This window comes from Hymenobacter sp. APR13, assembly GCF_000737515.1.
Taxonomy (GTDB): Bacteria; Bacteroidota; Bacteroidia; order Cytophagales; family Hymenobacteraceae; genus Hymenobacter.
The window spans coordinates 1,362,672-1,593,357 of the sequence record NZ_CP006587.1; the positions used below are offsets into that span (position 1 = coordinate 1,362,672).

At 60.9% G+C, this 230,686-nt stretch carries 193 protein-coding genes, 1 tRNA gene and 1 pseudogene (2 of these 195 only partly in view); 91 read left to right on the top strand and 104 right to left on the bottom strand.

Annotation, left to right across the window (positions count from 1 at the left end; all coding sequences use genetic code 11):
- From N008_RS05725 to N008_RS05755, 7 genes are all read left to right on the top strand, one after another.
- Window positions 1–615 carry the 3' portion of an enoyl-CoA hydratase/isomerase family protein gene (locus N008_RS05725; RefSeq protein ID WP_044014424.1) on the top strand. It extends 177 nt beyond the left edge of the window, so only the last 615 of its 792 coding nucleotides appear in the window; its start codon lies off the left edge, out of view; the stop codon is at window positions 613–615.
- Between the two features lie 135 nt (window positions 616–750).
- Window positions 751–2,253, top strand: a complete 1,503-nt coding sequence (locus N008_RS05730) for a polysaccharide biosynthesis C-terminal domain-containing protein (protein WP_044014426.1) — start codon at window positions 751–753, stop codon at window positions 2,251–2,253.
- Between the two features lie 92 nt (window positions 2,254–2,345).
- Window positions 2,346–2,780, top strand: a complete 435-nt coding sequence (gene dut, locus N008_RS05735; protein ID WP_044014428.1) for a dUTP diphosphatase — start codon at window positions 2,346–2,348, stop codon at window positions 2,778–2,780.
- Window positions 2,781–2,879: 99 nt separating this feature from the next.
- Window positions 2,880–3,890: a sugar nucleotidyltransferase gene (locus N008_RS05740; protein ID WP_044014431.1), complete on the top strand. Its 1,011-nt coding sequence runs from the start codon at window positions 2,880–2,882 to the stop codon at window positions 3,888–3,890.
- Between the two features lie 114 nt (window positions 3,891–4,004).
- Window positions 4,005–5,822 carry a tetratricopeptide repeat protein gene (locus tag N008_RS05745; protein WP_071884490.1) on the top strand — a complete coding sequence of 606 codons (1,818 nt, stop codon included), beginning with the start codon at window positions 4,005–4,007 and terminating at the stop codon, window positions 5,820–5,822.
- Window positions 5,815–6,585, top strand: coding sequence for a DUF4292 domain-containing protein (locus N008_RS05750; protein ID WP_044014433.1), 771 nt, complete (start codon window positions 5,815–5,817; stop codon window positions 6,583–6,585). Before N008_RS05745 ends, N008_RS05750 begins: the two co-directional genes overlap by 8 nt.
- Window positions 6,569–7,984 (top strand): murein hydrolase activator EnvC family protein, encoded by a 1,416-nt coding sequence (locus N008_RS05755; protein ID WP_044014435.1) that lies wholly within the window; start codon window positions 6,569–6,571, stop codon window positions 7,982–7,984. Before N008_RS05750 ends, N008_RS05755 begins: the two co-directional genes overlap by 17 nt.
- 269 nt (window positions 7,985–8,253) lie before the next feature.
- Here N008_RS05755 and N008_RS21375 read toward each other — a convergent pair whose 3' ends face one another.
- Window positions 8,254–9,165: a GAF domain-containing DNA-binding protein gene (locus N008_RS21375; protein WP_052381244.1), complete on the bottom strand. Its 912-nt coding sequence runs from the start codon at window positions 9,163–9,165 to the stop codon at window positions 8,254–8,256.
- A 384-nt stretch (window positions 9,166–9,549) separates the two neighbouring features.
- Here N008_RS21375 and N008_RS05765 point away from each other — a divergent pair, with 384 nt between their 5' ends.
- The 7 genes from N008_RS05765 to N008_RS05800 all read left to right on the top strand — a co-directional run bounded on the left by N008_RS05765 (window position 9,550) and on the right by N008_RS05800 (window position 18,016).
- A complete protein-coding gene (locus N008_RS05765; protein ID WP_071884491.1) occupies window positions 9,550–9,804 on the top strand; it encodes a twin-arginine translocase TatA/TatE family subunit in 255 nt (84 codons plus the stop codon).
- A gap of 12 nt (window positions 9,805–9,816) precedes the next feature.
- On the top strand, window positions 9,817–10,263 hold the full coding sequence (locus N008_RS22655) for a twin-arginine translocase TatA/TatE family subunit (protein WP_081910634.1): 447 nt from the start codon (window positions 9,817–9,819) through the stop codon (window positions 10,261–10,263).
- Window positions 10,264–10,277: 14 nt separating this feature from the next.
- The gene (gatA, locus tag N008_RS05775) at window positions 10,278–11,714 is read left to right on the top strand and encodes an Asp-tRNA(Asn)/Glu-tRNA(Gln) amidotransferase subunit GatA (RefSeq protein WP_044014438.1); all 1,437 of its coding nucleotides are present in this window, start codon (window positions 10,278–10,280) and stop codon (window positions 11,712–11,714) included.
- Between the two features lie 151 nt (window positions 11,715–11,865).
- Window positions 11,866–13,851: a LysM peptidoglycan-binding domain-containing protein gene (locus tag N008_RS21380; protein WP_052381245.1), complete on the top strand. Its 1,986-nt coding sequence runs from the start codon at window positions 11,866–11,868 to the stop codon at window positions 13,849–13,851.
- Between the two features lie 135 nt (window positions 13,852–13,986).
- Window positions 13,987–14,697, top strand: coding sequence for a DsbA family oxidoreductase (locus tag N008_RS05785; RefSeq protein ID WP_231569787.1), 711 nt, complete (start codon window positions 13,987–13,989; stop codon window positions 14,695–14,697).
- 245 nt (window positions 14,698–14,942) lie between these two features.
- Window positions 14,943–16,424 (top strand): alpha/beta hydrolase family protein, encoded by a 1,482-nt coding sequence (locus tag N008_RS05795; protein WP_197062955.1) that lies wholly within the window; start codon window positions 14,943–14,945, stop codon window positions 16,422–16,424.
- A 173-nt stretch (window positions 16,425–16,597) separates the two neighbouring features.
- Window positions 16,598–18,016, top strand: a complete 1,419-nt coding sequence (locus tag N008_RS05800) for an alpha/beta hydrolase family protein (protein ID WP_081910636.1) — start codon at window positions 16,598–16,600, stop codon at window positions 18,014–18,016.
- 144 nt (window positions 18,017–18,160) lie between these two features.
- On the opposite strand, the gene N008_RS05805 is transcribed toward N008_RS05800, so the two are convergent.
- Window positions 18,161–19,468: an MFS transporter gene (locus tag N008_RS05805; RefSeq protein WP_052381247.1), complete on the bottom strand. Its 1,308-nt coding sequence runs from the start codon at window positions 19,466–19,468 to the stop codon at window positions 18,161–18,163.
- Between the two features lie 163 nt (window positions 19,469–19,631).
- Between N008_RS05805 and N008_RS05810 the strand changes: the two genes are divergently transcribed.
- The 4 genes from N008_RS05810 (at window position 19,632) to nth (ending at window position 22,015) form a co-directional block, all read left to right on the top strand.
- Window positions 19,632–20,054, top strand: a complete 423-nt coding sequence (locus N008_RS05810; RefSeq protein ID WP_044014448.1) for a hypothetical protein — start codon at window positions 19,632–19,634, stop codon at window positions 20,052–20,054.
- Between the two features lie 304 nt (window positions 20,055–20,358).
- Window positions 20,359–20,994, top strand: a complete 636-nt coding sequence (locus tag N008_RS05815) for an RNA polymerase sigma factor (protein ID WP_044014450.1) — start codon at window positions 20,359–20,361, stop codon at window positions 20,992–20,994.
- A complete protein-coding gene (locus N008_RS05820; protein WP_044014452.1) occupies window positions 20,933–21,163 on the top strand; it encodes a hypothetical protein in 231 nt (76 codons plus the stop codon). The genes N008_RS05815 and N008_RS05820 overlap by 62 nt, the downstream gene beginning before the upstream one ends.
- Window positions 21,164–21,316: 153 nt before the next feature.
- Window positions 21,317–22,015 (top strand): endonuclease III, encoded by a 699-nt coding sequence (gene nth / locus N008_RS05825; RefSeq protein ID WP_044014454.1) that lies wholly within the window; start codon window positions 21,317–21,319, stop codon window positions 22,013–22,015.
- Between the two features lie 58 nt (window positions 22,016–22,073).
- Here nth and N008_RS05830 read toward each other — a convergent pair whose 3' ends face one another.
- Together N008_RS05830 and N008_RS05835 are read right to left on the bottom strand one after the other, a co-directional pair.
- Entirely contained in the window at window positions 22,074–23,285 is a 1,212-nt protein-coding gene (locus N008_RS05830) for a glycosyltransferase family 4 protein (RefSeq protein ID WP_044014455.1), read from the bottom strand.
- A 113-nt stretch (window positions 23,286–23,398) separates the two neighbouring features.
- Entirely contained in the window at window positions 23,399–24,418 is a 1,020-nt protein-coding gene (locus N008_RS05835) for a gliding motility lipoprotein GldB (protein ID WP_156109038.1), read from the bottom strand.
- Between the two features lie 107 nt (window positions 24,419–24,525).
- On the opposite strand from N008_RS05835, the gene N008_RS05840 reads away from it, so the two are divergent.
- A complete protein-coding gene (locus N008_RS05840; RefSeq protein WP_044014456.1) occupies window positions 24,526–25,200 on the top strand; it encodes a porin family protein in 675 nt (224 codons plus the stop codon).
- A 206-nt stretch (window positions 25,201–25,406) separates the two neighbouring features.
- Here N008_RS05840 and N008_RS05845 read toward each other — a convergent pair whose 3' ends face one another.
- The 3 genes from N008_RS05845 to N008_RS05855 all read right to left on the bottom strand — a co-directional run bounded on the left by N008_RS05845 (window position 25,407) and on the right by N008_RS05855 (window position 28,736).
- A complete protein-coding gene (locus N008_RS05845; RefSeq protein ID WP_044014457.1) occupies window positions 25,407–27,014 on the bottom strand; it encodes a ribonuclease E/G in 1,608 nt (535 codons plus the stop codon).
- 415 nt (window positions 27,015–27,429) lie between these two features.
- Complete coding sequence (locus N008_RS05850) at window positions 27,430–28,347, bottom strand: tetratricopeptide repeat protein (protein ID WP_052381249.1); 918 nt, start codon at window positions 28,345–28,347, stop codon at window positions 27,430–27,432.
- A gap of 83 nt (window positions 28,348–28,430) precedes the next feature.
- Window positions 28,431–28,736 carry an HU family DNA-binding protein gene (locus tag N008_RS05855; RefSeq protein WP_044014459.1) on the bottom strand — a complete coding sequence of 102 codons (306 nt, stop codon included), beginning with the start codon at window positions 28,734–28,736 and terminating at the stop codon, window positions 28,431–28,433.
- Between the two features lie 244 nt (window positions 28,737–28,980).
- Between N008_RS05855 and mutY the strand changes: the two genes are divergently transcribed.
- The 4 genes from mutY (at window position 28,981) to recG (ending at window position 33,518) form a co-directional block, all read left to right on the top strand.
- Entirely contained in the window at window positions 28,981–30,021 is a 1,041-nt protein-coding gene (mutY, locus tag N008_RS05860) for an A/G-specific adenine glycosylase (RefSeq protein ID WP_231569788.1), read from the top strand.
- An 89-nt stretch (window positions 30,022–30,110) separates the two neighbouring features.
- The gene (locus N008_RS05865; RefSeq protein ID WP_044014463.1) at window positions 30,111–30,536 is read left to right on the top strand and encodes a single-stranded DNA-binding protein; all 426 of its coding nucleotides are present in this window, start codon (window positions 30,111–30,113) and stop codon (window positions 30,534–30,536) included.
- A gap of 184 nt (window positions 30,537–30,720) precedes the next feature.
- The gene (gldD, locus tag N008_RS05870; protein ID WP_044014465.1) at window positions 30,721–31,317 is read left to right on the top strand and encodes a gliding motility lipoprotein GldD; all 597 of its coding nucleotides are present in this window, start codon (window positions 30,721–30,723) and stop codon (window positions 31,315–31,317) included.
- 101 nt (window positions 31,318–31,418) lie between these two features.
- Window positions 31,419–33,518, top strand: a complete 2,100-nt coding sequence (gene recG, locus N008_RS05875) for an ATP-dependent DNA helicase RecG (protein ID WP_044014467.1) — start codon at window positions 31,419–31,421, stop codon at window positions 33,516–33,518.
- 63 nt (window positions 33,519–33,581) lie between these two features.
- Here the strand turns inward: recG and N008_RS05880 are convergent, their stop codons facing one another.
- The gene (locus N008_RS05880; protein WP_044014470.1) at window positions 33,582–33,818 is read right to left on the bottom strand and encodes a hypothetical protein; all 237 of its coding nucleotides are present in this window, start codon (window positions 33,816–33,818) and stop codon (window positions 33,582–33,584) included.
- A gap of 594 nt (window positions 33,819–34,412) precedes the next feature.
- On the opposite strand from N008_RS05880, the gene N008_RS05885 reads away from it, so the two are divergent.
- Window positions 34,413–35,678 (top strand): hypothetical protein, encoded by a 1,266-nt coding sequence (locus N008_RS05885; protein ID WP_044014472.1) that lies wholly within the window; start codon window positions 34,413–34,415, stop codon window positions 35,676–35,678.
- A 168-nt stretch (window positions 35,679–35,846) separates the two neighbouring features.
- Here N008_RS05885 and N008_RS05890 read toward each other — a convergent pair whose 3' ends face one another.
- The 7 genes from N008_RS05890 to N008_RS05920 form a co-directional block, all read right to left on the bottom strand.
- On the bottom strand, window positions 35,847–37,271 hold the full coding sequence (locus tag N008_RS05890) for a Glu/Leu/Phe/Val family dehydrogenase (protein WP_044014474.1): 1,425 nt from the start codon (window positions 37,269–37,271) through the stop codon (window positions 35,847–35,849).
- Window positions 37,272–37,637: 366 nt separating this feature from the next.
- A complete protein-coding gene (locus tag N008_RS05895) occupies window positions 37,638–39,425 on the bottom strand; it encodes an acyl-CoA dehydrogenase family protein (RefSeq protein ID WP_044014476.1) in 1,788 nt (595 codons plus the stop codon).
- Between the two features lie 403 nt (window positions 39,426–39,828).
- Window positions 39,829–41,007, bottom strand: a complete 1,179-nt coding sequence (locus N008_RS05900; RefSeq protein WP_044014478.1) for an acetyl-CoA C-acyltransferase — start codon at window positions 41,005–41,007, stop codon at window positions 39,829–39,831.
- A gap of 178 nt (window positions 41,008–41,185) precedes the next feature.
- The gene (locus N008_RS05905) at window positions 41,186–43,594 is read right to left on the bottom strand and encodes a 3-hydroxyacyl-CoA dehydrogenase/enoyl-CoA hydratase family protein (protein WP_044014481.1); all 2,409 of its coding nucleotides are present in this window, start codon (window positions 43,592–43,594) and stop codon (window positions 41,186–41,188) included.
- Window positions 43,595–43,776: 182 nt separating this feature from the next.
- Window positions 43,777–44,253, bottom strand: coding sequence for a MarR family winged helix-turn-helix transcriptional regulator (locus tag N008_RS05910; RefSeq protein ID WP_044014483.1), 477 nt, complete (start codon window positions 44,251–44,253; stop codon window positions 43,777–43,779).
- A gap of 139 nt (window positions 44,254–44,392) precedes the next feature.
- Window positions 44,393–45,223 carry a carboxypeptidase-like regulatory domain-containing protein gene (locus N008_RS05915; protein ID WP_197062956.1) on the bottom strand — a complete coding sequence of 277 codons (831 nt, stop codon included), beginning with the start codon at window positions 45,221–45,223 and terminating at the stop codon, window positions 44,393–44,395.
- Window positions 45,224–45,364: 141 nt separating this feature from the next.
- Window positions 45,365–47,164, bottom strand: a complete 1,800-nt coding sequence (locus tag N008_RS05920) for an AMP-dependent synthetase/ligase (RefSeq protein ID WP_044018373.1) — start codon at window positions 47,162–47,164, stop codon at window positions 45,365–45,367.
- A 215-nt stretch (window positions 47,165–47,379) separates the two neighbouring features.
- Between N008_RS05920 and N008_RS05925 the strand changes: the two genes are divergently transcribed.
- The 4 genes from N008_RS05925 (at window position 47,380) to N008_RS05940 (ending at window position 50,521) form a co-directional block, all read left to right on the top strand.
- Complete coding sequence (locus tag N008_RS05925) at window positions 47,380–48,528, top strand: formimidoylglutamase (RefSeq protein ID WP_044014486.1); 1,149 nt, start codon at window positions 47,380–47,382, stop codon at window positions 48,526–48,528.
- 36 nt (window positions 48,529–48,564) lie between these two features.
- Window positions 48,565–48,858, top strand: coding sequence for a cytochrome b5 domain-containing protein (locus tag N008_RS05930; protein WP_052381250.1), 294 nt, complete (start codon window positions 48,565–48,567; stop codon window positions 48,856–48,858).
- A gap of 144 nt (window positions 48,859–49,002) precedes the next feature.
- Window positions 49,003–49,803, top strand: a complete 801-nt coding sequence (gene murQ, locus N008_RS05935) for an N-acetylmuramic acid 6-phosphate etherase (RefSeq protein WP_044014488.1) — start codon at window positions 49,003–49,005, stop codon at window positions 49,801–49,803.
- 151 nt (window positions 49,804–49,954) lie between these two features.
- Complete coding sequence (locus N008_RS05940) at window positions 49,955–50,521, top strand: hypothetical protein (RefSeq protein WP_044014489.1); 567 nt, start codon at window positions 49,955–49,957, stop codon at window positions 50,519–50,521.
- Between the two features lie 95 nt (window positions 50,522–50,616).
- Here the strand turns inward: N008_RS05940 and N008_RS05945 are convergent, their stop codons facing one another.
- From N008_RS05945 to era, 3 genes are all read right to left on the bottom strand, one after another.
- The gene (locus tag N008_RS05945; protein ID WP_044014491.1) at window positions 50,617–50,886 is read right to left on the bottom strand and encodes a hypothetical protein; all 270 of its coding nucleotides are present in this window, start codon (window positions 50,884–50,886) and stop codon (window positions 50,617–50,619) included.
- Between the two features lie 152 nt (window positions 50,887–51,038).
- Entirely contained in the window at window positions 51,039–52,361 is a 1,323-nt protein-coding gene (gene der, locus N008_RS05950; RefSeq protein WP_044014493.1) for a ribosome biogenesis GTPase Der, read from the bottom strand.
- 188 nt (window positions 52,362–52,549) lie between these two features.
- Complete coding sequence (gene era, locus N008_RS05955) at window positions 52,550–53,446, bottom strand: GTPase Era (protein ID WP_044018375.1); 897 nt, start codon at window positions 53,444–53,446, stop codon at window positions 52,550–52,552.
- A 191-nt stretch (window positions 53,447–53,637) separates the two neighbouring features.
- Between era and hemH the strand changes: the two genes are divergently transcribed.
- Window positions 53,638–54,678 (top strand): ferrochelatase, encoded by a 1,041-nt coding sequence (gene hemH / locus N008_RS05960; protein WP_044014495.1) that lies wholly within the window; start codon window positions 53,638–53,640, stop codon window positions 54,676–54,678.
- 3 nt (window positions 54,679–54,681) lie between these two features.
- On the opposite strand, the gene N008_RS23015 is transcribed toward hemH, so the two are convergent.
- The 4 genes from N008_RS23015 to N008_RS05975 form a co-directional block, all read right to left on the bottom strand.
- Window positions 54,682–55,422, bottom strand: coding sequence for a hypothetical protein (locus tag N008_RS23015; RefSeq protein WP_156109040.1), 741 nt, complete (start codon window positions 55,420–55,422; stop codon window positions 54,682–54,684).
- A 155-nt stretch (window positions 55,423–55,577) separates the two neighbouring features.
- Complete coding sequence (locus N008_RS05965; RefSeq protein ID WP_156109041.1) at window positions 55,578–56,090, bottom strand: PRC-barrel domain-containing protein; 513 nt, start codon at window positions 56,088–56,090, stop codon at window positions 55,578–55,580.
- A gap of 40 nt (window positions 56,091–56,130) precedes the next feature.
- Entirely contained in the window at window positions 56,131–56,787 is a 657-nt protein-coding gene (locus tag N008_RS05970) for a hypothetical protein (protein ID WP_044014498.1), read from the bottom strand.
- 119 nt (window positions 56,788–56,906) lie between these two features.
- Window positions 56,907–58,334 (bottom strand): B12-binding domain-containing radical SAM protein, encoded by a 1,428-nt coding sequence (locus N008_RS05975; protein WP_044014501.1) that lies wholly within the window; start codon window positions 58,332–58,334, stop codon window positions 56,907–56,909.
- Window positions 58,335–58,517: 183 nt separating this feature from the next.
- Between N008_RS05975 and N008_RS05980 the strand changes: the two genes are divergently transcribed.
- Both N008_RS05980 and N008_RS05985 read left to right on the top strand, forming a co-directional pair.
- Window positions 58,518–59,507 (top strand): DUF2157 domain-containing protein, encoded by a 990-nt coding sequence (locus tag N008_RS05980; RefSeq protein WP_044014503.1) that lies wholly within the window; start codon window positions 58,518–58,520, stop codon window positions 59,505–59,507.
- Complete coding sequence (locus N008_RS05985) at window positions 59,504–60,700, top strand: hypothetical protein (protein ID WP_044014505.1); 1,197 nt, start codon at window positions 59,504–59,506, stop codon at window positions 60,698–60,700. Before N008_RS05980 ends, N008_RS05985 begins: the two co-directional genes overlap by 4 nt.
- Before the next feature lie 84 nt (window positions 60,701–60,784).
- Here N008_RS05985 and N008_RS05990 read toward each other — a convergent pair whose 3' ends face one another.
- On the bottom strand, window positions 60,785–61,933 hold the full coding sequence (locus tag N008_RS05990; protein WP_044014507.1) for a cysteine desulfurase family protein: 1,149 nt from the start codon (window positions 61,931–61,933) through the stop codon (window positions 60,785–60,787).
- Window positions 61,934–62,101: 168 nt separating this feature from the next.
- Window positions 62,102–63,490, bottom strand: coding sequence for a phosphoglucosamine mutase (glmM, locus tag N008_RS05995; protein WP_044014509.1), 1,389 nt, complete (start codon window positions 63,488–63,490; stop codon window positions 62,102–62,104).
- 166 nt (window positions 63,491–63,656) lie between these two features.
- Here glmM and mazG point away from each other — a divergent pair, with 166 nt between their 5' ends.
- From mazG to N008_RS06040, 9 genes are all read left to right on the top strand, one after another.
- Complete coding sequence (gene mazG, locus N008_RS06000) at window positions 63,657–64,496, top strand: nucleoside triphosphate pyrophosphohydrolase (protein WP_052381251.1); 840 nt, start codon at window positions 63,657–63,659, stop codon at window positions 64,494–64,496.
- Window positions 64,497–64,751: 255 nt separating this feature from the next.
- Entirely contained in the window at window positions 64,752–65,630 is an 879-nt protein-coding gene (locus tag N008_RS06005) for a MotA/TolQ/ExbB proton channel family protein (RefSeq protein ID WP_052381252.1), read from the top strand.
- Between the two features lie 65 nt (window positions 65,631–65,695).
- The gene (locus N008_RS06010; RefSeq protein WP_044014511.1) at window positions 65,696–66,319 is read left to right on the top strand and encodes an ExbD/TolR family protein; all 624 of its coding nucleotides are present in this window, start codon (window positions 65,696–65,698) and stop codon (window positions 66,317–66,319) included.
- A 72-nt stretch (window positions 66,320–66,391) separates the two neighbouring features.
- A complete protein-coding gene (locus tag N008_RS06015) occupies window positions 66,392–66,850 on the top strand; it encodes a biopolymer transporter ExbD (protein WP_316963306.1) in 459 nt (152 codons plus the stop codon).
- Entirely contained in the window at window positions 66,847–67,674 is an 828-nt protein-coding gene (locus N008_RS06020; RefSeq protein WP_231569790.1) for an energy transducer TonB, read from the top strand. The genes N008_RS06015 and N008_RS06020 overlap by 4 nt, the downstream gene beginning before the upstream one ends.
- A 225-nt stretch (window positions 67,675–67,899) precedes the next feature.
- A complete protein-coding gene (locus tag N008_RS06025; protein ID WP_044014517.1) occupies window positions 67,900–68,733 on the top strand; it encodes an energy transducer TonB in 834 nt (277 codons plus the stop codon).
- Between the two features lie 206 nt (window positions 68,734–68,939).
- On the top strand, window positions 68,940–69,197 hold the full coding sequence (locus N008_RS06030; RefSeq protein WP_052381253.1) for a hypothetical protein: 258 nt from the start codon (window positions 68,940–68,942) through the stop codon (window positions 69,195–69,197).
- Complete coding sequence (locus tag N008_RS06035) at window positions 69,178–70,146, top strand: PstS family phosphate ABC transporter substrate-binding protein (RefSeq protein ID WP_044014519.1); 969 nt, start codon at window positions 69,178–69,180, stop codon at window positions 70,144–70,146. The genes N008_RS06030 and N008_RS06035 overlap by 20 nt, the downstream gene beginning before the upstream one ends.
- 51 nt (window positions 70,147–70,197) lie before the next feature.
- Complete coding sequence (locus N008_RS06040) at window positions 70,198–71,808, top strand: tetratricopeptide repeat protein (RefSeq protein WP_197062957.1); 1,611 nt, start codon at window positions 70,198–70,200, stop codon at window positions 71,806–71,808.
- Window positions 71,809–71,885: 77 nt separating this feature from the next.
- Here N008_RS06040 and N008_RS06045 read toward each other — a convergent pair whose 3' ends face one another.
- The 15 genes from N008_RS06045 to N008_RS06115 all read right to left on the bottom strand — a co-directional run bounded on the left by N008_RS06045 (window position 71,886) and on the right by N008_RS06115 (window position 86,726).
- Window positions 71,886–72,980, bottom strand: coding sequence for an RluA family pseudouridine synthase (locus tag N008_RS06045; protein WP_081910638.1), 1,095 nt, complete (start codon window positions 72,978–72,980; stop codon window positions 71,886–71,888).
- Window positions 72,981–73,075: 95 nt separating this feature from the next.
- Window positions 73,076–73,720, bottom strand: a complete 645-nt coding sequence (locus tag N008_RS06050; protein ID WP_044018380.1) for an OmpH family outer membrane protein — start codon at window positions 73,718–73,720, stop codon at window positions 73,076–73,078.
- 46 nt (window positions 73,721–73,766) lie between these two features.
- Window positions 73,767–74,441 (bottom strand): OmpH family outer membrane protein, encoded by a 675-nt coding sequence (locus tag N008_RS06055; RefSeq protein ID WP_044014523.1) that lies wholly within the window; start codon window positions 74,439–74,441, stop codon window positions 73,767–73,769.
- Window positions 74,442–74,479: 38 nt separating this feature from the next.
- On the bottom strand, window positions 74,480–77,005 hold the full coding sequence (gene bamA / locus N008_RS06060; protein WP_044014525.1) for an outer membrane protein assembly factor BamA: 2,526 nt from the start codon (window positions 77,003–77,005) through the stop codon (window positions 74,480–74,482).
- 15 nt (window positions 77,006–77,020) lie between these two features.
- The gene (locus N008_RS06065) at window positions 77,021–77,767 is read right to left on the bottom strand and encodes an isoprenyl transferase (RefSeq protein WP_044014527.1); all 747 of its coding nucleotides are present in this window, start codon (window positions 77,765–77,767) and stop codon (window positions 77,021–77,023) included.
- A gap of 72 nt (window positions 77,768–77,839) precedes the next feature.
- Window positions 77,840–78,604 (bottom strand): DUF6089 family protein, encoded by a 765-nt coding sequence (locus tag N008_RS06070; protein ID WP_044014529.1) that lies wholly within the window; start codon window positions 78,602–78,604, stop codon window positions 77,840–77,842.
- A gap of 39 nt (window positions 78,605–78,643) precedes the next feature.
- Entirely contained in the window at window positions 78,644–79,540 is an 897-nt protein-coding gene (locus N008_RS06075) for a DUF6089 family protein (protein WP_044014531.1), read from the bottom strand.
- A gap of 130 nt (window positions 79,541–79,670) precedes the next feature.
- Window positions 79,671–80,564 (bottom strand): NAD kinase, encoded by an 894-nt coding sequence (locus N008_RS06080; RefSeq protein ID WP_044014532.1) that lies wholly within the window; start codon window positions 80,562–80,564, stop codon window positions 79,671–79,673.
- 38 nt (window positions 80,565–80,602) lie between these two features.
- The gene (locus tag N008_RS06085; RefSeq protein ID WP_197062958.1) at window positions 80,603–81,904 is read right to left on the bottom strand and encodes a POTRA domain-containing protein; all 1,302 of its coding nucleotides are present in this window, start codon (window positions 81,902–81,904) and stop codon (window positions 80,603–80,605) included.
- Window positions 81,905–82,089: 185 nt separating this feature from the next.
- Entirely contained in the window at window positions 82,090–82,767 is a 678-nt protein-coding gene (locus N008_RS06090; protein ID WP_044014534.1) for a CBS domain-containing protein, read from the bottom strand.
- A 223-nt stretch (window positions 82,768–82,990) separates the two neighbouring features.
- Entirely contained in the window at window positions 82,991–83,767 is a 777-nt protein-coding gene (locus tag N008_RS06095) for an alpha/beta fold hydrolase (protein ID WP_044014536.1), read from the bottom strand.
- Window positions 83,768–83,771: 4 nt separating this feature from the next.
- A complete protein-coding gene (locus N008_RS06100; RefSeq protein WP_044014538.1) occupies window positions 83,772–84,389 on the bottom strand; it encodes an anthranilate synthase component II in 618 nt (205 codons plus the stop codon).
- A gap of 129 nt (window positions 84,390–84,518) precedes the next feature.
- Window positions 84,519–85,040, bottom strand: coding sequence for a CvpA family protein (locus N008_RS06105; RefSeq protein ID WP_044014540.1), 522 nt, complete (start codon window positions 85,038–85,040; stop codon window positions 84,519–84,521).
- A 136-nt stretch (window positions 85,041–85,176) separates the two neighbouring features.
- Window positions 85,177–85,641: a GatB/YqeY domain-containing protein gene (locus tag N008_RS06110; protein WP_044014542.1), complete on the bottom strand. Its 465-nt coding sequence runs from the start codon at window positions 85,639–85,641 to the stop codon at window positions 85,177–85,179.
- Window positions 85,642–85,700: 59 nt separating this feature from the next.
- Window positions 85,701–86,726 carry a hypothetical protein gene (locus tag N008_RS06115; RefSeq protein WP_156109043.1) on the bottom strand — a complete coding sequence of 342 codons (1,026 nt, stop codon included), beginning with the start codon at window positions 86,724–86,726 and terminating at the stop codon, window positions 85,701–85,703.
- An 82-nt stretch (window positions 86,727–86,808) separates the two neighbouring features.
- On the opposite strand from N008_RS06115, the gene N008_RS06120 reads away from it, so the two are divergent.
- The 8 genes from N008_RS06120 to N008_RS06155 all read left to right on the top strand — a co-directional run bounded on the left by N008_RS06120 (window position 86,809) and on the right by N008_RS06155 (window position 94,514).
- The gene (locus tag N008_RS06120; protein WP_044014546.1) at window positions 86,809–87,522 is read left to right on the top strand and encodes a pyridoxine 5'-phosphate synthase; all 714 of its coding nucleotides are present in this window, start codon (window positions 86,809–86,811) and stop codon (window positions 87,520–87,522) included.
- Window positions 87,523–87,630: 108 nt separating this feature from the next.
- Window positions 87,631–88,653, top strand: a complete 1,023-nt coding sequence (mnmH, locus tag N008_RS06125; RefSeq protein ID WP_044014548.1) for a tRNA 2-selenouridine(34) synthase MnmH — start codon at window positions 87,631–87,633, stop codon at window positions 88,651–88,653.
- A 15-nt stretch (window positions 88,654–88,668) separates the two neighbouring features.
- The gene (locus tag N008_RS06130; protein ID WP_044014550.1) at window positions 88,669–89,061 is read left to right on the top strand and encodes a VOC family protein; all 393 of its coding nucleotides are present in this window, start codon (window positions 88,669–88,671) and stop codon (window positions 89,059–89,061) included.
- Window positions 89,062–89,091: 30 nt separating this feature from the next.
- Window positions 89,092–90,150 (top strand): selenide, water dikinase SelD, encoded by a 1,059-nt coding sequence (selD, locus tag N008_RS06135; protein WP_044014552.1) that lies wholly within the window; start codon window positions 89,092–89,094, stop codon window positions 90,148–90,150.
- Between the two features lie 6 nt (window positions 90,151–90,156).
- Complete coding sequence (locus tag N008_RS06140; protein WP_044014554.1) at window positions 90,157–90,756, top strand: hypothetical protein; 600 nt, start codon at window positions 90,157–90,159, stop codon at window positions 90,754–90,756.
- A 281-nt stretch (window positions 90,757–91,037) separates the two neighbouring features.
- Window positions 91,038–92,867 (top strand): ATP-binding protein, encoded by a 1,830-nt coding sequence (locus tag N008_RS06145; RefSeq protein ID WP_156109044.1) that lies wholly within the window; start codon window positions 91,038–91,040, stop codon window positions 92,865–92,867.
- 60 nt (window positions 92,868–92,927) lie between these two features.
- Entirely contained in the window at window positions 92,928–93,704 is a 777-nt protein-coding gene (locus tag N008_RS06150; protein WP_044014558.1) for an alpha/beta fold hydrolase, read from the top strand.
- A gap of 99 nt (window positions 93,705–93,803) precedes the next feature.
- The gene (locus N008_RS06155) at window positions 93,804–94,514 is read left to right on the top strand and encodes an SAM-dependent methyltransferase (protein WP_044014560.1); all 711 of its coding nucleotides are present in this window, start codon (window positions 93,804–93,806) and stop codon (window positions 94,512–94,514) included.
- Between the two features lie 132 nt (window positions 94,515–94,646).
- Here the strand turns inward: N008_RS06155 and feoB are convergent, their stop codons facing one another.
- Window positions 94,647–96,836, bottom strand: a complete 2,190-nt coding sequence (gene feoB / locus N008_RS06160) for a ferrous iron transport protein B (protein ID WP_081910640.1) — start codon at window positions 96,834–96,836, stop codon at window positions 94,647–94,649.
- An 8-nt stretch (window positions 96,837–96,844) separates the two neighbouring features.
- Complete coding sequence (locus N008_RS06165) at window positions 96,845–97,120, bottom strand: ferrous iron transport protein A (RefSeq protein WP_052381257.1); 276 nt, start codon at window positions 97,118–97,120, stop codon at window positions 96,845–96,847.
- Window positions 97,121–97,402: 282 nt separating this feature from the next.
- On the opposite strand from N008_RS06165, the gene N008_RS06170 reads away from it, so the two are divergent.
- Complete coding sequence (locus tag N008_RS06170; RefSeq protein ID WP_044014564.1) at window positions 97,403–98,269, top strand: carboxypeptidase-like regulatory domain-containing protein; 867 nt, start codon at window positions 97,403–97,405, stop codon at window positions 98,267–98,269.
- Between the two features lie 184 nt (window positions 98,270–98,453).
- Here N008_RS06170 and N008_RS21385 read toward each other — a convergent pair whose 3' ends face one another.
- From N008_RS21385 to N008_RS06195, 5 genes are all read right to left on the bottom strand, one after another.
- The gene (locus N008_RS21385; RefSeq protein ID WP_052381258.1) at window positions 98,454–99,074 is read right to left on the bottom strand and encodes an OmpA family protein; all 621 of its coding nucleotides are present in this window, start codon (window positions 99,072–99,074) and stop codon (window positions 98,454–98,456) included.
- A gap of 72 nt (window positions 99,075–99,146) precedes the next feature.
- Window positions 99,147–100,538, bottom strand: coding sequence for an alpha/beta hydrolase family protein (locus tag N008_RS06180; protein ID WP_044014566.1), 1,392 nt, complete (start codon window positions 100,536–100,538; stop codon window positions 99,147–99,149).
- 42 nt (window positions 100,539–100,580) lie between these two features.
- Entirely contained in the window at window positions 100,581–101,000 is a 420-nt protein-coding gene (locus tag N008_RS06185) for a carboxypeptidase-like regulatory domain-containing protein (protein ID WP_044014568.1), read from the bottom strand.
- A gap of 771 nt (window positions 101,001–101,771) precedes the next feature.
- A complete protein-coding gene (locus N008_RS06190; RefSeq protein WP_081910642.1) occupies window positions 101,772–103,166 on the bottom strand; it encodes an alpha/beta hydrolase family protein in 1,395 nt (464 codons plus the stop codon).
- Window positions 103,167–103,337: 171 nt separating this feature from the next.
- Window positions 103,338–105,836: a bifunctional UDP-N-acetylmuramoyl-tripeptide:D-alanyl-D-alanine ligase/alanine racemase gene (locus N008_RS06195; RefSeq protein ID WP_044014571.1), complete on the bottom strand. Its 2,499-nt coding sequence runs from the start codon at window positions 105,834–105,836 to the stop codon at window positions 103,338–103,340.
- A gap of 170 nt (window positions 105,837–106,006) precedes the next feature.
- Here N008_RS06195 and N008_RS06200 point away from each other — a divergent pair, with 170 nt between their 5' ends.
- From N008_RS06200 to N008_RS06215, 4 genes are all read left to right on the top strand, one after another.
- Window positions 106,007–106,903 (top strand): EamA family transporter, encoded by an 897-nt coding sequence (locus N008_RS06200; RefSeq protein ID WP_044014573.1) that lies wholly within the window; start codon window positions 106,007–106,009, stop codon window positions 106,901–106,903.
- Between the two features lie 299 nt (window positions 106,904–107,202).
- Window positions 107,203–109,812 carry a YfhO family protein gene (locus N008_RS06205; protein WP_052381260.1) on the top strand — a complete coding sequence of 870 codons (2,610 nt, stop codon included), beginning with the start codon at window positions 107,203–107,205 and terminating at the stop codon, window positions 109,810–109,812.
- Window positions 109,813–109,910: 98 nt separating this feature from the next.
- Window positions 109,911–110,819 (top strand): 1-aminocyclopropane-1-carboxylate deaminase/D-cysteine desulfhydrase, encoded by a 909-nt coding sequence (locus N008_RS06210; protein ID WP_052381261.1) that lies wholly within the window; start codon window positions 109,911–109,913, stop codon window positions 110,817–110,819.
- 63 nt (window positions 110,820–110,882) lie between these two features.
- Window positions 110,883–111,518 carry a DUF4230 domain-containing protein gene (locus tag N008_RS06215; RefSeq protein ID WP_044014577.1) on the top strand — a complete coding sequence of 212 codons (636 nt, stop codon included), beginning with the start codon at window positions 110,883–110,885 and terminating at the stop codon, window positions 111,516–111,518.
- Between the two features lie 160 nt (window positions 111,519–111,678).
- On the opposite strand, the gene N008_RS06220 is transcribed toward N008_RS06215, so the two are convergent.
- A complete protein-coding gene (locus N008_RS06220) occupies window positions 111,679–112,152 on the bottom strand; it encodes a regulatory protein RecX (protein WP_044014579.1) in 474 nt (157 codons plus the stop codon).
- A 188-nt stretch (window positions 112,153–112,340) separates the two neighbouring features.
- Between N008_RS06220 and N008_RS06225 the strand changes: the two genes are divergently transcribed.
- Window positions 112,341–113,225, top strand: a complete 885-nt coding sequence (locus N008_RS06225) for a DMT family transporter (RefSeq protein ID WP_071884492.1) — start codon at window positions 112,341–112,343, stop codon at window positions 113,223–113,225.
- 128 nt (window positions 113,226–113,353) lie between these two features.
- On the top strand, window positions 113,354–115,975 hold the full coding sequence (locus N008_RS06230) for a DUF5686 and carboxypeptidase regulatory-like domain-containing protein (RefSeq protein ID WP_052381262.1): 2,622 nt from the start codon (window positions 113,354–113,356) through the stop codon (window positions 115,973–115,975).
- A 209-nt stretch (window positions 115,976–116,184) separates the two neighbouring features.
- Here N008_RS06230 and N008_RS06235 read toward each other — a convergent pair whose 3' ends face one another.
- Window positions 116,185–116,475 carry a DUF4834 family protein gene (locus N008_RS06235; protein WP_044014583.1) on the bottom strand — a complete coding sequence of 97 codons (291 nt, stop codon included), beginning with the start codon at window positions 116,473–116,475 and terminating at the stop codon, window positions 116,185–116,187.
- Between the two features lie 15 nt (window positions 116,476–116,490).
- Complete coding sequence (locus tag N008_RS06240) at window positions 116,491–117,237, bottom strand: FkbM family methyltransferase (protein WP_044014585.1); 747 nt, start codon at window positions 117,235–117,237, stop codon at window positions 116,491–116,493.
- 183 nt (window positions 117,238–117,420) lie between these two features.
- On the opposite strand from N008_RS06240, the gene N008_RS06245 reads away from it, so the two are divergent.
- Window positions 117,421–117,493, top strand: a tRNA-Thr gene (locus N008_RS06245).
- A gap of 155 nt (window positions 117,494–117,648) precedes the next feature.
- On the opposite strand, the gene N008_RS06250 is transcribed toward N008_RS06245, so the two are convergent.
- From N008_RS06250 to N008_RS06280, 7 genes are all read right to left on the bottom strand, one after another.
- Window positions 117,649–119,721: a glycoside hydrolase family 65 protein gene (locus N008_RS06250; protein WP_044014587.1), complete on the bottom strand. Its 2,073-nt coding sequence runs from the start codon at window positions 119,719–119,721 to the stop codon at window positions 117,649–117,651.
- A gap of 360 nt (window positions 119,722–120,081) precedes the next feature.
- A complete protein-coding gene (locus tag N008_RS06255) occupies window positions 120,082–121,659 on the bottom strand; it encodes a RagB/SusD family nutrient uptake outer membrane protein (RefSeq protein ID WP_044014590.1) in 1,578 nt (525 codons plus the stop codon).
- 20 nt (window positions 121,660–121,679) lie between these two features.
- Window positions 121,680–124,745 carry a SusC/RagA family TonB-linked outer membrane protein gene (locus N008_RS06260; RefSeq protein ID WP_081910644.1) on the bottom strand — a complete coding sequence of 1,022 codons (3,066 nt, stop codon included), beginning with the start codon at window positions 124,743–124,745 and terminating at the stop codon, window positions 121,680–121,682.
- A gap of 293 nt (window positions 124,746–125,038) precedes the next feature.
- Window positions 125,039–126,580 (bottom strand): glycoside hydrolase family 32 protein, encoded by a 1,542-nt coding sequence (locus N008_RS06265; RefSeq protein WP_044014591.1) that lies wholly within the window; start codon window positions 126,578–126,580, stop codon window positions 125,039–125,041.
- Between the two features lie 24 nt (window positions 126,581–126,604).
- Window positions 126,605–127,492, bottom strand: coding sequence for a carbohydrate kinase family protein (locus N008_RS06270; protein WP_044014594.1), 888 nt, complete (start codon window positions 127,490–127,492; stop codon window positions 126,605–126,607).
- A 104-nt stretch (window positions 127,493–127,596) separates the two neighbouring features.
- The gene (locus tag N008_RS06275; protein WP_044014596.1) at window positions 127,597–128,919 is read right to left on the bottom strand and encodes a sugar porter family MFS transporter; all 1,323 of its coding nucleotides are present in this window, start codon (window positions 128,917–128,919) and stop codon (window positions 127,597–127,599) included.
- Between the two features lie 191 nt (window positions 128,920–129,110).
- Window positions 129,111–131,870: a substrate-binding domain-containing protein gene (locus N008_RS06280; protein WP_044014598.1), complete on the bottom strand. Its 2,760-nt coding sequence runs from the start codon at window positions 131,868–131,870 to the stop codon at window positions 129,111–129,113.
- A gap of 455 nt (window positions 131,871–132,325) precedes the next feature.
- Here N008_RS06280 and N008_RS06285 point away from each other — a divergent pair, with 455 nt between their 5' ends.
- From N008_RS06285 to N008_RS21390, 6 genes are all read left to right on the top strand, one after another.
- Window positions 132,326–132,676 carry an ArsR/SmtB family transcription factor gene (locus N008_RS06285; protein WP_044014600.1) on the top strand — a complete coding sequence of 117 codons (351 nt, stop codon included), beginning with the start codon at window positions 132,326–132,328 and terminating at the stop codon, window positions 132,674–132,676.
- Window positions 132,677–132,725: 49 nt separating this feature from the next.
- Window positions 132,726–133,193: a DUF6428 family protein gene (locus N008_RS06290; protein WP_044014602.1), complete on the top strand. Its 468-nt coding sequence runs from the start codon at window positions 132,726–132,728 to the stop codon at window positions 133,191–133,193.
- An 85-nt stretch (window positions 133,194–133,278) separates the two neighbouring features.
- Window positions 133,279–134,052 (top strand): metallophosphoesterase family protein, encoded by a 774-nt coding sequence (locus N008_RS06295; RefSeq protein ID WP_044014604.1) that lies wholly within the window; start codon window positions 133,279–133,281, stop codon window positions 134,050–134,052.
- Between the two features lie 189 nt (window positions 134,053–134,241).
- The gene (gene arsB, locus N008_RS06300) at window positions 134,242–135,339 is read left to right on the top strand and encodes an ACR3 family arsenite efflux transporter (protein WP_044014606.1); all 1,098 of its coding nucleotides are present in this window, start codon (window positions 134,242–134,244) and stop codon (window positions 135,337–135,339) included.
- A gap of 133 nt (window positions 135,340–135,472) precedes the next feature.
- The gene (locus N008_RS06305; protein ID WP_044014608.1) at window positions 135,473–136,531 is read left to right on the top strand and encodes an ArsO family NAD(P)H-dependent flavin-containing monooxygenase; all 1,059 of its coding nucleotides are present in this window, start codon (window positions 135,473–135,475) and stop codon (window positions 136,529–136,531) included.
- A 142-nt stretch (window positions 136,532–136,673) separates the two neighbouring features.
- Window positions 136,674–139,733: a PAS domain-containing protein gene (locus N008_RS21390; RefSeq protein ID WP_052381264.1), complete on the top strand. Its 3,060-nt coding sequence runs from the start codon at window positions 136,674–136,676 to the stop codon at window positions 139,731–139,733.
- 146 nt (window positions 139,734–139,879) lie between these two features.
- Here the strand turns inward: N008_RS21390 and N008_RS06315 are convergent, their stop codons facing one another.
- The gene (locus N008_RS06315) at window positions 139,880–140,449 is read right to left on the bottom strand and encodes a hypothetical protein (RefSeq protein WP_044014610.1); all 570 of its coding nucleotides are present in this window, start codon (window positions 140,447–140,449) and stop codon (window positions 139,880–139,882) included.
- 296 nt (window positions 140,450–140,745) lie between these two features.
- Here N008_RS06315 and N008_RS06320 point away from each other — a divergent pair, with 296 nt between their 5' ends.
- Window positions 140,746–141,480, top strand: a complete 735-nt coding sequence (locus N008_RS06320) for an SDR family NAD(P)-dependent oxidoreductase (protein WP_044014612.1) — start codon at window positions 140,746–140,748, stop codon at window positions 141,478–141,480.
- A gap of 358 nt (window positions 141,481–141,838) precedes the next feature.
- Here the strand turns inward: N008_RS06320 and N008_RS06325 are convergent, their stop codons facing one another.
- Window positions 141,839–142,201, bottom strand: a complete 363-nt coding sequence (locus N008_RS06325; RefSeq protein WP_044014614.1) for a hypothetical protein — start codon at window positions 142,199–142,201, stop codon at window positions 141,839–141,841.
- Between the two features lie 342 nt (window positions 142,202–142,543).
- Here N008_RS06325 and N008_RS06330 point away from each other — a divergent pair, with 342 nt between their 5' ends.
- The gene (locus N008_RS06330) at window positions 142,544–143,104 is read left to right on the top strand and encodes a C40 family peptidase (RefSeq protein ID WP_231569791.1); all 561 of its coding nucleotides are present in this window, start codon (window positions 142,544–142,546) and stop codon (window positions 143,102–143,104) included.
- 179 nt (window positions 143,105–143,283) lie between these two features.
- Window positions 143,284–143,637: pseudogene (locus tag N008_RS24005) on the top strand (YkvA family protein); the annotation flags it as partial.
- A gap of 429 nt (window positions 143,638–144,066) precedes the next feature.
- On the opposite strand, the gene N008_RS06340 reads toward N008_RS24005, so the two are convergent.
- From N008_RS06340 to N008_RS06360, 5 genes are all read right to left on the bottom strand, one after another.
- Window positions 144,067–144,327 carry an acyl carrier protein gene (locus N008_RS06340; protein WP_044014618.1) on the bottom strand — a complete coding sequence of 87 codons (261 nt, stop codon included), beginning with the start codon at window positions 144,325–144,327 and terminating at the stop codon, window positions 144,067–144,069.
- Between the two features lie 191 nt (window positions 144,328–144,518).
- Complete coding sequence (locus tag N008_RS06345) at window positions 144,519–147,992, bottom strand: efflux RND transporter permease subunit (protein WP_044014620.1); 3,474 nt, start codon at window positions 147,990–147,992, stop codon at window positions 144,519–144,521.
- Between the two features lie 125 nt (window positions 147,993–148,117).
- Window positions 148,118–149,257 (bottom strand): efflux RND transporter periplasmic adaptor subunit, encoded by a 1,140-nt coding sequence (locus N008_RS06350; RefSeq protein WP_044014622.1) that lies wholly within the window; start codon window positions 149,255–149,257, stop codon window positions 148,118–148,120.
- 62 nt (window positions 149,258–149,319) lie between these two features.
- On the bottom strand, window positions 149,320–151,011 hold the full coding sequence (locus tag N008_RS06355; protein WP_044014624.1) for a TolC family protein: 1,692 nt from the start codon (window positions 151,009–151,011) through the stop codon (window positions 149,320–149,322).
- Window positions 151,012–151,034: 23 nt separating this feature from the next.
- The gene (locus N008_RS06360; protein ID WP_044014626.1) at window positions 151,035–151,649 is read right to left on the bottom strand and encodes a TetR/AcrR family transcriptional regulator; all 615 of its coding nucleotides are present in this window, start codon (window positions 151,647–151,649) and stop codon (window positions 151,035–151,037) included.
- A 214-nt stretch (window positions 151,650–151,863) separates the two neighbouring features.
- On the opposite strand from N008_RS06360, the gene ispF reads away from it, so the two are divergent.
- From ispF to N008_RS06375, 3 genes are all read left to right on the top strand, one after another.
- The gene (gene ispF / locus N008_RS06365) at window positions 151,864–152,340 is read left to right on the top strand and encodes a 2-C-methyl-D-erythritol 2,4-cyclodiphosphate synthase (RefSeq protein ID WP_044014628.1); all 477 of its coding nucleotides are present in this window, start codon (window positions 151,864–151,866) and stop codon (window positions 152,338–152,340) included.
- A gap of 78 nt (window positions 152,341–152,418) precedes the next feature.
- Window positions 152,419–154,128, top strand: a complete 1,710-nt coding sequence (locus N008_RS06370) for a M28 family peptidase (RefSeq protein WP_052381266.1) — start codon at window positions 152,419–152,421, stop codon at window positions 154,126–154,128.
- A 109-nt stretch (window positions 154,129–154,237) separates the two neighbouring features.
- A complete protein-coding gene (locus tag N008_RS06375) occupies window positions 154,238–155,875 on the top strand; it encodes a M28 family peptidase (RefSeq protein WP_044014630.1) in 1,638 nt (545 codons plus the stop codon).
- Window positions 155,876–155,879: 4 nt separating this feature from the next.
- Here the strand turns inward: N008_RS06375 and N008_RS06380 are convergent, their stop codons facing one another.
- Entirely contained in the window at window positions 155,880–156,266 is a 387-nt protein-coding gene (locus N008_RS06380) for a hypothetical protein (RefSeq protein ID WP_044014632.1), read from the bottom strand.
- Between the two features lie 47 nt (window positions 156,267–156,313).
- On the opposite strand from N008_RS06380, the gene N008_RS06385 reads away from it, so the two are divergent.
- From N008_RS06385 to N008_RS06410, 6 genes are all read left to right on the top strand, one after another.
- A complete protein-coding gene (locus N008_RS06385; protein ID WP_044014634.1) occupies window positions 156,314–157,693 on the top strand; it encodes a LutB/LldF family L-lactate oxidation iron-sulfur protein in 1,380 nt (459 codons plus the stop codon).
- Window positions 157,694–157,789: 96 nt separating this feature from the next.
- Window positions 157,790–158,005, top strand: coding sequence for a helix-turn-helix domain-containing protein (locus N008_RS24240; RefSeq protein WP_044014636.1), 216 nt, complete (start codon window positions 157,790–157,792; stop codon window positions 158,003–158,005).
- Window positions 158,002–158,331 (top strand): HipA N-terminal domain-containing protein, encoded by a 330-nt coding sequence (locus tag N008_RS06395; protein ID WP_044014637.1) that lies wholly within the window; start codon window positions 158,002–158,004, stop codon window positions 158,329–158,331. Before N008_RS24240 ends, N008_RS06395 begins: the two co-directional genes overlap by 4 nt.
- Window positions 158,328–159,368, top strand: a complete 1,041-nt coding sequence (locus N008_RS22295) for a HipA domain-containing protein (RefSeq protein ID WP_071884493.1) — start codon at window positions 158,328–158,330, stop codon at window positions 159,366–159,368. Before N008_RS06395 ends, N008_RS22295 begins: the two co-directional genes overlap by 4 nt.
- A gap of 75 nt (window positions 159,369–159,443) precedes the next feature.
- Window positions 159,444–160,493 carry a hypothetical protein gene (locus N008_RS06405; RefSeq protein ID WP_052381268.1) on the top strand — a complete coding sequence of 350 codons (1,050 nt, stop codon included), beginning with the start codon at window positions 159,444–159,446 and terminating at the stop codon, window positions 160,491–160,493.
- A gap of 418 nt (window positions 160,494–160,911) precedes the next feature.
- Window positions 160,912–167,040: a T9SS type A sorting domain-containing protein gene (locus N008_RS06410; RefSeq protein ID WP_044014638.1), complete on the top strand. Its 6,129-nt coding sequence runs from the start codon at window positions 160,912–160,914 to the stop codon at window positions 167,038–167,040.
- Window positions 167,041–167,168: 128 nt separating this feature from the next.
- Here the strand turns inward: N008_RS06410 and sdaAA are convergent, their stop codons facing one another.
- The 5 genes from sdaAA to N008_RS06435 form a co-directional block, all read right to left on the bottom strand.
- Window positions 167,169–168,071 (bottom strand): L-serine ammonia-lyase, iron-sulfur-dependent, subunit alpha, encoded by a 903-nt coding sequence (gene sdaAA, locus N008_RS06415; RefSeq protein ID WP_044014640.1) that lies wholly within the window; start codon window positions 168,069–168,071, stop codon window positions 167,169–167,171.
- 137 nt (window positions 168,072–168,208) lie between these two features.
- Window positions 168,209–170,077, bottom strand: a complete 1,869-nt coding sequence (locus tag N008_RS06420; protein ID WP_044014642.1) for a M48 family metalloprotease — start codon at window positions 170,075–170,077, stop codon at window positions 168,209–168,211.
- An 85-nt stretch (window positions 170,078–170,162) separates the two neighbouring features.
- Window positions 170,163–170,633 carry a peptide-methionine (R)-S-oxide reductase MsrB gene (msrB, locus tag N008_RS06425; RefSeq protein ID WP_044014644.1) on the bottom strand — a complete coding sequence of 157 codons (471 nt, stop codon included), beginning with the start codon at window positions 170,631–170,633 and terminating at the stop codon, window positions 170,163–170,165.
- 93 nt (window positions 170,634–170,726) lie between these two features.
- Window positions 170,727–171,866 carry a hypothetical protein gene (locus tag N008_RS06430; RefSeq protein WP_044014646.1) on the bottom strand — a complete coding sequence of 380 codons (1,140 nt, stop codon included), beginning with the start codon at window positions 171,864–171,866 and terminating at the stop codon, window positions 170,727–170,729.
- A gap of 180 nt (window positions 171,867–172,046) precedes the next feature.
- Window positions 172,047–172,856, bottom strand: a complete 810-nt coding sequence (locus N008_RS06435; protein ID WP_156109045.1) for a M949_RS01915 family surface polysaccharide biosynthesis protein — start codon at window positions 172,854–172,856, stop codon at window positions 172,047–172,049.
- 39 nt (window positions 172,857–172,895) lie between these two features.
- Here N008_RS06435 and N008_RS06440 point away from each other — a divergent pair, with 39 nt between their 5' ends.
- Window positions 172,896–174,410: a bifunctional ADP-dependent NAD(P)H-hydrate dehydratase/NAD(P)H-hydrate epimerase gene (locus N008_RS06440; protein WP_044014650.1), complete on the top strand. Its 1,515-nt coding sequence runs from the start codon at window positions 172,896–172,898 to the stop codon at window positions 174,408–174,410.
- A gap of 77 nt (window positions 174,411–174,487) precedes the next feature.
- On the opposite strand, the gene N008_RS06445 is transcribed toward N008_RS06440, so the two are convergent.
- From N008_RS06445 to pafA, 3 genes are all read right to left on the bottom strand, one after another.
- Entirely contained in the window at window positions 174,488–175,378 is an 891-nt protein-coding gene (locus N008_RS06445; protein ID WP_044014652.1) for a hypothetical protein, read from the bottom strand.
- 126 nt (window positions 175,379–175,504) lie between these two features.
- On the bottom strand, window positions 175,505–176,086 hold the full coding sequence (locus N008_RS06450; protein ID WP_052381269.1) for an inorganic diphosphatase: 582 nt from the start codon (window positions 176,084–176,086) through the stop codon (window positions 175,505–175,507).
- Window positions 176,087–176,206: 120 nt separating this feature from the next.
- Window positions 176,207–177,841, bottom strand: coding sequence for an alkaline phosphatase PafA (gene pafA / locus N008_RS06455; RefSeq protein ID WP_044014654.1), 1,635 nt, complete (start codon window positions 177,839–177,841; stop codon window positions 176,207–176,209).
- 219 nt (window positions 177,842–178,060) lie between these two features.
- Between pafA and N008_RS06460 the strand changes: the two genes are divergently transcribed.
- Window positions 178,061–178,789 (top strand): HAD family hydrolase, encoded by a 729-nt coding sequence (locus N008_RS06460; protein ID WP_052381270.1) that lies wholly within the window; start codon window positions 178,061–178,063, stop codon window positions 178,787–178,789.
- A gap of 193 nt (window positions 178,790–178,982) precedes the next feature.
- Here N008_RS06460 and N008_RS24245 read toward each other — a convergent pair whose 3' ends face one another.
- From N008_RS24245 to N008_RS06510, 12 genes are all read right to left on the bottom strand, one after another.
- A complete protein-coding gene (locus N008_RS24245; protein ID WP_410471199.1) occupies window positions 178,983–179,228 on the bottom strand; it encodes a T9SS type A sorting domain-containing protein in 246 nt (81 codons plus the stop codon).
- Window positions 179,216–180,097 carry an IS3 family transposase gene (locus N008_RS06465; RefSeq protein ID WP_081910647.1) on the bottom strand — a complete coding sequence of 294 codons (882 nt, stop codon included), beginning with the start codon at window positions 180,095–180,097 and terminating at the stop codon, window positions 179,216–179,218. The genes N008_RS24245 and N008_RS06465 overlap by 13 nt, the downstream gene beginning before the upstream one ends.
- Entirely contained in the window at window positions 180,094–180,396 is a 303-nt protein-coding gene (locus tag N008_RS06470) for a transposase (RefSeq protein ID WP_044014656.1), read from the bottom strand. The genes N008_RS06465 and N008_RS06470 overlap by 4 nt, the downstream gene beginning before the upstream one ends.
- A gap of 38 nt (window positions 180,397–180,434) precedes the next feature.
- Entirely contained in the window at window positions 180,435–181,988 is a 1,554-nt protein-coding gene (locus tag N008_RS23025) for a two-component regulator propeller domain-containing protein (protein WP_156109046.1), read from the bottom strand.
- Between the two features lie 169 nt (window positions 181,989–182,157).
- On the bottom strand, window positions 182,158–183,048 hold the full coding sequence (atpG, locus tag N008_RS06475) for an ATP synthase F1 subunit gamma (protein ID WP_044014658.1): 891 nt from the start codon (window positions 183,046–183,048) through the stop codon (window positions 182,158–182,160).
- Window positions 183,049–183,156: 108 nt separating this feature from the next.
- Window positions 183,157–184,740 (bottom strand): F0F1 ATP synthase subunit alpha, encoded by a 1,584-nt coding sequence (gene atpA, locus N008_RS06480; protein ID WP_044014660.1) that lies wholly within the window; start codon window positions 184,738–184,740, stop codon window positions 183,157–183,159.
- A gap of 5 nt (window positions 184,741–184,745) precedes the next feature.
- Window positions 184,746–185,306, bottom strand: a complete 561-nt coding sequence (gene atpH / locus N008_RS06485; RefSeq protein WP_044014662.1) for an ATP synthase F1 subunit delta — start codon at window positions 185,304–185,306, stop codon at window positions 184,746–184,748.
- Between the two features lie 91 nt (window positions 185,307–185,397).
- Entirely contained in the window at window positions 185,398–185,892 is a 495-nt protein-coding gene (locus N008_RS06490; protein WP_044014664.1) for a F0F1 ATP synthase subunit B, read from the bottom strand.
- Window positions 185,893–186,057: 165 nt separating this feature from the next.
- Complete coding sequence (gene atpE, locus N008_RS06495; RefSeq protein WP_044000749.1) at window positions 186,058–186,315, bottom strand: ATP synthase F0 subunit C; 258 nt, start codon at window positions 186,313–186,315, stop codon at window positions 186,058–186,060.
- Between the two features lie 58 nt (window positions 186,316–186,373).
- Window positions 186,374–187,438, bottom strand: a complete 1,065-nt coding sequence (atpB, locus tag N008_RS06500) for a F0F1 ATP synthase subunit A (protein ID WP_044014666.1) — start codon at window positions 187,436–187,438, stop codon at window positions 186,374–186,376.
- A gap of 33 nt (window positions 187,439–187,471) precedes the next feature.
- The gene (locus tag N008_RS21405; RefSeq protein WP_156109047.1) at window positions 187,472–187,843 is read right to left on the bottom strand and encodes a hypothetical protein; all 372 of its coding nucleotides are present in this window, start codon (window positions 187,841–187,843) and stop codon (window positions 187,472–187,474) included.
- A 142-nt stretch (window positions 187,844–187,985) separates the two neighbouring features.
- A complete protein-coding gene (locus N008_RS06510; protein ID WP_197062960.1) occupies window positions 187,986–188,204 on the bottom strand; it encodes an AtpZ/AtpI family protein in 219 nt (72 codons plus the stop codon).
- Between the two features lie 208 nt (window positions 188,205–188,412).
- On the opposite strand from N008_RS06510, the gene N008_RS06515 reads away from it, so the two are divergent.
- From N008_RS06515 to uvrC, 3 genes are all read left to right on the top strand, one after another.
- Window positions 188,413–191,601, top strand: a complete 3,189-nt coding sequence (locus tag N008_RS06515) for a tetratricopeptide repeat protein (RefSeq protein WP_197062961.1) — start codon at window positions 188,413–188,415, stop codon at window positions 191,599–191,601.
- A gap of 123 nt (window positions 191,602–191,724) precedes the next feature.
- Window positions 191,725–194,067 (top strand): penicillin-binding protein 1A, encoded by a 2,343-nt coding sequence (locus tag N008_RS06520; protein ID WP_316963307.1) that lies wholly within the window; start codon window positions 191,725–191,727, stop codon window positions 194,065–194,067.
- 217 nt (window positions 194,068–194,284) lie between these two features.
- Entirely contained in the window at window positions 194,285–196,108 is a 1,824-nt protein-coding gene (gene uvrC / locus N008_RS06525; protein ID WP_044014670.1) for an excinuclease ABC subunit UvrC, read from the top strand.
- Window positions 196,109–196,234: 126 nt separating this feature from the next.
- Here uvrC and gldN read toward each other — a convergent pair whose 3' ends face one another.
- From gldN to lipB, 10 genes are all read right to left on the bottom strand, one after another.
- Window positions 196,235–197,110: a gliding motility protein GldN gene (gene gldN / locus N008_RS06530; protein ID WP_052381273.1), complete on the bottom strand. Its 876-nt coding sequence runs from the start codon at window positions 197,108–197,110 to the stop codon at window positions 196,235–196,237.
- 45 nt (window positions 197,111–197,155) lie between these two features.
- Complete coding sequence (gene gldM / locus N008_RS06535; protein WP_044014672.1) at window positions 197,156–198,742, bottom strand: gliding motility protein GldM; 1,587 nt, start codon at window positions 198,740–198,742, stop codon at window positions 197,156–197,158.
- A 59-nt stretch (window positions 198,743–198,801) separates the two neighbouring features.
- Entirely contained in the window at window positions 198,802–199,572 is a 771-nt protein-coding gene (gene gldL / locus N008_RS06540) for a gliding motility protein GldL (protein ID WP_231569792.1), read from the bottom strand.
- 129 nt (window positions 199,573–199,701) lie between these two features.
- Window positions 199,702–200,721, bottom strand: a complete 1,020-nt coding sequence (locus N008_RS06545; RefSeq protein WP_044014676.1) for an SUMF1/EgtB/PvdO family nonheme iron enzyme — start codon at window positions 200,719–200,721, stop codon at window positions 199,702–199,704.
- A 236-nt stretch (window positions 200,722–200,957) separates the two neighbouring features.
- The gene (locus tag N008_RS06550) at window positions 200,958–201,947 is read right to left on the bottom strand and encodes a PorP/SprF family type IX secretion system membrane protein (protein ID WP_044014678.1); all 990 of its coding nucleotides are present in this window, start codon (window positions 201,945–201,947) and stop codon (window positions 200,958–200,960) included.
- Between the two features lie 144 nt (window positions 201,948–202,091).
- Window positions 202,092–202,922 carry a uroporphyrinogen-III synthase gene (locus N008_RS06555; RefSeq protein ID WP_052381274.1) on the bottom strand — a complete coding sequence of 277 codons (831 nt, stop codon included), beginning with the start codon at window positions 202,920–202,922 and terminating at the stop codon, window positions 202,092–202,094.
- 71 nt (window positions 202,923–202,993) lie between these two features.
- A complete protein-coding gene (locus tag N008_RS06560) occupies window positions 202,994–204,196 on the bottom strand; it encodes a DUF4271 domain-containing protein (RefSeq protein ID WP_052381275.1) in 1,203 nt (400 codons plus the stop codon).
- A gap of 17 nt (window positions 204,197–204,213) precedes the next feature.
- Window positions 204,214–205,254, bottom strand: a complete 1,041-nt coding sequence (locus N008_RS06565; RefSeq protein WP_231569793.1) for an MraY family glycosyltransferase — start codon at window positions 205,252–205,254, stop codon at window positions 204,214–204,216.
- Window positions 205,255–205,338: 84 nt separating this feature from the next.
- Entirely contained in the window at window positions 205,339–205,755 is a 417-nt protein-coding gene (locus N008_RS06570) for a hypothetical protein (RefSeq protein ID WP_044014682.1), read from the bottom strand.
- Complete coding sequence (gene lipB / locus N008_RS06575) at window positions 205,752–206,591, bottom strand: lipoyl(octanoyl) transferase LipB (protein ID WP_081910939.1); 840 nt, start codon at window positions 206,589–206,591, stop codon at window positions 205,752–205,754. Before lipB ends, N008_RS06570 begins: the two co-directional genes overlap by 4 nt.
- Before the next feature lie 167 nt (window positions 206,592–206,758).
- Here lipB and N008_RS06580 point away from each other — a divergent pair, with 167 nt between their 5' ends.
- Window positions 206,759–207,118 (top strand): YraN family protein, encoded by a 360-nt coding sequence (locus N008_RS06580; RefSeq protein WP_044014684.1) that lies wholly within the window; start codon window positions 206,759–206,761, stop codon window positions 207,116–207,118.
- Between the two features lie 92 nt (window positions 207,119–207,210).
- On the opposite strand, the gene N008_RS06585 is transcribed toward N008_RS06580, so the two are convergent.
- The 4 genes from N008_RS06585 to N008_RS23030 form a co-directional block, all read right to left on the bottom strand.
- On the bottom strand, window positions 207,211–208,176 hold the full coding sequence (locus tag N008_RS06585) for a toxin-antitoxin system YwqK family antitoxin (RefSeq protein WP_044014686.1): 966 nt from the start codon (window positions 208,174–208,176) through the stop codon (window positions 207,211–207,213).
- Between the two features lie 223 nt (window positions 208,177–208,399).
- Window positions 208,400–210,244 (bottom strand): molecular chaperone HtpG, encoded by a 1,845-nt coding sequence (gene htpG / locus N008_RS06590; RefSeq protein ID WP_044014688.1) that lies wholly within the window; start codon window positions 210,242–210,244, stop codon window positions 208,400–208,402.
- A 129-nt stretch (window positions 210,245–210,373) separates the two neighbouring features.
- Entirely contained in the window at window positions 210,374–210,826 is a 453-nt protein-coding gene (locus N008_RS06595; protein WP_156109050.1) for a hypothetical protein, read from the bottom strand.
- Between the two features lie 153 nt (window positions 210,827–210,979).
- Window positions 210,980–211,147, bottom strand: a complete 168-nt coding sequence (locus N008_RS23030) for a hypothetical protein (protein ID WP_156109052.1) — start codon at window positions 211,145–211,147, stop codon at window positions 210,980–210,982.
- Window positions 211,148–211,411: 264 nt separating this feature from the next.
- Between N008_RS23030 and N008_RS06600 the strand changes: the two genes are divergently transcribed.
- The 9 genes from N008_RS06600 (at window position 211,412) to N008_RS06640 (ending at window position 221,701) form a co-directional block, all read left to right on the top strand.
- Window positions 211,412–211,753 carry a hypothetical protein gene (locus N008_RS06600; protein ID WP_044014692.1) on the top strand — a complete coding sequence of 114 codons (342 nt, stop codon included), beginning with the start codon at window positions 211,412–211,414 and terminating at the stop codon, window positions 211,751–211,753.
- 147 nt (window positions 211,754–211,900) lie between these two features.
- Window positions 211,901–214,309, top strand: coding sequence for a TonB-dependent receptor (locus N008_RS06605; protein WP_052381276.1), 2,409 nt, complete (start codon window positions 211,901–211,903; stop codon window positions 214,307–214,309).
- A gap of 51 nt (window positions 214,310–214,360) precedes the next feature.
- Window positions 214,361–214,930: a hypothetical protein gene (locus tag N008_RS06610; RefSeq protein ID WP_044014694.1), complete on the top strand. Its 570-nt coding sequence runs from the start codon at window positions 214,361–214,363 to the stop codon at window positions 214,928–214,930.
- A gap of 416 nt (window positions 214,931–215,346) precedes the next feature.
- Window positions 215,347–217,797, top strand: a complete 2,451-nt coding sequence (locus N008_RS06615) for a TonB-dependent receptor (RefSeq protein ID WP_044018403.1) — start codon at window positions 215,347–215,349, stop codon at window positions 217,795–217,797.
- A gap of 74 nt (window positions 217,798–217,871) precedes the next feature.
- The gene (locus N008_RS06620; protein WP_071884495.1) at window positions 217,872–218,825 is read left to right on the top strand and encodes a cation diffusion facilitator family transporter; all 954 of its coding nucleotides are present in this window, start codon (window positions 217,872–217,874) and stop codon (window positions 218,823–218,825) included.
- A gap of 164 nt (window positions 218,826–218,989) precedes the next feature.
- Window positions 218,990–220,237 carry an MFS transporter gene (locus N008_RS06625; RefSeq protein WP_044014695.1) on the top strand — a complete coding sequence of 416 codons (1,248 nt, stop codon included), beginning with the start codon at window positions 218,990–218,992 and terminating at the stop codon, window positions 220,235–220,237.
- 69 nt (window positions 220,238–220,306) lie between these two features.
- Window positions 220,307–220,687 carry a hypothetical protein gene (locus N008_RS06630; RefSeq protein WP_044014697.1) on the top strand — a complete coding sequence of 127 codons (381 nt, stop codon included), beginning with the start codon at window positions 220,307–220,309 and terminating at the stop codon, window positions 220,685–220,687.
- A 97-nt stretch (window positions 220,688–220,784) separates the two neighbouring features.
- Window positions 220,785–221,234, top strand: a complete 450-nt coding sequence (locus N008_RS06635; RefSeq protein WP_052381277.1) for a DUF6526 family protein — start codon at window positions 220,785–220,787, stop codon at window positions 221,232–221,234.
- 164 nt (window positions 221,235–221,398) lie between these two features.
- Window positions 221,399–221,701, top strand: coding sequence for a DUF4286 family protein (locus N008_RS06640; protein ID WP_044014699.1), 303 nt, complete (start codon window positions 221,399–221,401; stop codon window positions 221,699–221,701).
- A 124-nt stretch (window positions 221,702–221,825) separates the two neighbouring features.
- Here the strand turns inward: N008_RS06640 and N008_RS06645 are convergent, their stop codons facing one another.
- The 3 genes from N008_RS06645 to N008_RS06655 form a co-directional block, all read right to left on the bottom strand.
- Window positions 221,826–222,332, bottom strand: a complete 507-nt coding sequence (locus tag N008_RS06645; protein WP_044014701.1) for a GNAT family N-acetyltransferase — start codon at window positions 222,330–222,332, stop codon at window positions 221,826–221,828.
- Window positions 222,333–222,462: 130 nt separating this feature from the next.
- On the bottom strand, window positions 222,463–222,684 hold the full coding sequence (locus N008_RS06650) for a hypothetical protein (RefSeq protein WP_044014703.1): 222 nt from the start codon (window positions 222,682–222,684) through the stop codon (window positions 222,463–222,465).
- A gap of 170 nt (window positions 222,685–222,854) precedes the next feature.
- The gene (locus N008_RS06655; RefSeq protein ID WP_044014705.1) at window positions 222,855–225,035 is read right to left on the bottom strand and encodes a prolyl oligopeptidase family serine peptidase; all 2,181 of its coding nucleotides are present in this window, start codon (window positions 225,033–225,035) and stop codon (window positions 222,855–222,857) included.
- A 192-nt stretch (window positions 225,036–225,227) separates the two neighbouring features.
- Between N008_RS06655 and N008_RS06660 the strand changes: the two genes are divergently transcribed.
- Both N008_RS06660 and N008_RS06665 read left to right on the top strand, forming a co-directional pair.
- Window positions 225,228–227,702, top strand: coding sequence for a TonB-dependent receptor (locus N008_RS06660; RefSeq protein WP_044014707.1), 2,475 nt, complete (start codon window positions 225,228–225,230; stop codon window positions 227,700–227,702).
- A gap of 113 nt (window positions 227,703–227,815) precedes the next feature.
- Window positions 227,816–228,946, top strand: a complete 1,131-nt coding sequence (locus N008_RS06665; RefSeq protein WP_044018406.1) for a PepSY-associated TM helix domain-containing protein — start codon at window positions 227,816–227,818, stop codon at window positions 228,944–228,946.
- 187 nt (window positions 228,947–229,133) lie between these two features.
- Here N008_RS06665 and N008_RS06670 read toward each other — a convergent pair whose 3' ends face one another.
- The 3 genes in view from N008_RS06670 to N008_RS21410 are tightly spaced (at most 22 nt apart) and all read right to left on the bottom strand, a layout consistent with a single transcriptional unit that may run on beyond the window.
- Entirely contained in the window at window positions 229,134–229,811 is a 678-nt protein-coding gene (locus N008_RS06670; RefSeq protein WP_044000722.1) for a hypothetical protein, read from the bottom strand.
- A gap of 22 nt (window positions 229,812–229,833) precedes the next feature.
- Entirely contained in the window at window positions 229,834–230,310 is a 477-nt protein-coding gene (locus tag N008_RS23035; RefSeq protein WP_156109054.1) for a hypothetical protein, read from the bottom strand.
- Between the two features lie 12 nt (window positions 230,311–230,322).
- Window positions 230,323–230,686: the 3' end of a hypothetical protein gene (locus tag N008_RS21410; protein ID WP_052381279.1), read on the bottom strand. Its footprint extends 1,097 nt past the window's final position; only the last 364 of its 1,461 coding nucleotides appear in the window; its start codon lies beyond the right edge, outside the window; its stop codon occupies window positions 230,323–230,325.

Genomic DNA, 230,686 nt, shown 5'->3' on the forward strand with positions numbered 1-230,686 from the left:
AGCGGCGACAAAGCCTTTGTGGCCGGCGCCGACATTGCCGAGCTGGCTGCCATTCCGAGCGAGGCGCTGGCCCGCCGGGCCTCCGAGCAGGGCCAGGAGGTATTTTGCATGATTGAGGAAAGCTCCAAGCCGGTTATTGCAGCCGTGAACGGGTTTGCGCTGGGCGGCGGCTGCGAGCTGGCCATGGCCTGCCACATGCGCATTGCCTCCGATACCGCACGCTTCGGGCAGCCGGAAGTGAACCTGGGTTTGATTCCGGGCTACGGCGGCACCCAGCGGCTAGCCCAGTTGATTGGCAAAGGCAAAGCCCTGGAGCTGCTGCTGACCGCCGACATGGTGAAGGCCGACGAAGCCCTGCGCCTAGGCCTCGTGAACCACGTGGTGCCCGCCGCCGAACTGCTGACCTTTACGCGCACCCTGCTGAGCCGCATCCTGACGAAAGCACCTTTGGCCCTTAGCCTGTGCATCGACAGCGTGAATGCCCTATACTCGGATACGCGCCACGGCTACCAGGTAGAAGCCAACGCCTTCGGGCAGTGCTTTGCGTCCAACGACTTCAAAGAGGGCACCCAAGCATTCCTGGAAAAACGGCCGGCCGCTTTCAAAGGCAATTAAAATCCGAAGGTTGCTTGGTACGTCATTCCGAGCGGAGCGAGGAATCTCGCTAGTGTAGTATAATCACCACACTAGCGAGATTCCTCGCTCCGCTCGGAATGACGTTCTTTTGGCAGCGGTTTACCACTTCTTTAAATGAGTGTAGCAAAGAAACTGGCCTCCCAGACGGCCGTGTATGGCATCAGCAGCATTGTGGGCCGGGTGCTCACCTATTTGCTGGTGCCGGTGTACACGGCGCGATTTGCGGCGGCCGACTACGGCATCGTGACGGGGCTGTATGCCTACGTGTCGTTTCTGAACGTGGTGTTTACCTACGGGCTGGAAACCACGTTTTTCCGGTTTGCCAACCGTGCCGGCGCCGACCGGCAGGACCTCTACAACCGGGTGCTGAGCTTGCTGCTGGTAAGCAGCGTGGTGCTGGCGGGGCTGCTGGCCTGGCAGGCAGATACGCTGCTGCAGCTGCTAGGGCTGCCGGCCGGCCACGAGCGGTATGTGCTGTGGCTGGCGCTGGTGCTGGGCCTCGATGCCGTGGCGGCCATTCCGTTTGCGCAGCTGCGCCTGCGCAACCAGGCGCGGCGCTTTGCCAGCATCCGCATGGCCAGCATCGTGCTGAACGTGGCTTTGAACATGTTCTTCATCGTGGCCTGCCCCGACATCCTGGCCGGCAAATACCTGACGGCGCTGCAGCCGCTGGTGGCCCGCGTCTACGACCCCAGCATTGGGGTCGGCTACGTATTTCTGGCCAACCTGGCGACCAGCGCCTTCACGCTGCTGCTGCTGGCGCCGGAGCTGCTGCAGATGCGGTTCCGGCTGAGTTTGGCACCGCTGCGGCCGTTGCTCACCTACGCCTACCCCATCATGCTGATGGGCCTGGCGGGTATGGTGAACGAGACGCTGGACCGGATTCTGCTGCCCGCGTGGCTGCCTGAAGGCTTCTACCCGGGCAAAAGCAGCCTTACGGCGGTGGGCATCTACGGGGCCTGCTACAAGCTCAGCATCTTTATGAGCCTCGTCATTCAGGCATTCCGCTACGCAGCCGAGCCGTTCTTCTTTTCGCAGAGCACCGAGAAAAACTCGCCGGCCACGTTTGCCATGGTGCTGAAGTGGTTTACGCTGTGCTGCGCCGTCATTTTTGTGGGCGTGAGTCTGAACCTGGAAATCCTGGGGGAGCAGTTTCTGAAGCGCGCCGAATACCGCGAGGGTATTGCCGTGGTGCCGGTGCTGCTGCTGGCCAACCTGTTTCTGGGCGTCTACTGGAACCTGGCAGTGTGGTTTAAGCTCACCGACAAAACCTACATCGGCACCTACATTGGGGCGGCCGGGGCGGTGCTCACTATTGCCCTCAACTTCCTGCTGATTCCGGTGCTGGGCTACATGGGCTCGGCCATTGCCACGCTGGCCTGCTACTTTATGATGGCGGCCGTGTGCTGGTGGCTGGGCGAGCGGCACTTCCCGGTGCCCTACCCGGTGGCCCGACTGCTGGGCTGGCTGGCGCTGGCCTCGGGCGTAGTGGCGCTGGGCTGGTTTGTGCCCGTGAGCGGCTACTGGCTGCGCCAAGGCTGGCACCTGGCCCTGTGCGCCGGCTTCGTAGGCCTGATCGTTCTAATCGAGAAACCCCAGCGGATGCTGGAGAAATGAGTTGTTCGTTGGTAGTTGTCAAAAATCAACGGGACGGACTAACAACTAACAACTAAAAACCAACAACTACCACAGAAATCTATCTTTGCGGCATGCAACTACCCGTCATCAACCGTTCCCGCCATCCGCTACCCGAGTACCAGACGGCCCACGCCGCTGGCCTCGACGTGCGGGCCAACCTGGACGAGCCCGTGGTGCTGAAGCCCTTGCAGCGCGCCCTCATTCCCACGGGCCTGTTCATGGAAATTCCGGTGGGCTACGAAATGCAGGTGCGCCCCCGCAGCGGCCTGGCCTACAAGCACGGCATCGGCATCGTGAACAGCCCCGGCACCATTGACGCCGACTACCGCGGCGAGCTGAAGGTGCTGCTGGTAAACCTCTCCGATACCGACTTTGTGGTGCAGGATGGTGAGCGTATCGCGCAACTGGTGGTGGCCCGCCACGAGGTGATTGAGTGGCAGCCCGCCGAAACGCTGAGCGAAACGGCGCGCGGTGCCGGCGGCTACGGCAGCACCGGCGTGCAATAAATCCTCTCGGCCCGCCGCTGGCGCGCTACTTTCCTGCGCCATTTGCGTACCGGCTTATTACCCCTTACTCTTCATAAGCAACCCGAAACACTTTCAGACATGAGAATTATCGTTCCGATGGCCGGCATGGGCAAGCGTATGCGCCCGCACACCCTCACTGTTCCCAAGCCGCTTATCCCGATTGCGGGCAAGCCAATTGTGCAGCGGCTGGTGGAGGACATTGCCAAAGTGTGTGGCGAGCCGGTGCAGGAAGTGGCCTTCATCATCGGCCGTTTCGGGGCTGAAACCGAGAAGAGCTTGGTGCAGATTGCCGAGTCGGTGGGCGCGAAAGGCACCATCCATTACCAGGACGAGCCGCTGGGCACCGCCCACGCCATCCTGTGCGCCCAAAGTGCCCTGACCGGCCCGGTGGTAGTAGCCTTCGCCGATACCTTGTTTAAGGCTGATTTCACCCTGGATTCCAGCGTACCCGGCACCATCTGGGTGCAGAAAGTAGAAGACCCCAAGCCTTTTGGCGTGGTGAAGCTCAACGAGCAGGGCCAGATTACCGACTTCGTGGAGAAGCCCCAGGAGTTCGTGTCCGACCTCGCCATCATCGGCATCTATTACTTCCAGGACGGCGAGTACCTGCGCAGCGAGTTGCAGTACCTGCTCGACAACGACATCAAGGACAAAGGCGAGTACCAGCTCACCAATGCCCTCGAAAACATGAAGAACAAGGGCACCACGTTCGTGCCCGGCCGCGTGACCGAATGGCTGGACTGCGGCAACAAGGATGCCACCGTCTTCACCAACCAGCGCTACCTGGAGTACCTGCAGGAGCGTGGCGAAAACCTGGTAGCCGAATCTGCCAAGATCACCAACTCCGTATTGATTCCACCGGTGTACGTGGGCGAAGGCGTTATCATCACCGATTCGGTGGTGGGGCCGCACGTGTCGCTGGGCAACCATTCCAACGTGCGCGCGTCGGTGGTGTCGAACTCCATCGTGCAGACGTCGGCCACGGTGCTGCACGCCAACGTGGCCAACTCCATGATCGGCAACCACGCCACCGTCACGGGCACGCCCGATGACCTGAGCCTGGGCGACTACAATACGCTGCGGGTATGATAATTTCGTAGTCGCTTACGTTACGCAGAAGCCCGGGGCTATTCCGCCGTTTTGGGTACCTTGATCTTCATCCGTTTCTCCTGATTGGCGGACTTGTTCCGCGCTTCTGCCTGCATGCGTAGCGTCTTCCCTTCTTTTTTTCTGTTGCTGGCGCTGCTGTATCTGCCCTCCGAGGGGCAGGCACAGCAGCGTCCTGCGTCTGCTGCCCCCGCTCCGGCCGACCAGCTCACGCCGCGCAAGCTCACCCGCAAAGAGCGGAAGGAGCTGGCGCGCCGGGCCGAGTTGGATGCCGCCGGCCGCCAGCGCCAACTGACGGAGCGCGACCGGGAAATGAGCGAGGCGTTCTTCGTGGACGGCGTGAAATACGTACTGCTCGAAGACTACAACAAGGCCCTGGAACGGCTGCTCAAGGCCTACGCCCTCAACCCAACCAACGCGGCCATCAGCTACAAAATAGCCGAAACCAACCTGCTCAGCGGCAACCTCAAGGACGCCACCAACTTCGCGCAGGCCGCCGTCCGGCTCGACCCCAAAAACGCCTACTACTACTTGCTGCTGGCCCAGGCTTATGCCTCGCAGAAGCAGTACGACCAGGCCACCAAAGTATATGCCCAGCTGATTCAGGACGTGCCGGACTCCGGCTACTACCTGTTCAATCTGGCCGACCTGTACCTGGCCCAGGGCAAGCTCGACGACGCCCTGGCCACGCTGGAACGGGCCGAAAAGCAATTCGGGCCGCTGGATGAGGTGTCGTTCAAGAAGCAGCAGATTTACCTCAAGCAGAACAACCTCGACAAGGCCCTGAAAGAGGGTGAGGTGCTGATTGCGGCCAACCCCGACGAAATCCGGTACGTGCTGGCGCAGGCCGAAATGTACGCCGCCAACAACCGCCTGCCCGATGCCGTGCGCGTGGCCGAGCAGGCCCTGCGCACCGACCCCGAAAACCCGCAGGCCCGCATGATTCTGGCCGATGTGTACCGCCAGCAGGGCAATACTGCCGAGTCGGAAAAGCAGATCAAGCGGGCGTTTGAAAGCCCGGGCCTCGACATCGACGACAAGGTGCGGGTGCTGGTCGACTACATCAAGCAGCTGCCCAACCCCAAAATCGAGCAGACGGCGCTGGACCTGGCCGCCATTACGGTGCGCGTGCACCCCAAGGAGGCAAAGGCATATTCCGTGGCCGGCGACATCCAGACCCTGACCAACCGCAAGGAGCAGGCCCGCAACACCTACCTGCAGGCCATCCGGCTCGACAACTCCCGCTACCAGATCTGGCAGCAGGTGGTGCTCATTGATGCCGAGCTCAACCAGACCGACTCGCTGCTGCGGCACTCCGAGAAGGCGCTGGAGCTGTTCCCGAACCAGGCGCCGCTGTGGTTCTACAATGGCGTGGGCTACATCTTGGCCAAGCAGCCGGCCAAGGGCGTGAAAGCGCTGGAATACGGCCGCAAGCTGGCCACCGACAACCCCGAGCTGCTAGCCCAGTTCGACACCCAGCTCGGCGACGCCTACCACGAAATAAAGGAGTACAGCAAGTCCGACGCGGCCTACGAGGCGGCGCTGACCTTCGACGCCAACAACGCGCAGGCCCTCAACAACTACAGCTACTTTCTGTCGGTGCGGGGCGAGAAGCTGGACCGCGCCAAGGAGATGTCGGGCAAGCTGGTGAAGCAGTTCCCCGACAACGACACCTACCTCGACACCTACGCCTGGGTGCTCTACAAGCAGAAAGACTACGCCGGCGCCCGCCAGTACCTGGAAAAGGCCCTGGTCACCAGCAAAGACGCCACCGTCATCGAACACTACGGCGACGTACTCTACCAGCTCGGCGACAAAGACAAAGCCTACGCCGAATGGCAGCGGGCCAAGCAGATCGGCGGCGCATCTTCGCTGATTGACCGCAAAATCAAAGACAGGAAATTGTATGAGTAAACGCATTGCCCTTGGCCTGTTTCTGGCCGTGGCCGCACTGGGCGGCTGTCAGAAGAAAGCCATTCCCACCAAGTCGAAGGCCAGCAACCGCCCCATGCCCGAGGCGGTGCGCGCCATGAACGTCGACTTCCGCTTTCTGTCGGCGAAAGGCAAGGCCCAGTTTGACTTGCAGGGCAACCAGCAGATGGCCAACATCAACGTGCGCATCCGCAAAGACAGCGTTATCTGGATTTCTGCGTCGCTGATTGGGTTTGAGGGCGTGCGCGCTTACATAACCCGCGACTCGGTACAGGTGCTCGACAAGGTGCACCGCGAATACTACGCCGGCGACTTCGCCTACCTGAGCCAGCGCCTGAACGTGCCCGTTAACTTTGAAATGGTGCAGGCCTTGCTGCTTGGTAACTACCTGCCGCCCCTCAACCCCGCCACCGAGCCCACCGTGCAAACCGATGGCTCGGTGCAGCGTGTCAGCTACGAGCAGGCCGGCTTACTGGTGCAACAGCTCATTGAATTGGGCAAGGCCCGGGTGCAGCAGCTCACCGTAAACGACCCGGCCACCCAAAACAAGGTGACGGTAGACTATACCGATTTCCGGGTGGTAGAGCGCACGCCGCAGTCGTTTGCCTACACTACGCAGCTGCAGCTGCAGCAGGGCACTACTAAGCCTACCGCCGCCACCATCAGCTACCGCACCGTCGATGTCGACAAGGAGCGGCTACAGTTTCCGTTTTCGATTCCGAAAGGCTATGCCCGCAAGAAGTAAGCGCTGGCTGGCGCTTGTATTGGTGCTGGTGAGCCAGCTGGCGGCAGTAGGCGTGCTGCCGGCCGGCCGCGCGCTGGCGCAACGCAGCACATCTACAAAAAAAAGCACGACCACCAGGAAGCGTCCGGTTCAGAAGTCGAAAGCGCAGTTGGAGCGCGAGCGGCGCAACACCCTGCGCCGGATTCAGGAAGCCAGCCGCATCCTGGAGCAGACCCAGCGCCAGAAGCAGGCGTCGCTGGGCCAGCTCAACGCCCTCAAGGAAAAGCTGACGGTGCAGCAGGGCGTCATCCGCAACATCTCGTCGGAGCTGCGCTACATCGAAACCGACGTGGTGCAGACCCAGACCCAGGTGCAGCAAACCCAGCAGAGCCTGCAGCAGCTCAAGGCTGAATACGCCAAGCTGATCTACGCCGGCTCGAAAACGGCCAATAGCTACAACCGCCTGATGTTTCTGTTTGCGGCCGAGTCGTTCAACCAGTTCATGCTACGGCTGCGCTACATCCGGCAGTACGCCGAAGTGCGCCAGGCCCAGGCTGCCCAGATTACGGGCACCCAGCAGCGCCTCACCCAGCAGCTCACGGGCCTGCAGGTGAAAAAGCAGGAGAAAGGCCAGTTGCTCAACACCCAGGTAGCCGAAAAGAACAACCTCGTCACGCTGAAAACCCAGCAAGACCAAGTCGTGACAAAGCTCAGCCAGCAGGAACAGGGCCTGCGCCAGGAGCTGGCCGACCGCCAGCGCGCCATCGGCCGCCTCGACAACCTGATTGCCGAGCGCGTGCGCGAGGAAATAGCCCGCGCCGCCCGGGTGGCCGCTGCCAAAGCTGCGGCCCGCGCCGCCGCCCGCGAGCGGGCCGAACGGGCTACCGCCGCCGCGCCCGGCCGTACCGCCCCCGAAGGATCCGGCCGCACCTACTCCGAGCCGGCCGAGCCCGCCGCCGCCGTGCGCACCGACCGGGTAACGCTCACGCCCGAAACGGCGGTGCTGTCGTCGTCGTTTGCCGATAACCGGGGCAGCTTGCTGTGGCCGGTGGCCAAGGGGTTCATCTCGCAACGGTTTGGCCGCCACAACCACCCGGTGCTGAAAAACGTGGTGGTGGAAAACCGCGGCGTCGACATCCAAACCAGCGCTGGCGAGCCGGTACGGGCCATTTTCGATGGCAAGGTCCTGACCGTGGCCAGCGTGCCGGGCATGAACAACATCGTCATGATCCAGCACGGCGAGTACTTCACGGTGTACGCCAAGCTGCGCGGGGTGAGCGTGAGCGAGGGCCAGACCGTGAAGATGCGCCAGCAGATCGGCACCGTGTACACCAGCTCCGAAGGCACCTCGGAAGTGCAGTTTCAGGTGTGGCGCAACAGCTCCAACCTCAACCCGGAAAACTGGCTCGGCCGTCATTAGCAGGCTCCTGCATTTCCCCCGGCCTTTAGTGGTACGGACAAAAAAAGACACCGTACAATGTGCGGTGTCTTTCTGAGCTATGAAAACAAACTTAGCTATCAGTATGGCTAGGAGCACAGGCACCCCAAAAGGGTGAGCTGGCCACCATCATACCCCGATAACATTCCGAAATATAGACCGATGGCGGTCAAGCAGTGTACATTATTCGGTGAAGACGTGATTTTTCCTGCCGAATCACTTTTGCGCTAACTCCCTGCCTTGCCAGAAGGCTAGATCAGATTCAGCCGGCTTAGCAAAACGGCTTTGTAAGAGTTGCCAATAGGGATAAGGGCCGGAATCGGCGAGCGGTCCTGGCTGCGGCCGGTATCAATCTGCACGGCGTCTCCTTCGATGGCCGTTATGCGGTCGAGGCAGACGATGTATTTACGGTGAATGCGAGCAAATTCGCGCACCGGCAGCTTGGCTTCCAACTCCTTCATGGTGCTGTATACTGTGTACCGCTCCCGTGAAGTATAGATGTTGACGTAGTCGCCCAGCGCCTCCACGTACCGAATGTCGTCGGTATGCACGCGCACCAGCTTGTGGTCCTGCTTAACGAATATTTCGTGTCTGCTGCTCACAAACATCGACTGCGCATTGTCGTTGGCCATGCGCAGCAGGCCTTCCATCTTCTGCTGCTCCAGCTCCAGCTGCTGCCGCGCCCGCCGCAGCTCTAGGTGCGACATTACCTCCTTGGCCAGAATGCGCAGTGCGTCGCGCTGATGCTCGGTAAGCGTGCGGGGCTCCGTGTCGATGGTGCAGATGGTGCCCAGCGGCATGCCGTCCGGCGTGGTAAGTGGGGCTCCTGCGTAAAAACGAACGCCGGGGTCGTTGACCACGCCAGGATAATCCTTGAATAGCGGGTTCAATTGCGGGTCGCGTATTTCCAGCACGTCTTCGGCCAGCATGGCGTGTTGGCAAAACGAAACGTCGCGCGGCGCGTCTATGATGTCGATTGGCCCGGTTCGGGCTTTGATCCACTGCCGCTTGGAGTCAATCAGCGACACCAAGGAGATAGGAGTGCCGCATATGTACGCAGCCAAACGCACCAGATTGTTGAAGGCTTCCTCTGGAGGCGTGTCCAGAATATAATAGCTGCGCAAGGCCTCTACCCGGTCTTCTTCCCATAGTGCCGAAGACATAGTTGCCGTTTCCCCCTTTCTGAGCTTGGTAGCAATCGGCGTAGTCGTGTTAATCTTTTGCATAGACTGGAAGGAAAAAGGTACTACAACACGTGAAGTACTTAGTATAGAAAGCCCGTGGATAATAAAACCGCAAGTAACGACAAACCGTACATTTTGCCCGCCAGAATTAGGATAATGCCCGGCCAACATGGCTTTGGCCTCGACAAACCAACAAATTGCGTACGAAGTTTACGTCTGGCCGGATTGCTTGTCAGGCTCGGGCACCCTGTACACCCAGCGGGCACTTTTTTTAAAATTATGGGGTACCTTTACCAATCCTGACGCAACTCCGTATGCGTACCTAGGCTTTCCACTCCAAACCGTACCCTCAGGGTCTTGTTTATGCTTCTTTCCCTTTTGATCTTGGCCATTGCGCCACGTACCATACTGTTCATCGTTCTCATTCTGGTGCTGTTCTTTGGCGCTAAACGCATCCCCGAAATGTTCCGGGGTATGGGCCAGGGCATCCGCGAATTCAAAGCAGCTTCCAAGGAACCACAGCCCGAGTATCGTGACCGGCCGGCCGCGCCCGGGGCTCCCATCAACCCCAACGCGCCCATCAATCCTACCACCACTCCTAATCAGCCGCAGGCTTAATTCTTTCAGCTCATGCATACTCCTCTTTTTCTTTTTCTGGAAGGCATAGGCGGCGGCGAGATGATGCTCGTTCTCGTCGTTATCCTGATTTTCTTCGGTGCTAACAAGATTCCGGAACTGGCACGCGGCCTTGGCAAGGGCATCCGCGAGTTCAAAGACGCTTCGCAGGAAATCCGCAGCGAGTTTGAAAACGCCGGCAACCAGCAGCAGCCGCAGCAGCCCTACCAGCAGCAGTTCAACCCGAACTATGCTGCCCCGGCCGCTCCGGTAGCGCCCCAGCCCGTTGTGCAGCACCCCGTAGAGCAGCCCGGCCACCAAACCCTGCCTGATGCAGCCTATGCTGCTCCCGAAGCTGCTCCGGCTGCCTACGCTCCCCCTATTGCTCCGCCAATGGATGGCGGCATTACGCCTCCGGTGGCTGCTCCCGCCGAGCGTCCCCGTCTTGACCAAATGTCCTAATTGATTCCTTGAATTTGAGACGCTTTCATTCTCTCACGGAAGTTCGCAGCGAGCTGACGGCAGGCACCACCACCTGCCGTCAGCTCGTGGAGTATTACCTGGATAACATCGAGCGGCACAACAGCCGCTTGAATGCTTTTCTGGAAGTATGGCCCGACGAGGCCCGCGCCCAGGCCGACGCCGTAGACGCCAAGCTGGCCGCCGGTACGGCCGGCAAGCTGGCCGGCATGGTGATTGGCCTGAAGGACGTGCTGGCCTACAAAGACCACGCCCTGCAAAGCAGCAGCCACATCCTCGACGGGTTCAAGTCGCTGTTCACGGCCTCGGCGGTGCAGCGGCTGCTCGATGAAGACGCCATCTTTATTGGCCGCCAGAACTGCGACGAGTTTGCCATGGGCGCCTCCAACGAAACCTCCTTCTTCGGCCCGGTGCGCAATGCCCTGGACGAGGAGCGGGTTTCGGGCGGCTCTTCCGGCGGCTCGGCCGTAGCGGTGCAGGCTGATTTCTGTTTGGCTTCCATCGGCTCCGATACGGGCGGCTCGGTGCGGCAGCCGGCGGCGTTCTGCGGGATTGTAGGCTTCAAGCCTACGTATTCGCGCATTTCGCGCTACGGGCTGGTGGCGTACGCCTCTTCCTTCGACCAGATTGGCACCCTTACCCGCTCGGTGGAGGATGCAGCCGTGCTGCTGGAGGTGATGGCCGGCGCCGACAGCTTCGACAGCACTGTGAGCCAGCGCGACGTGCCGGCCTACAGCCAGCTGCTGGAGCCCGCGCCGCACTACCGCATCGGCTACATCCGGGATGCCGTGGAGCGCCCGGGCCTCAATGCCGAAATCAAAGAAGCGCTGGAGCATACGCTCGACGAGCTGCGCGGCCAGGGCCACGTGGTAGACGCGGTGGATTTTCCCTACCTCGACTACATGGTGCCCACCTACTACATCCTGACCACTGCCGAAGCCAGCTCCAACCTGAGCCGCTTCGATGGGGTGAAGTACGGCTACCGCGCCCCCGACGCCACCGACCTGCCTTCGCTGTACAAAAAGACCCGCTCCCAGGGCTTCGGACCCGAGGTGCAGCGCCGGATTCTGCTCGGCACCTTCGTGCTGTCGGCTGACTACTACGACGCCTACTACACCAAAGCCCAGCAGGTGCGCCGCCTCATCAAAGACAAAACCGATGAGCTGCTGCGCCAGTACGATTTCTTGGTGCTGCCTACGGCCCCTACTACGGCCTTCCGCATCGGTGAAGTGAACAAGGACACGCTGGCCATGTACCTAGCTGATATTTTCACGGTGCAGGCCTCGCTGGCCGGCGTACCAGCCGTTTCCATCCCGGCCGGCAACGACTCGGCCGGGCTGCCGATTGGCCTGCAGGTGATAAGCGGCGCGTTCCGCGAAGAGCATCTGCTGGCCTTTGCCAAGTCCCTGACTGAAACCCTGACGCCCGCTTAACCCAGCGCGGCGCTTGCAAGCAAAAACGACGAGGTGCCGCTGCGCACCCCGTCGTTTTTGCTTTTGCCGGGAAGTTGCACTTGCAGACCGTATATTTAACCCGATTTGAATCAGGGCTTTTCGTTTTTTTCACGACGACCCAGGCGAAGAAATGAAGAAACAGTTGTTGCGTGTTGTGGTGGCCAGCGGGGTGCTGGGATTGGTGGCTTCTCACGCCGGCATGGCGCAGACACGTCCGTTTGGTTTGCCGCAGCCCCCCCCCACTACCCCCGCCGACGACACCACGCAGGTAGTAGACCTGCAGCTGCTCCCCGATTCGCTGGCAGCCGAGCCTATAGCCGTGGATTCTGTGCGGCTGGCCTGGCTACAGGCCCCACCTGAGCTGCGCGACCTGGTCGGGGACCGGATCAACTGCTTTGAAACCGATGCGCCTCACACCTTCAATCCGGCCGTGATGTCGTTTGTGAAGCTGTTTACGGAGCGCAACCGTAAGTACATGCAACGGGTGCTGGAGCGCGAAAACGTATATTTTCCGCTGTTTGAGAAGTACCTCGCCAAGTACAATCTGCCCACCGACCTCAAGTACCTGGCCGTAGTGGAATCGGCCCTGATTCCGACGGCCAAGTCGCCGGTGGGCGCTACCGGGCTGTGGCAGTTCATGGGCCCTACGGCCGGCGACCTGCGCCTGCGCCGCGACGACTGGGTGGACGAGCGCATGAACCCGGAGAAGTCCACAGAAGCGGCCTGCAAGCACCTGCGCTACCTCTACGGCATCTTCCACGACTGGGAGCTGGTGCTGGCGGCCTACAACTGGGGCGCCGGCAGCATGCAGCGCGTGATGCGCCGCACGGGCAAGAAAACGTTCTGGGACCTGTATCCGCACCTACCCAAGGAAACGCGCAACTACGTGCCCACTTTCACGGCCATCATGTACTCGATGCAGTACGCGCAGGCCCACCAGCTGCACTCGCCGGACCTGAAATACCGCTACGCCGAAGCCATGGACACTCTGCAGGTAGGTGGCCACGCCCTCGACCTGCACCGCCTCAGCCAGGCCTGCGGCCTGCCCGACTCGGCGGCGCTGCTGCGCTACAACCCCGAGCTGCGCCGCAGCTGGCTGCCCGAAGGCTACCGAGCCTATACCGTGCAGATTCCGGCGGCCGTGCGCCCGCAGCTGGCCGTAGTGGCCCGCGCCACGCTGTTCGACTACTGCCGTCCCCAGGTTGATCTGCCGCAACCGTTGCAGCCGCTGATGGCCCGTCTGGAAGGCGTAGTGCCTTTCCCGTCGCGGACGCTGGCGGCCAGCGGCGGGCCGCGCGAAGAAGCAGAAGTGGCGGCCCCGCGCTTTCGGCGCGTGCGCCACACGGTCCGGCGCGGCGAGTCGGCGGCGGCAGTGGCCGAGCGCTACGACGTGACGACCACCCAGCTGGCCCGCTGGAATGGCCTTCGCAAGGGTAAGGCCTTAGTGCCAGGCAAACAGTTGGTCGTGTTTGTGCCAATTGCCACACCCGCTACATCACCTGCCCGGTCTGTAGCCGCTGCCGACCGCAAACCCTCGGTACCACCACGCCTGACGTCACCGATTGCCAAAACTACCGGCACGGCACCTACCACCGCCTCTATGGCTGAGATGGTAGCCGCCGCCGAACCGCTGAAGGCCGCTATTGCCAGCCGCAATCCACAGCTTATCGGCCAGGAGGCCGCCGCTGCTGCAGCCACACTTGCGGTAGCCGATGACACCATGCCAACTACCTACGTGGTGCGGCGCGGCGACAATCTGGCGAAGGTGGCGCAAAGCCGGGGCCTGACGATCAGCCAGCTGATGGCCTGGAACCGGCTGGAATCGGAGAAGGTGATGCCCGGGCAGAAGCTGCTGCTGGCCGCCCCCGACGACGACAACGCCCCGGCCCCGAGCCGCCCGGCTTCGCCCCGTACAGCACAGAAGCCCGCCCTGGCTGCCCGGAAGCCGGCCACACCCGAAGTAGCCGAGCAAAAGGTGCACTTGGTGCAGAAGGGCGACACGCTCTACAACATTTCGCGGCGCTACCAGGGCATTACCGTGGACGAGCTGCGCCGCCTCAATCATCTCACGTCCGACGAAGTAAAGCCCGGCCAGAAGCTCATCGTGGCGCGCTAGCCCATCATCAACGTCTGAGGCCGGCCCGGTTAAGCAACGGGGCCGGCCTTTTTGCGCCCGCTGAAACCACCGGCCCTCACCACCTGTTATAGCCACTGGCGCAACGCAACGCCTCCTTGCTTTTGACTCTGCAGCATGAAAAAAATATCAGTAGAAATCTGGTCCGACATTGTATGCCCGTTCTGCTACATCGGCAAACGGCGCCTGGAAAACGCCCTGGCCAAGTTCCCCCACCGCGACGCCATTGACATCCATTGGCGCAGCTTCGAACTGGATGCCGACTCCAACCCGCAGCCCGGCGAAGGCACCCTCTACAAGCGCCTGGCCGCCAAATACGGCAACACCGAGGAGTGGGCCCGCCAGATGTCGGCTAACATGACGGAAATGGCCGCGGCCGAAGGCCTGGCGTTTGACTTCGACCGGGCGGTGCCGGCTAACACGTTCCGGGCGCACCGCCTGGTGCACCTGGCCGAGCAGCACGGCCTTCAGGATGCCGCCAAAGAGCGGCTGTTCAAAGCCTATCTGGAAGAAGGCCTTGACATCAACGACGTGCCCACGCTGCAGGCGCTGGCCGCCGAACTGCAGCTGCCCGCCGATGCCGTGACGGAGGCACTTACGTCCGATGCCTTCGCGCAGGAAGTTCGCCACGACGAATACCAGGCCCGGCAGATTGGGGTGCGTGGCGTGCCCTACTTTGTTTTCGATGATAAGTACGCCGTGTCGGGCGCCCAGCCGACAGAGCTGTTCGAGGAAGTACTGGCCAAGGTGTGGGAAGAAGCCCGGCCCCGGCCCGTGGAGCTAACCGGCGCAGCCGGGGCCGCCTGCGACCTGGACGGCAACTGCTAGCTCCTTCCCTACTGACCCATTGGCGGCCCGCCGCCACCGGCAGCCCGGCCCACACGCGTGGGTACGGCTGCTGGTGGCGGCGGGCTTTTTGTTGCGCTGGCAGCCCGCCACCAGCAGCCGACCATCGGTCAGTGAAGAGAAGCTCAACCAGTCAATAAATATTTTGATTAGAGTAACTTTGATTTTGTTTCTTTCCGTGGACTTGCCGTATACGGATGCCACGGACAGCTTTCTTTTGTAACTATATGAAGAAAACATTACACGCTTTTTTTCTGGTCTTCGCAGTGCTGCTCGCTATGCCGGTTTTTGCCGGGGTAGCGCCCATTCTCAATGGCCAGTGGCGCGGCCCGCTTAAGGTACCCGGCGGGCAGCTCGACCTGATTATCACTATCATTCCGCTCACAAATGGCGGCTACTACGCCGCCCTCGACGTGCCCCAGCAGCGCATCTACCGCATGCCGGTGGAAGTGGAGGTGAAAGGCAGCGAGCTCAGCCTGCACATCGAGCAAGCCGGCAGCAGCTTCGTGGGCAAAATCCAGAACAACGGCGACCAGCTCACCGGGGTGTGGAAGCAGCCTGGCCTTTCGGGGCCGCTGGTGTTTGAACGCGCCAAGTCTGCGGCCACGGCCTCCGGCAAAGTGCGCCTCACGCCACCCTATCGCGAAGACGAAATCAGCTTCATGAACAATGCGGCCAAGCTCCGCCTGAGCGGCATCCTGACCGTGCCGGCCGGCCCGGGCCCCTTCCCGGCCGTGGTGCTGCTCTCCGACTCAGGCCCGCAGGACCGCGACGCCGGCGAGCAGGAGTACCGCATGTTCAGCATTCTGGGCGACTACCTCACTCGCCGCGGCATTGCCGTGCTGCGCTTCGACGACCGGGGCACCGGCAAGTCGCAGGGCATCTACCTGACGGCTACCACCCAGGATCTGGTGAGTGACGCGCAGGCAGCCATGGCCTTTCTGCGGAGCCGCAACCTCATCAATCCGCAGGAAATCGGGTTTATCGGGCACGGCGAAGGCGCCAACGTGGCCTTTCTGGCGGCGGCCGAGCCCGGCCCGGCCAAACCGGCCTTCGTGGTGTCGATGGCGGGCTACGGCCTGCCGGGCCGCCACGTACTGACGCGGCAGCAGCTGGAAATCATGCGCCTGATTGGGGCCAGCCCGGCCCAGGTGAAGGCCTCCATGGAGCTGCACGCCCAGATGATTGACATCATCCGGCAGACGCCCAACGATGCCCAGGCCCGGGGCAAAGTGGCCGCCACACTGCGCATGAGCAACACCGACCTCGACCCGCACATGGCCCGCGCCCGCGCCATTCAGCTCACCTCGCCCTGGTCGCGCTACTTTATCGACTTCGAACCCACCCGCAAGCTGCCCGAAGTGCAGTGCCCGGTGCTGGCCATCAACGGCGCCGACGACCTGCAGGTGGAAGCCACCAACAACCTGGCCATGCTGCGCAAAGGCCTGCGCACCAACCGCGACGTAACCACGCAGAAGCTGCCCGAGGTAAACCACTGGATGCAGCCCAAGCCCGAGGACTGGGCAGTGGTAAACGGCGCGCAGCAGCCTACTTTTTCGCCCAAAGCCCTGGACATGATGCGCGCCTGGATTGCCAAGCGCACCACCCAGGCCGAGGCAGTACCCGTGACGGTGAAGCGTGAGGCCCCCGGCAAAGCGCCTAAAACGTCGCGCAAATCCCGTAACGCTCCTACGCAGGCCAGCCGCTAGCCTGCTTTGCTGCCAGCCTGCCCCGGGCGCTGAGCAGCCGGAATTGCCGGTGTGTAGCCCATACGCCTGGCAGCTTCGGCGGCCCGGCGCCCGCTGCGGTTTTTAGGAGCCGGTTGAATGCAGCCGGGGCCGTATACTTGCGCTTTCTACACGGGCTTTCTTCTTCTGAGCAGATGATACGGATGTATTTGGGGTGGCTAGTGGTATGCGGGGCGCTGTTGGCGGGCTTGGCCAGTCTGGCGACGCCCGCCTATGCCCAGCAGGCCCGGCCGCTGGCCGGCGACTGGCACGGCACGCTGGCCACGCCCGCCAATCCGCCGCAGCTGATTGTGCATATCGCCGAACAGTCCGCCGGTCCCCTGGCCGCCGCGCTGGACGTGCCCTCTCAGAAAGTAACCGGCCTGGCCTTCTCCAGCGCCGAAATGCGTCAGGACAGCCTGATTCTGCTGTCCGATTTTCTGGGCGTGCGCTACGCTGCCCGTCTATCGGCTGATGGTAAGCAGCTGACTGGGCGTTGGAAGCAGAACGGCGAGCAGTGGCCGCTGGTACTGCAGCGGGGCCTGCCCGCCCCGCCTACTCCACCGGTTCGCCCCCAAGACCCAGTATCGCCGTTGCCCTACCGCGAGCAGCAGGTGCGCTTCAAAAACCCTGACGGCGGGCATGAGCTGGCCGGCACCCTCACCCTGCCGGCCGGCAAAGGTCCGTTTCCGGCCGTGGTGCTGATATCGGGCTCCGGCCCGCAGGACCGCGACGAAAGCCTGGCCGGGCACCATCCGTTTCGGGTGCTGGCCGATTACCTGACCCGGCGCGGCTTTGCCGTGCTGCGCTACGACGACCGGGGCGTGGGCCAGTCGGGTGGCACGTTTGCCACTGCCACCACCGCCGACTTTCTGGCCGATGCCCAGTCGGCGCTGGCGTTTCTGCGCACCCAGACCGGCGTGCAGCCCAAGCGCGTGGGCCTGATCGGGCATAGCGAGGGCGGCACCATTGCGCTGCTGGCGGGGGCCGCGCCCAACCCACCGGCCTTCATCGTGTCGCTGGCGGGGATGGGCGTGAGTGGCCGGGAGTTGCTGCTGCGCCAGCAGGCCGATGTATTGCGCGCCTCGGGACTCGATACGGCCAGTGCCGGCCGCATGCGCCGCACCCAGCAGGCCCTGCTCACCGTCATCCAGACCACCCCCGACAACCCGCCCGCCATTGCGCGGATGGTGCCCCTGCTGAAGCAGGCCAGCCCCGGCGTACCCGAATCGACTTTGACCACGATGGCCGCCCAGATGACCTCGCCCTGGTACCGGTACTTTCTGGGGCTGAATCCGGCCCCGGCCCTGGCGAAAGTGAAGGCTCCGGTACTGGCCCTCAATGGCACCAAAGATGTGCAGGTGGCACCCGGCCCCAATCTCGAAGCTATTCGCAGTGGCCTGCAGGCTGCCGGCAACCGTGACGTAACCATTCAGCAACTCGACGGCCTCAACCACCTGTTCCAGACGGCCACCACCGGGCTTCCTTCTGAGTACGGCCAGATCAGCGAAACCTTTTCACCTTCGGCGCTTCAGATCATCGGCAACTGGCTGGCCACCCACGCCCGGCGCTAGCCAGCAAATCAGCCGAAAATCAGCCACTTATCCACATAAATGTGGATAAGTTTGTTTATAAACCCCTAATACCCGCCGGTGCAGGTCCGAATACATGCAATGGCCGTGGTTCCTTGTGATTAGCACCGCCACTAGTGGCCGACGTTAGGCGTCTTTGCCCGGCTCAGGCGTGAGGTCCAGGTCACGCAGCTTATCGGCGCGCCAGGCCGTGATGCCCACTACCAGCAGGGTCATGGCGCCACCTACAACCACCGAGCGCACCACGCCCAGCACCCGCGCCGCCGCCCCTGACTCGAAGGCCCCGATTTCGTTGCTGGAGCCGATAAAGATGTTGTTCACGGCCGACACGCGGCCCTTCATGTACTCGGGCGTGTAGGTGTGGATAAGCGTGGAGCGCACGATAACCGACACCGAATCGAACACCCCCGTCAGGAACAGCAGAAACAGGGAGAGCCAGAAGCTGGTCGATAAGGCGAAAAAGATGGTGGCTATACCAAAGCCCGCCACTGCCCACAGCAACTTGCGCCCGGCGTGGCGACGCAGCGGAAAATAAGTCAGCAGTACGGCCATCAGCACCGACCCTACGGCCGGGGCAGCGCGCAGGTAGCCCAGGCCCGCGGCCCCGGTATGCAGAATCTGGTCGGCGAAAATTGGGAGCAGCGCCACGGCCCCGCCAAACAGCACCGCAAACAGATCCAGCGACAAGGCGGCCAGTACCAGCTGGTTCTGGAAGATGAACTGCATGCCACTCAGCACGCTTTCCTTCAGGCCCAGCTTCTGGCCCTCAGTGGGCGGCAGCGGGCGGCCCGCAATACTCAGAAACAGCAGCAACGACAGCAGCATCAGCGCGATGTCGGTGCCGTAGGCCACGGCTATGCCCAGGTGCGCAAACAGCAGGCCCCCAATGGCTGGCCCCAGCACGGCAGCCGCCTGCCAGGTGGTGCTGTTCCAGGTAATGGCGTTGGAAAGCTGCTCGCGCGCGGGCATCAGCTGCGGCATAAACGAAAACACGGCTGGCCCCAGAAAGCCCCGCGCCACGCCGCTCACGAAGATGACGGCGTAGAGCGGCAGCCCCCGCAGCACCAGCAGCCCCCCCAATGACGTACCGGCCGTCAGTAGCCCGGCCGCCTGCGGCTGCGCCAGCAGGCCCAGCGCCACCGAGCACAGCAGCAGCACCGTCACCATGGCCACAATGATGTTTTTGCGCCGCACGGAGTCGGCCACGTGTCCGGCATACAACGACACGACGATGCTGGGAATGGCTTCGGCCAGCCCAATCAAACCCAGCGCCAGCGGGTCGCCGGTGAGTTTGAACATCTGCCAGCTGACCACTACGCCCTGAATCTGGGTGGCCAGCGTCAGGCAGGCGCGGGCTGAGATGAAGCGCCGAAACTCCGGCAGGCGCAACGCAGCGTATGGGTCGTGGCGGGGAGCCGGAACAGCGGAAGGCATAGGGCAGAAGACGAAAAACGAGCGGGCAAAGGTAGGCCGTGGCAGGCGGAAGCCGGTTGCGGGCAGCCGCCCTAACTTTGTGGCCTGCTGCGCGCTTTGTATACCTGCGCAGGTGCCGGCTTTTCCGGCGCCCTTTTCCTCTCTCTTCCGCTGCTTGCCGCTTATGCCCACTCCTACCCTTCTGGCCGATTTCGTGGAACTCTCTTTTCGCCCCGATCTGCAGCTCCTGCTGGGGCGGTGGCTGCGGCCGGTGTCCAGCTCCGAGCTGCAGCAGAGCTATGAGGCTCTGCTGACGGCCGCCGTGCCGCCCAAATGCCGCTTCTGGCTGCTCGATTTGCGGCGACGCGGCATCAGCAGCGAGGACGATACGCTCTGGACGCTGGAAACCTTCCTGCCGCTGCTGGCCCCACGCCTCGGCGGCCGGGTGTATCTGGCGTTTTTGGTGTCGCCGGGCCACTTGTCCGCCATCGACCAGGAATCGGGGGCGCCGATGGTCACCAATGCCCAATGCCACGTGCGCCTGTTCACCGACGAAGGCCTGGCCACCGCCTGGCTGGGCCGGCGGCGGCAGCATGAAAGCGTGTAGGACTGCGCCACGCGAGGTCAGGCCCCGCGCAGGCATGCAACTTTTTTGCTGACAGAAAATTCCGGCTTTTCGGCCTTTAACGCACGATAAGGGCAATAAACCAACGGGCATTCTGCATATTCTATCGAGTATTTGAAAAAATATTGAAAAAATATTCGGGCTGCCCCGGCTCCCCGTTGTGTTTGGGCCGGCAGTTCTCTACATTTGGTTCAAGGGGTTCTTCATTCTCCCTTCACTTTCCAGAATTTCACCGGCAACTGCACAATATGGCCTAAAGCTCTACGTTCCTTAACCCGTAGCCTTTATGGAAACCATGCAGCTGAGCGATTCCGCTCTCATATCCCTTTACATTGCCGGCAATGAAGAGGCCTTCGCGCACTTGCTCGAGCGGTACAAATCCCGTGTGTTCACCACTATCATGCTGATCGTGCGCGACGAAGACGTGGCCGAAGACCTGCTGCAGGATACGTTCATCAAGGCTATCCACACCATGAAAGGTGGCCGCTACAACGAGGAAGGCAAGTTTTCCTCCTGGATCTGCCGCATAGCCCACAACCTGGCCATCGATTTTTTCCGTCGGGAGAAGCGCAGCCCGCTGCTCAACCTCGACACGACGAGCCATGCCTTCAACTCTCTCTCTCACGCCGAGGAAGGAGTGGAAGCCGCGCTGACGCGCGAAGAAACCTACGCACGGCTTCGGGAGTTAATACAGGAACTGCCCGCCGCGCAGAAGGAAGTGCTGGTGATGCGCCACTACGGCGACATGAGCTTTCAGGAAATTGCCGACGCCACCGGTGTCAGCATCAACACGGCGCTGGGGCGGATGCGCTACGCGCTGATCAATTTGCGGAAAAAAATGGCCGCACAACCCGTTTTCTATGATCAAAACCTTTACCCACGAGAAACTGCTCCGGTACGTGTACAACGAATTGCCGGCTAACGAACAGCAGGAAGTAGAGCAGGCCCTGCAGCACGACGCCGACCTGGCGGCCACCTGCGCCGACCTGCTGCTGGCCCAGCGCACCCTCGATACCCTGCGCCGCAAGCCCAGCCAAAGCAGCACGGAGGCCATTCTGCAATACTCCCGCACTTTCCTGCGCTCAGCGTAGGAGCTGAACGCCGCTTACTTTTACGGCCCACGGAAAAGGAAATTCCCTGGCGGGATGCCCCGAAACGTACCAACCGGTACCTTCGTGGCATCCCGCTTTTTTATTGCCCCTGCACTACGGAGCTTTCCGCGGTGCTCTTGCTGCTTTTGTACCATGCGCAAAGCCGAGCGTTTCCGCCACTTCCTCGACTACTTCACCACCAATTTCCCGGCTCCGGAAACCGAGCTGCACTATTCGTCGCCCTACGAGCTGATTGTGGCCGTGGTGCTCAGCGCCCAGTGCACCGACAAGCGCGTGAACCTGGTGATGCCGGCTCTGATGGAGCAGTTTCCTACGCCTGAGCAACTAGCGGCCGCTTCGGCAGAAGACATTTTTCCGTTTATCCGGAGCGTATCGTACCCCAACAACAAGGCCAAGCACTTGGCCGGTCTGGGCCGGTTGCTGGTCAGTGAGTTTGGGGGCGAGGTGCCCAGCACCATTGAGGAGTTGCAGCGGCTGCCAGGCGTAGGCCGCAAAACGGCCAATGTAGTGGTGTCGGTGATATACAACCAGCCGGCTATGGCCGTGGACACGCACGTGTTCCGGGTTTCGCACAGGTTGGGGCTGGTACCGCGCACGGCCACCACGCCGCTGGCCGTGGAGAAGGAATTAGTGCGCCACATTCCGGAGGAGCTCATACCCAAGGCACACCACTGGCTGATTCTGCACGGCCGGTACATCTGCGTGGCCCGGCAGCCCAAATGCGCCATCTGCCCGCTCCAAAGCTGGTGCAAGTACTACGCCGACACCACCGCTAAATCCCTGCAGGCAAGCCAGAAAACCTCTGCCAAGGCTCCTAAAGGCGCCAAATAACAGCCATCTAGCACAACTTAGTATAAAAGTGGCTCACTGCAGCACAAAGCAATGCATGCTACTGTGCTGCCTGCTCCAGAATCTGCTGCACGGTGGCTGCCAGCTGCTGGCGGTCAAAGGCGGTGGCGGCTACCTGGCGGCCAGCGGCGCCGGCAGCGCGTAGCTGCTCGGGCTGCTCCAGCAGCGTGTGTAGCAACTGCGCCAGGGCCGGCGCATCGCTCGGCGGCGAAAACCAGCCGCAGCCGTGCGTTTCCACCAGCTCGCGGGTCCAGCCATTGTTGGTGACGATTACCGGCGTGCCCACGGCCAAACTGTCGTAGAACTTGGCCGGTGAGTTGGCATCGAGCACCGGCAGCCCCAGAAACGACACAACGGAAACCTCTGCCAGCCGGAACCAGCTGAATACAGCGTGCCGGGGCTGCGGCAGCACCAACCGGATGGCCGGGCAGCGGGCGGCAGCCTCCCGCACCCGCGGCTCGTCAAACCCCAGGCCCATAAACAACCACACCATATCCGGCAGCTGAGCCGCCAGCAGCTCCGCCGCGGCCAGCAGGGTCGGGATGTCGTTGGCGCGGCCCAGCGTGCCGGCATACAGCACCACGCGGCGGCCTTCCAGATTTTGCTCGCGGCGCAGCGTGGCTACGGCCTCGTCGGTGGCCAGCGCGGCCAGCTCCAGGTCGGTGCCGTTTAGCACAGTGCTTACCCGGGGCGGGGCCAGCGGATTGTGGTTGGCCGTGGCTTCCACGTAGCGCGTCATGTCCGGCGAAAGGGCCATGATGTGGCGGGCGCTGCCGTACAGGCTTTTTTCCAGCGCAAACAGGCGGCGCTGGGCCCAGCGGTTCGGCACGGCCCCCATGGCAATGGGGAAGGAAGGCCACAGATCCTGCACCTCAAACACCCACGGCACCTTGCGCCGCCGCGCCACCTGCGCCGCCGCCCAGGCCGCCGTCAGCGGCGTGCTGATACCCCAGATAACGTCGGGCCGGTCAATACGCAGGCCTTCGCGCACGGCGTAGGCCGCGTACTGCGCAAAGGCCAGGCCGCGCCGCGCCACGCCCATCTGGTTGGCGTAGGGCACGTCGGCCACGCGCAGCTCCACCCCGGCCGGCACCCACGGATACTGCTGCGTAAGCCGCTGCGGCTCCCAGGTGCGCGTGCTGATGAGTGTGATGCGGTGCTGCCGGGCCAGATATGCCAGCAACGCGTAGTGCCGGCTCGTGGCCGGGCAATCCGGGTTGGTGTGGTACTGGCTGAAAACGGCAATGTGCACGTGGCGTCAATTAGTAATTGAGAATTAGTAATGAGGAATTGACTCTGCAGTTACATGACCGACCCGGCGGGGAATCTGCAGAGTCGATTCCTAATCAGCAATTACCACTTAATCTACCGTTCGGCCCGGCGCGGGCGCGGGCGGTAGTGCGACTCGTTGAGGATGTGCTGCGGGTTTTTGTCGGCCATCAGCTGGGCCAGGGTCACCTTGGGGTTTTCGGCCATGTACTTGCGCACCATCTGCCAGCCCACCCACGCCCCGATGCGGCCGGGGCAGGTCTTGTCGATTTCGGGAATGTTGGGCCGCTCGCCTACGTACTTCTGCACCGTAAACGGGGCGGTATTGTAGAGCAGCTTCTTGTCGAGGAAGTGGGCCCATATCTTGCCTTCGTTGAAATACACGCCCCGCAGCTCCCTGTCGGTGTAGCCGATGAGCAGCGAGTCGGCGGTGCAGGGCAGCACCCGCTCCGCGAAGTATAAGGACTTGCCGTACTGCACCATCTCGCCCAGCATGGTCTGGTTGGTGAGCTCCTTGCGGTTGTACTTGCTGCTGATGGCCAGCGCGGCGGTGGGCAGCACGTACTCGGGGCGGTAGCGGCGCAGGATGTACTCGGGCACGTTGGGGCGGTAGCGCGCCGTGGGCCCCACGAAGAAGTCCAGCCCCAGCACCATCAGGCTGTCGTTCACAAACATATCCTGGCTCAGGCCTGACACAAACGTCTGCACGGGCGGCACCCGGAACGCGGGGAAATTGTAGCGAATGTGCCGGAACATGCCTTCCAGCCCGGCTTTCAGCTTGCCCGAGTCCTGGAATACGCTGTCGGTCTGGCGGCCGAGCACCTGCAGGCCCTGGTTGGTGGCCAGGCGCGTGAGCGTGCCCGCCAGCACCTCATCCGACGGAAACTGGCGGCGCTGCAGAAACTGGTTGGCAAAGAGCGGCTGCTCGGCCAGGAAGCGTTGGGCGTCAGCGGTGGTCCGAATCTGGAAGAACGGCTTTTCCAGCCGGGTCAGCTGCACGGGTGCCGCTACCTTGGCCACGGCAGGGTCGGGCGTGCAGGACGTGTCGGTGTCGCGGCTGCAGGCGGCCAGCAGCAGCAGGCAGCCACCCAGTATGGCGGGCAGGATGGGGCGCATAGCAAAAGGAAAGTGGGGCATGCTTCTATCTTTGGGCGAAATTAGCCAAAACCAAACGCCGCGCCCAGCGGCATCGTATTCCGCGGCTTACTCAACTCGCCTTCGCCATGAAAAAAATTCTGCTTGCTGCCCTCCTGGTAGGTGCATCGGCCGCTACGGCTTCGGCTCAGGTCGAAATTGGCCTCAAACTGTCGCCTTCCATCACCAACCTGCGCACCGAATCCCCGAGCACGCTCGGCTTCAAAAACGAGAAGAGCAAGCTCACCATCGGCGGCGGCCTGGTGGTCGACTACTTCTTCGGCGAAAACTACGCCTTCAGCTCAGGCCTGCAGCTGGTGGGCAAGGGTGGCACCATCAGCTACTTCGACCCCAACACCAACCGTCGGCAGGAGCAGAAAATCGGTATGCAGTACCTGGAGGTGCCCCTCACGGTGAAGCTGTTCACCAACGACATCACTACCGACACCAAGCTCTACTTCCAGCTGGGCGGTAGCGTGGGCGGCGCCATTGCTGCCAAAATCAACGGCGAGAAGCGCTATACCGACCCCGGCAACAACAACACCGAAACCAAAGCCTCCGACCACATCATCATTCCGGAAGCGGCCGTGCTGGCGGGCCTGGGCGTGGAGTATCAGGTGGGCCAGAGCACCAAGGTATTCGCCGGCCTGAGCTACCACCGTGGCCTGCTCAACATCGACAAGTATTTCGACAATGAGCGCGACTTCCAAGACGTCACCCTCAAAAACAGCGAGTTTGCCCTGGACCTGGGGTTGAAGTTTTAATCACGGATTTTGCGGATTAGACGGATTGTTCGGATTCATTTCCGGCTCGTTTCTGTGCAAAGCACATGAGCGTAGATAGCTTAAAACTGAATCCGAACAATCCGTCTAATCCGCAAAATCCGTGATTAAAAAAGCCCGCTCTACATACCGTAGGGCGGGCTTTTCTTCTTTCAGGAGGAGTTGTCGCAGACAACCACGCTACTTGGTTAATCGGTAATGTCTACTTCGTGGTCCTGGAGGCGGGCCATGGCCGCCGCCGCCGAGTGCAGCTCGATTTCCTCACCGTTTTCGTCTTCGATGCGGTAATCGGTCAGCCCCAGGCTGGTGTCTTTGGTGACTTTGATCCACTTGTAGTATTTCAGATACCACTTCATCTGCCGGCTTACGAGGCCTTTGGTGTAGTAGGCATGCAGGAACGGATGCACGTGCAGCGTAATGCCCGACTGATTCTGCGTCACCAGCAAGTCTTCGATGCTGTTGTCGATTTCGTCGGTTACCTGGATGGAGGCCGAGATTTTGCCGGTTCCGCCGCAGGTTGGGCACACTTCCCCGGTGATGATGTTCTCGGCCGGGCGCACGCGTTGCCGCGTAATCTGGAGCAGCCCGAACTTGGTGATGGGCAGAATGGTGTAGCGCGCCTTGTCGTGTTTCATTACCTGATACACGGCGTCCTCCACCTTCTTGCGGCTCTCCGCCGACTTCATGTCAATGAAATCGACGACGATGATGCCGCCCATGTCGCGCAGCCGAAGCTGCCGGGCTACTTCCTTGGCCGCCAGCATGTTCACCATGAGGGCCGTGGCTTCCTGGTCGCTTTCCTGGTTACTCTTGTTGCCGGAGTTGACGTCGATGACGTGCAAAGCTTCGGTGTGCTCGATTACCAGGTAGCCGCCGCCGGGCACCGTCACGGTTTTGCCAAACAGCGTTTTGAGCTGTTTTTCAATGCCCAGGTGCTCAAACACCTTCACCTTGCCGGTGTAGTGCTTCAGCAGGCCCAGCTTATCGGGCGCAATCTGCTCCAGATAGCCGCGCATTTCCTCGTAGCGGGCCGTCGTATCCACCGTAATGGCATCAAACGACTCGTTGAGCATGTCGCGCAGCATGGAGCTGGTGCGGCCCAGCTCGCCCAGCACCTTGTCGTTGGGCTTGGCAGAGCGCAGCGCCGTGAAGAGCTGCTCCCATTTGCTGGTCATGCTCTGCATGTCGCGGTCCAGCTCGGCCACTTCGCGGCCCTCGGCCACCGTGCGGATAATCACGCCGAAGTTGTCGGGCTTGATGGAAGCAATGAGCCGCTTGAGCCGCTCACGCTCCGTCTTGCTCACAATCTTCTTCGACACGCTGATGGTATTCGAAAAAGGCACCAGCACCAGGTAGCGGCCGGCCATCGAAATATCGGTGGACAGGCGCGGGCCCTTGGTGGAAATGGGTTCCTTTACAATCTGAACCAGCACCTGCTGGCTCTTCTTGAGGGTGTCGGCAATCTTGCCCACTTTGTCGAGCGGCTTTTCGAGGCCAAACGACTTGAGGGCGCCAACGGGGGTTTTCTGCGACTGTACGCCCCGCACCCACTTGCTGAGCGAGGGAAATTGCTCGCCCAGGTCGCCATAGTGCAGAAACGCATCTTTTTCGTACCCGATGTCAATGAACGCAGCGTTCAGACCGGGCATAACTTTCTTGACCGTGCCCAGGAAGATGTCGCCCACCGAGTAATTGGTGTCGTTGCGGTCGAAATGATATTCGATGAGCCGCTTGTCCTGTAGCAGGGCAATCCGTTCTCCTTCCTGAGTAGAATTAATGATTAATTCGTTACTCAATGGATTGGGTTGTTAGGTAGTCCCAATGATGGCCCTTCGCCCCCGAAACCGGCAAAGGGAAGCCGGTGCACCAGGCACCGGCTTCCCTTGCAAGCCTCGGGGAAAGCGAATTTATTAGCCACTCTCGGGGATACAAGATGAGAGATAGACGGGTGGCGCGCCTTAGCAGCAGCGCCCCGCCAGCAGACCCCGAAAGGGCTTACTTCTTCTTGTGACGGTTTTTGCGCAGGCGCTTCTTCCGCTTGTGGGTAGCAATCTTATGACGCTTTCTTTTTTTACCGCAGGGCATGTTGTTGTGGGTTAAGTGGTTGAATGGTTTCCTTCTTAATGGCTGAATGGTTGGATTGTTAAATGGTTGGCCGGGCAACGAGTTGTCAGAACCAACAACCATTTAACAGTCAAACTATTCAGCCATTCAATTAAGCTTCTGTAGCTGCTCATCAACCGCGGCCGTCAGGCTGGGGTCGGTGCTCAGGCTTTTGGTTTTCTGGAAGGCCGCGCGGGCTTCTTCCTTCGCCCCAGTTTCAGCTAACGCGACGCCAAGATAAAACTGTCCGTTGACGTTTGACGGATTTACCTTGGTCAACTCGCGAAAACGCTCTACTGCCTTCTCGTACTGGTTGCTCTGCATCGAGAGCAAACCCAGGTTGTAGATGGCTTTTTCGTTGCGCGGATCGGCGGCCAGCACCTCGCGCAGCAGCACGACGCCCTGCACCGGGTTGGCGCTGGCCATGAAGGCCATACCAAGGTTGGTTTTGGCGTCCAGGTTCTCCGGGTTGTTTTTCAACACTTTACCGTAGAGCTCTTGGCACTTGGCCGCCAGCAGCTTCTGGCGCTCCTGCGTAGCGGCAAAGCTAAACGCTTCGAAGTACGCATCGGCCGCCCGCTGCCAGGCCTGTTCGCCGGGGCGGGCCTGAGCCAGCTGCTCCAGGTAGTAGCCGGCGCTGTCGAATTTCTCCACGGCCTTGTACTTGATTGCCAGATCCGAGGCCACGCGTAGCTTGGCCATGGGGTCGGCAGTCGTCCGGTACTTGGCCAGCAGCGTGTTCAGCTCCTGGCGCTGCGCCGGCGCAATTGTCATGTGGGGCTGCTCGGGAGTAGCCCCGCCGTCGGCATCGTGGCTGCCGGCCGCGTGGCCGTGCTCATCAAGGCCGCCGACAGATGGAGCGGCAGCGCCGTTGTCACGGTTGGCCGTGCGGGCTGCATCCTGGGCCAGTTCGCCTTTGCCTTCCTTGGGCTTTACAATCACCTTGGGCAACAAAAACAGCCCGGCCACCAGGGCCAGGGCCACTGCCAGCAGAATCAGTTGATGTGAAGAGGTGCGTGTAGCCATCCGAAAAAAGCAGGCCGCCGGGCATCCGTGTTACCGGACGCCCCGCGGCGCCGCCAGCAGTAGGTTATAACTGAATCAACACCTTAGGCGTTGGCCAGTTCTTTGATTTTCTTGCTGTTCTTGATTTTGCCGATGAAGGTTTTCGACGGCTTGAAGCTCGGGATGAAATGCTCGTCGATGATGATCGACGTATTTTTCGAGATGTTACGAGCGACTTTCTTCGCGCGCTTTTTGTTTACGAAGCTGCCAAAGCCACGCACGTAGATGTTATTGCCTTCGGCCATCGAATCCTTCACGACTTTGAAGAAGGCTTCCACGGTAGCCGAAACGTCTGCTTTCTCGATGCCGGTCTTGTCGGCGATTTCGGCGATTACTTCTGCTTTAGTCACGCTGGTAAGGTACTATGGGTGAAAAATGAATGCTGGGCAAAACAACCAATTCAGGACGTAAGCCCTTGCCCGGTAAGCTGTTCGCTTGCGAATTGGGGCCACAAAGGTAGCCCCCTTTTTTGGTTTTGCAATAGATTTACCCGCAATAGACTGACCCTTCTTAAATCCTTCCAAGTATTTCTCTTTCAAACACTTGACTAATAATTCTGTTGCCACTGTCCCCACCTTTTTTGCCGCTGCCCTCTTGGAATGGTACCCGCGCCACCGCCGCGACCTGCCCTGGCGCCACACCCGCGACCCGTATGCCATCTGGCTGTCGGAGGTAATTCTGCAGCAGACCCGCGTAAAACAGGGCCTGCCATACTACCTGGACTTCATCAGCTCCTACCCTACCGTGCAGGATCTGGCCGCCGCGCCCGAAGATGAGGTGCTGCGCCACTGGCAGGGCCTGGGCTACTACAGCCGGGCCCGCAACATGCATCATACCGCCCAGCAGGTAGTGCGCGAGTACGGCGGCCAGTTCCCGACCACTTACACCGGCCTGCTGCAGCTGCGCGGCGTGGGGCAGTACACGGCCGCCGCCATTGCCTCGTTTGCCTTCGATGAGCAAGTGGCCGTGCTCGACGGCAACGTGTTCCGGGTGCTGGCCCGCGTGTTTGGCCTCACGCAGGATATTGCGGTGCCCGCCAGCCGCAAAGTGTTTCAGCAGCTGGCCGACACGCACATTCCGGCCGACCAGCCCGCCGAGTTCAACCAGGCCATTATGGAGTTCGGGGCCATCCAGTGCACGCCAGCCAAGCCCGATTGCCTGTTTTGCCCGCTGCAGAGCCAGTGTTTCGCGTTTCAGCACGGCATGGTGAGCGAGTTGCCGGTGAAGAGCAAAGCCAAAGCGGCGCGCACCCGGCACTTCCACTACCTGGTACTGCGCCACGCCGATACGGTGTATATGCGCAAGCGCGGCCCCAAGGATATCTGGGAAGGCCTCTACGACTTCCATCTGCAGGAAACCGATACGGCCGAGTTGCCCGCAGCCGAGCTGCTGGCGGCGGTGGAGGCTCTGGGCGGCCAGCTGGATACCAGCCGGGCCGAGGAGCCCACCCAGGCGCTGCGGCATGTGCTCAGCCACCAGAAGGTGGAAGCCAAGTTCCACCCGGTGTGGCTGCGCGAGCCGCTACCCGCGCAGGCGCTGGCGGCGGCGGGCCTGAATGCCTTTTCCCGCAGCCAGGCTGAGGAGTTGCCGAAGCCCATTCTTATTGCTAATTACATTGACAAATTAATTCGATAAAAACTAATTTTATTAGGTTTTTGTATTCTGATTTTATATCTTTAACTCTGCATACAGCAGTTTATTACGTCTCTCAAACTACCCATAAGATGGCTGGAGTAAACAAAGTAATTCTGATCGGAAACCTGGGCAAAGACCCGGAAGTGCGGCACCTGGAAGGCGGCAGCACCGTGGCCAACTTCACGCTGGCCACCAACGAATACTACCGCGACAAGCAAGGCACGCGCATCGAGCGCACCGAATGGCACAACATTGCGGCCTGGCGCGGCTTGGCGGAAATGGCCGAGAAATTCCTCAAGAAAGGCCAGCAGGTGTACGTGGAAGGTAAAATCCGCACCCGCCAGTACCAGGACAAAGACAACCAGACCCGGTACATCACGGAAATCATTGCCGACGAAATAACGATGCTCGGCAGCCGCCCCCACGGCCAGGAGGCCGCCGCCGGCGCCCCAGCGGCGGCCGAAGCCCCTCAGACGTTCCGGCAGGAGCCGGAGCTCGACCAGCTTCCGTTCTAACGAAGCTGGCACTGACTTCCTGCAAAGCCCTGGCACATTGCCGGGGCTTTTTGCGTTACCGATGGTGCTGCGCCCAACTCCCAGGGAGCCGCTGATGGCGGGCACTGCTGACTAAAGCACGCGTTGCTGCAGGGAAACGCTGCTTCCGCGTTACCTTTGAAATTATACCTCTGCATTGCTGCCAATGCCTGCTCCCCGATATCTGTTTGCTGCCTGCGCCTTTGGTCTGCTGGCCACGGCCTGCACCTCCGCCGGCTCCGACGGCGACTACACGCCCAAGCCCAAAGGCTACAACCGCATCGACCTGCCGCCGCACGCCTACCAGCAGCTGGCGCCGGGCCACCCCTACACGTTCCAGTACTCGCGCTACGCCAAGGTGCTGCGCGACTCCTCGTATCTGGCGCAGCCGCACTGGATCAACGTGTACTACCCGCAGCTGAAGGCCAACGTGCAAATCACGTACGCCGACATGAAAGGCAACCGCCAGCTCACCAACCGGCTGCTGGAAGACGCCCGCAAGCTCACCAGCAAGCACGAAATCAAAGCCACGGCCATTGATGAAAGAATCATCAAAACGCCGAGCGGCCAGCGCGTAGCCGTGTTCGAGCTGCAGGGCGAGGTGCCCAGCCAGTTCCAGTTCTACACCACCGACAGCACCCGCCACTTCTTCCGGGGCGCGCTCTACTTCCGCACCGCCACCGCCAACGACTCGCTGGCTCCCGTCATCGACTACGTTAAGAAGGACATTGTGCAGCTGCTGAACACCCTGAAATATCAATGAGTTGATTAGCGGCAAACCGTAAGCGGCAAGCTACAAGCACCCATCCTGAAAGCTTGTGGCCTGCAGCTTACGACTTGCCGCTTGTGGCTTGCAGCTCTTTTATGACCAACTTCTTTCAGACCAAACTAGAGTACCTGCGGGGCGTGGGCCTGCAACGGGCCCAGCTGCTGCAAAAGGAGCTGAACCTGTTCACCTACGGCGACCTGATCCAGCGCTACCCGTTCCGCTACCTCGACCGTACCCAGTTCTACAACATCTGCGACCTGCACGACGACCTGCCGTACGTGCAGGTGAAGGGCATTCTGCGCAACCGCGAGGTAGTGGGCGAAGGCCCCAAGAAGCGCATGGTAGCCAAAGTAGCCGACGCCAGCGGGGAGCTGGAGCTCGTGTGGTTCAAGGGGGTGAACTACCTGGAAAAGGTGATTAAGAACCACCAGGAGTACATCGTGTTCGGCAAACCCACCATGTTCAACGGCCGCCCCCAGATGGCGCACCCGGAGATGGAGGAAGTAACCGAACAGAAGGTCGGCCAGAGCTACCTGCAGCCGGTGTACAACACCTCCGAGAAGCTCAAAAACTACCACCGCGTCGATAGCAAGGCCATCATGCGCATGGTGGCCGATCTGCTAAAGATTGCCCTGCCCCACGTGCAGGAAACCCTGTCGCCGGCGCTGGTGCAGCAGTACGCGCTGATGGACAAGGCCACGGCCATCCAGCAGATTCACTTTCCGCAGAGTACCGAGCTGCTCCAGACGGCCCGCTTCCGGCTCAAGTTCGAGGAGCTGTTTTACGTGCAGCTCAAGCTACTGCGCCAGCGCGACCAGCGCAAGGTCACGCTGGCCGGCCAAATCTTCAAGGAGGTGCCCACGCTGGTGCATTTCTACAAGAACGTGATGCCCTTCGACCTCACCGGGGCGCAGAAGCGCGTCATTCACGACATCTACAAGGACTTCTGCGCGGGCCAGCAGATGAACCGGCTGCTGCAGGGCGACGTGGGCTCGGGCAAAACCATCGTGGCCTTCATCAGCATGCTCATGGCCGCCGACAACGGCGCGCAAAGCTGTCTGATGGCCCCCACCGAAATCCTGGCCGACCAGCACTACGTGGGCCTGAAGGGCTTTGCCGACCTGCTGGGCCTGAAAATCGGGAAGCTCACGGGCAGCAGCCGTACCGCCGAGCGGCGCGTGCTGCACGAGCAGCTGCGCTCCGGCGAGCTGCATATGCTGGTGGGCACCCACGCGTTGCTCGAAGACGTGGTGCAGTTCAAGAACCTGGGTCTGACCATTATGGACGAGCAGCACCGTTTCGGGGTGGCGCAGCGCTCCAAGCTCTGGCAGAAAAACCCCCACGTAATTCCGCACGTGTTGGTGATGACGGCCACGCCCATTCCGCGCACCCTGGCCATGACGCTCTACGGCGACCTGGATGTGTCGGTGATTGACGAGCTGCCGGCCGGCCGCAAGCCCATCGTGACGGTGCACCGCTTCGACAGCAACCGCCTCAAGGTATTTGGCTTCCTGCGCGACCAGATCAAGCTGGGCCGGCAGGTGTACATCGTGTACCCGCTCATCGAGGAAAGCGAAACCATGGCCGACTACAAGGACCTCATGGACGGCTACGAAAGCGTGGCCCGCGCCTTCCCTGAGTTCCAAATCAGCATCGTACACGGCCGCATGAGTGCTGCCGAAAAGGACGCCGAAATGCAGCGCTTCGTGAAAAACGAAACCCAGATTATGGTGGCCACCACCGTAATCGAGGTGGGCGTGAATGTGCCCAACGCCTCCGTAATGGTGATTGAAAGCACCGAGCGGTTCGGCCTCTCGCAGCTGCACCAGCTGCGCGGCCGCGTGGGCCGGGGCGCCGACCAGAGCTACTGCATCCTGATGAGCGGCTACAAGCTCAGCAAGGACTCGCGCACCCGCATCGAAACGATGGTGCGCACCAACAACGGCTTCGAAATTGCCGACATCGACCTCAAGCTGCGCGGCCCCGGCGACCTGATGGGCACCCAGCAAAGCGGCGTGCTGGATCTGCTCATTGCCGATCTGGCCAAAGACGGCCGCATCCTGAGCGAAAGCCGCGCCGCCGCACAGGCCATCCTGGCCGAAGACCCTGACCTGGTGAAGCCCGAAAACCAGGCCATCCGCCGTCACATCGAGAGCCTGCCGGCTACAGCCGTGAACTGGAGCCGCATCAGCTAGCTGGCAGCCACAACCAAATGCGCGGGCATAAAAAAAGCGACTAGTGAAGTCGCTTACCGAATTCTATTGAAAGCTGGTTGCTGCATTAGCAGTCGAGGAAGTGGGTTGCCACAGCTCAAATTCCCCCGCCGGGGAGCCGGTCTGGACGTTGGGCTTCTGCAGCAGCAATACCGGGCTGATAGGAGCCCCTTCCATTGCCTGCATGGCTTTGGTCAGGTCAGAGAAGCCGGCAGGCTCTTTGGCAAATTTCCCAATGATGATGAGCGCAAAGAGAAGAAAGAAACGAAGTAAAGATTTCATATTGATGGGTAGCTTTCCGGCTGGTAAGAGCGCGGCGTGACAAAGTTAGGGCCAAATTCTTGATTAGACTAGGCAGCAGCGCGTATCTGCCACATATTCAAAGAATTCAATTAGCCTGTTATTGCTGAAATGTGTTGATTGAACGATTGGTAACGCCTTTTTTTGCTTTCGTTAGCTGACTGGTTTTTTCCGGTAGCCGTAAAAGCGGGCCGGCCACTCCGCAAAGAAAACCAACAAACGTGCGAGGAATGACCACCTCAGCGTTATTGATGCATTACCAAATCGTTATCAGGTGGCCGACTGCCTTTCTGATTGTGGGGCGTGTACGGCATGCGCCTGGAGTTGGATACCTTTGGAGAGTACATTTTTCGGGCTTTCATACATTTCTTCATTTAACCCAACTTATCCGTGGATTTGAAACACGTGTTGATAACTAGCCTGCTTGCTGCCAGCAGCCTGCTACGCCCGGAAACAGGATACGCACAAAAGGTAAAGTCAGCGGCGTTCAGCTACTTACCCGAGCGAAGCGAAGACCGTTACAACCAGCGGATCCCGCAAAAAACCTTGGCGCTTCCCGCTGGTGGGTTTCTTATTTTGGCGCACAAATCGGCTACGGAGTACGCCGTAGAACGCTACGATGCCGACCTCAAGCGCCTCTGGAGCACCTCGCTGCCCCTCACTGCCGACCAAGCCGTCGACGGCTTTACCAGTGGCGCTACCCAGGCAACGGTGGTTATCTACCAGAAGACCGCAACGGCACAGTCGCTGTCGGCACAGTTCATAGAGCTGAGTAACGGCCAGAAAGCCCCGCTGAAGAAGCTCACCGAAACCGGCGCCCGCGACCGGCGCCCCGGCCTGGCCTTCTCCCCCGATGGCACCAAGCTGGTGGCGTGGCGCTACCTCACCCGCGAAACCCAAATCAAGAGCATCAACGCCAGCATCTACGACGAAAAGCTCACCAAGCTCAAAGACCGCCTCTACGACTTCAGCGACCAGGGCGCGTTGTTTTCCACCACGGTGCACGTTGGCAACGACGGTACGCAGTACGTGACGCTGGTGAGCGACGAGATGAAGAAGCTGGCCGTTCGCTGCTACCGCAACGATACCAAGGATATCAAGGTGATGTCAGTGGCCGTGGGCGGGGTGTTTGGGGGCAAGGTGGTGAACGTGTTTGATACGCGCTTTCGCCTGCTGCCCGACAACACGCTGTACGCCGCCGCCATCTGCAACGAGCGTGAAAGCGGCCTCTACCACAGCCTGAAGGTGGTGAAGTTCGATTTTTCGGCTGAGGGCGACATGAAGTTTGCGCCCGAGTTCAAGTTCACGCCCGAGTATTTGGCCGAAGTCAACAAGGCCAACGACAGCGCCGCCAAGCGCCTCGAAGACGTGTACCTCACCGATCTGCTGCTTACCGATGACAAACAGCTGGTAGTAGCGGCCGAGAAGAAGTATGAGGAAGGCGGCGACGATTCGCCCGGCCACACCCGCGAGCTGCACCTGTTCGGCTACAACGAGTTCCAGTCGCCCACCTGGCATAGTATCATCGGCAAGGACCAAGTGGCCCCCGCAACGGAAGGCTACAGCAGCATTGGCTACCGGGCGGCCGTGTTTGGGCCCGAGGTGCAGGTAGTGACCTGGGAGAAGCTCAAGAACAAGTCGGACCTGTACCTGCGCCGCGTGAACGTGCAGACGGGCGTGGTATCGGATCCGAAAGGCCTGGGCCTGAACGTGGCCGCCGACCAGAACCCGTCCTACGTGAAGGATTTTACCGGCTGGCTGGATGCCAAAACCCTTATCGGCGTGAGCCGCCCCAGCAAAAAGTCAGCGGCCCTTATGCTGAACAAGATTGTGGTGAAGTAACCACTCTCCTCTGTCATCCTGAGCGAAGCGAAGGACCTTATCACGTTGCGACGAATTGTTCATGCGTGGTAAGGTCCTTCGCTTCGCTCAGGATGACAGATTTATTATACAAAAAAGCCGCTCCTGGAAATAGGAGCGGCTTTTTTGTAGGCAGATATCCGCCTTGGCTTACGGGAAGATGCCGAGGGACTGGTAGCTCACACCGATTTTCTCGATGGCGCTGTAGAAGGCAGCGGTGCGCAGGTCGGTGATGCCGGGCACATCGTCCATTACCTTGCGGATGGAATGATAAGCAGTAATCATGGTGTCCTCAAGACCGGAATGCACCAGGTCGATTTCGTCGGCGCCGTGCACGATTAGCTGGCGCTCCTGGGGGCTGATGGTTTTGCCGGTGGTGCGCTCAATGGTTTCCACCAGCCGGCGCATGGCTCCTTCCTCGGCCCGCTTGCCCATGCGGCCAAAGCGCACGTTCGACAGGTTTTTCAGCCACTCGAAATAGGATACCGTCACGCCGCCGGCGTTGAGGTAGAGGTCGGGCAGAATGATGACGCCCTTGGCGAGCAGGATTTGCTCGGCGGCCTGAGTGGTGGGGCCGTTCGCCCCTTCGGCAATGATTTTGGCCTTGATACGGTCGGCGTTGCCTTCGTGGATCTGGTTTTCCAGCGCGGCCGGAATCAGCACGTCGCACTCCCGCTCCAGCAGGTCCAGCGACTCAGCCACGTCCTCGGCCCCGGCGAAGCCCAGCACCGAGCCCGTTTGCTGGCGGTGCTGAAACAGGGCTTCCACGTTGAGGCCGGCTTCGCTGAACACGCCGCCTTCCCGCTCGGCAATACCGATGATGAGGGCGCCGGCTTCCTGGCAGAACTTGGCCGCGTAGTAGCCCACGTTGCCCAGTCCCTGCACGATGATGCGCTTACCGGCTACCCCGCTGCTCAGGCCCACTTTGGCCAGCATCGGCTCGTCCAGCAACAGCTCGCGCAGGCCGTAGAACACGCCCAGGCCCGTGGCCTCGGTCCGCCCCCGGATTCCCCCCTGCCCGACCGGCTTGCCGGTTACGCAGCCCAGGGCGTTGGTGTCGCCGTACTTGAAGGTTTGGTAAGTATCGGCAATCCAAGCCATTTCGCGGCTGCCGGTGCCGTAGTCGGGAGCCGGCACGTCCATACCGGGACCGATGAGGTTCTTTTTGATCAGCTCCGTGGCGTAGCGCCGCGTCACGCGCTCCAGGATGTTCACGGGCGTAGTGCGCGGATTGATTTTCACGCCGCCTTTCGCGCCGCCGAAGGGCACGTCCACCAGGGCACATTTGAACGTCATCAGGGTTGCCAGGGCCATTACCTCCTCCTCGTCCACGTACACGCTGTAGCGGATGCCGCCCTTGCTGGGCAATTTGTGGTGGCTGTGCTGCACCCGGATACCCTCGAACACCTGCACGTGGCCGTCCACTTCCACTGGGAAGTTCACCTTGTAAATGCTGTTGCAGGCCCGGATTTGGGCGATGATGCCGGGGTCGAGCTTGGAGAAGCTGGCCGCGTGGTCGTAAAACCGCAGCACGCTCTCGTAAAAGTCTTTACCCTGTACCTGTTCGTTGGCCATAGCTGGAGGGAGTTGAAGGTGGAATATGCCTCTGCAAACGGCAGCCCGGCCGTCGGCGTTGTGCTGAGTTGGTAGAGACGCAATATTTTGCGTCTCGTCGTTGCTGATGTTGCTATGTCAATCGTTTGACGGTACCGTTCAACGATGAGACGCAAAATATTGCGTCTCTACACCGTTCGGGTAGCTTCACCCAGATTCCTCCCTTTGGTCGGAATGACAACCGGCCCAAAACGCAGCAAGCCGCCCCCGAAACGGGAGCGGCTTGCGGTTTTTCAGATTCTCATCGGTTTCACAACTCGCAGAAAGCGCCTGCCAGCACCGCCTGCAACATTCATGAAATCCGATGAATCCGGCTAAATCCGTGATTTAGTAGGCGTACTCGTTGACGGCAATCAGCTTGTCGGCGATGCGGCGACGAGCTTCCTTGGCGTTGTAGAGGTCGGCTTTGGTGAAGCGCTTCAGGCCCATGGCCAGCAGGCGCTGCTCGTCACCCTCGGTCATGGTGCCGATGGCGTCTTTGCCGAACTTATTCACCTGGTCCACGGTGTCGTAGAGGTACACGCGGGCAATGTCGATCTGCGTCGAAACGGCCTCCTCGCCTTTGGCGGCGGCTTCCTTCTCCACGCGCAGAAGGGTGCTCTCGGCGGTGTACACCTTGATGGCCATGTCGGCAATGTTCATCAGTACTTCCTGCTCTTTGGCGAGCGAGTTCATGTACTTCTGCACAGCCGTACCAGCTACCATCAGGATGGCCTTTTTCAGCTTGGCAATGGTCTTTTTCTCGGCGGCGAACAGGCCGGTTTCTTCTTCCAGGTTGAAGTCCGGAATAGCCATCAGCTCCTGCTGCACGGCCTGGGCGGGGCCCATCAGGTCCAGCTCGCCTTTCAGACCCTTTTTCAGGATCATGTCCACGAGCAGCATGCGGTTGATTTCGTTGGTGCCCTCGAAGATGCGGTTGATGCGCGAATCCCGGTAAGCGCGGTCCATCGGGTAGTCGGCCGAGAAGCCGTAGCCACCGTAGATCTGCACGCCTTCGTCCACCACGTAGTCGAGCACTTCCGAGCCTTCTACTTTCAGCAGGGCACACTCCACGGCAAACTCGCGGGCAGCACCCAGCAGGGCTTCGTTGTGGCTCTGGCCTTTGCCGAGCAGCTCCTGCTCCATGCGGTAGATGTCCATGCCGGCGCGGTAAATAGCCGATTCTACGGCGTAGATCCGCACGGCCTGCTGGGCCAGCTTATACTTGATAGCGCCGAACTTGCTGATGGGCAGCTTGAACTGCACCCGCTCGTTGGCGTATTTCACGCTCAGCGTGGAAGCCATTTTGGTAGCACCCAGGCAAGCCGCGGCCAGCTTGATGCGGCCGATGTTCAGGATGTTGAAGGCAATGAGGTGGCCTTTGCCAATCTCGCCCAGCACCGCCGATTTCGGCACTTTCACGTCGGACAGGAACACCTGACGGGTCGAGGAACCCTTGATGCCCATCTTGTGCTCCTCGTTGCCGAGGCTCAGGCCGGGCGTTTCTTTCTCGATGATGAAGCCGGTGAACTTGTCACCGTCCACCTGAGCAAACACAATGAATACGTCGGCGAAACCACCGTTCGTAATCCACATTTTCTGGCCGTTGAGCACGTAATGCTCGCCGTCCTCGGTGGGCATGGCTTTGGTTTTGGCGCCCAGAGCGTCGGAACCGGAGCCGGGCTCGGTGAGGCAGTAGGCACCCATCAGCTCGCCGTTGGTGAGGCCGGGCAGGTACTTGGCTTTCTGCTCCTCGTTGCCGAAGTACAGAATGGGCAGCATGGCAATACCCGTGTGGGCCGCGAAAGCCACCGGGAACGAGTGGCCACCACCCACACCCTCCGTCACGCGCAGCGACGTGGGGAAGTCCATGTCCAATCCGCCATATTGCTCGGGTACGCTCACGCCGAACAGGCCCAGCTCGCCGGCCTTTTCCATCAGGCCGCGCATGAGGCCTTCCTCGTGGTTATCGAGGCGGTCCAGCAGCGGCGTCACCTCCTTCTCCACGAAGTCGAGAGCGGTCTGGTGCATCATGTTCTGCTCCTCCGAAAAATCGGCGGGCGTGAATACGTCTTGGGCGTCGGTTTCCTTGATGATAAACTCGCCGCCTTTCACAAGTTGGTTGGTTACTTCCATGACCGGGTGAGGGTTGATGTGGGAAAATTCGAAGTCAAAAAGAAGAGAAACTACTCGGCTTACCTACTATTTACCGGCAAGTAAGCCCCGTTGTTTTGTCGTACCGAAAGATACAAAAATTTGTTATGCTTGCCGACTAGTTCACGAAAAGAAAACCCCAGTTTAATGTGGGGTTTCTTTTTGCGGTTCGGCAGAACGTGTAGAGACGCAATAGCTGGAGTCTCGCCGTTGCTGATGTTGTTTAATATGCGCGGTGCCAGTCGTTCAACGACGAGACTCCAACTATTGCGTCTCTACACGTTCTGACCACGCAGCTTTGGCTTGTGCCGTGAGCGGCTGAGTTTTCCGTCCGAAGCTGGGCTTCGGCCCGCCCACGGCACAAGCTAAAGCTTATGCTACATTATTACTTCAGCAGCTCGTAGATGCCGGCTACGCCCTGGCCACCGCCTACGCAGGCGGTTACCATGCCGTACTTCTGACCCCGGGCGCGCAGCTCGTGGAACAGTTGGATGCTGAGCTTGGCGCCGGAGCAGCCCAGCGGGTGACCGAGGGCAATAGCGCCGCCGTTCACGTTCACTTTGCTCTGGTCCATGTCCAGCTCGCGCATTACGGCGAGGCTCTGGGAGGCGAAGGCCTCGTTCAGCTCGAACAGGTCGATGTCCTGGAGCTTCATGCCGGCCTGGCGCAGCGCCTTCGGCACGGCCTTGATGGGGCCCATGCCCATGATGCGTGGGTCGATGCCTTCGGTGGCGTAGGTCACCATGCGGGCAATCGGCTCCAGATTCAGCTCCTTCACCATGCGCTCCGACATCACAATGACGAAAGCGGCACCGTCGGAAGTCTGCGAGGAGTTACCGGCCGTAACGGAGCCGTTGGCGGCAAACACGGGACGCAGCTTGCCCAGCGCCTCCAGGGAAGTATCGGCGCGGGGCCCTTCGTCGGTATCGACTACAAACGAGCGGGTTTTCTTTTTGCCGGTGGCCTGGTCGAGGTAGGTTTCCTCCACGGTTACGGGCACAATCTGCTCCTTGAACTTGCCTTCCTGAATGGCTTTGATGGCCTTCTGGTGCGAGTTGTAGGCAAACTGGTCCTGGTCTTCGCGGGTGATGCCGTAATCCTGGGCCACGGCTTCGGCGGTGAGGCCCATGCCGAGGTAGTAATCGGGGTGCTGCTGGGCCAGGTTGTAGTTGGGCACGGTTTTCCAGCCCACGGTGGGCACCAGGCTCATGCTTTCGGTACCACCGGCCACGATGCAGTCGGCCATGCCGGCAGCAATTTTACCGGCAGCCATGGCAATGGTTTCCACGCCGGAACCGCAGTAGCGGTTCACGATGAGGCCCGACACGTTCATTGGCAGCGCCAGCAGCGAAATCAGGCGGCCCATCTGCAGGCCCTGCTCGGCCTCCGGTACGGCGTTGCCCACAATCACGTCGTCGATGCGGGTAGGGTCCAGCTGGGGCACCGAGGCCACCAGGTGCTTGATGACGTCGGCGGCGAGGTCATCGGGGCGGGTGAAGCGGAAACCGCCACGGTTGGCCTTGCCAACGGCCGTGCGGTAACCGGCTACGATATATGCGTTCATGGTTTCAAGTCTTAGAGAAGGTGGGGAAGTAGAGGTAGGCTAGCTCCCCTCCTTGGAAAGGAGGGGTTGGGGGTGGTTGACTGGTTGAACGATGGTTAGAGTTAGCTCTAGTATTGTTCTGACGTCATTCAACCACCCCTAGCCCCTCCTTTCCAAGGAGGGGAACTAGTTTTTAGCTCTAGTTTCTCAAGGGTTTGCCGGTGGTCAGGATGCTCTGAATCCGCTCCAGCGTTTTCCGCTCGCCGGTGAGGCTGAGGAAGGCTTCGCGCTCCAGGTCCAGCAGGTACTGCTCCGATACTTCGGTGGGGCTGCTCAGGTCGCCGCCGCACATGATGTAGGCCAGCTTGTTGGCAATTTTCACGTCGTGGTCGGAGATGTAGCGGCCTTCCTTCATGGCGTGTACGCCGGTCAGGAACATGCCCAGGGCGCCTTTGCCCTGCACCTTGATGTTGGTTTTCTGCAGCGGCTGGGTGTAGCCGTCCTCGGCCAGCTCAATGGCGGCGGCTTTGGCCTGGGCCAGTACGCGGTTGGAATTCACCACCACTTCATCGCCGCGGCGCAGGAAGCCCAAATCGAAGGCTTCATGGGCCGAGGTGGATACCTTGGCGGTGCTTACCGTCATGAAGGCGTTGCGCAGCAGGTTGTACTCCGGCTCACCTTCCTCGTACTTGAGGGCGGTGCGCAACGTCATTTCTTTGGTGCCGCCGCCGCCCGGAATCAGGCCCACGCCGAATTCCACGAGGCCCATGTAGGTTTCGGCCGCCGCAACCACCCGGTCGCAGTGCAGGTTCAGCTCGCAGCCGCCGCCCAGGGCCAGGCCGTGGGGTGCGCCCACCACCGGAATGCTGCTGTAGCGCATCCGCATCATGGCCTGCTGGAACTGGGCAATCATCAGGTTCAGCTCGTCGTACTCTTGGTCCAGCGCGAACATGTACACGAGGCCCAGATTGGCCCCGGCCGAGAAATTCGGCGCGTCGTTGCCCACCACGAGGCCGCGGAAGTCCTTTTCGGCCAGCTCCACGCCTTTCAGCAGGCCTTGGATGACGTCGGAACCCAGCGCATTCATTTTCGAGTGGAATTCCACGTTCAGGATACCGTCGCCCATATCGAGCACCGAGGCCCCGGCGTTTTTCCACAGCACTTTGCCCGTGGCGCGCATGTTATCCAGAATGATGAAGTTCTCCATGCCCGGAATGGCCTGGTAGCTCTTCGACTCGATGTCGTAGAACTGCTTCACGCCTGCTTCGCTCACTTTGTAGAAGGCAGTGTGGCCGGCGGCTACCATCTCCTCTATCCACGGCGCTACGGTTTTGCCTTCGGCCTTGGCCAGCTCCAGGCCCTTCTGCACGCCCAGGGCATCCCAGGTTTCGAAGGGGCCCAGGTCCCAGCCGAAGCCAGCGCGCAGGGCGTCGTCAATCTTGTAGAGCGAGTCGGTAATTTCCGGAATCCGGTTGCTCACGTAGGCAAACAGGCCCGCGAAGGTCTTGCGGTAGAAGTCCCCGGCTTTGTCTTTGCCGGCGGCCAGCACCTTGAAGCGGTCCGCCAGCTTTTCAATCGGCTTGGTGGCTTCCAGGGTGGCAAACTTCACCTTCTGGCTGGGCTTGTACTCCAGCGTGTTCAGGTCGAGGGCCTGAATTTCCGACTTGCCGCCGGCGCCCTTCACTTTTTTGTAGAAGCCCTGGGCGGTTTTGTCGCCTAGCCACTTGTTCTCGGCCATCTTCTTGATGAAGTCGGGCAGCTGAAACACGTGCTTGGCTTCGTCGTTGGGCAGGTTCTGGGCGAGGCCGTTGGCCACGTTGATCATCGTATCCAGACCTACCACGTCGGAGGTGCGGAACGTGGCCGACTTGGCGTGGCCGATAACCGGCCCGGTCAGCTTGTCCACTTCTTCCACCGTCAGGCCCAGCTCGCTCATCACCTGCACCACGTCCATGATGGCGAAAACGCCCACGCGGTTGGCAATGAAGGCCGGGGTATCCTTGGCTAGCACCGTGGTTTTGCCCAGGTACAGGTCGCCGTAGTGCATCAGGAAATCCACCACCGACTTGTCGGTTTCCGGCGTCGGGATGATTTCGAGCAGCTTCAGGTAGCGCGGCGGGTTGAAGAAGTGTGTGCCGCAGAAGTGCTTGCGGAAGTCGTCGGAACGACCTTCCGTCATCATGTGAATCGGAATGCCCGAGGTGTTCGAGGTGATAAGCGTACCAGGCTTGCGGTACTGCTCTACGCGCTCAAACAGGCTCTTTTTGATGTCGAGACGTTCCACTACCACCTCAATCGTCCAGTCGCAGCCGGTAATATCCTTGAGGTTATCGTCAAAGTTGCCGGTCTTGATGCGCGCGGCGTCGGCCTTGCGGTACAGCGGCGACGGATTGGCCGCTACAGCTGCCTGCAACGAGGCATTCACGATGCGGTTCTTCACGGCCGGGTTGTCCAGCTTTAGGCCTTTGGCCTCCTCGGCGGGCAGCAGCTCCTTGGGCGCAATGTCGAGCAGCAGTACCTGCACACCGATGTTGGCGAAGTGGCACGCAATGCGCGAGCCCATCACCCCGGAGCCCAATACGGCTACTTTTTTGATGGTACGGTTCATTCGTGGGGAGGAATGAGGTGGGAAGAAATAAGTTTTATGTAAGCTTCAGGCTGTCAGCTACAAGCCGCCAGCATCTGGTTGAAAGTACTCGTCATGCCGAGTTGTTGGCTCTACGTTTCCACGGGCAGTACCGGCGGAAAACAAGAAAGCTATCAGCCAGGTGCCAATAGCTAACCGCCCGGCTAGGCCGGCGACTCGGAGCGCAGGGGTTTCAGTTTGAAGTCGTCGTAGAGGGTTTTGCCCTCAATCATGCCCGTAATCTGGGCTACTACCTTAAAGAACACGTTCAGTTCGCTCTGCGGGATTTTCTCGCGTACCTTCAGGTTGAAGTGGCGCACCGTCTGGCGGGAAATTTCCTTGCCGCGCAGGCCTTCCTCGGTCAGGAAGATGCGCACCGAGCGTTTGTCCTGGGTGTCGGCCTGTTTATAAATGAGTCCCTTTTCCTCCATCGAGCGCAGAATGCGCGTGAGGGAGCGGGTTTCTAGGCCGAGCAATGGGGCTATCTTGGTAGCGGGCGTGCCGTTTTCCTGGTCGATGTTCAGCAGCACGAAGCCAATGCTCGTGGTGATGTCGTGCTTGGCGGCCTGCGTATTGTACATACGCGAAATGGCGTGCCAGGCAACCTTGATGTTATAATCGACGGTTTCTTCGGGAGTCATGGGAGGGTACTGCAAGTCCGGTAAACATACAGAAAACTGTTATGCTTGCATACTAAGTTAGCCAAAAAAAGTTTGGCCCGCGCCGTCAGCCTCACCGGCTGGCAGCGCGGGCCACAGCAAGACGTGGCTCCGGCCGGGCTTAGGGCATCGTGAAGTCGGCTCGTACGGGGTTGGCGTTCAGGTTGGCTTCTACCCGCTGAATCTGGCCGGTTGCCGGGTTCAGCACATAGGGCTCGAAGTAGAAGGCTTCCCGCCCGATGCCCCCGCCTTGTACGTCCTTGGCAGAACCATAGGCTACCAGATGCACTTTTTCTCCGCTGGCAAACCCCAGGCTCCTCAGGGAGGAGGCATGGAAGGCCAGCCGCAACTTGGCTGTGCCCCGCACGGCCGGGGCCGGGGTGCTTTCACTGGCGCTGATCTGCGAAGACTCCAGATACCGGACGTTGCTCACGTCGCTCGTTTTGCCCACGTACAGCCGCACAGCGTACATTTTGGGGGCGGGGTATAGTTGTGGGTTGTACGCTACCTGGCACTCAAACGCTGCTACCTCATCGGGCAGCGAGTTGCTCGTTTTGCTTACCGGCGTCAGGCTGGTCACCTGCGTGCTGCTCTGCTGATCCAGCGTGATGGTGGGGAAGGCAACCGGGGCCGGGCTTTTTACTTCGAGCTCGTAGCGCAGCGTACCCATCCCGGCCCGACTGACATTGAGCACATGCCGGCCTGGCTCGATGTTTTTCAGCTCATAGTTGCCCTGCTCATCCGTTACGACCTGTTTATTCAGCCCTTCTACCTGCACGGTAGTGCCGGCTTTGCCCAGCGGGCGCAGCACCTCATCTTGGGCCAGCACCACCCCCGACACGGTGGCCCCAGTGGCGGCGGGCGTTGGGCTGTCTGCTTCGGATTTGCTGCAACCGCTCAATACAGCTAGGCTACCGACCACCATGCAGCTCAGAGATAGATACTTTTTCATCATCGGAGTAAAATAGTTTTTGTGGGTTGGAACTATTTTTCGTTTTGCAAACACAGTGCCAATTGCCACCAAAACAAACGGCCCGCCCACCGCAAAGCGGTAGACGGGCCGTTATGGGCCAGGCAGTTGCGGCCGCCGAACCTAGTGGCCGCCGGCCCCGGCCGGCTTCTCGGCGTTCTGGTAAATGCCCTCGATGATTTCCTGGTTGTTTTGGGTGATGATTTTGCGCTTCACCTTCATGGTGGGCGTCATCTCGCCGGTTTCCACGGTCCAGAGCTGGGGTAGCAGGGCAATGCGCTTCACCTGCTCCCACTGCGCAAAGCCAGAGTTGTACTTGTTCACCAGCTCATTGTACATCTTCACCACCTTCTCGTTCTTCACCAGCTCCTCGTTGGAGCAGTTGCAGTCCACGCCGTTACGCTTGCACCAGCCCTTCAGGTCGTCGAAGGCGGGGATGACGAGGGCGGAGGCGAACTTCTGGCCGTCGCCGACCACCATACACTGCTCCACCAGTGGCGACTCCTTGAGCTTACCTTCAATGACCTGCGGGGCAATGTACTTGCCGCCCGAGGTCTTGAACATCTCCTTTTTCCGGTCGGTGATTTTCAGGAATTTGCCTTCCACCATCTCCCCGATGTCGCCGGTGTGGAACCAGCCATCGGCATCGAACTCCTTGGCCGTCAGTTCAGGCTTGTTATAGTAGCCCAGCATCACCGACTCCGACTTGGTGAGAATTTCGCCGTCCTGGGCAATTTTCACCTCGGTGTTGTCGATGATAGGGCCTACGGTGCCAATCATGTTGTTTTCGGGCTCGTAGCCGCCCACGGCAATTACTGGCGAGGTTTCGGTGAGGCCGTAGCCTTCCATCACCCGGATGCCACCGGCCCAGAATACGCGGGCCAAACGCGGCTGCAGCGCCCCACCGCCGCTCACGATGCAGCGCAGGTTGCCGCCCAGCGCCTCGCGCCACTTGCTGAAGATAAGTTTGTTGGCCAGGGCCAGCTGCGTATTATACAGGAAGCCGCCGTCCTTCTGGTTGTCGTATTTTAGGCCCAAGTTGAGGGCCCAGAAGAACAGGCTTTTCTTGACGCCGGTTTGCTCGTGGCCTTTGGCCACAATCTTGTCGTACACCTTTTCCAGCAGGCGCGGCACGGTGGTGAAGATTTCGGGCTTCACCTCGCGCAGGTTGTCGGCAATGGTTTCCATGCTCTCAGCATAGTAGATGCTCACGCCGTTGAGCAGGTAGATGTGCGTCACCATCCGCTCGAAGATGTGGCAGAGCGGCAGGAAGCTCAGGGCCTTGTCGTTTTCCGTGACGGGCACGAAGCGCTGAGCGTTGCGGCAGTTGCTGAGGATGTTGTTGTGGCTCAGCATTACACCTTTGGGCTGGCCGGTGGTGCCGGAGGTGTAAATCAGCGTGAGCAGGTCACTGGGCTCCACGGCGGCTTTAATCGGCTCCAGGTCGGCGGGGTTGCCCTTTTTGCCCAGCTCCAGCAGCTCATTGAAGTGGCGGGCGCCGCCTACTTCATCGAAGGTGAAGACGTTCTGCGCCGGAATATCCAGGCCCTCGGTGGCTTCCTTTACCTTGTCATACAGCTTCTGATCCGACACGAAAACGGCCTTTACGCCGGCATCGGTGAAGATGTACTTGTAGTCTTCCACCGTGATGCTGGGGTACATGGGCACGCTGGTGGCGCCTAGCTGCGCAATGCCGAAATCGGCAAACATCCACTCCGGCCGGTTCATCGAAATGATAGCCACCTTATCATCCTTGCCGATGCCGAGGCTGCGCAGGCCCAGGCTCACCTGGTTGACTTTCTCGATGACGGTATCGGTGCTAATAGGGGTATACTGGCCGTTGAGCTTGTAGGCGAAGCAGTCGGGCTTGTTATACTTCTGCTGCAGCTGGGGCAGCAAGTCGAACGTACGGCGGATATCCATGCGGGGAGCGGACACTGGTGGGGTTGGTCAAGAGAGAGTAGAGAGGCAACGATGCATCCGATACGGCCTGGCAAAGCAGGTAATGCCGAAAATGCTGCTTAAATAAGCACTTTTTCCGCTTATTGCCTAAACCCACGGCCCAGTTATGCCACGGATGATAGGCCCTTGGCGGCTATTTCTGTAGCTTTGTACGAGTCTGCACCCTCCCGCGCCCGATGAATCTGGCCATCTTTTTCGATCCGCTCCGCGAAGAACTTCTACCCTCTTCGGCTAGCGCTACTGTTCTGGCCGCTTATGCCACGCCTTTCCTGGATACCTTCCCGGACTGGCGGGCCGCCGACCTTGCGCTGATTGGCCTGGACGAGTGGCGCGGCAGTGCCGCCGGCGCCCCCGCCACCCAGGGCGCCGACGAAGTGCGGCGGCGTTTCTACCAGCTGCAGAAAGGCACCGGCCCGGCCCGCATCGTCGATTTGGGCAACCTGCGGCCCGGCCTCACGCTGGAAGACACCTACCAGCGCCTGCGCGAAATCATTGCGGCGCTGCTGGAGCACGGCACCGTCCCGATTCTGCTGGGCGGCTCCCACGACCTCGACTACGGGCAGTTTCTGGCCTACGAAACCCTGGACCGGCCCGTGAGCTTTGCCACGGTGGATGCGCGCGTGGACATGGCCGAGCAGGATTGCGCGGCCCCTGAAGAAAGCCACCTGCGCCGCATGCTTGTGCACGAGCCCAGCTTCCTATTCAACTTTGCCCAGCTAGCCCACCAACAGTACTTGGTAGCCCCAGACGTGCTGGCGGCGCTGGAAAAGCTGCACTTTGAAACCCTACGCGTAGGCCAGGTGCGCGACGATATCCGGCAGGCCGAGCCGCTGCTGCGCCAGGCCGACTTCGTGAGCTTCGATGTGGCGGCGCTACGCTGGAACGATGCGCCTGGCTACTACCCGGCCAACCCCTTCGGCCTCACCAACGAGGAAGCCGCCAAGCTGGCCTGGTACGCCGGCCACAACGACCAGCTCAGCTCCTTCGGCCTCTACGGATACCGCCCCGACTACGACACGCACGGCCTGGCCGCTTCCACGCTGGCCACCATGCTGTGGTACTTTGTGGAAGGCTACTACCACCGCCGCCGTGAAACCGACTTCCAGAGCCGCCGCTTTGTGCGCTACGCCGTGGGCCTGCCCGGCACCCCGGGCAAGCTGGTCTTCTACAAAAGCCGCCACACCGAGAAGTGGTGGCTGGAGGTGGAAAGCATGGCCGACAGCGACGTCAAGCGCATCGTGCCGTGCAGCTACGAAGACTACTTCCGCGCCGCCCAAGGCGACTTGCCCAACCGCTGGATTCTGACCCAGGCACTGCTGGGCTGATTCGTTTTTCGCACTTCGTTTTTTGTTGTTCGCTTCATGGATAACCCCTCATTTGCTAGTAGTCCGAAAAACGAAAAACGGGAACCGGAAAACGAACCCCTCCCCAAGTACACCAAAGGCCAGCTGGCGCTGCGCAACGGCCAGGACCGCGACGAAATTTGGGTGGCCTACCGAGGGCTGATCTACGACGTGACCCGCTCGCGCCTCTGGAAGCGCGGAAACCATTACGAGCACTGGGCCGGCCAGGACCTGACCAAGGAACTGGACCACGACGCGCCCCACACACCCAACGTATTCGATAAATTCTCCGTTATCGGGCAGCTAGCGTGACTTGGTGATGAAGGAATGAGGTAATAGAGTGATGAGGTAGTTGCGCCATCAAAGCAGCTTCGTCACCACATCACCCTACCAACTCATCCTCCATTACTTAATCACCCCATTACCTCATCACCCCATTACCTCATCGCCTCCTATATGAGCACCACCGAAAGCCCGTCTCTCTTCAACCATCTGGAAACCCTTTCCACGCAGGAGCTGCTGGCGGGTATGAACAGCGTCGATCAGACGGTACCGCAGGCGGTGGCGAAAGCACTGCCGCAGCTGGAGGCCCTGGTGGAAGCCACCGTGGCCCGGCTGGGCGCGGGCGGGCGGCTGTTCTACATCGGGGCGGGCACCAGCGGGCGTTTGGGTGTGCTGGATGCCTCGGAATGCCCGCCCACGTTTGGCGTGCCGCACGGGCTGGTGGTGGGCCTGATTGCGGGCGGCGACAAAGCCATCCGCAAGGCCGTGGAAAACGCCGAGGATGACGCGCAGCAGGCGTGGCTGGATCTGCAGGCCCACAACATCAACGACAAGGACATTGTAGTAGGCATTGCCGCTTCTGGCCGCACGCCTTACGTGATTGGCGGGCTGGAGCAGGCCCGGCAGCACGGACTGGCCACGGGCTGCATCGTGTGCAATGCCGGTTCCCAGGTAGCGGCCGTGGCCGAGTTTCCGGTGGAAGTGGTAACGGGCCCCGAGTTCGTGACGGGTAGCACTCGCCTGAAGGCCGGCACCGGCCAGAAACTGGCCCTCAACATGCTCACCACCGCCACGTTCATCCGGCTGGGTCGGGTGAAAGGCAATAAGATGGTGGACATGCAGCTCAGCAACGCCAAGCTGGTAGACCGGGGCGAAAAGATGCTGATGGACGAGTTGCAAATCGGGCAGCCGGAAGCTGCTGAGCTGCTCCAGCGCCACGGCTCCGTGCGGGCGGCGCTAGCGGCGCGGGCTTAGCTGGCGACGGCACAGGTGTCAGCCGTCGGCTGGGGGATTTTGTGACGATGCCGGAAACCCTGCGCGTTTGAGCACAGTTACAGCAGCAGACACCCCGCGGGGATTCACCAGGCCCGACACAGGCTGAAGCCTATGCTACACTTCCCTTTCTATGCACACCCTTGAGCCACACTACGCCTGGCTAGACCAGTATACTGCCTCCGAAGACCCCCGCTCCCCGCTCTACGAAGCCGAAAACAGCCTCGACAGCTACGTCAATACCATCTACGGTTACTACATCCACCCGCAGTGGGACAGCCTGGATTCCGAGACGCTGTTTCTGAAAATCCTGTTCGTGGATTACGACGAGGGCATCGGCATCATCGAGCTGATCGGTGAGTGGAACGACGCCATCGAAAACGACATCATGCACCTCAAGCGCAACATCATCGACCTGATGACGCACGAGGGCATCCGCAAATTCATCCTCATCGGCGAAAACGTCTTCAACTTCCACGGCTCCGAAGACGACTACTACGAAGAGTGGTTCGAGGACGTGGAAGACGGCTGGATTGCGGCCGTGAACTTCCAGGAGCACGTGGTGCGCGAAATGCGCCAGTACAACATCGACAACTACGTGAACTTCGGCGGCCAGCTCGACGAGTTGCCTTGGCGCACATACGAGCCCCGGCGGCTGTTTGAGGTAGTCGACAGCCTGCTGCAGCGGCGGCTGGGCTGATACCGCAAACCCCACTTCGTTCGACATCGGGCATAAAAAAAGAGGCTCTCCGCATGTGGAGAGCCTCTTTTTTTGCGTCCTAGACGCTGCCGTAATTACTGGGCAGGAGTCGTAGCAGGAGCTGGGGTAGCCTGGCTTGGCAGAGCGTCAGCAGCATCTTCCATAGCGTCAGCTTTAGCTTCGGTAGCGTTTTCTACCGAGTCAGCACCAGCTTCGTTGCCAGCAGCTTCCATAGCGTCAGCTTTGTCTTCGCCAGCAGCTTCAACGTTGTCAGCAGTTTGCTCCATGTTGTTTTCTTTCTGGCTGTCGCACGAAGCGAAGGTGAACGAAGCAGCGGCCAGGGCGAGGAACAGTACTTTTTTCATGATGGGGGTTGTTGAGGAAATTTGGAAAGTCTTTTTGGGTTGAAATCCGGCCGGCACCCGAAGGCTACCGGCTGGTTTCGGGGCTTTATACCCAGTCTGGCAGAAGGTAACCCGGGGGCTGAAAAAAATATTTTTCAGCCCCCGGCCACCGGCTACTTTTTGCGGAACACGATGCCGATTGGCACGCCCGTGAAGTCGAAATGCTCGCGCATGCGGTTTTCGAGGTAGCGAGTGTAGCTCTCCTTCACGTACTGCGGCAGGTTGCAGAAGAACGCGAATACCGGGTTGTGGGTAGGGAGCTGCGTGGCGTACTTGATGCGCACCGTTTTGCCCTTCTGGATGGGCGGCGGGTACTTCTCGATTTCCTTGAGCATGGTTTCGTTCAGCTCCGAAGTCGGGATCTTGCGGCGCTTGTTGCCATACACATCAATGGCCGTTTCGATGGCCTTGTGCACGCGCTGCTTGGTAAGCACCGACGTGAAGATGATGGGCGGGTAGGAAATCGGGGCAATCTTCTCGTAGATCTTCTGCTCGAACTCCTTGGCCGTGTTGGTTTCCTTGTTTTCGATCAGGTCCCACTTGTTCACCAGAATCACGATGCCCTTGCGGTTCTTGTCGGCCAGGCCGATGATGTTCACGTCCTGGGCTTCAATGCCGCGGGTGGCATCCAGCATCACCACGCACACGTCGGCTTCTTCCAGCGCCCGGATGGAGCGCAGCACGGAGTAGAACTCCACGTCTTCGTGCACTTTGGTTTTGCGGCGCAGACCGGCGGTATCCACCAGCATGAACTCGTGGCCGAAAGCGTTGTAGCGCGCCTGGATGGAGTCGCGGGTGGTGCCGGCAATGTCCGTGACGATGCTGCGCTCGGTGCCCAGCAACAGGTTCACGAAGCTGGACTTGCCCACGTTGGGGCGGCCCACCACGGCAATCTTCGGAATGCCCAGGTCGGGCTCTTCCACGCCCTCTTCCTCGAAGTGGCTGATGACTGCGTCGAGCAAATCGCCGGTACCGGAGCCGCTGGCCGAGGAAATCGGGTAGATTTCACCGTCGCCAACACCCAGGGCGTAGAACTCGCCGGAGGAGTGGATGCGGGAGTTGGTATCGGCCTTGTTGGCGACGATGTAGATGGGCTTGTTGCCCTGGTAGCGGCGCAGCACGTTGGCAAACTCCTCGTCGAGGCTGTGCACGCCGGCCATGGCATCCACCATGAACAGCACCACATCGGCCTCGTCGATGGCCAGCTTCACCTGCTTGTTGATTTCACCTTCGAAAATGTCGTCGGAGTTGTGCACGTAGCCCCCCGTGTCAATCACGGTGTAGTACTTGCCGGTCCAGTCGCCGTAGCCGTAGTGCCGGTCACGCGTAACGCCGCTTTCGTCGTCCATGATGGCCTTGCGCTGGCCCACGAGGCGGTTGAACAGGGTGGATTTGCCCACGTTCGGGCGGCCCACAATGGCAATGGTGTTTTTCATATTGTCTGACTCCAGCCGCCGGCCCGACCAAGTTCGGCAGTGCCCGGAGTAGTTAAGTGAATGTGAGGTCGGAAGTATTGGAACGTCATTCCGAGCGGAGCGAGGAATCTTGCTAGTGTGGAAATCTCTCTTAGTTAGCACACTAGCGAGATGCTTCGCCTGCGGCTCTGCATGACGTTCTATTGTTGTTATTGGTAACCGAAACGGCTCAGGGCCTTCGGGTCGGTGCGCCAGTTCTCGTTTACCTTGACGTAGATTTCGAGGAACACCTTTTTCTGGAAGAACTTCTCCATTTCCTCGCGGGCCCAGGTGCCTACTTTCTTGAGGGCCGTGCCCTGCTGGCCGATGATGATGCCTTTCTGGCTGGCGCGCTCCACGTAAATCACGGAGCGCATCCGGATGATGTCTTCGTCTTCCTTGAACTCCTCGATTTCCACCTCGCAGCTGTACGGTACCTCTTTTTTGTAGAGCTTGAAGATTTTTTCGCGGATCATCTCGGCCGCAAAAAACCGCTCGGGCTTGTCGGTCAGCTCGTCTTTGGGATAGTAGGGCGGGTGCACGGGCAGGTAGCCGAGCACCAGATCCAGCAGCTCGCCGGTCCCGAACTTCTCCAGCGCCGAAATGGGCAGCACGCGGGCCGCATTGGGCAGGTGCTCGCGCCAGTACTCCACCTTGGCCTCCACCTCGGCCTGGTCGGCCTGGTCGATTTTGTTGACGAGCAGCAAAATGGGCGTGTCCACCATCTTGCGCAGGCGCTCCACTACGGGCTCTTCGTCGTGCTTTTCGTAGATATCCGTCACGAACAGAATCACGTCGGCATCTTCCAAGGACGAGTACACAAACGACATCATGGCGTTGTGCAGCTCGTATTTGGGCTGGATGATGCCGGGCGTGTCGGAGTACACCAGCTGGAAATCCTCGCCGTTGAGGATGCCCAGAATGCGGTGGCGCGTGGTCTGGGCTTTGCTGGTTACGATGCTGAGCCGTTCGCCCATCAGGGCGTTCATGAGCGTGGACTTGCCCACGTTGGGCTTGCCGATGATGCTCACGAAGCCGGCGCGGTGCGGTTTGGGGTCGGTATTCACTTCAGGGTCTGAAATTTGGCCTGCAAAGGTACGGGTTTTCGGCGGCCCGGCCCCTGCCTGCCGAAACATTGCTTGTAACGTGAAGTTTTACTTCGCGAAACGTTATGCGACCTTTGCTGATCCTTCAGTGAAAGCAAGCTACCTCGTTTTCATGCGCCGCGAAGGAAAGCTTCGCGTTACCTTATTGCCCTATGCCCTCCTCCCCCAACAAAGGCCGCATCGGCGTCCTGCTCGTCAACCTCGGCACGCCCGACTCGCCCCAGACCGGCGACGTGCGCCGCTACCTCAATGAGTTTCTGACTGATGGCCGCGTGGTAGACATGCCGGCCGCCATCCGCTACCCGCTGTTCCGGGGGCTGGTGGTGCCGTTGCGGGCGCCCAAGTCGGCCAAGATCTACCAGCAGCTCTGGACCGACCGGGGCTCGCCGCTGCTCTTCCACGGCCTCGATCTGCAGAAGCTGGTGCAGGAGAAGCTGGGCAACGACTACCTCGTGGCCTTTGGCATGCGCTACCAAAACCCCAGCATTGAGAAGGCGCTGGATGAGCTGCGCGACGCAGCCGTGGAGCGCATTATTGTGCTACCGCTGTTCCCGCAGTATGCGGCGGCCAGCACGGGCTCGGTGCAGGAAAAGGTGATGGAGCTGGTGAGCAAATGGTGGGTGGTGCCCAGCATCAGCTTCATCAGCAACTTCGTGGACGAGCCAGGCTTCATCGAAACCTTCGCCACGCTGGGCAAGGCCGAAATGGAAAAACACGACTACGACCACGTGGTGTTCAGCTACCACGGCATCCCGGAGCGGCACGTGTTGAAGGGTAGTCACAAGGGTTACTGCAAGCTGGGTAGCTGCTGCGCCAGCTACAACAAAAACAACCGCTACTGCTACCGCGCGCAGTGCTTCGAGACCTCACGGCAGCTGGGCAAGGCCCTGGGCCTGACGCCGGAGCAGTACACCACCACCTTCCAGAGCCGCCTGCAAAGCCGCCTCCGTGACCCGTGGCTGCAGCCTTACACCGACGAGGTTATCAAGGAATACCCCGCCAAAGGCATCAACAACGTGCTGGCCTTCTCCCCCGCCTTCGTGGCCGACTGCCTGGAAACCACGATTGAAGTGGGCGAGGAGTTCAAGGAAATGTTTGAGGAAGCCGGTGGAAAGCACTGGCAGCTGGTGCCCAGCCTGAACACCCACCCGCAGTGGGTGGACGCCGTAGCCGGTATGATTCAGCGCAACTAAACCTCAGCGACCCAGCACCAGCTGAATTCCTACGCTAGCAGCCAGACCCAGTACACTGGGCGTAGAGCTAGTGCGGCTGCGTAATGGCAAAAATGCGCTGATACCAGAGGTGAGGTTGAGGCGCCGGCCCAGGCGCCGCCGCATATTCAGGCCCGGCTGCAGGAGCACCAGCCACTGTCCGGCCCTGTTTATCGGATAATGTTCTTCCATGCTGTTGCCGAGCGAGTCTGTGCTGTAGCGAGTACCAAAATACTGCCAGCTGTTCAGGCGTAGCGGCTGTAGTCTGATGGCCAGTCCTAAATTGGTGTACTCGTTGCGAACCAGCGTGTAGGTTGGCTGCACGAAGACGTAAGCGTATCGGGCGCGCTCGGCAGTAGGGGTGTTGCTGCAGAGGTCGGGGCAGAAGTTGTTGTAGGAATATCCGGCTCCATACCCGCCGCCGCCATACACACTCCAACTGCCACCGTTGGGCCGTATCCACTGGTACCCAGCTCCAGCTTCTCCGCCATATGACCAGCGCCTATCCCTGACCCAACGATGGGCACTGGCCAGCAGTATGGTACTGCGACCGGGCGCATAGGCCGCCTGCAGACTAGTGCCATGTAAGCCGCCAGAGAGGTCTATTTCGGTTTCGCCTTTGGCACGCACAGTAGGCGTCATGAGTGTATGTGGAACCAGCACCGCGCAGCTACCGGCCAGCAAAGCACTTGCTACCAAAGCCCCTTTTTGTAGTAATCGCACCATAAGCAATAGTATCACAGTCGGTAAGTTGAGTCAATCGACAGTGTGCAGGTTGCAAGGCCAATCGATACAATAAATAAGCAAAGTCTGAAAAGCCAGCTGGTATTCTGTTGACAGAATACCAGCTGGCTTTTCAGACTCTAAAGTGTCCTCATCTGCTATTCCAACCTGCGCCGGAAAGTGGCCGGCGTGTCGGTGGGGCGGCGGGCTCCGTAGAAACTGTGCTCGTCGAAAGAGGGCTGCTCGTAGAAGGTATCGGCAGTGTTTTCGGGGAGTTGCAGGCGCAAGGCGCGCAGCATTGCCTGCTCATATTCGCGGCTGATCTGGAACTCCTGGTAGGGCGGGTACTCCAGCACCGAGTCTAGGGTGAGCGAGGGCACGAAGAGGTTGTCGCCGTCCTCGTCAAGCGCCGCCACCCCAATGGGCACCAGAATGTGCCGTTCCTGCTCGTTGATGCGTAATGCGGCGTCCAGCTCTACATCGAGGTAGCGCACTTTCAGGGTCTGCTCTTCCACAATCAGCTCGGCGACGGTGCCGAACTGCCGGCCGTCGCCGCCGCGCACTGCCCAGCCGCGCACGTCGGGGTTGCCGTCGGCTACTTCGTACTCGGTCAGGTCGCGGAGGCGGCGCAGGTGCATGCCCTGGGCGGAAGGAATAGGCGTTGGTTCCACAGGAAAAAGGCGGATTATAAGAAGAAAACAGGCGGCCCGACTACACGGTAGCCGACGAACTGAGGATGCGCATCAGACTGGCCGCGCGGGTGAAGAACTCCTGCAACTGCTGGTGGTCGAGGGCGGTGGCGTTGCGGCCGGAAAGCTGGGTGGCCCGGGTGATGAGGTCGGCTACGGCAGCTTCCTGGCCTGGGTAGGCCTGCTGCTGCATGGCCTGCATGAGGCCGGTGGCGGCCACGAAGCCGGGGCGCAGGCTGGCGTTGGGCTCGTCGAGGCGGGCAGTGGCGCTGGTCAGGTTGTCGCGCTTCTCGTTGATGGCGGCCGTCCGCAGGTCGTCGCGGTCGGCTAGGTCTACCAGCGCGGCCGTGAGCAGGCGCAGGCCTTCCAGGGCGTAGGTGGGCTGGGTGGCGTCGGTGCGGGCAAAGGCGGCCAGCACCTCCGGCGTGACAGGCGCGGCTTCGGGCGCCATGTCGGCTACGGCGGCATCGTTGGGGCGCGGGCCGGTTTCGGCGCCGGCGGTGCTATCGGTGCGGGTAGGGGCCGGCTCGGCGGTGGGCGAGGCTACCGGCTCGGTGGAAGCAGGCGTATCGGCACGGAACAGAAACCAGGCGGCGGCCCCTACTACGGCCAGCACCAGCAGGATGAGCAGCCAGGGGCTAGGAGAGTTTTTCTTGCGCTGAATGTTGATGTCGGCCATAAGGGAGCGGGCTGGGGGTATGGGCAATCCATACGGATGCCGGCCAAAATACGATGCGTAACCGGGTTTCGGGGAATAGCTCTTGAGGCAGCGACCATCTGGCCCTAAGCCACTTTTACTTATGGAATAATTGGCAGCGGAATGAAGTCAGCAGGTGCAGGCACACTGTCTTGCCGCTGCCCCTGTACTTTGCTCAAGATGGCTTCCAACAGCGGACGCATTGAATGTAGCTGACGGCTTTTAATCATAAAATTCCAGAGTGGCTCAAACTTTTTCCAGCCTCCGGCATACGCAAAGTGCTTCAGCATATGCTTCAATTCATCATGAGCCAAGCTGGCACGCGTGATGTTGGCCCAGGAATAAAATTCGCGGTAGGCCCAGTCGTACCCATTCTTAAGTTGAGTGGCTGTCAGGCCAGGGCCCGGCTGGTGCACCACAGTGCGGGTATCATACTCGTTCCAGCGCCGATGGAGCAGCCGGCCTTGCGACTCAATACGCTTGAAATACTCAGTTCCCGGATACGGCGTGGCAATGTGAAACGTGGCAGTAGTGATGCCCTGTTGTACGGCCCACTCCACGGTGCGCTTGAATACGTCGGCTCCGTCATCATCGAGCCCGAACACGAAGCTACCGTTGACCATAATACCCAGGTCGTGCAGTTTCCGGATGGCCAAGGCATAGTCGCGGCCCAGGTTTTGGTTTTTATTACTGGCTTTTAAGTTAGCTGGACTGAGTGTCTCAAAGCCCACAAACAAGCTACGCAGTCCAGCTGCCGCTGCCTTCTCCAGCAACTCGGTATCTCGCAAAATGCTGTCGACAGTAGCGGCGCCCTGAAACAGACGATTCATACCGCGCATCCCCTCAAACAAACTGCTGGCAAATCGCTGATGGCCTAGCAAATGGTCGTCAAGGAAGTAAAGATGGCGGCCCGGCAGCCGCTCAATCTCGGCTAGAGCGTCGTCAACAGGCTGAGTATAGAACGTATTACCGCCTTCAAAAAAAGCGTCTTTATAGCAAAAGTCGCAGTGGTGCGGGCAGCCGCGCGTCACGACGATGGAGTTAGGTACCAGATACAGCTCGCGGCGAATAAGGTCGCGGCGAATTGGGGGCGTACCAACCAATGAGCGACGAGCTGGCGCCACATAGCGAGGCCGGGCTCGGCGTTGGTGCCAGTCGCGCAAGAATTCCGGAAACGTGTCTTCTCCTGGGCCCAGGAAGATACTGTCGGCGTGGACACTAGCCTCTTCGGGCATACTCGTAACGTGTAGGCCACCCAAGCATACATAGCAGCCGCGGGCCCGGTATAAATCGGCCAGATCGTAGGCCCGATAAGCATTCGTGATGTATACCTGGATTACAACCAGGTCGGGGACATCATCGGTGTGCAATGTCTCTACGTGCTCATCCTGCAACTCAGCCTCCCAATGCGCCGGCAGCAGTGCCGCTAAAGTCGCCAGGCCTAACGGCGGGAACAAAGAATACTTGATGGGCCTCCAGTAAGGATTTGTGGCCTCGGTGAGAGCGGGAAGAATGAATTTTACGCGCATAGCTGGTCTGAAGTGAAGTACGACCCGAATGAGCACTATTTACTTTGTAATTCAAAGTTCTTTACAAAAAGACACTAATCATTTCTATTCGACTCTCTGACTTTCCCTTCTATAGTTTTCTATGTTTACCGCTGTTTGCCAGCAACTGATGGCTTTCTGATTTACCTCTCCCCTACCCGGCTTATGCGCACCACTCACCTTCTGGCCGATTTGCAGGCGCGGGGCCTGCTGCCGCCCGCCCAAGCCCAGGCCATTGCCGACGATGAACGCACCCGGCCCATGTCGCTGCACCAGGAGCTGCGGGCGGCGCTGTACTTGGGCATTATGCTGCTTACCGGCGGGCTGGGCACGCTGCTCTATCAGCACCTCGACAATATCGGGCATGGCGCGGTTATCGGGGCAATGGCGCTGCTGATGCTGGCCAGCTTTGGCTATGCCTGGTGGCACCGGCAGCCGTTTACGTGGGGCCAGGCCAATGCCCCCAGCTTCGTACCCGACTACGCGCTGCTGCTGGGCTGCCTGCTGTTTCTGGCCCTGGAAACCTACGTGCAGGCAGTATTCAACGTGTTTGGCAGCCGCTACGGGCTGGCCACGCTGCTGCCCGCCGTGCTGTTTCTGGCCCTGGCCTACCGCCTCGACCACCGGGGCGTGCTGGCCATGGGTGTCACGGCGCTGGGCGCGTGGGTGGGCGTGAGCGTGGCGCCGCTGTCGGTGTTCACGGCCAACGCCTTGTTCACTTCGCGGCTGGGCATAGCGGGCGTGCTTCTTGGACTGGCCCTGACGGGAGCGGGCCTGCACGCCGAGTTTACCCGGCGCAAGCCGCACTTCGCCTTCACGTATATCTCGCTGGGGGCCAACGTGGCGCTGCTGGCGGCCACTGCCGTGCTCTTCGACTACTACCCGCAGCCCTGGCTGCCCAAGTGGGTGGCGGTGCTGCTGGTGCTGCTGATGAGCGCCGGCCTGGTCTGGTATGCCCGGCATGCGCAGTCGTATCTGTTTCTGCTGATGGGGACAGTGTACGGCTACATCGCCCTGACTTACTCGTTTATCCGGCTGCTTGATTTCAGCAACGGCGACGAGGGCGGGCTGCTGGTTTCGTTTTACTTCATGCTGTCGACAGCAGGCGTTATCCTGCTGTTTGTGCGCAGCAAAGAATTTCTCCGTCGGGTATGAAGATGAAAGCCTATCCGCTGTTGTGGGCTACGCAGGAAGCCATGGAGGCCGCCGCCCCCCGCTGGTTTCGGCGCCAGCTGCTCACCGACGCCCAGTACCAAGCCATCAAAGTTGCTTACCAGCCCGATTTCTACCGGCCGGGGCTGCTGCTGCGCATCGGGCTGGTGCTATTTACGTGTGTGGGCGTGGCCGGCGCAGCGGCGTTTCTGGCCCTATTCGGGGCAGCAGCGCGGCTCGAAGATTTCCGGCTGCTGGGCTGGGCGTTGGCACTGGGCTGCCTGGGCACGCAGGAAGTAATCATCCGGGAGTTTCGGCACTACCGTTCCGGCACCGACAGCGCGCTGCTGTACATCGGGCTGTTCGTGCTGGCGCTGCTGCTGGCCGAGGCGGCCGACCACCTGCTGCCTCCAGGCACCACCTACGCGTCGGGTTTCGGTAGCCCTCACTACGCGCTGCTGCTATTACCGATGCTAGGGTTGCTGCTGCTGGCTACCCTGCGCTACGCCGACCGGCTCGTAGCAGCAGCCACTTACCTAGTGTTGCTGGCGCTACTGGCTAACTGGCTGCTGCAACTGCCCATTGGGCGTCTGCTGCTGCCCTTTGCGCTCATGCTGATGGCGGTTGCCGTCTACCAGATCTTGCAGCGCTGGCGTCAGCGGCCCGATTATCTGTATTACCGCGCTTGCCTGATTGTGCTGGAAGTGCTTGCGCTGGCTACTTTCTACTTGGCCGGCAACTACTACATGGTGCGCGAAGGCAATGCCGAAATCAGTGGCCTCTATCAGTCGGTGCAGGTGCCGCTGGCGCCGCTGTTTTACCTGTTCACAGCCATCATTCCGCTGGTGTATATAGCTGTGGGCTTGCGCAAACGCAGCCGCCTCTGGCTGCTGATGGGGCTGGCCGCCGTGGCTTTTTCTCTGTTCACGCTCCGCTACTACCGCTCGGTGCTGCCCCCCGAAATGGCGGCCGTGCTGGCGGGCACCTTCCTGCTGGCACTGGCCGTATGGGCCGCCCGCTACCTGCGCCCCGCCCGCCACGGCCTCACTTCCCTGGCCGACGCCGAACAGCCTACGCCGTTCAACCTGGAGTCGTTGGTAGTGGCCCAGACGGCCCAAGCCCCAACCGCGCCCACGCCCGGCTTCGAGTTTGGCGGGGGCCACTCCGGCGGCGGCGGCGCCGACGGCTCGTATTGAGCTAGTGCCGCCCGCCAAGCGCAAAAAAGCCGCCGTTGCATCTGCAGCGGCGGCGTTTTTTTATACGTCAGACACTTCTTGCTGCTACACTTTCAGCGGCTCCCGGCGATACATTTTGGCCAGCTGCTCCACGGCATAGTCCACCTCGGCTTCGGTGTTGTACTTGCTCATGGAGAAGCGGATGGTGCCGCGGTCCGGGTCGCAATTCAGGGCGTTGAGCACGTGCGAGCCGGCGTTGGCCCCGCTGGTACAGGCCGAGCCCCCGGACACCGAAATACGGTTGATATCGAGGTTGAACAGCAGCATCTCGTTCATTGCCGACGGCGGCAAGCTCACGCTCAGCACCGTGTACAGGCTCTGGTCGGCTTCGGCGGAGGTGCCGTTGAACGCCACGCCCTCGATTTCGGCCTGCAGCTTCTCAATGAACCGGTCTTTCAGGCCCTGAATGTGGCGCTGGTGGTCGGCCATGCCGCGGTAGGCTATTTCCAGAGCCTTGGCCAGCCCCACGATGCCGTACACGTTTTCGGTGCCGGCGCGCTGGTTGCGCTCCTGCGAGCCGCCATGAATCAAAGCGTCCATGGTCTGGCCCGAGCGGCGGTACAGAAAGCCCACGCCTTTCGGCCCATGGAATTTGTGCGCCGAGCCCACCAAAAAGTGGGTTTTCAGCTGCTGCACGTCGTGCTTGTAGTGGCCCATGGTCTGCACCGTGTCCGTGTGGAACACGGCGTCGTGGCGGGCGCAGATGTCGCCGATGGCCACAATGTCGTTGAGGTTGCCGATTTCGTTGTTGGCGTGCATCAAGCTCACAAACGAGCGGGGATTGGTGGCCAGCAGCTCTTCCAGCTGCGCCAGATCAAAGCGGCCCTGGGCATCGTGCTGCAGGTAGCTCAGAGTGGCGTCGCCGGCCTTTTCCAGGGCCTGCGTGGTGTGCAGCACCGCGTGGTGCTCCAGCCGCGACGTAATCATGTGCTTCAAACCCAGCGTCCGCACGCTCCCGAAGGCGGCGTAGTTGTCGGCTTCCGTCCCGCACGAGGTAAACACGATTTCGGCGGGCGCGGCATTAATCAGGTGGGCCACCGTTTTGCGCGCATTCTCAATCGCCGCCCGCACCTGCCGCCCGTGCCCATGAATGCTGCTGGGGTTTCCGAAATGGTCCCGCAAAAACGGCAGCATGGCGTCCAGCACTTCCGGGTCCAGAGGCGTAGTAGCGGCGTTATCGAAGTAAACAGTCATGGGCGGCAACGAAATAAATGAAAGCAACGGCCACAAAAATAAGGGATTCCGCCGGGCTGGCTTTTCTACCCCGCCGGATACCGCAGCAAAGAGGGGTGACTTTTGCCCCGGCAGCAGCCCGCCCGGCAAAAATCACCCCTCTCCTATCGGGTAGCTCCCTTCCGAAAATTACTTGCTGATAATCTCCCGAATGTCGCCGATGATCTTGTTGGCCAGATGGTCGGCCGTGGCGTTGGACTCCGACTCAGCGTAGATCCGGATGATGGGCTCAGTGTTGGACTTGCGCAGGTGCACCCACTCCTTGTCGAACTCAATCTTCACGCCGTCAATCGTGTTTACGGGCTGCTTGGCGTAGCGCGCGGCCATCTGCTTCAGCACCTCGTCGGTGTTGATTTCCGGCGTCAGCTCAATCTTGTTTTTCGAGATGAAGTAGTTTGGGTACGAGTTGCGCAGGCGGGTCATGGTGAGGCCGGTTTTGGCCAGATGGCTCAAAAACAGCGCAATGCCCACCAGCGAGTCGCGGCCGTAGTGCAGCTCGGGGTAGATGATGCCCCCGTTGCCCTCGCCCCCGATAACGGCGTTGGTTTCCTTCATTTTGGTTACCACGTTCACCTCGCCCACGGCGGCAGCGGCGTACTGGCCGCCCTGCTTCTCGGTCACGTCGCGCAGGGCGCGGGTGCTGCTCAGGTTGCTCACGGTGTTGCCGCCGCCGTTCTGCTGCAGCACGTAGTCGGCCACGGCCACCAGCGTATACTCCTCGCCGAACATGCTGCCATCTTCGTTCACCAGCGCCAGGCGGTCCACGTCGGGGTCCACTACAATGCCCAGGTCGAAGGATCCTTTCTCCATCGTCTTGGCGATTTCGCGCAGGTTTTCGGGCAGCGGCTCGGGGTTGTGGGCGAAGTCGCCAGTAGGCTCGCAGAACAGCTTTTCAATGATTTCCACGCCCAGCTGCTCCAGCAGCATCGGCACCGCGAAGCCCCCGGTCGAGTTCACGGCATCTACCACCACCCGGAAGTTTTTGGCCTTGATGGCCGCCTTATCCACCAGCGGCAGCGCCAGAATGGCGTCGATGTGGGTCTGCAGGAATGTATCGTCGGTGCTGTACTGGCCCAGCTTGGTCACGGGCGCAAAGTCAAACGACTCGGAGTCGCCGAGCGCCAGCACCTGCTGCCCTTCCTGGTCAGAGATAAATTCGCCCTTGTTGTTGAGCAATTTCAGCGCGTTCCACTGCTTGGGGTTGTGCGACGCCGTGAGGATGATGCCGCCGCCCGCGTTTTTGACCGGCACCGCCATTTCCACCGTGGGCGTGGTGCTCAGCCCCAGGTCGATGACGTTGATGCCCAAGCCCTGTAGCGTGGCCGCCACCAGCTTGCTTACCATTTCGCCCGAAATGCGGGCGTCGCGGCCAATGATGATGGTATTGTTTTGCGTATTGGCCAGTACCCACGTGCCAAAGGCCGCGGCGTACTTCACAATATCGATAGGTGTCAGGCCGTCGCCGGCAGCGCCGCCGATGGTACCCCGGATGCCCGAAATGGATTTAATTAGTGCCACAAGCCAAGTCTGTTTTTTTGAACAGGCAAAAGTAGCTAAACGCCCCTGCTTTCGCTACGCTACCGCCCGTGGCTGCGGCTACAGTTGAGTTTGCCGGCTTAGCCGGTCCGGTTGGCAATAGCGCCTTGTGTGCAACAGTGCGGGCGAGCGGTGTATCTTTGGAATAATGGATACCACCACTACTGACCGCCGCCCGGCCCAACTGGCCGCCTTCGGCCGCCTGCTCGACGTACTGGAGCGCCTGCGCGCCGAATGCCCCTGGGACCGGAAACAGACGCTGGAAAGCCTGCGCCACCTGACCATTGAGGAAACCTACGAGCTCAGCGACGCCATCATCCGCAACGACTTGCCCGACCTGAAAAAAGAGCTGGGCGACGTGTTTCTGCACCTCATCTTCTACGCCAAAATAGCCTCCGAAACCGGCCATTTCGATATTGCCGACGTGCTGAATGCCCAGTGTGAAAAGCTGATTTTTCGGCACCCGCACATCTATGGCAATGCCCAGGCCGACACGGAAGAAGAGGTTAAAAAGAACTGGGAGCAGCTCAAACTCCAGGAAAAAGGCAACACGTCGGTGCTTGGCGGCGTACCTACCTCACTGCCGGCGCTGGTAAAGGCAATGCGTATCCAGGAAAAAGCGCGCGGAGCAGGATTCGATTGGGAGAAGCCCGAGCAGGTGTGGGAGAAAGTGCAGGAGGAGCTGGGCGAGTTCAAAGATGAATTTGCGCACGCCGATCCGGCTGCCATTAACCCTGAACGGGCCGCCGCCGAATTTGGTGACTTGCTGTTTTCGCTTATCAACTTTGCCCGCCACGCTGGTATCAATCCAGAAGAAGCTCTCGAACGCACCAACCGCAAATTCATTCACCGCTTTCAACACCTGGAAACCCAGGCGGCCCGCAACGGCCAGCGCCTCGCCGATCTGAATCTTGCCCAAATGGACGTGTATTGGGAAGAAGCCAAACAACAGGCGCTTCCTCCTAGCCAGAACTCGCCCACGAAATAGCCTTTTTTCGGGTTTTGACCTGCTTTAAAGCGTTTAAACCCCGATTTCATTTGGCGACACTCCGATTTTTTAATTAGGTTTGCCAAGGATAGACCGAATTTCGGATGGGCCCCGCACACGAGCAGACCCACGTTTTTTGCCCCGGCAAAGCGTGCGGGTGAGCGGGGCACCGCTGTATTTAGGCCTGTTCATCGTTCATTTACCCAGTTTACCCAGTTTACCTTTCACCACCAACACCCCTAATTCTCCGGAACAATGGAACAAAAGAATGCCCTGAACAAGAACGTGCGGCCTGCCGCTCCTGCCGCGCCCAAGGGTGAGGCGAAAGGCGGATCCGCGTTTGCCGCCATCGTGATTCCGCTGGCCTTCGTTGTAAGCATTATCATCTTCAACTTCGTGTTGGGTAACCCCGGCAACTTTGTGGGTAATGACAACGCCAATGCAGCCCTGCCCGGCAACTACCTCGGCACGGTATACAAAGGCGGTGTGATCGTACCGATCCTGATGACGCTTTTCCTGCTCGTACTGACCTTCTCGATCGAGCGTTTCCTGACCATCAGCAAAGCCAAAGGCTCGAAAGGTGTTGAGTCGTTCGTACGGACCGTACGTCAGAAACTGAACGTGAACGACATCACCGGTGCCATCGCCGCCTGCGACCAACAGAAAGGTTCGGTAGCCGCCGTAGTGAAGTCGGGCCTGCTGAAGTACCAGGAGATGGCCCGCGAGCGTGGCCTCGACAAAGACCAGAAGATCTTGGCTATCCAGAAGGAAATCGAAGAGTCGACGACTCTGGAGCTGCCCATGCTGGAGAAAAACCTCGTTATCCTCTCCACCATTGCTTCGGTATCGACGCTGGTAGGTCTGCTGGGTACGGTATTCGGTATGATCAAGGCCTTCTCGGCTCTGGCACAAGCTGGTAACCCCGATGCAGTAGCCCTGGCTGAAGGTATCTCGGAAGCTCTGATCAACACGGCTATTGGTATCGCCGGCTCGGCCATCGCCATTATCGCCTACAACTACTTCACCAGCAAGATTGACGAGCTGACCTACAGCATCGACGAAGCTGGTTTCAGCATCATTCAGACCTTCGCCGCTCAGCACGGTGAGAAGCCAACGGAAACTTACTCGGCCTAAGTTGCGGTTAACGCAATAGCAGCAAGTACTTTTCGTTTCTCTGAATATTCTCAACCACGCACGAAATGGGTAAAGTAAAGCCTCATAGAACCGGCCCTTCGCTGGATATGACCCCGATGGTGGATCTGGCCTTCCTGCTGGTGACATTCTTCATGCTGACCACCAAGTTCTCCCCGGAGGAAGTGGTGGTGGTTGATACGCCTTCTTCTACTTCTGACTTCAAACTGCCGGAGAGCAACGTAATCCGCCTCCTGATCGACAAAGACAAGCGCGTCTTCTTCGGTCTGGAAAGCGACAAAGCCCGCCCGGTACTGCTCGACAAGATGGCTGCCAAATACGGCGTCACCTTCACCGACAAGCAGAAGAAAGCCTTTGGTGGCCTCAACAGCTTCGGCGTGCCGATTCAGCAGCTTGGCTCACTCCTGAGCATGTCTACTGAAGCGCGCAAAGAAGTGAAGCAGCCCGGCCTGCTGTCTGTTACCGATACGGTGCAGCTGATGGACTGGGTGATGGAAGCCCGTAAGGCCAACCAGGAAGCTGTGGGCAAACCCACGTTCATCGCCATCAAAGGCGACAACAACGCGGACGTTGCTACAGTGAAGCGTGTCATCCAGCTGATGCAAAACAAGAACATCAACCGTTTCAACCTCGTTACCGATTTGGAGAACAAGCCGGTAGTGAGCCGTTAAACCAGCAGCGACATGGCAGAAATACAACAACAAGCCGACTCCGGTAAAGGAGGAAAGAAGCGGGCTAAAAAAATGTCGACCAAAATCGACATGACACCGATGGTGGACTTGGCCTTCCTGCTTCTGACCTTCTTTATGCTGACCACGACGTTCAATAAGCCGAACGTGATGCAGCTGACGATGCCGGTTAAGGAGAAAAATCCTGAAGAACAATCCCAGATCAAGGCATCCAATGCCTTCACGATTCTGATGGGTGAGGCCAACAAGGTGTACTTCTACGACGGCCTGCTGGCCGACGACGTGAAGCCCGAGCTGAAACTCACCAACTACTCGGCCGACGGCATCCGTAAGGAGCTGCTGGCCCGTCGTCGGAATCCGGATCTGGTGGTACTCATCAAGCCGGACGATAAGTCCAACTACCAGAACATGGTAGACATCTTGGATGAGATGAACATAACCGACCAGAAGAAATATGCGTTGGTAGACATTTCGCAGGCTGACTTAGACCTCATTAAAACCTCCGGGCTATGATGGATAACGCTCAAATAGCGCGGGCGAGCCTCAACGACATCGTATTCGAAGGCCGCAACAAGGCCTACGGAGCGTATGTGCTGCGGCGCTTGTACAGCAAGCACGTCACGCGCGCCCTTCTCATCGCAGTTGCCTTCTTTGCCCTGCTCGTAAGCTTCCCGCTGATTGCGCGGATCTTCAGCGACAACACGGTAGTGGAAGAAGACAAGATGCTGAAGGAAAACGTCCTGATGGATGCCCCTCCATTGGACCAGACCAAACCACCGCCACCGCCGCCGCCACCGGAGGCGCCACCACCGCCACCGCCGAAGCTTTCCACCATCAAGTTCACGCCTCCGGTCGTGAAAAAAGATGAGGAAGTGGTGAAGCAGGAGGAAATTCCAGATCAGAAGGAACTGGAAGACAAGGTAGTCTCGACCGTCACGGTAAAAGGCAACACCGACAACCCAATCGACCTGAACGGGCTGGAAGGTGAAGGCAACAAAGTGGTGGAAGAGGTAGTGGAGCAGAAAGTTTACCAGTACGTGGAGCAAATGCCCGTATTCCCAGGTGGACAGGAAGCTTTGCTGCAATACATTGGCAAGAACATTAAGTATCCAGCGCTGGCTCTGCGCAACCAGGTAGAAGGCAAAGTATTCATTGCTTTCGTGGTTGGTCCGGATGGTCAGGTATCGGATGTGAAGGTTCAGAAGGGTATTGGCGCCGGCTGCGACGAAGAAGCTAGCCGCGTAATCAAAACCCTGCCGAAGTTTGCACCAGGTAAGCAGAACGGCCGTGCCGTGAGTGTATCCTACACCGTACCGGTGACCTTCGCTATCAAGTAAGCATACCGAGTCTGACTTCGGTCAGGCTCGCTTAAGAGTCCCGCATCTGGCTAAGGCTGGGTGCGGGACTTTTTTTGCAAAAAATATATACGGCTTGCATACTATATGAAATTAGGCATGCGTTATACCCCTGAAAGCCAGGCGGAATAAGTGGATATGGGAAGTGGGAAGCCGGGTTTGGGAGTGCGCTGCGTGTATCCGTTTCACCTTTAGCCCTTATGCCCCATGACCAACAGCACCCTCGATCTGCGAACCGCTACTCTCGATGACATGGTCTTCGAGGGGCGCAACAAGGCGTACGGCGCCTTCCTGCTCCGGCGCCTCTACAACCAACACTTGGCCCGGGCTTCCGCCACGGCCATTGTGCTGAGCTTGCTCTTCATCAGCTCACCGCTGGCATTCCGCTACCTGTTTCCGCCGATCCTAATCAACCCTATCGTTGAGCTTCCACCTACAATTGTCGCGCCTATAGATCCGCCTGTATTTGAACAGCGCGAGGTGGAACCTGTCAAACAAATAGCCGTAACGGTCAGGCCTCCGCAGGCTACTACGCCTACCAAGGTGGTGAAGGACGAGCTGGCAAAGCCGGAAATCGCCAAGCCCGAGATTAAGGAAGTTGGCCCGGTGGTGGATGAGGTAGGCCCGACTGGTCCGGTAGCCATTGCTGGATCCGAAACCGGCAGCCTCATTGGCAGCCCTACCGGCACCAAGGACTCCGGCTCGACCAAGACGACGGGCCCGCCCAAGCCATTTATCACGGCGGAGGTGATGCCGCAGTTTGTAGGCGGCCAGGAAGCCCTGATGCGCTACATGCAGAAAAACCTGCGCTACCCGCCCCAGGCCCTGCGCAACAACGTGGATGGCCGGGTCTTCATCTCCTTCACAGTGCTGGCCAGCGGCGACATTGCCGACGTGCAGGTGCTGAAAGGCCTGGGCTACGGCACCGACGAGGAGGCCACCCGCGTGGTGAAGAATATGCCGGCCTGGGTGCCGGGCCAGCAGAACAACCGCTCGGTAGCGGTGCGCTACACGCTACCGATTACCTTCCGCTACGAATAGCAGCAGGCAATATTCGCGGGCGCTAATTATCAATCAGTTACGCTGAATTGATTTTTAGAAAGTCAAAAATCAGCCGGTTTACGTTAAACCGGCTGATTTTTGACTTTTTTTGTGGCAATAACCCGGCGCGTCTTTCGTTTAGGCGAACCAGTGCCGGAAAAAAAAATGTTATAGAAGCGTCCGGCATTTCCACCGGGCTGGCAAGCATGACCAACCGACCCACCACCGAAGAACGACTCAACCAGACGGCGCCCAAGCTGCTGCTGCGGTACTTCCTGCTGCTGATGACCATCATCTACATCGGGCTGGGCATTTGCCTCTGGGTGGCACCTATTGCGCTCAATCTGACGCCCACCGTTCGGCGGATTCTGGGCGGCGTATTCGTGCTGTATGGAATCATTAGATTTGTCCGCATCTACCGGGAACATTTTCAGCCTTCCAAGCATGACCGTACCATTCGTTAATCTGCAGCGCCTGGGCCTGCCGCTGGCTGTAGGAGCCTTGCTGCTGACCGGCTGCAACCAGAATCCCAACGCCAACACGGGCCCGAACGACGATACGGCCACCAGCGGCCGCATCCAGATCAGCGTGGACGAGACCTTCGCCCCCATCGTGAAGTCGCAGGTTGATACCTTTCAGAAGCTCTACACCTACGCCCACATCGACGCGGCCTATAAGGCCGAGGACTACGTAGCCAACGACCTGCTCACAGGCAAAGTGCGGGCGGTGGTACTTTCGCGGCCCCTGACCACCAAGGAGCAGGCAGATCTGGAGAAGCAGAAGCTTTTTCCGCGCACCACTAAGATTGCCACCGATGGCTTGGCTATCATTCTGCACCCGTCTAACCCTGATTCTTTGCTGACGATGGCCCAGCTTAAGGCTATCTTCACGGGGCAGACCAGCAGCTGGAAGCAGATCAGCGGCAAGAGCAAGCTCGACCAGATCAACGTGGTGTTTGATGCCAACCGCTCCAGCACCACCCGCTACGTGCAGGACTCCATTACGCAGGGTGCGGCCCTCACTAAGCAGGTATTCGCCGCAAAATCGAACCCAGCGCTGCTTGATTACGTTGCTACTCATCCAAACGCTATTGGCATTGTAGGTGCCAACTGGATCAGTGACCGGGACGACGCGGCGGTGCAGCGGTTTTTGAAGCAGGTACGGGTAGCAGGCATCAGCCGCTCAGCCAGCCCTAAATCTGAAGAAGACTACCTGCAGCCGTATCAGGCATATCTGGCCCTGAAAACCTACCCGCTCCGGCGTGAAGTATATATCATCAGCCGCGAAGGCAGGGCCGGACTTGGCACCGGTTTTGCATCCTTTGCAGCAGGTACCAAAGGGCAGTTGATCGTGCTCAAGTCAGGCATGATGCCGGCCACCGGACAGACCCGCATTGTCACGATCAAGAAGTAATCTGCCTCTTCCTTCCACAGAAACACACCTTTTTTCACCAACCCTATGCTCATGAACTTCAAGCCCTGGAATCTTTCGTTCCTCGTTGCCTTGTCAGTTTCCGGCTCTGCCGCCTTTGCTCAGACTCCTCAGAAATCCATCGAACTGGAGCGTTATAGCGAAGCCCGGGCCTCCTTGTTGCGTCAGGGCCAATCGGCCGAATCTTCGTTCGAGCTGGGCCGCCTGTATCAGATGCGCGACATGCCTGACTCGGCTGCTTATTATTTCAACCGCATCAGCCTCGACCCCAAGAACCCCATGACCATGGTGGCTGCTGGCCGTGCCGCACTGGCGCAGGGTAAAGCCGCTGAAGCACAGGTGCAGTTTGACAATGCGGTGAAAGCCAGCAAAGGCAAAGATGCCAAGGTGTACACGATGATTGCGCAGGCTTACGGCGAGTCGGATCTAAATGACGCGTCGAAAGGCCTGACCTATGTTGATGCAGCGCACAAGCTTAACAAAAACAAAGACGACGCGGCCCTGATGATTGCCCGTGGCGACATCTACGCCAAGTCGGAAAGCGGTGGCGGCGAAGCCATGAACAGCTACGAGCGTGCCCTGCTGGCCGACCCGAAAAGCGCTCAGGCCAGCTACCGCAAAGGCGAGCTGAACGTACGTTCGCGCAACTACAACGATGCCCGGACGGCTTTCGAACAGGCCATCAGCATCGATGCTAACTATGCTCCTGCCTACAACGCGCTGGCTGAAACCTATTTCTACGCCGGTAAGTACGACGACGCTCTTTCGACCTTCCAGAAGTATCAGGGAGTAGCCGAGAAGTCGCCGGGCACCGACGCGAAGTATGCTTCGTTCCTGTTCCTGACCAAGAAGTACCCTGAGGCGCTGGTGGAAGTGGACAAGGTATTGGCCCGCGACCCGCAGAACGTGACCATGAACCGTCTGAAGGCTTACTCGCTGTTTGAAACCGGCAAGAACGCCGAGGCGCTGACGGCTATGGAAACCTACATGAAGGTACAGCCTGCCGACAAGCTCATCACCGAAGACTACGTGTACTACGGCAAGATGCTCTCGAAAGCCGGCCGTTCCGACGAAGGCACGGCGGCCATTCAGAAAGCCATTGCCGCTGACCCCAAGAAGGCTGCTGAGTTGCAGAATGAGCTGGCTGCCAGCTACATGCTCGCCAAAAACTACCCTGCTGCCATCAAGGCTTACCAGGCCAAGATGAAAGCAGACGGCACGCCTGAGCTGACCGACCAGATCCGTCTGGCCGTGGCCTACGGTGGCAACAAGCAGTACGACAAGGCCGACAGCCTCTACAACGCTGTACTGGTGGCTCGCCCAACCTACGTGCCCGGCTACCTGATGCGCGCCAAAGCCAACTACTATATGGACCCCGAGTCCAAGCAGGGTTTGGCCAAGCCGCACTACGAGAAGTACATTGAAATGGCCAAGACCGACCCGACCAAGTACAAGGACGGTCTGGTAGAAGCCAACAGCTACCTCGGCTACTACTACTATCAGAAAGGCGACAAAGCGGCTGCCGCTCCTTACTATAAGGAAGTGCTGGTGCTCGACCCTGCCAACGAGAATGCCAATTCGGTAATCAAGTCTATGCAGGCTCCCGCCAAGGCTCCGGCCAAGGCGGCTCCTAAGAAGAAGTAGTACTTCGCTCCGCATAGAAAAGGCCCGCTACGTAGGTAGCGGGCCTTTTTTTATTGCCTGACATGAGCTGACAAGCGCTATTTCTCGAAGCCGGCCCAATGCTCCAGCAACGCCGTGAAATCGGCTGGCAGCTCGGCCTCGAACTGCATCTGCTCGCCCGTAACCGGGTGCACGAAGCCCAGGGACTTGGCGTGCAATGCCTGGCGCGGCATTAGCTCAAACGCCTTTTCCACGAAGGCCTTGTAGGCCCCGGTGCGCTGCCCGTAGAGCACTTTGGTGCCGCCGTACGTGGCATCCGAGAACAGCGAGTGGCCAATGTGCTTCATGTGCACCCGAATCTGGTGGGTGCGGCCGGTTTCGAGGTTGCACTGCACCAGGGCCACGTGGCCGAAGGTCTGGAGCACCTTGTAGTGCGTTACGGCGTGCTTGCCGTGCTCATCGCCGAGCGGAAATACGGTCTGCACCTTGCGGTCTTTCAGGCTGCGCCCGATGTTGGTGCTGATGGTACCTTCCGTTTCTTTCGGAATACCCCACACCAAAGCCAGATAAGTGCGCTCGATGGTGTGGTGGAAGAACTGCTGCGAAAGGTGCGTCATGGCCCACTCCGTCTTGCCGATGACCAGCAGGCCCGACGTGTCCTTGTCGATGCGGTGGATCAGGCCGGGGCGGATGTCGCCGTTGCGGCCGGTGGGCAGGTTATTGAGGTGATACGACAGCCCGTTTACCAACGTACCGCACCAGTGCCCAAACGCCGGGTGCACCACCATGCCCGCCGGCTTGTTCACCATCAGCAACGACTCGTCTTCGTAACGGATGTCCAGATCCATTTCCTCGGGCTGCACGCCCACTTCGCGCGGGGGCTCGGGTAGCGTGATGGTAATCACGTCGCCGGGCTTCACGCGGTAGTTGGACTTCACGGCCCGCTCGTTCACCTGCACCGCCTCGGCCTTGATGGCGTTCTGGATTTTGGTGCGGGAAGCATTCTGCAGGCGGTTGAGCAGAAACTTGTCCAGCCGGATCAGCTCCTGCCGCTTATCGGCGTGGATGCGGTGGTGCTCGTACAATTCGTCTTCGCCCTCTTCGGCTACGTCGTCCTCCCCTTCTTCTTCGGGAGCGGACAGCAGCGGCAAGGGAGTTACGAAATCGTCGTCGGTTGCGTCGGGGGTAGTCATAAGGTGCGGGAAGGGCCTGTAGCCCCTCTATAAACAACGAAGCCGGAGCACAGCGGCTCCGGCTTCGTTGCTAGACAGATAAGGCAGTAACGGCCTTATTTCTTCGTTTTGGTTTTCGTCTTGGAAGCAGCCGGCGTGGCCGGAGCGGCGGCCGGGGCCGCAGCTTTAGGAGCAGCCGGGGCAGCGCCGGGCGTTACGCCCATTTTCTTCAGCACCAGATCCGAAATATCGCCTTCCTTCGGGCCGTGCAGCAGCACCGGGCTGGCACCGTCCGAGTTCAGCACGTAAGTGTAGCCGTTTTCTTCGGCCACTACGTCAATGGTCTTCTGGAGCTTGTCGAGGGCGGGCTTCAGCAGGGTCTGCTGCTTCTGCTGCAGGCTCTGGTCGGCGCTGCGCTGAAACTCCTGGATGGACTGCTGCAGGTTGGTCAGCTCCTTCTCCTTGTCGGCGCGCACGGCTTCGGCCATAGCCGCGCCACCTTTCTGGTAGGCTTCGGCTTTGGTCTGGTACTCCTGGTATTTGCTTTTCAGCTGGTTTTCGAGCTGGGTGCTGAAGGCTTTCAGGTCCGACTCGATCTGGCGGCTCTCGGGCATCTGGCTCAGCACGTACTCCACGCTGGTATAACCGATTTTCAGCGGGCCGCTGGTGGCTGCCGTGGTGGCAGGCGCCTGCGCCAGGGCAGCGCTGGCCGAAGTGAAAGTAAGGGCGGCCGCAGCCAACGCAACGCGGAATAGGTTCATGGTGGTCATCAAAAGAGAAACGTCTGAGGTTGTTTGAAGTACAAAGTTAGTTTTTTCGGCCGGCCGGACGCGCCGGGCGGGTAGCGGGCTTGGCGGCCGGCTTCTCGGTGTCGGCTTCGGCCTCGTCGCCGGCAGGCGTCTGCGGCGTGGCTACCGTTTTCACGGCGCCCCGCTGCGGCGTCTGGTTCCGGTCTTCACTAGCCAAACCCAATTCCTCCAGTACAAATTCCGTGTAGTCGTGCACGGGGTTGGTGTAGAGCATGGTCAGGTCGCCGGACTTGTCGAACACAATGGCCAGCTGCTTTTTCTTGGCCACTTTCTCAATGGCCTCAAACACCTGGTCCTGCACCGGCTTGGTCAATTCCTGCCGCTTCTTGAACAGCTGGCCTTCATAGCCGAAGATGCGGTTCTGGTAGGTTTTGATGTCCTGCTCTTTCTTCAGAATCTCGTCCTGCCGCTTTTTCTTCATCGGCTCGGTCAGCAGCACTTCCTCGGCCTGGTAGGTGCGGTAGAGCTTGTCGAGGTCTTTCTTCTGGGCCTCGATTTCCTTCTGCCAGTTGCCCGACAGCGTGTTGATTTCAGTCTGAGCCTGCGCGTAGGCCGGCATCTTGCCCATAATAAACTCGGAATCGACGTAGCCGAATTTCTGAGCGGAAACCGTGGTGCCGGTGGCACACAGCAGCACCAGCGTAGCAGCCAGCGCGGAGAGCAGCTTTTTCATACCTAACGAATCGAATGACTGGCCAGCTCCCGCCCGTATTAGCGGATCTGCTGGCCGATGATGAAGTGGAATTGGTTGCGGTCCTGCGCCGCCTGCGTCCCGCTCGTACGCGGAATCAGGTCGAACGCCCGGCCGTAGTCGAAGCCCAGCAAACCAAATGCCGACATGAAGATTCGGGCGCCAAAACCAGCCGAACGATACAATTTATAAGGATTGTAATCCGTGTAGCTGTTGAAGGAGTTACCGGCTTCCGCGAAACTCAGGATGTATACCGTGGCCGCGGGGTTCAGGGACACCGGATAACGCATCTCCATCACAAACTTATTGTACACCACGCCGCCGTTATCGTTCTGGCGGGCCGTTGGAATGGCGTTGGGGTCCTGTGGGTCGGCGTATCCACGCAGACCAATGTATTCGGTACCCACCAAGAAGTTGCTGCTGCCACCGGCCGCCAGACCCGAACCGCCCAGTTTGAAGCGCTCAAACGGCCCAATTGCCCGGGAGCTGTTGTAGGTGCCAATGAAGCCGAAGTGGGCGCGGGTGTTGAGTACCAGCTTGCCTACGATGGGCGTAAACCACGAAGCATCCAGCATCCATTTGTGGAATTCCACCCACTCGTTCACGTTCGGGTGCGAGCCTTTGAACACCGAATACGGTGGCGTCAGGTTCACACTCAGCGCTAAGGACGAGCCCCGACGCGTATAGGTTGGGTTGTCGATGCTGTTGCGCGACAGGGTGGTATTGAGCGTGATGTTGTTCGCCGTGCCATTACCATCAGCGAAAGCCTGAATAAACGGATAGTTTTTCAGCTTGTACTGGCTCACCGACAGCGAATTGCTGAGCGTGAAGTAGTCATCAGGCCAGCGCAGGCGGCGGCCCAGGCTCAGCGAGGCGCTGTTCACCTTAATCGACTGCTCTGAGTTGGCATCGAATGCTTGGCCTACCCGCTGAATGCTCTTGTTGAGGCTAAATGACAGCGAGTTGGGCTTGCGGCCACCCAGCCATGGCTCCGTGAACGAGAACGAATACGCTTGGTACTGCGTGCCGTTGGCCTGCACGTTCAGAGCTAGCCGCTGGCCGTCGCCGGCCGGCACAGGCGTCCAGTTGCGGAAATCGTTGGCTTTTCGCAGCGAGAAGTTGTTGAACACCAGGCCTACTGTGCCGATAAAGCCTGCATAGCCGCCCCAGCCGCCCGACAGCGTAATCTGGTCCGAGGGCTTTTCTACCACCGTGTAGTTGATGTCTACGGTGCCATCGGCCGGGTTAGGCACTGGGTTGATGCCTACTTTTTCGGGGTCGAAATAACCCAGCGTGGCTATTTCGCGCTGCGAGCGAATCAGCAGCTCCCGGTTGAACTTGTCACCGGGCAGCGTACGCAGCTCGCGGCGCAGCACGTGGTCCGACGTTTTGGTGTTGCCGGCAATGTTGATGTCCTTGATACGGGCCTGTACCCCCTCCGTGATGCGCATCTCGATATCAATCGAGTCGCCTTCCACTTTGGTTTCCACCGGGTCGATGGAGAAGAACAGGTAGCCATCGTTCATATAGAGCGACGTGATATCCTGGCCTGTAGGGTTATAGTTAAGGCGCTTATCCAGCGTTTCCTTGCTGTACACACTACCCTCCTTAATGCCGAGCACCGAGGCCAGTGTCTTGTCATCGTAGAGGTAGTTGCCGGCCCAGCTGATGTTGCGGAAGTAATACTTCGGGCCTTCATCCAGCTTGATGCGTAGCGCCAAGCCATCTTCCGTCCGGATTAGGGTATCCGACACCACAATGGCGTCGCGGTAGCCTTCCGCGTTGTAGAACTCGATCAGCTTCTTCTTATCCTCTTCAAATTCCAGCTTTTGAAACTTACCGGAGTTGAGAATTTTAGGAAACTTCTTCTCTTTGGTTTTCTTGAGCTTGCCTTTCAGCTTGCTGTCCTTGAACGCCTCATTGCCTTCGAAAGCAATGTCGCGCACCTTGATCTTGCCGCCTTTGTCTACATTAATCTTCAGCACCACGCTGTTCGACAGGCTCGAGTCCGGCTGCTGCGTTATATTGACTTTGGCGTCGAGGAAGCCTTTGTTGGTATAAAACTTCCGTACCTGGGTGCGTGTGTTACTCAGCAGAGCATCCGTAACCACCTTGCCCCGGATCAGCTTGATCTTCTTGCCCAGGTCATCTGCTTGGCTCTTGCTGATACCAACAAACTCGAACTTCGACAGCCGCGGCCGTTCTTTCAGATTAAAATCCAGGAAGATGCGGTTGCCTTCCGTGCGTGCAATCGACACACTGACGTCGCCCAGAATGCCTTGGTCCCAAAGCTTACGGATGGCTTTGCCGATTTCTTCGCCCGGCACCGAAATAGGGTCGCCAACGCGCAAACCAGTAAGGCCAATCAACGTATTAGCATCCAGGTAGCGAGCACCGCTAATGGTAATGCCGCCTAACTCATACCGTTTCGGCTCCTCTCCGGCAGCCGCAGGCGCAACCTGCGCCATACCGGCTATCGGAAACCCGACGCCCAGAGTCAGTACTACGGCCGCAACCCGGCCCACTGTGTGCAAAGAAAAATTCATTCTGTCGTCGAAACCTTACGAAACGGTGAGCTGCTCACTTGTCTTCCCAAAACGCCGTTCCCGACGCTGATACGCCCGGACCGCCTCTTCAAAGTGCGTCCGGCGAAAATCCGGCCACAGCAGATCAGTAATATATAACTCGGTATAGGCCAGCTGCCACAGCAAAAAATTACTAATCCGCTGCTCCCCGCTGGTTCTGATCAGCAATTCAGGGTCTGGAATGCCGGCAGTAGCCAAGTATTGGGTAATGGTGTTTTCCTGTACGTCTTCCGCCCGGAGTTTCCCGGCTGCTACGTCGGTGGCCATACGCTTGGCGGCCTGCGTTAGGTCCCACCGGCCACTATAGCTCAAGGCCAGAACCAGTGTCATACGGGTGCCCGCCTTGGTGATTTCAATGGCTTCGGCCAGTTCCCGCTGACAGGAAGCCGGCAGGTTTTCAATCTGCCCTATGGCCTGCAGGCGGATACTGTTCTTCAGCAGGGTAGGTGTTTCCTGTCGAATAGTGTGCACCAGCAACTGCATCAGCGCTGTCACCTCGTACGCTGGCCGGGACCAGTTTTCTGTGGAAAAGGCATAGAGCGTCAGAAAGCGCACGCCCATTTCGGCGGCGCCTTCTACCGTGTCGCGCACGGCCGTAATGGCACTCTGGTGCCCGAAGATGCGGAGGCCGCCCTTCTGCTTGGCCCATCGGCCGTTACCGTCCATGATCACGGCAACGTGGGCGGGAATATTCTGGGGGTCAATTTCGGACCGGACGGCCATTGCTGCTTTTTGCGTAAAGAGGCTGCAAGGTACGTAAATGGTTGCATTCGTCTCTTTTCCGCCCGCAATCTGCTAGCGTAGCAGCTTCGGATTGTCTTTGTAGTGCGGTGGGCAGTTGATCTTGTAGAAGGTATAGGAAATGCTCAGCCCGTTGTAAAAGTACCAATCCTGGTCATTGGGATTCCCTACCCGGTCGTTCTGGCCACCCGTCTTACCATCTATGTGGTCTATCTGGTCAGTAAAGGCTTTACGCGCCCCTACTTCTAAACCCAGGTTCCAATGGGTGGAAACGGCGTATTTCAGGCCAAAGCCAGCCGGCACGGCCAGTCCCAGCATAGCGCCTTTCTTATCAAGGGCAGGCAGCCCGGCATTGGCAGTGGCGGTGGTAGTGTTGGCCACAAATCCGGCTACCCCAATGAAAACATAAGGCGTGAAATGCACCTTGGCCTTGCGGTAGTGATAGTCGAAGAAGTTGTATTCCACTATCGCCGAGGCCTCGTACAGACTGCCCTTCATGTTGGCTTGCCGATAGGCAGCGAGTGGAGGCACAGCTCCATTGAAACCTTTCACGTTGCCATCATCAGCCCGCAGCAAACCAGCAGTCAGACCACCACGAAGTGTGATAGGCGCCGAAATATCCTTCCGATAAAAGGCCGTTAGAGCAGGCCTATTATTCTTAAACTGATATCCGGGAGAAAGCTCTCCGCGGTAGTTCAGGCCCCCGAGGCCGATGCCTACTTCACTAGTATATTGAGCTGTGGCCGTTTGGGCAAAAAAAACACTCCCTACCTGCACAGAGCAGATAAGGAGTGTTTTGATGAGATTCGCTTTGGTCATTATGACTGGCTGTGGATGAAACTAGCCAGTAAATACTGACTAGCGGAATTTCGGGCTCTTCACTTTCGGAGCCAAGATGTAGTTTACAGTGATACCGGTCGTAACGTACCAGTCATCCTCGTCAGATTTGCCACGCTGGTAGCCACTCTGGTTGTCCCGGTTCCAAGTACCTGGCTCGTTTCGGGTAATATCCCAGCCAAAGTACTTGGCAGCGTCCGAACCAAGGTCATTACGGCTTGCTACGTAGTTTGTGCTAACGTCGTCAAGATAGTCATTAAACGTTTTGCGGAAACCAACTTCCAGACCGATGTCGAAGCTCTTGTTCACTTTGTAGCGAACACCACCACCAAACGGAATGGCGATACCAGCTTTGTTGTAGTCTACACCTTCGGTTTTCAAAGATTGCAGTGCCACATACGAGCCTTCTGACAGACCGTTGGAATTGGCGCCTACAAGGCCTTTAGGATTACCGGTGTAAGCAGCAATACCGCCGAATACGTAAGGAACGAGGTCCGGACGCTTGATGTATGTGTTGCGGTTCGGAATCAGGTCGAAGATACCTACAACGGAGAGTTCAGCAATATCATTGCGGAAGCTCATGTTACGATTGTAGCGGTATTTTGCTTCCGAATCGTTTTTGTCTGCTGCTTTTGAGTCGTCGCCGGTGATACGGCCATAGGCCAAGGCAGCACGAGCCGAAATGCGGGGCGTAAAGCGGTGCGTGAAATTCACTCCAATGTTAGGGCGGGTCGCTCCGAAACGCAGGCTGGGGATGCTGGGTTTCGGCGTGATGTCGCCGAAGTAGTTCATTGCGTTGACGCTAACGCCCACCGAATTGTACTGCTTTCGCTTGCTGAACTGCTGTGCGCTAGCCTCGGAGGCTACCAGCGACAGGACAGAAGCCAGCGCCAGAGTGTAGGTGAAGATCTGCTTCATATGGAGCAATGGTTTAGGGATATCAACGGGTTTGATGAGCGAATGTACTGAAAACGAGACAGGCGCACTCAGCGACAAAATTAAGAGAGGAAGGGAACTTAAAAAACTTATGGCAAAAAAAGCACTTCCTCTATACTGGGATTCCGGACGGATTGCGCCGGTCAAGGCCCCAATTCAATTTACTCCGCAAGGTACTCAGGAAGTTAACATGATTGAGTTTTACTAGGCGAACTGTAAAATTTTCCCGACGAACCGCAATCTGAATTCCTGCATCCACAGCCACTGAGCGCGAATCGAGAGAAAGCAGGAATTGGTTGCTCCGGCCTTCTATTTCAAAAGAAATCACGCTGCGGTCTGAGACGATGAGGGGCCTCACATTGAGGTTGTGCGGACATACGGGAGCAATGATAAAATTGTTTGTCTGGGGCAGCATTACTGGCCCGCCACAGCTGAGCGAGTAGCCGGTAGAGCCGGTAGGCGTGGCCACGATCAGCCCATCGGCCCAGTAGGAATTCAGGTATTCTCCATCGATATAGGTGTGCACCACAATCATGGAGGAAGTGTCGCGCTTCAGGATGCTGAACTCGTTGAGGCCAAAATTGATGCCGCCAAAGGCCTCCGGATCGGTATCCACCCGAATCAGGCTGCGCTCCTCAATCACAAAGTGCCCTTTGAAGAGCGCATCCAGGGCCTGCGTAATCTGATCGGGGGTGATGGTGGCCAGAAACCCGAGGCGGCCGGTATGAATGCCTAAAATTGGAATCTGCGCACTCCCTACGTAGGTTACCGTGTCCAGCAGCGTGCCGTCGCCCCCAATGCTGAGCACGAACTGCACGCCAAGCAGCGCATCGCCACGCTGAAAGGTCTGGGTGCCTTCGGGCAGCTGCAGGCGGGGATGGAGGTACTCGTAGAACGGCTCGGCAATGATGATTTCAGTTTGCCGGTTGGTCAGGTTATCAAGCAGGCCCTGCACAAAAGACAGATTATCGTCTTGGAAAGGCTTTCCGAGAATGGCGATTTTCATAGGGGGGGTGGCAGCATCCGCCGAAGCGGAGAATAAGGTCAGATGGGAAATTCGGAGCGGAAAAAGAACCCGCCCTGCCCGCGTAGGGTACGCGTGTATTCCAGGGTGAATACCCGGTCGTAGTAGGTAACAAGGTGCAGGCCCACCCCGGCGGCGGCCAGCAGACGCCCGGGCAGCTCATTGGCCAGGCCCCTGGTGTTCGCGCCTACGTAACCGGCATCGGCAAAGGTATTTAAATAGAGTACCAACGGAATGGTATTAATTTTTGGGTTGTCCAGCGGCTGCAGTTGCAGCCTGCCCGCATCAAAGAGCCGGTAGCTTACGCCTTGTTTCAGCAGGGCATAATGGCGGCCATCGACTACGTAGGGGTCGTAGCCCCGCACGAGCGACTCGTAGCCCAGGGCGCGGTTGTCGGCGTAGCTGAGGCGGCGGCTGAACCGCATCTGCCCCTGCGCTGCGGCACTGTAGTAGAAGGGCCCGCCAAGCGCCACGTACCGGGCGTAGCGCCCCCGCACCAGTAGCTGAGGAGGGGCGCCGGGCGTCAGAAAGTGGCGGTAGATGATGCTGGCCCGGGCGTAGCGCCCGGTGAGCGGATAGGCAAACGTGTTGCGCTGGTTGAGCACAGCGGATAAGCCGGCATCCAGAAACTGACGCCGGGTTCGGCCCAGAAAATAGTCTGGGTTCAGCAGGTTGACGGAATCGGAAATCTGCTCCTGATGAAAGCTTATGTCGAAAGCGGCTAATGCCTGCACCGTGCGCCGCCAGCGCAGGCCTACGGTAGCATAAGTACGGCTGATAGGGTCGCCGTTGATCGGTCGGAACGTAACCAGCCGATCCTGCAGCGTAGCGTAATCCAGGGCCCGGGCCCGGTAAAACGACAGCCCGGCCCCTACCCCGATGCGGCGCCGGGGGCCGTAGCCGGGCGCCTCGTAAAACAGCTCGTATTTGCGGTTGAAGCCCAGCTGCAGATTGCCGAGCAGCTCCTCGTTGCGGCCCCGGAAATTGTGCCGGGTGATATGCAGGCCGTAGTCGACGCGGCGCCACTTGTCGGGACGGTCGGCCCAGGCGCGCAGGTTGCGGTCGGCCAGTGAGAAGATGGGAACCGGAAAGGTATACCAGCGTTCCTGCACGCTGAAAAGCACGGTGAGGTCGCCGTCGCGGCACACCAGCTGCACCAGCACCTGGTGAAACAGCTGCAGGTTGAACAGCCGCCGGCGGTTGGCCTCCAGGCGGCGGCTCAGGCCGTCCGCGCTGAGCGTGTCGCCCTCGCGGAAATCCAGCTCGGCCCGCAGCACCTGCTCCTTCGTGACATCGTTGCCGACAAACAGCAGGGAAGCCACGCGAAGTACCGGATAGTTGGGGCACTGTGCCCGCAACAAGGTGTCCGGCGCGCTACGGCGCGCAGAATCCGGCGCGAATTGCCCGGCGACCAAAGCCAGCTGGGAATACGACAGAACCGGCCGCACTACGCACAGCACCAGAAGCATCAGCCACCAGAAGCACTTTTTTTTCACCCGCTCGGCCCTTACAGACTCAGGTACTTGAGCAGCGCGTCGTAGCGCTCCTGCTCGTTTTCCCCCAGCTCGCCCACTCCACTGAACTGGGCCGTGATGGCATAGCCAAAACGCTCCAGCGTGGCGACGATTCTCGTCAGGCTGGGCGTATTTACTTTGATGGTGAGGCGGATACGGTACGGGTCATGCTCATCCTGTGCGACGTGCGCACTCAGCACCTTGGAGCCGTTTTCCTCGATATAGCGGCTGATGGTAGCCAGGGAATAGTCCCGCTCTTCCATCGACAGCACCAGCACGGCGCCCTGGCCGGCCGCGATAGGCAGCTGGCCAAAGGCAGCCAGCGTGTCACTTATCGTTACCACGCCCACGTACTCGCGCTCCTTGTTCAGCACCGGCACCAGCTGCACCTTGTTCTGGATGGCTACTTCCATGATGCTGTAGAAGTGCTGATCGGACTGCACATGCACGTCGGCATAGCCCAAGGGCAGGCCGGCCAGCAGCTGCCCGCTGTTGTCGGCAAGCTCGTAGTCGAGCAGGTCGGCTTCCGTGACCAGGCCCCGGTACTGGCGGTCGTCGAGGACGGGCAATTGGCCGACGTGGAATTCCTCCAGCCACTTGGCCGCTTTGCCCACAGTATCCGACACCTTGAGGGGCGGAATCATCTGGTTGAGCAGTTCTTCAGCAATCATGGAATGCATCGGCGGAGGTGAGGAAAAGTGAGGAGCAGCGGCCGGATCTGCGCGGCTGGCAGCCTCACAAAGCCCGAGTTGGCAAATAAGGTACGAAAAGCGGGCCGCGTTGGCCTGTAGGAAGCGCCTTGTACGACAAAAAGTTTTACGCAGCCCGCAGCCCGGCTATCCGGCCAGGGCCGCAGGGCCCGCAACAACTGTGCTAACCGCTACCGGCGGGCCGCTACGAAACGGCTACCAGCGCAGTCCGTTGCAGGAACTGGCGGAGCAGCACGTTGAACTCTCGCGGGCGCTCCATCATTGGGGCGTGGCCGCAGTGGTCGAGGAAGCGCAGCTCGGAATTGCGGATGAGGCGGTTGAAATCATGCGCCACCAGCGGCGGCGTGATGGTATCGTTGAGGCCCCAGACCAGCAGCGTGGGCACGGCAATCTTGCTTAGCTCCTTGCCGATATTGTGGCGCTGCGCCGAGCGCGCAATGCTGATGATGCGCAGGCACTTGGCGTTGGAATTGGTGACGTTGAACACCTCGTCCACCAGCTCGCGGGTGGCCACGGCGGGGTCGTAGAAGGTGTAGGCCACCCGCTCCTGCACGTAGCCGTAGTTGCCGCGCTTCGGAAACGAGCCGCCCATGCCATCCTCGAACAGGCCGCTGCTGCCCGTGAGCACCAGCCGCGCCACGCGGCCGGGGTTGCGCAGCGTGTATTCCAGCCCTACGTGGCCGCCCAGTGAGTTGCCCAGCACGGTGCAGGCCTCAGAGAGGCCCATGGTGTGCACGAAGGTTTCCACGTATTTCACCAGGCCGGGCACGCCGGCCTGGGTCAGGGGCATTTCGTAGATGGGCAGCAGCGGAATAATCACCCGGTAATCCTGGCGGAACTCCGAAACGACGTCGTGCCAGTTGCTGAGGGCGCCGAAAAGGCCGTGCAGCAACAGCAGCACCGGGCCGGTGCCTTCATCCACGTACTGAAACTCTCCGCGTTGTTTGATCTGCAATTCCATGTGCTCAGGCGACAGGCGGCCCGGCAACAGCCGGCCGGCCCTCTTCTACAATGATACAATACCGAACCCAATTGCGCAGCATGGCCAGCCCGTGCGGGGTCAGCAGCGCTTCGGGGTGAAACTGAACGCCTACCAGCGGCAGCGTGGTATGGCGCAGGGCCATGATTTCGTGGTGCTCGTCGGCGGTGTGGGCCAGCGGGCGGAGCGTGGCGGGCAGGTCCTTCACTATCAGCGAGTGGTAGCGCGTGACGGGCAGCCGGGCTGGCAGCTCCCGAAACAGCGGATCGGTGGTGTCCACGTTCAGCTCCGTGACTTTGCCGTGCATGGGCCGCACGGCGCGGCCGAGCGTGGCCCCAAAAAATTCGCCCAACGCCTGATGCCCCAGGCACACGCCCAGGATGGGCACGCGCTGGTGCCAGTGCGCCAGCACGGCCGGCATGTTGCCGGCCGCCGCCGGCGTGCCCGGCCCCGGCGACAACACCAGCGCATCAAACTGCCGCTCCTGCAGAGCGGCCGCCGGCACGTCGTTGCGCACCACCTCCACCTCGCACCCCAACTGCCGGAAGTAGTCCAGCAGGTTGTAGGTGAACGAGTCGAAGTTGTCGAGCAGCAGCAGGCGCATACGGGAATGATTGACTGGTTTGATGGCTGAATTGTTGGAAGGCTGAGCGGCTGTGTCAGAAACATCCCGCTACGGGCCTGCTCAGCACTGCATCCACTCAGCCATTCAACAATGCAGCCATACAACCATTTAAAACACCGTTTTCAGCTTATCGAGCAGCGTGCTGGCGAAGGGCATTACGAACCCCACGATTTCCAGCGCAAACGGCGTGGCCTGGCGCACCACCGGCAGCACCTGCGAGTCGGCCACGAGCGTGGGCGAAATCAGCTGCAAACCGGCCATGCCGATGCCGTGCAGCAGCAAACTCAGGGCCAGTACCCACTTCAGTACGCCGGCCAAGCCGCCGCCCAGGTTGTCGAGCACGCCCAGCGGCGTGAGGTGCACGGCTTTCTTGACGAAGCCGCCCAGCAGGTGCACGCCCCACACAATGGCCACGAACACCAGCAGAAACGACACCAGCGGCAGCAGCCCGAAGGCCTCTCCCACATAGTGCCGCACCAGCGGAATGGCGTCGTTGAGCAGCACCAGCCCGCCGATGGCCCCCAGCACAAAGGCCAGCAACGACGCCACTTCCAGCACCAGCCCTCGCCGGAAGCCCTTCACGGCTCCCACCGCCAGCGGAATCAGCAGCAGAATATCGAAAGCAGACATTGTGGAAGGAGGCTTAGAGGAAATACTGTCATCCTGAGCTTGCGAAGGACCTTATTACGGCAGCACGACAATGTCAGCATCAACCGTGGCAAGGTCCTTCGCAAGCTCAGGATGACAGTATTTTCCGATTGCGCTACTACAAGTTCGTGTTATTCAGCAGGTTGCTGACCACCTGCGAAATCACGCGGCCGTCGGCCTGGCCGGCCAGCTCGCGGGCGGCTACGCCCATCACCTTGCCCAGGTCGGAAGGGCCGGTGGCGCCTACGCGCTGGATGATGCCCACGATGCGCTCCACGATATCAGCTTCGGTGAGCTGCTGGGGCAGGTATTCCTCGATGATGGCCAGCTCGTTGAGCTCCACTTCTTCGAGGTCGGAGCGGAACTGCTTGTTGTACGTTTCGGCGGCCTCGCGGCGCTGCTTGGCCTGCTTGGTCAGGAGCTTGATTTCGGCGTCGGGCGTGAGCGCCGCGCCGTGCTGGCCTTCGGCGGTTTCGGCCAGCAGAATCTGCGACTTGATGCTGCGCAGCGTGGTCAGACGGACTTTATCTTTGGCCAACATGGCCTTTTTGATGTCGGCGTCGATGGTTTCTTTGAGAGCCATAGTTCAGGGGAAATGAGGTGCAAGATTACGGTTTTTGGCGCTAGCCGGAGCGTATACGGCTAATCGGGGCGGGTGGCAGCCTGCAGCTGCCGCGCAAACGCCGCCCGGTCATCTACATACAGCGCCACCTGCCACACGGTGCGCCGCAGCCCATACAGGCCCGCCACTGCTACGGGCTGGCTGAAGGTGAGCAGCACGTTGGGCGCGGTCAGCAGCGGCTTGGCGAGGTTGAGCAGATGCCGCCGTGGCGCGGGCGTATCCGAGAGCAACTGCAGCCGCAGCACGGCTTCGGCCGGCACCTCCAGCCGCCACATAAAGCCCGTCCGGACGATAAGGCGGCGGCCATCCAGCAGCACCGGGCGCAGCGGCACGGCCCGCAGGTGGGCCAGTAGAAACAGCAGCGTGTAGGCACTGAGCAGCAGCGCCACCAGCGCCGCCGTGGCATTCCAGCGGCTCAGCAGCAGGTGCGCCACCACCATTTCCACCACCGATACGCCCATTACCGTCAGGAGCAGCGCCCGAAACCCCGATTCGCGGCTGGTGCTGAACGCCTGCTGCCCCGGCCCTACTTCGGGCTGGGCGCGCCAGCTCAGCAGCGCGTACCGGAACATGGCCAGCTCGGACACCAGCGGCGCCCACGCCCGCCGAAACACCGCCGTGAAGGCCGCGTGCAGGTTTTCCAGGAAGTCGGCGCTGTGCTGGGCGGCGTGGGTGTAGGCGCGCAGGAGGCGGCGGATGTTGACGGCCATCATCACCACGGCCAGGCCTTCGGGCAGCACCAGCAGGTGGCGGCCCCACTGCAGGTACTGCTGCTGGCCCGCCGGCACCAGCCAGAAGCCCACGGCCAGCATGGCGCTGAACACGGCCCCGACCGTGGTGGCGGGCAGCCGGTAGCGGCGCACCACCAGCGCGTAAAACAGCAGCGGAATCCCCACCAGCAAATCCAGCGCCACGGCCGCCGGCAGCTCGGGCCGCAGCCGGAAGGCGGGCTGCCGGATAATGGTGTACTCTATCAGCAGCGCCAGCAGCAACAGGCCGCCAAACAGCAGCGCCGGTCGAAAACTCACTGCGGAAGAATGTGTCATGGCGGCAACAGAAAAAGGAGTACGTGGTTTGGGGGTGTATCTTTGACTTTCTGCCTTCCCACCCCCAAGCCAGCCGATCAGCATGACCAAGCTCAGCGTAAATATCAACAAAATAGCCACCCTGCGGAACGCCCGCGGCCACAACCGCCCCGACCTGTTGCAGGTGGCCCGCGACTGTGAGCGGTTCGGCGCGCAGGGCATTACGGTGCACCCCCGCCCCGATGAGCGCCACATCCGCTACCAGGACGTGCGCGACTTGAAGGCCATCGTCACGACGGAGCTGAACGTGGAAGGCAACCCCACCCCGGACTTCCTGGACCTCGTGCGCGAGGTGCGCCCCGAGCAGGTGACGCTGGTGCCCGACGCGCCCGACGCCATTACCTCCAACGCCGGCTGGGACACCGTGCAGCACCAGATTTTCCTGATTGGCGTGGTGCAGGAGCTGAAGGCTCTGGGCTGCCGGGTGAGCATTTTCCTCGACCCCAACCCCGAGATGGTGAAGGCCGCCGTGGCCACCGGCACCGACCGGATTGAGCTCTACACCGAAGATTACGCCCGCCAGTATCACCACGACCGGGAAGCCGCCCTGCAACCCTACCGCGCCGCCGCCGAAATGGCCCAGCAGCTCGGCCTGGGCCTCAACGCCGGCCACGACCTCGACCTCGACAACCTGGCCTACCTCAAGCAAAACCTGCCGGGCCTGGCTGAAGTAAGCATCGGGCACGCGCTGGTCTGCGACGCGCTGTACCTGGGGCTGGAAAACACGATTCAGCTGTACCGGCGGCAATTGGCGTAGTGTAGCATAGGCGTTAGCCTGTGCCGCCCGCCGCTTTCCTATTTTTCATTTCACGCTTCGCCCCCGCTGCCTCGTCTGGCTGGCGGCACAGGCGGAAGCCTATGCTACATGCCGCGTCTTTCTCTTCAGGATTTCCTGCACACCTCTCCCGATATTCCCTTGCTGGACGTGCGGGCCCCGCTGGAATATGCGCAGGGCCACATTCCGGGGGCCGTGAGCTTTCCGCTGTTTTCCGATGAGGAGCGGGCCCGCATCGGCACCACCTACAAGCAGGTAAACCCCGATAAGGCGGTACTGATGGGCCTGGACATGTTTGGGCCCAAGATGAGCCGCATGGTGCAGCTGGCCCAGAAGCTGGCCCCGGCCAAGCAGGTGCGGGTGCATTGCTGGCGCGGCGGCATGCGCAGCGGGGCCGTACAGTGGCTGCTGGAACTGGCCGGCTTCCAGGTGCAGCTGCTCAACAAAGGCTACAAAGACTACCGCCACTTCGCGCTAACCGAGTTTGCGCAGCCCCGGCCGCTGCTGGTGCTAGGCGGCCTCACCGGCTCCGGCAAAACCGACGTGCTGCACGAGCTGGCCCGCCGCCAGCAGCCCCTGCTCGACCTCGAAGGCTTGGCCCACCACAAAGGCTCGGCCTTCGGCAGCATCGGCCAGCCGGCCCAGCCCACGCAGGAGCAGTTCGAGAACGAGCTGGCCTGGCTGCTGGCGGATTTGCCCGTCAGCGCGCCGGTGTGGGTGGAAGACGAGAGCCGTACCATCGGCAGCGTGCACGTGCCGCCGCCCTTTTTTGCCCAGATGCAGGCTGCGCCGCTGGTGCTGCTGGAAATCCCAAGAGCCGTGCGGGTGCAGAAGCTGGCCGCCGAGTATGGCCGCGAAGACGCCGGCGCGCTGGCCACGTCCATTTTGCGCATCCGTAAGCGGCTGGGTGGCCTGGCCACCAAGGAGGCGCTGGCCGCCATTGCCGAAGACGACATGGAAAAGATGGTCAGCCTCGTGCTCGACTACTACGACAAGACGTACACCCACAGCCTCGGCGCCCGCCACCCTTTGCGCGTGCCTTCCGACACCTGCGACCCGGCCGTAAATGCCGAGTTGGTGCTGCGGGCCGCCAGGCAGCTGGTCACCGCATAGTCTTGCCCCTGCCCTATGTCGACGCCGATACTGCGGGTGGCACGCCCTACCGATAATCCAGCCGCGTTGCTGCCGTTTTATAAAGATGGGCTGGGCTTTCAGCTTCTCACGTCCTTTACGGCGCACAACGGCTTTGATGGTCTGATGCTCGGGCACGCGCAGGCACCTTATCATCTGGAGTTCACGCAGAAGCTGGGCCATGCCGTGGGACGCGCGCCCAGCCAGGACCACCTATTGGTATTTTACCTGCCTGACGCCGACGAGTGGCACGCTGCCGTAGGCCGGATGAAAACCGCCGGCTTTGCGCCTGTACCCGCTTATAACCCGTATTGGGACCAGCAGGGCCTTACTTTTGAAGACCCCGATGGCTACCGCGTAGTGTTGCAACACGCCGCCTGGACCTTGTAGCCTTTCTTTTCGCACCTACCGATTTTTTCCATGTCTGCTTCCGCCGAAACCACCGACCAGATTCGTCTCACCCAATACAGCCATGGCGCCGGCTGCGGCTGCAAAATCGCGCCCAAAGTCCTCGACCAGATTCTGCACACCAGCATCCCGCAGTCGCACGATGCGCAGCTGCTCGTCGGCAACTCCTCGCGCGACGACGCAGCCGTGTACGACATCGGCGGTGGGCAGGCCATCATCAGCACCACCGACTTCTTCATGCCCATCGTGGATGATGCCTACGATTTCGGGCGCATTGCCTCAGCCAACGCCATCAGCGACGTGTACGCCATGGGCGGGCGGCCCGTCATGGCCATTGCCGTGCTGGGCTGGCCCATTGATAAGCTGGCGCCCGAAGTGGCCCGCCGCGTGATTGAAGGCAGCCGCAGCATCTGCGCCGAAGCCGGCATCCCGCTGGCCGGCGGCCACAGCATTGACTCGCCGGAGCCCATTTTCGGGCTGGCCGTCACGGGTCTGCTCGACATCAAGAACCTCAAGCAAAACGACACCGCCACCGCCGGCTGCGAGCTGTACCTGACTAAGCCGCTGGGCGTCGGCATGCTCACCACGGCCCAGAAGCGCGGTATTCTGCGCCCCGAGCACGAGCAGATTGCGCCCCGCAGCATGATGCAGCTCAACAAAATCGGGCAGGAGCTGGGCCTGCTGGAAGCCGTGCGCGCCATGACCGACGTGACGGGCTTCGGGCTGCTGGGCCACCTGGCGGAAGTGTGCGAAGGCAGCGGCCTGACGGCCGAAATTGAGTTCAGCAAAGTGCCGCTGCTGCCGGAAGCGGCCGAGTACTACGCCCAGAAGGCCATTCCGGGCGGCACCGTGCGCAACTGGGACTCCTACGGCCACAAAATCGGCCCCGTCACCGACGAACAGCGCGCCTGGCTCTGCGACCCGCAAACTTCGGGCGGCCTGCTGGTGTGCGTTGACCCGGCCGGCCGCGCCGAGGTGGAAGCCGTGTTCGGGCAGCACGGGCTGGCGCTGCAGCCGTTTGGCACCCTGCGCGCCCACACGGCCGACGAGCCCTGGATTCAGGTTCGGTAGTCCTGTATGAAGACCATTTCGCTGCTGCGGCCCCTGCTGGAATTTGGCGGGGCCTTGCTGATGCTGCTCGTGGGGCTGCGCGTGGTTACCGGGCTGTTTGGCACCAAACGCACGACGTACCAGGTCACGTTTGGGCGGCAGCTGGCGCTGCTGTTCTGGCCACTGCTGTGTTTAAGCATGGGGCTGCCGTTTCTGGCTTCCTTTCTGTTCGCGGGCACTTTATCGGGCTTCGAGCTGGTGCTGCTGCTGGCCTTTTCGGCACTGGTGCTGGGCTTTGCCACGCCAGCGTTGGTGCTGCACCTGCACTACTACCTGCGCAACCACGCCACGGCCCTGGTTTTCGAGCCTAAGCACAACCAGCTGGAAGTATACGAGCACGGCCAGCGAATCCCGTTTGAGCGCGCAGACATACTGCAGGTGGAGTACGTGCGTTGTAGCTCCCAGCGGTTATTTTGGAGCAATTACGAATACATTCAACTGCATCTGCGTAGTGGGCAAGTGCTCACGCTCTCCTCGCTGATGCTAAAACTGGCACCGTTGGCGGCTTTTTTACGTAATACCAACTTCCATACCCGAGAGAAGTGGTTTTGTATAATCCAACGATGAGAAATTGCTTGCACCGGAAACGAAGCTTTATAATATCCGCCCTTAAAAAAGTCCTAAACAGGCATAATTAGCTTTTATTTAAGCCTATATCCAGTGTTTTATCCATCCACTCTGGAAACGCACTCGTGGCTATTGTTTTTCAATAGCTATATTTACTGACAGCATTTTTGTATTTCGTCGTGATTCGGCTTTTCATATTGTGTCTTCTGCTCCTCACCAGCCTTGGGGTGCCCACTGCAGGGTGGGCGGCCGAGGCACCGCCGAGTTCTGCTGAAGCCACTTTGTTGCGCCGTCTGGTAGTGCAGCCGCTCGATACCGGCCGGGTCCGGTTGCTGGCCGCGCTCTGCTACGAACTGCACGACTCCGACCCAACCCGCGCCCTGCGCTATGGCGAGCAGGCCGTAGCCCTGGCCACCACCCTCCGCGACCAGCCCGGCCAGTTGCACGCTCTGCTCAATTTGAGCAGCTGCTACGCCAACCTTTCCGACGGGCCGCACGCGCTACGCCTGCAACAGCAGGCCCTCACGCTGGCGCGGCGCCTGCGCGATACCGATGGGATTGTACGTGCCTACACCGGTATCGGCGGCATCCACCACGAGCGCAACGACACGGTAAATGCCCTGCGCAATTACCAGTGGGCGCTGGAAAAAGTATATAGCAAAGGCGTGAAAACGCGCACCCAGCTCATGCTTTTCGGCAATTTGGGCAACCTCTACTCCTACCTAGGCCGCTATGCCCAGGCGCTGCTGTATACGCGCCGTGCCTTGCAGCTTGCCCGCTCCACCGGCGACAAAGCCGGCGAGTCGTTGTATTTGGCGCATCTGGGCACTCATTACTACCAGCAAAACCGCCTTGACCTGGCCGAAGGGTTGTTGCGCGAAGCCATTACGCTGGTGGAACCCTTGCGCAGTTATCGTATCGAGGCGGGCCACTTGGAAATGCTGGCCATAGTATTGCTGCTCAAAGACCAGCTCGACGAAGCGGAAACCCTTACCCGGCGGGCTTTGCGCCTGGCCCGGCAGACTGCCTCGCAGGAACGGCTTCTGGATGGCTACAACCTAATGGCTGAAATCAATGCCAGCCGCCGCCAGTACGAGCAGGCCTTTGAATGGCAAAACCGCTTCCGAGACCTCAACGACTCACTCAACAGCCGCTCGCGCCTGCAGACGCTAGCCGCCCTGCAGACCCGTTACGAAACCCAAGGCAAGGAGCATCAGATCAAGCTACTCACGCAGCAGGGCGAGCTGCAGAACCTGCGCAACCAGAAGCTGTGGGCCGTGGTAGGCGCGCTGGTGCTGGGCCTGGGCGGGGTGTTTTTTCTGTACTTGAAGCTGCGCCAAAGCCGGGCGGCCCTGGCAGCCAACAACATGGCCCTGCACCAGGCCACCCGCGAGCTGCGCGAAGTAGCTGCCTCCAAAGACCGCCTTTACGCGGTGGTAGCGCACGACTTGCGCGGCCCGGTGACGTCGTTTGTAGGCGTGACCGAGCTGATTGAGTTTTATCTGCGCAAAGGCGACGAGAATGGACTGCGCCGCCTGCCGGTGCTGGTGCGGCAGTCGGCCAACAGCCTCAACAGCCTGCTCGACAACCTGCTGAGCTGGGCCGTCAGCCAGACCGGCGAGCTGGTCAGCCAGCCCGAGTGGCTGTCGGTGGATGAGCTATTCACCGAAATTGAGGAGCTGTACCGCACCACAGCCGAGGCCAAGCAGATTCGTCTGACGGCCTCGGAGGTACCTGGCCTGCAGGTGTGGTCTGATTTGAACATGACGCGCACCATCCTGCGCAATTTGGTGGGCAACGCCCTGAAATTCACGCCCAGCGGCGGCCACATCCAACTCGATGCGGCCACCACCCCCGACCATAGCGTGCTGCTTACCGTGGCCGACTCCGGCCGCGGAATGCCCGCCGAGCAGCTCGACGCCCTGCTGCGCGACAGCGCTAGTTCGCCCATGATGGTGTCGGCCTCCAACAACTCCCGCTCGGGCACGGGCCTCGGGCTGCCGCTGTGCCGGGCGTTTGTGGAGCGACTGCACGGCACGCTCACCGTGGAAAGCACCTTGGGCCAGGGCACTGTAGTACAGATTCGGTTTCCGGCCCGCCCGGCCGCCTAGCCGCCGCCGCGCACATGTGGCGCCCACTCCCGACCTTTGCGGACTCCTACCGTTTCCGCTATGCTGCTTCATTTCCGCGAACAAGGCCAGGGTACGCCGCTGGTAATTCTCCACGGCCTGTTTGGCACCCTCGACAACTGGCAGACGCTGGCCCGCCGCTGGGCCGACGCCGGCCACCGCGTCATCAGCGTGGACCTGCGCAACCACGGCCGCTCGTTTCATAGCCCCGAGCATAGCTACGACCTGATGAGCCAGGACGTGGCGGCGCTGTTCGACCACCTGGGCCTCGGCCCCGACACCACCCTGATGGGCCACAGCATGGGCGGCAAAGTGGCCATGCGCTTCGCCCTCGACCACCCCGACCGCCTGGCCCGGCTTATCGTGGTCGACATTGCCCCGCGCCTCTCCGACATGGCCCACCAGGACGACATCGTGGCGGGCCTGAACGCCGTGCCGCTGGCTAGCCTAGAAAACCGCCAGCAGGCCGACGAGGCCCTGGCCCAGCATATCCGCTGGCCCGATGTACGCCAGTTTCTGCTCAAAAACCTCTATCGGCAGGAAGACAACGCCTTTGCCTGGCGGCAGAACCTGCCGGCCCTCACGCAGCACATGTCCGCCATCGGGGCCGAAATCAGCGCGCCGCAGCCTTTCCTGAAACCCGCGCTATTCATCCGCGGCGGCAAGTCCGACTACATTTCCCCCGACGACAAGCTGCACGGCATTCCGGCCCTGTTTCCGAACTCGCAGGTGGAAACCGTGCTGGACGCCGGCCACTGGGTGCACGCCGAAAAGCCGGAAGAAGTATTCGGGCTGGTAGCCGCTTTCATCGGCGCCTGAATGGCTGAATGGTTGAATTGCTGAATGGGTACGAACAACCATTCAGCCATTTAGCCATTCAACCACCCAACAATTCAACCATTTAACTCCCACACGCCCTTGAAAACCGGCACGCTGTACCTTATTCCCACCATTCTGGCCGACGACACTGCTGCGCAGGTGCTGCCGCCGCAGGTGGCCACGCAGGTGGCGGCGCTGCGCTGCTTTCTGGTGGAAAACGCCCGGACGGCGCGGCGCTTTATCAAGAGCGTGGCCCCGCAGCACGTCATCGAGGAGCTGCAGGTGAGCGTCATCGACAAAGACAGCACCGAGGCCCAGATTCAGGCGGCGCTGCAGCCCGTGCGCGCCGGCCAGGATGCGGGCGTGATTTCGGAAGCCGGCTGCCCCGGCATTGCCGACCCCGGCGCCGAGCTGGCCCGCGCGGCGCATCAGCTCGGGATTCGGGTGGTGCCGCTGGTGGGCCCCAGCAGCCTGTTGCTGGCGCTTATGGCTTCAGGCATGAACGGGCAGAGCTTCACGTTTCACGGCTACCTGCCCATCGAGCGGGCCCGGCGGGCGGCGGCCATCAAGCAGCTGGAGCGCCTGGCGCAGGCCCAGCACCAAACCCAGCTGTTCATCGAAACCCCCTACCGCAACATGCAGCTGCTGGACGATCTGCTCAGCCAGCTCAGCGGCGGCACCCGCCTGTGCATCGCCGCCAGCCTCACCGCCCCCAACGAATACGTCCGCACCGATACCATTGCCGGCTGGCGCAAAGCCGGCCGGCCCGAAATCCACAAGCAGCCCGCCGTATTCCTGATCGGGACGTAACGCCGCTGAGATGTAACGCGAAGTTCCACTTCGCGTACGCGTTTGGACTACGTAGCTGGAAAAGCCCAGCTGCCTCCACGCGTCGCGAAGTGGAACTTCGCGTTACATCCCATGAGCGGGAGCTTCGTGCTGCTACTTCAGCACCTGGTATATCAGCAGCGAGGCGGCGTAGGCCAGGCCGGTCATGTAGAACAGCTGCAGCAGCGGCCACATCCAGCCTTTGGTTTCGCGGTAGGTGGCGGCCAGCGTGCTCATGCACTGCATGGCAAACACGTAGAACACCAGCAGCGAGGCCGAGCGTGCCGGCGTGAAGAACGGCTGCCCGTTCAGGTCTTTTTCGGCGGCCAGCTTCTGCTGCACGGTCAGCTCGTTGGCGTCCTGTCCCACGCTGTAGATGGTGCTCATGGTGCCCACAAACACTTCCCGGGCGGCAAAGGATGTGAGCAGCGAAATACCGATTTTCCAGTCGAAGCCCAGCGGCCGAATGGCGGGCTCGATGAAGTGGCCGAAGTGGCCGGCGTAGGAGCTTTCCAGCTTCTGCGACGCCACCCGGCTTTCGGTTTCGGCGGGCGCTAGCCCCTGGGTTTGCGCGGCCGTGCGGGCCTGCGCTTCGGCCTGCTCCATGGACTTGCCCGGCCCGTAAGAGGCCAGCACCCACAGAATAACTGAAATGGCCATAATCACCTTGCCGGCCTGAAACACAAAGGCTTTCACCTTCTCTACTATGGTCAGGCCCACGTTTTTCCAGCGCGGCCAGCGGTACACCGGAAACTCCATGATGAAGTAGCTGCGCTCAGTGGTGCGCATAAACAGCTTCATCAGCCACGCCGAGCCCACTGCCGACACGAAGCCCAGCAGGTACAGACTCATCAGCGCCACGCCGCGCAGGTTGAAGATGCCCAGCACCGGCTGGTCGGGCACCACCAGCCCAATCAGCACCGTGTACACCGGAATGCGGGCCGAGCAGCTCATGAGCGGCGTCACGAAGATGGTGATCAGCCGGTCTTTGCGGTTTTCGATGGTGCGCGCGCTCATGATGGCCGGCACCGCGCAGGCCATGCCCGAAATCAGGGGCACCACGCTTTTGCCGTTGAGCCCAAACTTGCGCATGATGCGGTCCATCATGAACGTAACGCGGGCCATGTAGCCGGTTTCTTCCAGCACCGCAATGAAGGCAAACAGCAGCGCAATCTGCGGAATGAAGATCAGCACGCCGCCCAGCCCGGCCAGCACGCCCTCCGTAAGCAGGCTGATGAGCGGGCCGTCGAAGTTGGATTGGATGAGGCCATTGATCCAGGCCACGCCCTCGTCAATCAGCTCCATAGGGTAGCTGGCCCAGGCAAACACCGCCTGAAACAGCAGAAACAGCACCAGCATGAAGATCAGGTAGCCCCACACGCGGTGCGTGAGCACCCGGTCGATGCGGTTGCTGTAAGGCTCGGCCCGCTCCGTGCGCGTCACCGACACAGCATTCAGCAGCAGCTCGTTGATGCGGGCGTAGCGGGCAATGGTTTCCTGCGCCTGCCGCGCCGTGGGCTCAAACTCATATTTCGCCACCAGCTCGGCCACGTAGGCGCGCTGGTCGGGCGTGAGGAAGCTGATGTGGCGCCCCTGGTGGGCGTAGTGCAGCGCCAGGTAATCGTTGTGCAGGTTGAAGTAGTAGCGGATCTGCCGGATCATGGGCAGCAGCTCCGGCTCGGGCTCGTAGAACGACACGGCCGGGGCGTCCAGTTGCTGGGCCACCACAATCTTGAGGGCCGCCACTCCAATGCCCTTGCGGGCATTCATCGGAATGATGGGCACACCCAACTCCCGCTGCAGCTCGTCGAGGTCGATGCTGATGCCGTGCTGCTCTGCCACGTCCATCATGTTCAGGGCCAGCACGGCCGGCAGGCCCAGGTCAGCGAGCTGTGTGAACAGCAGCAGGTTGCGGCGCAGGTTGCTGGCGTCGGCCGTCACAATCACGAAATCCGGGTACTGCCCCGACGTCTGATCGTAAAGCAGATCGGTAATCACCTTCTCGTCGAGGCTCTTGGGGTAGAGCGAGTAGGTGCCGGGCAAGTCGATGATTTCGGCGCGGTGCTGCGGTGTCAACTGGCTGATGCCGGTCTTGCGGTCCACGGTCACGCCGGGGAAGTTGCCTACCTTCTGGTTGAGCCCGGTCAGCTGGTTGAACAGCGACGTTTTGCCGGAATTGGGGTTGCCGATGAGGGCAATGCGGGTCAGGCGGGTTTGGCCGGGCAGGTGCGCGGCAGCCGTTTCCAGCGCAGCCGCCGAGGCAGCCTGCCCGTTGGGGGCGGTTCGGATTCCGGCACTACGCATACGCTGGGCTATTCTTTGAGCAGAATGGTCGCCGCCTCACTCACGCGCAGCGACAAAGTATAATCTGCCGCCTCGCCTACTACCAGCGTGATGGGGCAGCCCAGCGGGGCCCGGCTGTTGAGGCGCACCTGCGTGCCCGGAATGCAGCCCATTTCCAGCAGCTTGAGCGCCATTTCGGGGTCCTGGAGGCAGCAGATGGTGCCGCTTTCACCCAGCCGCAAGTCTTTCACGCTCCGGCGAGGCGGGGCGGAAACAGTAGAAACAGGCGCGTGGGAAGCAGACATAGGAGCGGAGTTATTTAGACTTGCTTTAAACAAAGGTACTACCCATTTATGTTTCGGCCAACAACGGCTTATATCCCCTCTGTTTGGGGCTTTCGTCTGGGCCGGCACTATGCCCCTGAAATAAAGCAGCTTGTATCTGGCTAGCACTATTCCTTCTCACAATTGCATCTTTAGGAATATTTAAAGACGGCATGATGGGAATTGGTATTATCATTTTAATTTTGGCATACAACACTATTCTGCCTAACCATGCTGCAACGCTTACTCGCATTTTTTACCCTTTTGCTGTTGTTCCCGGCGCTGGGCATGGCCCAGGAGAACCGTTTATCGGGTCGCATCGTCGACTCTAAAACCAAGGAGCCCATCCCGTTTGCTTCTATCGGCCTGAAGGAAGAACAAACCGGCGCGCTCACCAACGAGTATGGCTTTTTTCAGATGGCAACGCCTGAAAAAAGTGCGCAGGACTCTATCATCGTGCTGGCCCTGGGCTACAAGCGTATGGCTGTAGCCGTGAAGCGCGGCGTATCGCAGACCGACCTGATTATTGAGGTGCCTAAGCGCGTTATCGAGCTGAGCAACGTAACGGTAAAGGGCGGCAAGGTGAAAGACCTGGCCCTGGGCTCGAAGTCGAGCACGCCGGGCGAGGGCATGATCCAGGGTATGCCTGGCAGCCAGTACGCCTTCTTCGTGAAAAACGACAAGGGCAAGACCCTCGGCAACGTGCGCTCGGTGTCGTTCTACATCGGCGAAAACGGCTTCCCCCGCGAGCCGTTCCGCGTGCGCCTCTACAAGGCCGACGGCAACTACAACTCGCCCAACACCGACCTGCTCACCGAAAACGTAGTGGTTTCAGCCCCGAAAGGCGGCGCTTGGTATACCGTTGACCTGAATCAGTACAACATCGAGGCGCCGAAAGAGGGCTTCTTCGTGGCTATGGAGTGGATTGTGAGCGGCGACAAGTTCTACACCACCAACTTCATGGACACCTACACGCCCTACGGCCAGATCATGCGCCCCACCTTCGAGTTTAAGGAGAGCCGCACCTGGAGCTACACCATGGGCAAGGGCTGGAGCCTGCTCACGCTCTCCAGCAACGGCCAGCGCTACAACGCTATGATCAAAGCCGAAGTAGACCAGATCAAAGACTAATCACGGATTTCGTCGGATTGCCCGGATTTCACGGATTTTGTGAACGGCGCTAACTGAACTTCTTTGGCTATCTACACAAAGAGCTACACCACAAAGAAAGGAGGCTTGCCAATCGGCAAGCCTCTTTTCTTTGTAATCGACTACAAAATCCGTGAAATCCGGATAATTCGACGAAATCCGTGATTTACTTGATGACGGCAATTTCTACACGGCGGTTTTCCTGGCGGCCTTCGGCGGTGGCGTTGGAGGCTACCGGAGCGGCTTCGCCCATGGGCTCGATGCTGACGCGGGCGTCGCCCATGCCGCCGTTCATGGCCAGCCACTTCTTCACGGCTTCGGCGCGCTTGGCGCTCAGCTCCTTGTTGTAGCTCTTGTCGCCACGCGAGTCAGCGAAGCCCATCACGCGCACCTGGCTTTTGCCATAGCGGCGGCCGATAGACGCCGCAATTTCCGACAGAGCACGCGTAGCGCTAGGCTTGATGTCGGCCTTGTCGGTGTCGAACAGCACTTTCTCTTCGAGGCCGTACACGCTGTACTTCTCGTTGCCGCGCACCGATACTTCGGGCAGGTCGATTTCCTCGTAGGTTTCGTTGGCCAGCTGGGCCTTGGTCATGTCCCAGGCCGAGTCCACGGCGTTGGCGGCCCCAGCGGCGGCATCCGCTACGGTAGTGCCATTGCTGGCTACCACGGCCGTATCGGCCGTAGCTTCCGAAAGCTGGTCTTTCTCTTCCGGCTTCTTCAGGTCGTTGCAGGAAGAGGCCAGCAGGGCGGTAGCTGCCAGAGCAGACAGTAAGGTCTTTTTCATCAGAAAAGGGAGAGGAAGGGTAGTTGGTGAGTTTCGGGGCGGAAGGTACCAAACTTCCCGTTTTCCCTGGTGCTATTTGGCGGCCGTGTGCGCCACAATCCAGGCACGGATGGTTTCCTGTGCTACGGGCGAGAAGGTTTCGCGTGGCTGGCCGTTTACGATGGGCCACTCGGCCGGATCGGGCTGAAACAGGTGGTTTACGCCCGGCAGCTTCTTGGCGGTTACGTCGCGGTTGGCTTTCAGGGCTTTGGTTAGTGCCCCCATGTTGGCATCCGCCGCTACGTAGAGGTCGGCGGTACCATTGAGCAGCAGCACCGGGCACTTCACCTCCGCCAGACGCTCCAGCGGGTTGAAGCTCAGAAAATACCGGTACCGGAATGAAGTAAGCTCTGCTGCGCTGGCCTGGGCGGCCTCAGTATCGATGGCTGCGTTGTTTTGGCGCAGCATGTTGGCCACAATGGCTCGGGCTTGCGCCTCGTCGGGTGTCTGGCTGATGATTTCCAGCATGGCCTGCTGGCGTTTGGTGGCGGCTTCTACCTGGGCCGTTTCCGTGCCCAGGGAGCGAAGCAGCGCCGCCTGCTGCTGCAGGGCCAGCGTGGTGCCGGGCACCCCATAGCCTGCCAACGACACCACAAAGGCCGGCGGCAGCGGCTGCGTAGCGGACAGCAGGGCCACGTTAGCACCTTCGCCATGCCCAATCACCCCAATCTGCGACAGGTTCACTTCGGGGCGAGTACGCAGGTAGTTCAGGCCGGCCTGCACGTCGCTTACGAGAGCGGTAGTAGTAGCTTGGGCGAAGTCGCCGGTGGAGCTGCCCACGCCCCGGTCGTCGAAGCGCAGCACGGCAATACCGCGGCGCGTGAGGTAGTCGGCCAACGAGCCCAGCAGCTGATACTCTCCCACCGTGGCGTCGCGGTTGTGCGGGCCGGCATCCGACACCAGCACCACGGCCGGAAACGGGCCCGGCCCGGCCGGCACCGTGAGCATACCCCCCAGGCGCAGATCAACGGCCACGTTGGAATAGGCCACTTCCTCTTCGCGGTAGGGCGGCGTCAGGCGGGCTTTGGGGGCGGTGCTGATGGCGGGCGCGGCGTACGACAGCGTCAGGGGAACCTGAAGACCGGGCTGCTGCCACGTACCTTCAACCTGCTTGCCGCCCGAAGCCACCCGCCCGACGAACCGGCTGCCGGCTTCCTCGGCCGCGAAAATCACCGTGTCGCCGCGTACGTCCACTTTCACGGCCATGCGGCTTACTTTCTGCAGCGGCACGTCTAGGGTGGCGAAGTAGGAGCCGTCGGTGAGGCTAACCAGCCGGAAGATGACCTCCAGCTGGCCACCCGGCATCTTCAGCGGGCCCTTCCAGAGGCCATCGAGGCTGGGGGCTGCCGTGGCCGTGCCGGTTGCCACGCATAGCAGCAGGACCAGGCACGTGCGCAGGAATCGTAGGTAAACAGTAGTTTTCATAGGGGGAGCAGGGCGGGAGAAACGAAGCTGATGGTCAACCTCCTACTCTCCTTTGACGAAGACCGGCTGCTTTTTGCGTGCCGAGCCCGTGCCCCGGCGCTCGTCCTGAGCGGTGGCAGATTCAGTCAGCTTTATCGGCAGCTGGGTGGTTTGCCCGCCTTTCAGAAACATGTTGGTGAGCAGCTGGCTCTTGTAGCCGGGCTGTGTGATGTGAATGGTGTAAGGGCCGCCGGGCAGCAGGTCGGCCAACGCGAAGGCGCCCATGCCGTCCGATACGGCGGTGCGCCGCACCCCCGTGGGCACGTGCACCACTACGATGGTAGTACCGGCCACTGCCTCGTTCTTATCTGAGTCGCTGCTGCCAGCAAGTGTGGCACTGGTGCTCTGGGCAACCGAAGGCAGCCCAAGCAGCCATAGAGCAGCAATCAGCCAAAATACAGCGCGCGTGGAGATTTTATTCATCAGAATAAGGGAAGAAAGTAGGAACGAGAGAGAGCCAAAAGCAGGCGGCTGACCGATCTGGGGCGCCAGCCTGTATCAAAAGTAGAAAGCCGGGGAGCAGCGTTTGGGTATTTCAGTTCAACTGCCCCTTACAGGCGGTGAACCAACTTTCAGAGTAGACAAGCAGCTGATAGCAGGCAAGTATCCTTAAACAGGCCATTTGTGCCCTTTCGGCCGCCGTCAGTAACTAAAAAAAACAGAACTATTTAGTGAATTCATGGAACATCAACCCAATGAAGTTTATTCCCGAATCTGGACAAACAAATATATAAAATTTGGCTGAAGCCTTAACTAAATCAGTATAATATTTCACTAATATTATAAATACTCATAAAATTTTACATAATAATAACATTATGGATTGTGTGATTTTGTATCCGGCAGCAGTAGCACGGCCTGTTTCCTGCCGCCTAGTTACCGAGCCCTTGCCGCGCTGGGGAGGGCCGCCCCAGCGTCTGCAGCATGAGTTGCTTGTGTTTCGCTGCGCAAGACATGAAAAAGCCGCCTGTCGGTGACAGGCGGCTTGGGTAGTCAGGGATACGTGCTGAGTATTCAGGTAATCGTCAGAAAGATATCAATCAACTAGTTGCAAAAAAACCAACCCGCTGATTACCCATGGCTGACTACTTGCATTCAGCCGGTTGCGTAGTGGCGGCCGGTTGGCCACTACCCACGTACCGCTACCACGCGGTTTCTCCGCAACCTAAGCTGGCAAAATTCAGGGCCGGGCATTTATTTCGCGTGGCTTACTATCCAGCTGCGTACGGCCTCTAGTGCCACGGGCGAGAAGGTTTCCTGCCGCTGCCCGTTCACCAAGGCCCAGTTAGCCGGGTCGGCCTGAAACTGATGGTTGACCCCGAGCAGCTTTTTGCGGGTTACGCGCGTGTTTTTTTCCAGAGCCAGATTAAGCGCGTCCAGATTGGTATCGGCCTGCACCTCCAGGTCGGCTGTGCCGTTGAGCAGCAGTACCGGGCACTTCACCTTGCTGAGCAGAATGCCGGGGTTGAAGCGCAACAGGTTCCGGTAGCGGAAAGAGGTGAGGTCGATGGCTCGGTTTTTTGCGGTAAGCGTATCCAGGTTGGTGTCGTAAGCGCGCATCATCTTCACCAGCGTGGCTTGGGCCTGTTTTACGTCGGACGTGCGCAACACTACTTCTTGCAGCGCCTGCTGCTGCTTGCTGAACGCCATAACATCCGGCTCCTGCACGCCAATGGCCCGGAGCACCGTTTTCTGCTGCTCCAGCACCAACTGGTTGCCGGGCAGCCCATACGCGGCCAGAGTCACAACGAAAGCCGGAGGCGCGGGCTGGCTGGCCGTCAGCAAGGCCACGTTGCCGCCCTCACCGTGCCCAATAACACCGATATGGGTGGTATCTATCCGGGGGGTAGTGCGCAGATACTTCAGGCCCGCCTGCACATCGCCGACTAGTTCACTGGCAATGGTTGTGGAGAAATCCCCTCCCGATTTGCCCACGCCCCGGTCATCGAAGCGCAGCACGGCAATGCCGCGGCGCGTGAGGTAGTCGGCCAGAATCCCCATGGGGCGGTACTCGCCGGTGGTGGCATCCCGGTCGTGGGCACCCGCATCGGATACCAGCACCACGGCCGGAAACGGGCCTTCGCCGGCTGGTACCGTGAGCGTTCCGCCCAGCGGCAGATTCATCTGCTCATTGGTGTAGGAAACTTCTTCCTCGCGGTAGGGCGGCGTAAGGCGTGCCTTCGGGGCCGTGTTGATGGTGGCCGGGGAGAAATTCAGCGTCAGGGCCGATTCGTGGCCGGGCTGGTACCAAGTACCGGTTACCTGCTTGCCGCCTTCCGCCAGCCGGCCAATAAACCGGCTACCAGCTTCTTCGGCGGCCAGGATTATGGTGTCGCCGTGCACCTGCACCTGCACGGCCATGCGGGTCACACGCTGCTGGGGCACATCCAGGGTGGCAAAATATTCGCCGCCGGTGAGGCTCACCAGCCGGAACACCACCTCCAGTTCGCCGCCGGGCATCTTGATGGGGCCTTTCCAGAGGCCATCCAACGGCATTGCGCCGCCAGCCAGCGCCGGCCCGGCCAGAATCCAAAGTAGCCCGGCGCAAAGAACGGCTCGGGTCAGTTGGGCAAAAGTAGCAATCTTCATAGAAGGCAACCGGAAAATAATAACACAAAATCAGGTTTCAGTGAAACTTAATTCACTACTATATAGGACACTGTCGACCTAACTTGGTTGCAAGATACACAGGCCGCGCAATTGATTATATTATCATTATCCAAATTTTTCCCGGATAAGGTTACACCGGGCAGCAGCCGCTTATTCGGCCACAAATACGCGCTTCACCCGCTCGCTTACGTTGGTCAGCAGCTCATACGGAATGGTGCCAATGCGAGCCGCCAGCTCGGGCAGCGGCAGGCTGGGGCCGAAGATTTCGGCCGCGTCGCCGGCCTGGGCGCCGCTGATGTGCGTGACGTCGGCCATGCACATGTCCATGCACACGTTGCCGACGATGGGCGCGCGCTGGCCCCGGATAACCACCTCGCCCGCGCCGTTGCCGAAGCGCCGGTCGTAGCCGTCGGCGTAGCCGATGGCCAGCGTGGCAATGCGCCGCTCGAAGTCGGCGGCCTGGCCGCGGCGGCCGTAGCCGACGGTTTCGCCGGGCGGCAGCGCTTTCACCTGCGACACGGTGGTGCGCAGCGTGCTCACGGGCTGCAGGGCGTCGGGCTCCTGGCCGCTGGCTTCTACCCCATACAGCCCGATGCCGAGGCGCACCATATCGGCGTGGGCGGCCGGGAAGCGCAGGATGCCGGCCGAGTTGAGCGCGTGCTTGAGAATGGGGTAGCCGAGCACGGCTTCCAGCACCGGCGTCATGCGGTGGAAGGCGGCCAGCTGCTGCCGCGAGAAGTCGTTGTGCTGCTCTTCGTCGGCGCCGGCCAAGTGGGTGAGGGCGCTGGCCACGCGCAGATGGGCAGCGTTTTCGCGCAGCAGTCGGGTCAGCTCGGGCAAGTCGGTTTCGGCGAAGCCGAGGCGGCGCATGCCGGTATCGAGCTTGAGGTGGATGGGCGGCAACGGCTGCTCGCGGGCGGCGCGCAGGTAGTCGTGCAGACGCTCGAAGGAGTAGATTTCGGGCTCCAGCTGGTACTGGCGCAGCTTCTGGAAGGCATCCGGCGAGGGGTTCATCACCATGATGGGCAGGCTGATGCCGTGCTGGCGTAGGTCCACGCCTTCGTCGGTGTAGGCCACGGCCAGGTAGTCGGCGCGGTGGAACTGCAGCAGGTTGGCGACTTCGGAGGAGCCGCTGCCGTACGCGAAGGCCTTCACCATCACCATGAGGCGGGTGCCGGGCTGCAGGCGGCGGCGGTAGAAGTTGAGGTTGTGGGCCAGCGCATCGAGGTTGACTTCCAGCACCGTGCCGTGGATTTTCTGCTGAAACGCCGCCACAATCCGCTCGAAGCCAAAGCGGCGCGCCCCCTTCACCAAAATGGTTTCGCGGCGGAAGGTGTCGGGCTGGAAGTGGCGCAGAAAGTCCTCGGTGGTATCGTAAAACACAGCCTCTATCCCATCAAAAGCGCCTTGGTGCAGGCGGATTTCGGGGCCGATGCCAACGAGACGCGCCACGCCGTGGGTGCGCAGCAAGGCGGCCACGCGGGCGTAGAGGTCGGGGCCGGCGAGGCCGGATTCGAGCACGTCGGAGAGGATGAGGGTGCGGCGGCCGCGCTGCAGCTGGCGCGTGAGGGCGTCGAGGGCCAGGGCGAGGCCGGCGAGGTCGTTGTTGTAGGTGTCGTCGAGGACGTAGCAGTCGTTGAGGGCCTGCTTCATCTCCAGGCGCATGGCCACGGGCTGCAGCCTATCGAGGCGGTGCTGGATTTCGGCGGCGGGCACCTGCTGCCACAGCAGCACCGACAGCGCGTGCAGGGCATTTTCCACGCTGGGCTCGTCGGCGAAGGGCAGAGTGAAGGTGTGCTCCTGCGGCACGGGCCGGGCCAGCGTTACGCGCACCACGGTGCGGTCGGCGCTGGCCTCGGCCACCGTCACGGCCACGTGGGCCAGGTGCGGGTGCTGGCGGCTCCAGGTGAAGGTGCGGTGCGCGGGCAGCAGGCGTTGGGCAGCTTCGTGAATGATCTGGTGGTCGAGGCAGTAGAACAGCGTATCCACGTCGCGGAACAGCTGCATCTTCTCTTCCACTTTCTGCTGATGGGAGGCAAAGCCGGCGTCGTGGGCGGTGCCCAGGTTGGTGAACAAGCCCAGCGTGGGCTGGATTACGGCCGCCAGCCGCGCCATTTCGCCGGGCTCCGACACGCCGGCTTCGAAGACACCCAGCGTGTGGCGGGCGTTCAGCTCCCACACGCTCAGCGGCACACCCACCTGCGAGTTGTAGGAGCGTGGGCTTTTGCAGATGCGTTCCTCGGGAGCCAGCAGCTGCGCGAGCCACTCCTTCACGATGGTTTTGCCGTTGGAGCCGGTGATGCCCAGCACGGGCAGCCGAAACTGGCGGCGGTGGGCGGCAGCCACGGCCTGCAGCGCGTCCAGCACCTGCGGCACCAGCAGAAAGCCGCTGCCGGGGTAGGCCAGCAGCCCGCCGGGAATATCGACTTCGCTATCCACCACAAACAGGCGCACGCCCTGCTGGTAGAGCTCGGGCAGGTAGCGGTGGCCGTTGTGCTGGGGTCCGCGCAGCGCAAAGAACACGCTGCCGCCGGCCTGACCCACGCGGCGGCTGTCCAGCAGCAAGGTCTGGACGGGCGCGGGGGCGGGCGGAGTCAGCAGCAGGGTGCCACTGGTGAGGGCGGGCAGGTCGGCAGAGAAATCGAGCATGGTAGGACAAAGGTACAGGAGGTAACAGGTAACAGGAGAGAAGTGACAGGTTAGCGAGGGCACAGGACTTTTGAGGCCCGGACCGGCGCCTACTGCATGTTTGGCCGGCACAGTGTGGCCGGCCTGTTTCGGCCGTACCTTTGCGGCTTGTTTGGCTTTTCCGGTTCGCTTTGAAACTTTCCCGTCATCACCTGGCCGCGTTGGCCGCCTTTCTTATCTGGGGCTTCTTCCCGATTCCGCTGCGGTGGCTGCACGGCTATGCCAGCGGGCAGATTCTGTTTTTCCGCATCCTGATTTCTTTGCTGGTGCTGCTGCTCATTCATGGATTGGGGCGGCGGGCGGCGGTGCAAACGGTGTGGCAGCAGTGGCAGGCGGCTCCGGTGGTGGAGCGCCGCGCGGTGGCGGTCAGCACGGGGCTGGGCGGCGTGCTGCTGACTTCCAACTGGCTGCTGTTTATCTACGTGGTGAACCAGGTGAGCGTGCAGGCCGGCTCGTTTGCCTACCTCATCTGCCCGATTCTGACGGCGCTGCTGGGCTTTGTGCTGCTGCGCGAAAAGCTGCGGCCCAACCAGTGGGCCGCTATTGCGCTGAGCGCCCTGAGCTGCGCGCTGCTGGGCGCCGGCGACCTGCGCACGGTGGGCATGAGCCTGGTGGTGGCCTTCACCTACGCTTTCTACCTCATCACGCAGCGCCGCCTGCAGGGCTACGACCGACTGGTACTGCTGACGGTGCAGCTCGCGCTGGCCGCCGCCCTGATTCTGCCGCTGGCCCCGCTGCTGGGCGCCGAGCCCCTGGCCGGCCTGCACGATACGCACCTGCTGCTGGTGGCGGCCCTGCTGAGCGTGGTATTTACGGTGCTGCCGCTGTTTCTGAACCTGTACGCCCTCAACGTGCTGCCCTCGGGCACGGTGGGCATCCTGATGTACCTGAACCCAATTGTGAGCTTCGCGCTGGCGTTCTGGTATTTCGGGGAGGCCGCCACGGCGGTGCAGGGCGTGGCCTACGGCGTGATTCTGGCGTCGGTGGTGCTGTACAACTGGCCGGCGAAGCGGAGCGTTAGCGTCTAGTCTGAAATGCGGCATAGCTGTAGTTGCCTCACCCCTAGCCCCTCTCCCGTGGAGAGGGGGACTAGTCTGTAGTTTTCTAGCTCTGGGTGCCTCATCCTACCGGTCCCCTTCTCCCAAAGGCAAGGAGTAGTGTAGCGCTAGAACTAAGGTTAGTTCCCCATCTCTACAGGAGAGGGGGTTAGGGGGTGAGGCGACTACAGCTAGTCCCCCCTCTCTTTTGGAGAGGGGGCTAGGGGGTGAGGTTCCCGTCGGGTTTCCTTGTTACCTTCGGGCAGTTTTCGCCCCTACTTTCTTCCTGAATGACGACTGTTTTCTCTGCGCCGGCCGTGGCGCCTGTTGCGGTGCCGCTGTGGCGGCGGGTACTGCCCCACCTGGCGGCGGTGCTGGTGTTTCTGGCGTTGGCCGTGCTCTACTTCTCCCCCATCGTGTTCGATGGCAAGACGCTCAGCCAACACGACATCGTGCAGTTCAACGGCGGCGCCCACGAGGCGCAGCTCTACCGCGAAGCCACCGACAAGGAGGCCCTCTGGACCAACTCCATGTTCTCGGGGATGCCGACCTATCTCATCAGCACGCGCTTCCCCGGCGATTTGAGCATCTATCTGCAGAAGATTTTCACGCTGGGGCTGCCGGCGGTGGTGGCCAACCTGTTTCTGGCGCTGGTATGCGGCTACGTGCTGTTTGTGGCGCTGGGCCTCTCGCCGGTGGTGAGCGGCGTGGGTGCCATTGCCCTGGGCTTCACCAGCTACAACCTCGTGATTCTGGCTGCCGGCCACAACACCAAGAGCCTGGCTTTGGCCTACGCGCCGGTAGTGCTGGCGGGGCTGCTGGTGGCGTTCCGACGCAATAAGTGGCTGGGGACGGGCCTGTTTGCGGTGGGTTTGGCCATGAACATCCGCGCCAACCACTTGCAAATCACTTACTACCTGCTGCTGCTGGTGCTGGTGTTTGGGGTGGTGGAGCTGGTATATGCCGCCCGCGAAAAGCGCCTGCCCGACTTCCTGAGCCGCACGGCCCTGCTGGGTGTGGCGGCGCTACTGGCCGTGGGCGTGAGCTTCGGCCGCCTCTACACCACCATCGAATACGGCAAGTACAGCATCCGCGGCAAGTCGGAGCTGACGACGCCCCCGCCTACCGCGCCCGGCCAGCCCGCCGCCGCCCCAGCCGGCGACGACGGTGCCGGCGGCTCCGGCCTCGACCGGGACTACGCCTTTGGGTGGAGCTACGGCGTGGGCGAAACCATTACGCTGCTGGTGCCCAACTTCTACGGCGGCGCCTCCCAGACCAAGCTTTCTGATGATTCGGCCACTGGCCAGGCCCTGACCGGGCTGGGCGTGCCCACCGGGCAGCTGTCGGAGTACCTCAAGGCCATGCCCACTTACTGGGGCGACCAGCCCGTGACCAGCGGGCCGGTGTACGTGGGCGCCATCGTGTGCTTCCTGTTTGTGCTGGGCTTGTTCGTGGCCGACCGCCGCACGCGCCTGTGGTTGCTGGTGGGCACTATTCTGTCCATCGTGCTGGCCTGGGGCAAGAACTTCGAGACGTTCAACTACCTGATGTTCGATTACTTCCCGGGCTACAACAAGTTCCGCTCGGTGAGCATGGCGCTGGTGATTGCGCAGCTGGCCATGCCGCTGCTGGCCGTGCTGGCGCTGGCCCGCGTGCTGCGCAGCCGGGCCACTGGCCTGCCGGTAGCCGGCGCCAGCACCCACCCCAGCCTGGCCGCCCTGGCCGGCGCCATCACCGCCGATGCCCCCGAAACTGCCGACCTCAAGCGCAAGCTGCGGCTGGCAGCCGGCATCACGGTCGGCATCTGCGCCCTGGCGTTGTTTGTGGGCATGAGCGTGGATTTTTCGGCGCCGATTGATGCGCAACTGCAGCAGCAGGGCTTCCCGCTGGACGCACTGCGCCAGGACCGCGCCGCGCTGCTGCGCTCCGACGTGTTCCGCTCGATGATCTTCATTGCCCTGGCTTTCGGGGTGCTGTGGTTCTATCTGCAGCGCAAGGTATCGGCTGGGATGGCGGCGGCGCTGGTGGGCTTGCTGACGCTGGTAGACCTGTGGGGCGTGGATAAGCGCTACCTCAACGACAACAACTTCCAGCGCGAAACCGTGGCCCAGCAGTTCGTGCCCACGGCCGCCGACCAGCAGATTCTGCAGGACAAGGACAAGAGCTACCGGGTGCTGAACACGGCCAACCCGTTCAACGAGGCCAACACCTCGTACTTCCACAAGAGCATCGGGGGCTACCACGGCGCCAAGCTGCGCCGCTACCAGGATTTGATTGACCGGCAGATTTCGCAGAACAACACCCAGGTGCTGAGCATGCTGAACACGCGCTACGTGATTCTGCCGGCCCAACCCGGCCAGCAGGGCCAGCCTGGCCAGCCCGAGCAGGTGCAGCGCAACCCCGGCGCGCTGGGCAACGCGTGGTTCGTCAACGAAATCCAGAAGGTGCAGACGCCCGACCAGGAAATTGCGGCCCTCAGCAACCTGAGCGTGGCTACGGCCGCCGTGGTGGACGTGGCCAAGTTCCCGCTCGCCAAAACCAGCTTCAGCGCGCCCGGCTCCACCATCACCCTCACCGATTACTCGCCCGACGCCCTGAAATACCGCGCCACGGCCACCGCCGACGCCTTTGCGGTGTTCTCGGAAATCTACTACGCCGACGGCTGGAACGCCTACCTCGATGGCAAACTGGTGCCACACGTGCGGGCCAACTACGTGCTGCGCGCCATGCCCGTGCCGGCCGGCACCCACACCATCGAGTTCAAGTTTGAGCCCACCGAATACGCCATCGGCAACACCGTGTCGCTGGTGTCGTCGGTGCTGCTGATTGTGGTGCTGCTGGGCTTGGTGGTGTACACCGTGCGCCAGCCCGCCGACCAGAACGAAGCGGCTTTCGTGTAGACAGGTTCCCGCAGAGGACGCAGAAGAAGGCGCAGAAGTCGCAGAACGTTCTGCGGCCTCTGCGCCTTCTTCTGCGTCCTCTGCGGGCTAAAAACAGTATGGTTCTCCAGGAAATCCCCACCGGCTACAACGCCCGCCTGCTGCTCCTGCGCGACGACCTCGCGCACCCGGAGCTGCCCGGCAACAAGTGGCGCAAGTTGAAGTACAACCTGCAAGAGGCCCAACGCCAGGGCCACGATACGCTGCTGACTTTCGGCGGGGCGTTTTCCAACCACATTGCCGCCGTGGCCGCCGCCGGCCGCCTCACCGGCCTGCGCACCATCGGCCTGATTCGGGGCGAGGAAACCGCGCCTCTCAACCCCACCCTGGCCCGCGCCGCCGCCGATGGCATGACGCTGCGCTACCTCAGCCGGGAAGATTACCGCCGCAAAGCCGAGCCGGAATTTCTGGACGAAGTACTCCGGGAAACCGGCCCGGCCTACGTGGTGCCGGAAGGCGGCTCCAACGCGCTGGCCCTGCCCGGCTGCGCCGAGTTGGTGACGGAGTTGCAGGCACAAACTGACTTCGACTACCTGGCCGTGGCCTGCGGCACGGGCGGCACGCTGGCCGGGCTGCTCACGGGCCTGGCCCCGCACCAGCAGGCCGTGGGCGTCGCGGCCCTGAAAAACGGCGGCTTTCTGCGCGGTGAAATAGACGCCCTCACGCTGGCCGCCACCGGCCGCACCTTCCCCAACTACGACCTGCGTACCGACTACCACCTAGGCGGCTACGCCCGCTTCTCGCCGGAGCTGCTGCGCTTCATCCAGGAGTTTGAGGCCCGCCACGGCGTGCTTCTGGACCCCATCTACACCAGCAAGCTGCTGTTTGGCCTCTTCGATTTGCTGCGGCAGGACTATTTCCGGCCGGGCAGCACGGTGGTGGCGGTACATAGCGGTGGCCTGCAGGGCTGGGCCGGTTTCCGGCAGCGGTTCGGGCACCGCAACGTGTGGTGGCCGACCGGGATATAGGGGGCGGCGCAACTTGTTGGTTTCGCGTATACGGCGCTACTGTTCCTCTAATTCCTGCTTTGCATGTCGCTGCCCCTCTTAATCCGCCGTTTGCTGCCGCTGATGTTTCTGCTGGGGCTGGGCTGGTTTCTCTGGACGAAAATCGGCCCCGCCCTCAGCGAGCTGGAAAACCCGCTCAATCCTGCGCCGCGCGTCACGGTCACGCACAATACGGTGCTGCAGAAAGTGGAAAGCCTGGGCCGGCTGGAGCTGGTGCGCTACCAGTTCAAGGACGTGGTGGAATACAAGAAAAGCACCTACCGCTTCCTGCCCGACGCCAAAGTGGCCCTCATTGTGGCTGGCAACGCCATCGGCTGCTTGGATCTGCGCAAGGTGCGCGCCCAGGACGTGGTGTTTGAGGGCGACTCGGTGGTGCGGGTGGCGCTGCCCGCCGCCGAGCTGTGCACCTGGCAGGTCGACCACAGCCAGAGCCGCGTGTTCAGCGTCGAAAACGGCTTTTTCCAGGATGCCGAGTTGGTGGATGCCGGCTACAAATACGCCGAAGCCAACGTGCGTCGCGCCGCCCTGCAGTCGGGCATCCTGGCCCAGACCGAGCAAAACGCCCAGCAGATCCTGCGCCCCATGCTCGAAACCATGACCGGCCGCCGCGTGGTGCTCACCCGCCAGATGCAGAACCCGCTGCGCCCGGCGCAACGGTAGCTGTAGAACAGCCAAAAAAGAACGTCATGCAGAGCGGAGCGAAGCATCTCGCCAGTGTGGTGATTCTACCACACTAGCGAGATGCTTCGCTCCGCTCTGCATGACGTTCTTTTTTGGCTGTTCCTACTCGTCGTCGTCCTCTTCGGGGACTTTGCCTAGGTCATCCAAGGCCAGTTTTTATCAGGTCCTGCTCGAAGCCTTTGGCCGTGAGGAAGAGCTGGATTTTCTGGCGGCGCAGGCGCGGGTTGCGCTCCTTTTCCTGGCGGTCTTTTTTCTCCAGCACGTCCACCAGGTTTTGGTAGTACTCATCACCGTCGATTTCCTGGAGGCCGGCCTTGATGCAGTAGTCGGAAATGCCTTTCTGCTTCAGTTCCTGCACAATGCGGCGGCGGCCCCACTTCTTGGTGCGGTAGTGGCCGCGCACGTAGGCTTTGGCGAAGCGCTCCTCATCGAGCAGCTTTTCGCGGCTCAGGCGGATGATGATTTCGCCGGCTTCGTCTTCGTCGAGGCCGTATTCGCGCAGCTTGCTTTCCACCTCTTTCTGATTGCGCTCCTGGTAGGCGCAGAAGGCGGCAATCTTCTGCAGGGCTTCGGCGGGGGTGTAGAATTTCTTTTTCTTCTCGAAGGAGTTCATAGCAACTGGCAAAGGGCACAAACCCGCCCAACGGGCCGGCAACTTACGACACCCGCGCTGCCCGAATCGTTCGGGGCGGCGCGGGTTTGGGCGGGGCCGCCGCGCCGCCTGCAAACCCGCGCCGCCGCTCTGGGGTTTGCATCGGGTGGCCCGCCCGGCCGCGGCCTCTGTTTCCTACTGTCTCTTCTATGCTTTCGTCTGGTGCCCGCTACATGCTGCTCAGCACGCTGGCCTTTGCGCTGCTCAATGTGTGCGTGAAGCTGCTGGCCCACCTGCCGCCGCTGGAAATCATTTTTTTCCGCTCCACGCTTTCCCTGCTGTTCAGCTACGTGGCATTGCGGCAGGCCGCGGTGGCGCCCTGGGGCCAGCCCCGCAGCCGCTGGCACCTGGTGTCGAGGGGGACTACGGGGGCGCTGGCGCTGGTGCTGTACTTCTACACGCTCCAGACCATGCCGCTGGCCTCGGCCGTCACCATTCAGTACCTGGCGCCCATTTTCACGTCGGTACTGGGCATCTTTCTGGTGAAGGAAAAGGTGCGGCCCTGGCAGTGGGTGTTTTTCCTGCTCTCGTTTGGGGGCGTGCTGCTGGTGAAGGGTGTCGATACGCGCATCACGCCGCTGTATCTGGCCCTGGGCGTGGCGTCGGCCGTGTTTTCGGGCTTGTCTTACAACGCCATCCGGCGCATGGGCGGGCGCGAGCATCCGCTCGTGATTGTGCTGTACTCGCAGCTGGTGGTGGTGCCCTTCAGCGCTGCCTACTGCCTGCTGCACTGGACCACGCCGCTGGGCTGGCAAGATTGGGGCCTGCTGCTGCTGACGGGCATTTTCACCCAGCTTTCCCAGGTCTACAAAACCAAGGCCTACCAGGCCGCGCCGCTGGCCAGCATCAGCAGCCTCGACTACCTGGGCGTGCTGTACGCGCTAGGGCTGGGCTACACGTTTTTCGGCGAAACCTTCGGGCTGCCCTCCTACCTGGGCATGGCGCTGGTGCTGCTGGGCGTGGCCCTGAACGCGGCCTACACCTACCGGCAGGCCCGGCGGCCCGCCCCGGTAGTAGAAGAAGTAGCCGCGTAGTACTAGGCGGCTGGAATTTTGGTCGAAAATGCCCCTGCCTTGGTCGAAAACGCCCTTGTTTACGGCCTTGGACAACCTATTGCCTGCCTATTCTATCTATCTTGGAGCCATCCATTTCAATCTACTCCATGCCGCGTTTCTACCTGCTTCTATTCCTGTTATCGGTTGTCGGAATTGCTAACGGCGGCGTAGTCCGGGGCCGCGTGGCCGATGCCGCCGGCGCCGGCCTGGCCTTCGCCAACGTGGCCGTGCGCACCACCACTACCAGCACCGCCACCAACGAGCAGGGCAGCTACCAGCTGCGCCTACCCGCCGGCCAGTACGAGCTGGTGTTTCAGTACGTGGGCTACAAGCCGCGCATCGAAAGCGTGCGGGTGGCCGGCGGCGACACGGCCCTTACGCTCAACGTAACGCTAGAGCCCGAAAGCTACAAGCTACGCGAAGTGGTGGTACGCGCCTCCGACCGCGACCCCGCCTACGCCATCGTGCAACAGGCCCAGCAGTGGCGGCGCTACCACCGCCGCGAGGTGGCCGCCTTCAAGGCCCGCGCCTATATCAAAGCCCTGGCGCGCTTTGTAGAGGTGCCGGGCAAGATTCTGGGCCTCGTCAAGATCGGGCCCGATTTCAAGCCGGGCATTTTCTACCTGTCGGAGTCGGTGTCGGAGCTGAGCTTCCGGCAGCCCAACGTGGTGCAGGAGCGCATGATTTCCTCGCGCGTGAGCGGCGACGCCAAGGGCATCAGCTTCAACCGGGCCGGGCGCGGCGCGGGCCTCAACTTCTACGACAACGTGCTGAAAAGCGGGTTTTCGGAGCGCGGCTTCGTGTCGCCAGTGGCCGATGGAGCCATGCTGTTCTACAAGTACGAGCTGGAAGGCAGCAGCCAACAGGGTGGCGTACTGGTGCATAAAATCCGGGTGACGCCGCGCCGCCGCACCGACCCCGTGTTTTCCTCGGGCCACATCTACATCGTGGATGGCACCTGGCGCATCCATTCCGTGTCGCTGTACCTCGACAAAAACGCCCAGCTGGACTACGTCGACAGCTTTCACATCGAGCAGCTGTTTGCGCCCGCGCCCGGCCCATCGGATGTGTGGGTGATACAGTCGCAGAAGATTACGGTGGGTTTCACGGCCCTAGGCTTCAAGGGCAACGGTTACCTGACAGCCGTGCTCAGCAACTACCGGGTGCAGCCCACCTACCCCAACCGCCCGGTTGCCACGGCCCTGCCCGCCACGCACGAGCCCCCCGATGCCCCCGTCACGCGCGAAACCGCCGCCGATATCCGGCGCCAGAAGCCGCAGCTCAGCGGCCTGAGCCGCGAAGTGCGCCGCCAGGCCAAAATAGCGGAGCGCGACACCGCCAACCTGAGCATCGGGAAGTTGAAGCGCGGCGAGGTGATGCTGGTGGAAAAAGACGCGAACGAGCGGGATTCCAGCTATTGGGACAGCATCCGCCCGATTCCGCTCACTGAGGAAGAGCAGAAAGACTATACCGTGAAGGACAGCACCGAAGTGGTGCGCAACTCGCGCCCCTACCAGGACTCCCTGGACCGGGTGCGCAACGAGCTGAGCCCCGGCAATCTGCTCACGGGCTACTTCCACAACAACAGCTTCCGCAAAACCTCGTGGAGTGTGCCGCCGGCCTATAACCTCGTGCTCTACAACACGGTGGAAGGCACCGTGCTGAACCCGCAGGTTACGTTCCGGCAGCGCACCGACGACCGGCGGTTTCATTCTATCACGCCGGCCCTGCGCTACGGCTTCAGCAGCAAGCTGCTAAGCCCTAGCGTATCGGCCGTGTGGCAGCTGCATCCTGTGCGCGTGTCCCAGTTCAGCGGGCAGGTGGGCCGCACCATCGAGAACTTCGACCCCAACTCGCAGCTCACGCCGCTCATCAACTCCATTTATACGCTGCTCAACAACCGCAACTACGCCAAACTCTACCGCCGCGACGGAGCCCGCCTGGGCTACCAGACCGAGGTAGTGAACGGCCTGACGCTGGAAGGCACCCTGAGCTACTACGAGCGCCGCGAGCTGGAAAACTCCACCATCGACTTGTGGCGCGACCGAGCTGGCGTGGCCTTCACGCCCAACGATCCGGTGGCCGAGGAGCTGCCCGGCGGCACCAGCTTCGGCCGCAACCAGGCGCTGGGTTTTGAGCTGGAAGCGTCGTTCCGGCCCGGCCAGCGTTACATCACCCGCCCCGATGGCAAAATCAACCTAGGCTCGAAGTCGCCCACATTCACGGGCATCTGGCGGCAGGGCATTGGCGGGGTGCTGGGCTCCGATGTGCGTTATACGCTGCTGGAGGCCGGCATCCGGCAGAACATTGGGCTGGGGCTGCTGGGCACAAGCAGCTACAAATTAGCGGCCGGCGGCTTCGTGGGCCAGCCGCAGCTCTCGTTCATGGATTACCGCCACTTCAGCGGCAACCGTACCTACCTGGCCGCCGATTTCAGCCAGTTTCAGTTGCTCGACTACTACCGTTTCAGCACGCGGCGGGCGTTTCTGGAGGCGCACTACAATCACCATTTCAACGGTTTCTTCCTTAACAAAATCCCGCTGCTGCGCCAGTTGAAGTGGCAGGAAGTGGTTTCGCTCAACTACCTCACCACCGCGCAGGTGGGCCACTACGTGGAGCTGGGCGTGGGCCTGGAACACGTTTTCAAGGTCGTCCGCGTGGACTTCTACACCGGCCTGCAGTCGGGCCAGCGCGTGGGCACCGGCTTGCGGGTAGGTATCGGGTTCTGATTGTCATTGCGAGCGAAGCGACACAAGCTTTCCTCAACCAACCGCAAAAGTCCCTCACAAAGAAGCCCTCCGGCAGCAGGTTGATAACCTGACGCCGGAGGGCTTCTTTGTGAGGGACTTTTGCGGTTGGTGAGAGCAAGGAGTGACGCCGCTTGCTACGCAGAATGTTCTGCGGCCTTGCCAGGATAGTGCAGATCCGCCGACTACAGCTACTTCACTTCCTCGAAATCCACGTACTCGCCGCCCTTGAACTCGGTGGGCGTGTCTTTGGTGCGGCGGGGCGTGGGTGGTACGTAGTCGATGTGCACCTGGCCGGGAGCTTCGCGGCCGGGCGGCGGCGGCGGGGCGGCACCGCCGAAGGGCGCGCCCCCGAACTGCTGGCCGTGGCGGCGGGCCTGCTTCTGCAGGAAGCCGACCAGCAGATGCCGCACCAGCAGCGGCAGCACGTAGCGCAGCACCAGCGCCAGAACCAGAAAAATCAGCAGGATCTTGATGAACATGGAAAAAGCCCGAAATCAGGCGGGTTGAAAGTAGAAATCGGCCGTGACGGCGCTGTTGAGCTGGGTTTCGGTGCACGGCACCAACTCAGAACGCGCCGACAGCACAAAGGGTTTATAGCCCAGCTCGGCCAGAGTAGCCACCACGGCCCGGCGGTTGTCGAGGCCGTTGAGCTCGGTCTGGATGAGGGGCCGGAAGCGGCGCAACGTGGCCTGCATGTTAGCGAACACCACGTGCTCGAAGCCTTCCACATCGCACTTCACAAAGTCGAGGCGCGGCAGGTGGGCCAGCAGGTCGTCGGGCACGCGCATGGGCACCTCGTAGGTGCGGGCGTAGTGCTCATGGGGGTTGCTGGACGCTACTTTGGTCATGCCGTGGTGCAGCAGGCCGTTGCGCTCGGGCGTGCCCATCTGCACGGTGGTGTTCTCGCTGCCCAGCGCATAGGGCAGCAGCGTGAGGTTGTTGAGGCCGCTGAGCTTCACGTTATCCTGCCAGATGGCCTGGAAATCCGGAATCGGCTCCACGGCCAGCACCTGCCCTTCGGGCCCCACCAACCTCGACAGCGCCACCGAGTAGTAGCCCAGATTCGCGCCGATATCCAGGCACACAAAGCCGGGCTTGATGAGCTGCTGCAGGAAAAACAGCTCCGGATATTTCTGCCGGCCCCAGCCCGCGCCCACCAGCCGCAGGTACACGCCGCTCACGAAACGAATGTAGCGCTCGAAGCCAAGCGTGCGGACCAGAAGTTTGCGGAGTGCTTTCATAGGAACCACAAAGATGCCGGAAAGGTGGGAAATGCGGCGCGGCCTTCTCCGCCCTCCCCTACTAGGCCGGCGCGGCCGATGGCTGTCGCCAGCCGACCGCACAAAAAATGCGGCCAAGTGTTGCGTAGGTCTCCGCTGGCTTTCTATCTTTGCTGCCCCTGACGGATACGCCGCCTCGGAAATGCCTGTTTAGCTCAGTTGGTAGAGCAGCTCATTCGTAATGAGCAGGTCGTTGGTTCGAGTCCAATAACAGGCTCACACACAGAGAAAACCCGGAATTCACTTAGCTGATAACAGCAGTGAGGTTCCGGGTTTTCTGCTTTTTCAGCCAACATCAGTTTAGTTGGCGCGCAGTTGGCGCACAACTTTTCAGCAGTTGATACGGGCCGAGTTTTGAAGCCAGCTTAAGCCTCAGCGGTTTGTCGTGTAGGTTTTGTTCTGCCCGCCCACGCCGGTAATCTTCACCGATTGCCAGCCGGTGGGCAGCGTGGTTTTGCTTTGCGTGATGCCGGCGGGCGTGATATTCAGCCCGCCAAAGCCCATGAGCACTGCCTGCAGCACGCCGCCCGCGCCGGTGGCGAAGTAAGGATTGGTGCCGCCTTTAGTTTCGGCGATGACGCGGAACGGCGGCAGCAGGTTGGGCACGTAGGCATCCTGGAAGAACAGCCGGGCCTTGTCGGCGTTGCCGAGACGGGCGTGCAGCAGCGCGAAGATAGCCTGCGTCATGGCGGGCGTGCCTTCGTTCGGGACGCGGGTTTCGTAGTATTCCAGGTCCTTGCGCACCTGGACCGGGGCCGTAATGACGCCCAGCGGGTAAGCCAGCAGGTTCACGTCGCCCTGCTTGATGCCCTCACCGTTGTAGGTGGCGTGCTCCCGCGTGACGCCGTCGGGGAACTGCAGAATCGGGATGTTGCGGGCCACCAGCTGCCAGTCGGGGTTGGCGGGCAGGTTGAGCAGCTTGGCGGCGGCGGCGGCGTTTTGCAGATTTACGCGGGCGGCGGCGTTGGTGAAGGCGTTGTTGTCCACGTTTTCGGCCCACTCGTCGGCCGCCACCACGTTCTTGATATCGTAGTGACCGGGGCCGTTGCGCTCCACGCGGCTGGCCCAGAAGTCGGCGGTGGCTTGCAGGATGGGCCAGCCTTTTTCACGCAGCCACGCCTTATCCTGCGTCACGCAGTAGTATTGCCAGGCCGCCAGGGCCACATCAGCGGTAATGTGGTGCTCGAATGGGCCGCTTAGGGCCCAAACCGGGGTTTCCTCCACGCCCGTATCGGCGCTTTCCCAAGGGTACATGGCGCCCTGGTAGCCGTGGGCAAAGGCATTGCGCCGGGCCACCTCAAGGCGCCGGAAGCGGTATTCCACTAGTGATTTGGCAATGTCAGGGTGCAGCACCAGCAGTGCCGGGAACATCCACAGGTCAGAATCCCAGAACACGTGGCCGTTGTAGCCCAGCCCCGAAAGGCCCATCGGCGAGGGCGAGTAGTCGGTGCCGGCCCGCGAGAAGCTGTAGAGGTGGTACATCATGCTGTGCACATCCTGCTGGGCCTGGGCGTCGCCGGCAATCTGAATGTCGCTCTGCCATAGTTCGTCCCAGGCTTTGTTGTGGAAGGCCAGCAGCCGCTCGCGGCCTTCCAGGCGGGCGAAAATGGTGAGCCGCTCGGCCTCGTTGAGCGGGTCCTGGTGGTGGGCCGAGGTGATGCTGGAGCCCGCCACGGCGTAGGCGTATGTCTGGCCGGCCTTCAGCTGCTTGCTGAACTTCATCAGGTGCTGGTTGCTGTCCCACATTTCGTGGATGACGCGCGGCTCCTGCCCGTGTGGCTCGCCAAACAGAAAGCTGGTAGATGCGCACAGCTGCAGCCGCCCCGTGCTGCTCTTGGCCGACGACGTGAGCAAGCTCAGCGTGGCGTGCGGCCGGTCGATTTCATTGTAGTAGTTCTGCACGTCGCGTAGGGCGTCGGGCGCATCCATCACGCTGGCCGCCGCCATGCTCACGTCTTTTTTAGCTGTCACCGATACGTCGAGCAGCACGGTGTAGGGCAGCTGGCGCAGAGCATAGTAGGTGTACTTGATGGTGGCTTTGTCGGCGTAGTCGAAGGTGGTGGTAAGGGAGGCATGGCGCATGTCCAGCTCCTGCCGGAAGTTGGTGGCGTCGCGGCCCGAGAGGCGGCGGCCATCCACCTCCAGGTACATGTTCAGCAGGTTGAAGCTGTTAAGAAAGTTGCTCACCCGGCCCCGGCCGTACTGGTCGTAGGCACCGGCCAGCACCACGCTCTTCACCTGAAACGGCTCCGCCGACGACACAATGCCCAGCATGCCGTTGGCCACGGTGGCCCCATAGTAGCTACGCGGGTCGATGGCAGAGGCCGTAACGCGCCAAGGGTCGGCTGCGGGTGCCGCGGGTGTTTGGGCGACGGTTTGCGGCGGCTTTATCAGCAAGAGCGCCAGCAGCGCTGCCGGAAGTGTCAGGAGCGGATTTCGAAGCATAACGGGTGGGAAAGGATGGAAAGAGGAATAAGTAAACACCGGCCGGGCACCACGGCAGCTTCACGGCGGCCCGCCCCGCAAAACACGCAACGCAGATGCGTTCCGTGCCCCTGAAGGCAAGTTAGCCTGGCATCATCTGGGCGCCCGGGGGCGGGCCAAGCACCAGCGGGTGTGCCTCGCACGCAAACAGGCCGCTGGCGGCTGCCGAGTGGCAGCCACCAACGGCCTGATGCAATGCGTCCCGGCAGGTGCAGGAATGAATGGCCGGCGGCCCGAGCGGAGCAAGGAGCAGGTCAGCAGGCAGGAGCAGATACTGTTGCTGCAAGCGGCTTACTCAGCTGGAGCGGCCAGGCACAAACGCTAATAGCCCGGGTTCTGGGTGAGCAGCGGGTTAACGCTGACTTGGGTTGAAGGAATGGGATACAACAGACACTTATCCGGGCTCTGCGGCTTGTCTTTGCGGGGCAGCAGAAACTTGCCGAACCGAATCAGGTCCTGGCGGCGCCATTGCTCGTTGTAGAGTTCACGGCCGCGCTCATCCAGCAGCACGTCCAAGCTAAGGCTAGGCAAGGCGCTGGCTCCGCGCGACGGGTGCGTACGGATATAGTTCACCAGCGCCAGGGCCGTAGCCCCGTAAGGACCGGTGCTGGTGGCCGTACCGCCGCGCATGATAGCTTCGGCCTTCATCAGCAGCACATCGGCCAACCGAAAGCTTACATGGTCGTTTTCGGCTCCGTTACCACCTTTTTCCTCGCTGGCGTAGTCCACCGGATACTTCAGGGGCCGGATGCCTTTCACTTCCAGGTCACGGCCGGTTTCAAACAGGTTGATGTCCTTGGTGAAAATCAGATTGGCTCCGGCCCGGTCTTTCAGCACCGCGTCGTCGCGGAGGCTATATTGCTGGCCGGCCAGATAGCCTACATTGATGCGGTTGCCCGGATTGGCCGAGTTGGTCGTGGACGCTGTGGCATCCCGGTAGGCTACGCCTCTACGCTTGTCGGCTGCCTCATACCGGTCATAGGTTTCGGCCGTAGTGGCGGGACCATTGTAGCCGTTAACGGGTATCAGGTTGTAATGTGACACAAACTTCCAGTAGTCGCGCACGGGGCCGGCATTGCCGTAGGTATTTTCCTGTGTGAAGATGTTTTCCCGGCCAATGGCGCTATTGTTAGGCGCAAAATTGTCGAAATAATTGGCCGTGAAAGAGTACCGGTTGGTGGCAATGATTTCATCAGCCAGCCGGACTACCTGGTTCATATCAGCTACATCGAATGTGGGGGATTTGCGATTGGCATAAGCCCCCTTGTTGAGGTAGCACTTCATGAGCAAAGCCCGGGCAGCATCCTTGTTGGCCCGACCAGCTGGCCCGTCGGGCAGGTCGGCCCGAATGGCAGTTATCTCGCTGATGATGTAGGTCAACGCCTCCGTGCCTACCCGCACGCGAGCAGGCTTGGTGGCCTTTTCGCCAGGGTCGCGGTACAGGACTTGGTTGTAGAGGTCTAGTTCCCAGAACATGGCCCAGGCACGCAGCATCCGGGCCTCGGCGGCCTGCTGCACCGTGGGGTTGAACTGCAGAATGTCGGTGGAAGCATACACTGCCCGGTTCAGGGCCGTGAAGGTTTCGCGCACCCGCTCGTTGTTGGGGTCCCAGCTGTGCAAGTACAGCGCCCGCCACTTGCCGTTGTCGTCCCAGTCCGGCCCGCGGGTGGGCATAATCACCTCGTCGGTGGATACTTCCTCCAACGCGTACACGTTCACGCAGCCTTGAATGGGGTCGCGCAGCGAGTTGTACACCCCAGACAGCAGCGCAGAGGCCTCGCCCTGCGGAAGCTGATCAGGCCGGGGGTTGCCCTCAAATTCTTCGTCCAGCGAACAGCTGTTCGCGCCTTGCAGCAGGGCCAGAACGGCCATCGTGCCTACAATTCTGTTCTTGATCATGACAGACAAGTGCTACGTGGTTAGAGAGAAAAATTGATACCCAGCGTGAAGGTGCGGGCACTCGGGTAGCCGATGTAGTCGATGCCAGCCGATGGCACGCCGTTTACGGATTTGTTGGTGTTGATCTCCGGATCGGCCCCGGTATAATCCGTAATGACAAACAGGTTCTGACCTGTCAGGTACACGCTGCCGCCTTTAAATGTATTTCCCAGGTTACCAATGGCGTACGAGAGCGTAGCGTTGGACAGCTTCAGGAAATCGCCCTTTTCCAGGTAGCGCGTAGAGGCGGCAGAGGGGTTGCCGGTCGACTCCTTCACCGGGTTTTCAAACGTCACCAGCGCAATGTTTTTGCTGGCCCCGATCTGGCCAACATTGCCAACAGCGTTGAGCGTGTTGTTGTAGATCATCTGGCCGAATACGCCCGTCATGTTGGCCACGAAGGACAGCTTCTGAAACCGCGTGTTCAGGTTCAGGCCAAGCAACGTTTTGGGGTTAGGGCTGCCCGCATATGCCAGCGCCCCGTTGTTGGCATACACCGACTGGCCTTGCTCGTTGATTCCCTGAAACTCCTGCAGGTAGAACGTATTGATGGGGTAGCCGCTCTGAATTACCTGGGCCTGCACGCCGGACAGTCCCTGGCCGTTGATGGCGCCGGTAGGAATGACGCGCGGCAGATCCGTGACATTGTTGCGGATGAATGTGGCATTGACATTGAGGCCCACCTCTACTCGCTCGGTATTGATAATGCTGGAGCCCAAGGCTACTTCCACGCCTTTGTTGATGATCTTGCCGGGCAGGTTCACCCATTGCACTGCCGTACCGGGAGGAGCCGGGTCGAAGGGCGTTTGCGGAAACAGTAGGTCGGTAGTGGTTTTGTAGAAATAGTCGGCCGTAGCCGTGAACCGGTTGTCGAGGAAGCCCAGGTCTACGCCGCCGTTGAACTGCGTATCCGACTGCCACTTCAGCTCGTCGTTGCCGTCATTCACCTTGCTGATGCCACCGCTGCCGTTGTTGCTGAACTCAAACCGGTCCTGGGCTACTCCGGCCGGAAACTCCTGGTTGCCGGTGCGGCCGTAGCCGGCCCGGAGCTTGAACTGGTTGAGCTTGTCCGATTTGAAAAACTCTTCCTGGCTCACATCCCAGGCTACCGAGAACGAAGGAAAGTAGCCGTAGCGCTGGTTTTTGCCAAACTTGCTGCTGCCGTCGGCTCGCAGCGTGGCCGTCACGAGGTAGCGCTCCTTGTAGTTGAGGATGGCCCGGCCAAACACCGACTGCAGCGCCGTGGACGGGTCAATGAATGAGGACACACGGCGCGTGAGCGGGTTGGTGAACTGAAGATAGTTGGTGTAGTCCAGCCCGTAAGCGCCGAAGCCGCCCGGGATGCCCTGCTGGCCGTAGCCCGTGACGCTGGAGCCAGAATTAGCGAACGTCGTGTACTCGTAGCCCACCACGCCATTCAGATTCAGGCTCGCCAGCAGGCTCCGATTATAGGACAGAGTATTCACTACTTGACGTGTAATCAGCTCATTGTTGCCAATAGTAGCTAGGCCTTTGTTGGCTATATCCTCGAAGTTGATGAAGTCTCTGCCGATGGAGGTGCGCCGCTCGCCGGTGCTGTAGTTAATGCTGTAGAGCAAGCGGTACTCCAGCCAATCGGTGAATTTGTAGTAAGGCGAGGCGCTGGCCAGAATTGTGGATACACGCGAGTTGTCGTCGTATAGCTCCTGCGCGGCCAAGGGGTTCACCACGTCGCCCGCCTTGATGAACAACGAGCCATCGGGGTTGCGTAGCGCCTCGGTGGGGTTCCACTGCAGGGCCTGCCCGATAAGGCTACCGCGGTAACCGGCATCGTTGGTAATGGGTGCCAACTGCTCGCGAAACTGGCTGGTCGAGATATTCACGTCGACGCCCAGCTTTTTGCTTTCCAGAAACTGTAAGTTGGTGGAGAGGTTGGCGCTGTACTTCTTGAAGCCGGTTTTGCGAATGATGCCGTCCTGGTCGAGGTAGCCCAGCGACAGGCGGTAGCGGCCCGTTTCGCCGCCGCCGCTCATAGCTACGCTGTAGTTCTGCACTTGCCCCAGCTTCCGCTCCCGCAGTATGGCATCCAAGGCATCTACATCCGCTCCTTTGTCGCCGGTAGCTCTGGAAATGCCGTAGTAATCGAGAGCCTGCCGGTACTGGCCGGCATCTAGGAAATCCATGCGGCGCATAATTGACGAAACACCGGTGGAGAGTGACACATCCAGCTTGGGGGCACCGGTCTTGCCACGCTTGGTATTGATCAGAACTACACCATAAGCAGCCCGCGAGCCATAAATGGCCGTGGCCGAGGCATCTTTGAGCACTGTCAACGATTCGATATCGTTAGGGTTGAGAAAGTTCAACGGGTTGCTATCAGTACCGGCCCCGAAGTCGTTGGCAGCAACCAGCCCAGGGCGAGCCGAGCGGCCGTCGAGCGGCACGCCATCCACTACGTACAGCGGCTGGCCAGTACCCGTCACGGCCGAGCTACCCCGAATCTTGACGGTAGCCGCCCCACCCGGTTGGCCGCTGGCATTAGTGATCTGCACACCCGAAGTGCGGCCCTGGATCAACTGCTCTGGCGAGGTATAGGTCCCTTTGTTGAATTCCTTTTCGCCTACCACCGACACGGCACCCGTTAGGTCCTGCTTGCGAGCCGTACCATAGCCCACTACCACTACGTCACCAAGGGCCTGAGCATCCTCACGGAGAGTTACCAACACTGCCGTTTTATCGGTGATGCTGATCTGCTGGGCAGAGTAGCCCACGTAGGAAATATTGAGCGTAGTAGCCGTTGGGGGCGCCTGCAGCTCAAACCGGCCATCGGCGCCGGTGCTGGTGCCGATGGTGGTACCGGTTACCACCACCGTCACGCCCGGCAGCGGGTTGGACTGCGCATCCAGCACCCGGCCCGAAATGGCGCGGTTCTGGGCCTGGCTCAGCAGCGGCAGCAGCACCAGCAGAATACTGAGCAGCAGCAGCCGAAAGCCCGCAGGATGCCGTAGCCCCGCCAAGGCGGCCGGCTGCGCTTCCGAGTTGTACTGTTTGTACCAGTTATGGCTCATAAGTGAAAAGATGAAAAGTGGGAATGGGTAAGCTTGCCGGAGTTGAGTCCGGTTTCCATCGGAGGCCTCCGGCCCGGAGCCTGTGGTACAGGGCTCCGGAAGCAGAAGCAGCAGACCAGGCAGCAGCCCGGAAGAGCAGGCCCGCCGCGTGCTTACCACGGCGGCAGGGCGGGTGGCAGCGGCCACGCTGTGGTAGGCCGCTGGCTTAGTGTGGGGGAGTAAAGTGCAGCATCATGGAAAGGAGAAAGGTGAGTGAAGTGAAAAAAGAAGTGGCAGAGAGTGGCTGGCGCCCGCTAAGGCACAAGGGGCTGGCGGAGGTCGGTGAGGCGCAGGGCGGTTATCTGAGCCGGGCCACCGTCGGTGCTGAGCGTGATGCGGCCGGCGTGCTGGCGCGGAAACACCAGGTCGGTGAGCGTGACTTCGCCATCCTGGGCAAATACCTCCACCACCGACCTGTCCACCAGCAGCCGCAGTTGCAGCTGCCCGTCGCGCAGGGGCACGCGCGCCGATTCAAGGCTGCTGGCGAACAAGGGGTGAAAGGCAACATTGCCCGATTGGGTGCGGTCCAGCGTCAGTTCCTGGCGCGCTACGTCGTAGCGAAGCGTAGTGCGCTCGGTTTCACTTTGCAGTACATTTAGGGTCAGCACCTTGGCCGCACCGGGCTTCAGCGTCAGCTCCAGGTCGTAGGACTCGCCCTTGAACGGCAGCTCGTAGGCGGCCGCGCCGGGCTTGAGGGCCTGGTTTTTCAGGGCCAGGGCTTCCTTGCCGATTTTGCGCAGCTCCGGCACCGGCTGCTGCACCAGCGCCAGGCCCTGGGCGGTACGGCGCAAGCTCAGCTCACGGGGCACCGCAAAGTTGCCGCGCCACTCGGTGCCGGTAGGCACGTCGCGGGCGTAGGCCCAGTCGTTGGTCCAGCCCACCAGAATGCGGCGGTTGCCGGGCGCGTCGTTGAAGGTCACGCCGGCAAAGAAATCCTTGCCGAAATCGAGGTAGCTAGGCTCCTCGTAGGGCTGGTCGGGCGTGAATTTCCGGCCATCGAAGCTGCCCAGGAAATACTGCTGGCCCCGGAACTGCTCGGTGGGGTTGCCGGCCGAAATCAGCAGCACCCACTTGGTGCCGCCACCGGGCACGGGCAGCTCAAACAGGTCGGGGCACTCCCACTCGCGCACCGTATTGCCGGCCCGGCCCCAGCGGCTCAGGAAGGTCCAGTTCTTCAGGTTTTTCGACTCGTAGAGGTACACCTCCTGGCGGTCGGCCTTCACGGTGGCCATCACCCATTTCTGCTGCGGCGCATACCAGAACACCTTGGGGTCGCGGAACTCCTTGCTGTCGATATCGAGCACGGGGTTCTGGGCGTAGCGCTGCCAGGTCTGGCCGTGGTCGAGGCTGTAGGCTATGTTCTGGTGCTGGCGTAGCACCACGCCCGGCCGCTCCACGTGGCCGGTGTAGAAGGCCACCAAGCCGTCGGTCTGGCCTTTCGGGAACAGGCCGGAGGTGTTGTCCTTGTCGGCTACGGCGCTGCCCGAGAAAATCATGGTGTTGCTGCCGTCGGGGTTCTTATACTCGGTGAGGGCCACGGGCTGGGGCGTCCAGCGCAGCAGGTCGGGGCTGGTGGCGTGACCCCAGCTGAGGTGGCCGGGGTCGGCGCTGTAGGGGTTGTACTGGTAGAATAGCTGGTACTGCCCGTTGCTGTAGATCAGGCCATTGGCATCATTGATCCAGTTTTTTGGGGCCGTGAAGTGGTACACCGGCCGGTAAGGGTCGGGCGCAGGGGTTTGGGCCGCACACGGAAGCGTGCCGAGCAGAACCAGAGCGCAGGAGAGAATGGATTTCATAGAAAGGAAAAGAGACAAGGCAAATCAGACGGCCGGCGCGGCATTCAGCAGGCTGCGCACCTGGCTTTCGGAAATGGCGGGCGTGGCGCCGCGGCAGCTGGCCACCAGCGAGCCGGCCGCGCAGGCAAAGGCCAGGTATTCGGCCGGGGCCTGCCGGCCGCGCCAGCCCCGGATGAGAGCCGCCAGAAAGGCGTCGCCGCTCCCGATGGTATCCTGCACCTGCACCGCAATGCCGGGGCTGCGGTAGAGCTGGCCGCCGGTCCAGAGCACGGCGCCGTCGGCGCCTTTGGTCACGCACACGGCTTCCAGCTGAAAGCGGGCTGCCAGCCATTCCAGGGCGGTTTCTTCGGCGGCGCTGGCCCCAAACCAGCCCATAATTTCGGCCAGCTCGTGGTGGTTGAGCTTCACCAGATCGGCCTGGCGCAGCAGGTAGGTCACCACATCGCGGGAGTAGTGCGGGGCGCGCAGGTTCACGTCGAACACCTTCAGGCGGGCCTGCTGCAGCAGCCGGTACAGCGTTTCGCGGGTGCCGGAGCTGCGAGCGGCCAGGCTGCCGTACACGAACACCTCCGAGGCCTCCACCAGCGCGCTCAGGTCGGGCGCGTACTGGATGTAGTCCCAGGCCACGGGCTGCACAATCTTGTAGGTCACTTCCTGGTTGTTGCTCACGTTGGCCTTCACCACGCCCGTCAGGTGGGTTTCACCCTGCTGCACGTAGCGGGTGCTCAGGCCCTTGCCTTCCACAAACTCGCGCAGCTCCGCCCCCAGCTCGTCGTGGCCCAACCGGCTGATGAGCTGGGCCTCCAGGCCGAAGTTGTGCAGGTGCACCGCCACGTTCAGCGGGGCCCCGCCCGGCTGTTTTCCCGTAGGCAGAATGTCCCACAGCATCTCTCCAAAGCAGGTAATAGCCATGTGTGGTAGGTTGAGAGGTTGACGGATTGGTGAATGGGCGGGGTGGTGGGTTGGTGGCGGGCTGGCAGACCCGAAAGCCACCAACCCACCACTTCCCCACCCAATTAGTGCATCACCAGCACCCGTTCGGCGCTTTCGAGGCTGGTGCCTTTGGTTTCGGGCATGAAGCGCCACACAAACACCAGCTGCAGCACCATCATGGCGCAGAAGAAGGCGAAGGTGTTGCCGCCGCCCAGCTTTTCGGCGAAGTAGGGGAAGGTGAAGGCAATGGCCGTGGCCATCACCCAGTGCGTGGAAGAGCCCAGCGCCTGGCCTTTGGCCCGCACGGCGTTGGGGAAGATTTCGGAGATGAACACCCAGATGACAGCGCCCTGCGAGAAGGCGAAAAAGGCGATGTACACGAACAGCAGCACCGGCACCAGCACGCCCCCAAACTGCTCGGTGTAGAAGGCCCGCGCCACCAGCCCCAGCGTGGCAATCAGCCCCACCGAGCCTACCAGCATGAGCGTGCGCCGCCCAAACCGGTCAATCAGGTTCACGCCCAGCAGCGTAAAAATGAAGTTCACGAGCCCGATACCGGCCGACGACAGCAAGGCCGCGCCCTGGCCCAGCCCCGTCATTTCGAAGATGCGCGGGGCGTAGTAGATGATGGCGTTGATGCCCGACACCTGGTTGAAGAAGGCAAACGCCACGGCCAGCAGCACCGGCGTGCGGTATTGCCCGGCCCACAACGACTCGCTGTGGTGGGCCGTGTCGGCCTGGCTGGTAAGGATGGCGGCAGCGTCGGCATCGACGGTGGCGGGGCTGATGCGGGCCAGCACCTGCCGGCCTTCTTTCAGGCGGCCATGCAGTAGCAGCCAGCGGGGGCTTTCGGGCACCCGGAACAGCAGCAGCAGGAAAATCAGGGCGGGAACGGCCTGCACGCCCAGCATCAGGCGCCACGAATGCTCGCCGAGGCCCGCCAGCAAATAGTTGGAGAGGTAGGCGACCAGAATGCCCGTAACGATGTTGAACTGGAACAGCCCCACCAGCTTACCCCGCGAGGCCGCCGGCGAAATCTCGGAGATATAGAGCGGCGCCGTGACCGACGAAGCACCCACGCCCAGCCCGCCCAGAAAGCGGCACACCATAAACAGCCCCCAGCCCGGCGCCAGCGCCGTTCCCACCGCCGACACCAGATACAGCGCCGCAATGCCGCGCAGCGTCTGGCGGCGGCCCAGCTTATCAGAAGGAATACCGCCGAAGATGGCCCCGATAACTGTCCCGATCAGGGCAATGGAAATGGTGAAGCCGTGCTCGAAGGCGCTCAGGTGCCAGAGCTGCTGAATGGCTTTCTCGGCGCCCGAAATCACAGCCGTATCGAAGCCGAACAGGAAGCCGCCGAGCGCCGTGACGATGGACCAGAAGAGTACGTTGCGTGGAAGCATAGCCGAAGAAGTTTTCGTAAACCTCCGGCTATTCTCAGCCCGCCACGTGCCCAATCATGCCAAATGCTTTAAGAATTGGTGCAGATCCGCACCCAAGGTCAAATAATTGCTTATCAGCACTATACATCAAACAATCATTTCAACGTAACCAGCCTGACCTTCACTTTTGATGCGCCACTTGCAAAATTGGGTCAGGTGCGCATGGGCGTGTGCATGGCCTTGAATTCGGTGGGCGACACCTCGTACTTGCCCCTGAAGGCGGTGGAGAAATACGAGGGCGACGAGAAGCCGGTCTGGTAGGCCACTTCGGCCACCGTGCTGCCTTCCTGCAGCAGCAGCTGCCGGGCCTTAGTGAGGCGCAGCCCCTGGATGTACTCGTTCACCCCGATGCCCAGCAGCGCCTTCACCTTGCGGTAGAGCTGCGTGCGCGACACTCCGAGGCTGTGAGCAATGCCGTCTACGCTCAGGTCGGGCTGGTCGAGGCGGCCTTCGATGATGGCCGTGAGGTCGGCCAGAAACTTCTGGTCGACGCGCTGCGGGGCCACGGTGGGCGTGGCGCCCGAGAGCTGCCGCCGGAAATGCTCGCGCTGCTGGTCGCGGTTGCGCAGCAGCGTGCGCAGGCTTTCCAGCAAAAACGTGGGGTTGAACGGCTTGATGAGGTAGAGGTCGGCACCGGCCTGCACGCCTTCCACCTGCTGCTCGGGCGCGCTGCGGGCCGTAAGCAGCACCAGCGGAATGTGGCTGGTGCGCCAGTCGCCTTTCAGGGCGGTGGCCACCTCCAGGCCGCTGAGCTCGGGCAGGTTCACGTCGCACACTATCACGTCGGGGATGGTTTCGGCGGCCAGGCGCAGGCCGGTGGCCCCGTCGGCGGCGGTGCTGACCCGGAAGTGGGGCTGTAGCTTCTGCACCAGAAAGCCGCGCAGCTCGTCGTGGTCTTCGATGATGAGCGCCGTGGGCTCGGGCACGGTGGGAGCGGCGGAGTCGGCGGTCGAGGCAACGGCGGCCAGCGGCACTTCCTCCTCGGCGTCGAGGGTGAGGGGCGTGAGCATGTGGCCGGCCGGGGCATCCAGGAAAGTAGCCGGCTTGGTGAGCGGCAGCGTCACGTCGAAGGTGGTGCCGTGGCCGGGCTGGCTCCGGAACGAGAGCGTGCCCTGGTGCAGGCGCGTGAGCCCCTCAGCCAGCGCCAGCCCCAGCCCCGAGCTGTTGGCCGACTGCTGCCGGCCCTGGTAAAACCACTCCAGAATGTGGGGCTGGTCGGCCTCGGCAATGCCCTGGCCGTTGTCTTCTACGCTGATGCGCACGGTGTCGGCGGCCACGTCCTGCTGCATGCTCACCACAATCCGGCCGCCATCGGGGGTGTACTTGAAGGCGTTGGAGAGCAGGTTGAAGAAGACTTTATCGAGGATGTCGCCATCAAACCACAGGAAGATGACAGGCTGGGCGGGCAGAAACCGGAAGGTGATGTTGCGCTTCTGGGCGGTTTTCTCGAATACGTCCATGATTTCGCGCACAAACTCCACTAGGTTGCCTTCCACGGCCCGCACGGCCATCTTGCCCACGTCGATTTTGCGGAACGCCAGCAGCTGATTCACCAGCTGCATCAGGCGCTGGGTGTTGCGGCGCACCAAAGCCAGGTCGTGGCGCTGGGCCGGCGAGAGGTCGGTGGGGCTGGCCAGCATGTCTTCCACGGGCCCCAGAATGAGGGTGAGCGGCGTGCGCAGCTCGTGTGAGAAGTTGGTGAAGAAGCGCAGCTTGGCTTCCGAGGAGCGGCGGGCCTCCTCGGCCAGCTCGGCAATCTGGTTGCGCTGGGCGCTGATTTCGGCGTTCTGGCCTTCCACCATGCGCCGGATGCGGCGGTTGAGGCGCGACGAGCGCCAAGCCAGCGCCCCCAGCACCACGGCGCCCAGCAAACTAGCTAGCAGCAGATACACGGTCAGCTCCTGGTTGGCGTAGCGGCGCTGCTGCTCGCGCAGGTGGCGCTGCTGCCCTTCCAGATCCTGCTGCTGATCTACCAGCTGCTCGGTCTGGGTGCGCATGGTGGTCACGTTCGACGAGTCGATGACCATGGTGCCCAGCACGTTGTCTTTCAGGAAGGGCTCGTGCCGCAGGATGCGCAGGGCCGTACGGATGGCTTCCTCGCCCCCAGTCTGGTAGAGCAGCGTGGCCTGAATGATGCCCTCTTCCACCAGCTGCAGGCCGTTGCCGGGGCCGGCCAGCCCATCCACCCCAATGATGCGGAGGCGCCGCTCGATGCCGAGGCGGCGCGCCACCTGATAGGCAGCCCGCGCCATGGGGTCGTTGTGGGCGAAGATGAGGTTGGTTTCGGGGTGGGCGCGCAGCACGGCGGGCAGTTGCTCCAGCACCGAGCCGGGCAGCCAGTTGCCTTCCACCTGCGCCGCCAGCTGCACGCCCGGGTGCGCCGCCAGCGCCTGCCGGAAGCCTTTGTCGCGGTCGGTGGCGGGCGACGAGCCGGGCGTGCCGGTGATTTCGAGCACCTGCCCGCGGCCCTGCAGCAGCTGGGCGGCGTAGTGGCCGGCCGTGCGGCCCACCTCTAGGTTGTTGCCGCCCACATAGGCCGTGTACAGGCGCGAGGTGGTGCGGCGGTCCAGAATCACGACCGGAATGCCCTGGTTGTAGGCGGCCTCGGCCAGCTCCGTCAGGGGGCCCGACTGGTTGGGCGAAATCAGCAGCAGATCTACGCGCTGCCGGATCAGCTCCCGCACCTGCCGGCGCTGCAGGTCGCTGTTGTTGTGCGCGTCCAGCATCTGAAACTGCACGTTCGGGTGGAAGCTCAGTTCCTTCTGCATCCCGGCCAGCATAGCCTTGCGCCAGGCATCGTTGGTGGTGCACTGCGAAAAGCCAATGCGGTACACCGGCTCCTTCGCGACCGGCTGGCAGCTAACTGCCAGCAGCGCCAGCAGCAGCCAGCGGCGCCGGGCTCTTGCTACCATCAGCCTCAGAACTCCGGCAACCTGAATTGGCCCAATAACCATTTCGAATTCAACCATACAGTAGAAATGAATCTGGTAATGAGGTTCAACTACTGCCCGCCGCCAATGCGGCGCAGGCAGAAACTCCCTGGCTAATTCGTTAATGTAAAGCGTTTTTCGCGAATACGGCTGCCTGACTGGGCCGGACCTGTCTCGGCAAGAAGAGCCTGTTGGCTGGCGCGGTGCCCGAGAGGCTGCTTTTACCGCCCTTCCCGGGCACTCCTGAGTTGAAGCGCCGTGGCGGCCGGGCTGGTGTCGGGATGCAGCGCGGCAGAAATTACAGCTATGACGTAAACATACGTCATAATATGTCGTATGTTTACGTCACAAAACCTCCGGCGCTGTGCTGCGCTGTCTGCTGCAACATGGGACCGGGGCTCGTTTTCTCTTCTCTTTCCTGCTGAACAGCCTTCTATATGACGCACGCCAAAACCGCCGCTTTCACCGAGGAGCAGCAGCAGTTGGCCCGAGTGGCCAAGGCGCTGGCGCACCCGGCCCGGGTGGCCATTGTGCAGCTGCTGGCCTCCAAAACCACGTGCATCTCCGGCGACATTGCCGCCGAGCTGCCCTTGAGCCGCACCACCGTGTCGCAGCACCTGCAGGAGCTGAAGGCGCTGGACCTTATCCGCGGCGAGATTGACGGACTGACGGTGTGCTACTGCCTCAACACGGAGCTGCTGCGCGAGGTGCAGCAGCAGTTCACCGCCTTCTTCCTTGAGGCAACCAGCAACCCTGCCTGCGGCCCCGCCGATGCTTGCGCTTGCTAGCACCGCCCGATTCCCAACAGACTTTTCCACCTTCTTACCCCTGGAAATCATGAAAATATCTGAAATGAAGCACGCGCTGGCGGGCCTGGAGGCCGTCAGCTTCCGCCTGCCCGATGGCACCCAACTACCCGCGCACTTTCACGTCACGGAAGTCGGGCTGGTCAGCAAGCACTTCATCGACTGCGGCGGGGTGGAGCGGCGCGAAACCGTGGCCAACTTCCAGCTCTGGGAGGCCGGCGACTACGACCACCGCCTCGCGCCGCAGAAATTCCTGCACATCCTGCAGCTGTCGGAGAAGATTCTGGGGCCTGATGATCTCGACATCGAAGTGGAATATCAGCAAGCCACCATCGGCAAGTTCGGCCTGCACTTCGACGGTACCGACTTCCAGCTGACCACCAAGCAAACCGCCTGCCTGGCCCAGGACGCCTGCGGCATTCCGGCGGCCGAGCCGTTTGCGTTGCCGCAGCTGCAAATGGCCGGCGCCGCCTGCACGCCGGGCGGCGGGTGCTGCTAGATTTTGCGCACGGCGCTGCCCACGTTTGGGTGGTGCCGTTTTGCTGCCTTTCTGTACCGTTTTTCGTCTGCGTTTTCTCTTTCCGATGACAATTGCCTTTTTCTCTGACGTGCACGGCAACCTGCCGGCCCTAGAGGCAGTGCTGGCCGATATGGAGCAGCGCCGGCCCGACATGATTTTCTGCCTCGGCGACCTGGTAGGCTACGCGCCCTGGCCCAACGAAGTGGTGAACGAGGTGCGCCGCCGCGGCATCCCCACGCTGGCCGGCAACTACGACCAGGGCATCGGGCTGGCCAGCAGCAACTGCGGCTGCGCCTACAAAACCGACACCGAGAAGGACCTGGGCGCGCAAAGCATTGCCTACACCAACCACGTGGTGGGCGACGACGAGCGCTGCTACCTGCGCCTGCTGCCCAAGCACATGCGGCTGGAGTTTCAGGAAGAGCCCTGCACGCTCAGCCTGCTGATGGTGCACGGCTCGCCCCGCAAAATCAACGAGTACCTGTTTGAGGACCGGCCCGAAGCCAGCTTCCTGCGCGTATTGGCCGAGGCCAACGCCGATATTCTGCTCTTCGGCCACACCCACAAGCCCTACCACCGCACCTTCGCCTACGAGGTGGAAGGCGAAACCCGCTACCGCCACGCTCTGAACATCGGCTCCGTCGGCAAGCCCAAGGACGGCGACCCGCGCGCTGCCTACCAGCTGCTGCACCTCGACGAGCACACCACGCTCACCGACCCCAACAGCGTGCGTTCCGAGCTGATTCGGGTGGAATACGACGTGGAAAAAGCCGCCCAAGCCGTGGAAGCCTCGCCCCTGCCCAACGAGTACGCCGACATGCTGCGCAAGGCCTATTAGCGCGAGCTGATTTCCCAGCACGTCATTCCGAGCCTGCGAGGAATCTCGCGTGCTGATGTTGCAATGCTATTCAGCACGCGAGATTCCTCGCAGGCTCGGAATGACGTGCTATTTCCTGCTCCTTCCTACCTCCCCGTCCCCGCCTGAACTAGCGGGACGGCACCGTACGGCCTTTTTTCTCTGATTTCTATGCAGCCTACTCCCGTTCCTGCCACCGCCCCGGCTCCGGCGGCGCTGGCCGAAAAGAAACTCTCCGGCCTCGACCGGGGCCTCACGCTCTGGATATTTCTGGCCATGGCTTTGGGCGTGGGCCTGGGCTACTTCGTGCCCGGCATCAACGACGCGGTCAACTACTTTTCGGTGGGCACCGTGAACGTACCGCTGGCGTTGGGCCTGATTCTGATGATGTACCCGCCGCTGGCCAAGGTCAAGTACGAGGAGCTGCCCAAAGTCTTCAGAAACACCCGCATAATCGGCCTCTCACTGGTGCTGAACTGGCTAGTGGGGCCGCTGCTGATGTTTCTGCTGGCCATCTGGCTGCTGCCCGACAAGCCCGAGTACATGATGGGCCTGATTCTCATCGGCATTGCCCGCTGCATTGCCATGGTGCTGGTCTGGAACGATTTGGCCGACGGCTCCCGCGAGTACGCGGCCGGCCTCGTGGCCCTGAATTCCATTTTTCAGGTGCTGTTCTACTCGGTGCTGGCCTGGCTGTTTATCACGGTACTGCCGCCCTACTTCGGGCTGCAAGGCTACGCCGTGAACATCGGCATCCGGGACATTGCCCAGAGCGTGCTCGTCTACCTGGGCATTCCCTTTGCGGCCGGCTTCCTCTCGCGCACCATCCTGCGCCGGCTGAAGGGCAACGCTTGGTACGAAGCGGTGTTCATTCCGGCCATCAGCCCCATTACGCTCATTGCCCTGCTGCTCACCATCGTGTTGATGTTCAGCCTCAAGGGCGAAACCATTGTGCAGGTGCCGCTGGACGTGCTGCGCATTGCGTTGCCGCTGGCCATCTATTTCGGGGTGATGTTCGTGCTCAGCTTTGCGGCCGGCAAGTGGCTGGGGGCCGATTACGCCGAGAATGCCAGCATTGCCTTCACCGCCACCGGCAACAACTTCGAGCTGGCCATTGCCGTGGCCATCGGCGTGTTCGGCCTGAACTCGGGCCAGGCCTTTGCCGGCGTCATCGGCCCGCTGATTGAGGTGCCGGCTCTGATTGCGCTGGTCAACCTAGCCTTCTGGTTTCGCCGCCGCTGGTACGGCGGAGACGGGCGGGCTGCGTAGTAAACAAGTAGCGCGAACTTTGCAGTTCGCGTCCCCGCGCCGTTGGAATCGTTCGAACGGCACGGGGACGCGAACTACAAAGTTCGCGCTACTGCTACCCCACATATTCCCGCTCCCTTTTCCCTGACTTCCTATGACTGATTTCACGACGGATGTGCTGGTAATCGGGGCCGGGCAGAGCGGGCTGGCGGTGGGCTACTACCTGCGGCGGGCCGGCGTGTCGTTTGTGCTGCTCGATGAGCAGCCGGCGGCGGGTGGGGCCTGGCGCCACGGCTGGGACTCGCTGCGCCTGTTCTCGCCGGCCGATGCCAGCTCGCTGCCCGGCTGGCTCATGCCCCGCCCGCCCGACAACAGTTTCCCGGCCCGCGACGCCGTCATCGATTACCTCACGCAGTACGAAGCGCGCTACGCCCTGCCGGTGCAACGGCCCGTGCGCGTGCAGGACGTAGCCCGCACGGCCACCTGCTATGCCGTGCGCACCAGCCACGGCACCTGGGCGGCGCGGGCCGTGGTGTGCGCCACCGGCACCTGGAGCCAGCCCTACATTCCGCCCTATCCCGGCCTGGAGCTGTTTGCCGGCGTGCAGCTGCACTCGGCCCAGTACCGCCACGCCGCGCCCTTTGCCGGCCAACGGGTGCTGGTGGTGGGCGGCGCCAACTCCGGGGCCCAGATTCTGGCTGAAGTGTCGGAGGTGGCGAGCGCCACCTGGGTAACTGAGCACGCGCCCCGCTTCCTGCCCGACGACGTGGACGGGCGCGTGCTATTCCAACAAGCCACCCAGCGCTACCACGTCGGCCAGACCGCCCCGCCCCCCACCCTCGGCGACGTGGTGATGGTGGAGCCGGTGCGCGCGGCCCGGGCGCGCGGGGTGCTGCACAGCGTGCCACCCTTCCGCCAGCTCACGGCCACTGGCGTGCTGTGGCCTGATGGCCGCTCGGAAACCATTGACGCCATCATCTGGTGCACGGGTTTCCGGCCGGCGCTGGCGCTCCTGGGCGGCCTGGGCGTGCTGCAGCCGGATGGGCGAGTGGTCACGGCAGGCACCCGGGCCACCGCCGCCGCAGGCTTGTGGCTGGTCGGCTACGGTTCTTGGACTGGCTTCGCCTCGGCCACTCTTATTGGTGTGGGGCGCTCGGCCCGGGCTACTGTCGAGGAAATCAGGGAGCATCTGGCGGCTTCGGGGGTCAGATAGTGCAGCAGTAGCGCCAACTTGTGGATGCAACGGAGCGCAGCCTTTAGGGTCGTTAAGCTTAAGTGGATCTGACAAGGATTTGCCGGGCTCCTTTCGTCAGGTTGCCGTATACCTCCTACCTGCCTGCCGTAGCCTGCTCTCTATGCCCGACGATTACGCTCCCGATTTACCTGCCTTCCTGCCCGTCTTCAACCTGCTGCCCGATCCGTATCTGCTGCTTTCGCCCGAACTGGTGATTGAGGCCGTAAATGAAGCGTACCTGCTGGCGACCCTGTCCCGGCGCGAAGACTTGTTAGGTCGATTGCTGTTCGACGTATTTCCGGACAACCCGGCAGCACCTCAAACCCACGCCGCCGCCAACCTGCGCGCCTCTCTCAACCAGGTACTGGCAACGCGGCAGCCACACACCATACCGCGCCAGCGCTACGATGTGCCGGAGCCCGGCCAGCCCGGCCGCTTTGTGGGGCGCTACTGGCTGACACGCAACGTGCCGGTACTGGACGCCGGGGGGCAGGTACGCCACATTATCCATGGTGTGCTCGACGAAACGGAGCAGGTGCGCACCGAAGAAACCCTGCAGGTCAGCCATACCCGGGAGCAACTGGTGCACGACGCCGTTGCGCTGCAGCGCCAGCAGTTGTACGACACGTTTCAGGAAGCTCCGGCCATGATCTGCGTGTTCGACGGGCCCCGGCATGTCTTCCAGTTCGTGAACCCACCTTATCAGGCCCTGGTGGGCAACCGGCAGCTGGTGGGCCGGCCCATTGCCGAGGCCATGCCCGAGCTGGCCGGCCAACCCATTTTTGATCTGCTCGACGGAGTGTACCGCACCGGCGAAACCTTCCGGGCCTCTGAAATGCTGGTGCAGCTCGACCACAGCGGCACCCGGCCACGGGACCTGGAAAAACGGTACTACAATTTCATCTATAAGGCCCGCCGCACGGTGGCAGGCGACATAAACGGTATTTTCGTCTTTGCCTACGAGGTAACGGCGCAGGTGATGGCCCGCCAACAGGTGCAGGCCCTGAACGAGGAGCTGGCGGCCATCAACGAAGAGCTACGCGCCAGCAACGAAGAGTTTTTGCACGCCAACACAGAGCTGTCGAAAACGCAGCTGCAGCTGCAGCTGCTAAACCAGCAGCTGGAAACCCGGGTGACGGAACGCACCCACGATATGCAGCAGGCCCTGCACGAAGCGGAGCAGCAACGGGAACTATTGCGCCGGCAGCAAGCCATGCTCCAGCAGATTCTGGAGCAGGTGCCGGCCGCCGTAGCCACGCTCGGTGGCCCGGAACACCGGTATGTTTTTTTCAATGAGCAATACCAGCGCCTGGCAACCGGCCGCGCGCGCCGCGGCCAGGCTGTTGCCGAGTCTTTGCCCGAAGTAGCCGAACAGGGCTTCACCACCCTGCTCGACGGCGTATTTACTACCGGCGAGGCGTTTATCGGTACTGAAGTGCCGCTGCTCCTGCAAGATTCCACCACCGGCTTTTCCGAGCAACGGTACGTGGATTTTAGCTACCAGCCGCTGGTTGACGAGAGTACGCAGACGCAGGGTATTCTGGCCTTCATCATCGACGTAACCGACAAGGTGGTGGCGCATCAGCAGGTGACCACCATGCAGGCTGAACTGCTGGCTGCCGCGCAACGGCGGCTGCTGGAGCGCGAAAACCTGTACCAGGTATTTGAGCAGACGCCGGCGGCCGTGCTGCTGCTGCGCGAGCCCAGCCACATCATCGAGTACTTCAACCCGGCGTATGGCCGCCTGTTTCCGGGGCGCCAGCTTCGTGGCCTCACCATTGCTGAGGCCCAGCCGGAAGCCGTTGAACAGGGATTTGTGGCGCTGCTCGATCAGGTCTTTCAAACCGGCAAAACGTACGTCGGCAACGAGTTGCCCCTCACCGTGGTGCAGCCGGACGGGCAGTTATCGGCTCCCCGGTATTTCAACTTCACCTACCAGGCCTACCGGGAACAGGGGCAGGTGGCCGGCGTATCGGTGTTTGCGTTTGACGCCACCGAGCAGGTGCTGGCCCGCCAGCAGCGCGAAGCCCAGCAGGCCGAGCTACAGCGGATCTTCGAGCAGGCGCCGGTGGCCATTGCCATCATGCGCGGCCCACGTTTGGTGCTAGAGCTGGCCAACCAGGAAATGACCCGGCTGTGGGGCCGGACGCTGCCGCAGGTGCTGGGCCGGCCTTACTTCGAAGCGCTGCCCGACACGGCCGGCCAGGGCCTGGAGCAGGTGCTGGCCGATGTGGTGGCCAACGGCACGGCCCACTCCATCACGGATATGCCGGTGACACTGGCACGCGCCCATACCGGCCAGCCAACCCTCGGGTATTTCAACTTCGTCTTCCAGCCGCTGTATGATGGCGACAATCGCCCCACAGGGCTGATTGCGCTAGGCAACGAGGTAACGGCGCAGGTGTTGGCGCGGCAGGCCTCCGAAATGTCGGCCCAACAGCTCAAGCAGCTGACCGAAGCCCTGCAAGCCACCAACGACCAGCTCACCCGCACCAACACCGACCTCGACACCTTTGTATACACGGCGTCGCACGACCTGAAAGCTCCCATTGCCAATATCGAGGGGCTGCTGCTGGCCCTGCGCGAACAGCTACCCGCCGAAGCGCTGGCCGCCGCCCAGGTTACGCAGCTACTGGCCCTGATGCAGGACTCGGTAGCGCGCTTCCAGCAAACCCTGGGCTACCTCTCCGACGTGGCCATGCTGCAATTGGCCCAGACTGAGCCTACCGAGCCCCTGGACCTGGCCGCCCACATTGAAGCTGTACGCCTCGACCTGGTTCCGGTGCTGCTGGCCTCGGGCGGGCAGCTTCTGATGCAGGTAGCCGAATGCCCCACGGTGTATTTTTCGCCTAAAAACCTGCGCAGCATCCTCTACAATCTGCTTAGCAACGGCCTTAAGTATGCCCACCCCGACCGTCCACCGGTGGTGCAGGTGCGCAGCAGCTGTTTGCCCGGCTTTGCGCTGCTAGAAGTGCAGGACAACGGGCTGGGGCTAACGCAGGAGCAACAGAGCAAGCTGTTTGTGATGTTTCAGCGCCTGCATACGCACGTAGAAGGCTCGGGCGTGGGGCTGTATATGGTGAAGCGCATCGTGGAAAACGCCGGGGGCAGCATCGGGGTACAGAGCCAGCCCGGCGTAGGTACTCGGTTCACGATTACGCTACCCAGACCCGCCCACTGAACACCCGGCAAAGTCTGTCGTGAATAGAGGATTCACCCTACCACGAGAGCAAAAAAGCGCCATCTGCTTAGGGCAGATGACGCTTTTCCACTTAGCAGCCGTCTTATCGGCACCGGACTGAACCTGTGCGAATCAGCTATTTAGAACTAGAATCGGTCGTTGTCGAAGTCAGTGTCGCGCTCCGAAGTAGTGCTGCCGCGATATACTGACTCGCTGCTGGGCTTCCACTTCGATTCGGCTTTGGGCGTGTAGCGGGTACCCGCTACCGACGACGAGTTGCTGCTCTTGCTGCGCAATGCCAGCCAGCTCAGGCCGCTTACCAGCAGAGCACCGCCAACCACTTTCTGGGTAGGCGTCAGCGAATTCACCTGATCCAGTGCCTTGCTGCCAAGGTCCTTGAGCGACTTGGGCAGCTCGTTGATGCTTTTCGACCATTGCTCCTGATCAAGCCAGGACTTACGACCGGCGTTTTTGTCGGCTCCGGCAATTACGCGGCTGATACCTTCGGAACGGCTGTCGGTGCTAGTCGAGGGGGTAGAAGCGGCTGCAGGGGCAGTAGTAGCCGATGCGGGCTGGCTGCTGCGCGCCGTATCTGGCGTGGCAGGGCTGGCCGAAGTGGATGCAGCCGAAGGAGTGGCCGAAGTTGAAGCAGGTTTATTGGCGGCGTTGGCGGCAGAGTTCTGGCCGGCATTCGGCTGGTTTTGCTTGTTATCCATGATAGTAGAAGGTTAGAAAGTAAATGTCTGAGTGAAGCCTGCCGGTTGGCAGCTCCTGGGTTGTATTCGAAAAAACCGGACGCCGGGTTGCCGATTTTATTGATCGGGTCAAGTTCATCGCCGCCATAATCCCTGTTTGCAGAGGCCCTTACGCCTCCACGGCTGCACGCCTATGCCAATGGCCGCAGCGGGCGGCGAGGACGTTTGAGGCGGCCCGGTAAACTTCTGAGCCGACTGGCCGTTTTTGCGGGAGCAGCCGGCTACCGGCAGTGGTTTTTCTTCTTTCAGACTCTCGTATGGAGCAGCGGTTCAAGAATAAAGTGTGCTTCGTGACGGGCGCAACGTCAGGCATAGGGCAGGCAGTAGCACTACAGATGGGCCGCGAGGGAGGCCGGGTGGCCGTGCTGGGCCGCGACGCCCAGGACGGTCGTGCCATAGTGCGCGAAATAAAAGAGGCAGGCGGCGAAGCCATTTTCATTCGCACCGACGTAGGCCGCGACGCCCAGTTGGTGGCCGCCGTGGATAAAACGCTGGCCGCCTGGGGCAAGATTGATGTGCTGGTCAGCAACGCGGCCATGATGACGTTTGAGCCTATTCTCAAGCTCGACCCCAAAGACTGGGACACGCTCATGCACGTAAACCTGCGCAGCTTGTTCCGGCTCACGCAGCTGTGTTTGCCCCACATGAAGCACGGCAGCATTGTGGCCGTCAGCTCGGTGCATGCCCACCAGACCACGCCTCATGTGGTACCCTATGCTGCCAGCAAAGGCGCTATGGAAGCCTTCGTGCGCGGCCTCAGCCAGGAAATTCCCCACACCCACGCCCGCATTAATGCCGTGGCGCCCGGCGCCGTTGACACGCCCATGCTGTGGAGCAACCCCAATGTGAAAAGCGGCAAAGAAAAGATTACCGGCCAAGTGGGCACGCCCGCTGAGCTGGCCGCGGCCATCTGCTTTCTGGCCTCCGCCGAAGCCAGCTTCATCAACGGCACCACCCTGATAGCCGACGGCGGCCGCCTGGCCGCGCTGTAAGTATCATTATTATAATTAGGTAACCTAGGCTGCGGATATGGCACCATCTTTAGTTCCCCTCCTTGGAAAGGAGGGGTTAGGGTGTTGATGCTCGTTAGACGGTTTTAGAACTAGCTCTAACCATTGTTCTGACGGTATCAACCACCCTAACCCCTCCTTTCCAAGGAGGGGAACTAGCCTTTTAGCTCTAGCTCTTCTTGTTCTCCGCAGCTTGTGGCAAGTATGCCTGTGGCTCCGGGCATCGGGCTACTCACCAGGCAGCAGGGTTTAAGACACAACCGCCCGGCTTCTCTCCAATGAGAGGGGCCGGGCGGTTGTGCGTAGCAGCAGCACCTTGCTTACGCAGCTACTCCGTTGCTCAGCTACTCTTTGGGCCCTGGTGCATGGTAGCCGGATCGGGAAGCGGCTGGCCGCGGGCGTACAGAGCCGCGTTGCGGCGGCCAGCCTCCCGGGCCTGGGCCTCAAATGGAATGTTGTAGTAGCCGTGCCGCGCCCAGCCCAGCAGGTAGCGCCACAGAAACCCCAGCCGGCCATACTGCTCAAACTGCCGGATGTGCTCCATTTCGTGGGCCACCCAGTAGGGGTCGTTGAGAAACTCTTCTTTGGTAGCGCCGCTCAGGTGTATCTGCCGGCCCAGCACCATGGCCACGCTGCGCGTCCCGAGCTTCAGGCGGGCCAGGCGGGCCAGGGGCGAATTCTCGATGATGCGGGGTGTTGCCATGGGATGAAAAACCGGGCGCGTTATACGCTGTGGATCAGAGGCAAGGTTGCAATGCCCATCAAAATAATTCAAATAAAAAATATAACTCCCAAAAGAATATTTACCTTTCCCCCGGCGCAAGCTAAGCAGTTTCCAAACTTTAGCCTTAGCTTTAACCATCAGGGGAAAATAGAATCCATCTATTTCTTCGGTTTCAAACGGTTTTTTCGACCTCTTTTTCATCCCGCTTCTATCGACGAAAGAAGTACTTCCTGGTTTCTCCGGCCCTAGCCGAAAACCACTTTTGCCACCCCACGACGGACAATGAAGAACCCACTCCTGTATTGCCTCGCCGCGGCCTCCATGGCCCTGTCTTTCTTCTTCGAACAAACGCCTACTGCTCCCACCGCTTCCGCTCCTGTTGCCGCCGAAGCGTCTTTATTCTCTGGTTTCTCCCTCGACGAGGAAGAGAAGCCCGCCGCTGCCGCCAGCGACTCGGCCGCTTACGAGTACTACGGGCAGGCCCTGGGCCTGCGCCTCGCCCGCACCGAAAACACCACCCTGCTGCGCACCGTCCTCGACTGGATCGGCACGCCCTACCGCTACGGCGCCGACTCCAAAAAGGGCACTGACTGCTCCGGCTTTGTAACCCGCGTTTTCAAGGAAGTGTACGGCATCACGCTGCAGCGCAGCTCCCGCTCCATGTTCAGCAGCGTGAAGCACGTAGCCAAAACCGAAATGGAAACCGGTGACCTGGTATTCTTCCGTCGCGGCCCGGGCCAGCCCATCTACCACGTGGGCATCTACCTGAAGGATGGCAAATTCGCCCACTCGGCCTGCAACGGCGGCGTGATGGTCAGCTCCCTCAACCAGGCCTACTACAGCCGCAATTTCTACGCGGCCGGCCGGGTTGCCACCAACTAGACTGCCTCCCAATGCATCAGACAACGCCCGGCTCCTGACAGAGCCGGGCGTTTTTTCTGGGGGCTTGCGACGCCGGAAAACCATTTTGCGCTGAAACAGTATAGGCAGGCAGTGGCCAGACTGTGCCGAGGCCAGCTACCATCTACCCAGCCCTTTCTACTTCTCACTCTTCCCTCCTGATGGATAACTCCACTCCCAAAGGCGAGCATATTGCCTCCTCCGCCCTATTCAAGAAGTTTCTTGGCAAGGCCGAAGAATATATCAAGAAGCCAACCCGCGTTAAGCAACTGCTGAACGACGCGTACACCAAGGCCAGCGAGAAAAACGACCTTGGTACCATTGCTCACGAAGCCTGGGAAACGCTCCAGACTTTGCTGCGCCTGATTCGCGCTTCCATCTCGGGTGAGTACACGGGGCTGCCTACCAGCACCGTAGTAGCGGCCGTAGCTGTTACCATTTACTTCCTGAGCCCCATCGACCTGATTCCGGACTTTATCCCGGTACTGGGCCTGCTCGACGACGTAGCGCTGGTAGCTTGGTTCAGCACGACCATCAAAGAAGAAATGGACCGGTTTGCCGAGTGGGAGAAAACCCGCCCGATGGTGGTGGAAGAATCACGGCCGTTTGAGGACAAAGCATCGGCTGGCGCCCCCAAAACTGCCCCGGTGGAAGCCCCGGCCCTACAGCCCATCAAGCCCAATACCGACAGCAGCCCAGCAACGGCCAGCATTGCCCACTCCGACGTAGCGGCCAACACTACTGACAGCAGCCGTGAGCCCACCACATCGGCCGATGCCCGGCCAGCCGGTGGCGACGCCGGCGGCAACGTCCGCTAGATAAGCTCTGCCCCAAAAACACAAAAAAGCCCTGCATCAATTGATGCAGGGCTTTTTTGTGGCCATTCAGCCGCAGCCAAACTTGTGGTATAATGGTCCTTTATCGCGCAACCTGGTGAGGTGAAGCTATGCGGCTTTGGCGTGAGAAGCCACGTAGCTCACAAAGTCGCCGACGGTGGCCAGGGGCACTTCGTCGGGAATGGTGATCTGGAAGTTGCGCTCCAGCTCCAGAATGATGTCGACAACATCGACGGTATCGAAGCCCAGCTCGCGGCTGAGGTTGCTACCGATACGCAGGCGCCGGGCCTTGATGGCCTTACGCTTGCTGATGATGCGCAGCACCTGCTGCTGAATGGACTTGGCGGCGGAGGTCGTTGAGGTGATCATAGGAACGACGGAAACGTAGGGTACTGAAAAAAATTGCGGCAGCTTGGCCAGCCAACTCCTGCGGGCGCCCGTGCGGGCGGAGGAGCCTGCAGCACCGGTGAATGGTTGCACCGGGCCGGCAAAAAATTTGGCAAACGAAAAAACAATGGCCGAACCACCGCGCTTCGGCGGCCCGGCTATTGCGCGGCCGCTTAGTGCGTGAGCACCGGCGGCGTGGCAGCCTCCACCTCTTCGGCATCGGCTACGGGTTCGGGGGTGCCTTTCAGGCGCAGCTTCAGGCTTTCGCTCAGCAGGTACATCACGGGCACTACTACCAGCGTAATGCCGGTGGCAAACACCAGCCCGTAGATGATGGTCCAGGCTAGCGGACCCCAGAACACCACCGACTCGCCGCCGATGAAGAAGTGGGCGTCGCCGCTGGCAAACAGCTCGTAGAAGTCGATGTTGAGGCCAATGGCCAACGGAATCAGGCCCAGCGTGGCGGCCGTGGCCGTCAGGATTACCGGGTTGAGGCGGGTGCGGCCGGCCAGCACAATGGCTTCGCGCAACGGCATACCCTGCGCCCGCAGGATGTCCATGAACTCGACCAGCAAAATCCCGTTTTTCACCACGATACCGGCCAGGGCGATGATACCCACGCCCGTCATCACAATGGAGATGTTCTGGCCCGTGATGGCCAGGCCCCAGAACACGCCGGCAATAGAGAACAGCACTTCCGACAGAATAATAAGCGGCTTGCTGAACGAGTTGAACTGCGTGACGAGAATCAGGAAGATGAGGCCCAGGGCCCCGAGGCCGGCCATGGGCAGGAAGTCGGTGGTTTCCTTCTGGTCTTCCTCGGCCCCGCCCATCTTGATGGTGTAGCCGGCCGGTGTGGGGAAGGATTGCAGCGCCGTGCGGATGTTGGCTACCACATCAGGACCGGTGTAGCCGTTGAGCACGTTGGAGCTGATGGTGATGACACGCTTGGTGTCTTTGCGCCGGATGCCGCCGTAGGTGCTGCCGTAGGTTACCTGAGCAATGGACGAAATGGGCACCTGCCGCACGGCGCCGGTGGCGTCGCGGAACGTGAGCGGGGCGTTGATGATGGCGTCCACGTCGTTGCGGTAGGGCTTGGCGTAGCGCACCTGCACGGGGTACTCGTCGTCGGAGGTCTTGAATTTGCTGGCTTCCGAGCCGTAGATGGCCGTACGCACTTCCAGGCCGATCTGGCCGGTGCTGATGCCTTCCCGGTTGGCGCGGGTCCGGTCGATGTTCACGGCAATTTCGGGGTTGCGGTCCTCCAGGTTGGAGCGCAGGGCTTCCACGCCGCCAATGTTGAGCGAATCAACGTAGCGCGTTACCTTCTTGCTGAGCTTGGCCAGCGTGGGGTAGTCGTCGCCAATCACCTCAATGGCAATGGGCTTGGCCTGGGGCGGACCGCTGGCTTCCTGATCCACCGAAATTTCGGCGCCGGGAATGCCTTTCACTACCTCCCGGATTTTATCCATGTAGGTGCCGGTGGCCGGGCCGGTCCGGTCGCTGAGCTCCTTGAAAGCCACGGCCACCTTGCCCATGTTCGACATGGCCGTGCCGCTCGACGATGACGCGTCGCCCGGGTCGCCGGCGCCGATGGCCACGTTGGTAATCACCGATTCCACGTCGGGGTTCTGGCGGCCGATGACGCCGTAGATGCGGTTTTCCAGCACTTTGGTGATGGAGTCGGTGATTTCGACGCGGGTACCTACCGGCATTTTCAGGTAGGTATAGATGAATTTCGGGTCGCCTTTGGGGAAGAAGTCCACCTTGGGGCCGCGCAGGCCGATGGCCACGAACGAGCCCAGGAACAGCACCACCACGCTGATCATCACCAAAGCCGGGTGGTTGATGGACCAGCGCACCAGGTTGGCGTAGCCGTTCTGGAACTTGGGCAGCGCGCGGGTCTGGAACCAGGCAATCATCTTCACCAGCACAAACTTGTCGAGCAGGATGAAGCCGGCCAGGGCCAGGCAGATGTTGCCCACGAAGTGCCCAATCAGGCCGCTGGTTTCGCCGTCGGGGCCTACCTCGGGCGTAGCGCCCAGGGCCAGCACGTTGAACAGGATGCCCAGCACCACCAGCACGCCCACGGCAATTTTGAGGCCTTTGGTAAGCTTGGGCTTGCTGTGCAGGTCTTCCTCGAAGTGCTCCTCGCGCTCCATGAAGCTCACGGCAAACACCGGGTTCATGATGAAGGCCACCACCAGCGACGACATCAGGGTGATGATGAGCGTCACGGGCAGGTAGTACATGAACGAGCCCACAATGCCGGGCCAGAACATCAGCGGCACGAAGGGCGCCACCGTGGTGAGCGTACCGGCCAGTACGGGCACGAATACCTCGCCGGCCGCGAATTTAGCGGCCTTTTCGGTGGTCAGCTCGGGGTGCTCGTGCAGCAGGCGGTGGGTGTTTTCGATAACCACAATGGCGTCGTCCACCACAATGCCCAGCGCCAGCAGGAAGGCGAAGAGCACAATCATGTTCAGCGAGAAGTCGAAGCCCGGGATAATCAGGAAGGCCAGGAACATCGAAATCGGCACCGACAGGCCCACAAACATGGCGTTGGTGGTGCCCATGAAGAACAGCAGAATGGCCGTTACGAGCAGGAAGCCGATAACGATGGTGTTGATCAGGTCGTGGAGGGTTACGCGGGTGTCGTTGGAGCTGTCCCCGGTGATGGTCACCTTCAGCTCTCGGGGCAGCGTTTTCTCGGACTCCGCTACCAGCGCCTTGATTTTGTCGGAGGCGTCAATCAGGTTTTCGCCCTGGCGCTTCACCACGTTCAGGGTAATGGCGGGCTTGCCATCGAGGCGGGCGTAGGATTCCCGGTCCTTGAAGCCATCCTGCACGGTGGCAATGTCGCCGAGGCGCACGGCCGCGCCGTTGAGGTTCTTCACCTGGATGTCGGCAATGTCTTCGGCGCGCACGTACTGGCCGGCCACGCGCACGGCCCGCTTCTGGGACCCCACGTCAATGGAGCCGCCCGAAATGGTCACGTTTTCGCGGGCAATGGCGTTGCTGATGTCGGAGAAGCCCAGGCGCGAGGCCCGCAGCTTGTTCAGGTCCACATCCACGTTCACCTGCTGGTCGAGGGCGCCTACAATGTCTACGCGGGTGATTTCGGGCAGGGCCTCAATCTTATCCTGGAAGTCGTCGGCGTACTTTTTGAGCTGCACGGCGGGCAGGTTGCCGCTCAGGTTCACGAACATGATGGGCTGCTCCGAGATGTTGATTTCCTTCACCGTCGGCGGCGAGGGCAAATCGTTGGGCAGCTCGGGCGCGGCCTTGTCCACGGCGTCCTTCACCAGCTGCTTGGCGTACTGCACGTCCACGTTCGAGTTGAACTCGATATCGACGATACAGTAGTCCTGGTTGGAGGTGGAGTTGATTTTCTTCACCCCGTTCACGCTTTTCAGCTCTTTTTCGAGCTGGCGCGTCACTAGGTTTTCGATATCCGCCGGCGAGGTACCGGGGTAAATAGTAGCCACGATGATCCGCGGAATCACGATGTCGGGGAATTTCTCCTTGCCCAGCTTGATGTAGGCAAAAATCCCCGCCACGCACAGCAGCACCGTGATGATGTAGATGCTGGTTTTGTTATTAATGGACCACGAAGTGGGTCCAAATTCCTTTTCTAAATCCTGCATGGCTTTTTCTTTGAGCTGATTAGCAGATGTAGAGACGCGACACTTCGCGTCTCATTGCCAGAACGACTACCAGCGCCGTTCAACGCGGAGACGCGAAGTGTCGCGTCTCTACATCAGGTAGTTTCCTACAGGGTCACTGCCTGGCCTTCGTTCAGGGTCTGGTAACCGGCCGAAATCACCTGGTCGCCGGCCTGGAGGCCGCCGGTTACTTCCACCTTGCCGTTGTAGGTCTGGCCGGTCTGAATAACGCGCTTGGCGGCCACTTTCTTGCCGCCTTTGTCGCTCACTACCAGCACGTAGCTGTTCTGCTCGTCTTTCTGCACCAAGTCCACGGGCAGCACAGTAGCGCTCTGGCGGGCGTAGTTCTGGATGCGCACGTTGGCCACCATGTTGGGGCGCAGCTGGCCGGCCTTGCCGCCGCTCAGGCGCAGCTCCGTGGTGAAGGTGCGGCTGGTGGGGTTGATGGTGCTGCTGACCACCCGCACGGTGGCGGGCAGCTCCTCCCCACCCAGGTCTGGAATGGTCACCAGAGCCTTGTCGCCGGCTTTAATGCGCGAGGCGTAGGCTTCTGATACTTCGGCCAGAATCTTGCCCGAGCCGCCGCTGCTGATGATTTTGGCTACCGGCGCGCCGGGGGCTACCGTTTCACCCAGTTTGGGCAGCACGTCGTCCACGGTGCCCGCAAACGGGGCCACCACGGTGTAGAGGGCGCGCTGCTGGTTGAGCGTGGCCAGGTTGCGCTGCAGAGCCTGATAGTTGTTTTTGGCCTGCAGGTACTGGATTTCGGTGCCGATTTCCTGCTTCCAGAGGCGGCTCTGCTTTTCGTAGATCACGCGGGCCAGGTCCATGCGGGTGCGCAGCTCGGCAATGCTGGCGTCGAGGATGCTGGCATCGACGGTGGCCAGGGTCTGGCCCTTGCTCACCCGGTCGCCGCGCTGCACGCGCAGGCTGGTAAGGGTGCCGGCGGCGCGGGCAGCCACGGTGGCGTTCTGGTCGAAATCCACGCGGCCCTGCAGCTCCAGGTAGCTCTTGAAGCTCTCGGGGGCTACTTTGATGACCGAAACGGGCGTGGTCTGAGCGGCGGCACCTTCGGCCTTGGCGCCGGACTTGGCTTCCAGTTCGGCAATTTTGGCCTGGTTGACAGCCTGCTCTTTCTTGAGCGCGGCCAGTTCGGCCTGAGGGTCTTTTTCGCCGCCGCAGGCAGCAGTGAACAAGCTGATGGCTAAGAGCTGATAGCTGATAGCTTTGGGCAGGGAAAAGGTCATATCGATGTCGTAGGGAGAATGTCGGAGAAAGAGCTAACAGCCAGCAGCCATCAGCAAACAGCTTACTTCTTGGCCTGGCTGTACAGCTCGCCGGTGGCTTTGTCGCGGTCCACTTTGGCAACCAGCACGTCGTAGAGGGCGGCGTAGTAGTTGGTCTGGGCCGAGCGCAGCTCGGTTTCGGCCGTCACCACTTCCAGGTTCGAGCCTACGCCTTCCTGAAACTTGATGCGCGACACCCGGGCCACATCGGCAGCCAGATCAAGGTTGGCTTTCTGATTGTCCAGCACGTCCAAGGCGTTGATGAGCGTGGTGCGGCTCTGGGCGTCCTGCAAATCGATGCTCTGGCGCAGGGTTTCGAAGCCCCGCTCAATGGTCTGCTGCTGAATGCGCGCCTGCTGCACCAAGTACTTGCGGCGGAAGCCATCAAACACCGGAATCTGCAAGCTCAGGCCCACGTTGCCGAACCCGAACCAGTTCTGGTTGGGGAAGCCGTTGCCGGCCCGCGAATCAGGCCCGCGGAAGGCGAACAGGTCGCCGGGGTTCTTGGCCGAGCCCGAGAAGCCGTAGGCCGCCGTGGCCAGCAGGCGCGGGTAGGCGCCGGCCCGGCGGTTGGCCAGGTCCAGCCCGGCCAGGGCCTGCTGGGTTTCCAGGGTGCTGAACTCGATGCGGTTGTTGTAGTTGAAGGCGGCGGCCAGCTGGCCGGTGCGCGCGCCGCTGAGGGCCGTCTGCTGGTCCTGCTGGCGCTGAGCGTCGGTGTTGGTGCTGGTAGGAGCCGTGCCGGTGGGCACGCCGCCCAGGCCGGTTACGCCGCCGCCAGTGGTGGCGCTGGCCACGCCCAGGCGCTGACGCAAAGCCCCGGCATCTACCACGGCCGCCCCGAGCGAGTCGGTCAGTTGCACGTCCTGGTTTTGCGGCAGTCCCATCTGAAACTTCAGCAGGGCCACACTCAGCTCGGTGAGGCGGCTGGCTTTCTGCTGCTCCACTACCAGGTTGTTGCGCTGCACCTGCAGGCGCTGCACGTCCAGCTTCTCGGCAAAACCGGCCTTGAAAGTTTCGTTGGTCTGGTACAGAATGGTATCGAGGCGCTGCACGTTGCGCGAGAGCAGCTGCAGCCGCTCGCGGGCCACCAGTGTGCTGTAATACGCCTTGCTCACTTGCTCCACCACATCGATTTCAGCCTGCTGGGTTTGCTTCTGGGCCAGTTGCTCGTACACCTTGGCCGCTTTCAGGCCGATGAGATAGGCCCCATCAAACAGCAGCTGCGACACCGAAGCGCTGGTGTTGCCGGCCCACTGCAGGCCAAAGGCAAACGCCTGCGGCGGCACCGGCTCCGAGGGCAGCGAAACCGTGCCCAGGTTTACCGTCCGGCCGCTTTGGGCTGCGGCAATGTCGGCTGGCGTGAGGGTGGTAGCCGAGCTACCGCCACCCAAAGCCCCGAAGTCCACGAGGCTTTTCTGCAGCTTGAAGTTGTCGGCCACGTTGGCCGCCACGTTCACCTGCGGCAGGCCGGCCGACCGGATTTCGCCCACTTTGGCGCGGGCCGTCTGCTCGCCCAGGCGAGTAGCCAGCAGCGTAGGCTTGTTCTTGACGGCGTAATCGATGGCCTGCTGCAGGCTCAGGGGCATGAGGCCGGCGGCCGCGGAGGTAGCCAGCACCGGCTGCTGGGCCGGGGCGGTTTGTGCCAGAGCTACCCCGGCCGGGGCCATCAGGCCCGGCCCGGAGGCCAGCAACAACACGCGAAGGTTGGTTTTCATATCAGGAAAAGCGGTGATGAAGCTTATTCTTCTTCCGTCACATGACGGTACTCATTCAGTAGTTTGTGGCCTTTGAGCGACACCACGCCCAGCAGAAAATGCTCGTTGCAGGCCATCTGCACCCGCATCTGGTCGAACTGCGCGGGCGGGAATACTTCCGGGTCGAAGAGCACGTCAATCTGGGCCAGGCGCAGGCGCGAGAGTACCTCAATGTCGAGGTCGGCGCGGTAGAGGCCTTCCTGCACGCCCCGGCGCAGGTTGGCCTGAATCTGCTGCAGAATGAAGCTGCTCTTGTGCTCGTGGAACAGGCCCCAGGCGGCGGGGTAGTACTTGCGCAGATCGTGGATGGCGTTGGGGTTCACGTTGGCAAACTGCCGCTTGGCCCAGTCCATCATCTGCACCATCTCGTCCACGGCGTTGCGGGCGTGGCCGATGATGCCTTCGCACTCACCCTGTACTCCGGTCAGGTGGTTGTGGATGACGGCTGATACAATCTGGTCCTTGTTTTCGAACCACTTATAGAGCGTCTTCTTCGAGATACCCAGGTGGGTAGCAATGTCGTCCATCGACACGCTCTTAATCCCGTTGCGGGTGAAGAGGCCGATGGCGGCGTGCAGGATTCGGTCTTTGATTTCCATGATTACGCCAGCAAAGGTACTGCGGAAACTTTTACCGATTCCATAGTTTCCATTAATTTTTTGCTATTCGTTTTCACCGATTTCCGGGCCGATGCCTGGGCGGACGCACGGCAGCGGTTTTTACTTTACCAGCCGGCATTTTTTTCCCGGCCCGCAACCCCGCCGCTGCCGTACCTTGGCATTTCTTTCCGTCTCTTTTCCACTTTTGAACTCTATGAAAATCCGGACTGGCTTCGGCTACGACGTTCACCAGCTGCAGGAAGGCCTGCCCTTCTGGCTCGGCGGCATTCAGGTACCGCACACCCACGGCGCCCTCGGCCACTCCGATGCCGACGTGCTCATCCACGTTATCTGCGACGCGCTGCTGGGCGCGGCCAACCTGCGCGACATTGGCTTTCATTTCCCCGACACCGACCCGCAATACAAGGGCATCGACAGCAAGCGGCTGCTGAAGGAAGTGGTGCGCCTGCTCACGGAGCGCGGCTACAGCATCAGCAACATCGACTCCACCATCTGCCTCGAAGCCCCCAAAGTCAACCCGCACATTGCCGAGATGCAGCGCGTGCTGGCCGAGGTAATGGGCATCGACGCCGACGATATCAGCATCAAGGCCACCACCACTGAGAAGCTGGGCTTTGTGGGCCGCCGCGAAGGCGTGGCCGCCTACGCCTCGGTGCTGATTACGAAGTAGCGCGCCGCAGTTGCGTGCGGCCATGCATGCAGCCTTCGGCGAAATTCCCGTCCTTACTGTCGTCTAAACCGACTTTCTATGTCCACCTCCTCCTCTTTCCTCGCCGGGCTGCTGCTGGTAGGCGCTACCGTTTCGGCAGTAGCCCAGCAGGCCCCCGAGAAACTCAAAGTCAAGAAAAAGCGCGGGGCCAAAACCGAGGCTCCGGCGGTAGTGCAGCCCACCGACGGCGCCGTGCTGACGACGCCCACCCTGGCTACCGACAAGCCCACCGAGTGGGCCGGCACCTACGCCGCCACCATCACGCAGGAAGACCTGCGCCAGCACCTGACCGTGCTGGCCTCTGATGCCTACGAAGGCCGCGAAACCGGCGAGAAAGGCCAGAAAATGGCCGCTGACTACCTCAGCACCGAGTTCAAGAAGCTGGGCCTGGCCGGCCCCGTCACGGGCTCCGACAACCCGTATCTGCAGCACTTCACGATGGAGCGCAGCACCTGGGAGGAAACCGCCACCATCAAGGCCGGCACCCAGACCTACAAGTGGCTGACGGATTTCTACGCCATGGGCAACTCGCCGTTTCAGCAGGCTACCAGCGTGCAGCCGGTATTTCTGGGCTACGGCATCGAGCAGGACGGCTACTCCGACTACACCGGCAAGGATGTGCAGGGCAAGGACGTGCTGATTCTGCTGGGCGAGCCCACCGGCCCCGACGGCAAGCCCGTGCTGGGCAAAGACGGCGCCCCCAGCAAGTGGGGCAACGACTACCGCGCCAAAGCCGCTATGGCCGCCGAGAAAGGCGCCCGCAGCGTGTTCTTCGTCAGCTTCGACCCCAACAACAACTTCGACAAGCTGGTACCGCGCATGATGCCGTACTTGCGCCGGCCCAGCATCTCGTTCAAGGATGCCAAGCCCGATGGCCGCCGCGCGGCGTTCTTTTTGTCGCCGAAGCTGGGCTACCAGCTGTTGGGCTCCAACGCCGCGGCCGTAACCAAGTACATGGACGCCACCGGCAAAGCCGGCAAGCCCGTTGCCAGCCCGTTCAAGCCGGTGAAGTTCACCATCACGGCCCCCAAGAAGCGCGAGGATTTTACCACCGAAAACGTGCTGGGCTACCTCGAAGGCACCGATAAGAAAGACGAAGTGCTGGTGCTGTCGGCTCACTACGACCACATCGGCATCATCAACGGCGAAGTAAACAACGGCGCTGACGATGACGGCTCCGGCACCGTGACGGTGCTGGAAATGGCCCAGGCCTTCATGAAGGCCAAAGCCGAAGGCCACGGCCCGCGCCGCAGCATCCTGTTTCTGGCCGTCACGGGTGAGGAAAAAGGTTTGCTGGGCTCGGAGTACTACACCGACCACCCCGTGTTCCCGCTGGCCCAGACCGTGGCCGACCTGAACACCGACATGGTGGGCCGCACCGACAAGGAGCACGAAGGCAAAGGCGACTACGTGTACGTTATCGGCTCCGACAAGCTCTCGTCGGAGCTGCACGAAATCGTGCTCAACGCCAACGCGCAGTACGTGAAGATGGACCTGGACTTCCGCTTCAACGACCCCGAAGATCCCAACCGCTTCTACTACCGCTCCGACCACTATAACTTCGCCAAGCACAAGATTCCGGTGGCGTTCTTCTTCAACGGCGTGCACGACGACTATCATGGCGCCGGCGATGAAGTAGAGAAAATCGAGTTTCCGAAGATGGAGAAACGGGCCCGCCTCGTGTTCCACTCAGCCTGGGAACTGGCCAGCCGCGACACGCGGATTGTGGTAGACTCCAACAAGAAATAACGTTATCCGCATTCTGAACGGCGTATTTCAGCTGGTTTTCCTGTCGGAAGCCCGCCGGAATACGCCGTTTTCAGGTTGACTCCGTTTCGTATAGCCGATATTTTACCTCATGCAAAAATTTGTATTCCTGTTGGGTGTGCTGCTGGCCGCGCTGGCGCCGGCGCGGGCCCAGGTGGCCGCCGGGGCCGCGCCGGCCGCCCGGTTTGCCGACGCCGGCATCACCCCTACCGAGCTGCGCCGCCACCTTGCGGAGCTGGCATCGGATGCGTACCAGGGCCGCGGCACCGGCCAGCCGGGCCAGAAAAAGGCGGCCGCTTACTTGGCCGAACAGTTCAGGCAGCTGGGGCTGCAGGCTCCGGCGGGCACGGGCCCCACTCCCTATCTGCAGCCCTTCCGGCTTGTGGAAACCGTGCCCACGGCGCCGGGCTGGGTGGAAGTGGGCAGCCAGAAGTTCGACGGGCTACAGCATTTCGTGCGCTTCGGCTCGTCTACGTTTCCGGAGGGCACCATTCCGGCCGAGGCGGTATTCCGGGGCTTCGGCATCGAAACCAGCTACTATCACGACTACAGCGGCCAGCCCGACGTGCGCGGCAAAGACGTGGTAGTGCTGCAGGGTGAGCCCAGCAATGGCTTGGGGCGCTACCTGTTTTCGGGCTCCAAGCAGCCCAGCGAGTGGTCGGAGGTGCTGCGCAAGGCCTACATGGCCCGCGAGCTGGGCGCCCGCAGCCTAACCGTCGTGACCTACGCCACGCCCAACTCGTTTCAGAAGCTGGCCCGGCCCATGCTGGGCTACCTGGCCGCCCCGAGCTACGGACTGGCCACGCCGGTACTCTCGCCAACTCCTGCCGAGCTGATGACTGACTTCCAGCCCGCCTACATCAGCACGTTCATCACCGACGGACCGCTGGGCACGGCGCTACTGGGCACCTCTGAGGCCGTGCTGCGCCGCTATGAAACCGAGTGCTACAAGCAAAGCAAGCCCGTAGCCGCCGATTTTCAGGTGGTGCCGTTTCGGGTGCTGCTGCCGGAGCGCCGGCAGGAGCTGGCCACCGAAAACGTGCTGGGCTTTCTCGAAGGCACTGACAAGAAAGACGAAGTGATAGTCATCTCCGCCCACTACGACCACATCGGCATGCGCCACGACACCATTTTCAACGGGGCCGACGAGGATGCGTCGGGCGTGAGTGCGGTGCTGGCCATGGCCCGGGCCTTTCAGGAAGCCAAAGCCGCCGGCGCGGGCCCCCGGCGCAGCGTGCTGTTTCTGCTGACAGCAGCCGAGGAAAACGGCATGCTGGGCTCGGAGTACTACACCGCTCACCCGGCCGTACCACTGGCCCAGACGGTGGCCAACCTCAACCTGGCTATGCTGGGCCGCACCGACAAGCGCCACGCTGGCAAGGGCCCCTACGTGTACCTGGTGGGCTCCGACCGCCTCAGCACCGAGCTGCATCAGGTCAGTGAAGCCGCCAATGCCCAAAGCAGCCGCCTCGCCCTCGACTACACCTACAACGCCGCCAAATCGGCCGACCAGCTGTACTACCGCTCCGACCAGTTCAGCTTTGCGCGCTACGGCGTGCCCGCCATGGCCTACACCAGCGGCCTGCACCCCGACTACCACAAGCCCACCGACGACGTGGAGAAAATAGAGTTCGAACAGCTGGCAGCCCGGGCCCGGCTGGTGTTCCATACTGCCTGGGAGTTGGCCAACCGCGACCAGCGCGTGGCGCTAAACCCAAAGCAGAAGTAGCGCCCTACCCGGCCAGCGCCTGCTGGCGGGCGGCCGGCGTCAGTGGTAGCCCTCGTTCGAGGCAGAACCGGAGCAAGGCTCTGGCAACTGCCCCGGACGAGGGTTTTATTGTGTATTCGAGGTGGTCGGGCTGCACGCTGAGCAGCACCCGCGCGCCACTCCAGAAACTTTCGGGCTTGAAATCCACTTGCTTTATAGCCGGGTAGGAATGCTGCTGCGTGGTCAGTATCTTGATTTCCCAGTGCGTTTCGTGCAGTACCAGCCGGCACGTGAGGTCGTTGTGGGAGTAGCCGGGCAGAAACCCCAGCAGCCGGAAGGCGCTGTCGATCCGGTCGATGGGCACCGGGAAGCCGCCGGTCGGCAGCGGGTTCGGGAAAGACGTTGGGGCCATGCCGGGGTTGATTGAGTAATTTGCAGGAGTAATTTCAGCGTACCGCCATGATAGCCACGAAATCCAGTCAGTTTCAGCTCGACAGCGAGAACAAGGCCTTCGACCTGGAGCACCGCCGCAAAATCCGCTTCAATATCGGGAAGTACAACGCGGCCGTGACCACCGGGTTGGGCTTCTACCACGACCATGAGCTGGCCCGCGAGCGGGCGTCGTACCTGAAGGCGCAGGCCATCAACCACCTCGACGAGTACCTGCTGGAGTTTGAGCGCAACTTCACGGCCCGCGGCGGCAAAGTGATTTGGGCGCGGGATGCCGACGAGGCCCTGCGCGAAATCGGCAAGATCATGAGCCGGCGCCACGCCCGCACGGTGGTGAAGGCCAAGAGCATGACCACCGAGGAAATCCACCTCAACCACTTCCTGGAGCAGAACGGCATCGAGTCGGTGGAGACGGACCTGGGCGAGTTCATCGTGCAGCTGAACGGCGAGCGGCCCTACCACATCGTGACGCCGGCCATGCACCTGAGCAAGCTCGATATTGCCGACATCTTCGTCAAGCACCTCGGCATCGAGTACACCGACGACGCCCAGAAGCTGGTGCTCACGGCCCGGCACCTGCTGCGCAACAAGTACACCTCGGCCGAAGTGGGCATCACGGGCGGCAACTTCCTGATTGCGGATACCGGCGCCGTGGCCGTAACCGAAAACGAAGGCAACGCCCGCCTGTCGGCCACGTTTCCGCGCACCCACATTGCCGTTGTGGGCATCGAGAAGGTGATTCCGAAGCTGGAGGACCTGGCGTTGTTCTGGCCCCTGCTCAGCACCAGCGGCACCGGCCAGCAGGTGACGGTGTACAATACCATCTACACCGGCCCGCGCCAGCCGCTGGAAAAAGATGGCCCCGACGAAATGATTGTGGTGCTGCTCGACAACGGCCGCACCAACCTGCTGGCCCAGCCCGCCCAGCGCGAGGCGCTGCACTGCATCCGGTGCGGAGCCTGCCTCAACATCTGCCCGGTGTACAAGAACATCGGCGGCCACACCTACGAAACCACCTACTCCGGCCCCATCGGCTCGGTTATCAGCCCGCACCTGGCCGGCATGGCCGACAACAAGCACCTGAGCTACGCCAGCAGTTTGTGCGGCGCCTGCACCTCGGTGTGCCCCGTCAAGATTCCGATTCATAACCTGCTGCTGCAAAACCGCCAGCAGGCCGTGCGCGAAAACCTCACCGACAAGGAAGAGCGCACGGCCATCCGGCTGTGGCTGCTGGCCATGAAAAACCGCCGCCTGCTGGACCTGCTGCCGGCCCGCGCCAAAAACTGGGTGCTGCTGCGCCTGCTTAGCCAGGTAGGCTGGAGCAAGCGCCGCGACGCCCTGGAAGTGGCCCCGCAGTCGTTCCGGAAGATGTGGAAGGCGCGGGGGTAATTGCTTACAGATGAAAGGAATTATGGTGCATTACAATACCCCTTTTATTGATATTATTTAATTTTCGTATCTTTAAAAGGCAAAAAGAGAATTATAATGCACCTGCTTTTGAATATATCCGAGTTAGCCGAAGAGGTTCGCCAGCAGAGACAGTTGCTAGGTATGACGCAAATGGAACTAGCCGAAGTTGCGGCTGTCTCATTGCGTTCTGTCAAGTTGCTGGAAGCTGGACAAGCCAATCCTACATTCAAACAGCTCAATCAGTTGCTAGACGCATTAGGCCTGCAACTTATTATCCGGCGCAAACAATGAAGCCACTCGTAGCCGAAGTATACTACAATGAGCAACTGGCCGGCATTTTAAGGCGCTCAGAGTCTCAATTTTCTTTTCGCTATACTGCTGACTATGTGAGCAGCAGCCTGCCACCTATCAGCCTGACTCTTCCGAAACGGGAAGGGGCTTTCGTATCGCCTGTGTTATTTAGCTTCTTTTTCGGATTGTTGGCGGAGGGAGTGGCTAAGGATATTCAGTGTCGGGAATTGAAAATAGATGAACAGGATGATATGCTGCGCTTGGTCAAAACAGCATACTCAGAGACGATTGGCGCCGTAACCATTCGTGAAATCCCAGCGGTATGAGTGTTGCCAGAAAGCAGATTGTCTGTGCTGGTTGTTATCGGCGGCTTACAAAACAGGAAGGGAATTTTTGCCCGAAATGCAGGCAAGAACTGTTTGATGGACGATCTGTCACCGCTCATCTCTTGTTCTCTCCACCTAGGCAAGCAACGCCTGAAGATGCCCTGCGCTACCGTGAGTTGACGCGACGGATGTCGATTTCAGGAGTGCAGGAGAAGTTTTCTGTTCGCATGGCAGCTGAGTCAAGCGAGTTGGAGCTAACCGCAACAGGTGGACAATACATTCTTAAAACCATTCCTCGACTTGACTTCTATCCAGAAATCACTCCGGCTAACGAGCATCTGACCATGCAGTTAGCTCGTCAGGTATTTCGGTTACCGACCGCGGCCTGTGCGGTTCTGCAGTTTGCCACTGGGCAGCCCGTCTACATTACTCGCCGCTTCGATGTAATGCCAGATGGTCGCCGCTTGCTGCAAGAAGACTTTGCTCAGCTGGCAGGCCGCACCGAGCGGCAGCACGGCCCCAATTACAAATATGAATTTAGCTATGAGGGAATGGGCCTCCTGATTAAACAGTTGCTACCTGCCACCTATCTACCGGAGCTAAGCGCGTTTTTTCAGTTGCTGCTTTTCAATTACCTGATAGGCAACGGCGACGCGCACCTCAAGAACTTCTCCCTGCGCCGTACGCCCACTGACGAAGCGTACCATCTGACACCAGCCTACGATCTACTTTGCACTAAGCTGCACTTTCCATACGAATCGGATACGGCCGTGCCGCTTTTTGCTGACCCCACAACTGACCCGCCGGATTTTAATGTCCTGGGCTTCTACACTTACCCCGACTTCCTGGAGCTGGGCCGGCGCCTGGGCCTGCCTCTCTCCCGCGTGCGCAAACTGCTCGTTGACATCACTGGCCACGAAGCACAAGTGCAGCAGCTCATCGACCGGTCGTTTTTGCCGGAGGAGCTGAAGGTTCGGTACGCGGCGGTGGTGGCCGACCGTCGGCAGCGGCTGCGCTACTCACCGGCCCCGGCTTAGGCTCCCCCGCCAACCCTATCACACACAACACAGTACAACAACCGCCGCCCGCCTGGGTGGCGGTTTTGCTGTTTTATGCTCTATTACGCGCTGCACGCGCTGGCTTTTGCGGCTGGTGTGCTTCTGGTCATTCTCACGCTCTCAGCCGCTATCCGCTCGTTTGTGCTGCCGCGCAACGAGGTGGTGCAGCTCAATGCGTACGTGTTCCGGGCCCTGCGCACGGTGTTCGACCTAGCCGCCTCCCGGCACAAAACCTTCAGCGGGCGCGACCGGGTGCAGGCCCACTACGCGCCCGTGGCGCTGGTGGCGCTGCCGGTGGTGTGGCTAGCGGTGGTGGCCGTTGGATTCACCGGCATCTATTGGGGCATGAACGAGGGCGACTGGCTGGACTGTTTTCAGCTCAGCGGCAGCTCCCTGCTCACGCTGGGCACCCACAAAACGCGCGGCCCCATCGTCACCGTTTTCACGTTTGCCGAGGCCACGCTGGGCTTGTTGCTGCTCACGCTGCTCATCTCCTACCTGCCCACCATTTACCAGGCCTTTTCGCGTCGCGAGCTGGTGGTGTCGAGGGTGGAGCTGCGGGCCGGGGCCCCACCCACTGCCAGCGCCCTGCTGCTGTGGCTGCACCGCCGCGACGTGAAAGCGCCCGATACGGCCCAGTGGGAAGCTTGGGAAGGCTGGTTTATGGAGCTGGAGGAAAGCCACACGTCGCTGCCGATTCTGTCGTTTTTCCGCTCGCCGCAGCCCGGCCGCTCCTGGGTGACTACAGCGGCGCTGATTCTGGATTCGGCGGCCCTGCTGTTCAGCACCACAAACGGTCCCCACGACCAGCAGGCCGAGCTGACCTTCAAGGCCGGCTGCCTGTCGATCAACCGGATCTTTCGCTTTTTCAACGACGATATTCATACGGAGCCCAGCGAGCTGCTGCCCGATAGTGACCCGCTGGACGACCCAGCCCGCACTACCTTCAACGAGGCCTATGCGAAGCTGGAAGAAAGTGGCCTCTCCCTGCGGGCCAGCCGCGACGAGGCTTGGCAGCATTACCATGAGCTGAGGAGCCGCTACACCACGGCTCTAGAGTTTCTGGGCCGCATCACCATGGCTCCTGCGGTAAAGGACCTATAGGATATAGTGGAAACCGGCGGCTGTTGCGAGGCTTCCGTAAACAGCCCCTTTGGCCCCATTTTCATTGCTGCAGAGCGGCCCCGGCATACGCCAGGGCCGCTTTATATTTTACGGCAGCCTGTCAGGTAGTTGTAGTCGAAAAAACGCTATTGCATAGTGACGCTAAACCTGTACTTTACGCCGCTCATACTGTATTTATCCTATTAATATTCAGAAAATACTTTATTGTGTTTTCGCCTTCCTCTGACCCTCATGCGGCCCGTTTCCTGATTGCCCACGCGCTTTGCCATTTCCAAAAGCTGGTAGCCATATCGGCTTGCTGAACACATGCCGAACGCCTTGGCTTACTGGGCCGGGCGGCTAGCAAACCTGCACATCCGTTTTACTTTCTCTTTTTTTACCCCCCTTTTTCTTTTCTATGCCTACATCTTTACTAGTAGCAGCCACCGACGGGACCCACCCCGCCCCGGGGCTGCAACCCGGCCGCTGGCAGCGGCGCCTGCCACTGCTGGCCTTGCTGGGCCTGCTGGGAGCCACGGCTGCCCAGGCCCAGACGGTGCGCACCCTGCCGGGTGACTATGCCACCCTGGCGGCGGCCATCACCGACCTCAATAGCAACGGCGTGCCGGTGGGCGGGGTCACCATCAACATTGCGGCGGGCTACACCGAAACCGCCGCCAACCTCACCCTGACAGCGAGCGGCACGGCGGCCAACCCAATCGTATTCCAGAAAGCCGGGACCGGGGCCAATCCGCTCATTACGGCCGGCGCCGGGGCCAGCACCACCACCGATGGCATCATCCGGCTTTCGGGAGCCGACTACGTTACGTTTGACGGCCTCGACGTAGCGGAAAGCGCCGCCAACACCACCACAACCACGCAGATGGAGTTTGGCTACGGGCTGTTTCGGGCTTCGGCTACAGATGGCTGCCAGAACAACATCATCCGCAACTGCGTGGTGACACTCAACAAGACCAATGCCGCTACCATCGGCATTGCGGGGTTGGCTTCGGGTACGGCCAGTTCTACGGCAATACCGGCTACTAGCCCAGCCGGCGCCAACTCCAACAACTTGGTGTACGGCAACGTGGTAAGCAATGCACTGAAAGGCATTGACTTCGCGGCAGGCAGTGCCACTACGCCGCTGGCCAACTTCGACCAGAACAACCAGGTGGGCCTGACGCCCGCTGGCGCGGCGGCCGGCAACACCGTCGGCAACTTCGGCGGCTCGGCTTCGGGCTGGGGCATTGGCGGCAACTACCAGAACGGCTACAAAGTAGCCAACAACCTGGTCAACAGCACGCTTAACTACACCTCGGCCACGGCCTCGACGCCGGTTGCGGCTTCCACCGTCACGAGCACGCTGCGCGGCATCTATGGCAATGCCGGCGCCGCCGCCAGCCTCGACTTCCTCAACAACACCGTGACCCTGGCAAGCGGCGCCACCACGTCGCAGATGTCGGGCATCGAGAGCGGCGTCGGAGCGACGGGCACGACCAACACCATCAACATCACGGGCAATACCGTGACGGGCTGCACCTACGCCACGGCCACGAGCGGCATTTTCTACGGCCTGTATAACTCAGCCACAGCGGGCACGGTCAATATCTCGGGCAATACCGTCAGCAACAACACGGTGCCGGGCACGGGAGCGTTCTACCTGATATCGGGCAGCGGCCCCACGACGCTCAACATCCTCAACAACCAGCTCAGCGGCAATACCAAGGGCGGCTCGACGGCCAGCATCAGCGGCACCATGTTCTGCATCAGCGCGGGCATGGCGGCCGTTACGGCCTCGGGCAACACGATCAGCAACAACCGCATTGTATCGAGCGGCACGAGCAGCGCCACCCTGAACGGGTACTACAACTTCAGCTCGCCGCCTTCCGAAACGGTGACCAACAACGTCATCACCAACCTTTCGGTGGAGGGCAGCACGTCCTCGTCGACTTCGGCCATTAATGGCATTCTGACCAACCCGGCCAGCACCACCACCAAGCTCATCAGCCAGAACGTCATCGGCAACCTGAGTCTGGCGGTAGGCGGCACGGTGTACGGCATCCAGTCGATTGCCGGCAACTCGGTGAGCATTTCGCGCAACAAGATCTACGGCCTCTCTGCCGCCGCTACGGCTGGCACGGTGTATGGCCTGTTTCTGAGCACCGGCTCGGCCATTACGGCCAGCAACAACCTGATCGGCGACCTGACGGCCCCGACTTCCAGCGGCGTGAATGCCGTGAGTGGGGTGTTCATCAATAGCGGCACCAACGTCAACCTGTACTACAACACGCTGTATCTGGCGGCGGTGTCGTCCTCGGCCACTTTTGGCACGTCGGGCATCTACGCGGCGTCGGTATTGCCGGTAGTTGACCTGCGCAACAACCTGGTGGTGAACAACTCCACGCCGGGCAGCACGGGCGGCGCTACGGTGGCACTGCGCTACACGGCCGCACCGGGCAGCAGCCTGGCCGGCACCACCAACAACAACGTCTACTACGCCGGCACGCCCGGTGCTGCCAACCTGATTTACGCCGAGGGCACGACCACCCTGGCCAACCCGCAGCAGACGCTGGCCGCCTACCGCGCCTACGTGGCCGCGCGCGAGCAGAACTCGCTGACGGAAAACCCGACGTTTGTGAGCACCACCGGAACGGCTGCGGGCTTCCTGCATCTGAGTCCTTCCGTGCCCACGCAGGCGGAAAGCGCCGCTGCTCCCATCAGCGGCCTGACCGTGGACTACGACGGCGAAACCCGTGGGACGCTACCCGATATCGGGGCCGACGAGGGCACCTTTGTGCCGCTTGACATGAGCGTGCCGATTATCACCCTGACTCCCCTCAGCAACACGACCAGCACTGCCAACCGGACTCTGTCCGTCACGATTGTGGATGCCAGCGGGATTGCCACCGGTGCCAACGCCCCGCGGCTGTTTTTCCGCAAAGGCAACAGCGGCGCGTTCCAGAGCGTGACAGCCAGCAGCGTGAGCGGCGACGTGTACACGTTCACGTTCGACTTTGCCCTAGTGGGCGGTGTCTCGGGCTTCGATGCCATTCAGTACTACGTGGTGGCGCAGGATGCCAGCACCAACGCTAATGTGAGCAGCAACCCTGCGGGCGGCACGTTCACTACGGCGCCAACCAGCGTGTATCAGTTCCTGATTCAGGGCCAGCTCAGCGGCACCTACTATGTGGGCACGGGCACTTCGCCTGACCCCGCCCGTACCTACGCTACCCTGACGGCGGCCACGCAGGCCTACAACAACAACCTGCTGGCCGGCCCCGTGACGTTCCTGCTGCTGGATGCCAGCTACGGCCCGGCGGAGACGTTCCCGATTCTGATATCCAACAACACTACGGCTTCGGCCACCAACACGCTCACCATCAAACCCGTAGCCGGCCTCTCGGCCAGCCTGACGGGCAGCAACGCCACGGCGCTGATTGCGCTGGTAGGCGCCGACTACGTAATACTTGACGGCAACAGCGGCGGCACCATTTCCGGCACCGACCCACGCCCCAGCCGCAACTGGACGCTGAGCAACACCAGCACGGCCGTCACCAGCAATGGCATCGTGCTGACGGTACCCAACTCCGGTGCCGATAACGCCTCCAATAACACGTTCCGCAACCTGACGGTGAGCGGCAGCGGCGGCGCTACGGCGCAGGCCGGCATTCTGATGCTCTCCGCCACCACCAACACCGTCGGCAACGCCAACAACGTGGTGCAGAACAATGCGGTATCGGGCGCGACCTTCGGTATCTACTCGGTAGGACCCAGCGCTACCGTGAAAAACACCGGCACCATCATCACCCAGAACGACATGACCGTGACGGGTACCGGTGCCATCGGGCGCTACGGCATCACCGGCCTGTTCGAGGACGGTATTCAGGTGACGCAGAACCGGGTGGATGGCATCAACTCAGCGGCTAGCGCCGACGTGTGGGGCATCAACCTGGGCTTCACCGGCATCACCAACAACGTGTATGCCGGCAACGAGGTAACCAACGCCACCATTGACCGCAACTATGTGGGCACTGTGCAGCAGACCAACACCTACTCGGCCGCCGGCATTGCGCTGGCCGCGGCCACGTCGGGCACGTCGGTTATCAGCAACAACATGGTGGCCGGCGTTTCGTCGAACGGCACGGCCGGCGACTTCGGGGCGAGCATTTTCCTGGGCGGCGGCACCGGCTCGACCACCCGGGTAGTGTTCAACTCGGTGAACATGAGCGGCACCCAGACCGGCGGCAACCAGCCCAACTTCGCGCTGGCCGTGGGCGGCACCACGCCTACCGTTGACATCCGCAACAACGTACTGGCCATCACCCAGACCACGGGCACCGGCAAAAGCGTGGCCCTGGGCTTGGCTTACAGCAGCAGCACCGGTGCCTACGCGGGCCTGACGTCTTCCAACAACAACTTCTTTGTGGGTTCCGGCGCTGCCTTCTTGGTAGGCCAGACCGGCGGCCTGGTGCCGGCAGGTATTGCCCGCACCACGCTGGCTGACCTCAACACCGAAACCGGCCAGGACAATCCGGCCACCTCGAAAACTGCCGATCCGCAGTTTGTCTCGGCTACGGATCTGCACAGCATCAGCGCGGCCCTCAACAACGCCGGCGTACCCGTAGCAGGTATAACGGTGGACTTCGATGGCGAGACCCGCGCAGCTAACACGCCCGACATCGGAGCCGACGAATTCGCGCTGCTCGACCTGGCCACGGCCGCTCTTACCGGCCCTACAGCCGGCGCCGGCTGCTACTCGGCCACGGAGGCCGTGTCCGTCACGATCCGCAACAACGCTGCTACCGCGCTGGACTTCGCCGTTACGCCGGCCACCATCACGGCTACCGTAACGGGCGGCACCACGCCCCAGACCCTGACGGCCACGGTGAACACCGGCACGCTGGCTCCCGGAGCCTCACTGGTAGTGCCAGTTGGCACCGCCGACCTGTCGGCCGCTGGTACGTACTCGCTGACGGCCACGGTGGCCGTAACCGGCGACGAAAACGCCCCCAACAACACCCTGGCTACGCCGCTGAGCATCGTGAGCACGCCGCGCACGGTGGCCTTCTCGTACCCTGCCGGAACCATCTGCGCCAGCTCCACTGCTCCGGTGGCCGCCACGCTGGCCAGCGGTGCAACTACGGGCGGCACGTTCAGCGCCCCTACCGGCCTGACCATTGACGCCACCACGGGCGCCATCACGCCTTCGTCCAGCACGCCCGGCACCTACACCGTGACCTACGCTGTTGCCGCCTCGGGCGCCTGCCCGGCAATATCGGCCACGCAGTCGGTTACGATTACGCCGGCCGCCTCGGCTGCCTTCAGCTACAGCGCTGCTACGTTCTGCCAGAGCGGTACCAACCCGGTAGCTACCGTGACGGGCACCAGCGGCGGCACGTTCAGCGCCCCTACCGGCCTGAGCCTTGACGCTGCCACCGGCGCCATCAACCTGACGTCCTCAACGCCCGGTACGTACACCGTGACGTACACGGCCGGCACCGCCTGCCCCGCTTCCGCTACGTTCAGCGTGACCATCACGGCTCCGGCCACGGCCGGCTTCAGCTACGCAGCCACCAGCTTCTGCGCCTCGCAGACCACTGCGGCCGCTGCTACGCTGGCCACGGGTGCCGCGGCCGGCACGTTCAGCTCCACTACGGGCCTGAGCATCAATGCCACCACGGGCGCCATCACGCCCAGCACCAGCACGCCCGGCACCTACACCGTGACCAACACGGTAGCGGCATCCGGCGGTTGCGCCGCGGCTACGGCCACGTTCAGCGTGACGATTACGGCGGCTCCGGTAGCTACGTTCAGCTACGCTAATGCTGCCTACTGCGCCGGTGCTACCGGCACGGCCGCGCCAACGCTGGCCACCGGCGCTACCGCTGGCACCTTCAGCGCCCCTACCGGCCTGATCATTAACGCTACCACCGGCGTTATCACGCCAGGCACTTCCACGGCCGGCACCTACGTTGTGACCAATACGGTGGCGGCTTCGGGCGCCTGTGCTGCTACCACGGCTACTTTCACGGTAACCATCAACGCCCGTCCGGCCCAGCCTACGGTGTCGCCGGTGTACAACGGGGCCACCACCACGCTCACCAGCTCCAGCGCTACGGGCAACCAGTGGTACCTCAACGGCACGCTGATTCCCGGCGCTACCAACCCCACGTACGTGGTGAACACTACGGCACAGTTTGGCCAGTACACGGTAGTGGTGACCAACGCCACCACGGGCTGCGCCTCGCTGCCCTCGGCCCCGCTGCTCGTCAACAGCAGCGTGAAGCCGCTGGCCGGCTCGGCCCTGAGCGTGTATCCCAACCCTACGCCCGACGGTAACCTGACCGTGGAGCTGCGTGGCTACACCAAAGCCACGGAGCTGCGTGTCTACAACGCCGTAGGCCAGCAGGTGCTGGAGCGTACGCTGTCGGGCCAGCCCGGCGTGCAGACCGCTACGCTGGATCTGCGCCAGCTGCCGGCCGGCGTCTACATTCTGCGTGCCCGCACCGAGGGTGGGCTTGATGTGCGCCGCATCACCAAGGAATAAGCCCGAGGCTTATAAACGCAACGAAAAGGGCCTTCCCAGTTGGGAAGGCCCTTTTTTGTGTCAGCGTCTGATGAGTAGCTGGATGTAAATATTGAGTATTGAGAAGCTCGATACTCAGTACTCACTGCTTATTCTCCTTCGTCGGGCAGAATCTGGACGTCCTGCACCAGTACCATCTTCTCGATTTCGCGGCCGCGGGGGGTGTTGGCGAGGCCACCGAGGGCGGTTTCCTTGTAGCGGGTTTCCATGCTCTGGCCCACTTCGCCGAGGGCCGCTACGCACTGGTCTACGGGAATGACGGGGTCGATGCCGGCAATGGCAATCTGGGCGGAGCTGAAGGCAATGGCGGCGGCCGAGGCGTTGCGCACCACGCAAGGTACCTCCACCAGCCCAGCCACCGGGTCGCAGACCAGCCCCAGCATGCACTGGATGGTGACGGCGACGGCCGCAAACGTCTGATCGACGGTGCCGCCCAGGCAGTAGACGATGGCCCCGCTGCCCATGGCCGCGGCCGAACCGGTTTCGGCCTGGCAGCCGCCCACGGCTCCGGCCAGCGAGGCGTTCTGCTCGATGATGAGCGCCACGCCGGCCGCCACTAGCAGGCCTTCCAGAATCTGGCGGTCGGAAAGCTTATGCAGCTCCTGCAGCGTCACGAGCACGCCGGGCAGGATGCCCGAAGCCCCGGCGGTGGGCGCGGCCACCACCCGGCCCATGCAGGAGTTCACCTCCTTGGCGCCCATAGCCCGCGTGACCAGCTGCTTGAACTCCGGCGACAGCACCGTAACGGGCGAGGCCGCAATCTTCTTCGCGCCGTTGTTGATCATGCCCGAGCGGGAAGTCATGTCTTGGGTGAGGCCGGTTTGCACGGCGTCGCGCATCACGTCGTAAGCCCGTTGCAGGCCGTCCCAGATCTGGTCTTCCGTGCGGCCTTTCTGCTCGATTTCGTAGGCCAGCACGGGTTGGTAGAGGGGCTCGCCGGTGGCGGCACAGTGCGCACGCCAGGAGGCGAAATCAGTGAAAAGCAGCGACATGTGGGTGGAAATTGGGTGAGTAGGGCGACAATAGGGCGCTTGTGTAGCGCCCTGCTAAAACCAAAAAAGCTGCTATATGGTGCAGCAGCTTTCCGGTTTATCTGGACTACGAACCTACGCAAAAGCCGGCCGAAAACTCACCTCATCTCTATTTCAGCTCCCATGTCCTTGACTTTCTTCTCCAGCCAACGGTACTCTTTCCCAACGCCTATTACGAATCCTTCACCAGGCATCACCAGCTTGGCGGCCAGGTCCTGTACCCAGTGGGCAATAGCTTCTGGCTTGGTCAGCTTTTTCTCAGGCAAGGGAGCCACCACCAATACGTAGAGCGGCTTGTTGGCGAAGTGCTGCACCTGCTTGCGAACCAGCCAGGCCTGCGCGATTCCGTATTCAGGAGTAGCTATTTCCCCTCTCAGAGCTTGCAGTTGCGCTTCCGTCAGCTCGTGCGCCAATAGGTGGTCGGCCGGCGTGATGGTTGCGCGTTCGGCCATGGCTTCATCCAGCAAATCGGCGTGGCGCAACTGGCTGGCCCCCAGCTGCCGCACCTCTTCGCGGTTGCCGAGGCGCTGGTGGTAGGCTTCCTGCAGGGCCAGACCCGGAGCCACATACGTTGGATCACGCTCCATAGCCTCCGTGAGCCACGGCAGCCCGGCGGCATCGTCGAGGTTGACCAGGATGCGGCCTACCGAGAAGCGGGCGGCGGTGCCCCAGGTGGCATCGTCAGTCAATGCCTGAAACAGCGGCAGCGACTCCGCCGCCCCTACGTGGTCTTCCGTCAGATCGGCCAGTTCCCAGGCCTGGTCGGGGGGTAGGGTTTCGCCGGCGGCTTGTTGGTCGCGCAGTTGCTGCAGGCGCACGCGCTGCTGCTGCAACACGGCGTGCCGCTCCTGCCACACGGCCGCCCGATCAGCCGCCCAGGCGGCATCCAGTTGGGCCGCCAGCTGTGGTAGGCTGCTGCCCAGCCAGGCTTCGGCCGCGGAAACTTCCGGCAACGGTGGCACGCCGGGCTTTTCGCCCAAGGCATTCAGCCTTTCCCCTAAGCTGGGGTGCGTGCTGAATAAGTCGGGGTCGGCCTCGTAGGCATTGGCCAGCGCCTTCTGCTCGTCGGCTTCGGGCAGGCGGCTGGTTTTGGCCAGCGGCAACAGCCGGCTAATGGCGTCACTTGGCGGCGTGGGTCGCTCGGCCAGCGAAGCCGTGAGCACATCCCAGTGCAACTTATCAAGAGCGGCGTCGCGGGTGACGAGGGCGCAGAGGGCTTCGGCAATGGCGGCCGGGCTGGTGAGCTGCGCGGCGGCGGCATCGGCGGCAAACTCGTCGGTGCGCCGCACGGGGTGTGACCAGGCATTGAAGCGCGGCACGTACCACGTTGTGAAACGGGAGAAAATAGTGCGGCCGGCCTGCTGTTCCATCTGCTCGATCAGCTGGCTCCAGGTCTGACTCACGCGGTATATCCACGCCCCAAACCGGCCGTGGCCTCCGCGCAAATGGCCAAGTTCGTGCCCCACCACCGCGGCAGCTTGTGTTGGCGAAAGGGCCTGCAGCAGCGGCAACCCCACCAGCACATAGTTGCGCGGCCACCCAAAGATGCCCAGCCGGGGCACCTGCACCGCGGCGGCGTTGAAGTCGGAAGTGAGCAGCACCCGATGCACCCGGGGGGCTTTCAGGGTCTGCGTCTGCTGCTCCAGCAATGTCAGGAGTGGGGCTGCTTCGGTGGCCGTGAGCGGCAATCCTTCCGGTGCCTCAAACTTCACCCACAAGGAGCGCACCACCCGCCACGCAAACACACCCAGCACTACCAGCACTTTCCAGATGAGCCCAATGGCTTTGGTGAACAGGGCCAGGGCGGCCACGGCCCCCATCAGCCCGACAGTGCCCAGCAGAAGCAACAGGATGAAGCCGTAGCCCAGTAGCGCCCACAGCCACACGCGCCGACGGTAAGCAGCCGGGTCAGCTTCCGCCAACGGGCTGAGCTGGCCCAGCCGGGCCAGAAATTGTTCACGAGTCATACAGCACTACATAAATAGAGGCCGGAAAAAGCGGTTTTTCAACCCTTTTCCCGGCCTCTAAACTATGGTGGCTGCGGCAATTATCCTATCCGGCCGGAGCTGATTCTTTGGCTTCACTCACCAGCTTGATGCTGGCCGAATTGATGCACAGGCGCAGGCCGCCGGGCGCCGGGCCATCGGGGAAAACGTGGCCCTGGTGGGCGTCGCAGACGTTGCAGAGCACTTCCACGCGGGTCATGCCGTAGCTGGTGTCTTTCTTGTAGCGGATGGCGCTTTCGTCGACGGGCTGCGTGAAGCTGGGCCAGCCGGTGCCGCTTTCGAACTTGGTGCGCGAGTCGTAGAGCGGGGTGCCGCAGCACACGCAGGCGTAGAGGCCGGCCTCGTGGGCTTCGCAGTATTCGCCGGTGAAAGCGCGCTCGGTGCCGTGCTCCCGCGTGACGTGGTACTGCTCGGCGGTGAGCTGCTGCCGCCAATCAGCATCGGTTTTCTCTACCCGCCGGGGCGGGGTGGGGCTGCCGTGGTTGGCCAGCCGGATGACATCATTCCAGGTTTGCATAGCGCGAAGTGTTGATCGGGAGATAGGGCAAAAAACCGCCCGGATAGCAAACGCACCAGCGGGCCGGGAAGTTTTATCAGCGCCGGCCGGAGCTTATTTTGCCAGCGTCCAGGTCTGCGTCTGGCCGGCTCGGCCCTTCGCCACGATGGTGTAGCGGCCCTTTCTCAGGGCCAGCGCCCTTCGGTCCTGCGGCCCCTGCAGTTCCACCACGTCGGCGGGCACGGCCTGGGCTATGTCTTCCGAAGCCACGTAGGCCAGCACCAGACAGGGGTAGCCAACGGTAATGGGCGGCGTTATCGGCACCGGCCGGCGCCCATCGGTGAACAGCCACGCCGGCCGGCCGGCGGCAAACGTGGTGCGCGGGTGAAACACGTTCACATCCACCGACATGTTGCGGTCGGCTCCGGCGTAGGGCTGGCGGGAGGCATCCAGGAATACGGCGCTGCCCGCGGCGCGGGCCAGCCGGTAGCGGGCCAGGTCGCCGGTAGGCGTGCCGGACTCCGACAGGGCCGTCTGGTCGATGGTGAACGGGTCGATGCCGGTCAGCTGCCGCAGATAAGCGGCCATAGCCGGCTGCTCTCCCATGCCGTTCGGCCCTTCATTCACGTGGCTGAAGCCGCAATGCACCACGATTTTCGCTTTAGGGTCGGCCTGCAGAATGCGCTGAATATTGCGGGCCTGAGCCGTTTCGCGGGCTTTTATGCGCTCTTCCCATTCTCCCTCCCGGCTGAAACCATAGTCGTAGGGCACCAGCTGGTAGCGGGCCTGCTGCGCCACCCGCAGCAGATTGCAGAACTGCGGCTCCTTGGTATAGAAGCCGGTTTGCATCACTGGGAAGCCTCGCTTCTGCAGCAGCGTGTCCTGTTCGTCCAACGCTTCCGCAGCCAGGTAGCGAAACCCCAGTTTCGCCAGCTCCGGCAGCAGCGAGGCCGTAAACACGCGGTGCCGGGAATCGTGGTGCGCCTCGTTGATGATGATAATCTGCTCGGTGCGCGCCCGGCAGAGGATGTAGCGCCGGGCATCGGTGGGCGTCAGCGCCGTAAAGGCCAGGCTGTCGGCCGGCGTAAGGGTTTTGGAGCGCCGAAGCGAGCCGGTATAGGAGGCCAACCCCGGCAGATACTCGCCGATGTAGGAGTAGTCCCAGGCGGCGTACTGGTTGGCGCCCGGCTTGCCGCTTTGGCTTTCCTGTTTGATAACCTCGGAGAACTTGTAGGCTTCCGTATTCTGGGCCATTGCAGGGGCAGCAAGCCCGGACAGCAGCAGTAATAACAGCAGTAATACCCTTTGTATCATAATTGGCAGAAACAGTTAATGATTTACTTGTGATAGGAAAAGGAAAAGCCGTGTCGAATAGATAAGCGCGACAATCGGTCGTAGATGCCTTGGGAGTTTCCGTATTGATGGGTGCTTGAATCACAGCTGCCCAAATTCTTCCTCTATCGACCAGCGTCGCCACTGCCGGCGGGCGAAGGCCAGAAAAGCAGGTGGGGCCGCCCTGAATTCCCGTTCGGTTTCATAGCGCCCGTCCAGCAGTTCATAGTGTGCCTCCAGTCGGGCCGGCGGAATCGTATCCAGGCAGCAGGCTATGGCTGGCACCCGCTGGGCAGCCGGTACGGAGTCGTACTGCACCACTGAATAGCCGCGCAGAGCGTACTTGGCGGCTCCTTCACGTAGGATCAGCTTTTGCTGGGCCGGGCTCACGTCGCTGCGGCAGACTAGCCGATACAGCAAGGTGGTTTCCGTCTGGCCGTCAGCATCCAGGTCGGTGATGGCCGTGGCCCCGGGCACCGGGCCCAGCCAGGTATCGAACGCACACCGTTCCACGGCATCCTGCAGCCGCCAGAGCTCCTGCCAGCCTCCGGCACGCTGCACAAACTGGCGGGCGTACAGGCTCACCGACTTCGTGTCGTTGGGGTCATCTGCACGGGCGGGCACCGTGCGTGCCGCAGTGCGCGCAACAACCAGCAGGTTCCGGCCATTGGCATCCGTCCACTGCTTCAGCTCCAGCACCTGGCCCGGCACACGAGGTATGCCGGCTGGCAGTTGCGCAGGTGGCAGACTGACTACTGTAGCCGAATCAAAGGCCGCGGCCGACGTGGCGGCAGGCAGTTGCCCAATTGAGTCGGGCGGGCTGAGTGCCGTGTTACTGCCGGGAGCGGAGGTGCCCGGATCGGAGGAGCAGGCTGCCAGCGCTACCGCCGCCAGCCAGAGAAATTGACGCATACTGTATCTGAGAAAGCCGGTTGTAAGTATAGGCATTGTATGAAACTCCTCACCGCCGCCCAGACCCGCGCCCTCGACCAAGCCACCGTTGAAGCGCAAGACATTACCTCCCTGGAGCTGATGGAGCGCGCGGCCACGGCCTGCACCCTCTGGCTGCTCGACGAACTGCAGCCGGCTTTCAGCACCGAAATCCATGTGCTGTGCGGGCCCGGCAACAACGGAGGCGACGGGCTGGCCGTAGCGCGGCACTTGCACGCCGCCGGCTACGCGCCGCAGGTCTGGCTGCTGCCGGCCGAAAAGCACTCGACCGACTTCCTGCACAACCAGCAGCAGTTACCCCAGACCATCCGCTGCCAGGAGCTAAGCGCCCGTCGGCTACCGACGCTGCCGACGGGCGCCATTGTGCTGGATGCCCTGTTCGGGACCGGGCTTACGCGGCCGCTGGAAGGCCTGCCGGCTAAGGTCGTGCAGCACCTGAACCAGATGGAGGCTACCGTGGTGGCTGTGGATATACCCTCGGGCCTGCTCTCCGACTCGCCCAACCCAACTGGCTCGGTGGTGGTGCGCGCCAGATACACGCTCAGTTTCGAGCTACCAAAACTGGCGTTTCTGCTGCCGCGCAATGCAGAATTTGTGGGTGAGTGGACAGTATTGCCCATTGGGCTGGACCAGTCTTTTATCCACAACACGCCTGTGGATAATTATTTTGTGGATGCCACTGTGCTGACGGGCCGGCTGCCGCGGCGGGCGCGTTTTTCGCACAAAGGCACTTTCGGGCACGCGCTGCTGCTGGCTGGCAGCTACGGCAAGCTGGGCGCGGCCGTGCTAGCCGCCCGAGCCTGCCTGCGCGGCGGCGTGGGCCTGCTTACGGTCCGAACGCCGGGCGTGGGCTATACCGTGCTGCAAACGTCCGTGCCCGAAGCCATGGCCCTCCCCGACCCGGGCCGCGACTTCGTGACGGAGTTGCCCGAGCTAAAGCCTTATGCGGCCATAGGAATGGGCCCAGGTCTGGGCCAGGAGGAATCTACGGCGGAGGTGCTGCGGCTACTATTTCAGCAGACCGAAAGCCGGCAAGCCCTGGTCTTGGATGCTGATGCGCTCAACCTGCTGAGCACGCACCGTGAGTTGTTAGAAAAACTACCGCCCGACACCCTCCTTACCCCCCACCCCAAGGAGTTTGAGCGGCTGACCGGTGAGCCGGCCCGCGACGACTACCACCGCCTAGGCCAATTGCGTGCCTTCTGCCAGGAGTACCGCTGCTACTGCGTGCTCAAGGGGGACTACACTGCCCTGGGCACTCCCGACGGCCCGGTGTATTTCAACAGCACCGGCAACCCCGGCATGGCCACCGGCGGCAGCGGCGACGTACTGACTGGCCTGCTGCTGGCCCTGCGCGCCGACCAGCGCCTCTCGCCCCTGGATGCAGCGCTGCTGGCCGTGTACGCCCACGGCCGCGCCGGCGACCTGGCGGCCGAGCAATCCGGTGAGGCAGGCTTGATTGCCGGCGACTTGGTGCAGTTTATTGGGCCGGCACTGCGCGAGCTGGAGAGTTGAACAGGGAGCTAGGAGTAAGTGGCGGGAAGCCTTATTCAAACAATAGGCTGATTGTCTAAATTTTTACGACTACTTCTTTACTCAATGCTCAATACCAATACTGCCAGAAACTGCAGTAGCAGCACCCCGTCGGTGAGCAGGGCGAAGTAGTAGTCGGGGCGCGACTCTTGGGCGTACCAAATAACCGCCGCCCCGGCCACTGAAGGCAGTGCCAGCACCAGCGCCTGCCCGGCCCCTACTTGGGGTAGCGGCCAGGCATTGGCCGCCGCTAGCGCCGCCAAGGCCAGATACTTGGTGGCCGGCACCCCTAGTACGCCCGGAAACGTGCGGGTGCCCATCAGTCGGTCTTTGGTATGGTCGCGGATGTCGAACACGAGCGCCAGCGCCAGCACGAACAGGAAGCGCCGGGCAAACAGCGCCAGCACCGCCGGCTCGGCCAACGGCCTCCCCAGGTACAGGGCCGGAATCCAGACGGTGACACCTGCCCACACATAGGCAATCAGGAACACCTTAAGCAGCGGCAGGTCGCGGAGGGCGCGCCAGCGGCCATGGCGCCTGACCAGCGGCAGCGAATAGAGCCCCGAAATGAGGGCCAAGTGCACCAGAAACGGGGTAAGTGGCCGCAGGCGGTCATCGGCCAGAAACAGTACACCAGCCACTGCCCCGGCCCCCAGGGCCACGGCCGCCAGCAGCCAGCGGTGGCGCCGCATCCAACGCTTGCGACCCGACACACCCGGGTGCTGGCTATGCTTGTAGGGCAGTACGCTGTCGAGGTTGTAGAGGCACAGCGTGGCCGCGAAGATGAGCACCCCCAGCCGCCCCGGAATATGCACCCGCCAAAACAGAAACGTAGCCCACATCAGCCCCAGCGCCGCCGCCGAAAGCCAGGTGCTGCTATAGAGCACGGCATCGAGCAGACGCCGCCCAGCCGTCAGCAGAAACCCGGGTACTGCACGCGCAACGGACATAACAAGTGGTCAGGGAAACGGCAAGATACGCCCACCCGGCCAATCCCGGCCTAAACGCAACAGCCCCCGGCGCCAGAACCTGACGACCGGGGGCTGCTGATAAGCCTGTATTAAAAAGGCTGAAGCCTAGCTCAGGGCTTCCTTCACGTCCTTCTCGTCCGCCGGGTTGCCTTTCGGGAAGGTTTCGTTGTAGAGCTTGATGCTTTCCTCGATGATGCGGTAGGCATCTTCGCGGCCCATGAAACGCTCTACGCTCACGTGCTTGTGCTCCAAGGCTTTGTAATCCTCGAAGAAGCGCTGCATTTCGTTGAGCGTGTGCGGGGGCAGGTCGGCAATGTCGTTGAAGTGGTTCACGGAAATATCGTGCGCGGCCACGGCAATGATTTTGTCGTCTTCCTCGTCGCCGTCAATCATCTGCATTACGCCGATAACCTTGGCCTCCACCAGGCACATAGGCACGATGTCCACCGAGCACAGCACCAGAATGTCGAGCGGGTCGTTGTCGTCGCAGTAGGTTTTCGGGATAAAGCCGTAGGCGGCCGGATAGTGCACGGCGGAGAACAGCACGCGGTCCAGCTTCAGCAGGCCACTGGTTTTGTCCAGCTCGTACTTGCCTTTGGAGCCTTTCGGGATTTCAATGATGCCGTTTACCACGTTTGGGGCGTCGTCGCCGCGCTCCACATCGTGCCAGGGATTAAAATGAGCCATTATCAGGTTTTCGTTATTCGTTGTTTGTTTTTCGTGATTTGTGGGGACGTTTCGGCTTGGCGTCATTTCCCGGCTGCTATACGCAACCGCAAGAAGAACAACCAGAAACGAAATCCCCTTTTATCGGCCCAGCACGGCCTGCAGAGGCGTGCCGGTGTTGCCGTTCGGCTCCTGAATGTGGAGCCAACTGGCCAGCGTGGACGCAATATCGGTGATTTTGGCGGGGTGGCTGGATTCGCCGTGTTTCACGCGCCAGCCCCAGAACAGCAGCGGCACGTGCGTGTCGTAGTTGTTGAGCGAGCCGTGGGTGGTGCCCTTGCTCACGGGGTAGTTGTACGACTCCAGCCAGCCTGGCTGCAGCACTACCATTACGTCGCCGCTGCGCTTGGGGTAGAAGCCGTTTTCCAGGTACATCAGCATGCCGCTTTCCCAGTGCGACTTCTGCAGGTCGTCGGCCGTAATGGCGCGGTTGACGCCAGCCAGCTGGCTGGCAATGTCCACCACTTCGTCCTGCACTACACGCAGGTTCAGCTTCTTCCCGGCGATGAGCGGGCGGTTGAGGTACACCTGCTGGTTTTCGTAGCTGAGCACCCACTGGCCGGGGCCGTGCCGGCGCACCAGCTGCTGCTGGATGGAGTCCTGCATCAGGCGCGGGCCCACCGAGCCGCCGGGCAGGTGGTGGTCGGCGAGGAAGCCGGGCGAATGGGCGGCGGCGTGGTCGGCCGTCAGGAACACCAGTGCCTGGCCCTTGCCCACGGTCCGGTCGAGGTAGTCGAGCAGGCGGGCCAGATCCTGGTCGAGACGCAGGTAGGTGTCTTCGGTTTCAATGGCATTCACCCCAAACTGGTGCCCCACGTAGTCGGTGCTGCTGAAGCTCAGGGCCAGGAAATCGGTCTGGCCGCGCTGGCCCAGCTGCTCGGCGCGCACGGCTTCCAGGGCAAAGTCCAGGGTGAGCGAGTTGCCGAACGGCGTGCTCCGGATCAGGTCGAGGTTGCGGGCCGGAGCCGTTTTTTCGCCTTCGGCCTTCAAGGCACCCTGCACCGGCGCGGGCAGCGCGCCGCTCAGCTGCGGCAGGTTGTGCGGAAACACCGGGCTGGCTTCGCCCTTAAACGTAGCCTCCCAGGCCACATTATCGGGCGAGCTTTCGGTGTACTGCCCGATGGGCAGCAGCGTTTCCCAAGGCTTATCCAGGTACTGGGCGGCGCGGTTTTCGGCGTTGAACTTCGTTACCCACTCGGGTAGGGTGTTCTGGTAGAAGGTGCTGGTGATGAAGGCGCCGTTGGCGCCGTCGTACCAGTAGGCGCCGTTGGCGGCGTGGCCGGCCGGCAGAATCGAGCCCCGGTCTTTGATGCAGACTCCGATTACCTTGCTCTGGAAGTTGGTGGCCAGCCGCAGCTCGTCAGTGATGGTGCTCGTGAGCATGTGGCGCGGGCTCTGCTGCCCGGCGGCGGCCGTGCCGCCTACCGGCTGCACGGTTTTGTCTTCGGTGACGTAGGTGCCACGGCCGGTTTCGCGCTCAAACCAGTTGTTGCCCACGATGCCGTGGAACGAAGGCGTGGTGCCGGTGTAGATGCTGGCGTGGCCTGGGCCGGTGTAGGTGGGCACGTAGTTGTAGTGGGTGTTTTCATAGCTGAATCCCTCGCCCAGCAGCCGCCGGAAGCCGCCGCTGCCGTACTTGCTCCAGTAGCGGTAGAGGTAGTCGTAGCGCATCTGGTCCACCACAATGCCCACAACCAGCTTGGGGCGGGCCAGCATGGCGGATTTTTTTGCCCGAAGGCAGACCCCGCCAGCGTGGCGGCCAGCAACAATAACAGGCTCTTTTTCAAATCGGAAAGCAGTTAGACCGGACCAGGAAACCGGCCCTTCGCGTAAGCGGCTCCAAAGATAGAAGCCTACGGCCGGAATTGCTGCGTAGGCAGCCAAATTGTAACCGCTCCGTAAAGCAGAAGCCCTCTGCCGCCTTTCCCTGCCGCCATGCCCACACCTGCCCTACCCTACGCCCTGCTCTTCGACATGGACGGCGTGCTCATTGACAACACGCCCGAGCAGGCCCGCGCCTTCCAGCTGCTGTTCCGCGACCTGGGCCTGACCACCAACGCCCGCCGCCTGCTGCGCCACCTCAACGGCATGCCGGCCTCTGAGATATTGGCCACGGTCTTCACCAACCCCGTCCCGAAGAAGCAGCTCGAAGAATACGCCGCTCAGCGCGAGCTGCTCTATCGGGTGCTCTACTGGAACAAGCGCCGCGAGGTGGCCGGCCTCACGGCGTTTCTGCAGGCCGCCCGCGCCGCCGGCTGCCGCATCGGCCTCGGCACCGGCTCCGGCGAGGACACCATCGGCTACATCCTCGACCACCTGGGCCTACGCCGCTACTTCGATGTGGTAGTAGGCAAAGACGACGTGCAGCACGGCAAGCCCCACCCCGACACCTACCTTACCACGGCCCGCAAGCTCGGCATCCCGCCCGCGCGGTGCGTGGTGCTGGAAGATGCCGTGCTGGGCGAGCAAGCCGCCTACCGGGCCGGCATGCGCTGCGTGGCCGTCGGCACCTCCCTCAAAGCCGCCGACTTTCAGGCGCCATTAGCCTACATCAAAGACTTCACTGGCTTCACGCCCGACAACCTGCTGAAGCTGCTGGAGCAGCACCCTACTGTGCCAAAGCCCTGCAAGAAGCGGACGAAGCGGGCGTATATGAAGCTGTAGGGCTGTACAACTGAACGATGTAAAGATTATAGTATTCCATCCATAGTAATATTCGACTTAAGAGAGAAACGAGCAAAAAATGTCTGCGTATTTACGCGAGCATTTACTGGCTAGAAGCCACTTCATAAGCATCACTCACTTTATCGAGATTATCGATGATTCTCGATTATTTTCCTACTCAAATCGCAACTTTTCACTCTACAATCAAGGCGCGATTCACCTGTTTATCACCAGCTTGTATTCGCAGCCAGTAAAAGCCAGGCGCGAGACCAGCAAGAGACATTTCGGCTTTGATATCAGTGGTGGTAAGGAATTGTGTTGACTGACTGCGTACTGCCTGACCCAACGCATCTACAAGTGTGAGAGTAGCATATCGAGTACTGTTGATCACAGAAAATTCTACCGTAACGACTTGAGGTGGTCTAGCTAAGCCGAACACAATTGGGACGTTGTTTGAAGTTGGGTTTCGAAGTGGTTGGGCGAGTGATAGCCGAGAGCAGAATGTCGGCGTTCGGCGTTGTAATAGGCAATATGGTGGCTGATTTCGAGCTTGGCTTCGGCCAGGCCGGGGAAGCTGCCGCCGTCGAGCAGTTCAGCCTTGAAGCGGCTCCAAAACGATTCGGCGTGGGCGTTGTCGTAGCAGTTGCCGCGCCGGCTCATGCTTTGCAGTGCGCCGTGTTGGGCGACCAGGGCTTTGAAGCGGGTAGCCGTGTACTGGCTGCCCTGGTCGGAGTGCACGACCAGTCCAGCCGCGGGCCGGCGCACGACCAGGGCCCGGCGCAAGGCCTCGCTGACCAAGTCCTCGGGCATGGTATCGCGCACGTCCCAGCCCACGATTTTGCGCGAGCAGCGGTCGAGCCAGATGGCTAAGTACAGCCAGCCGCCGCCCTGGCGGGGCAAGTACGTGATGTCGCCCACCCAGACCCGGTTCGGGGCGGTGGGGGCCGGTTGGCCGAGTAAGCGGTTGGGGGCGGCGCGCACGGCCGGGTCGGAATCGGTGGTGCGGGGCACGAACGAGCGGGGCTGCTGGGCGCGCAAGCCGTGCGCTTTGAGCACGCGCCGAATGCGCCAACGGCCCACGCCATGGCCTTCGGCCTGCACCTCGGCCCGCAGCCGGCGCGTACCGTAGCGCTGGCTGTGGCGTACAAATGCTTGGCGTACGGCTACTTGCCAGGCCGGCTCGGGTACAGGTTGGCCCTGCTGCCGGTGCCAGGCGTAGTATGCGCTGGGCGCGATGTGCAACACGCGGCAGAGCTGGCGTACGGGCACCCGCACCTGGCACTGGGCGATGTATCGGTACGTACTCACGGGGTCGGCTGGCCGAAGATGACCAAGGCTTTTTTTAAAATATCCAGCTCCTGCGCCAGCCGCTTGTTGGCGGCGCGCAGAGCACGCACCTCCGGGTCACGGGCCACTTCGACGCTGCCGACCTCGGCCACCACTTGGGCCTGCTGCCAGCGGTAGAGCAGCTTGGGGCTGATGCCCAACTCGCGGGCTGCGGCTTGCGTACTGCGGCTCTCGGACGCCAAGCGCAGGGCCTCGACCTTGAACGCCTCGTCGTATTTACGCCGTTTGTCGGGCGACGACCCGCTGGTTTTTGCTGCCATAACAGAAGAAATATACGTCCTTCTTCTGTCCGCCTTCTCTAGACCACCTCAAGTATGCCTGACCCTAAGGCCGTCCAACTGGTACCATTCCATTTGGCAATATTATTTGCGACTATATTACCAGCAGTCGTAAAGTTACCTCCCACGTATAAGTTCCCGCTATTATCCACAGCCATTGTATATATATCACCATTAACACTTTGCCCTTCGGGACCTAATCGTGACCACCTGGATGCATTGGGTTCCCACCGAGCTACTGCATTAACTACAGCACCACCAGCCGTTCCAAAGCTACCACCTGCGTACAGGGCAGTCCCTGCTATTAGCGCGGATATGGTGCTGTTAACGGTGTTAGGACTGTCATTGACACCAGTGCCTAAGGCCGCCCAACTTGTTCCGTTCCACTTAGCAATATTATTGACGGCTATTCCTCCAGCTGTATTAAAACCTCCACCGGCATACACGTTGTTATTCACATCTACAGTCAATGCCCATACACTTTTGTTAAAGGGGGAAGTGCCATTAATACCCGTTCCCAAGGCCGTCCAAGTAGTGCCGTTCCATTTGGCGATGTTCTTAGCCGGTATCCCTCCGGCTATGTCAAAGCTACCACCTACATATACATTGCCGCTCCCATCTGTGGCCAATGCATACACGTTACCAGAAATACCAGTGCCTAGAGATGTCCAAGCAGTTCCTTCCCACTTGGCAATGCTATTAACCGATGTGCCTCCTGTTAAGTAGAAGCCCCCTCCTGCGTACAAGATACCGTTGTTGTCTATTGCTACCGCATCCACGCACGCTATAGATGTGCCAGTGAGTCCTGCGCCTAAAGCCGTCCAAGTAGTGCCATTCCATTTGGCGATGTTATTAGCCGATATCCCTCCGGCTGTAGTAAAGTCACCTCCTGCGTATAAGTTATCGTTTCCATCCAATGCCAAGGATTTGATACATCTATTAAGAATAGGATTCCCGTTAATGCCACTTCCTAATCCCGTCCACGAGGTGCCATCCCACTTAGCCACGTTATTCGCTACTACTCCACCAGCAGTGGTAAAGTAGCCACCTGCGTATACAGTACCGTTGCTGCTTACGCTCAAAGCCACTACTTTGCCTCTGATACCAACGCCTAGTGCCGTCCAATTTATACCATCCCACTTAGCAATATTATTAGCTAAGATGCTCCCAGCCATAGTGAAACTACCTCCTATGTAGAGGTTACCGTTACTATCTAGCGCTAGTGCGAATACATTGCCGTTGGTGCCAGTCATCCCAGAAGGACCAGACCAATGTTCATCACCACTACCCTGAGCACCCAGCACTTGTTGGGTGTTCAGGGTAGGCTGGAAAGCAGGCTGACCATTAGATGTATTTACAAGAGTGTAACCGTAAGTGTCGAATGATCCGCAGGCACCAACACGTATTGTACCGTCGGAATTGAGAATAGTGCTTAAAGCAACCTTCGCATTGCTATCAGCTCTCACTGGTTGTACCACTAGCATAACGATGGCCATTGATATGCTAATCAGAAAACGGATGCTAAATAATAACCGTTGTCGATGGATAATGGAATTGAGAAGCTGGGTTTTCATACAAGGCATTATGAGTACTGTGCAAAATAGATATTTTCGGTTTAATGGTCTTATTACTTTTCTAGCACTCGCAGTATTCAAAGAAAAAGCTGCATAGTTGAATAGCTAAATAACAAAAGGCCCGTCTCCTTGCGGAAACGGGCCTTTACACTAGTTGAGCGCAGGAACCTTACCGGCTGGCAGCCAGGGCCTCAGCACCACCCACGATTTCAAGAATCTCGGTGGTAATGGCGGCCTGACGCGTACGGTTGTAGGTCAGCTTCAGCGACTTGAGCAGCTCACCGGCGTTTTCGGTGGCTTTCTCCATCGCCGTCATGCGGGCGCCGTGCTCCGAAGCGTTGCTTTCCAGTACAGCCTTATACAGCTGCACCTTCAGCGACTGGGGAATCAGGGTCTGCACGATTTCCTCTTTCGAGGGCTCGAAGATGTAGTCCACGTTCGAGGTCTGCACGGCGGCCGGGTTGGGCTCGGCAGGCACCAGCGGCAGCAGCTGCTCCGTCCGGATGATCTGCGTGGCCACGTTGCGGAACTCGTTGTAGACCATCACCACCTCGTCGTACTGGCCGGCCCGGAAGCCGTCCATGGCCTGCTCGGCCGCTTCGCGCACCGTGTCAAACGACAGCTTGCCGAACACGTGCGTGTAGTTGCCTACCACTGCCCCACGGCGGCTGAAGTAGTCGTGCGACTTCTTGCCGATAGCCATGTAGGCGACGTTGCCGGCAGCGGCCTGCGTGGCGTAGCGCTCCTGCACCAGGGCATTCACGCCCTTGAACACGTTGCTGTTGAACGCACCGGCCAGGCCGCGGTCCGAGGTAATGGCAATCACCAGTACCCGGCTCACCTCGCGCTGCTCGGCGTATTCGCTCACCACGTCGTCGCCGACCTGGGCCGTCAGATTCGTCAGGATGCTGTTGAGCCGCTGCGCGTAGGGGCGCATACGCAGGATGTTGTCCTGCGCCCGCCGCAGCTTGGCCGCCGCCACCATCTTCATGGCTTTGGTGATCTGCTGCGTGCTTTGCACCGATACGATGCGGTTACGGACTTCTTTTAAGCTAGCCATGTCGTTGAGAATTAGTAATTAATAATTAAGAATTAAGAATTGCTGTTCAGGCAATCTGTGCCCGGAGCAGCAACCCCCAATTCTTAATTACTAATTCTTAATTATTAATTACTTCGAAGCGTACACCGCCGACAGGTCTTTGGCAACCTGACGGATGGCGCCGGTGATGGTGTCATCGAGCTTACCAGCTTTCAGACCCTGCAGCACCTCGGGGTGGCGGGTGTTGAGCACCTGCACGAACTCCTTCTCAAACTCGCGCACCTTGTTTACGGGCACCTGGTCGAGCAGACCGTTGGTAGCGGCGTAGATAACGGCCACCTGATCTTCCACGCGCTGGGGCGAGAACTGGGGCTGCTTCAGGATTTCGAGATTACGACGGCCACGCTCGATGGTGAGCTTGGTCGAGGCATCGAGGTCGGAGCCGAACTTGGCGAAGGCTTCCAGTTCGCGGAACTGGGCCTGATCGAGCTTCAGCGTACCAGCCACTTTCTTCATCGACTTGATCTGGGCGTTACCACCCACGCGCGATACCGAGATACCTACGTTGATAGCAGGACGGATACCGGAGTTAAACAAGTTGGTTTCGAGGAAGATCTGGCCATCCGTAATCGAAATTACGTTGGTCGGGATGTATGCCGAAACGTCACCGGCCTGGGTTTCGATGAGCGGCAGAGCGGTCAGCGAGCCACCACCTTTCACTAGGTGCTTGATGCTGTCCGGCAGGTCGTTCATGTCGCGGGCAATCGTGTCGGAAGCGTTGATCTTCGCGGCACGCTCTAGCAGGCGGCTGTGCAGGTAGAACACGTCGCCGGGATATGCCTCACGTCCGGGAGGACGACGCAGCAGCAGCGACACCTCGCGGTAGGCTACAGCCTGCTTCGACAAGTCATCGTACACTACCAGAGCCGGACGGCCCGTGTCGCGGAAGAACTCGCCGATGGCGGCACCCGTGAAGGGCGCGAAGAACTGCATCGGAGCCGGGTCAGAGGCCGAAGCCGATACCACTACGGTGTAGTCCATAGCACCACCCTTGGTCAGGGCGTTTACTACCTGGGCCACAGTGGAGGCTTTCTGGCCTACGGCTACGTAGATGCAGAAAACCGGCTCGCCGCGCTCATAGAACTCGCGCTGGTTGAGGATGGTGTCGATAGCTACCGTCGACTTACCCGTCTGACGGTCGCCGATGATCAGCTCGCGCTGGCCACGGCCAATCGGAATCATGGCGTCGATAGCCTTAATACCGGTCTGCATCGGCTCCGTTACGGGCTGACGGAAGATTACACCGGGTGCTTTGCGCTCCAGGGGCATATCGTAGGTCTGGCCCTGGATAGGGCCGCGGCCGTCGATGGGCTGGCCCAGCGTGTTTACCACGCGGCCCACGATGCCCTCGCCTACCTGGATGGAGGCAATCTTATTGGTGCGGCGTACCGTGGCGCCCTCGCGGATTTCGCTGTAGTCGCCGAGCATTACGGCACCTACGTTGTCTTCCTCAAGGTTGAGCACCAGGGCCTGCAGGCCGTTTTCAAATTCGAGCAATTCCCCCGACTGGGCTTTGCCCAGGCCGTAGATGCGGGCTACACCGTCGCCAACCTGCAATACCGTACCAACCTCTTCGAGTTCGGCTTCGGTTTTGAAGTTGGACAACTGCTCCCGCAGAATGGCGGATACTTCATCCGGACGTACTTCTGCCATGTGGATTATAGTTGAGATTGGTAGGGGTTCTTCAAGAATTCGGTGCGCAGCTTGCGCAACCGGAAGCTCACGGAGTCGTCGAGGAGCCGGTCGCCGACGCGCAGCACGAAGCCGCCGATCAGCGAAGCGTCCACCTTCTCGGTGAGGGTCACCTGCTGGAGGCCGGTCTGCTGGCGAACCAGCGACTCCAGCTCCGTGCGCAGGGCCGGCGTCAGCGGCATAGCCGTCGTGACTTCGGCCAGCTGCACACCGCGCAGGCTGTTGTATTGGGTCAGAAACTCGGCACCAATAAATTCCAGCGCGCTTTCGCGGTTTTTCTGGGTGACGATGGTGAAGAACTTCTCGGTGAGGTTCGACACCTTGCCCCCGAATACGGCGCGCAGGATGGCCAGCTTCTTGTCGTGCTTGACGATGGGGTTGCGCAGCAACAGGCGCAGGTCGCGGCTCTCGGTCAACGTTTTGTTGAACAAGTCCATGTCGTCCTTCACCTGCTCCAGCGTACCCTGCTCCTCGGCCAAATCGAGCAACGACTTGGCATAGCGGGAGGCAACTCGTAGTTCAGACATTGCTTGTAGTATTGAGTAGTTGGTAGTAAGTATTAAGACAGGTTGGCTTGGGGCATCCCCAATCTCACTACTTAATACTGAATACTCGCTACTAATTCAGGTTTACTTCCTTCAGGTACGAGTCGACGAGCTGCTGCTGGGCGGGCTGGTCGGCCAGCTCACGGCGCAGGATACGCTCGGCAATATCAATCGACAGCTTGGCAGCGGTGTTTTTCACCTCGGCCAGGGCGGCGTTTTTCTCGTTCTGAATGGCTTCGCGGGCCTGCACAATCATGCGGCCGCCTTCTTCCGTCGCCTTGGTCTTAGCCGTCTCGATGAGCTGGTTGGACACTTCAGTGGCTTCCTTCAGAATACGGTCGCGCTCCATGCGGGCGTCGGCCAGCAGCTTTTCGTTGCCGGCTTTGAGCTGCTGCATTTCGAGCTTGGCCTGGTCGGCCATGCGCAGGGCATCATCGATGGAGCTTTCCCGCTCTTTCAACGAGCTCAGGATGGGCTTCCAGGCAAACGCGCGCAGCAAGAGCAGCACGATGCCGAAAATCACCAGCTGCCAAAAGATAAGGCCTAATTCGGGCGTTACAATTTGCATGAGGGAGTAGAGAAATCAGTAGTGAATCCGTAAAATCCGGGCCGCAAAGATGATGCAGCCATAACACAGCTGCTCAGCCGGCCAGCCCGGAAAAACCAAGACAGCCCGCTACGCCGTGCGCTGAAGCGACGCGCGCAGCGGGCTGCTCGTGTACTACCTCTATCCCTAGAGTTTGAACGAAATCAGTAGGCAGACTACTACTGCGAACAGGGCCAGACCCTCGATCAGAGCAGCTACGATCAGCATGGCAGTCTGAATTTTGCCCGAAGCCTCTGGCTGACGGCCGATGGCTTCCATAGCCTGACCACCGATGCGGCCAATACCCAGGCCTGCACCCAGAGCAACCAGACCAGCACCGATAGCGGCACCAAATACAGCCAGACCAGCGGCGTTAGCAATCTGCAACAACAGAGAAAGAAGCATAAAAAAAGGTTTGGGGGAAGTGAGAAACAAAAAATCAGAAAAACGAACGCGGGTGAGCTTAGTGGGTGTGGGCCGTGTCGGCACCGTCGCCGCCGCCCATCTGGTAGTCGGCATCGTGGTGCTCTTCCACTGCGCCACCAATGTACATGGCCGTCAGCAGCGTGAAGATATAGGCCTGCAGAATGGCTACCAGCAGCTCCAGCATGTTGATGAACAAACCGAAGGCCAGCGTTACGGGAGCTACGCCCACGCTGCCAAAGATGAAGATGAGCGAGATAAAGCTCAGGATTACGATGTGACCGGCCGTGATGTTAGCGAACAGACGAACCATCAGCGAGAACGGCTTTACCACAATACCAATCAGTTCCACCGGAATCATAATGGGCAACAGGGCCTTCGGTACGCCGGGCGTAGCGAAGATGTGGTGCCAGTAGTTTTTATTGGAGCTGAACAGGGTGATGAGCAGCGTCAGGACTGCCAAGGTGAGCGTAACGGCGATGTTGCCAGTGAGGTTGGCGCCACCGGGCATCAGGCCCATCAGGTTGTTGAACCAGATGAAGAAGAACACGGTGAGCAGGTACGGCATGTAGCGCTCATACTTCGGGCCGATAGACTTCTTAGCTACTTCGTCGCGGATGAACACGATAAGCGGCTCAAAGAACGACTGAATGCCTTTGGGGGCGCCGGTGCCGCGCTTGGCGTAGCCGCGGGCTACGGCCGTGAATACCACCAGCAGCAACACGGCGCTCAGCATCAGCGAGGCCACGTTTTTGGTAATGGAGAAATCGTATACCTTGCTGCCGTCTTCCGACTCGAGGTGCTCGTGCTCCAGCTTCAGGCCGTCGTACACTTTGCCTTCAGCCAGCTGCGACGACGAGAATACGCTCAGGCCGTGGCCGGCGCGGTAAGCAATTACGGGCAGCGGAATGGTAATGTGCTGACCATGGGCTTCGTCGCCGATGGTAGCGAAATGCCACTCGTGCGAATCGCCGATGTGGTGCAGAATCATCTCGCCGGGACTAAACGCCTCCTTATCGGTGGCCTCCGCGGTTGTTGCCGCAGGCCCGTTGGCGTGGGCAGCAACTGAGAGGAAGCAGAAGAGAGCTACAAGTAAGCGCTTCATTCAGAACGGTTTAGGGTTTTTGGGGCAAAATACTTATTTCGCCGTTTCACCCGGTTTTGAAAACGGGCGCAAGTTACTCAGAACGGCCCAGACTTCAAATCCGGCAAAGAGAAAATACAAGACAAAGAAACTTCCTACGAAGGCCCACTGCCCGTTGCCTTCGCGACTGCCACCCGTAAGCAGGTAGACCAGCACCAGACCCGCCGACAGCAACATGCGCGCTACCATCGACCCGAAATAGGCTCCCATGAAGTGGTTGGGATTGGCCCGGACCAGCCGCGCCGTAAACCAATAGATAAGGGCCGTGAGTGCCGCGAAAAACCCCAGCAGATACGGCGCCAGCGGATGCACGACGGCAGTGCCGTAGCGGGCATTCAGCAGGTAGAGCGTGCCGTAGAGCAGCAAAACCAGCAGGAGCAGCAGGCGGAAAAAGCGGAGCAACGCGGGGGGATTTAGAGGATGGGGCCGCAAAGGTACGGCGCCCGCGGCTACCAACCACGCATTCAGCGTATTTTCGCTGCCGGCCGAACCGCGTACCCGCGGGCCGCTACTTCTCCGATACTTCCCGGATGACCAGATACATGGCGACAAACACACCGAACAGGGTGAGCCCCACCGTCCCCCACGGCTCACTGCCGTAGCGTCCATCCAGCCAGACGCCCAGCCAGGTACACAGGCCAATGGTGGCCAGCATCTGAAAGCCGACGCCCATAAAACGGGCAAAATTGCCCCCGGGGGGCATGGGAGGAGTGGGAGTATCGGGCATGACGGGGCGAGTTGGGAGTGGCGAAGGTAACCGAATACGGGCTGGAACGGGTGTACGCAAACCGCTCCTTCGGCAGATACCGGCGCGGCTGGGAAAAAGGCGTAATTTTACCCAACGTGCGTCGTTATGACCTCTGCATTGCGCCAAAGCTGAACATTCCGGCTGGTTTTGCGCGTTGGCGTATTCGTAAGCTATGCTCCCGACATCTGTGTTGACTTCTTCTCCGGTTTTTCGTCTGTTTTCCGGCTCTGTGGCCGCTTTGGTGGTAGTAGCAGGCGCGGGGGGCTGCGCTTCTGAGCGGCGCGGCGTGGTAGGCCACGCCTACGACAACGTGGTGGCGCGCGACAATGGCTACTTCCTGGCCCGCGAGAAAATGCGCGAAACTGAGGCCAAGCTGTATACGGCCCGCCTGAACGACTACAACCGAGTGCTGCCGCTGTTCCCGACCATGGATGAGGCCGCCGCCAAGGCCATTACAGCCGATATGGACGAGGTAGTGAAGAAGGCCTCGCTGCCGATTCAGTACCGCTCGGCTTCTGACTGGACCGACGACGCCTACATCCTCATTGGCAAGAGCCGCTTCTATAAGATGGAGTATGAGGATGCGGCCAAGACGTTTAAGTATGTCAACAGCATCAGCAAGGATGCCGATGCCAAGCACGAGGCCCTGATTTGGCTGATGCGCACGTTTGTGGCCACCAAGGAGTTGGAAAACGCCAAAGCTGTATCGGACCTGCTCGACAAGGAGGAAGGGCGCGAGGCCAACGCCAAGGAGCTGTTTCTGACCCGCGCCGACTATTACCTGAAAGTGGGGGAGCCGGCCAAGGCAATTGAGAACCTGGAAAAGGCCATTCCGCTGATTGAACCGAAAAACGAACGGTCGCGCACGCGCTACATCCTGGCGCAGCTCTACCAGGAGCAGGGCGACGACAAGAAGGCATACGCCGAGCTCAACCAGATTCTGAAGAAGAACCCGCCCTACGAGCTGGATTTCTTTGCTAAGCTCATGCTGGGGCAGGTTTCGGACCTCAACAACAACGACAAGGCCCGGCTGGACAAGTATTTCGCCAAGCTGCTCAAGGATTCCAAGAACAAGGAGTACCGCGACAAAATTTACTACGAGATGGCGCGGCTCGACTACCGGCAGAAGCGCTACCCGGAGGCGCTGGGGCTGCTGCAGAAGTCGGCGCGGGCTGCTACCAGCAACCAGGCCCAGAAGTCGTACACCTACCTGCTGGCCGGCCGCATCTACTATGAGAACCTGCAGAAGTACCGCCTGGCGGCCGCCTACTACGACAGCACGGTGCAGAACCTGCCCAAAGAGGCCATCGGCTACGCGGCTACGGCCGAGCGGGCGGCCATTCTGAAGGACTTTGCCACGCAGTACACCATCATTGAAACCCAGGACAGCCTGCAGGCGCTGGCCCGGCTGGACACCAGCGCCCTGCGCACCCGCCTCGTGGCCTACGCCGATGCCGAGCTGACCGCCCGCCGCAAGGCCGCCGAAGCTGCCGCGGCCCGGCAGGAGCTGGCCAGCCGCCGCCAGACAGCCACCGGTCCCAGCTCGTCCCGCGACCTGCAAACAGGCCTCGACCCGGCCGACTTCATTGAAGGCAGCACCGGGGCTAAATGGTATTTCGACAACCCGACGTCCCTGAGCACGGCCCGCGCCGACTTTATCCGGAAGTGGGGCGACCGGCCGCTGCAGGACAACTGGCGCTTTGTGAGCGTGGCCAGCTCGTCGCCGGTGGCGGCGCGCAACGGCGGGGCGCCCGTGAATACGGTGGGGGCCGGCAGCACCAACGTCACGGCCGGTGCTACTACGGCGCTGGGCAAGGTGGCCGACGACCCGGAAGCGCAGCAACGGGCGCTGGTGGCGCAGTACCGGCAGAACATTCCGCTCACGAGTGAGCAGCTGAAGTCGTCCAACAGCCAGGTGGAAGAAGCCCTGTTTGCGCTGGGCGGCATCTACAACCAGCAGCTGCGCGAGCCGGTGCCGGCCGCCCAGACCTACGAGAAGCTGCTCGAGCGCTACGCCGCCAGCAAGCACCTGCCGGAAACCTACTACAGCCTGTACCTGATTTACAAGGAGCAGAACGAGCTGGCCAAAGCCGAAGTGTACGCCCAGCGGCTCCGCCAGGAGTTCCCGACCTCGGCCTACGCCCGGCTGGCCGCCGACCCCGAGTATCTGCGCCGCACCTCGCTGGTGAATGCGCAGGTGGTGGTGAAGGTGGATTCGGCGTTTGCGCTTTACAAGGAACAGGAGTTCAAGAAGTCGTCGGCGGTGCTGGCGCGCACCACCAAGCAGTTTCCGGAGTCCGACCTCAACGACCGGATAGCCTACCTGCGCGCCCTGATTGCACTGCGCACCCAGCCGCCGCTGGTGGCCCGGGCCGCGCTGGAGAAGTTCGCCACTGACTACGCCTCCTCGCCGCTGGCCACCGAGGCCCGCACACTGCTGGGCTCCTACAAAAAGTATGAGGCCGGCGAAATCGTGGGGGCACTGGCCTCCACGCAGAAGCCCGACGTGTCGATGTTCCGGCCCGGCGAGGTGAACAACCGCATGCGCATTCTGTACGGCGAAAACGAAACCCCGGCGCCCCGCCCAGCGCCCGCACCAGCCACCAAGCAGCCCGCACCGACGGATTCCAGCCCTAAAACGGCACCAACCACCAGCACTTCTCCCGCAGCTACGGCTCCGGCCACCACTCCGGCGGCTCCCGCAACTACCCCAGCTACGCCAACGCCGGCCACGGATTCGGTGGCGGCCGCCAAACCGGCAGCGCCGGCCATGGACCCGGCCAAAGCGGCACGCATGGCTGCAGCGCAGGCGCGGGCCCGCGGCAAGAAAGTCCCGAAAGCTGCCCCGGCTACCACAGCGCCGGCTGCGGCCCCCTCTCCTACTCCGGCAGCACCTGCTACCAGCACTCCGGCTTCCCCGGCACCCACTTCTACCACTCCGGCCACTTCAGCTACGCCAGCGCCTGCTACCCCGGCGCCAGCAGTGCCTGCTCCAGCGTCCCCTGCTTCGCCCTACACTGCCAATGCTGCCGCCGGCCATGCCGTAGTGCTCGTTTTCCCGAAAGGTGCCGCTGCCCTGAAAGACCTGCAGACGCAGCTCAGCGCCTACAACGGCCGCTTCTACCGTGCCAACAACCTGCAGGTGCAGCAGCAGCCCCTCGGCGACTCGCTGGAGCTGGTGGTGGTGCAGGGCCTGGTGGGCGCCAAAGTGGCCCAGAGCTACGGCCTGAAACTGCGCGGCCCCCAGTCGCCGCTTAGCAAGCTGCGCGGCGCGGGTTACCAAACCCTCATCATTGGTATTGATAATCTGCCGCTGCTGCTTCAGCGCCGCGACGTTGAAGAGTATCAGCGCTTTTACCAGCAGACGTACCGTTAACTTGAATTAAGAATTAGTAATGAGGAATTAGTAATTGCCTTACGAGCTGCAGAAATACGCAATGCAGCCCGTGAGTCAGTTGCCAATTCCTCATTCCTGATTCTTAATTACTAATTAAGAAAAATGGCTTACCCCGCCACCAAGACCAAAACTACCTCCCGCAAACCTCAACACCCGGGCCGGTTCACGGGCCTGGCTCGCACCATGTGGCTGCTGTTTGGCGCCGGCGTAGTGGGCATGCTGCTGTTCGTATTTGCCGTCAGCATCAACTTTCTGAACCTGTTCGGGCAGATGCCCAACCTGAAGACGCTGGAAAGCCCCCGCAGTGAGCTGGCCTCGGAAGTGTACTCGGCCGATGGCGTGCTGATGGGCAAATACTTCCGCGAAAACCGCACGCCGGTGGCCTACGAAGAGCTGGCCCAGACCACGATTGACGCCCTGATTGCCACCGAGGATGCCCGCTTCGAGGAGCACTCCGGCATCGACCCCAAAGCCCTGGCCCGTGTGGCATCTGGCGTGGTGCGCGGCGGCAAGAACGGCGGCGGCTCCACGCTCAGCCAGCAGCTGGCCAAGATGCTGTTCCGCACCCGCGAAGACCTCAACAACGGCCGCCTCAACGAAGCGCCGCTGCTGGGCATGGTCATCACCAAAACCAAGGAGTGGATTCTGGCCGTGCGCCTGGAGCGCAACTACACCAAGCGCGAAATCCTGCGCATGTACCTCAACACCGCCGATTTTGGCTCCAATGCTTTCGGCATCAACGTAGCGGCCAAAACCTTCTTCAACAAGAAGCCGCGGGTGCTCACGCTCGAGGAGTCGGCGCTGCTGGTGGGGCTGGTGAACGGGCCGTCGTGGTTCAACCCGGTGCGCAACCCGGAACGCTCCAAGAAGCGCCGCGACTGGGTGCTGAGCCAGATGAGCAAGTACCAGTACATCGACGAGCCGACGTACGCTGCCACCATCCAGAAGCCCATCAAGCTGGACTACAAGGTGGAAAACCAGAACGAAGGTATTGCGCCCTACTTCCGCACCGAGCTCAGCAAAACCCTGCGCGACTGGGCCAAGGAAACCGACCACGACCTGTACTCCGACGGCCTGAAAATCTACACCACGATTGACTCGCGGATGCAGAAGTACGCCGAGTCGGCCGTGGCCGAGCACATGAAGCTGCAGCAGAAGTGGTTCGACCAGCACTGGAAAGGCCAGCAGCCCTGGCGCGACGAAAACGGCCGCCTGATTCCCAACTTCCTGAGCTCGTCCATCAAGCGCACGGCCCGCTACCAGTCGCTCAACGCCCGCTTCGAGGGCAACAAGGACTCCATCAAGTACTACCTCAACAAGAAGTATAAGATGAAGGTGTTCACCTGGCAGGGCGGCGAGAAGGAAGTGAATATGTCGCCGATGGACTCGCTGGCCTACTACAAGCGCCTGCTGCACGCCGGGTTTATGGCCATGAACCCGCTCAACGGCCAAATCAAGGCCTGGGTGGGCGGCATCAACTACAAATACATCAAATACGACCACGTGAAGCAGGGCAAACGCCAGCCGGGCTCCACGTTCAAGCCGTTCGTGTACGTGGCCGCCATCGACCAGGGCTACTCGCCCTGCTACCAGCGCCCCGACGTGGCTACCACCTTCCCGGCCGAGCGCGGCCGGCCCGCCTACACGCCCCGCAACTTCGAGGGCTCGTTCTCGGGCCGCACCTTCACGCTGCGGCAGGCGCTGGCCCGTTCCATGAACTCCATCACGGCGTGGCTGGTGCAGAAGCTGGGCCCCGACGTGGTGGCCAGCTACGCCAAGCGCCTCGGCATCACCTCTCCCATCGAGGCCGTGCCCGCCATCGGCTTCGGCTCTTCTGACGTGAGCATCTACGAGCTGACCGGCGCTTACAGCACCTTCGTGAACAAGGGCGTCTGGACCGCGCCCATCATGGTGACGCGCATCGAAGACAAAAACGGCAACGTGCTGCGCGAATTCGTGGCCCAGACCCGCGAAGCCCTCACGGAACAAACGGCCTATCTGATGACGCATATGCTGCGTGGTGCCACCGAAGAACAGGGCGGTACCAGCATCATCCTGAAGGGCGGCTTCAAGTTTCCATACGAGATGGGCGCCAAAACCGGCACCACCAACAACTACTCCGACGGCTGGTTTATGGGCCTCACGCCCGACCTGGTGTGCGGCACCTGGGTGGGCGGCGAAGACCGCAGTATTCACTTCCGCACGGGCGCCTACGGGCAGGGCTCGCGCCTGGCGCTGCCGCTCTACGGCATCTTCATGAAGAAAGTGTACGCCGACAAGAGCATTGGCATCAACACTGGCCCGTTCCCCAAGCCCAGCAAGCCGCTGGACGTGGAAATCGACTGCTCGCGCTACTACAACGGCGCCACCCAGCGCGACACCATCCCCTACGACCAGAAGCTCGACCAGGTGGAGCTCGGCGACCTGAGCGAAGAGGATATCTAAAGCACGGGTTTTGCGGATTCTTCGTTGATTTCGCTGACTTTTACGGAATGTGGCCGGGACAACCCGGCCACATTTTTTGTTGTATTCCCTGCGCTGCTCCCTGTGCCGCGAACCTCTGTGTAAACGCGCTGCGTACCGGAGCAGCAAATTTCCAGCTGGCCTGCCCGCCACCTGCACAATCTGCGTAATCAGCGCAAAATCTGCGTCAATCTGTGATATGGCCGCCAAAGAACATCTACAGGAGCAAATCCGCCAGCTGCCCCACCGCCCGGGGGTGTACAAGTACTTCGGCGACGAGGACACCATCATCTACGTGGGCAAGGCCATCGACCTGCGCAAGCGCGTCAGCAGCTACTTCACCAAACAGGACCACAACAAGAAGACCCAGCAGCTGGTCAAGAACATCAAGCGCATCGAATTCACCATCGTGGATTCTGAGTCCGACGCGTTTCTACTGGAAAACAACCTCATCAAGCAGCACCAGCCCAAGTACAACATCCTGCTCAAAGACGGCAAAACGTATCCGTACCTGCTGCTGACCAACGAGCGGTTTCCGCGCCTGATTCCGACCCGCAACAAGCGCCCCGGCGACGGCCGCTACTACGGCCCCTACGCCAACGTGACGGGCATGAACCTGCTGCTGGAGCTGATCAGGGCGCTGTATCCGCTGCGCACCTGCACCTACAACCTCTCGCCCGAAAACGTGGAGGCCGGCAAGTTCAAGCCCTGCCTGGAGTTTCACCTCGGCAACTGCAAAGCGCCCTGCGTGGCCAAGGAAGACGAGGAAACCTACAACGGCTACATCCAGCAGATCCGCCAGATCCTCAACGGCGACCTGCGCCTGCCCAAGCAGTACTTCCGCGACAAAATGACCCAGGCGGCGCAGGAAATGCAGTACGAGCTGGCCCACCAGTTCAAAATCAAGCTCGACCGCCTCGACGAATTCCAAAGCAAAAGCACTATCGTCAACGCTTCGCTGTCCAACATCGACGTGTTCAGTATTGCCTCCACCGAGAAGCTAGCCTTCATCAACTACCTCAAGGTGATGAACGGCTCCATCATCCTGACCCAGTCCGTGGAGGTGCAAAAGAAGCTCGATGAGCCCGACGACGAAATCCTAGCCCCCATGATTATGCAGATGCGGGAGGAGTTTGAGAGCCAGAGCAAGGAAATCCTGACCAACGTAGCCATTCCCGCATTGCCGCTGCCGGGCGTCGTCATTGCCCAGCCCCAGATCGGCGACAAGCGCAAGCTCCTGGAGCTAAGCATCAAGAACGTGCTCTACCTGCGTAAGGAGAAGGAAAGCATGAACGACCGGAGCAAGGACCTCAACGAGGTGCGCATCATGGAAACCATCCGCAAGGATTTGCGCCTTACGGAGCTTCCTAAGCACATCGAATGCTTCGACAACTCCAACTTCCAGGGCGACAACCCGGTGGCCGCCATGGTGTGTTTCCGCAACGCCAAGCCCAGCAAGAAGGACTACCGCCACTACCACATCAAAACCGTTATCGGCCCCAACGACTTCGACTCCATGTACGAAGTGGTGTCGCGCCGCTACCGCCGCCTCGTGGACGAAGGTGCCAGTCTGCCGCAGCTAGTTATCGTGGACGGTGGCAAAGGGCAGCTCAGCATGGCCGTAAAGGCCCTGAAAGACCTGAACCTCTGGGGCCAAATGGCCGTCATTGGCATCGCCAAGCGCCTCGAAGAAATCTACGTCCCCAACGACCCGCTCCCGCTCTACATCGATAAGAAGAGCGAGTCCCTGCGCCTGTTCCAGCGCATGCGCGACGAAGTGCACCGCTTCGGTATCACGTTCCACCGCAGCCGCCGCGACGCCGCCACGCTCAAAACCGAGCTGACTGACGTGAAAGGCCTCGGCCCCGTCACGGCCGACAAGCTCCTGACTAAGTTCAAGTCAGTAAAGAAAATCAAGGAGCTGACCGAAGCACAGCTAGTTGAGGAAGTAGGCAAAGCCAAAGCCCGCATCCTGCTCACGTACTTCAGCGAGCAGGCAACGCCCACCGCCGCCGCCGAATAGCCCGGTTTCACCGAGCGCAACAACCAACGAAAAAGCCCCAACCAGCTAACTGGTTGGGGCTTATCTGTACAAAGCGAATCGACTACAAAATCCGTGTAATCCGATAAATCCGGCTAAATCCGTGATTTAGAAAGACCACAGGTTGTACTCGTACTCGATGAGGTCGGAAGCCGCCTGCTGCGAAGCAAGGATACCCTGCTGCTGACCGCCGTAGATTTCGTCCAGACGAGCATCATTCGGGTTGGATACCTTCACGATGTACGAGTTGAACAGCCACAGCTCGAATGCATCAGCGAGGTTCTTGTGCTGGGCATCGTTCTGCGAGTTAAACCAGATGGCTTTGTCCGGATTGTTGCGGAACACCTTCACCAGGTCGCTGTACTTGAACGTTCCAATGGGCTTTTCAATACCCGAAGAGTTGGAGCTCAGCGTGGAAGGCACCAGCAGCGTGATGGTTTTGATATCGTGATACATCCGCGACCGTTTCTTGTCGAAGATCATATCCTCCTTCAATTCCATCTGATACAGGTCCTTGTAGCGGTAGGCATAGCTTGGAGCTGCTGCCGGGGCTTTGGGAGCTGCTTTAGCACCCTTCTTTTTAGGAGCCGCTCCCCAGTCGTCGCCGGTATCATCCGTGAAGCCAGCTGCACGTTCTTCGTCGCTCAGACCAGCATTCGATTCGGCGTACGACATATTAGACGTTACCTCGTTGCCAGTGAAGGTCGTGGTCAGCGAGTCGTTGCGGTAGGCAACTAACTCACCGCGCTTCACGGCTTCAATGATAACCCGGCTGATTTCCTTGCCTTCCGAGAACATGGGTTTGTTCTGCTTCTCGCGCAGATCCACGGCCCGCCAGATGGTCTTGCGGAACATGATATCCGAGTTCGGAATCGGACGGTACGAGCCATTGCTGCTCGCGGTGGTGGCTTGTTCCTGAGCCGAAGCCGCCCCCGACAGGGTGAGGCCGGCAGCCAGGACAGCGAAAGAGAGAACCTTGTTCATAATGCGTGAAAGCGAATCGCCCCTTTTTAGTTCACCAACTACAGCTTACAGCAACGGCACGTTGAACTGCTTGGACACGTTTACCTGCTCCGTGTTGCCCTGGAAGTTCATGCGCTGAACCTCTTTTACTTCAATGTACAGACGGTCGCCTTCGCGGGCCTGGTCAACCACCCGGCTCAGGTCGGCGTTCGGGCCATTCACCGGAATCATTGGCATGGCCGGACGCTTGCCACGTACCAGCGTCACTTCGTAGCGGGTTACGCGGAAACGAGCATCGTCGGGAAGGAACGTGGCGAAGCCTGCATCAGCAACTGCCTTGAGGTTCATGTTGCGTACTGCCGTGATAGGCGTACCCTGCTTTTCGTTGGCCGGACGACCACCAACCCAGCACTGAATTTCTGGCTTAGGAATCGGACGAACCTGGAAAGTCTGCGAACCGATAGGGTTGCCGCCGCTGCTAACGCTCAGCGTTACTTCTTTCGCGTTTGGCACCAGCGTTACTTCGCCTTTTGCAGAACCGGCAATCGTAGAAGCACCCGAGGCCGAGAAGCTAGGAGCATACTGAGCGCCCAAAGCTGGTACCTGCACGCTCAACTTGTTGCCGCACCGGAAATACAGCGCCTGCACCGAAGCCGACTGAATCTGCATCACCGGCTTGGTCACGGTGTAAGGCACCGTTACTTTAAACGTGGTGTCGCGGCCGTTCTGCTTGAAGCGGATGGTACCGGTCCACTGCGCCTTGGCGTTGCCGGCCGCATCGAAAGAACCCGGACGAGCCGTGAATTCCACTTTGCCTTTGCCGGTGGAAGCATCAACCGAAAGCGGCGAGCCGTTCAGCGTCATGGTCGGGCGCAAGCCCGTGGCCGAAGCCGTCAGGAACAGTTCTGCCTTGTACTTGGTACCAGCAGCCACCGTGTTCGACTCTGCCGAGGCGAAAGCGCCTACTTTGTCGAATACGATGATGTTGCCACCTACTTTAGCCGATTGTGCAGCCAGAGCATCCGACTCGTACTTTAGTACTTCGGTTTCTTTCTGCGACAATGTAGCCAAAGCAGCTACCAGCGGCGTGTTCTCGAAGTTCAACTCGGCGAAGTTCTTGGAGCGCTGCTCCGGATCCGTCACCATCTTGTCGTCCTTGGCATCGAGAGCCAGCGGCTCGGCACTGGGTACAAACGTCTTGATGTAAGAAGAATACTCGTTGAGTTTGTTCTTCATCTCATAGGCTGCACCGTCTTTTTTGCCGCCGAGCATGGTGATAGCCACCTTGTCTTCGGCGCTCATGTTTTTGTACTCGTTTTTGCCTTTGGTGTTTTCCGTGGCCGTTACGAGTTTGTCGCGTACACCGCGCAGATAATCAATCATCTGCTTGGTACGCTCCCGAATTTCTTCGCTCTGCTTCAGAACGGCAACGTCGGCGGCAGTATTGCGGTTTTTTTCAACCTGGGCTGCAATGCCTTTAACCGTGCCATCGTTGGATTTCGATACCTTTTCGTTGATGCCGAAAAGGCTGTCATCCAAGAATTTGAACTTGAGCAGAATTGCTGAGTTTACTTGAAGGGCCAGAAGTGCAGTCAGTACCAGGTACATCATGCCAATCATCTTCTGCCGTGGAGTTTCTTTACCTCCCGCCATCGTGTCTGCCTATCTATATGTAAGGGTGGGACCGAAATTTTCCTCGCGTTGCGCCAGCCTTAGCTGGTGGCACGCATGGCGTTCAGCATGTTGCCGTACACCCGGTTGAGCGAGTTCAGGTTGCCGGTGAGGGCCGCCACTTCGTCTTTGAATTTTTCGGTGTCTTTGCCGGCTTCGGTCATGTTCTGCATGGCCTGGCTGAGCGTGCCGTAGAACTGGTTCATGGACTTGAGATGCGTGTTGGCATCCTGCAGTTCCATTTCGTACACTGCGTTCAGAGCGCCCAGGTTCTTGGTTACGTTCTGCACTTGTACGTGGTACTCCTTGGCATCCTTGGTAGCATCAGCCATTGCGCCCATGGCCTGAGCCGTGTTGGAATAAGCTTCGTTGATGCGCTCCAGCGAAGTAGCAGCCGAGCGAACTTTGGCGGTGTACTCGTCGGTAGCGCTGGTAGCGTCGCCGAGGGTCGAGAGTTGCTGCGTGGTGGTGCTCAGGCGGTTCAGGCCCTGGCCCAGCGAGGAAATAGCCTCTGGAGTCACGTTAGCATCCTTCAGCATGTCGTCCAGCTTACGCGTGAGGCCTTTGCTGTTATTATTCTCTTCTACAAACCGGTTGCTGTTGGTCGAAGGGTCATAGCCTTCCGACAGTTCTGGGTATACCAAAGACCAATCGTGCTCTTTGGATTGTGGCTGGAATGCGCTCAGGAAGAAGATAACGGCTTCAGTACCGAGGCCAACGATCAGCATAATGTCAGCTCCTTTCCAGTGCTGAATTTTAAACAATGCCCCGATGATTACGACTGCGGCTCCGATGCCATAAATCTTGGGCATAAGAACATCATAGAGAAAACTACCGCCTTTAGCTGCCATGTGAATTGATTGTTGGAAAGAAGTGGTGATTGGGTGAAAACGCGAAAAACTCGGGGTAAGGGAATTTGCTGCGGAAAGCAGGAGCGGTTCTTAGTTGAGGCTGTTATTGGTGCCCATGCCAATCTGAATCATGGCTGTGCGGAAACCAATGAAGGAACGCGAGGAATCCTGATACTCGAAGTTGCGGGTGCCCGTCTCGAGGAAGTAAGCAATGTCCTTCCACGAACCACCACGTACTACTTTGCGAGGCTCGTTATCATCGGGGTTAGTGGGGTTCATGTCCCATACCACCGGCACCGAGGCTTCCATATAGGCATCATCACACCACTCCGACACGTTGCCCGACATATCGTAGAGGCCAAAATCGTTCGGGAAGAACGAACCAACTGGCGACGTGTAAGCGTAGCCATCGGAGGCGTAGTCGCCACGGCCTGGCTTGAAGTTGGCCAGCATGCAGCCTTTGGAGTTGCGCAGGTATGGACCGCCCCATGGATACGTAGCGAGGTCACGGCCACCACGAGCAGCATATTCCCACTCAGCTTCCGAAGGCAGGCGGAAGTTTGGCGTTGGAGCCAGACCGGCTTCTTCGTTGGCGGCGTTTTTGTTTTTGGTGCGCCAGTTGCAGAAGTACTTGGCAGCAAACCAGTCAACCCCCACTACAGGATAGTCATCGAAAGCCGGATGGGTGTAGTAGTACTCCATCAGCGGGTCACCCATGTGGTAGGTGAAGTCACGCACCCACACCGTAGTGTCGGGGTACAGCTCCGTCATCACATATTCTTCGCCCAGCACGTCAATCGAGTCCTGCCGGATGGCATTCATGAACTGACGATATTCGTTGTTCGTAATTTCAGTCTCGTCCATGTAGAAGCCGGCAATAGTTACCTGCTTGTTCATGTTCACCATAGATGCTGATATATCCTGGTCGGTCTGGCCCATGTGGAACGTACCACCGGGGCAGGGAACCATGCCGAAAGGAACTTCCTGAGGATTGAACTCGGGACGGTCCTCTGCTCCGACGAGGTCACCCTGCGGGCCCTTGCCAAAACCACAGCCTCCCAAAATCAGAGCCGAAATGGCTACGAGAGGCAATACGAGAAACTTGTTCATGTTAGGAAGAAAATGACTGTTGAGCCGGCGATATCCGAAGATTACAATTTTGTGAGCTGGCAAATCTAGCGAAACTTACGTTCGTGCGCAAGCCTATCGCTCAATGCCGGTCGTTTGTCTACGAACTGACGGTAATGCCAGTTAAACGATGAAGGGCAATGAGTTAGTGCGCGCAGTCTAGAAATCCTTTCTCCACATAATCAGGGCACCGAAACGGTCCACTACAGCCAAAAAATCTAGAAACTATACCGTGGCGTACGAATGGCCGGACGGATGAGCATGCCAGGCTTGGGCAGACGGTAAGACAGCATAATTTCGTGCGAGCTGAGTGCACGAGCATCTTGATTAAATGCAACAAAATCAAACGCATAGCCGATTCGCAGTGCGTTATCCTTGGCCAGCGCCAAGCCAGCCATGCCCGTGAACGATTCTTGGTAGCGGTAACCGAGCCCGCCCCAGAATTTGTCGTTGAACGTCGCACGTACGTTCGCCTCGTATGAATTATTTTTGAACGTGAATTTTCCGCTGTCACCAAACTTCCCCGGCATCACCATCTTCACTAATACAGAGGGCGTTACAACAACGGAAGAAGAGGCTTCAATATTGTAGCCGGCTGTCAGGTACGAATGGTTTTCGGCAATGAACTGGGCTGTGTTATCACCAGCCTCACTTCTGAATCTGTAGTTGGAGCGTAACAGATTGTTAGCGCTCAGGCCGGCATACAGCGTGGGCGACTCGTACCAGAGGCCGGCCCCCACATCGAACTTACTATCAGAGCCTTCCAGTGGAACGCTCGGGTCATTGGGGTCTATAAAGCGGTGCTTGCCGCTGCTCAGATTGTTGAATAACCCCTGTATACCCAAACCCAGTGTCCCTTCACCTACTTTTATGTGTTTGGAATAGGAGAGTTGGGCATTCACCATTTTCATTACGGCGAATTTGTCGTAGCTCACGCTCAGCCCAAGACCGCCACCAATAGCCCTAACCGGCAGCGAGGCAGTGAAAAGACCTGTTTGAGGTGATCCACCATCGTCAAAGGAAGCATTGTATCCTAGGTATTGGTAGCGCCCGATTGTAGTTATTTCTCCTTGTCCTTTAATGCCTGCATAAGCAGGATTGAGATACATGCCATTGAAGCCATAGTGCGTAAACTGTGGCTGCTGCTGCCCCAAGGCGGTACCTGCAGCCGCAGTCAGAAATAGCAAAGAAAGTAGAGTTCCTTTCATAGAAAGTCCTGATTTTGGGTTCGTTACAAGGAGAGTAAGGTAACGGAAGGTATTTCCAAATGTATGGAAAAAACCCTGTGCAACAAATCCTGAGCAAAAAACAAAAGAGGAAGCCGAATTACCGGCTTCCTCTTTTGTTTATGGCTATGCGCTTTGCTTGCCCGACTTATTTTTCTCTTTGCCTATGTCCGGACTGTGATGGTAGCGGATGTACGCCTCAATGGCTCCGGTCATGGATGGGGCGTTGGGATGGGGCGCCTCAATATCCAGTTCCAGCCCGGCATCTATCACGGCTTTGGCAGTAGTAGGGCCGAAAGCAGCGATACGCGTACCATTTTGCTCGAAATCAGGGAAGTTGATGAACAACGAGCTAATGCCGGAAGGGCTAAAGAACGCAATGCAGTCGTACTTCACATCCGATAGGTCCGACAGGTCGCTGGCTACGGTGCGATAGATGACAGCTTCCGTGAATTTGAAGCCGTTGGCCCGCATGAACTCCGGAATATCGTCCTTGCGGATGTCGGAGCACGGATACAGGAACTTCTCCGTCTTGTGCTTCTTTATAACCTCGAACAGGTCGACTGCGGTACGCTGACCAACGAACAGCTTACGCTTGCGCAACACGATATACTTCTGCAGGTAATTGGCGGTCTGCTCGGAGATGCAGAAGTATTTCATTTCTGCCGGCATCTCCAGTTTGGCTTCCTGGCAGATACGGAAGAAGTGGTCGACGGCATTGCGGCTAGTGAAAATCACAGCCGTATGCTCCAGAATATTTACTTTCTCCTTACGAAAATCTTTATACGAAACCGGCTGAACGTCAATGAATTCCCGGAAATCCACTTTGATACCGTACTTCTCTGCAATGGAGAAATAAGGCGACACATCGTTGGTGGGCTTAGGCTGGGTGACAAGAATGCTACTGATTCGGTTAGCATGACGGCCCGTACCCGGTTTGTCTTTGCTCTCGGCCATATTGTAAAGAAAAGGGTAAGTCTAGGGCAATAAGAAAGATGATGGCAGCCTGGGACTTGAGCACCAAAGCCTTAGTAGGTGAAAACGATCAACTTAAGCAGAATGACCAGTGGAATCACTTCTGTGGCGCAAAGGTACGAAAACAAATGCAGATTCAGCAGGGAGGATCTGCGATGAATTGTGCGGGCTACACGAATCACCGTACCCACCAACAGCAAGGAAACCACCCCGTTGGATACCCATAGCACCGCCGCCGGCAGTGTTTGGTTGAGGCCCAGATAGAGTAGCATGACCAGCGGCAGGCAGAGCCCCAGGAAAAGCAGCGTCCGGATGAATTCCCGGTATTGGACGACTACCAGCTCGCCAACGTCGAAAATGTAGCCCATCAGCTCCAGAAACAGGTATTTGCCCATCACGAAGGCCGCAATGGTGGCGGTGTAGAGCAGTATCCGCAACACCAAGGCAGATTCGGGCACGTCGAACAGGCGCTGCAGCACGGCAATGTTCTGCACGTTGGTATGAATGGCCACCAGCAGCAACGCAAACGAGAGCGAGAACACCAGCACCAGCAGAATATTGAGCCAGGTAACGGTGGGCTTGACAAGGAATTCCTGCTCGGCGGTGGACTTGCTCCACACGTTATCAACCTGATAGATACGCGCAAACCCAGGCTGATACACGGCCCGAATACTGCCATAGAGCAGCCCAATCAGGAGCAGAAACAGCAGAAACACATTTTCGCCGGGGTGGCTGCGTGCCAGCGGCTGGGCCAGCAGCCGGGCGGCGGGCGTTTTCACCAGCCCGGGCTGCGCCGCAGGGTCTGCGGTACGAACGTCTACAAAGGAGCTGAGGTTGGGGGCCACCTGCGGGTGCCACACACACAGCAGATGTGGCCCGGGCACCGAGCCCGCCGGAAGCAGCCGGGCCAGGTCCAGCGTATAATCTGACGCCTTTGGTGCCGTGAATACCAGCCGGTTATCGAGAAAAAGGCTCTGCCCGCTGCGAGCCGTGAACGACACGATAAACGGGCGCTGGGGCCGCAGCGTCAGCCACTGGTAATAGGCGTGGGCCGGGGCATGATAGTCGGGCAGGTAAATTACGAGCCGGTTGCGGCCCTCATCGTGGATGAGCCAGTCGGGCGAGAGGCCACTACGCAAGGCGGGGGGCAGCGGCCGGTACTCGGCGGCCGGGGCGGCGTAGCCAGCCAACAGGCACAGCAGGCACAGGAGCCAGTGCTGTGCTGATACCCAGGTGCTGCGGTGCCGGCGACTCATTGGAGGAATAGGCTGCTTCAGGAAGCAACCCGCTGCTCGGTGCTACGGCTGCGGTATACGCCCAGAAACACGCTCAACACGATGGAAAAGCCCACCAGGCAGCCAATCAGGATGGTGTTGCCGAGGTAGGCGAAGTTGATGACGAACAGAATCACGACAATGTTGAGCAGTGCCAGCAGCACTACGGTGCTGATCTGCTGGAAGCCCATGGCCAGAATCCGGTGGTGGACGTGGTTTTTATCGGGGGAGAAGGGCGAACGGCCGGCCATCATGCGCACGATGAACACGCGGAGCGTATCGAACAAAGGCACGAACAGGATACCAGCCGCTACCGACGGCGCCGACGACCCGAACGGCTGGCCCACTTTCAGGCCCATCTCAATGAACTGAATGGTGAGCACCGACACAATGAACCCGCACACCAGCGAACCGGTGTCGCCCATGAAGATGGTGGCCCGGTGGAAGTTGTAGCGCAGGAACCCGATGATGCCGCCCATCAGGCACACCGACACAAACACGTAGTTGCTGAAGCTCGGGCCGCCGTAGCGCACGAAATAGTAGCCCAGCGTGCTGACGATAGTCAGGACTATAGTACCGGCAAGGCCGTCGAGGCCGTCGATGAGGTTGATGGCGTTGGTGATGCCCACGATGGCTAGGAACGTGAAGGCGTAGCTGATGCCTATGGGCAGCTCCTGAATCCCGAGGATGCCCTGGAAGCTGGTCAGGCGCACATCGGCCATAATCATGACGATGCCGGTAGCCAGCAGCTGGCCCACGAACTTCTTGGACACCGAAATCGACACCAGATCATCCTTGAGACCCACGAAGAACAGCACGATGCAACCGGCCAGCAGCTGCTGGATACCGTTGCCCAGATCGGCGAAGATGGTGAGGGCCGACATGAAGCCGGCAAACACGGCCACCCCACCTAACCGCGGCGTCAGCGACTCATGCACGGTACGCACGTTAGGCGTATCGAGCATGTTTTTGAGGTGGGCGATATAGATAATGGACGGCACGGCGAACAGAGCCACCAGAAACGCCCATAGAAAGGACAAGCTTAATTGTATTCCGAGGGGGGTCATAAGCAGGCAGCTTGAAAGGAAGCAGTGAAGGCAGACGCCGGGAACTGCAAAGGATAGCTAGACGTGCAGCACACCATCCCGGCCGAGCAGGGTGATGGGCGTCAGGTTGGCGGGTACGATGGAATCGGGTACGAAGATGAACTTCTTATCGAAAATCTGGGCGTCGCGGTAGTAGCTCACCCAATACTGGTTGTTGAGGTGAAACAGCGCGGGGTCGATGGGCTCGACCGGGACGGCGCTGCGGGCCTCCACCTCGGCAAATACGTGGCGCAGCGTGGAGGTCTTTACCGCCTCGCCGTCGGGCTGGGTGCCGTAGCCGTGCGAGTTGACGATGACGTTCTGCAGGGCGTAGTCGTTGTGATTGATCAGGTAAACCAGCCAGCCCTGCTTGCCTTCTTCGGTCGCCGCGGCTTCCTCGGGCACTACGGCTACTGTTACGCCCTCTACTGGGTCGAATTTGATGTCTTCTTTCATGCGGATACTTCAGATACAGGCGCCGGCAGCACCGGATGCCCGGTGGCCAGCTGTAATTCGGCTTCGAACAGGCGCGCCAGATGGGGCAGCAGGCGCGCCGACACTTCGGCCAGCGGCACCTCGCGGCCCAGTTCCTGCGCCATAGACGTCACGGCTTTGTCGGTGATGCCGCAGGGCACGATGTGGCCGAAATACGACAGGTCGGTGTTGACGTTGAGGGCGAAGCCGTGCATGGTTACCCAGCGGCTGCATTTCACGCCCATTGCGCAGATTTTGCGCGGATTTGGGGCTCCTTCCTCGAAGTCGAACCACACGCCGGTGAGGCCCGCAATGCGGCCGGCCTGCAGGCCGTAGTCGGCCAGCGTCAGGATGATGGCCTCTTCCAGCAGCCGCAGGTAGCGGTGGATGTCGGTGAAGAAGTTGTCGAGGTCGAGGATGGGGTAACCGACCAGTTGGCCGGGGCCGTGGTAGGTGATGTCGCCGCCGCGGTTGATGCGGTGGAAGGTGGCGCCGTGGGTGGCCAGGCCGGCTTCGTCGAGCAGCAGGTGCTCGGGCTTGCCGCTTTTACCCAGCGTGTATACCGGCGGATGCTCGCACAGCAGTAGGTAGTTGGCCGTGGGCTGCGTGGCCTGGCCGGCTTCGATGGCGTGGCGGTTGTGGGTTTTCACGTGCAGCGTGTGGGCCAGCAGCTCCTCCTGATACGCCCAGGCCGCCTCATAGCCCATCAGGCCCAGCTGTTCTACCCGGATCAGCCGGTTGGCAGCAGGTGGCGAGGCACCCTCGGCCGGGGCCGGAGCCACGCCGGAAGACGCTACTGGAAGGGAATTTGCGGGCATGGCAATGGGCACTTGGCAACGAACAACACGCACGTTTGCCGGACAGGAAGCTGAAATCTGCCTGAGGCAGTGAAAGCCTTCCCCGGAAAACGCACAAAGTTACTAGATTCGAAGCCAAACTCAATTTGCTGGTCAGCAGCCAGCACGCCCTTCCACTCAGACCACCAATGGCAACTGCCGCGCACGACCTGGGCCACGCCGGCGAGCAAGCCGCCGCCGATTATCTGGGCCGGCAGGGTCTGGAGGTACTGTACCGCAGCTACCGCCACGGTCGCGCCGAAGTGGACCTAGTGGCCCGGCAAGGCCAGCAGCTACTCGTGTTTGTGGAAGTGAAAGCCCGCTCCTCCAGCCAGTACGGCTACCCCGAAACCTTCGTGTCGGAGCGCAAGAAGCAACTGTTTCGGCTGGCTGCCGAGCAGCTACAGCACGACCTGGACTGGCCCGGCGACATCCGGTTCGACATCCTGGCCGTGACGCCCGTAGCCGGCGGCTTCCGCATCGAGCACTTCGAGGACGCGTTTTATTGAATGGGTGTTGAAATGCTTAATGGTTGAATTGTTGAATGACTGGAGGTTCAACGCATTGACCTATCAACAACCATCCATTTGAACTCAACCATTTACCGCTTACTGCCGGGGCGGTCGGTTACGGCGTCGCGCTTGTCGAACTTGTCTTTCTCGTAGACCATCACGCCGTTGCGGTTGTACTCTTTCACCAGCACCGGCTCGGTTACCTCCGGGTCGTAGCCCGACTCGCCGTAGGCATACACGTAGTGGCGGCGGTCCTTGGTGTTGCGGAAACCCCAGTACCGGGTCCACTCCCCTACTTTCTTGCCGTTCTCAAACTGCCCTTCCCACTCGCGCTTGCCGGTCTCGGTGAACTTCACGTAGTCGCCTTCCAGCTTGCCGTTCACGTAGGGCACCACCTCTTTCAGCAGCTTGTTGGCGGCGTCGTAGTAGGTCACGTTGGCGTCGCGCGGGAAGCCCATTTCATAGTGCTGCTTGTTTACAAGCACGTTGTCCTTGGTTAGCTTTTCCCAGCGCAGGTGCTTGGTGCCCATCGCGAAGAAGCCGGTTTCCACCAGCTTGCCGCCCTGGTACTTCTTGTAGGGGCCGTGCAGCACCTTATCAGTGGCCGGATTCAGCTCGGTATTGGCCTTGAAGATCTTGCGCTTGCGGGGGTTGAAGTAGTACACCGAAATGGCGTATGCATTAGGCTGCTGAAACGCCTTGAGGTAGTAGAACACTTCCAGCACCTGGTTTTTACCTTTCGGCCCCGACTTGGTGAAGGCCTTCTTGATTCGCTCGCCGAGGAAAATGTTTTTCTTCTTCTTTTTGGCCTGCCGCTGCGCCAGCTTCTGCTTTTCCTTGTCGGCTTTTTCCTGCTCCTTGGTCAGGCCCAGCTTTTTGGCCTCCAACGAAGGCGCGTTGGTGGTGTCGCGGGTGGTGGTGAGCGTGTCGGCTACCAGGGCCGTGCTGCCGGCGTCGGGGCGGCTGTTGAAGGATACCGTCTTTTTGGAGCAGGCCTCCAGCATACCGGCGGCAGTCAGCAGCAACAACAGAATATGGGGGCGGAGAAAGCGCATTGGCAGAAATACAGGCAGTTTTCGCAGCATCAAACGTAAAGATAAAGGGATTTGGTGCCCATCGGAGTAGCTGAGTAATGGAGTAGCTGAGCAGCCTGCCAGAAGTGGGCGCCGGTGCAAGGCACAGGCTTTCTGCGCAGGGCCGCCGCTTCAAACAAAAGCACCGGCCGCCACAGGCAACCGGTGCTTTTATACCGTTTAAAACTACTGATACTTTTTTGTGCTACTCAGCGGCCAGCAAATCGGCGCTACGCTTCACAAACGCGGTTAGCGCCTCGCCTTTCAGCATGTTCTGGGCAAGCAGGGCCAAATCGAAGGCCTGGCGGGCCAGCTTCTGGCCGGCTTCGCCCTCGGCGTGCAGCACGCGCTGAGCCACGGGGTGGTTGGCATTCACGCTCACGGTGTAGCTGTCGGGCAGCGAGCCAAACATCTGCATGCCGCCGCCACCGCCGGAGCGCTGCATGTCCTTCATGCGGCGCATGAACTCGGGCAGCGTGATGATAACCGGCGCATCCTGCGGCGAGAGGGCCTCCACCTGCACGTGCATCTGCTCGTTGCTGATGGCCTCCTTGAACAGCTCCTGCAGCTTGGTTTTGTCGTCGTCGCTGAGGACGCTCTCGGTGGTTTCCTCTTTCTCGATCAGCTTACCAACGGTGTCAGCATCCACGCGCTTGAAGGTGGTTTTCTCCAGCTTCTGCTCCAGCTGCCCGATGAAGTGCGAATCGAGCGGACCGTTGAGCTCCAGTACATCGTAGCCGCGCTCCGTAGCGGCCTGCACGAAGCCGTGCTGCGCCTCGGCGTCGGTGGTGTAGAGCACTACCGTTTGCTCGTTCTTGTCTTTCTGGTTGGCCTGCACGAACTCCTGATACTCGGGCAGCGTGAACAGCTTACCGGCCACGTTCTGCACCAGCGCGAAGTCCTTGGCCTTATCGTAGAACTTCTCGTCGGAGAGCATGCCGTACTTCACGAACAAGCCGATATCTGACCACTTGGCCTCGTAGCCGGCGCGGTCCTGCTTGAACAGGCTGCTGAGCTTATCGGCGACCTTCTTGGTGATGTAGGTGTTGATTTTGCGCACCGCGGCATCGGCCTGCAGGAAGCTGCGCGACACGTTCAGCGGAATGTCGGGCGAGTCGATGACGCCGTGCAGCAGCATCAGGAACTCGGGCACCACGTCCTTCACCTCGTCGGTGATGAACACCTGGCGCGAATACAGCTGGATTTTGTTGCGCTGGAACTGCAGCTCGTCCTTCACCTTCGGGAAGTACAGGATGCCGGTCAGGTTGAACGGGTAGTCGACGTTGAGGTGAATCCAGAACAGCGGCGGCTCGGAAAACGGATACAGCTCTTGGTAGAACTTCACGTAGTCCTCGTCGGTGAGCTCCGAAGGCTGCTTGGTCCAGATGGGAGCCGTCTGGTTGATGGTTTCGCCCTCGAACTCGATTTCGATGGGCAGAAACTTGCAGTACTTGGTGAGGATGCCCTTCAGGCGGGCCGGCTCCAGAAACTCGTCGGAGTCTTCGGCCACGTGCAGCACCACGTCGGTGCCGCGCTCGGCCTTAGCGTGCTCGCCAGTGGGCTCTTCCAGGGTGAATTCGGTGCTGCCGTCGCAGGTCCAGTGGGCCGTGAGGGTGTCATCTTTGTACGACTTCGACCAGATTTCCACTTCCTTGGCCACCATAAAGGCCGAGTAGAAGCCCAGGCCAAACTGGCCGATGATCTGGTCTTTGGTGGCGGCGTCCTTCTCCTTATACTGCTCCACAAACTCCGTGGCGCCGGAAAAGGCAATCTGGTTGATGTACTTCTTGATTTCCTCGGCGGTCATGCCTAGGCCGCGGTCGGAAATCGTGATTTTGCGGGCCTCCTTATCCACGGTCACCCGCACTTTCAGTTCACCCAGCTCGCCCTTGAACTCGCCCAGCTGGGCTAGGCTCTTGAGTTTCTGGGTGGCATCTACTGCATTGCTGACCAGCTCCCGCAGGAAAATCTCGTGGTCGGAATACAGGAACTTCTTGATGATCGGAAAGATATTCTCGGTATGGATCGAGATACTGCCTTTCTCTTGCATGGCGCGTGAAAAATGGAGGTGAACAAGTAAAAACCGGACGATCTGCCAGTGGCCCAAAGCCCTGACGTCGTTGGCCGGTGCGGTTCAAATCCTATTCCACCCTGCCGGGCGCTGTCATCCTGACAGCGTCTAGCGCCCAGCCGCCTGCCCTTCCGGCTGGCTTCTGGCGCAGCCATTGTGCCATTCCTGCTCCATGGCGGCCACCACGGCTTCGCTGTCGGCTAGCCAGTCCAGGGCCGAGTGGCCGTCGGAGAAGAAGTGCACTTGTGTATTGAGGTAGTAGCGGCCGTCATGCACCACGTTTTCCAGCACCAGCTGGTTGTGCAGGCTGGCCGGCAGCACCAGCGCCACGTGCTGCAGCGGCATGGTGCGGGCGCGGGGCAGCCATTCCTCGCTCAGCCACGCCTGTTCCTGAGCGCCCACCGGCGGCATGGTGCTGGTGTCGGCCAGCATGTGCGTGACGCCATAGCGGAGCGTGTAGCTAAGCAGCTGGTTGAGCGCCAGCTGAAAGGCTGGCAGTTGCATGGCTCCCCGCCACTGCCAACGTAGCAGCTTAAGAGAGGGCTGCAACTGCAGCAACATAGAATCGTGGATATAGAGCATAGCCGCCCGCGCTGCCCTAACCCGGCAGCTTCGGATGCTACGAAAGTAGCGCGGCCCCTGGCGCGGCACCGGGGTTTTCGGCTGTTCCGGCCAGTATCCGGATGAACGGCTGCTTTTCGTCGGTGGAGAAAATCAGGCAGCCAGCGCCCACTCCGGTGCCGTGCTACGGCCGGCCGTTGGGCTAGGCGGCGGCAGAGCCCGAGCTGGTGCGGGCGCGGGGGCAGCCGCCCGGAAAACAGTGGCGGGGCGGCGGTAGCCCTGCCGGGCCGGCCGGTAGCCGAAGGAAGGCTTCTTCGTCATACAAACAGGGCGTCGGGGGCAGAAATGGCGGCGGGGCGCAGCACTTGGGCAACGCGCACCAGCAGGCGGGCAGTCAGGTTTTTCATGGAGCAAAGTGGCAATGGAATCTGGCGGCAAAGGTCCGGCAGGCATATTGCCCACACGTTTTCACGCAGTTATGCTTTCGTGAATTGGCAGCGGGCCGGGGTCGGTCAATTCCACGGTGCGGCAACCTGAATCGAAATTTCCGTGTACATTTGCCTTCGTTCGACACATTGTTGCATAATGCAAACCCTTCGCTCCCGGCTGGCTATACTGCTGCTGCTCTGCTTTACGCGGGTGCTGCTGCCGGAGGCGTGGGTGCTGAACCTGCACGCCCACGAACACACCACCGAGGAGCCCACGCAGCTGCCGGGGTCGTTCAAAAACAAAGCGCTGCTGAGTGCTAAGCACCAGCATTGCGCCGTCGACCACTTCTGCAACGTGCCATTTCAGTTGGCTACGACCGTGCAGCTGCCCGAGGTTTTCCGGGTGTATGAGCGGAGCGTTGCTACCCCGGTAACAGCCGTCTGGTGGGCTGATCTGTGCCGCCCGGCCGATTTGCGCGGCCCGCCCAGCCTGAGCTAAACCCGTTTGTGGCCGCCCGGGCGGCTTCGGCGTTGCCTGCCGAAGCGCCCCGCGTCTGGTTTTCCAGACCCTCTCCCCTGCCCGCCGGCGTACGGCCAGGCACGGCGGCGGCCGGTTTAGTTGCTCACCGGCTCCTTCTCTTTTCCTATGCTTTTCCGTGTCCCGGCTGCGCCGGGGGCGGCGTGGCGCTGGCTGTGGCTGCTGCTTCTGTGGCGCGCGGCGCAGGCGGCCAGCGCCCAGCCCGGGTGCACCCTGACCGTCAGCGGGCGCGTGGCCGACCACGAGTCGCGGGCGGCGCTGCCCGGCGCTACCCTCGTGGTGCTGGGCAGCCAGCAAGCCACTCAGACTGATGTCGACGGCCACTACCACCTGGAGCTGTGCCCCGGCACCTACCGCGTGCAGGTCAGCTTTGTGGGCTATGCGCCCGAGATGCTGGATCTGCGCCTGACCACGGCTCCGGTGGTGCGCGACGTGCAGCTGCACCCCGATGCCGTGCTGCTGCGCGGGGCCGTGGTGCGGGGCGAACGGCTGGCCGTGCCCACTACCCAGACCACGGCGGCCCTCACCGGCCAGGCCCTGCAGCAAACCCGCGGCCAGGCCCTGGGCGAAGCGCTGCAGCGCGTGAGCGGCGTAACGGCCATCCAGACCGGTCCCGGCATTTTCAAGCCGATGATTCATGGGCTGCATTCCAACCGCGTGACGCTGCTCAACAACGGCGTGCGTCAGGAAGGCCAGCAGTGGGGCGTGGAGCACGGCCCGGAAATCGACCCGTTTATTGCGTCCCGATTGACGGTGGTGAAGGGCGCGGCCAGCGTCCGCTACGGCTCCGATGCCATTGGCGGCGTGGTGCTGGTGGAGCCCGAACCGCTGCGCGACTCGGCCGGTGTGGGCGGCGAGCTGAACCTGGTGGGCATGAGCAACAACGGCCTGGGGGCCGCCTCAGCCACGCTGGAAGGCAATTTCCGGCAGCTGCCGGCCCTGAGCTGGCGCGCACAGGGCACGCTGCGCAAGGCCGGCACCATGCGCGCGCCGGGCTATTATCTCAAAAATTCGGGCTTCGAGGAAGGCAACTTCTCCGGGGCCGTGGGCTGGAAAAAAGACGCGTACGGCGTGGAGGCTTTCTACAGCCAGTTCAACAGCCGCATCGGCATTCTGCCGGCCGCCCACGCCGGCAACCAGTCCGATTTGCTGCTGGCCGTGGGCCGCGAACGGCCGCTGGAAACCACCGGCTTCAGCTACGACATCATCCGGGCCTACCAGCAGGTGCGCCACGACGTAGCCAAGCTCAGCGGCTTTGTGCGCACCGGCAACGCCGGCCGCCTGCAGCTCACACTCAGCCACCAAACCGACTTCCGCGACGAGTACGACAAGTCCCGCCCGCGCAACGACGAGCGGGCCGCGGCCGGCAAGCCGGAGCTGAGCTATACCAACCGCACCAGCATCGGGGAGCTGCTGTGGGAGCACCGGCCCTGGCACGGCTTCACAGGCAGCGTGGGCGTGTCGGGCACGTACCAGGCCAACCGCTACGCCGCCGGCAGCCGGCAGTTCATCCCGTTCTACACCAACCTGACGGGCGGCGCTTTCCTGATTGAAAAGTGGCAGCAGGGCCGCTGGCTGCTGGAAGGCGGCCTGCGCCTGGACCGCCGCGACCTGGCCGTACGCCGCGCCGACCGCGACACGACGGGCGCCTTCTTCGTGGACCGCACCCGCTTTCAGTACACCACGCCCGCCGCCTCGCTGGGCGCCACCTACGACGCCTCGGCTCACCTCACGCTGGGGTTGAACGCCGGCCTGACCCGCCGCGCGCCGGCCGCCAACGAGCGGTTCAGCGACGGAGTACACAACGGCATGTATGAGCTGGGCAACGATCTGGTGCCCGGCAACGCCCCGCTCACGCCCGAAACGGCCCTCAACGTGGGCCTGACGGCCACCTGGCACCACAACCTGCGCTTCAACGGCGAGCTGACTGTTTACCAGAACCGCATCCGGGGCTTCATCTACCAGGTGCCGCTGCTGCCGCTGGTCCAGACCATCCGGGGCGCGCACATCAGCTGGCAGTTTCTGCAGACCGATGCCACGTTCCGGGGCCTGGATCTGAGCAGCTCCTACCTGCTCACGCCGCAACTGCTGCTGAACCTGAAAGGCTCGGTGGTGCGCACCCGCGACACCCGCGCCAACGAGTGGCAGATTCTGATGCCCGCCGACCGCGCCGAAGTATCGGTGCGATACGACTGGCCCGCGACTGGCCCGGCCGGGCGCCTGCGCAGCCCCTACGCCCAGCTGGGCGGCGTGGCCGTGGCGCGCCAGACCCGCGTGCCCCGCAACTATGAGGCCCGCGACCTGCTAGCTCCGCCCGCCGGCTACGGCCTGCTGAACCTGGAGCTGGGCGGCACCCTGCACTGGGGCCGCCTGCCGCTGGAGCTGAGCGTGGCGGGCTCCAACCTGCTCAACCACCGCTACCGCGACTACCTCAACCGCTACCGCTACTTCACCGACGAAATGGGCCGCAACGTGACGCTGCGCGTGCGCGTGCCGCTCGAATTCAGCCGCCGCTAGGGCTGCTGCCTAGCTTTTCAACCCTTTTTTCCACCTTCATTTTTCAGCATCATGCACAATCCCCTGCTTTCCAAATCCTTGCTGGCTCTGCTGATTGCGGCACCCCTGTTCAGCGCCTGCAGCAACGACGATGACGACCCGACGCCCGACGAAGACAACGAGCAAATCACGACCCTGACTTACACGCTCACGCCGCAGGGCGGCGGCACGCCGGTTTCCATCACCTACCGCGACCTGGACGGCGACGGCGGCGCGGCCGCGACCATCTCGCCGGCCACGCTGGTGCTGGCCCCCGGCACCACCTACACCGGCGCCGTAACGCTGCTGGACGAAACCAAAACGCCGGCCGAGAACATCACGGCCGAAGTGCAGCAGGAAGCCGACGAGCACCTGCTGGTCTTCACGCCTTCCGGCGTAAACCTGACCATCACGCGCACCGACCGTGACAGCAAGAACCTGGAAATCGGGCTGGCGACGCGGGCCGTGGCGGGCGCGGCCAACACGGCCGGCACCACCGGCTCGCTGAAAATCGCGCTGCGCCACCAGCCTGGCACCAAAGACGGCTCCGCCACCCCCGGCGACACCGACGTGGAAGTGACCTTCCCAACGGCTGTGCGGTAGGCTGGTGGCTTTCGGTGATGAGGTGACAGGTGACAGGTGACAGGTGACAGGTAAAAGAAGAACGTCATTCCGAGCTTGCGAGGAATCTCGCCAGCGGGCTAATTCCCCAAAACTGTATCACCTGAAACTAGTCGTCTGGCTCCCCCTCTCCACGGGAGAGGGGGCCGGGGGGTGAGGTACGGGCGAGATGCTTCGGCTGCGCCTCTGCATGACGCTCAACCTCATCACCATTCACCTCATCGCCAAAAAAATATAGCGGGGCTGGCTGCAAACGGCCCTGCGCCTTTTCTCCCTGGTTTGGTTGTGGAGAACAACGGGAAAGCTCCGGCCGGTGGTCGGAGCCTTCTTTTATTTGGGGCCAACGCATCCTGCGGGCTCTTTTGCCGTTCATTCGCCTGCGCTTACTCCTGCTTTTTATGCTTCGTTCTTTCCTCACGGCCGGCTGTCTGCTGGGTGCCGGCAGCGTGCTGGCCCAGACTCCGCCCGCCCGCCCGGCCCGCACAGTGGCCCCGGCTACGCCTGTTACCGGCCGCATCACCGATGCAGCCACCGGCGAGGCCCTGCCCGGCGCCACGCTGTACTTCTCCGACCTCAAGCAGGCCACGTCTACCGATGCCACCGGCAACTTCCGGTTTGGCAACCTGCCCAAAGGGCGGTTTCTGGTGCAGGTGCGCTTTGTGGGCTACACGCCGGTGGTGCGCACCGTAGACACCGGCAGCGGCCAGCCGCTCGACGTAGCCCTCACGCCCGCCGAAACCGAAATCGGGCAGGTGATTGTGACGGGCGTTTCGGCCAGCACCGAGATGCGCCGCTCGGCCATTCCGACCAGCGTGGTGGACCAGACGCGCCTGCGCCAGACCTCGGCCACCAACGCCGTGGATGCTATTGCGCACACGCCCGGCCTCAGCCAGATTACCACCGGCGCGGCCATCAGCAAGCCCATTATCCGGGGGCTGGGGGCCAACCGTGTCATCACCCTCAACAACGGCGCCAAGCAGGAAGGCCAACAATGGGGCGACGAGCACGGCATCGAAATCGACGAGTTCGGCATCGACCGGGTGGAAATCATCAAGGGGCCTGGCTCCTTATTATATGGTTCCGACGGGCTGGCCGGCGTCATCAACTTCCTGGCGCCCGACCCGGTGGAGGACGGCCGCATTGTGGGCTCGGTGGCGGCCAACTACCAAACCAACAACCGCCAGCAGGGCTATTCGCTCTGGAATGCCGGCAACCTCAACGGCCTGAACTGGCAGGTGCGCGGCTCGGGCAAAGTGGCCGGCGCCTACCAGAACCGCTACGACGGCCGCGTGTACAACTCCGGCTTCCGGGAGCTGAACGGCAGCGGCTACGTGGGCTTCAACAAAAGCTGGGGCTACTCCCACCTCACCGTCAGCAGCTTCAACCAGATTCTGGGGCTGATTGAGGGCGAGCGGGACTCCACCTCGGGCCGGTTTCTGAAGACCGTGAGTCTGGGTGGGGATGCCCTGGCCGGCGTGATTACCGACGACGCCGACCTGCGCACGCTCAACCTGGACGTGCCGCGCCAGCAGATCAACCACCTGCGCATCGGCACCGACAACAACTTCATTCTGGGCCAGCACCGCCTCACGCTGAACGTGGGCTGGCAGCAGAACCTGCGCCGCGAGTTCGGCAACCCCACTGATTACTACGAGAAGTCGCTGTTCTTCCAGCTGCGCACCGTGGACTACGCTTTGCGCTGGTTTCTGCCCGAAATGAACGGCTGGAACACCACCGTGGGCGTGAGCGGCATGCAGCAGGAAAACCAGAACAAGGGCGTGGAATTCCTGATTCCGGCCTACCGCCTGCTCGACGGCGGCCTGTTCGGCGTCACCAAAAAGAGCTTCGGCAAGCTGGACCTCAGCGGCGGCCTGCGCTACGATGCGCGCCGCATCACGGCCGATGCGCTGTACCTCAACGACGACGAGCAGCCGGTGCCCGCCGGCCAGGGCGAAACCAAGTTTGCCGGCTTCCGGAGCACCTTCCGCAACGTGAGCGGCAGCGTGGGCGGGGCCTACAATTTCAACGACAAGTGGCTGCTGAAAGCCAACGTGGCCCGCGGCTTCCGGGCGCCCAACATTGCCGAACTGGGCTCCAATGGCATCCACGAGGGCACCGTGCGCTACGAAATCGGGGAGCCTGACCTGCGGGCCGAAACCAGCCTGCAGGTGGATGGCGGCCTGAGCTTCGTGTCGGACCACGTGAGCTTGTCGGCTGATGTGTTCCGCAACCAGATCAGCAACTACATCTTCCCGCGGGCTTTAAGCACGCCCACCGGCCAGGATTCGGTGTCGGTGGAAGGCGACCGGGTGTTCCGCTACGGGCAGGGCGACGCGCGGCTGGCCGGCGGTGAAGTCAGCCTCGACCTGCACCCCCACCCGCTCGACTGGCTGCACTTCGAAAACAGCTTCTCCATGGTGCGGGCGCTGCAGTTCGACCAGCCCGAAGGCCAGCAACGCCTGCCCTTCATCCCGGCCGACCGGCTGCAGTCGGAGCTACGGGTGAACTTCAGCAAGGTGGGCACCTCGCGGCTGCGCAACCTCTACGCCCGCGGCACCGTGGAGCACAACTTCCAGCAGAACCGCATCTTCTCAGCCTTCGACACCGAAACCCGCACACCGGGCTACACCCTCGTGAACCTGGGCCTGGGCTCCGACCTGACCAACGCCAAAGACAAAACGCTGTTTTCGGTGTACCTGACGCTAAACAACGTGTTCGACGTGGCGTACCAGAACCACCTTAGCCGCCTGAAATACACGGCCATCAACTACGCCACCGGCCGGCAGGGCGTGTTCAACATGGGCCGCAACCTGAGCGTGAAACTGATTGTGCCGTTGTCGTTTAAGTAAGTTAGCACGAGCAGTAGCGCGAACTACAAAGTTCGCGCTACTGTCTACGGTAAACCACTGCGCAAAATCCTCCCATGCCCCACGACCACGCCGGCCACGACCACGCCCACCATCACCACGGTCCGCCCGCCGATGGCAATTTTAGCCGGGCGTTTGGCTGGGGCATTGTCCTGAACCTGCTGTTTGTGGCCGGCGAGGCCGCCGGCGGGCTGTGGGCCAATTCCTCGGCCCTGCTCTCCGATGCGGGCCACAACCTGAGCGACGTGCTGAGCCTGGCCCTGGCCTGGGGCGCTACGCTGCTAGCCCGGCAGCGCGCCGCCGAGCGGTTCACCTATGGCTACAGAGGCGCCACCATTCAGGCCGCTTTGCTGAACGCGGCGCTGCTGTATCTGGCCCTGGGCTTTATTCTGTGGGACACCATCGACCATTTGCGCCACCCGGCTCCGGTGAACGGGCCGGTGGTGATGACGCTGGCCGGGCTGGGCATCCTCATCAATGGCTTCACGGCCTGGCTGTTTCGGAGCGGGCAGAAGGGCGACGTGAACGTGCGCGGCGCCTATCTGCACATGCTGACGGATATGCTGGTGTCGGTGGGCGTGGTGGTGGGCGGGGCGCTGGTGTACTTCACCGACTGGCTCTGGCTCGATCCGGCCATCAGCTTCGTGATTCTGGCGGTGGTGGGCTTCGGCTCGTGGGGGCTGCTGCGCGAAACCGTGCAGCTAGGCCTGCAGGCGGCGCCGGCCGGCATTGAGGTGGCGGCGGTGCGGCAGTTTCTGCTGGCCCGCCCCGGTGTCACGGCCCTCCACGACCTGCACATCTGGCCCCTCAGCACCCAGGACACGGCCCTGACCGTTCACCTCGTGCGCCCCGGTGCCACCAACGGCAACCAGTTCCTGCGCGAACTGCAGCACGATTTACTCCACGAGTTCAACATCCGCCACTGCACCGTGCAACTGGAAGACGAATTCCCGCTGATGGGCGCCCACGGCTGCTGCGACGAGCAGGTGGCAGAAGCCGAAACGGTGTAGAGACGCGTATTCGCGTCTCGTCGTTGGGGATGCTGTTTAGGCGGTGCCGTTCCGGTCGTTCGACGGCTAAACGCGAGTACGTGTCTCTACACTGTCAGGGCCGTCGATCCGCGCAGGATGACGGTAAATCTTCGTAATCTGCGGGCCCTAATTCCCTTTCCCGCATGAATTCCCATCCTACTTCCTCTCCCCCCAAAACCACCGGCCTGCTGAGCGCCATTGTGGTGGTGGCCGCCCTGGGCTACTTCGTCGACATCTACGACCTGATTCTGTTCAGCATCGTGCGCGTGGAGAGCCTCAACGAGCTGGGCATTACGGCCAAGGAGGCCGTCACCAACCAGGGCCTCTACCTCATCAACATGCAGATGGGCGGTATGCTGCTGGGTGGCGTGCTGTGGGGCATTCTGGGCGACAAGAAGGGGCGCTTGTCGGTGTTATTCGGGTCCATTCTGATTTATTCGCTGGCCAACATTGCCAACGGCTTCGTGCAAAGCGTGGAGCAATACGCCTGGCTGCGGCTGATTGCCGGTATCGGGCTGGCCGGGGAGTTGGGCGCGGGCATCACGCTGGTATCGGAAACCCTGCCCAAGGAAAAGCGCGGCTACGGCACCATGATTGTGGCCACCGTGGGCGTATCGGGCGCTATGCTGGCCTATTGGGTAGGCGCCAAATTTGGCTGGCGCAACGCCTATTTCGTGGGCGGCGGGCTGGGTTTGGCGCTGCTGGCGTTGCGGGTGGGCGTGTACGAGTCGGGCATGTTTGAGCAAACCAAAAAGAGTGACGTGGAGCGCGGCAACTTCTTTGCCCTGTTCACCAACCGGGCCCGGCTGGCGCGCTACGCCAAGTGCCTGCTGATTGGGGTGCCGCTGTGGTTTGTGGTAGGCATTCTGATTACACTGGCGCCCGAGTTCGGGGCAGAGCTAGGCATTACGGGGCCCGTGACGGCTGGCCTGGGCGTGTTCTGGTGCTACTTCGGGCTGGTGTTCGGCGACTTCGCCAGCGGCACGCTCAGCCAGGTGCTGCGCAGCCGCAACCGGGCGCTGCAGCTGTTTCTGGTGTTCTGCGGCCTAATGGTGGCCGTGTACCTGTTTGCGTTGAAGGGCGCTACGCCCACCATTTTCTACGTGGCCTGCTTCGTGCTGGGCATTTCGGTGGGCTTCTGGGCTTTGTTCGTAACGGTGGCCGCCGAGCAGTTCGGCACCAACCTGCGCGCTACCGTGGCTACTACGGCCCCCAACTTCGCGCGTGGCTCCGTGATTGTGCTCGTGCCGCTGTTTCAGGCGCTGCGCGGGCCGCTGGGGCTGCTGGGCAGCGCCGCCGTGCTGGGGCTGGTGTCGTTGGTGGTGGCGTTTTGGGCCGTGAGCAGCTTACCGGAGAGCTTCGGCAAGGATCTGGACTTCGTGGAAGATTAGCACCAGCTCAACTTTGGCTTCTAGTGCGCGTACAAGGCGCGGATTTCATTTCGACTTCCGCCCCTTACTATGAAAAAGATAGTTGCCATCCTGGCCGTTGCCGCCCTAGCCCTGCCCGCCTCCCACGCGCAGGCCCAAACGGCCCCCGACTCGACGCAAATGCGCCTGCAGATGCAGCAGCAGCGCGCCGCCGAAGCCAAAGCCGCCCTCGATGCCCGCAAGCAGGAGCGCGCTGCCACCGCTGGCAGCGTCGACAACACCAAGGCCCAAATGCGCGACCAGCAGAACGCCATGCGGGAGCAGAAGCGCCAGATGAAAGAGCAGAAGCTGGAGCTTAAGCGCCAGCAGGCTACCGCCAAGGAAGCCCGCCGCCAGGAAAGCGCCGCCAAAACGGCTATGCGCGACGAAAAGCGTAAAGCGCGTGAAGCCAAAAAATCGTCTGGCATGTAAGCGCAGCTTCCAGCTGATCTACCCAAAAACTCCTGCTTCCGGCAGGAGTTTTTTTCTTGTTTTCCTTTCAGAATCACCTTTCCACACGCCCCCTTTTATGGCCAATCAACCTACCAAAAACACCCCCATGCTCTACCCGTGGCACCATTTCGTGCTGCTGCCGGCCGCCCTCATTCTGGCTGGCTACGGCATCCGGCGCTACCTGGGCGTGTCCGGCGAAGACTCGGAGATTTCGCGCCTGTGGTTCACGGTGATGGCGCTGGCCGTGGTAGGCCTGGGCGTGTTGGTGATGCTGCGCCAGCACTACGCCCTGCAACTGCAGGACCGCCTGATTCGGCTGGAAGTGCGCCAGCGTTACTTTGAGGTGACCGGCCAGAGCCTGCGCCCCCTGGAAAACCAGCTCCAGCTCAGCCAGATCCTGGCCCTGCGCTTCGCCGGCGACGCCGAGCTGGCCGAGCTCACGCAGGCCGCCATCCGCGAAAAGCTCAGCTCCAAAGATATTCAGGCCCGCATCCGCGACTTCCATTTCGACCATCTTCGGGTGTGATGTTGGGGTCTTGGGGTCTTGGGAGCTTAGGGACTTGGATTTTTTGGCCGACTTTTGCGTTAGGCCTTTTCGCACGTGGCGGTCAACAATCATCATCGAGTAGATCCGAAAGCTGGCCAGCAGCACATCATCCAAGACCCTAAGCCCCCAAGACCCTAACAACCATGATTCTATACAACGTCACGACCAGCCTCGATCCGGAAATCGAAGATCAGTGGGTGTCGTATATGCAGCAGACCCACATGCCGGAGGTAATGGCGACCGGCTTCTTCGTGAAAAGCCAGCTCTGCCGGCTGCTCAACGAGGAAGACAACGGCATCACCTATGCCTCGCAGTACTACTGCGTGAGCCTGGAGCAGCTGGAAGAGTACCAGCAGCTGGCCGCCCCCGGCCTGATCCAGGAGATGGAAAAGCACTTCGGTGGCCGCTACGCCTCCTTCCGCACTATGCTGGAAGTGCTGGGCTAGTCTGGCCCGATTGATAACAGAACGGCTGTCATTCCGAACGGAGTGAGGAATCTGGGCTTCTCCTGCTTGCTGGAGAGTTCAACTCAGATTCCTCATTTCGTTCGGAATGACAGCCGTTTTGCGTTTACTCTCCTTGCTGCACGGCAGCTTCCGCGGCCGGGTGGCAGGCGTAGGCGTGGAGCTGCTCGTGGCTGAGGTTGCCGTTGTCCCACTCGGGGTCGAGGTTGGCGCCCAGCTTTTTGTAGAAGCCGATGGCGGGCTCGTTCCATTTCAGTACCTGCCACTTCATGCGGTTGGCGCCCGTTTGCCGGGCTTCGGCTACTACGGCATCAAACAGCTGGCGGCCCAGGCCGGTGCCGCGCTGGTTTTCGGTGACTACCAGGTCTTCCAAGAACAGCATGCGGCCTTTCCAGGTGGAGTAGGCGGTGTAGTACAGCGCAATGCCGATGATGACGCCGGCCGCGTCTTCGGCCACGAAGAACTTGAAAATCGGCTCCGGGCCGAATCCGTCGCGCTGCATGTCGGCCAGCGTGTTGGTTACTTCCTGCGGCGCTTTCTCGTATTCGGCCAGCTCCTGAATCAGGGCCAGCACCTGCGGCAAATCGGCCTCCCGGCCCCGGCGGATGTTCATGGTAGTGAGTGGTGAGTGGTGAGTGGTGAAGGTACGGGGGCTGGTGAGGCCTGCTGCGCGTTTCCGGAAAGAAAAATGAGCAACAGCCCGGGGCCGTTGCTCATTCCTCACTATTCATTGCTCACGGCAATTACATCACCGGTTGCATCTTCTTGATATCCTCGGTGGCGTTCAGGGCGTTTATCTCGCGGTTAGCGGGGTCTACTTTGCCGCCGGTCGTGTCGGCCGGAGCCGGATACTCGAGCGGCTTTACGGTCACGTTTTCGTCAGTTTTGTAATCGGGGTTGCTGCAAGACGTGGCAGACAGCATCAGCGAGCCGGCCAACAGACCGAAAAGGAGCGTTTTTTTCATATAAAAAGCAGAAAGTCAGAAGCAATTACGAGCGTTGCGGCCGCGAAGATACGAAGCAGTTTGTGATGCATTACCAAAATACAACGTCATGCAGAGCGAAGCGAAGCATCTCGCTAGTGTAGTGATTGTACCACACTAGCGAGATGCTTCGCTTCGCTCTGCATGACGTTCTACTTGCCGTACGGATTCACGCCCATGTTGTAGAAGGCGAAAGACCACACGTCGGCCCACTCCTCGATTTGGAGCTTGGTGCTTTTGCCGGCACCGTGGCCGGCATTTACATCTACTCGAATGAGTTGGGGCTTGGGGCCGGCGTTGGCGGCCTGCAGGGCGGCGGCAAACTTAAAGGAGTGCGCGGGCACTACCCGGTCGTCGTGGTCGGCGGTGGTAATCATGGTGGCTGGGTAGGTGGTGCCGGGCTTCAGCGTGTGCAGGGGCGAGAACTTGTAGAGGTTCTGGAACTGCGCATAGTTGTCACTGGTGCCGTACTCGGGGGCCCAGTTCCAGCCGATGGTGAACTTCTGGTAGCGCAGCATGTCCATCACGCCCACGGCCGGGAAGGCCACGCCGCACAGGTCGGGGCGCTGGGTCATGGTGGCGCCCACCAGCAGGCCGCCGTTGGAGCCGCCGGCCATGGCCAGCTTCTCGGTGCTGGTATAGCCCTGCACTTTCAGGTACTCGGCGGCCGCAATAAAGTCGTCGAACACGTTCTGCTTGTTGGGCGTCATGCCGGCCTGGTGCCACTTTTCGCCGTACTCGCCGCCGCCCCGCAGGTTCGGAATGGCCAGGATACCGCCGTTTTCCAGCCACAGCATACGCGCCACCGAGAAGCCCGGCGTGAGCGAGATATTAAAGCCGCCATAAGCGTACAGGTAGGTCGGGTTCTGGCCGTTGAGCTTCACCCCTTTCTTGTGGGTGATAAACATCGGAATCTTGGTGCCGTCCTTGCTGGCGTAGAACACCTGGGTGGTCACGTAGTCCTGGGGCTTCACGTCCACGGTGGGGGCGCGGAACACGGTGCTGGTGTTCGAGGCGAGGTCGTACTTATAGATGGTGGTCGGGTACGTGAACGAGGTGAAGGCGTAGTACACCGACTTCGAGTCGCGCTTGCCACCGAAGCCGCTGGCCGTGCCGATGGCCGGCAGGGCCACATCGTGCTTGAACTCGCCGGTTTCGGTATACACCTTAATCAGGCTGCTGGCATCTTTCAGGTACGAGGCCACCAAGTAGCCGCCCACGTGGTCCACGCCTTCCAGCTTCTGCTCGGTCTGGGGCAATACCTCTTTCCAGTTGGCCTCCTCGGGCCTTTTTGGGTCGATGAGCACCACGCGGTAGTTGGGGGCCTTGTAGTTGGTTTGCACCAGCAGTTGCCCGCCCACGTTGCCTACCACCGAGTTATTCTGCTCGTAGCTGTTAATGATAGTGGTGAAGCTATTGGCCTGCTTGGGGTCGGTCAGGTCGCGCACCAGCAGGCGGTTGCCGTCGGCTTTGCCATCGGTGAGGTACAGCACCAGGAACCGCTCGTCCTCGGTGGTGCCCACGGTGCGGAAGCCCAGGGCCATTTTGGGGTCTTCGTACACCAGCTTGTCGGCGCTCTGAGGCTTGCCGAGCTGGTGGTAGTACACCTTATGGTACTCGTTTTTGCCGGACAACTGGTTTTCGCCCTTCTTCGGGGCATCGTAGCGGCTGTAGAAGAAGCCGTCCTTGTACCAAGCCGCGCCCGATACCTTCACCCACTGCAACTCATCGGCGAGCGGCTGGCGGGTTTTCAGGTCGAGCACCTTCAGCTTCTGCCAGTCGGAGCCGCCGCCGCTGGTGGCGTAGGCCATGTAGCGGTGGTCGTTGGAGAAGTAGGTGCCGGCCAGGGCCGTGGTGCCGTCAGCCGAGAACTTGTTGGGGTCGAGCAGCACATCGGGCTGGCCTTCGGCGCCGTCCTGCTGGGTGTAGAGCACCGCCTGGTTCTGCAGGCCGTCGTTTTTGCTGAAGTAGAGCTGACTGCCCTCCTGCTGCGGAATCCCGAATTTTTCGTAGTTCCAGAGCGTGGTGAGCCGCTCCCGGATTTTGTCGCGGAACGGAATCTGCTGGAGGTAGCCGAAGGTAACCTTGTTTTCGGCCGTCACCCAGGCCTTGGTGTCGGGCGAGTCGAGGTCTTCGAGCCAGCGGTAGGGGTCGGCCACGGAAGTACCGAAGTAGTCGTCCTTGTGGTCGACTTTCTTGGTGTCGGGGTATTGCACGGGAGCGGAAGTAATGGTAGAAACGGTAGCAGCGCCGGCCCCGGGGGCCTTCGACTGGGTGGAGCGGCACGAGGCCAGCGCCGCCAGGGCTACTACGGGAAGAACAAATTTCTGCATAGGATGGGAATAGCGGGAGAAGCGCCGAAGATAATCACAGATGCTACAGATTGGCCGGCAGCCGCAGATTCTTTAAGGTTTCACCAAGCCTGTCGGCTTGTCTGTAGCAACATATTTTTATTAAGAATTTTTCTAAATAGATTTTCAGGCGTTCCTTTGCAGCAATCTGGACTGATTCTAAAGAAACACACCATGCTGAATCTTCGCCTGCTGGGCCTGACTTCTACCCTCGCCACCTGCGCCCTGGTGGCGCAAGCCCAGCAAACCGCCGCCATCCGGGGCCGCGTTACCACGGCCGACGGCCGCCCGGCCGAGGCCGTAACGGTGGGACTGAAGGGCCGCGGCCAGGGCACCATCACCAACAGCCAGGGCGAATTTGTGCTGGAGCGGGTGCGGCCGGGGCAGTACACGCTGGTGATTTCGGCCATCGGGCTGAAGGGCGACGAGCGGACGGTGACCGTGGCAGCCGGCCAGACCACCAGCGCCGACTTCACGCTCACGGAAAGTGCTCAGCAGCTGCAGGAAGTGGTGGTGAGCGGTAGCCGCACCAACAAGTTTGCCCGCAAGCAGTCGGAGTACGTGAGCAAGATGCCGCTCAGCAACCTGGAGAATCCGCAGGTGTACGCCACTGTGGGCAAGGAGCTGCTCACCGAGCAGCTGGTGTTCACGGCCGACGACGCCACCCGCAACGTGCCGGGTTTGCAGCGCATGTGGGAAGCCACGGGCCGCGCCGGCGACGGCGGCAGCTACTACAACCTGCGCGGCTACATCACCCAGAGCCAGCTGCGCAACGGTGTGGCCGGCGGCGTGACCAGCAGCATCGACGCGGCGAACCTGGAGAAGCTGGAAGTCATCAAAGGGCCGTCGGCGACGCTGTTTGGCAGCGCGCTGACCTCCTACGGCGGCCTCATCAACCGCGTCACGAAGAAGGCCTACGATCAGTTTGGGGGCGAGGTGGCGTACTCGGCGGGCAGCTTCGGGCTGCAGCGCCTGAGCGCCGACGTAAACACGCCGCTCGACAAGCAGAAAAAGGTGCTGCTGCGCCTGAACACGGCCGGCCAGTACGAGCGCAACTTCCAGAATCGCGGCTTCCAGGGTTTCGACAAGAGCCTGGCCATTGCCCCGACCCTCACCTACAAGCCCACCGAGCGCCTCACCATCAACCTGGATGCCGAGCTGTACCGCAACCAGGGCGTGGGCAAGCAGCTTATTTTCTTCTACTTCCCGACTAGTGCCTTGCAGGCCTCGCAGCCTAAGGAGCTGGGGCTGGATTACCGGCAGTCGTACCTGGGCAACGGGCTGAGTCTGGACTCGCGCAGCTCCAACTACTTCGCGCAGGTGAACTACCAGCTGGCGCCGGGCTTCACGTCGTCCACCAACTTCACGCACAGCCGCAGCTTTTCCGAAGGCTTCGGGGCCTACTTCTACGTGACGCCCATTGCCGACAGCCTCAGCTCCGGCGACCCCACGCGCCTGGGCAGCACCAACTTCCTGAGCCGCGCCGACCAATCGACGCGCGACAGCCGGGCCTTCACGACGGAGGTACAGCAGCTCTTCAACGGCGACTTTCAGGTGGCGGGCCTGCGCAACCGCGTGGTGCTGGGCCTCGACTACCTGAACGTGGACAACCAGCAGACGTTCTTCGGCAGCGTGTTTGGCGCGCCGGTGGCGCTGGGGCTGGGCAGCCAGGCCTACACCGATTTCAACGGCCGGGCGCTGGCGGCGCAGTACGCGGCCGGCCCGCCTGACTTTACCTACCCCATCACCACCCAGCTCACCACCTACAGCGCCTTTGCCTCCGATGTGCTCAACCTCACGGAGCAGCTGAGCGTGCTGGCCGCCGTGCGTGTGGATCGGTTTGAGAACAAGGGCGGTTTGGTGGGCGGCGCGGTGCAGCCATTCAAGCAAACGGCCGTGTCGCCGAAGTTTGGCGTGGTGTATCAGCCGGTAAAGGACAAGGTATCGGTGTTTGCCAACTACCAGAACAGCTTCCGCAGCCCCGGCTCCTACCGCGCCTACAACACGGCCGCCCTACCCGACAGCACCGAGCTGCGCACGGCGCGGCTGGAACAGGCCAACCAGTGGGAAGGCGGCGTGAAGCTGGATGCCTTCGCCGGCAAGCTGACCACCACCCTGAGCTACTACGCCATCCGGGTGGATAACCTGCTGCGCACTGATCCGCGCCTGGAAGCCGCCGCCAAGTTCGCCCAAACCCAGGACGGCACCCAGCGCAGCCAGGGCCTGGAGCTGAACGTGGTAGCCAACCCGTTCGAGGGTTTCAACGCCGTGGCCGGGTTCAGCTACAACGAATCCAAGCTGACCCGCGCTGAGGAAGGCGTAAACGGCCGCCGCCCCGCCACGGCCGGCTCGCCGTACCTGGCCAACCTGTGGCTGAGCTACCGCCTGCCTGCCGGCCCGGTGCAGGGCCTGGGCCTGGGCGTCGGCGGCAACTACGCCAGCGACAACAAAATCGTGAATACCGGCACCAACGTGTTTACGCTGCCCAGCTACACCGTGCTCAACGCCTCGGTGTTCTACGACCAGCCCCGTTTCCGCATCTCGGCCAAGGTTGATAACCTCACCAACCAGCAGTACTGGATCGGCTACTCCACCATGAACGCGCAGAAAGTGCGCAGCGTGGTGGGCAGCGTGGCGTATAAGTTTTAAATCTATGACCTGTCATTCCGAGCGAAGCGAGGAATCTGGCGTACTCATCAAAAAGTAAACACAGATTCCTCGCTTCGCTCGGAATGACAGTTGTTTTCCGCCTCACTATGAACATGTTCAAGAAAACTGTCGGAAAGCTGCACCTGTGGCTGGGGCTGGCCTCGGGGCTGATTGTGTTCATCGTGAGTTTGACGGGGGCCATTTTCGTGTTTCAGGACGACATCCGGGACCTGACGGAGCCGTGGCGCAAGGTGGAGGTCCAGCGTAAGGCCTACGTGCTGCCTTCGCAGCTGCAGGCGGCGGCGCTGGCCGGGCACCCGGGCGTAGATGCCGCTTCCACCTGGGTCACGTACTTCGGGCCGGAGCGCTCGGCTACCGTGTTTTTTACGGATAAGAGTGGTGTGCCCACGCAGGTGTACCTGAACCCCTACACCGGCCGGGTGTTGCACGAGCAAGATTTGCGCACGCACTTCTTCACCATCGTGCAGGAAATCCACATGCACCTGCTGCTGCCCGAGGCCATAGCCAAGTGGGTGGTAGGCGGCGGTGTGAGCGTATTCGTGGTGATGCTGCTCACGGGCCTGGTGCTGTGGTGGCCCAAGCGCAAGCAGGAACGCAAGCAACGCTTCACCATCAAGTGGGGGGCCCGCTGGCGGCGCGTGAACTACGATTTGCACAACGTGCTGGGCTTCTACGCGGCCAGCATCGGGCTGGTGCTGGCGCTGTCGGGGCTGTTTATGCTGTATCCGTGGCTGCTGGAGCCGCTGGTGCTGGCCGTGGATGGCGGCCGGCCGGCCCCCCAGGAAATCATGAAAACCAAGCTCGACACCCTGCAGCCCGCCACCGCCGCGCCCCAGCCCCTGCCGGATATCGTGTACCGCACGGCGCGTCGCCTCTCCCCCGACCACGAGATGATTCTGCTGGGCCCCACCGGCACGGGCAAGGACCCCGCCTTCTGCTGGACCTACCGGAAAGCCCTGCACTACTACCACCGCGACGAGTACGCCTTCCACCCCGTTTCGGGCCAGCTGCTGGAGTCTCGTTTCCACAACACCAAAAGCGCCGGCACCAAGCTCTCCGACATGAACTACGACCTGCACGTGGGCCAGATCCTGGGTTTCGGCGGCAAGCTCGTGGCCTTTCTGGTGAGTTTGATCTGCGCCAGCCTGCCCGTCACCGGCACCATCATCTGGTGGGGCCGACGCCACAAAACCAAGAAGAAGCCGCGGCTGCAGGCAGTATAATTCTGATTCAGCAGCTGTTTGAGTTAGCCATAAACGATGTAGAGACGCAATATTTTGCGTCTCCTCGTTGAACGACCGGTCCTGCGCCATCTGAACAACGTCAGCAACGACGAGACGCAAAATATTGCGTCTCTACATCATGTCAACGCTACGTAGCCCAGGGCTTCAGCCCTGGGGCGTGAGAGGCTTATTGCATCCGCCCCACCTTCGGAATCACCTGAATCAGGAAGCGTTTGTTGTCGCCTTCGCGGCGGCCCTGGTAGCGGCCGGTGCCGTAGAAGCCGCTGCCCCCAATGATGAGCTCGATGCCGCGGTCCTGGCCGAAATTGAGGCCGTTCTGCTTCCAGAGGTTGAGCAGGTTGAGGGCCCGGCGGTAGCTGAGCTGGTAGGTGGTCTGCTCCTCGCGGGCGTTGCGCGGGTCGCCCTGGGGGTAGCGCGCGGCCATGCCCTCCACTATCACGAGGTAACGCACGGGCTGGTCGGTTTTGATGCTCTTGAGCACCGTGCGCAGGGTGCGGCCGGCTTGCAGCAGAGCAGGCTTGTAGCTGTCCTGGATTTCGTCGCGGCCGGCTTTGAACTGCACGGGCACCAGCAGCTCGTGCCGCTCGTTGGTGGGGTCGTAGCGGAAGTAGCGGCCCTCCAGCTGCTGCAGGGAGCGTCGGATTTTGGTAATCTGCTCCAGCTCGGCGGCCTTGGCTTTCAGCTCGCCGTTGGCCTGCTTCAGCTCCCCTTCCCGGTCCTTGAACAGCTTGAAGCTGTACACGAACAGCACCAGCATCACCACGAACAAGGACGTCATCAGGTCCACGTAGCTGGGCCAGAAGAAGTCGTTGCTTTGGCGTTTGTTGGAGGTGGCGTTGTTCATGAAAAGGAGGCAATACGATGTTCTAAAACCTGTTGCTAGATGTCCTTACATTGTTGATTTCAATCAACTTAACAACCTGCTTTTTCAATGAAACAGAGGAGTCGTAAGTGACGCATTTATCACTAATGATCTTCGAATAGTAGTTGTTAACGAGTTGCCTATGCTCCAGCTGGCCTCTGCCATTTTGAGCATATTGCAATTCATTTCCAACCTTGATAACAACCCGATAATTAGCAGACGTGTGGTTGGTCGCGCTCCGTCCAAAATAATAAACGCCGTTACCTCCGCATACTTCCAGTGTCTTCACAATAGTGTCGGCGGCAAAGATGTATTTCGTCCTATCAACGTCCGGACGAATTATCAATCGTTTGATAAGCTCATCGTTGTACAGGTTGTTGTACTGAGCAGGAATTTTGACTCTGACTATCCCGCTTTGCTGAGCATACCCGACGAATGAAGAACTCAGACAAAATCCTAAAACCGCTAGACACTTCTTCATAAACGCTAAGGGCTACTGCGGCTTCACCCCGCCAAACAGCTTGTCCATAAACCGCTGGAAACGGTTCTTCGACGTGGCTTTCACCAGCACCGTGTTCAGGCTGGAGAGTTCCAGCAGCAGCTTGGCTTGCACCTGCGAGTCCAATTCGATTTTGCGCAGCAGCTCGCGCTGGGTGGCCGTGACGTCGCGGCTGAGGTCGGCTTGTTGCACGTTGAGGTTCTGGAAGGGCTCCAGCTGTTTCAGCAGCTTCTCGAAGACGTTGTCGGCGTTGAGCTGCTCGAAATACTGCTGCCACTTCTCGTAGGCCAGCTGGGCCTGCCGCTCGTTGTAGGCCAGGCGCTTGTTCATCACGTCGGCGAGGCCCACGCCGGCCTGG

Excerpts from the sequence above, each read along its gene's own strand:
- N008_RS06550 (WP_044014678.1), bottom strand. The coding sequence starts at position 201,947 with ATGAAAGGAACTCTACTTTCTTTGCTATTTCTGACTGCGGCTGCAGGT.
- N008_RS06240 (WP_044014585.1), bottom strand. The coding sequence starts at position 117,237 with ATGAAAGCACTCCGCAAACTTCTGGTCCGCACGCTTGGCTTCGAGCGC.
- N008_RS06230 (WP_052381262.1), top strand. The coding sequence starts at position 113,354 with ATGCCGCGTTTCTACCTGCTTCTATTCCTGTTATCGGTTGTCGGAATT.
- N008_RS06405 (WP_052381268.1), top strand. The coding sequence starts at position 159,444 with ATGCTCTATTACGCGCTGCACGCGCTGGCTTTTGCGGCTGGTGTGCTT.
- N008_RS05990 (WP_044014507.1), bottom strand. The coding sequence starts at position 61,933 with ATGACTGTTTACTTCGATAACGCCGCTACTACGCCTCTGGACCCGGAA.
- N008_RS06555 (WP_052381274.1), bottom strand. The coding sequence starts at position 202,922 with ATGGCCGAGAGCAAAGACAAACCGGGTACGGGCCGTCATGCTAACCGA.
- N008_RS06395 (WP_044014637.1), top strand. The coding sequence starts at position 158,002 with ATGAAGCCACTCGTAGCCGAAGTATACTACAATGAGCAACTGGCCGGC.
- N008_RS06410 (WP_044014638.1), top strand. The coding sequence starts at position 160,912 with ATGCCTACATCTTTACTAGTAGCAGCCACCGACGGGACCCACCCCGCC.
- arsB (WP_044014606.1), top strand. The coding sequence starts at position 134,242 with ATGCAGCCTACTCCCGTTCCTGCCACCGCCCCGGCTCCGGCGGCGCTG.
- N008_RS06225 (WP_071884492.1), top strand. The coding sequence starts at position 112,341 with ATGCTTTCGTCTGGTGCCCGCTACATGCTGCTCAGCACGCTGGCCTTT.
- N008_RS05985 (WP_044014505.1), top strand. The coding sequence starts at position 59,504 with ATGAAGATGAAAGCCTATCCGCTGTTGTGGGCTACGCAGGAAGCCATG.
- N008_RS05915 (WP_197062956.1), bottom strand. The coding sequence starts at position 45,223 with ATGAAAAAGTATCTATCTCTGAGCTGCATGGTGGTCGGTAGCCTAGCT.
- N008_RS06520 (WP_316963307.1), top strand. The coding sequence starts at position 191,725 with ATGGCTTACCCCGCCACCAAGACCAAAACTACCTCCCGCAAACCTCAA.
- N008_RS05795 (WP_197062955.1), top strand. The coding sequence starts at position 14,943 with ATGAAGAAAACATTACACGCTTTTTTTCTGGTCTTCGCAGTGCTGCTC.
- hemH (WP_044014495.1), top strand. The coding sequence starts at position 53,638 with ATGCCCTCCTCCCCCAACAAAGGCCGCATCGGCGTCCTGCTCGTCAAC.
- N008_RS23025 (WP_156109046.1), bottom strand. The coding sequence starts at position 181,988 with ATGAAAACCCAGCTTCTCAATTCCATTATCCATCGACAACGGTTATTA.
- murQ (WP_044014488.1), top strand. The coding sequence starts at position 49,003 with ATGAGCACCACCGAAAGCCCGTCTCTCTTCAACCATCTGGAAACCCTT.
- dut (WP_044014428.1), top strand. The coding sequence starts at position 2,346 with ATGCAACTACCCGTCATCAACCGTTCCCGCCATCCGCTACCCGAGTAC.
- atpE (WP_044000749.1), bottom strand. The coding sequence starts at position 186,315 with ATGCTTCTTTCTCTGTTGTTGCAGATTGCTAACGCCGCTGGTCTGGCT.
- N008_RS06090 (WP_044014534.1), bottom strand. The coding sequence starts at position 82,767 with ATGATTGCTGAAGAACTGCTCAACCAGATGATTCCGCCCCTCAAGGTG.
- N008_RS05815 (WP_044014450.1), top strand. The coding sequence starts at position 20,359 with ATGGAAACCATGCAGCTGAGCGATTCCGCTCTCATATCCCTTTACATT.
- N008_RS06490 (WP_044014664.1), bottom strand. The coding sequence starts at position 185,892 with ATGCAAATTGTAACGCCCGAATTAGGCCTTATCTTTTGGCAGCTGGTG.
- N008_RS06045 (WP_081910638.1), bottom strand. The coding sequence starts at position 72,980 with ATGACTACCCCCGACGCAACCGACGACGATTTCGTAACTCCCTTGCCG.
- N008_RS22295 (WP_071884493.1), top strand. The coding sequence starts at position 158,328 with ATGAGTGTTGCCAGAAAGCAGATTGTCTGTGCTGGTTGTTATCGGCGG.
- N008_RS06275 (WP_044014596.1), bottom strand. The coding sequence starts at position 128,919 with ATGCTTCCACGCAACGTACTCTTCTGGTCCATCGTCACGGCGCTCGGC.
- N008_RS06185 (WP_044014568.1), bottom strand. The coding sequence starts at position 101,000 with ATGAATAAAATCTCCACGCGCGCTGTATTTTGGCTGATTGCTGCTCTA.
- N008_RS06080 (WP_044014532.1), bottom strand. The coding sequence starts at position 80,564 with ATGAAAATCGCCATTCTCGGAAAGCCTTTCCAAGACGATAATCTGTCT.
- N008_RS06020 (WP_231569790.1), top strand. The coding sequence starts at position 66,847 with ATGATGGATAACGCTCAAATAGCGCGGGCGAGCCTCAACGACATCGTA.
- N008_RS06010 (WP_044014511.1), top strand. The coding sequence starts at position 65,696 with ATGGGTAAAGTAAAGCCTCATAGAACCGGCCCTTCGCTGGATATGACC.
- N008_RS06180 (WP_044014566.1), bottom strand. The coding sequence starts at position 100,538 with ATGAAAACTACTGTTTACCTACGATTCCTGCGCACGTGCCTGGTCCTG.
- N008_RS05800 (WP_081910636.1), top strand. The coding sequence starts at position 16,598 with ATGATACGGATGTATTTGGGGTGGCTAGTGGTATGCGGGGCGCTGTTG.
- N008_RS06645 (WP_044014701.1), bottom strand. The coding sequence starts at position 222,332 with ATGAACATCCGCCGGGGCCGGGAGGCCGATTTGCCGCAGGTGCTGGCC.
- N008_RS06290 (WP_044014602.1), top strand. The coding sequence starts at position 132,726 with ATGAAAATATCTGAAATGAAGCACGCGCTGGCGGGCCTGGAGGCCGTC.
- N008_RS06595 (WP_156109050.1), bottom strand. The coding sequence starts at position 210,826 with ATGTTGCTGCAGTTGCAGCCCTCTCTTAAGCTGCTACGTTGGCAGTGG.
- N008_RS06295 (WP_044014604.1), top strand. The coding sequence starts at position 133,279 with ATGACAATTGCCTTTTTCTCTGACGTGCACGGCAACCTGCCGGCCCTA.
- htpG (WP_044014688.1), bottom strand. The coding sequence starts at position 210,244 with ATGCAAGAGAAAGGCAGTATCTCGATCCATACCGAGAATATCTTTCCG.
- mnmH (WP_044014548.1), top strand. The coding sequence starts at position 87,631 with ATGCCGCGTCTTTCTCTTCAGGATTTCCTGCACACCTCTCCCGATATT.
- N008_RS06055 (WP_044014523.1), bottom strand. The coding sequence starts at position 74,441 with ATGAAAAAGCTGCTCTCCGCGCTGGCTGCTACGCTGGTGCTGCTGTGT.
- N008_RS06035 (WP_044014519.1), top strand. The coding sequence starts at position 69,178 with ATGACCGTACCATTCGTTAATCTGCAGCGCCTGGGCCTGCCGCTGGCT.
- N008_RS05865 (WP_044014463.1), top strand. The coding sequence starts at position 30,111 with ATGGCTGGAGTAAACAAAGTAATTCTGATCGGAAACCTGGGCAAAGAC.
- N008_RS06315 (WP_044014610.1), bottom strand. The coding sequence starts at position 140,449 with ATGGATAACAAGCAAAACCAGCCGAATGCCGGCCAGAACTCTGCCGCC.
- bamA (WP_044014525.1), bottom strand. The coding sequence starts at position 77,005 with ATGAATTTTTCTTTGCACACAGTGGGCCGGGTTGCGGCCGTAGTACTG.
- N008_RS06140 (WP_044014554.1), top strand. The coding sequence starts at position 90,157 with ATGAAGACCATTTCGCTGCTGCGGCCCCTGCTGGAATTTGGCGGGGCC.
- N008_RS06095 (WP_044014536.1), bottom strand. The coding sequence starts at position 83,767 with ATGGAATTGCAGATCAAACAACGCGGAGAGTTTCAGTACGTGGATGAA.
- N008_RS06115 (WP_156109043.1), bottom strand. The coding sequence starts at position 86,726 with ATGACACATTCTTCCGCAGTGAGTTTTCGACCGGCGCTGCTGTTTGGC.
- N008_RS06105 (WP_044014540.1), bottom strand. The coding sequence starts at position 85,040 with ATGTCTGCTTTCGATATTCTGCTGCTGATTCCGCTGGCGGTGGGAGCC.
- N008_RS06615 (WP_044018403.1), top strand. The coding sequence starts at position 215,347 with ATGCTTCGTTCTTTCCTCACGGCCGGCTGTCTGCTGGGTGCCGGCAGC.
- N008_RS06585 (WP_044014686.1), bottom strand. The coding sequence starts at position 208,176 with ATGCGCTTTCTCCGCCCCCATATTCTGTTGTTGCTGCTGACTGCCGCC.
- N008_RS06205 (WP_052381260.1), top strand. The coding sequence starts at position 107,203 with ATGACGACTGTTTTCTCTGCGCCGGCCGTGGCGCCTGTTGCGGTGCCG.
- N008_RS06215 (WP_044014577.1), top strand. The coding sequence starts at position 110,883 with ATGTCGCTGCCCCTCTTAATCCGCCGTTTGCTGCCGCTGATGTTTCTG.
- N008_RS23030 (WP_156109052.1), bottom strand. The coding sequence starts at position 211,147 with ATGACGAAGAAGCCTTCCTTCGGCTACCGGCCGGCCCGGCAGGGCTAC.
- N008_RS06265 (WP_044014591.1), bottom strand. The coding sequence starts at position 126,580 with ATGAAATCCATTCTCTCCTGCGCTCTGGTTCTGCTCGGCACGCTTCCG.
- N008_RS05835 (WP_156109038.1), bottom strand. The coding sequence starts at position 24,418 with ATGCGCCCCATCCTGCCCGCCATACTGGGTGGCTGCCTGCTGCTGCTG.
- N008_RS06660 (WP_044014707.1), top strand. The coding sequence starts at position 225,228 with ATGCTGAATCTTCGCCTGCTGGGCCTGACTTCTACCCTCGCCACCTGC.
- N008_RS21390 (WP_052381264.1), top strand. The coding sequence starts at position 136,674 with ATGCCCGACGATTACGCTCCCGATTTACCTGCCTTCCTGCCCGTCTTC.
- N008_RS06635 (WP_052381277.1), top strand. The coding sequence starts at position 220,785 with ATGGCCAATCAACCTACCAAAAACACCCCCATGCTCTACCCGTGGCAC.
- N008_RS06320 (WP_044014612.1), top strand. The coding sequence starts at position 140,746 with ATGGAGCAGCGGTTCAAGAATAAAGTGTGCTTCGTGACGGGCGCAACG.
- N008_RS06100 (WP_044014538.1), bottom strand. The coding sequence starts at position 84,389 with ATGCGCCTGCTGCTGCTCGACAACTTCGACTCGTTCACCTACAACCTG.
- msrB (WP_044014644.1), bottom strand. The coding sequence starts at position 170,633 with ATGCAAACCTGGAATGATGTCATCCGGCTGGCCAACCACGGCAGCCCC.
- N008_RS06510 (WP_197062960.1), bottom strand. The coding sequence starts at position 188,204 with ATGCCCGATACTCCCACTCCTCCCATGCCCCCCGGGGGCAATTTTGCC.
- N008_RS06640 (WP_044014699.1), top strand. The coding sequence starts at position 221,399 with ATGATTCTATACAACGTCACGACCAGCCTCGATCCGGAAATCGAAGAT.
- N008_RS05820 (WP_044014452.1), top strand. The coding sequence starts at position 20,933 with ATGATCAAAACCTTTACCCACGAGAAACTGCTCCGGTACGTGTACAAC.
- N008_RS06220 (WP_044014579.1), bottom strand. The coding sequence starts at position 112,152 with ATGAACTCCTTCGAGAAGAAAAAGAAATTCTACACCCCCGCCGAAGCC.
- N008_RS06450 (WP_052381269.1), bottom strand. The coding sequence starts at position 176,086 with ATGGCTCATTTTAATCCCTGGCACGATGTGGAGCGCGGCGACGACGCC.
- uvrC (WP_044014670.1), top strand. The coding sequence starts at position 194,285 with ATGGCCGCCAAAGAACATCTACAGGAGCAAATCCGCCAGCTGCCCCAC.
- N008_RS06015 (WP_316963306.1), top strand. The coding sequence starts at position 66,392 with ATGTCGACCAAAATCGACATGACACCGATGGTGGACTTGGCCTTCCTG.
- N008_RS06305 (WP_044014608.1), top strand. The coding sequence starts at position 135,473 with ATGACTGATTTCACGACGGATGTGCTGGTAATCGGGGCCGGGCAGAGC.
- N008_RS06340 (WP_044014618.1), bottom strand. The coding sequence starts at position 144,327 with ATGATCACCTCAACGACCTCCGCCGCCAAGTCCATTCAGCAGCAGGTG.
- N008_RS05930 (WP_052381250.1), top strand. The coding sequence starts at position 48,565 with ATGGATAACCCCTCATTTGCTAGTAGTCCGAAAAACGAAAAACGGGAA.
- N008_RS05750 (WP_044014433.1), top strand. The coding sequence starts at position 5,815 with ATGAGTAAACGCATTGCCCTTGGCCTGTTTCTGGCCGTGGCCGCACTG.
- N008_RS06070 (WP_044014529.1), bottom strand. The coding sequence starts at position 78,604 with ATGACCAAAGCGAATCTCATCAAAACACTCCTTATCTGCTCTGTGCAG.
- N008_RS05975 (WP_044014501.1), bottom strand. The coding sequence starts at position 58,334 with ATGCGCGTAAAATTCATTCTTCCCGCTCTCACCGAGGCCACAAATCCT.
- N008_RS05880 (WP_044014470.1), bottom strand. The coding sequence starts at position 33,818 with ATGAAATCTTTACTTCGTTTCTTTCTTCTCTTTGCGCTCATCATCATT.
- N008_RS05945 (WP_044014491.1), bottom strand. The coding sequence starts at position 50,886 with ATGAAAAAAGTACTGTTCCTCGCCCTGGCCGCTGCTTCGTTCACCTTC.
- N008_RS06030 (WP_052381253.1), top strand. The coding sequence starts at position 68,940 with ATGACCAACCGACCCACCACCGAAGAACGACTCAACCAGACGGCGCCC.
- N008_RS06150 (WP_044014558.1), top strand. The coding sequence starts at position 92,928 with ATGCTGCTTCATTTCCGCGAACAAGGCCAGGGTACGCCGCTGGTAATT.
- N008_RS06210 (WP_052381261.1), top strand. The coding sequence starts at position 109,911 with ATGGTTCTCCAGGAAATCCCCACCGGCTACAACGCCCGCCTGCTGCTC.
- N008_RS06430 (WP_044014646.1), bottom strand. The coding sequence starts at position 171,866 with ATGGCCCAGAATACGGAAGCCTACAAGTTCTCCGAGGTTATCAAACAG.
- N008_RS06075 (WP_044014531.1), bottom strand. The coding sequence starts at position 79,540 with ATGAAGCAGATCTTCACCTACACTCTGGCGCTGGCTTCTGTCCTGTCG.
- N008_RS06270 (WP_044014594.1), bottom strand. The coding sequence starts at position 127,492 with ATGGCTATTACCTGCTTTGGAGAGATGCTGTGGGACATTCTGCCTACG.
- N008_RS06460 (WP_052381270.1), top strand. The coding sequence starts at position 178,061 with ATGCCCACACCTGCCCTACCCTACGCCCTGCTCTTCGACATGGACGGC.
- N008_RS06050 (WP_044018380.1), bottom strand. The coding sequence starts at position 73,720 with ATGAACCTATTCCGCGTTGCGTTGGCTGCGGCCGCCCTTACTTTCACT.
- N008_RS06110 (WP_044014542.1), bottom strand. The coding sequence starts at position 85,641 with ATGGCTCTCAAAGAAACCATCGACGCCGACATCAAAAAGGCCATGTTG.
- N008_RS06330 (WP_231569791.1), top strand. The coding sequence starts at position 142,544 with ATGGCCCTGTCTTTCTTCTTCGAACAAACGCCTACTGCTCCCACCGCT.
- N008_RS06470 (WP_044014656.1), bottom strand. The coding sequence starts at position 180,396 with ATGGCAGCAAAAACCAGCGGGTCGTCGCCCGACAAACGGCGTAAATAC.
- N008_RS06005 (WP_052381252.1), top strand. The coding sequence starts at position 64,752 with ATGGAACAAAAGAATGCCCTGAACAAGAACGTGCGGCCTGCCGCTCCT.
- N008_RS21385 (WP_052381258.1), bottom strand. The coding sequence starts at position 99,074 with ATGAAAAAGACCTTACTGTCTGCTCTGGCAGCTACCGCCCTGCTGGCC.
- N008_RS06610 (WP_044014694.1), top strand. The coding sequence starts at position 214,361 with ATGCACAATCCCCTGCTTTCCAAATCCTTGCTGGCTCTGCTGATTGCG.
- N008_RS23015 (WP_156109040.1), bottom strand. The coding sequence starts at position 55,422 with ATGGTGCGATTACTACAAAAAGGGGCTTTGGTAGCAAGTGCTTTGCTG.
- N008_RS23035 (WP_156109054.1), bottom strand. The coding sequence starts at position 230,310 with ATGAAGAAGTGTCTAGCGGTTTTAGGATTTTGTCTGAGTTCTTCATTC.
- pafA (WP_044014654.1), bottom strand. The coding sequence starts at position 177,841 with ATGCTGGCCCGCCCCAAGCTGGTTGTGGGCATTGTGGTGGACCAGATG.
- N008_RS06350 (WP_044014622.1), bottom strand. The coding sequence starts at position 149,257 with ATGACCTTTTCCCTGCCCAAAGCTATCAGCTATCAGCTCTTAGCCATC.
- N008_RS06600 (WP_044014692.1), top strand. The coding sequence starts at position 211,412 with ATGCAAACCCTTCGCTCCCGGCTGGCTATACTGCTGCTGCTCTGCTTT.
- N008_RS05745 (WP_071884490.1), top strand. The coding sequence starts at position 4,005 with ATGCGTAGCGTCTTCCCTTCTTTTTTTCTGTTGCTGGCGCTGCTGTAT.
- N008_RS05895 (WP_044014476.1), bottom strand. The coding sequence starts at position 39,425 with ATGGAAGTAACCAACCAACTTGTGAAAGGCGGCGAGTTTATCATCAAG.
- N008_RS06370 (WP_052381266.1), top strand. The coding sequence starts at position 152,419 with ATGTCCACCTCCTCCTCTTTCCTCGCCGGGCTGCTGCTGGTAGGCGCT.
- N008_RS05810 (WP_044014448.1), top strand. The coding sequence starts at position 19,632 with ATGCCCACTCCTACCCTTCTGGCCGATTTCGTGGAACTCTCTTTTCGC.
- N008_RS05765 (WP_071884491.1), top strand. The coding sequence starts at position 9,550 with ATGCTTCTTTCCCTTTTGATCTTGGCCATTGCGCCACGTACCATACTG.
- N008_RS05740 (WP_044014431.1), top strand. The coding sequence starts at position 2,880 with ATGAGAATTATCGTTCCGATGGCCGGCATGGGCAAGCGTATGCGCCCG.
- N008_RS05970 (WP_044014498.1), bottom strand. The coding sequence starts at position 56,787 with ATGGCCGACATCAACATTCAGCGCAAGAAAAACTCTCCTAGCCCCTGG.
- N008_RS06040 (WP_197062957.1), top strand. The coding sequence starts at position 70,198 with ATGAACTTCAAGCCCTGGAATCTTTCGTTCCTCGTTGCCTTGTCAGTT.
- N008_RS06580 (WP_044014684.1), top strand. The coding sequence starts at position 206,759 with ATGGCAACTGCCGCGCACGACCTGGGCCACGCCGGCGAGCAAGCCGCC.
- N008_RS05920 (WP_044018373.1), bottom strand. The coding sequence starts at position 47,164 with ATGGATATCCGCCGTACGTTCGACTTGCTGCCCCAGCTGCAGCAGAAG.
- ispF (WP_044014628.1), top strand. The coding sequence starts at position 151,864 with ATGAAAATCCGGACTGGCTTCGGCTACGACGTTCACCAGCTGCAGGAA.
- N008_RS06380 (WP_044014632.1), bottom strand. The coding sequence starts at position 156,266 with ATGGCCCCAACGTCTTTCCCGAACCCGCTGCCGACCGGCGGCTTCCCG.
- N008_RS06655 (WP_044014705.1), bottom strand. The coding sequence starts at position 225,035 with ATGCAGAAATTTGTTCTTCCCGTAGTAGCCCTGGCGGCGCTGGCCTCG.
- N008_RS06255 (WP_044014590.1), bottom strand. The coding sequence starts at position 121,659 with ATGATCAAGAACAGAATTGTAGGCACGATGGCCGTTCTGGCCCTGCTG.
- N008_RS06355 (WP_044014624.1), bottom strand. The coding sequence starts at position 151,011 with ATGAAAACCAACCTTCGCGTGTTGTTGCTGGCCTCCGGGCCGGGCCTG.
- N008_RS06120 (WP_044014546.1), top strand. The coding sequence starts at position 86,809 with ATGACCAAGCTCAGCGTAAATATCAACAAAATAGCCACCCTGCGGAAC.
- N008_RS06165 (WP_052381257.1), bottom strand. The coding sequence starts at position 97,120 with ATGTCTGCTTCCCACGCGCCTGTTTCTACTGTTTCCGCCCCGCCTCGC.
- nth (WP_044014454.1), top strand. The coding sequence starts at position 21,317 with ATGCGCAAAGCCGAGCGTTTCCGCCACTTCCTCGACTACTTCACCACC.
- N008_RS22655 (WP_081910634.1), top strand. The coding sequence starts at position 9,817 with ATGCATACTCCTCTTTTTCTTTTTCTGGAAGGCATAGGCGGCGGCGAG.
- N008_RS06260 (WP_081910644.1), bottom strand. The coding sequence starts at position 124,745 with ATGAGCCATAACTGGTACAAACAGTACAACTCGGAAGCGCAGCCGGCC.
- N008_RS06195 (WP_044014571.1), bottom strand. The coding sequence starts at position 105,836 with ATGCTCGATTTCTCTGCCGACCTGCCCGCCCTCACCAGTGGCACCCTG.
- N008_RS06435 (WP_156109045.1), bottom strand. The coding sequence starts at position 172,856 with ATGCGTCAATTTCTCTGGCTGGCGGCGGTAGCGCTGGCAGCCTGCTCC.
- N008_RS06605 (WP_052381276.1), top strand. The coding sequence starts at position 211,901 with ATGCTTTTCCGTGTCCCGGCTGCGCCGGGGGCGGCGTGGCGCTGGCTG.
- N008_RS05890 (WP_044014474.1), bottom strand. The coding sequence starts at position 37,271 with ATGGCCAACGAACAGGTACAGGGTAAAGACTTTTACGAGAGCGTGCTG.
- N008_RS06250 (WP_044014587.1), bottom strand. The coding sequence starts at position 119,721 with ATGCTTCGAAATCCGCTCCTGACACTTCCGGCAGCGCTGCTGGCGCTC.
- N008_RS06620 (WP_071884495.1), top strand. The coding sequence starts at position 217,872 with ATGCCCCACGACCACGCCGGCCACGACCACGCCCACCATCACCACGGT.
- N008_RS06650 (WP_044014703.1), bottom strand. The coding sequence starts at position 222,684 with ATGAAAAAAACGCTCCTTTTCGGTCTGTTGGCCGGCTCGCTGATGCTG.
- N008_RS06065 (WP_044014527.1), bottom strand. The coding sequence starts at position 77,767 with ATGGCCGTCCGGTCCGAAATTGACCCCCAGAATATTCCCGCCCACGTT.
- N008_RS06625 (WP_044014695.1), top strand. The coding sequence starts at position 218,990 with ATGAATTCCCATCCTACTTCCTCTCCCCCCAAAACCACCGGCCTGCTG.
- N008_RS05905 (WP_044014481.1), bottom strand. The coding sequence starts at position 43,594 with ATGAACCGTACCATCAAAAAAGTAGCCGTATTGGGCTCCGGGGTGATG.
- atpH (WP_044014662.1), bottom strand. The coding sequence starts at position 185,306 with ATGTCTGAACTACGAGTTGCCTCCCGCTATGCCAAGTCGTTGCTCGAT.
- N008_RS21375 (WP_052381244.1), bottom strand. The coding sequence starts at position 9,165 with ATGTCTTCGGCACTATGGGAAGAAGACCGGGTAGAGGCCTTGCGCAGC.
- gldD (WP_044014465.1), top strand. The coding sequence starts at position 30,721 with ATGCCTGCTCCCCGATATCTGTTTGCTGCCTGCGCCTTTGGTCTGCTG.
- N008_RS05805 (WP_052381247.1), bottom strand. The coding sequence starts at position 19,468 with ATGCCTTCCGCTGTTCCGGCTCCCCGCCACGACCCATACGCTGCGTTG.
- N008_RS05840 (WP_044014456.1), top strand. The coding sequence starts at position 24,526 with ATGAAAAAAATTCTGCTTGCTGCCCTCCTGGTAGGTGCATCGGCCGCT.
- N008_RS06670 (WP_044000722.1), bottom strand. The coding sequence starts at position 229,811 with ATGAACAACGCCACCTCCAACAAACGCCAAAGCAACGACTTCTTCTGG.
- N008_RS06285 (WP_044014600.1), top strand. The coding sequence starts at position 132,326 with ATGACGCACGCCAAAACCGCCGCTTTCACCGAGGAGCAGCAGCAGTTG.
- N008_RS05940 (WP_044014489.1), top strand. The coding sequence starts at position 49,955 with ATGCACACCCTTGAGCCACACTACGCCTGGCTAGACCAGTATACTGCC.
- atpB (WP_044014666.1), bottom strand. The coding sequence starts at position 187,438 with ATGAAGCGCTTACTTGTAGCTCTCTTCTGCTTCCTCTCAGTTGCTGCC.
- feoB (WP_081910640.1), bottom strand. The coding sequence starts at position 96,836 with ATGCGTAGTGCCGGAATCCGAACCGCCCCCAACGGGCAGGCTGCCTCG.
- gldM (WP_044014672.1), bottom strand. The coding sequence starts at position 198,742 with ATGGCGGGAGGTAAAGAAACTCCACGGCAGAAGATGATTGGCATGATG.
- N008_RS05850 (WP_052381249.1), bottom strand. The coding sequence starts at position 28,347 with ATGGCTACACGCACCTCTTCACATCAACTGATTCTGCTGGCAGTGGCC.
- N008_RS05980 (WP_044014503.1), top strand. The coding sequence starts at position 58,518 with ATGCGCACCACTCACCTTCTGGCCGATTTGCAGGCGCGGGGCCTGCTG.
- N008_RS06560 (WP_052381275.1), bottom strand. The coding sequence starts at position 204,196 with ATGAGTCGCCGGCACCGCAGCACCTGGGTATCAGCACAGCACTGGCTC.
- N008_RS06280 (WP_044014598.1), bottom strand. The coding sequence starts at position 131,870 with ATGGTAGCAAGAGCCCGGCGCCGCTGGCTGCTGCTGGCGCTGCTGGCA.
- N008_RS05785 (WP_231569787.1), top strand. The coding sequence starts at position 13,987 with ATGAAAAAAATATCAGTAGAAATCTGGTCCGACATTGTATGCCCGTTC.
- N008_RS06345 (WP_044014620.1), bottom strand. The coding sequence starts at position 147,992 with ATGCAGGATTTAGAAAAGGAATTTGGACCCACTTCGTGGTCCATTAAT.
- N008_RS06375 (WP_044014630.1), top strand. The coding sequence starts at position 154,238 with ATGCAAAAATTTGTATTCCTGTTGGGTGTGCTGCTGGCCGCGCTGGCG.
- N008_RS06440 (WP_044014650.1), top strand. The coding sequence starts at position 172,896 with ATGAAACTCCTCACCGCCGCCCAGACCCGCGCCCTCGACCAAGCCACC.
- N008_RS05925 (WP_044014486.1), top strand. The coding sequence starts at position 47,380 with ATGAATCTGGCCATCTTTTTCGATCCGCTCCGCGAAGAACTTCTACCC.
- N008_RS05755 (WP_044014435.1), top strand. The coding sequence starts at position 6,569 with ATGCCCGCAAGAAGTAAGCGCTGGCTGGCGCTTGTATTGGTGCTGGTG.
- gldL (WP_231569792.1), bottom strand. The coding sequence starts at position 199,572 with ATGCCCAAGATTTATGGCATCGGAGCCGCAGTCGTAATCATCGGGGCA.
- N008_RS06545 (WP_044014676.1), bottom strand. The coding sequence starts at position 200,721 with ATGAACAAGTTTCTCGTATTGCCTCTCGTAGCCATTTCGGCTCTGATT.
- atpA (WP_044014660.1), bottom strand. The coding sequence starts at position 184,740 with ATGGCAGAAGTACGTCCGGATGAAGTATCCGCCATTCTGCGGGAGCAG.
- N008_RS06325 (WP_044014614.1), bottom strand. The coding sequence starts at position 142,201 with ATGGCAACACCCCGCATCATCGAGAATTCGCCCCTGGCCCGCCTGGCC.
- sdaAA (WP_044014640.1), bottom strand. The coding sequence starts at position 168,071 with ATGTCGCTGCTTTTCACTGATTTCGCCTCCTGGCGTGCGCACTGTGCC.
- N008_RS05910 (WP_044014483.1), bottom strand. The coding sequence starts at position 44,253 with ATGACTCCCGAAGAAACCGTCGATTATAACATCAAGGTTGCCTGGCAC.
- N008_RS21380 (WP_052381245.1), top strand. The coding sequence starts at position 11,866 with ATGAAGAAACAGTTGTTGCGTGTTGTGGTGGCCAGCGGGGTGCTGGGA.
- der (WP_044014493.1), bottom strand. The coding sequence starts at position 52,361 with ATGAAAAACACCATTGCCATTGTGGGCCGCCCGAACGTGGGCAAATCC.
- N008_RS06630 (WP_044014697.1), top strand. The coding sequence starts at position 220,307 with ATGAAAAAGATAGTTGCCATCCTGGCCGTTGCCGCCCTAGCCCTGCCC.
- lipB (WP_081910939.1), bottom strand. The coding sequence starts at position 206,591 with ATGCCCGCAAATTCCCTTCCAGTAGCGTCTTCCGGCGTGGCTCCGGCC.
- N008_RS05900 (WP_044014478.1), bottom strand. The coding sequence starts at position 41,007 with ATGAACGCATATATCGTAGCCGGTTACCGCACGGCCGTTGGCAAGGCC.
- N008_RS06025 (WP_044014517.1), top strand. The coding sequence starts at position 67,900 with ATGACCAACAGCACCCTCGATCTGCGAACCGCTACTCTCGATGACATG.
- N008_RS24240 (WP_044014636.1), top strand. The coding sequence starts at position 157,790 with ATGCACCTGCTTTTGAATATATCCGAGTTAGCCGAAGAGGTTCGCCAG.
- N008_RS06445 (WP_044014652.1), bottom strand. The coding sequence starts at position 175,378 with ATGTCCGTTGCGCGTGCAGTACCCGGGTTTCTGCTGACGGCTGGGCGG.
- N008_RS06190 (WP_081910642.1), bottom strand. The coding sequence starts at position 103,166 with ATGAAGATTGCTACTTTTGCCCAACTGACCCGAGCCGTTCTTTGCGCC.
- N008_RS06360 (WP_044014626.1), bottom strand. The coding sequence starts at position 151,649 with ATGGAAATCAAAGACCGAATCCTGCACGCCGCCATCGGCCTCTTCACC.
- N008_RS06385 (WP_044014634.1), top strand. The coding sequence starts at position 156,314 with ATGATAGCCACGAAATCCAGTCAGTTTCAGCTCGACAGCGAGAACAAG.
- N008_RS06420 (WP_044014642.1), bottom strand. The coding sequence starts at position 170,077 with ATGACTCGTGAACAATTTCTGGCCCGGCTGGGCCAGCTCAGCCCGTTG.
- N008_RS06665 (WP_044018406.1), top strand. The coding sequence starts at position 227,816 with ATGTTCAAGAAAACTGTCGGAAAGCTGCACCTGTGGCTGGGGCTGGCC.
- gldN (WP_052381273.1), bottom strand. The coding sequence starts at position 197,110 with ATGAACAAGGTTCTCTCTTTCGCTGTCCTGGCTGCCGGCCTCACCCTG.
- recG (WP_044014467.1), top strand. The coding sequence starts at position 31,419 with ATGACCAACTTCTTTCAGACCAAACTAGAGTACCTGCGGGGCGTGGGC.
- N008_RS05730 (WP_044014426.1), top strand. The coding sequence starts at position 751 with ATGAGTGTAGCAAAGAAACTGGCCTCCCAGACGGCCGTGTATGGCATC.
- N008_RS06130 (WP_044014550.1), top strand. The coding sequence starts at position 88,669 with ATGTCGACGCCGATACTGCGGGTGGCACGCCCTACCGATAATCCAGCC.
- N008_RS06570 (WP_044014682.1), bottom strand. The coding sequence starts at position 205,755 with ATGAAAGAAGACATCAAATTCGACCCAGTAGAGGGCGTAACAGTAGCC.
- N008_RS06235 (WP_044014583.1), bottom strand. The coding sequence starts at position 116,475 with ATGTTCATCAAGATCCTGCTGATTTTTCTGGTTCTGGCGCTGGTGCTG.
- mazG (WP_052381251.1), top strand. The coding sequence starts at position 63,657 with ATGGATACCACCACTACTGACCGCCGCCCGGCCCAACTGGCCGCCTTC.
- selD (WP_044014552.1), top strand. The coding sequence starts at position 89,092 with ATGTCTGCTTCCGCCGAAACCACCGACCAGATTCGTCTCACCCAATAC.
- atpG (WP_044014658.1), bottom strand. The coding sequence starts at position 183,048 with ATGGCTAGCTTAAAAGAAGTCCGTAACCGCATCGTATCGGTGCAAAGC.